Origin of the sequence: Oceaniferula marina, from assembly GCF_013391475.1 — a bacterium.
Classification (GTDB): domain Bacteria; phylum Verrucomicrobiota; class Verrucomicrobiia; order Verrucomicrobiales; family Akkermansiaceae; genus Oceaniferula; species Oceaniferula marina.
In genome coordinates, this window is record NZ_JACBAZ010000002.1 from 1 (window position 1) to 230,686 (window position 230,686).

Genomic DNA, 230,686 nt, shown 5'->3' on the forward strand with positions numbered 1-230,686 from the left:
TTTAGTCTCCGCTTTTTGCTCAGCTGCACGCGCACCGTTCATTCCACCACCAGTGGAGCTTCCTTCTGCGACTTCTATAATCGGTAAAGGGCCTAATAAATATCTCAGCAAGGGAGCAACTCCATCTGGAAGCATCTCCACACAGCATTTATCAATCTCAACCTCAATCATGGCCTCTGCTAAAGCAATCCACATCATACCTGCGTTAGGATTGAAAGGAGGATTAGGTGGTCCGGGAACTTTTTGGGGAGGAGCTGGCCTTACGTTTGCGTTACCACCTCCAGGAGGCTGAGGAAGAGGAATAAATCTAGGACGCCTTTCAAGCCCTTTCACGTCGTAGTAATTGATGCTATCGTTATCAATCATTCCATACACATTAATTCCGCCTTGCTCTTCAATCGGATCTCTCGATTTCCACCTCCCCGTCACCGGATCGAGATACCTGTATGCGTAGTAGTTGAGCCTGAAGTTTGAGGTTTTCATCACTCAATTTTGAATCCACAATCCTCGGACTGACCCTTTCTGTCCTCGGTTCATACCGTTTGATCCTTTGTAAAATCAAAAATCAAGGACTGACACCTCTCCTTCGGCCGGGAAGAATAACATCTCCTTTCAAACTATAATATACATAGGCACTATCCTTAATGGAGCCTGGACTATCAAAAGAACGAAAAGATCCACCCTCAAAGATAAAGACACATATACTCCCCTCTTTGTAATGCAAGATACTGCTACAAACCAAAGAATATTTTTTGGTTTCAGGAAACTTTTTCGCTAAAGCCTTTTTACATTTCTCTTGAATTTTCTTAGTGAGCAACAACGAAGTATCACCTTTATGGATCATATCTCGTGACAACCTCATTTCGTAATATTCACCTCCAATCCTTGAATGACCAATCAGTATTTGATCGCCAAGTGAAATTTGAACAAACAAAAACCAAACAAATAATACTATATTTTTCATTACACTTAATAACTTTTTTAATATTTCTCCAGATTTTATAGTAGTTGTAACCAAAATCTGAACAAGACAAACCATGCGAACCTGTGGCTGGGCAAGCCTTCCCATCACTGGATCGAGATACCTGTATGCGTAATAGTAGAACCCGGACGAAATGTGAGTAGGAGCAGATCTATTTTTCAGAGGTGTCTCCTCTCGCAAACACTTACTGCTCGAATATGTCGCTATGAAGCCCATTAACGATCTGAGTTGCTATCAGCTAAATGACGGCGGCTGAAGTGTAAAATGTGGATATCCTTCTATTTTCCGCTTGCTATACGACTCAAACCCGATCTCGAGAAACGCCTTGCCGCGCTCGCAGAGAAGACTGGTAGAACAAAGACCTTCTACGCCCGTGAGGCCATAGAGCAGCACCTCGAGGACCTCGAGGACTACTATCTTGCTGCGGAATCAGCGAGAAACCCAGGACGCATTTACAGCTCTAAAGAGATAAAACGTGAGTTGGGATTATAGTTTTACGTCCAGGGCCCGTAAGGAACTCAAAAAGCTCGGGCACGAATCGGCCCGCAAAATCATACGTTTCCTTGATGAACGTGTTTGTGAGGCGGACAACCCTAGACAACATGGCAAAGCCCTCAAAGGAAGTCTTGATGAATACTGGCGTTACCGGATTAAAAACTTCCAGATTCTTTGTGAAATCAAGGATGACACTCTGATTGTCCTTGTTGTCAAGGTGGGTCACAGACGCAACGTTTACGATTGATTCAAATCCACAGCTGAATCACCATGCCCGGACGACCACCACTCAGCCCTGGGATGTCTCCGAACTTCCCCGGGCTTCTTTTTTGCGCTGACGGGCTTCCCGAAAAAAGCTCTGCAAAATCCCCAGGCACTCGTCCCCCAAGACCCCGGATGCCAAATCACAGCGGTGGTTCAAGGGAGGATTGGCATCGAGCAAATTAATCCAACCTCCCGCCGCGCCCCCCTTGGCATCAGGGCAACCAAACACCACACGGTCCGGTCGGCAGTGCACAATCGCACCGGCACACATCGGGCAGGGTTCTTTTGTTACATACAAAGTGCAACCTTCGAGCCGCCAGTCCCCGAGTGCACTCTGGGCCGAGGTCAACGCCAACATCTCCGCATGGGCCGTTGCATCCTTCAGGGTTTCAACCTGGTTCCACGCCCGGGCAATCACTTGACCCTCACGCACAATCACAGCCCCTACCGGGACCTCCTCGGCACGGTATGCCTTTTGAGCCTCGCGTAAGGCCAATTGCATAAAATAATCATCGGACTGATAGTCAAACTGCTCGCTCACGACCAAAGAGTGACAAAAATCCGCCACCAAACAAACCCAAATCGAACCCGGAAACCCATGCAACGCGACAGTGGCATCGTCAGAGTCATCAGCGCTGACTCCGGAATCTGAAAATAGTTCAATATCTCCTCGTTTCCTTCTTCCAATTTTTCATAATGGCTCTATCGCCGGCTGTGGCGAACTTACGAAAATTAACCCATGAAACGAATTATTGCTCCTTCTCTGCTCGCCGCTGATTTTTCCCGTATCGGTGAGGAAACCCAACGTGCCATTGAGTCAGGAGCCGACTGGCTCCACCTCGACGTCATGGACGGCCACTTTGTCGACAATATCTCCTTTGGCCCTGCCATCATCGATGCCATCAATCGCTCATCCGATATCTATCTCGACGTCCACCTGATGATTTCCCGTCCGGATCACTACCTGCCCCGCTTCATTGACGCAGGAGCCAACATGATCACCGTACACACCGAATCGGAACACAACGTTGCCAACACGCTCGAGCGCATCCGTGAAGCTGGCTGTGACGCTGGGCTCGCCATCAATCCCGCCACCTCGCTCGATGACGCCCTGCCCTACCTCGACCAGATTGACATGCTGCTCTGCATGACCGTGGTTCCCGGCTTCGGCGGGCAATCTTTCATGCATGAAGTCATGCCTAAAATTGAAGAAGCTGTCCGTATCCGTGAACAGCGCGGGCTTAACTTTCAGATTCAAGTCGATGGCGGGATCGATGCCAGCACGGCCGTCCCCGCCACCCAGGCTGGTGCCAACGTTCTGGTCGCCGGCTCTTCCACCTTTTGCGCACCGGACATGGCTGCAGCCATTGAAGCCATCCGGACCGCGTGAACTCCACTCACCAAAAAGACCAAGCACCGCATCCCACATCCATCACCATGAAGCTACGATTTCCTTTGCCTCTTGCCTGTCTGACCATGTTCGGCACCCTCGCCCACGCCAGTTTTACACCTGAACAAGAAATCAAAGAGAAAGTCCCCCAGGCGAAAAAAATCATCGATTCATGGAAAAATGCATCCACCAAGGCTGAGAAGCGAACTGTGCACGTCGTCTATTGGTCGCCCGCTGACCGCCAACCAGCGCCGAAACATCGCGAACGTCTGACCCGGGTGATGCAGGAAGCCCGAAAATTTTATTCCAATGGGATGGACAAACTCGGCTTCGGCCCGATGAGCATCTCACTCGACCTCGATCAGGACAAGCTGCTGCGCATTCACGAAGTTCAGGGCAAACACCCCTACACCCATTATCGCTACAACTCGGGAAACGAAATTCGCGATGAGTGCCGGCCCACCTTGGAAAAAGCCGGACTGGATCTAAATCAAGAAACCATCGTCCTGTTCTGTAATATGTCGAACTGGGCACCGGAGAAAAAGCGCATCACCCAAAACAGCCCCTACTACGCTGGTGGCACCCCCAGAAACGGCTGCGCCTGGCAGGTGGACTCACCCATTCTCGACCCCATCTACCTGACCAAACAGGAGCCCAAAGTCCACGACGGCCAATACGGACACATCTCGATCGGCAAGTACAACTCGATTTTTTGCGGTGGCGTCATCCACGAACTTGGCCACGCCCTCGGACTCCCCCATTGTTGCGCTCGAGCCGACGAAAAACAACGCTGGGGCACCGCCTTGATGGGACTCGGCAACCACACCTACGCCGAAGACCTACGCGGCGAGGGAAAAGGTACGTTTCTCACCCTGACCAACGGCCTGAGGCTCTCCACCCACCCACTCTTCACCGGTCACCGACAAGAGATCGAAACCCGCTCCACCTCAAGCCTGAGCCATCTGCAAGCCCGCAATGATCCGGCATTCGGTGAAAAATCCTTCAGCATTACAGGCAGCATCCACACCCCGAAGAACATGGCACCGGCCTACGCCATCCTCGCCTACTGTGACCCCGAGGGCGGAAAAAATTACGACGCCACCACCGCCACCGCCATCCCGGACAAACAAGGCCGTTTCACCCTCCACTGCACCGATCTCAAAGCCGGTAAAAAGGCCCAACTGCGACTCGTCATCCTGCACTGCAACGGCGATGCCTCCTCGCACGTCGGCCCGTACAGCCCGTTCAGCTACGATTACTACGTTGACTCCAAAGGCATACCCCACATCGATGCTCTGAACTTCGCCATGATGTTCTCCGAGGTGCAACAAGCAAACCGCGACAAAAAGCCGGAGCAACGCAAAAAAGCCTTGGAATCACTCAGCCGCTCCAAAGTTAGCAAAGCCGCCACCATCGCCAAACGCCTCTTGGCCGAGCAACACCTCGAAGGCAAACCTGCCAGCATCAGCAAACAAAAAAAATCGATCGCACTCGGTGACACCGAACCAGACCAGGTGAGAAACGGCTACGGAGAGCCACTCTACAACCGTATGCCCAGCGACAGCATGATCCTCCAGGCATCCGGACAAACCTTCGAACATGGCGTTTACGCCCACGCTCCCGCCCGCCACCAATACGCACTCGCTGGCCAATGGAAACGACTCAAAGGACAGTGCGGACTCGCCCAAAACTCACCCGGCAGTGTGCGTTTTATCATCCGTGCCGACGGCAAAGAGCTCTGGCGCTCAGCTATCATGCGCGCGAATACCCTCAGCTCCTACGACGTTGATCTCAGTGGCAAACAAAGCCTCGAACTCATCGTTGAAGACGCAGGTGACGGCAACCGCTCGGACTGGGGGCTCTGGCTCGAGCCCACACTGGAGCGCTGATCGCACCCTGCATCAGAGCTGACCAGCGAAAAATCAATCAGCGCAGTTTCACCGACAGCTCAGCTGTAGCTATCGAGGTCGCATCAAGGCGCTGCTCAACCGAACGAATCATGGCATCCACGCTACGCTTCACCTTGCCCTGAAACAAAACCTCCCCCGCTCCGGACTTCACGGTGACTGCTTGATCAAGGTCAAGCAACGCGTCGGACAGGCGTAAAGTGACAGAATCCATCGGTTCAAACGGCTTTCCCTGATCCACCTTTTCAGTCTCCAGCACAGGTGGGTCAAGCAACTCATCGCTCTTCGGTAAACTCAAGGTGATCGTCTGCCCCACGACTTCCGCCGTCAACATCTGCCTGGCTTTCGGCGCCGGATTGGCCAGCCAGTAGAAACGCTCCTGAGTGACATTGTCCTGATACCATTGCACCTTTTTAGGCCACGGATTTCGGGTATGATTAGCCAACCATGGGATGGCTTGCTGGCATTCACGGTTCATCCAATGTCCATACTGGGGATACACAATCCATTTGTGCGGATAAGCGCCCGGCTCAGCCTTTGCCAACTGATCCAGCTTCTTTCCCCAAGCCTCACACCACTGGTTGCGTTTATATGCCGCATCCTTTCCTCCACATTGAATGATATAGGGAAGGTTCAACAAATTATACGTCTGAGCATCGCCCGGGTGACCCGCCATCATACCCGCTCCCGCCCAACGGTCTGCCATCCGTGGAGCCAACTGATAAACCCCGTCACCACCAGCTGAATAACCCACGATATACACCTTGTTAGGGTTGATGTCAGCAAACAAAATAAAGTTGTCTATCAATCGATCAAACATTCTATCAATGTGAGCCAAATGCCAGAGATCCCATGTGTCTGTTGGGGCTCTGGGAGCGAGCATAATACCTTCTTTCGGGGTATACAGCTTCACTTGATTCGACCACTGTTGGTCATTCACACGCGCGGGAGCACCTCCGCCTCCATGCATTGAAATATAAAGGGAATGGCCACCTTCGGGCTTCTCACCGAGGGTCCGGTACTGATATTTTAAAACCTTACCTCCCAGGGTAATGGCCTTGGATTCAAATTCCTTTTTTCGCAGTTCTTTTTCCCTGTTAGTTTTAATTGATAGGATTTGTTGGGATAGTTTGTTAGCCTGATCTCGACTCAACATTTTCTGGTTGTCGTTTCTCAGCTGATCCCATTGCGGATCGAATGACGTCTTCTCCGGTGCCGACACCGCGGACGACTCATCCGCAGATACGGGCACAGCCAACACAAAGACAGAGGAAAACAAACCCAAACCACAGGCAATCATTTCGCGATTCATGTCTTCATCCTGACGCAAGCGGTTCAAAATGCAAGCAAGAGGGCTGAAAGGAGCAGTCGGGGCAGGGGAGGGCACACTCGCAGTACCTCATGGGGCCAGCACAGGTAAAAAAAACCAATAAGGACAGCCTCTTCACCTTGGATCGTCGGTATCGATTTGGTATAATACCATTCTCCCAGTTAAATTGGCAGAATGGTTTGAGTTTAAGATGATGAGTCAGTCAGCAAGCTGAATGGTAAGAGGACACTGAATCTTTTAGATTTTACCGTTGTTGCGCGTCGGTTGCATAGCCCGCTATGCGCCTTCCTTGCGCCTAGTTAAAATCGAAAGCCTTCAGTGCCATTCAGCCAATCTAACTGATCAAATGGTATAATGCTCTCAACAACTGCGACCATTCTCAAAACAGGCGAAGCAATCGATGATTTGATGCGAGATGCAAAAAGGCCGAAAGTGGACTGCGCGATTCATAAAGGTTTCGGATCCATTTCTGTTATGACGTTGCTTCTCCCTGGTCGAGGTGCCCGAAACACAAGAATCACAAATTCGTCATCGCTGAGTCAACATGGGCAGCATCCCCATTTAGCAAAAAATCAGGCGACCAAATTCAGGGCAGACATCGATTTTTCTCTCAGCACCCAAATCTCGAAAAAACATGCTCATTTTCGAGCTATTTTTAAGGCCCTGAGAATCCATTTTTTAAACGCCTCACGGGGGGTAGGACAGGCGGTTTGATTCTTGACCCCTTTAAATTCGCCCAAAAACCAAGATAATCGACTGATTATGAGTAAGTTAAGCGACCATTCAAAAAAGACGGTTTTCAGGCCTCTTTTTACTACATTTTGGGGCTAAAACAAAAATAGGGGCCCTATCTTGTATTTTGAACCCTGATGCTGAAAAGCCACCTTACAAAGGCTAAATAATTAGCATTTAGCTGAAGCTTTCCATGAAACAACTCGTAAAGGGCTTCCAATTTTTTCAAATCGACCAAGTGAGGCAGAAAAATCGGCCTCATTTACGCAAGGCGATGGCAAGAATCGCAACATCAGCAGGGGTGATTCCCGAGATGCGACCCGCCTGACCGATCGTTTTTGGGCGGATGGTATTCAGGTGTTTTCTCGCTTCCGCTTTGAGACCTTGCACCGCATCATAGTCAAAATGGTCCGGGATACGCTTGTCTTCCATACGCTGAAGTCGCTCGATTTGCGCCTGCTGACGCTCCAAATGCCCAGCATATTTAAAGTCGGTCTCCAAAAGCGACCACAAGGGGGCAGGGGCCTGCTCAAGAATTTCCCTCGGCAGTGAACGCCACGAGTTTTCAGAGCGACGGAACCAATGATCCAGCTTGATACCTTCATGCGAAATCGTCGGGATCAAGGCCTTGGCAGCATCCAGTGCGCTTGTTTTCTCACACAATCGCTCAGCTCTCAAACCAGATACCAAGCCGATATCCGCAGCCAGAGGACTGAGTCGTAGATCGGCATTATCCTGCCGCAAAAGCAGTCGGTACTCCGCACGCGAAGTAAACATCCGGTAGGGTTCGGTCGTTCCCTTGGTCACCAAATCGTCGATCATCACTCCGATGTATGCTTGGTCGCGCCTCAGGACAAACTCAGCCTGACCCATCACCTTGAATGCGGCATTCGAACCCGCCATCAAACCCTGGGCCGCCGCCTCTTCATAGCCAGAGGTGCCATTGATCTGACCCGCAAAATAAAGACCCGAAACCTGCTTGGTCTCCAGGGTGGGGGACAACTGAGTCGGAGGACAATAATCATATTCCACTGCATAGCCGGGACGCATAATCTGAGCCTGCTCCAGTCCGGCAATCGAATGGATAAAGTCCAACTGCACATCATAGGGAAGGGACGTGGAGACCCCGTTGATGTAATATTCATGGGTGTGGCGACCTTCCGGCTCCAAAAACACCTGATGTCGCTCTCGTTCGGCAAACTTCACCACTTTATCCTCGATCGACGGACAATATCTCGGCCCCGGGCCTTCAATTTTACCCGCATACATAGGCGATTTATCGAGGTTATTGCGTATAATATCATGGGTTTGAGGACTGGTCCAGGTGATGTGACAGGGCACTTGTTCCACGTGGAACGTCAAATCATCCTCATTCGCTTTCCCATTGAGGGTGTGCAAATCATCAGGGTGCTTGACCAGCGTATCCGCCATATAGGAGAAGAAGGGTGGGGGAGTATCACCTTCTTGTTGATCGGTTTTGGAAAAATCAATCGTCCGACCATTGATCCGGCAAGGCGTGCCCGTTTTGAATCGTTCCACTTGGAAACCAAGTCGATGCAGAGCATCGGACACCGTGGATGTGGCATCACCCATACGACCACCGACTTCATTCTTCATGCCAACATGCATCAGCCCGCGCATGAACGTTCCTGCCGAGAGCACCACTGATCGGGCGCTTATCTGCAACTGTAAAGAAGTACTGACCCCGACCACCTGATCGTTTTCAACCAGGATATCCGCAACATTTCCCTGATGCAGGTCAATGCCATCGGTCGATTCCAGTAGGTGTTTGATCCGGAACTGATACGCCTTTTTATCGCATTGCGCACGAGGAGCCCGAACCGATGGTCCTTTACTGGCATTGAGCATGCGAAATTGGATCCCGGTTGCATCGGTATTCAAGCCCATGGCCCCGCCGAGCGCATCAATTTCCCTGACCATGTGTCCTTTGGCAAGACCACCGATGGCCGGGTTGCACGACATCGCACCAACCGTATCGATGTTCTGGGTCAGAACCGCCACCGAACATCCGAGCCGGGCAGCAGCCAAGGCGGCTTCGACACCGGCGTGACCAGCTCCGATCACAAGAACATCATAACTTTTGGGGTAAGTGAACACGCCGGGTATGTAGCCCTAAAACCATAAGATTCAAACTCGAAATATCCATGTGCAACAAGCTGATGTTCCACGTGGAACGTAGAACATCCCTCAATCGAAATTTTTCGCTCGGTAAGATTCGATATTGATTGTCCCGTGGCATCAATTGTGATAGAGGTGTACTGCTATGAAAACGATTGTTGCAGGGATAGATTTTTCAGATGCTTCCAAGCCTGTGCTTGAGGCAGCCACCAAACTCGCCAGAGCCCTGGGTGAGGGGCTTCATCTGGTTCATGTGGTCGAAGCCGAGCCGACTTATGCGGCCTACGGTTTTTCACCGGACGAGTTTCCTGCGATGCAGGAGGTTCAGCAGGAATCCGTCGAACGCGCTGAGCGAAAACTTACGAGTATTGCGAGTGAAATCGACATCAAGGGCATTGAAACCGCCGTTCTTCAAGGCCAAGCACTACACAGCATTCTGGAATATGCGGAAGAAGTGGATGCCGATCTTCTGGTGCTCGGCTCGCACGGTCATGGTTTCCTGGGAAGCCTACTCCTAGGCAGTGTTGCTGAGGGTTGCGTGAGAAAAGCCAAGTTTCCCTCCTTGATTGTTCCGGTCTCATCAGACTAGTCGAAAAGACAAAAAGAAACGAAACCGCGCCTCGCGCTGTTGATTGGCTCTTGTCATTCACGGGCAAGTAAGGCATGGCATGACCTGCATGTTTGAGGTTAGAGACAAACCGGAAATGGTCGAGCGCGCCTTGCTCGTACGTATCTGTCATGACCGCCGTGAAGCGGATGAAGCGGAATCCCTGTTGGCGGAGCTCGGCGAGCTGGTCAACACCCTGGGGATCGGAGTCATAGACTCCGCGCTCGTGTTTACCCGATCACTTCACAAACGCTATCTCTGCGGAACAGGTAAGGCTCAGGAAATTGCAGATCTCGCCAAAGCCCATGAATGCGACTGCATTGTGTTCGATAACGCCTTTCTACCGTCACAACAACGCAACTGGGAGGAACTCACCGGGGTCTGTGTCATTGACCGCGAAGAAGTCATTCTCGATATCTTTTCCAAGCGCGCTCATACCCGCGAAGCCCGACTACAGGTGGATCTTGCAAGGATGCAGTATTCATTACCGCGCCTTTCCAGGATGTGGGGTCACCTCGACCGCGAGGGTGGGGGAGCCGGAGGTGGCAAGGGTGGGGGTGGCGCTGCCCGGGGAATGGGAGAACAGCAAATCGAAGTGGATCGACGGCTCGCCCGGACACGGATCGACCAGTGCAAACGGGAACTGGCGGAAGTCCGCAAACAGCGCAACACCCGACGCAAAGAGCGCGAAAAACAAGGGACTCCCTGCGCAGCGATTGCCGGATATACCAATGCTGGAAAATCCACACTGCTCAACCGGCTTTCCGATGCCGATGTCATGGCGGAAGACATGCTGTTTGCCACCCTCGATACGACGACCCGCTCCATTGAGTTGCCCGATGGTCAGGCCTTGCTCTTGACCGATACCGTTGGCTTTGTCCGCAATCTTCCACACCGCTTGGTTGAAGCCTTCAAAGCTACATTGGAAGAGGCCGTCCTGGCCGACTTCATTATCCATGTGCTTGATGCCTCGTCGCCTGAAGTCCTCAAATTTTACCAAACCACGATCGAGGTGCTTGAAGAACTGGGGGCGGGGGACAAGCCGATGCTTGTCGTCTTGAATAAAATCGATGCTCTCGACGACCCGGTTCAGCTGGCCGGTCTGGAGGTTTCCTTTCCTGAAGCTGATCACACGATTGCCGTCAGTGCCAAAACAGGGCAGGGGATGGAAGAGCTCCTTAAGCTCTGCTCCAAGATGATGGCAGACCGAGTCCAGACACAACGTTATCGGATTCCACAAAGCCGCGGAGACCTCTCCGGTATGCTTTACCGTGAGGCAAAAGTCATTTCTACGGAATATGAAGGCAATGATATGGTTCTTACAGCTGTCGTTCCTGCAAGCATTGCTGGAAAACTCTCCGAATACATCGATGCGGAGGAGTAAATCCAAACGGGGAACCGCAACAACATTGGCACAACCATTTTCGGGTCCTCTCCATTGACGCGCCTGACAACGATGCCATCTTATCCCAGACTGAAAACATGATCCGAACCACGCTTTTCACCATTTTCCTTAGCAGCAGCCTATTTGCTCAGGCGGTCCCACTTGTCCCTGCCACTCCGACACCGGGCAGCACCGAAACCACAAACCCAGCCAAAACGCCGGCCAAAGCCGTGGTCATCGAAGAAGATCCGGCCGCGAGCAGCTCCTCAAAAACGGACAAGGCCTCCCGCACCCTGAGCGATAGCGGGATCACTCTTCCCCCCAAAGGTGAGGCATCCGTCAAACTCCAGATCTACCTCGACCAACAACATTTTGGCCCGGGCATCATCGACGGCAAACCAGGCACCTTCACTCAGAAAGCCATCGCCAACTACAACCTGAGTAAAGGAAGGGAGCAAACCGATACCCGTGTGCTGAAGGAGGCCGAAGAAAAAGTATCCGTCACCTATGCCACTGCGATCGTTCCATCGACCGTCAACGACTACGTGGATACCAGCCTACCCTATAAACGCTCCCTCCAGGCACAACGCAAAGCCATGCACTATCGAAGCATTGGCGAATTCATGGCCGAACGTTACCATACCTCCGAAGACCTTCTGGTTGAACTGAATAGCAAAAAAGCCGTCTGGGGTGCCCAGCCAGGGTCGGTGCTGAAGGTTCCCAATATCGAGCCCTTCCTGATTGAAAACCTCAAACGTGGTCGAAGCCATAAAACAACAGAAGAACTGAGCGCCCGGCACGTCATCGTCGATACCCAGATCAAGCAGGTCCTCATCTACAAACTTCAGCTTCCGAATGAGCAAAGCAACGGCGATACCGTCACCGTCAAGGCCGCCCAACCCAAACTCATCGCCAGCTTTCCCATCACCCCCGGAAAAACCCAATTCATCCCCAAGGGGTTCTGGAACCTCAAAAATAGCTACGAACTCATCGAATGGCGCTACGACCAACAAATGTTAGATACCGGAGTTCGCAGTAAAACCGGCCTCGCCATCCCACCCGGCCCTAACAACCCGATTGGCGTGGTCTGGAACGGACTGACCAAGTCAGGCATCGGGATCCATGGCACAGATAATCCACGAACCATCGGCCGCGCTCGCAGTGCAGGGTGCATCCGGCTGGCCAATTGGGATGCGGCCCGCTTCCCGAACCTGGTTCGCCCCGGCGCCGTAGTCGTCATTCGCTAAAAGCTCGACAGCAATCCGTTCTTTCCATGGGACTTAAGTAATACCAACTCAACGCAGCCCCATTTAATTAAGTAAAACTAAGCATCTGCCGGCTTTTCCCTGCTGTCAGAGAAAAATGAAGTAAATCGTCGAGAGGTGCTTTACAAGTCGGACAAACTCGGCATAAATCCTTCAAATTTAGCAACACCCGATGCCTAAAGACGTAACAATTCAAAAAATTCTGGTGATCGGCTCCGGCCCGATCGTGATTGGACAAGGCTGTGAATTTGATTATTCCGGCGTACAGGCATGCAAAGCTCTGCGCGAAGAGGGCTATGAAGTCATCCTGGTCAATTCCAATCCGGCGACGATCATGACCGACCCCGAGTTTGCACCGCGCACCTTCATCGAACCGATCACTCCGGAAGTCGTTGAAAAGATCATCGCCCGTGAGAAACCGGATGCCTTGTTGCCGACCCTCGGTGGCCAGACCGCACTCAACACCTCGATGGATCTCTTCAAGTCCGGAGTGCTGGACAAATACAATGTGCGTATGATCGGCGCCAATGCCGATGCCATTGACAAGGGAGAAGACCGACTCCGCTTCAAGGAAGCCATGCTAAAAATTGGGCTGGACCTGCCGCTGAGTGGGGTTGCCCACACCATGGAAGAGGGCCGTGTCATTGCTGAAGAAATCGGGACCTACCCGCTGATCATCCGCCCGGCCTTCACCCTCGGGGGAACCGGAGGTGGTATCGCCTACAACAAAGAAGAATTTGAAACCATCGTCACCCGGGGAATCGATCTCTCTCCCGTCAACGAAGTCCTCATCGAGGAAAGCCTGCTCGGATGGAAAGAGTATGAAATGGAAGTGATGCGCGACAGCGCCGACAACTGTGTGGTGATCTGTTCCATTGAAAACCTCGACCCCATGGGTGTTCATACCGGAGACTCCATTACCGTGGCCCCCGCCCAAACGCTTTCGGACCGGGAGTATCAAATCATGCGGGATGCCTCTTTTGCCTGCATCCGCGAAATTGGAGTCGAGACCGGAGGTTCGAACATCCAGTTTTCCGTCAACCCTGAGGATGGCCGCTGCATCGTCATCGAAATGAACCCGCGGGTCTCACGTTCATCCGCACTTGCATCCAAGGCGACCGGCTTCCCGATTGCCAAGATCGCCGCCAAACTTGCCGTCGGCTACACCTTGGATGAACTTCCAAACGATATCACCCGCGAAACCCCGGCGTCCTTCGAGCCCACCATCGATTATGTGGTGACCAAACTGCCACGTTTCACCTTCGAAAAATTCCCAACCGCCGACTCGGTGCTCACCACCCAGATGAAGGCCGTCGGTGAAGCCATGTCCATCGGCCGCACCTTCAAGGAGTCGATGCAAAAGGCCTTGCGCTCCCTCGAAACCGGCCGCTTCGGATTCGGGTTCGATGGCAAAGGACCGAAAAACCCAACCCGGGAAGAAATTGAGCGAAAACTCCACGTGCCAAACGCGGAACGGATCTTCTGGCTCAAAACCGCATTCGAACAAGGCTGGACCATCGATGAAGTCTTCGAAGCCACCACAATCGATTTTTGGTTCCTCGAGCATCTGAAACAAATCGTGGATGAAGGCAACAAGCTTGCCGAGCTCGACTTACGTAAAGCCAAACGGCTCGGGTTTTCCGATCACCAGATCGCCCACGCTAAAGGCATCAGTCAGGACGAAGTCCGCGCCCAGCGTAAAGCGGAAGGCATCATCCCGACCTACCGCCTGGTCGACACCTGCGCTGCCGAGTTCGAAGCCATGACACCGTATTACTACTCTACCTACGGTGATGAAAACGAAGCACGCGAAACCGATAAAAAGAAAATTGTTATCCTCGGTGGTGGTCCTAACCGAATCGGACAAGGCATTGAGTTTGATTACTGCTGTGTGCACGCCGCCTTCGCACTCAAAGAGCTGGATTATGAAACTGTAATGGTAAACTCCAACCCGGAGACCGTCTCCACGGACTACGACACCAGTGACAAACTCTACTTTGAGCCTTTGACCCTGGAAGATGTGCTCAACATCTGTGATCAGGAAAAACCAGATGGCGTAATCGTCCAGTTTGGTGGCCAGACACCGCTCAACCTGGCAGCAGACCTCAAGCGCCACGGCGTTCCGATCATCGGCACCTCTCCAGAATCCATCGAACTCGCCGAAGACCGTAAGTTTTTCTCCGCACTCCTTGATAGAATCGGCCTGAAACAAGCCGAAGCCGGAACGGCTGTTAGTGCAGAAGAGGCGGTGAAGGTTGCCCAAAGAATCGGCTACCCAGTATTGGTTAGACCATCATTCGTCCTTGGTGGACGCGCCATGATGATTGTCTACAACGATGCTGAGCTCACTCACTACATGAACGAGGCCGTGGACGTATCACCGGATCGTCCGGTTCTTGTCGACCGCTTCCTGGAAGCTGCGACCGAAGTGGATGTCGATTGTATTTCCGATGGTGAAACCTCTGTTGTTGGAGCCATCATGCAGCACATTGAACAAGCCGGTATTCACTCCGGTGACTCAGCGTGTGTGATCCCGGCGTTCTCTCTATCAGAATCTATCAAAGAGCAAATCATCAAAGCGGCTAAAGATCTTGCCCGTGAACTCAAAGTGCGCGGCTTGATGAACATCCAGTTCGCTGTCAAGGACGAGGAGCTTTACGTCATTGAAGTCAACCCGCGTGCCTCACGCACCGTTCCCTTTGTATCAAAATCCATTGGCGTGCCCCTGGCCAAACTGGCTGCAAAAATCATGGTGGGCAAAACGCTCAAGGAGCTCGGCTTCACCGAGGAGCAACTTCCCGGTCACTACTGCGTCAAGGAAGCCGTTTTCCCATGGCCGAAGTTCCCGGGCATCGATATCGTGCTCGGGCCTGAGATGAAATCCACCGGTGAAGTCATGGGCATCGATCAGGACATGGGCATGGCTTACGCCAAAGCCCAAATCAGCGCCTTCAACCCACTGCCAACGGGTGGCAACGTCTTCTTCTCGGTCAACGACCGCGACAAAGACCGCGCCGTTCAGGTCGCCAAGGATCTCGCCGATCTCGGGTTTGCCATCCACGCCACCGGAGGAACCTACCGCCGCTTTAATGACGAAGGTATTGAAGTCAATCGCCTCTACAAGCTCGCGGAAAGAAAACGCCCGAACGTGCTCGATATGATGAAAAATGGAGAAATCCAGTTCAGTATCAACACACCGAGTGGTCACGAAGCACGCGAGGATGAAGTCCGGATCCGCTCTGCGGCAGTCGCCCATAAGATCTCCCACTGCACCAACCTGTCTGCGGCGGAAGCCTCGATCCTAGCCATCCGCTCACTTCAGGAAAATGAGCTCACGGTCACCACACTGCAGGAATACCATCAGCTGTAGGCCACTCGCCTCCGCCCAATACACTGGGCGCGACGTATAGCTACACACCTGCAAGTGGTTTTTAAAATAAACCACAGCATCTCCCGTGAACCTCTCAGGGGAGTAACGTAGTGTTGCTAACGTCGATTGATGAAACGCACATCTCTATCTCTGCTTGCTGCCACATTCTGTGTGATGCTGCCAGGTTTGCTGTCCGCAAATCCGGTCATCAGTGAGTTTGTCGCTTCCAACGATGGCAGCCACCTCGACGAAGATGGCGATGCTTCTGATTGGATCGAAATCAAAAACAACAGCAGCAGCCCAATCAGCCTCAACAATTGGAAGCTGAGTGATGATGCCAGCCTTCCAGGGAAATGGTCGTTCCCCGAAATCTCACTCGGGCCGGGTGAACACCTGATTGTTTTTGCCTCGGGAAAAAACCGGGCCCAAAGCAACGCCGAGTTACACACCAATTTCTCCCTCTCACAATCAGGAGAATACCTTGCTCTCACCGCCCCGGATGGCAGCGTAGCGAGCGAATTCGCCCCATCCTATCCACCCCAGGAAACCGGCTCCTCCTACGGTGTTTCCACTCCGTCCAATGAAGTCGTGCTGATCAGCGAGGATGACGCCTGCAAGGCATACGTCCCGGACAGCAGCTACCATACCCTCGTCGGTGACACCTGGAAAACCAACACACCGGTATTTGATGACTCAGGATGGCTGAGCGGCACTCAAGGAGTCGGCTACGACGAAAAAACCGGCTATGACAGCGACATCGGCCTGGATGTTGAGGCCATCATGAGTGACATCAATCCCTCGGTCTATATCAGGATTCCAATCACCAGCACCATCGACCCCAACAATATTCTCTCCCTCACCTTACGGGCGAAATTTGAAGATGGTTTTGCCTCATATATCAACGGTGTTGCCCCGGCAAATGGCAGCTCATTTGCCCCGAACCCAGTAACCTGGAATTCCAGCACCGAGGGAGGGAACAGCCCGGAAAGCCAAGCCGGAGTCTTTCAGGAGTTCGACCTCTCCGATACCATTCCTCACCTGGTGGCTGGCAACAACAACCTCCTCGCGGTCCAAGGCCTGAATGCCGCAGCGGGTAGCTCAGACTACCTTTTCCGTGCTGAATTGGTTGCCCAGGTTGCGGACGCCGGAGCCACGACCACCGGGTATTTTGACACACCAAGTCCAGGGACCATCAACGGCAGCACCACGTATGCAGGGTTGCTTGGTGACACCTCCTTTCAAGTTGGGCGGGGGTTTTATTACACCCTTTTCAATGAAACCGTCACCTGCGACGACCCGGGTTCGACCATCATCTACACCACCGATGGCACACTGCCGTCCCTGACCAATGGAACCAAGGTTCCTGCCAGCGACGAGTTTTCAACCCCTCTGGCGATCGTTCCCATTCACACAACAACAACCTTGCGTGCCATCGCAATAAAAGAGGGCTACCGTCCCACCAATGTTGATACCCAAACTTACCTCTTCCTTAACGATGTTCTGAAACAGGATGGTGACGGCTTACCCATCTACGAAAGAGCCAGCACCGATCCAAATTACCGAGGCCCCGCGGTATGGGACTACGAAATGGACGGGCAAATCATCCATGACCCTCGCTACGCGAACCTCATCGATGACCTCCAATCACTGCCGACGCTTTCCATCACGATGCCAGTTGAAGACATTTGGGGTAGCAACGGCATTTACCGCAACCAAACCATGGAAGGATCGGCCTGGGAGCGCGAATGCTCGGTGGAAATCATCCACCCGGATGGCTCCCCGGGCTATCAAGTCAATGGAGGGTTACGCATGCAAGGCTCGGGCAGCCGGGCGCGCTCCGTGGGTAAAAAATCCATGCGGATCGCCTTCCGAAAAGATTACGGATCTTCCCGCTTCAAGTATCCACTCTGGGGATCCACCGGACCCACTGAAGTTTCCAATATCGTCCTCAGAGGTAGTTATTTTGACTCATGGACGGTCCACTCAGACAGTGGAACCATGGAGGGGGTCTCCCGGACCAGTGCACTGCAGTTCCGCACCCACTATGCCACCCTTGCCCACGCCCGCACCGGCAACCTCACGGTGGCATCCAACTGGGTTCACCTCTATATCAACGGCCAGTACTGGGGGCCTTATAATACCCACGAACGGCCGGACGGAGAGTTTGCCGAACTTCACAACGGAGGTGATGAAAGCGATTACACCGTCATCAAAACCAAGGGAGAACTCATTCAAGGGACAAAAACCGCATGGAACGCGCTGATGACGCTATGCAACAATTACACCGGCGGTTTCGATGCCACCCAGCATCAACAAATCCTCGACCAGATCGATCAGGACCAATTCATCGATTACATGTTCGCCAATATCTGGGGGGCAAACAACGACTGGCCACACAATAACTGGTACGTTCACCGGAATGACACCCTCAACGGCCCGTTTCTTTTCTATATCTGGGACCCGGAGCACTATATTTGGACCAATTCGGATAGAACCGGAGTCAGTGATTCCGGCAGTCCGGGAATCATCTACGACCGCCTGCGTAGAGGTCCGGAGTTTCAGGTGCATTTTGGCGATCGCGTCCATAAGCTCATGTTCAATGACGGCGTCTACTCACTGGCTAATATGCTCACACTCTTTCAGGACATCGCAGAAGAACTCGAACCCGCGATGAACTGCGAATCCGCTCGTTGGGGCGATGAACACGCTGATACGCCCTACAACACCATCGACCACTGGCTCCCCCAAGTCGCCTACCGTAAAAACACATGGATTCCAGCCCGGCAAACCACCGTGCTCAACCAACTCCGCTCACGAAACCTCTATCCGGATACGGCAGCCCCCGTCTTTTCCCAACACGGTGGAACCATCCTCTCAGGCTACCCACTCACGATGAGCAACCCGGATGACGTCGGTAACATCTTCTTTACCACCGATGGATCCGACCCCCGACTGACCGGAGGCTCAAACTCCACATCTGCCCAAACCTACTCCGGGCCAGTCACCCTGGAACCCGGCCCCCAAGGCATAACGGTCAAAGCCAGGGTAAAAAACAGCAACGGTGAGTGGTCCGCGCTTAATGAGGCCCATTTCACGATCGGCGCTCAACCGAGCACATCCACGCTGGTCATCAGCGAGTTCAATTATAACCCGGGCGAGCCCACAAGCGCCGAATCCAATGCCGGATTTACCGACAACGATGACTTCGAATTCATTGAATTGCTAAACACCGGCAGCACAACGCTGGATCTGCGAAACCTCGCCTTTGATAACAACATTGAGGGCATCGACTTCGATTTTACCAACGTGCCCACCCCCTTGCTCACCCCGGGTAGCCGTATTGTCCTGGCTAAAAACAGCGCAGCCTATGCCTTCCGCTACGGCAACTCGGAACAGGTCGCAGGAAATTACTCTGGAAAACTCAGTAATGGGGGAGAAACCATCACCCTACTGCACCGCGGGTCCCCCATGATTGCTTTTGCCTACAACGATAAATATCCATGGCCGATCAGTGCCGACGGCCAAGGAACATCCCTCGTCCTGATCAACCCGATGTCCAACCCGGACCATGGACTCGCCGACAACTGGCGAGCATCTGGAACCACCCACGGCACACCGGAAAGTAAGGAAGTCTTACCTGAGTCTCCAGCTCTCCCGCTTGCCGACGCCAATGGCAACGGCCGGGCCGACCTTATCGACTACCTGATCATAGGGCGCCCACAAACTGGAATGCATAACCTTGGTGGCGTAGAACATTATCAGACACTCACATTCACCATCAACCCACTGGCTGAAGCTGCCAGAGCCAGCGTTCAGTACTCTGAAAACCTCAGTCAATGGTCGTCAGCCGATAGCGATATTGACTTGATTTCAGAAACCTTCAACGGCGATGGAACCATCACCTACCAGTGGCAATGCCTGACACCACAGAGTACAGGCAAATGCCAGTTCATGCGTTTGAAAGTAGAGCAGCGTTGATCACCTATTTGAGCACAATTCGTTCAAATACGAACATTTTAAGCCTTGGGCTAGGCTTCCAGGATCCATCGTGTAAGATCAACCTCCTGTCTAAGTATTAGGCATATGGCAAAACTACCTGCCATTCACCACTCAGTTGCTATGAAAACACAACAATCATCTCAATCACGACGCCGTTTTCTGAAAAACGCTACCGCTGCTGCAGCCATCACAGGTTTCCCCAGCATTTTAACCAGTAAGACGAAAGCCGCTGCAGCCTCAGCCAAACAACCCCTGCGGGTCGTCCAGGTCGGATGTGGCCGCATTGCCAAGGGCATGGATATCCCGGGCATACTCAGACACCCAAAGCTCGCCCGCATCGTGGGCGTTTGCGACGTCGACAGCCAACGCACCGAATGGGCAAAACAGCAGGTTGAAAAATCATACAAAAAATCACTCGGTTCAGTTCCTGAGATCACGATGAGTGGTGACTACAAAGAGTTGATTAAACGCGACGACGTCGATGCGGTTGTTATCAGCACACCCGATCACTGGCATGCGCAACCGGTGATCGAAGCCGCCCTCGCCGGAAAGCACATCTTTGTCCAAAAACCACTGACCATGACCATCGCCGAGGGGCGCCTGGCATCCGACATCGTCCGGGCGAACAAGCGGATCCTTCAGATTGGCTCCCAGCAACGCTCGACCGAGCAATTTCACCGCGCTTGCCAGCTGGTTCGGAATGGTAAAATCGGCAAAGTCCGCCGGATTCAAATCGGTCTGCCCATCGACCCGGCAGGAGGCAATGGCAAGGTTGTTCCCGTACCCGACAACCTCGATTACGAGCAGTGGCTTGGATGCACTCCAAACGTTCCTTATGCGGTTGACCGTGTTCATATGCAGGGAGGATTCAGAACCCGCCCTGGCTGGCTGCGTCAGAACCAGTTCACCTGCGGCATGATTACGGGTTGGGGGTCCCACCACCTCGATATCGCGCATTGGGCGATGGATACCGAGCTTACAGGGCCAATTGCAGTTGATGCATCGGCGAAATGGCCAGGCGAAGACAGCTTCTGGGATGTTCACGGCGAGTACAACGTTAAACTCAAGTATGCCAATGGCGTCGATATGGAAGTCAGCCACAAATTCACCAACGGTCTGAGGATCGAGGGGGATGACGGCTGGATTTGGGTCAGCCGGGGCAGCTACAGCGCCACCAAGAGCGATCCGACTTCGGGGAAAAAGAGCAAAGCCTTTGACGCCAGCGACAAGAGCTGGGTGAACTCCGATCTCTCGAAAGATGATGTCCAACTGCACCGCAGTCCGAAGTGGGATCACCACCTCGACTGGCTGCAAGCCGTCAATGAAGGCAAAGACGCCGTCACCAACGTTGAAACCGGACACCGCTCCTGCTCAGCCTGTATGGTTTCCTGGATTGGCATGAAACTCGGCCGACCTCTGAAGTGGGACCCCGTCAAGGAACGCTTCGATGACGCCGAAGCCAATACCATGCTCGCTCGCGCCGAACGCGGCCCATACGGAGTGAAGCAATACGCCAATAAACTCAAATAACCCCACTGATGATGACATCACTCAGAAACACGATGGCCAGCCTCACCGTGGGGCTGGTAGCACTCGGTTCCGGGCCTCTACTTGCTGAAAAAGAGGCTCCCTTCCGGATCATGACGCTCGATCCAGGGCATTTTCACGCTGCCCTGGTACAAAAATCCATGTATCCGGAAATCAGCCCGGAGGTTCACGTCTACGCACCGGCCAGCCCGGATCTGGATCTGCACCTCGCGAGGATTGAAGGATTCAATCAACGCAGTGAGAACCCAACCCAGTGGAAAACCACCGTACACAAAAGCCAGGATAGTCTGGCGAGCATGCTCAAGGAAAAGTCCGGCAATCTCGTGGTTCTGGCAGGCGATAACTCGAAAAAAACCGACAACATTCTGGCATCTGTCCGCGCCGGCTTAAACGTCCTTGCGGACAAACCCATGGTCATCACCCCCGACGGTATGCAAAAGTTGCGGGAAGCCTTTCAGCTTGCCGAGAAAAACAATGTCCTGCTGTACGACATCATGACGGAACGGCATGAAATCACCACCATGCTGCAACGTGAACTCTCGCAAATACCGGAACTCTACGGAAAGCAGGAAGCCGGAACACCGGAAAAGCCAGCCGTTACGAAAGAAAGCGTGCATCACTACTTTAAGTATGTGTCAGGCAAAGCTCTCAAGCGCCCACCATGGTTTTTCGATGTCAAAGCGGAAGGTGAAGGCATCGTCGATGTCACCACCCACTTGGTCGACCTGATTCAATGGGAGTGTTTTCCTAACCAAACACTCAAACAAGAACAAGTCAACATGCTCAAAGCCAGAACCTGGCCGACCGCGCTCAGCTTGGCCCAGTTCAGTAAAGCGACCGGCCTGGATAGCTTCCCCGCCTCACTCAACCCTTATCTGACGGATAAAAAAGTGCTGGAGGTCGATTGCAACGGAGAGATGATTTACACGCTGAATGGAGTTCATTGCAAAGTTTCGGTAATCTGGAATTTTGAAGCGCCCAAAGGAGCCAAAGACACCCATTACTCATTGATGCAGGGAAGCCAATGTGCGCTGGTCATTCGTCAAGGTGCCGAACAAGGGTACAAACCCAGCCTGTACATCGAACCCACATCAAAGGAACAAAACTTACAAAGCCAGGTGGATGCCGCCATCGCCAAACTTCAAGGTCAATGGCCAGGCGTGAGCAGTAAAAAAACCAACACCGGATGGCAGGTCATCATCCCCGATCAATATAAAATCGGTCATGAAGGACACTTTGCACAAGTCACTCAAAAATACCTCAAGTACCTGCAAGATGGAAAATTACCTGAATGGGAAGTTCCTAACATGCTAGTAAAATACCAAACCATCATGGATGCTTACACCATGAGTAGAAAAAAATAATACGATGCGATCTTCATCATGGTCACCACTCCTGTTAGCCGTTGGAACACTCACCGGTCATGCTCAATTTGAGGCCAGTCAGGCACAAGGAAAGATAGAAATTAGAGATCGGGGAAAGGTTGTCCTCGCTTGGCAATATGAACCGATTCAGCAGGCCAAAGGCGGAGCTAAGTTTGCAGGAAGTGCTTTTCTGCACCCGATCACAACGCCAGCAGGTTTCGAGCTAACACGTATTCAGCCAGGAGATCATTTGCATCACTTTGGTCTTTGGTGGCCATGGAAGATGGTTCAGGTTCAGGGGAAAAAATACAACACCTGGGAGATCCAACAAAAACAGGGAAGACATCGATGTGTTCAAGCCGGCATTCTGAATCAATCGGCTAACAAGGTCAGTATTTCATTTGAGAACCATAGTGAAATCAACACCGCGGCAAAAGGCAAAGCAGCTTCCTATCAGCCAGTTATTAAAGAAACAGGAAACTTGACCATTCAACGTCAAGCTGGTGATAGCTACATCATTGACATTCGCTTAAACCAGAAACCGATTCAAGGGTCCCAGACAAGCATCGCCCAGTATCGCTACAGCGGGTTTTCATGGCGGGGAACCGCCGCATGGAACAAAACCAACAGCACCCTGCTAAGTAGTGGTGGTCACAAGCGTGATCAGGCCAACGGCACCACAGCAACATGGGCCATGGTCTATGGTGACACGGAAATTCATAAGCAGGCTGGCAAAGCCACCATGTTGATTATGAGTGCTGCGAAAAAGCTAAACCACGCGGAAGAGCGCCTCCGTGTTTGGGATTCCAAAGCACACAACGGTGCTCCCTTTATCAACTTCAACCCCGTGATGAAACAACCCGCAAGCTTTGACGCCAATAACAGCCCGGTTCGCAGCAGGCACTATCGCATCATTGTGGCAGACAAGGTCATCACACCAGATGAAGCAAACCAATACTGGGCTCAGTGGAAATTACTTCACTGAATCGTCAACTTTCAAGTCACCTAACACATATTGGATTCCATCCAGATAGAACTCAAGCATGCGACTGCTTTGATAGCTTTCCGGCTGATGCGAAGGTGAAACATAAAACACGCGACCTTTGCCGTGCTTTTTAATCCATGAAACGTAGCGCCTGTCACCTTTCATGATCTTCTTAGCACCTTCATCCAGCTTGGACACATCCATTTCAAGTAAAGGTCTGAAGTTTTTATCTTCATATGCGCGATTGAATAGATAGGGCTCGTCCACGTGGATAAATTTCTCACCGCGAAATGCCTTCAAGAGTGCGTGATCTGGCTCCACGGGAGATAAGGTGATCCACTGTCGTTTCGGATGACGAACAAAACTTGCTCCTAACATATCACCAAAAGAATCTGATTTATTCATAAACACAACCGCACCATGAATGGCCATCAGACCTTTACCTTCCGCAACAAAGTTCATTAAAGCCGTTTCGAGTTCTTTGGCCCGAGCCAACTGTTGTTCTTTGTTTAATGATGAATCTTTTGCCAAAGCATCGATAAACAAATTACGCTCTGGCCGTTTCGTACAAGTATTGTTCAACACAATGGCATCAAACTGCTTCAACGATTTGGCATCGAACATCTGTACATCATCGGTATGAACCACCTCAAACGCTCCCGTCGTGGACAAGACATTGATGACCTCCTTTACATGAGGAATGACTTTGTGACAAAACCCGGTCGCAAGGGAACACATCAAAACCTTACGCTTTTTCTCCGGTTTTACCCGGGCTTTAGTCGGTGCCAGCTTCTGTATTTTTCCCACCCATTCCGCGTCAGGAGCTTGGATATCCAGGTTGGCAGCTGGCGTTTTTTCAACAGCAGCCAAGGGGATGGGCAAAAGCAATCCTGCTAGCAATAAGCACTGGATGGATCTACGTGTTGTTCGTCTGTGAAGCTTTGACATACCGATCATTACGCATCAAACTCCCAATATTATTCCTTTCGGTCAAAAATCAGGTCATCATATCCAAATGTGAACGAAAATCAGCTGACTACTTTAGCACGCAGTAACACATCATCGCCGATACGTTCAAATCGTTGATCCGATAATTCAAGTGACCCCAAACCAGCCTCAAAACCCAGATCAGGGCCGCCAGTGAGCATCGGCGCATAAAAAACAAACAGTTCGTCCACCAAAAATTCCCGTAAAAAGGAAGACACGAGCCTTCCTCCGGCTTCCAATAAAACCGTCTGGCAGCCAAGATCGGCTAATTGCCTTAAAGCATCCTGTGGGTTGCCGCCTTCGTGAACCAGTGTTCTCGATTGAAACGTATCAGTAAACATCTTGTGCTTGCTTGGAAGATCACTCGCTTTACCGCGCGTCATCACCATGCGCCATGGCTGATCTTTTGGTGGTAAACTCGGGCTTCTCAAGGTCAAAGACGGGTTATCAACCCGAAATGTCCTTCCTCCGGTAATAATAGCATCACACTCAAAACGAATCCGCTGCACCCGCTCTCTGGATTCAGGTGAGGTCAACCACTGCCCTTCACCCGGAGGTCGGGTGACTCTTCCATCAAGGCTAAGCGCAGATTTCAGAATCACCCAAGGCAAACCGGTTCGCTGGACCTTGGCAAACCCACGGATCAAATCCTCACAAGCTGAGGCAAGCACTTCCGAACAGACATCCACACCGGCCGCTTCAAGAATACTCTTAGCAACACCGCGATGTTGAGGATTGGGGTCTTCAGCTCCATAAACCACCCGGGAAATCCCCGTATCCAGTATGCCCTGCGTACAAGGCGGTGTTTTTCCATGACTCGAACAAGGCTCCAAGGTCACATAAATGGTAGATCCCCGCAGGGCTTGCACACCATATGTCGCCGTAACAGCAGCAATCGCCTCTCGCTCCGCGTGGGGTAAGCCCGCTTTGTGATGCCAACCTTTACCCAGTAATAACCCGTCTTTGACAATAACAGCTCCTACCGCCGGATTAGGTGAGGTCAAACCAACACCACATCGAGCCTCTTCAATCGCAAGCTGCATCCATGATTCGTCACCCTCCATACGGAGCAGAGCCTACTCCATAAATCCAAGCCGGATCAAACATCAAGTGACTCGTTCCAACACAAAAAATGAGATGTGAGTAAGGTTGCCCTCATTGTGAATAAACTGTGAACTCTCTGTGTTCAGATAATTAAGATTCCTAAAACACCCAATCTTACAGAGACCTATCCCGCATAAACTCACAACTTATTCTTCACGTGGAACAGTTGTAAAATCAACGTGAAACACAAGTTTGGTCGACTTATTCACATACAGAAGAAGAAGAATTTATTTAAATTTAAATGAAGAAATCATCATACTCGTGAATAACAACAACACTCATGAAACAAGAACCATCAGGAACAGACGGGAGATGTATGATAGGTTCTGACGACAAAGAACCAAGGATAGAAAAGCAATGATTTTTGACTCGCTGCTTGACCTTCGGTAGTTGATATGGAGTTATATCGCCATCCGTTTAACTACAGAGACATACCATGAGGAATAACGATCGACTGCATACCGAGAAAATTATCGCAGACCGTAAGACATTTTATCTGGATTTATTGGAAAATGCACGAGGCAAGGTGATTAAAATCACAGAAGATGTTTCTGGAAACCGTGACACCATCATGGTCCCCGCTGAGATCCTTAACGACTTTATCGAAGCCTTGACCGATATCCAAGAGACGGCCTCCGAGTAAGGAGTTCGTTTTAATTCTTTTTTGTCAGCCCTTGTTCCGCTGACAACGTTCGCTGATGAGCTTTATACCATTTGATCAGTTAAATTGACTGAATGGCACTGAAGGTTTTCGATTTTAACTAGGCGCAAGGAAGGCGCATAGCGGGCTATGCAACAACCAAGCGGAGCGAGATAGCCAATCCCGCAGGGTGCGAGCGGCGGCGAGCAGCAAATGCGTAACAACGGTAAAATCTAAAAGATTCAGTGCCCCCTTGCCGTTCAGCTTGCTGACTGACTTATCATCCTAAACGCAAACCATTCTGCCAATTTAACTGGGAGAACGGTATTAGAGCTCGGAGGACCATTGTTCCGCCCATTCGCGTGGCAGGCGCTGAGGACGCCCTGCTGGCATTTGCACGCACGCCAGAGCTTGGCGGCAGGTAATCAATGGCTGAGTCTCTCCTTCGCGGCACATCGTGAATTCAACCCAGAAGCGGGCCCGTTCAAGGGATGCCAGACTACCGTGGATGACCAGATGGTCGCCGAGTTTGGCAGGACGTCGGTAATCAATTTCTGTGCGAACGACAACAGGGAAGAGTTGGGTTTCAGCCATGCTGGCAAGATCCATGCCCATACTGGCTGCCAGACGTGTCCGGCAGGTCTCAATCATGCGAAGGTAGGCAATATTGTGTACGACACCCCCACAATCGGTGTCAAAAAACATTACTTCTTCATGGGTGGTCATTTCGGGTTTGGACATGAACAGAAGAGTCATGAAATGTATATCCGGAGTCAAGAAGGGATGCGCGCTTTTCCAGTAGGGAAGCAGAAGCTGCGGAGTGCAGCCGATGATTGAAATAGTTTCGCTTGTTTGCTGATTGATTGTAGGGCATTTTAATCGGCATGCGCAAAAAACCGGCATTACGATCAGTGAATATTGCCCGATTGGTATACTTGCTAATTTGTGAGTTAGCCGGTGCGGCCATTGCCAATTATGTCGGGGATGCCGATAAAATTTGGATTGGTATTGTTGGAGGACTGGTTGTGGCCGGCTTTTTCATCTTAATCGAATCCATGACCAAAAAATTCACCTTGCGTGGTTTTTCCAATGCGGCCATCGGATTGATGATTGGTGTTTTTTGTGCCTGGTTGTTATCGCGGGGAATTGTATCTTTGTTGGAGTCGACACTAACGGGAAGGTTTCAATATATTGATGTTCTAACCATGAGTGTGAATGCCAGTTTGTATGCCAGTCTTGGTTTTTTGGGATCAGTATTGGCCTTGAGAAGTGGTGGCGATGATTTTTCACTCTTGATTCCTTACGTTCGTTTCCACAAGGAGTCGACTCCGGGACCTCCCTTGCTCATGGATGCCCATGTGATCGCAGACAGTCGATTGTATGGTATTTTGCATGCTGGTTTCATCGAGGGCAACCTGGTGATTCCTCGCTTTGTGTTGGAGGAGTTACACATCATGGCGAATTCACCGTCAACAGCACGTCGGGCCCGTGGTCAGCGCGGTTTGGAGACATTGGAAAAAATTCAAGCCAGCGATAAATTGCGCATCACGATTCATGATTCCGATGGCTCTGAGGCGGCGGACACTCATGATGCCCGCCTGATGCATACCTGCCGACTCTTGTCTGCTCGCTTGTTGACGACGGATGAAAATCTGACGAAAGCAGCGCGGTTGCAAGGGATTACAGTCTTGAACATCAACGACTTGAATCAGGCCCTCAAGCCGAAGGTTGCAGTTGGTGAACGTATTCGTTTACCTTTGGTTCGGACGGGCCGGGACGAACATCAGGCGGTTGGCTATTTACCGGACGGTTCGATGATTGTGGTAAACAATGCGGTCAATAAAATCAACACAACCCAGGATGTGGTGGTGATCAGCACCTTGGAAACCGGTGGAGGAACCATGGTCTTTGCTGAGCTGTTTGAACAAGATGAATAGGGCTTCCTAGTCCAGGATATGGATCGATCGGGTGGATAGTGGCCACTCGAAACTGGGGGTTTGTTGTCTACACTTGGTGGATGAACTTTGATGGGTTCAACTAAAGTTAGACCAAGTAGTAAAACAGACGGGACGATAGCCGAGATGAATGAGTTCTTTGGCAAGGCGCGACGAAAGAATGGTGCGGGCACCATGACTAAGGAGAAACAAAGCCAAAGGAGTCATTCATCCGGAACTCTCATGGATCACGCAGTGCTTTTCCACATACCTCAACAACGATCAATCGTCTCGTCTGTTTTGCGGAGTGGTATAAGACCTCCCGATTTGCTAGGTAGCTTTTTGATCCATGGGAGAGCCGTACCAGAGAGAGTCAGTATACGGTGGTTGAAATCAGGAACGGGTATCATGCAAAACACCCGTAAGCGGGGGTGTCCGATTACGGGTGCTTGGAGTGATGATTTTAATCAACGGTGGATTTAACCACCGGTTTTAGGGTTGCGTTTCTTGCCGGGTTTTTTGTTGTCCGGTGTGGCATCACGCATGGGTTGTTTGCCGGACTTGGCGGCTTGTTGGATCCGCTGCTGTTCTTCAACGCGTGCAGCCATGCGCTCCATAAAGGTTTTTTTTCCGGGTTTTCCGCTCGGGGCGCGTTTTTGCAATTCTGGTTCGGGCAGGCGGTTGGTGAGCCAGGTTTGTCCGATCGAGAAGATGTTTTGGGTGGTCCAGTACAGGGCGAGGGCGGAAGCAAAATTATAACAGAAGAAGAAGAACATGAAGGGCATGAACATCATCATACGTTGCTGCATCTTATCACCGGTTTTGGGCGTCATGCTCATCTGAATGACCATGGTGACGGCCATCAGGATAGGGAGTAGGTTGATTGGGATGCTATCGCCGAGGAACGGTAGGCCAAAGGGAAGTTCGTAGATGGTGTCGGGCATCGAGAGGTCTTTGACCCAGAGGAATTCACCGCCACGGAGTTCGACGGCAAATTGAAGCATTTTATAGTATCCGAAGAAAATCGGGATCTGAAGGAACATCGGCAGACAGCCACCCATGGGGTTGATCTGATACTCCTTGTAGAGCTTCATCGTCTCCTGGTTGAGCTTGTTCGGATCGTCTTTGTACTTCTCACGCAAGTCCTTCATCAGCGGCTGCAGCTTGCTCATCCGCTTCATGGTGCGGGTGGACTTGTTGTGGAGTGGCCAGATGACGATCCGGATCAGAATGGTCAGGGCGATGATGGCAAGACCCCAGGACCATTTGTCGGCGAGGTGGACAAAGGCGACGTCGTGAAGCCAGTTAAGCACGTTGTTCAAAGGAACGGAAACGAACCAGAACCAGCCGTAGTTCATCACTTCTTTGACGTCACCGTCCATTTGTTTCAGCTCGCTGTAGTGCTTGGGCCCAATATAGACACTGTAGCTGTAGGTGGTGGTGTCCTTGGGGCTGAGTTTTTCTTCTGGCAGGGAGAATCCGGAGCGGATCGCATATTTCGGGCTGTCGGGGTCGCTGCCAGGCAGGTTGACTTTCGACGTTTTTGCCCAAAAAGTGGACGGGTAGGCCTGCTTGGGGCGAACGATGGTGGTGAAGAACTGGTTCGAAACACCGGCGTATTGGAGTTCACTTACGCTTTCCTTGAGCTGCGGTTTGGCTTTGCTAAAGAAGCCTTTTTTGAACCAGTTGCTGTCGGTATTTTCAAAGCTTCCGTCGTCGAGGTAGAAGGCTCCACCCTGGTTTTCCCACTCTCGCTGGTAAAGAGGAGTGGCAGCACCATTGAAGAACGAATAATGGGCGAGGTTGACGGTGCCTTTGCTTTCGTTGCTGAAGGTGATTTTTAGCTCGAGTGACCATGGGGCTCCAGCTTGGGTGGCGTCTTCAACCAGTCGCCAACGTTTGGTGATTTTCAGGCCGGCGGGGGTGCGTGCCTCGCAGTAAATGGTGTTGGGTTCTGCCTTATTGTCCTTAAGGTCGTAGTGAAGGGCGAGAAACTCATCGACACCTTCGCCGATTGCTCCGATGGCGGCCGGGGCATCGGCGTTGAGGATGATGTGCTCGGTTTTCGAGCCAACGGCCATCTGGTTGAGTAGCTCTACCGATTTAATGCCGCCACCACGAGAGGTCAGGGTGAATTTCACCTCGTCTTTACCATTTTTCTGAGAAGTGAGGTACTTGATTTGTTCACCGACCTCTTCGACGAAGGGTTCGCGTTTCAGCCCTGCGGTGTTTGTTGGGGCTTCCCCTGTTTCGCCGGTATCGGGTGATGCAGCCTTGCCTTGATCGGCTTGTTCACTGCTTTCCGGTTTGTCCTGATTTTGGGTCGGGGGTGGGGTTTTGGGCATCCACGCGTAATTGAGAACGAGCAGAATGCTACAGATTGTGATGATGATCCATCCTTTGCGGTCCATGATGTATGAAGTCGTTGGTTATTGGTTGATTAAAAAAATTGAGAGAAGCGGTTACGAGTGGTGTTTGTGTTTCGGTGGAACCGGGTCTTCACCACATTTTCCCCACGGGTGACAGCGGCAAATCCTGCAAATACCGAGCCAAGAGCCACGAAAAGGTCCATGGATTTCCACGGCCTGAAGAAAATAGTTTGAACAGGTCGGGTGAAAACGGCAGCCGCTGTTGGGGCCGCTGATGGCTTTGAGCACCGGATTGAGCCATTTCTGGTAGATGCGGATTCCACAGAAGATGAGAGTGCTGATGATTTTCGCAAGCAGTTTCACTGATCGTCACGGCTGGGAAGAGGGGTTGTGCTCAGGGGGAGCGGCGGGTTGTAGAATTCCGAGTCGCCGGGCTTGTTTCAGCCAGTCGTGTTCGAGCTGTTCGAAGGTGGCTTCTGGTGCGCGCCAGCGGAGGATGGTGACGATGTAGCGTTTTCCCTGGATGCTGTCGAGGTGTTTAGCCTGGATGTGGTGGATCCGGCGCCTTAAACGGTTGCGGGTGACGGCATTGCCCACTTTACGGGTGACGATGACACCGGCTTTGTGATGAGGGAGCTTCTCGTCTCCGAGTGTGCTGAGAACCAGATAGGGGCCACCTTTTGCCTGGCCGTGTTGGCGGACAGTGGAAAACTCCGCATGACGCGTCATGCTGAATTTTCTCGCGAGGCGCATGGTGGTTCTGAGCTTGGGGTCCGTGCTGCTGAAGGTGCTGATCGCTTGATGCAGAAAACGGCCACATGTTCTGTGACCGTAAATCTGATACCGACCTGCGGCCTTTGATGCCGGAGGAGGGGTGGAGTTTTGTTTGGGTAATCGAGATTACCCCCTCCGGGGGGAAGCGTCCGTAGCTTAAGCGGCTGTGGTGTGCTGCTTAATGTGGCGCTTGTATTGGATTTCGGCACCTTTAGGAAGCAGGCGCTTACGGCCTTTGGCACGACGACGACGGAGGCAGTCGCGGCCAGCTTTGGTGCTCATACGTGCGCGGAAACCGTGTTGGCGTTTGCGGACTCGCTTGGAAGGTTGGTAAGTGCGTTTCATGATGAAAGACGTAAGTTAATGGTGAAGACTGATGAGCGGCTGCTTTCGCTCAACATGAGCGCCTGGCCGGTAAATCGCATCGGTGCGGGCGCGCAAACTAGAGAATTTTTGTGTCTTGTCAACCCAGCATTCATCAACTTGGCCAATTTTCTTAAAAAAATTTGCCTGACAGGCCTAATTCGTGCTAATTCATCGTTCAGGATGCCTGAATTGAGAACAAAAAACATGCTGGCTGAGCCTCATCGCGAAGTCAGGGTTGAGCCGGCAACCATTGAGGACTTGTCTGAGTTGGTTCAATTGGTTGCTGAGCTGATGTCCCAGCAGGGGGACTTCGACCCCGACCGCAGCGCTCATCAGCGTGGACTTTCGTTGATTTTAGAGCAACCGAACCGCGGCCGTATCTTTGTCCTGCGCAACGATGATCAAATTTTTGGTATGGTGAACCTGTTGTTCACGATTTCCACTGCCTTGGGCGGTTTGGTGATCTTGATGGAGGACTTGGTGATTCACCCGAACCACCGTGGCCAGGGGTATGGTGCGATGCTGCTCGATTATGTCGTGGATTTTGCCAAAAAGAAAAATTTTAAACGGATCACCCTCTTAACGGATAAAATGGGGGCGGAGTCGCAGCATTTCTTTAAAAAAGAAGGATTTGAATATTCCCACCTCGTCCCGATGCGCAAGGTGATCGAGTGAGGGGCGGCCGCATGGTATGGCGGGGCTGGAAGGAAATGACGTGGCGAGAGCGGAAGGTTTATTGTATGAAGGTCCGATATTTGATCCTATCTCTGCTTACTCTAGCTCAGTCTCCCTTGCTTTTTGGTGATGAGCCCACCTTGTTTTCATTTCTCCCCGTTTCAGGAGGTGCGCGTTTGAAGCATTGTTCGGAGTACACTCCGTCGGGTTCGCAGTGGGGACCAGGCATGAACGAGAAAAATGTTTTTCATCATCAGCTCAGCTGGGGCGACGCTGACCGGGGTTGGAAAATGCGGATCGGTAAAGGCGGGCAGATTTATTCTTTGATCGGGCCATTTGGTGAGGCGATGCCACCACAGATTCACAAGGGATCGGAATGGAATGATGAGGTGTGGCAATTGGTTTCCGTCTGTTCCTCCAAAAATGATGCTACTCTGGTAAAGGTGGGTTCTCAGAAGAAACGGCCATTGGCCTATTTCATCCATGGGTCTGGAATTTATAAACGAGATCCGCAATGTATGGATGCTTTTTATAATCCTATTCTCGCTGAGAGCGTATCGCCATCATCGTATGCGATCTTGAACTGGGGCCAGCATGCCCACGTTCCTAGTATCCACCGCTCCAGCGCGCTTTATTATACCCGGATGAATGTGCTTCAAGACGGGACCATCGAGTTGAACTACGCCATCCACAATTTTGGGAGCGACCTGTTGGATTATTTCAATACCCCCTGGGGGGGTGTCAGGCACTCTGCTTTACCAACTCATCTTTTATCGCGTCCTGAGGGCGGGTATGCGCCAACTGAATTTGTTTCCTTTGGTGGGGATGGCATTATCGATGCCAACCAATCGGGTGGGTGGAGTGGCTTTTTTACCCGGAATGCTCCCGAGGCATGGGGTGTTGCCCTCGTTTTCGGAAACAGTGAACAAAATCAGAAAGCGGTCAAATTGCGTTACCGTTGGGGGTATGCCGGGGGAAAGAAAAACGCCCGGGACTATTTTGTCTCCGTGGTCAATCCCCGTGTGCCCGTTGGTAAAAACCAAACGTTGAACGTTCGAATCTATATAATCGTTGATCAGCTTAAAAATATCAGTAGACGCGCTGAGGACTTGATCCCAAAAACGAGATATCATGTGAGCTCCTTGGAGAAATCACCTCCGCTGACTGTGGAGTGTGAAGCTGAAAATTATGTCGGAAAGCTACAGCTTTCCGCATGGCCAACGGCTGGGAGTCGTCCACTGTTCCTCGTCAGGCAGCGTGCGACAGGGAAGACGTTTGTTACCGACGATTTGTATGCCTTTGCTTCACGAGATGATTTTTCCCCTTACCACCCTGCTTATAAGGGCCGTGCACCCGTGGTCCGACCCTATGACGGTAAAACCGAGTATCTCAAACTTCTCGGATTCGCTGGTGATGACTTCAGCTTGAAGATGCCGGGTCATGACGGGGCCCATCACAGTGATCCTTCGGGCTCATCCCCCCAAGAGAACAGCTTACACGGTATCAGGCGATAGCTTGTTGGCCCGTTGTACACTGAATCCACGGCGTCGGCTCATGCTGCTGGGCGCAGTGAACAGCTACCTTACCCAGGCCGCAGCGCTGCAGGGACTCGGAAACCACGCGGGAGGCGATGTGTGGGCAGTTGCAGTCCGAGCTGAGATGACTGAGCATCACGTTCTCCAGCCGTTCGCAGGCGATTTCCTCTAAAAACTCAGCCGTTTGGGTGTTGGAGAGGTGGCCGTGGCGCGAGGCAATCCGTTGTTTGGTTGCCCATGGTCGTTTGGTATCGCGCTCGAGTAGGGTTTCGTCGTAATTGGCTTCGATATAGATGGCGTGGCTACCGCGGAGTTGCTCACGCATCAGGTGGGTGACATGGCCGACGTCGCTGACCATGCCGAGCTGGACACCATGACCTTGCAGGACAAAGCCGACGGGTTCCGCGGCATCGTGTGGGATTTTAAACGCCTGCACTTCGAAATCGCCGAGGGAAAACGTCTGGCCGCTTTGGAACACCCGCCATGGGATGTCACTTTTCATTTTGTATTCCAGAGCTTCCCGGGTGAAGGCGTTGGCAAAAATGGGGATCGAGCGTTTGCGTAGCAGGACGTCAATACCTCGGGCGTGGTCGCTGTGTTCGTGGGTCACCAGAATGCCGTCGAGGTCATCAGGGGACACCCCCAGCTGCTCCATTCTCAGGACGACTTGTTTGGCACTCAGCCCGGCATCCACCAAAATCCGGGTATTGCCACAGCGTAGCAGGGTGGCATTCCCCCCACTTCCGCTTCCGAGCACAGCCATCTGAATCATGCCCGCGAGTATCGGTTGAGTGAGGTCTTGATTCAAGGTGGAATTGCTTGTTAGCCGGAATAAGCGTTGGTTTCAGGGTCAGGGCTCCTCCATTAGGGGGATTATCTCGGTGGTGCCTGCGGCGCTGACAGGATGGTCAGGATTTTTTAAGATTTTACAGGATTCTTAGAGGTGCCCTTGAATTTTCAAAGATCAAGGTTGGTCCAAAACCTGTCGCTTACTTCTTAAAAAATCTTGTACATCCTCTTCAATCATGTAAATCCTGTCAGCGCCGCAGGCTGTTAGTCCTTAGTGTATTCTCCCTGGTGTCAGTGTCCGAGGTGCGTGCTTGACCTGATGAGTTGATACTTTAGCCTGTTTGATTAGATGATAAACCAATGGGAGAGAGCGAGCTGGCTGCTATGGGGGGTATTTGCCTTTAGTTGCTTGCTAGGGGCCTGCACTCGTTTGCCTACGGACTACCCGAAGACGGTTTCGCATGCCTGGCAGCAGCCGGAAACATCTCGGGTGGGTGGATTATTTGAACGGGAGGCGGCAAAACACCCGGGGAAATCCGGATTTCAGGTGATTCCGGACAACCGGCGAGCATTTACTGACCGGGTGGCATTGGCCGAGTTTGCGGAAAAGACGCTCGATGTGCAGTATTACATGTGGAACAACGATACCATTGGGAAAACTCTGGCAGAGCGTGTGATTGCGTCAGCGGACCGGGGCGTCAGGGTCCGTTTTCTGGTGGATGATATCAATCTGAAGCGTCGGGACAGCCTGGCTGCGGCGATGTCCGCGCATCCGAAGATCGAGGTGCGATTGTTCAATCCGGCACTTCATCGCGAGTGGAAGATGCTGGAGGCGGGGCTGAGCTTTAAGCGCATGAATAAAAGGATGCACAATAAAGTGATGATCATGGATAACGCCTGCGCTATCATTGGTGGGCGCAACATTGGGGATGAATACTTTGGCGTGCACCCCGAATTCAATATGCGGGATCTGGATATCGTGGCGGTGGGGCCCATTGTCAGGGACATTTCCCACAGCTTTGATGAGTTTTGGAACAGCGTGGCTGCGATCCCGATTGAGGTTCTCGTTGATGAGCCATCCGATATGGAGGATTTTAAACGCTCCCTGGCTCTGTTGAAGAAGCAGGTGGCGCAGGCGGATTACCCTTTTTCTCTGGATCGCGATCTGAAAAGCCTTGAGGCAAATTTGAGCGGGATTAGCCGCAACCTGATTTGGGCTCGCGGTGAGGTGTTCCATGACAGCTTCCGCTCGATGAAAGAAGCCGGGCGTGGCGAAACCGTTCTGGAGCAACTGCACCGGGAGGTGTCTTCTGCGCAGCGTGAAATATTCGTCGAGTCTGCTTATTTTGTGATGAGAGACCCCGGGGTTGAAACTGCCGGCTCGTTGGAGAAACGTGGTGTCAGGATACGCGTGTTGACCAATTCCCTGGCATCCAATGATGTGATCGCCGCGCAGGCTGGATACCGGAAGCATTCGCAAGCATTGCTCGCGTGCGGTGTGGAACTTTATGAGTTGAGGCCGGATGCAGCAGTGGTGAAAGCGGATGTCATGGGAGATCGGAAACATGCCCGCACGAGCTTACACACCAAGGCTCTGGTGATCGACGGCAACCGTGCCTTTGTCGGTAGCTACAACCTGGATCCGCGCTCGGCTGAGATTAACTCTGAGATCGGCTTGATGGTTTACAGCCCGGTTTTTGCCGGGAAAGTTCGTGATTATTTAAATCAGGGGGTGAAGCCCGAAAACGCTTACCGGGTGAGCCTGACGAAGCGAGGGAGGCAGCAGTGGCAAACCCAGGTGGATGGCCGAGTCCATACCTGGTCGCGCGAGCCAGAAACCAATGCCTGGACCCGCTGGAAATCGAAGATGTTTGGTTGGTTGCCGATTGAAAGCCAGCTGTAAGCCTAATGCGCCCGGCGGTCTATCCGGACATTGGCTCATTTCACTGGATGACATCTCAGGATTAGCGTATAGGTTTTGGTATGGTGACACCGGATATTGATGGCGTTGAAATTTTGGGCCTGATTGGAAAAGGCGCTTGTGGCTCGGTGTTTGTTGCCCGCCGGCTAGAGGGTTCTGCCGCTGCGGGGGAATACTGCGCAGTCCGCGTGCTGAACCCGGTGGCCGTCAATGTTTCTTTGGTTGAAAAGATGTTAGAACGGGCCGAGGGAGACCAATGCCCGGAAGGTATGGGGGCCGTGGAAATCAAACAACTGGACGGAAGTTCGGGGTCCGTGGTTCTGGTGATGCCATTGTTAGCGGATGTGACGGTGGCCGCCGGTAAGGAAACCACGCTGGACGTTTCACCCCGAAACTTGGATATCCGGATGTCTGGCCCCGAACTTGGAACCTGGGAAGACCGCTGGGACTTGATTGAACGTATCGCCCGGTCCCTTGCCAGTATGCACCAGCATCATGTGCCGCACGGGAATATCAAACCGAGCAATATCTTTTTTGATGATGCTGGAGAGGTCGTGTTGACCGATTGTACCATGGGCTACATGCCTGGTGTCGGGGTTCCTCCGTATACCAATGCCTTGCTTTATGCACCTCCGGAACAGTTGACCGACCCCAGCGGATACACCTCTGGAAAAGGGTATGGATGGGATGTGTATGCCTTTGGCATGCTCGCATTCCGCTTGCTGACCGGGTGTTTGCCCGATTGTGATTCCACCCGTAAAAAAAGGGGGAAGGGGAAAGAATCGATGACGCCGGTTCAGAATGATCTCGACCGTCTTATGCAAGATGTGGAAACCATGCCTCTTGACCGTTGGTTGACACGTAGTTCGGAGGCCTTGGAGGTGGAGCGTCGCAACCTCATCGCCCGTTGCTTGGAAATCGACCCGAACAAGCGGTTTTCTGATCTCAACGACCTTCTTCATGTTTGGCATGATCTTGCGATTGAATCGGATGTGATCGATGCGCGGCAGGAGCTTCACGATGTGAAGGAGAGCCAGCGCAAGGTTTCGCTAGCAGGAGTTGCCTTGGCTGTGTTGGCAAGTGCTGCCCTGATCGCTGCCGCTGTTCTGGCATACCAGTGGAACCAGGCAAAAACCAATTGGGCTCGTTCCGAGCAGCATGCTGCCGACCGTATCAGTGCACAGGAAAAGCAACATCAGGAAAAGCTGAGCGTGCAAAATGAAAAGCTGCGGGAAATAGAAAAACGAATGGCGCGGGCGATCGAAGATCAAGAGCTTGCCGAACGGCGGGAACAAAAACATAAGGATCAGTTGATTTCGTTAGGTGTTGCGAACGATCATTTGTTAGCTTGGATGATGCGGGACCACAGTAAGGAGCTACCTGAGTTGCAAAAGTCGGGGTCCGCGAGGGACATTCTGATTCAAGAGTTACAACAATTTTTAAAACTAACCGAGGATGGTGAACATTTTCAAGAGGTGAGGGCCAGGATCATGATGCAGCTGGCTGAGTTACGGGTGCACAAGAGGAAGCCCGTCGAGGCGGATGTTCTTTTGGATCAGGCGGTGGCCGCGTGGCAGGCCGCTGGGATTGAAGAGCCCGGGCATGCTTACCGGGTGGCCCGGGCACGAGCAGCTTGTTTGATTCAGGCCCTGGACCAAAACCAAAACGATTTGGCGAAACGCTTACTACCAAAAGCCAGGGTCGCGGCGATGACCAACCAGAACGACCAGAGTGTGGAGGCAAAACGGTTGAATGCCGTACTGCATGTCATTGACGGCAGGATGCTTGAATCGACCGACCCGGCGAAAGCTTTGCAACATTTTGAACAGGCAATCAAGGGGATGCAGGGGGTTCACCGGACCTTGACCGAGCATGTCACCGTGCGCTCTGACTTGGCACGGTTTCAACTCGAGGCGGCTAAACTGGCTGGTTCAATGAATCAGGTGGAGGATGCTACACGGCTGCGCGGTGATGCCGCCAAGTCGCTGGAAACGTTATTGCAAAAGAACCCACACCTGAAGATGCCCAAAATCCAGTTGGCAAAAATCCACATCATGGCTGCCACGGCTGAAATTCAGGAAGGACAGGATGTGCAAGGTGCCCGGAAGCTGGATCAGGCTGAGGCTTTGCTTAAGTCCTTGCCGGCCGGGGATCATACTCCGGACGGAGCGAATATGCAGCGAGCCGCGGCGATGGGCTTACGTGCCGTTCTCCTCCGCGATGCGGGAAAGGCATCGGAGGCCAAGCGCACCTTGAACGCTGCCATTGCATTGGTGGATGAGGTGGTTCGACAGGAGAACCAAAGGGAATCACCCAGTAACGAGCCCTTGTACCGCCTGGCTGTTTTGAACTGGCAGTTGGCTGGCATCATGGGTGACGGTGGCAATCGTCAGGCTGAGCTTAAGCAGGGGAAACAAGCTGCGGAGCTGATGGAGAGTTTGCTGAAAGGAGGGGCCGGAACCCACGACACCGGGATGCGCCGGGCTCTGGGATACCTGTATGGGGATCTGGGTCATACGGCTGCATTGATTGGCAACCGCTCCCTTGCCCGCGATTACTATCAACAGGCGGCAAAAACCTGGCAGAGTCTGATTGAAAAAAACGGCAAGCAGGACGAATACCTTGACGGGTTGAAGTGGAGTGAATCCAGATCCCGTGAAATGGAAAAGTGAGTAGGTCTTGCTTTACCGATCGATGTGGCTATTTTCATAGCTATGAAAAACTCCCGCATGCAATCGATTTATCAGCCAATCCGATCGTCCTGGCAATGGATGGAGGGTGGCAAATGGCAGCCGCTGTTGGCGGTTCACCTGATTGTATTGTTAGCATCGGCTGCGGTTCTGACTCCGTTGAGTGGTCTGATTGTGCGTTCCGTGGTGGCCTTCTCCGGGCAGGAGGCTTTAAGTGATACGGAGATTGCTTCGTTTCTACTGAGCCCTGGAGGGGCGGTGGCCGGGATGTTACTCGGAGCCTTGCTCTTGACCTTTGCGATTTGGGGATACGCGGCGTTATTGGTTCCCGTGTATGCGATCCAGACCGGTGGTCGTGCCAGTCTGGCGGCTACACTTGCCCGGGTGCTTGCCTGTGCTCCCTCCTTGTTTCGCTTATCGCTGCGGGTGATGATCCGTTACCTCCTGATTTTCTTGCCATTTGCCGCAGTGATCGGATTGACCTACTGGCTACTGCTTTCGGGTTACGATATAAATTATTACCTCGCGGAAAAGCCACCTGAGTTTTTTGCTGCCCTGGCGATTGCGGGTGTGGTGTTGGTTTTGTTGGGGGTTATTTTGATCCAAGTCACGATCTCATGGTTTTACGCTCTGCCCTTGGTCTTGTTTGCTCATGAATCTGCAAAACAGGCCAAACGACATAGTGTCGAGCTGAGTTGCGGACAACGGAAGTCGATCGCCCTTTGCCTGGCGCTCTGGCTGTTCGGGACTCCGGTATTGAACATGCTGCTCACGGCTCCGTTGAACTGGCTCGTCGGTTGGTGGGTGCCTCAGCTGGCTGACCGTTTACCAATGTTGGCATTGGTGTTGGGTGGCGGCTTACTGCTCAACGGTTTGCTGTCCTTTGTGCTTGGTTTTGTGGCGCTATCCCTGCTGGCGCACCGTAATATTGAAATGTTCCGAGATCTCGATCTGGGGGAGACCTTGCCGGTGGTGGATCAGGCTGAGCAGAACGCTGGGCATCAACGGGTTCGTATTCCTTTGGGGGACAAACTGTTGTTAGTTCTGGGCTTGTTGGTGGTCATGCTCGCCGGGGTGCTGTGTTACCGTTGGGTGAATACGATCGAATTGAAGGATGATGTGTTGGTGATTGCCCACCGCGGGTCATCGCTTGAGGCTCCTGAGAATACCATGGCAGCGATCCGCAGCGCAGTCGAGGCGGGCTCGGATTGGGTGGAAATCGATGTGCAGGAAACGGCCGACGGCAAGGTGGTGGTGTTCCATGACAGTGATTTCAAACGGGTTGGAAGCAATCCGCTCACCATCTGGGATGCCCGCTCCGAGCAGTTGCCAGGGATTGATATCGGCTCTTGGTTCGATCCGACATTTGCTTCCGAAACCACACCCAGCCTTCGGGAAGTTTTGCAGCTTTGCCGGGATAAATCCGGGGTGTTGATCGAGTTAAAATACTACGGGCATGACAAGCAACTCGAGCAACGTGTGATTGACATCGTAGAGCAGGAATCGATGCAAGACCAGGTGATGGTGATGTCATTGAGTTATCCCGCGGTGCAGAAAGTTCGCAAGCTCAGACCTGAGTGGAAAGTCGGTTTACTCTCCACGGTGGCCATCGGAGACATCACCAGTCTGGATGTCGACTTCCTCGGGCTCAACAGCCGGGCCGCCACCAAGCGCCTGATCGATCGGGCGCACCGGAATGGGATCGATATCTTCGTCTGGACCGTGAACGACCCCATCGATATTTCGACCATGACCAGCCGGGGCGTGGACGGTCTGATCACCGATGCCCCGGCACGTGCCTTTTCTGTTCTGGAGCAGCGCAAGGAGCTGAACCCCAGTGAGCGGCTCATGCTGGAGCTGGCGCATATCTTTGGCCGTCGCTCGAAGGCTATTGAGCAGTAGTGGCCGCAGCGGCCATCACCTTGGCGTAGGCTTGGGCACCCTCACTCAGTTGGGCGAGGGGGATTTGGGCGGTTCTACCGGCTTTGTTGATGGTAATGAACAAGGTGGCCTTGCCATTGACGGTTTCGATTTTGGCAAAATGGCCGTAGTAGCTGCTCGTCCCTCCTTTTTGTAACCAAATGGGTGTGGTATCCGAGGCGGGTTTTGGCAACTTGCCGGTTTGGGCCTGGTCGATGATCTTTTGTAGGGTGGTGAATGCTTGCGGTGTCGAGAGGCGAAGGTAGGGCATCTTGGCCAGAACCTGGCTCTGGTCAGGCGTGCTGAGCACAACCTTGGGTACATTGCTGCCCATGTTGCCAGCTCGGAGCGATCCATACACAAGCGGGGAGAGGGATTCGAGTTCTCCTTTTTTGGTGCTGTTGACGTAGACCAGCGTCGCTTGTCCTTTGAGTTTGGTAAAAGCAGTCAAACTGACTGTGTCGCAGAGACTTCACGTGGATCCCGGATCCGTATAAACGAAGGCAAGAAGTGATTTTTTTTCTTCTGCCTTGGATTGTGCCTGATCGAGTTGATCAATCGGATAAACGTGTTCAGGCACCTTGAAGCCGCCCATGGCGGGCATCGCCAAGAGGCAGAGGATGAGAAGCTTTCTAACGATAATCATAGGTGTGGAGATCGGAGCTTATTGTTCAGCCAATTCCTCCGCCCGTTGCCGGCTTTTTTCAGAGAGGTGGCTGGTTGAGAAGGTGACGGTTTGGCCGTTGGCCTTTTTGAGTGTGATGTTATCGCCTGTGAGGGAAACGAAGGTAGCCTGCATGGATTTACCGTTTTGAGCGCTTTCCCAAGTTTCTTCCGCGAACGTTGGTGTGCTTTTCGTCGTCTCAGCTTCTTGGGCGATGGAGGATGCCCCTCCGAGAAGTTTGGCATATGCTTGGGCCCCTGAGCTGAGTGTCTCTAATGAAATAGTGGACTCCTTACCGGTTTCTTTCATTTTGAGGACCACGCTTGGACCTTTGTTAGGGTGATCCATAAGTTTGATAAAGGTCCCATTGTATCCCCGCGTGGTGTTTTTAAGGTTCCAACGCGGGACGATGGTATGATCCGCGACGGGAGGATTACCATCGAGCGCAGCTTTGACAACTTTACTGCTGGCCGAATACTCCTTACTGGATTTCAGCTGTTTGTAGGACATCTTCGCATAGACCGTCATTTGATCCGGAGAGGTGATCACTGCCTTGGGAATGGTCATGCCAAGTTTCGGGTGTTGCAGGCTCCCAAGCACCAGCGGGGAGAGCAACTCGCGACCGCTTTTCGAGTGACTGCTGACGTAGACCAGAACCGAGTGTCTTTTGAACTTCTTGAATGCTTCCAAACTGGCAGCGTTACAAGGGCCTCAGGTCGAGCCAGAATCGGTATACACAAAGGCCAGGGCCTTGTCGTCTTTTTCCGCCTTGGATTTCGCTTCTTCCAGCTGCTCGGTCGTAAATACCGAAGATGGAACTTTGAAACCGGCGAGGGAGAAGTTCGCGCTTAGTCCGAACAAAACGCAAGCGAGTAGCATTCTGGGTAAGATCATACTGGTGTTCTATCTGCCATGACCAGCCAGCTTGTCAACGCCTATCTGATAGCCGGTTTGATTTATAGGATTGACTGAAAGATAGGGGTGGTGATGCCGTATTTCTCAGACTATCAAAGCTTTGTATAAGGCTTTGTGTTTTATTCGGTTTGAGCCAGGTTTTCTTTATTTAGCTTATTTTTAGCCATGGCGTATTACATTTTGTAAGCCGGGTTGGAACTTGCCTTTTATCCTGTGGGGCCGGGATTTTGAATCCATTTTACAGCGGCAGGAAGAATAGCGTCGGGAGAATAATTTCATTCAGATGTTAAGATATTGAGTTCGTTTGCAGTGTATGTGGTATGGGTGAGCCTTTTTTAGGCTTAAGCATTAAAAACACACACAATATCATGAAAAATACTATTTTGAAATTCAGCAAACGTATGAAACTTGCACATCTACAAAGGATGGTAGTAGGCAGTTTCGCCATATTCGGGGCAGTGGCAGCTCAGGTTAATGCGGCAACCCCATTACCCGACGATTTAAAACTTGTGATAGATGTTCAGGACTCCGGAACGTCAACGACGTATCAACAAACCTTGCATCTGCACAAGCGCTCGGTTCGAGCGCCAGGATTCGTACTCTACACATGGGATGCGACCAATGGTTACGTGGCACAACCCACTCCCGAGGTTCGGACATTTAAAGGAACGATCGGAGAAAATTCCAATGCGCTGGTGTTTGCTTCAATCAACGCGGATAACCAATTAAAAGCATCTTGTATTGATATGGAGTGGGGGCACGGTCGCCGATGGTCGGTTAGTGGTTTGGACGTTTCGGCACAGCTCGGCAGTCCTCAAACAGCTGACCCAATGCCCAGTCAGCCTGTGGCCGCCCCATCCAATGGATCGGCGGGCACTCCGACCGTTGGTCCAAAGGTTCCGACGGGTACGTCGGCTGGCGGAGTCCCCTATGGCGGGATTGTCGAGGCTGAACTGGGGATGGATTGCCCGGTTGCTGCTTACACTCGTAATGGACAAAATCTGGATAACGTCCTCGCCCACTATGAGGTGGACCTCATGTTGTGGGAGCTGATGATGGCTCGCGATTTAATGGTTCGTGTTGTGGTTCCAACAATTGTGATCCGCACAGAGAACTTTTACTCATCGGATCCGGGTAACACCTCATTGGGTGAACTCAAAGCTGCTTGGTTGGATACCAACGCACCCCTGGTGTCACGTGGTTGGGATAATGTTTGGTCTTCGGAAGGTTACTATGCATGGTCTGGTGTGGGTCAGGACGAAAGCTCGGTTTCAGCTGGAGCGTTGTATCATGAAATTGCGCATAACTGGACTGCATATCACCTAGGCTATATGGCCGATACGATGGGTGGTAACAAACCCGTGATTGGACCGCGGACTGCGGATACCATGTTGAATAAGCGTCAGGAAGCCATTGATGAAAATAAGCTTCCGGCTGGAACATATACTGATCCTCTTCCTCCGCATACCTATGTTGATGTGGCATTGACCTCAATCAATACCGCCATTGATATCGATGTGTTGGCGAATGACCACGATGCCAACGGAGATTCTATTTCTGTCGTTAGTCATACCACCACGACGGTGCCAGGAGGCAGTGTGACCTTGAATGGAGATGGCACTCTGCATTATGTTCCACCGACAGGTTATGTGGGGAAGGACATGATTGTGTATACGGTGCAGGATGATTCGCCGATGTCTTTAAAGACCCGCGACGTGGTACATATTGAAGTGGTGAATAATGGACTGATGGTGCACTATGATATGGAAGATGCTACGGGGACACTTGCATCAGATGTTTCAGGCGTTGGTATTGCGGGTGATTTGAATGGTGCTGACTTTGCCACGGATTCGGTGGTATCTCCGCTAGGAAAAGGAATACGCGCGGATGGAACACAGAGTGAAAATCATACCGAAAATGGAGACTGGAGCGGGATCCTGATGGGCTCAGGCAACGTGATGCCCATCACTCTGAATCCCAGCCGTGAGGCCTCACCATTCGAACAGGAATATAACCAACATAGCGCGTTTTATGACATCATGGATGGCAACTACACCTTTGCCACTTGGTTCTGCGCCGAGAGTTTTGACAATGCCGATTACCCACAAGGAGGCGGTTATGGTGCTTATATTGCGGCGCGGAGATGGCACCCTGAGACGAAAGTCGGTTGGGATCTCTATGCACAAAATAATACGGTGGGGATGCACTGGCATGTTTTTGACGGAACGAAGACCATCGAGCATCTGAGCGCCAGCTACCCGTTGACGGAAGGGAAATGGTATCATATCGCGGCCGTGTTTGACCGTGCGACTGATGAAATCCGTATTCTGGTCAATGGTCAGATCGTGGCAACCCGGACTAACGCATTTGCAGGCACCAATGGAGTCATTTTCAATGGTCGGGCTCCGCTGGCTTTGGGTGAATTCAGCAATAGGAAGATGTGTTTCGATGATGTGCGTATCTATTCCAAGGCACTCACGACTGCAGAAACACAAGCACTCGTTGATTTGGCGGATTCAGGAAAGGCGCGTTTTATAGAAAGCACTGTGCAGCACAGCTCATATGTGGATACGTTTTTTAATCAATCTCTCGTGCCAAATATTTGGAGTGAAGGATATGGTCCTCTGAGCTACGAAATTCTTTCTGGTCCGGCATGGCTTACTGTCGATAGCACAGGATCTCTTCTGGGTACGCCTGAATCGGGTGATTCCGGATTAAATACGTTCACCATTCAGATGACCGATAAGAATGGCAGCACGGACACGGTGACGCTTGAGATCAACGTCCCCACCGTATCGACAGTGAATCGGATTGCCCACTGGAAATTGGATGACGGCAGTGGCACGACTGCGACCGATGAAACAGGCAACTATGATGGCACTCTCAGTGGACCGACATGGACTGCTGGAAAGGATGGAGGGGCGCTCTCTTTCAACGGTGTTAGTGATCAAGTGACTTGCGGAGTCATTCCTGCGACCTCACAAATGACTTTTGCAGGCTGGATCAACCCTGCTTCTACCTCGGGGATACAAGCGATCTTCGGCAAACCGGGATCTTTTTCAATCAGTTTAAATGGCTCAGCACTTCGCTATACCAAGCCAGGAGTGGCGGACTACGGTTCCAGCGGGCTGAGTCTGGCTGCTGGTGTTTGGCAACACATTGCAGTGACGATCAACGGTTCAGAGTTGCGCTTCTACAAGGATGGGGTGCTGCTGAGTCAGTCAAGCTGTTCTTACCCTAATAATAATGGGAACAACGTCTTGCTCGGAAACAATCAATATAGCCAGTTCTATGGCGGCTTGTTTGATGATATGCAAATGTTTGATGTCGCACTCAGTCCAGATGAAGTGGGTGCGCTTCATGCCAGCTATTCAGCTGGAACTCCAGCAAGTGCTCACTGGAAGCTGGATGAAGGGAGCGGTGCAACGGCGACCGATGAAATGGGAAGCTATGACGGCACCATCAGTGGCGCGACCTGGACCACCGGTAAAGATGGTGGAGCTCTCTCTTTCAACGGAACCAGCGATCAAGTGACTTGCGCCTCGGTTCCTTCATCGTCACAAATGACATTCATGGGCTGGATCAAGCCCGATGATACTTCGGGCAATCAGGCCTTGTTCGGAAAGTCCCAGTCATTTTCCATTAGAATGAGCGGCTCTGAGCTCGAGTATACGAAACCGGGAGTCGGGGATTATAAATCTAGTGGTGTGGGTCTGATTTCCGGAGAATGGCAGCATGTGGCAATCAGTATCAATCAATCTGAGTTGAGTTTCTACAAAAACGGTGTGCTGGTTTATCAGAGAACTTGTTCCTCACCTAACGAGAATACAAACAGTGTTTTGCTTGGAAACAATCAATATAATCAACGCTTTGGTGGCTTGCTGGACGATCTTCGTATTTACGATATTGTCCTGCACCCGTTTCAAATTCAATCGATCTACAACGGCTACGAGGATCCGATGATTAACGAAGCGCCAACGGCTAACGATACGAATGGCAGTGTGGCAGAAAATGCCGGAGTCGGAGCCGCCGTGGCAACGGTCACCGCGACCGATCCGAATGTGGGAGACACTCTCAGTTATGCGATCACCGCGGGAAATGGAGGCGGCGAGTTTGCTATCAACAGTGGTACAGGAGAAATTACCACAACAACAGCATTGAACTATGAAACGATGGCTAGCTATAGCCTGACGGTCACGGTCACGGATGATGGCGCCCCCGTACTTAGCGACACCGCAACGGTTACGGTGAATGTCACCAACGTCAACGAAGCGCCAACGGCCATGGACTCTGTAGGCAGCATCGCGGAAAATTCAAGTGCCGGAGCAGCCATCGCCACCGTTACTGCCAGTGACCCTGATGCGGGTGACTCACTCGCTTATGCAATCACGGCAGGAAATAGTGGTGGATTCTTCGCTATCGACTCCAACGGTAACGTGACCACCACCGGTCCGCTGAACTATGAAGCAGGCAGCCAGTATGTGCTTGGCGTGACCGTTGTCGATGGGGGAGGTTTAAACGACACCGCGACGGTTACGGTGAATGTCACCAACGTCAATGAAGCGCCAACGGCCTCAGACGTGGTAGGCAATGTTGATGAAAATGGCTCAGCGGGAGCAGCTGTAGCTACGGTGTTAGCAAGTGATCCTGATGCTGGGGCTTCACTCAGCTATGTGATTGTCTCAGGAAACGATAGTGGACTCTTCGCTATTGATTCAGCGGGTAATATAACAACAACCGCAGCTCTCGATTTTGAAGACCTGAGTCAGTATCTTCTTACCGTTACGGTTTCGGACGGAGCTTTGGATGATACGGCCCAGGTGACGATTAACGTCAATGATGTCAACGAAGATCCCGAATTTACCGTCGACACAATCGACCTTGTTGATGCCTTGGACAGCACGGCCTACACAGGTCAAACTCTGGCGGGTTCCGCAACGGATGTCGATCAAGGCACCAGCTTTAGTTTCTCCAAGGTGTCAGGCCCGGCTTGGTTGCTTCTTGCTGCTGATGGAGCTCTTTCAGGAACGCCAAGTTCCAGTGACCTTGGTGCTAATGTTTTTGTCGTCGAAGTTAGTGATGGCAACGGGGGCACGGATACCGCAACACTCAACATTGAGGTGTTGGATAAGCGGCTCACGACAAGTTTTGCCAACTACTGGTCGAGTTATGCTTGGAGCCGGGTAGTGGATGGAGATGTGAACACCTTTGCCTGGACGCATGGCTCGGCGCAGGTCGATGATCATTTCACCATCGAATACGGAGTTCCTGTTGGTCCTGGTGTTTTCCAAATCCTGACCGGAGACCCTGGTAATGGGGGAGACTCTCTTGCTGCGGGCGTGATGGAAACTTCGAACGATGGGATAAACTGGACCAATGTAGCGACCTTTAGCTCGGGAAATGCTCAAACAACATTGGTATCCCCAGTGAAGTTTGTCCGCCTACGTTGCACCGCGTCTCAGGGACAGTGGCTTAAAATCCGCGAATTTGTCCCACCGACAAATGCCGCACCCGTTGCCAATGATGTGACATTCGGTATCGCCGAAAATGCGACTGTCGGATCAGCTGTCGGAACGGTGGTTGCGACAGATGCTGACGCTGGCGACACGCTCACCTATGCAATTACCGGAGGGAATGAAGCGGGAGCGTTTGCGATTGATAGCAGTGGCAATATCACAACAGCAGCCTCTCTCGATTACGAGACTACTGCGCAGTATGTTTTAACCATTACGGTCACGGATGACGGCACACCCGTTCTGAATGATACAGCCGTGGTCACCGTTGATGTAAGTAACGTCAATGAAGCACCCACACTAGATGACAACAGTGGTAGTATTGCGGAGGATGCCATGATTGGATCCGCCGTTGTTACAGTATCTGCCAGTGACCCGGATGTTGGAGATACCCTCAGTTACGCCATAAGCTCAGGAAATACAGGTAACGCTTTCACAATCGATAGCAGTGGCAATATCACCACGGCGACGGTGCTCGATTTTGAAACGACACCGAGTTACGTTCTTACTGTGACTGTCACGGATAATGGATTACTCGCTGATACCGCTGCAGTGACCGTCACCGTAACTGACGTCGTAGAGCTGACCTCTCCGGTGATTGTCACGGGAGCGGCGAGTAACATCAACCAAACCACAGTTGATCTTGCCTACTCGATTTCTGACACCGGAGGAGAAGATCCATCAGTCACCATCTATTACGGAGAAGTCAACGGCGGGACGGTTCCTGCGAACTGGACCAGCAGTGCTGCCCAGGGAGTGAAAACGACCGGAAGTTATCTAACTTCACTGAGTGGTCTGACCGAGAATATCACCTATTACTTCACTGTACATGCCAGCAATACGGCTGGTGAATCATGGGGTAGCACGGGAAGTTTTACCACCACCGCGGACACTTCTCCGAAGTTGGTGCGAACCACCGTGAGTGCCGTGAGCAATAGTTCATGGACCACCGTGAACTTGGGGCAGAACTACACTTCCGCCGTGATCATAGCGACTCCGATCTATCCAAACACAACGACCCCGCCAGTGGTGACACGGATTACCAATGTGAGTGGTGGCAGCTTTGATCTGAAGGTTGATCGGGCTGACGGCTTGACCGATGCCATGACCATTGATGTATCTGTTATTGCCGTGGAAGAAGGTGTTTATACCCAGGCAACTGACGGAGTGACCATGGAAGCGGTGAAATACACATCGACAGTGACATCTGAAAATAACAGTTGGGTCGGAGAAGCTCAAACTTACCAAAATAGCTATACATCCCCTGTGGTTGTTGGTCAGGTGATGAGTGCCAACGATGCCAATTGGTCGGTATTCTGGAGTATGGGGAGCTCCCGCACGGCTCCAGCTGATGCGAGTACGCTTAACGTCGGTAAACACGTTGGTGAGGACCCCAATACCACCCGGGCGAACGAAACCATCGCTTACATTGTGATCGAGAGTGGAAGTGGCACGATCAATGGTGTCGCCTATGAGGCTGCCCTGGGTGCTGATTCGGTGCGTGGCTTTGGTAACTCGTCGAGCCCGTATACTTACAACTTGAGTGGAGGTCTCAGCACTGTAAGTGCTGCAGCAGCCAGTATCTCAGGAATGGACGGGGGGAATGGAGCTTGGGCGGTACTGTCCGGTTCACCATCACTAACAACAACTAGCATTGGCTTACATGCTCTGGAGGATCAGCTGAATGATGCTGAGCAAAGTCACACTACCACTCAGGTAGGCTACGTTGTGTTTGAGTAAAAAAGAAAATGGTCTGTTCAATGGTCCGGGTGCCCCTGTAATGGGGGTGCCCTCGGCAGGGAGAACAACCCGTAATCCCATGCTATTGCTGTCGGTTCCTGATTTCAGGGCTGGAAAAAACAGGGGAATACATGTGACCACGTATTCCCCTGTGAAGTGTGAAGCTGGAGATTCTTATTTCTTACGACGCAGGGCATTTTCTCTCTTTTTGATGGAAGTGGAATAGTGGACAAGCAAAAGAACAATGGGAACAGCTCTGCTGATCAGCGCATCGGCTGCCTGTTGGCATAGAGGGAAACAGCTTTTTGAAGGCTTTGAACGAGAGAGGCGTTGGCCTGTTTTTTTGCTAATGGGAGTGCTTGCCGTGCAATCTTGATAGCTTGATCGAATTTGCCCAGTTCAGCGTATGCTGCGGCTAAGGTGTCCAGATACCCAGGTTCTTGATATTGGCTAAGCTCGACGGCACGAGTCGCACAACGGAGGGCTTCTTTACCATTGCGAAAAGAGGGGTCGTGGTGGGTGGCTAGCTGCCAAGCGATGTTATTCAGGACCACGGGATTATGGAATCCCGTTTGTGAGGCTGTTTTATAAAAGGCTGCGGCATGACGGTTCATGTTCTTTTTAAGGTATTCCTCCGCAATCCAAGTGAGTAATAGTGGGTATTCCTTGTGATCGAGTAGTTGGTTGTGGGCGCGGACAACATAGTCAGCGACATCCACGAGGTGATCGCCCTCCATAAGAAGGCGAGGGATGTAGAGCAGGTTGATTTTTTGTGTAGTCGTTAGCCAGCGACCATTTGTTTTTGGATCGGGGGCGATCCCGGTGGTTTGAGCGAGCTGTTTTGCGTCATGAACAAACGTGTCAACCGAGTGTGCACCGTTGTAGAGAGTCACGATATTGCCATTGGTGGAAACAAGAAGGCTGCTTGGTGTCGGGAGATCCTTGATGATGGGAAATGTGTGGTTGAAAATCGCAGCTAGTGCAGAGTTTGTTGCGGCGTTTGGGACACCTGACTGCCAAGGGGATTGAAGGTGCTTAAGAAGCCTGGAGGCCTCATTTTGATCTTCGAGTTCGGAATCAATACATAGGAAGACCAGATTCAAATGATCTCTTATTGTTTTAGCAGAACGGATTAAGGATGTTATTTCCTTTCGACAATTTTGACATCGCTGACTCCACAGAATGACGAGTAGTGGCTTCTTGAGTTGTTTGATTTCAATGAATTGATTTAGATTCTGGTCTTTGAAACGTAGATTCGGAGCTGGAAAAGGAATTCTGAGCGGTGCCCTGACCGCGCTAGAGCTGTTGCACGCTTGATGGGATGTTGTTTGTTCAGGTTGTGGGGGAGAAAATGTCAGTTTTTGAAGTGTCGGGTTTTCCTGAATAGCTTGGTAATAGTGGTTGATTGCCGGAGGCGGGAAGGACTGGGTTGATCCGTCCGGCCAAGTGACGGATAAGGCTCTAATCTCGGTGGCGTCACCAAGACCAAAGTTGAGTCGCTTGCTGGACTGGCTGGCAAATCCTTCACCGGCTTTGAGGCTGCGAATCAAGAGACGGCCATTTTCGAGGGTCACCTTGACCCGGGCTCCAATCGCATCACGATTGTTGTGGCTCGTTCCTCTGAGTTTGATGCCTAACCAGTTTCCTGTATTCTTCATTTGATTATGCATGAAGCGAAGGCGAGGGGCATTTCTATTGGATGCCCAAAAATCGATTCTTCCATCACTGTCCCAATCCATGAGAGCGAGCCCCCGGCTATCGTCTGGCATATCCCAGCCACTTAAAGCGGAAACGGTGGAAAATTGGGCGTCGCCGCGGTTCAAAAACACACAGTTCCGTTCATTGCCACTGAAGGATTTTCCCTCGTGAGCCATGCGGTTGACCGCGCTGATGTTGGCAACATACCCGTCTGCGCTGGATGTTGCCAGTTCGAGTTCTTGTTCGCTGATTGGAGCTTTCGACATGACCTGTCGCCACCATATACTTCACAAATCGTCCATCTCCTTACCAGTAATAAACCCATTGGCGACTAACAAGTCGTCCCAGCTGTCATTGTTAATATCAGCTGCTAACGATGCCCAACTCCAGCGGCCAACACGAATGCCAGTGTCATCACCGGCAGCTTTAAATCGTCCGTCTCCTTGGTTGATGCTTAATGTGTTTCCCTTAGCGAGGAGTTGAAATGTATTTTTCATTTCTTGGTCGGTTCCCGACTTGAAAGCCGCTTGCCGAGTGACCCGGCTTCCTGCGGAGGAGAACATATTACTCACGTGAATATCCATGTTTCCATCACCGTTAAAATCCCCTGAGCAAGCACCCATGCTAAATTCACCGGAAATTAAACCGGCCTCTTTAGTGACTTCAGTAAATACCCCTCGGTTATTTTGATACAGGTTATTTTGCCCAAAGTCGTTGGCAACGTAAAGGTCCTGATCTCCATCATTATCCCAATCATCCCAGTGGGCTGCGTAGGTAAAACGGTTGTTGTGTTGGTTTAGCCCTACTTGATCAGTGACATTTTTAAATCCAAGTTCTCCAGTGTTCTTTAAGAGTGTGTTTCTCCCCCCATTGGTTGCATTATACACAGGATGAGGGACAGGGATGTTTCCTTGTACGGATTGCTGTCCCTTTCTAACGGTTTGATCGCCATAATAGCGACATGCGTAGAGGTCGACTAACCCATCTTGATCGTAATCAGCCGCGCAAAGGCTGTAGCAATAGCGGACGTCTTTCAGCAGTTTGATCCGCTTGAAATGCCCCGTGGAATCATTGGCAAGAATGGCCACTCCTGCCGAGGTTGCTAGCGCCATATCCTGATCGCCATCGTTATCAAAATCGACAAATAGGGCGCAGGTGCTGTTGTCCATGAAGTCGATACCTGATTGATGAGCCGCATTGATGAATGAGCCATCAGCTTGCTGAAGCATCAGCATATTGGGCAGTCCTCCTAGTTGGCAAACATAGACATCCTCTCGACCATCTTCATTGACATCGGCAACACTAAGGCCATTGAGAGCAAAAAACTCGGGTTTAAGGGCCGCCTCAATACGTTGTAACCAATGGTTTGCACCTTGATAGATCATCGTATTTTCGTCCTCATTTAAACGGAGAACCGAAGTGGTAAGGTCCTCAAACATCAAGCTCTCACGGGTCAAACGAGTGTCGTCATCAAGACCTCCAGTCAGCTTGACAAGTTGCACATTTTCTCCAGCTAATTTCCAGTGTGCCAGCCACTCGGTGTTGATTTCGCGGAAGCCGTTGTCCGTTTTGATGAACAAGGCTACCAATTGGCGCGTCCTAAAAACATTCGATTGTTCATCATCGACGACCACTTCAATGATCTTGAATTTAGTGCGTAGAATCTTTCCTCGGATGAGTTCCTTGAAGCGTTTCAAAGAGGTGGCGTGGTGGGCTTTTTTTGCCAGAGACGCATCGGCAGTCCCGCTTACGATCAATCCGCCTTTGTGGGGAGTCAATTCTGTGTTTCCAAAATCGATATTAAGATGAAAGTTGCTGGCGAGATCCTGTGCAAGTTGATCACGCGGGATTTCGCCTTTCATCCATTGCCCAAGATGTTTCAGTGCGCCTCCCGCTTGACTCGAGAGCTCTTCTTGTCGGTCAAGAGGTGCGGCGATGATCGGAATGTAGCTACAGAGAAAATAGAGAATCAGGAAACGGCGCATGACTGGATGAGTTCAAATTTTGTCGACACTTTGACATGGCATGACCTTCTGAAAAGAAAAAACACCACAGTAGAGCGATGCTACCGTGGTGTTTTGAAAAAGGACGAGGTTGTTTATTTTCTTCGGCGCAGAATCAATGCAAGACCACCAAGGCCGAGTAAGGCTGTTGAGCTGGGCTCGGGAACTTGAACAAGGTCAAGTCTGACGTTATCAATGAGGACCTGTGGACCGTTGGTTTCAATATAAAGAACAATATCAGAGGATGCTGTATCCACCGTTCCGACCACGTCATAGTCAGCAAATTCGGTTGTCAGTGTCGAAGACGTGACTGGTCCTCCAATCAAACTCGCACCAAATCCATCTTGAATATCAAAATCAAAAGTGGGTGAGTTGTTTGAGTTGTCTGCAGCTAGTGTTAAGGTGAAGATGTCGCCTGGATTGACAGCTCCGCCTAGAATGGATGCCGTGATGTTTTGCGTTAGACTGGCTGAACCGCCTTCTAAGAATACATACACACTTCCATCAATACCTGTTGGGTCGGGTGAACTAGCTTGCATTCCACCGCCGCCGGATTTGGTCCAGCCATCGGGTGTGTTATTGTTCCAGTCTGGTGCTGGGAGAGGAAGTCCGGCACCGTTTTCAAACGAGTGGTTGTTGATGGTGACCGACGCCGCATGCAGGGCGCTGGCCCCACATAGCAGAGCAACCGCCATGCATAGTTTTATGATATGTTTCATCGTATTCTTTTATGTTTGGTTTGTATTCAGTAATTTCTCTTTTGAGAAAGAGAAGAAATTAATTGAACAACGCTTATAATATAAGGAATGAGGTATGGCTATAAAAAAAGGATGAATTTTGTCAAAATGTGGGTTGTGTGAGTGGATAATTTATAAAAACATGTACGATATGTCCATGGCTTGCACGATTTGTCCATGGTCGTTCGATCACTTGTATAAATGGACGCTGGTTCAAAGAGCGAGATCTTTGAGGATGCTTTTATCGCTCGGTGATTCGTAAGCGAACAAACCCACGCGGTGAATCAGGTAGGGACCAGGTGTAGACCGGGTTACCATTTGGATCAGGTGTCTGTTGGATGACGGTAAGTTCCGTTTCGCTCCAATCCTCAAGGTTGGTTGACCACTGTGGGGCAACCTCAACATCGTCGTGCCCTAGTTTTTGACTGTAAGTTAATCTGCGTATGCCATCGATGCTCTCAGTGGTGGGACCTGATGATAAGGCATAATCGACAAGGTTACCTCCGGTGTAGGGCGTGCTGTCAGATGTTCCAGGGTTGCCACCGGATTGGATGCTGGCGCGCCAATTGATTGCGTTACTGTGGTCGGGTAGGCTTTGAGGGTGGATTAAGACAAGGCTGGCGCCAGTGCTGTCTGGTGACGTTGGCCAGGGTGGCACGTCGTTGTAAACAAAATCCTGAATCGGGTCGTCAGCTCCGAAGGAGAGAGTGATCCGTTCGCCGTCATTGCTCAGACCGCTGGTTGTCTCTCCGGCAATCGGTAGCGAGTTACCATACTCCGCTTCGAAGGCTGCTTTATTTTTCACCACGAGAACATATTCGCCCGGAGCGATACTCGTGATGCTTGAATCGGCAAACGAAAACTGGATGCCTGCGGTGAAACTGACAGGGCTGAGATCGAGGGTGGCACTGCCGACATTCATGATTTCAATGAACTCAAGGTCACCACCACCGGTTGGTTTATACATGATTTCGCTGATGACCAAGCTGTTGCGGTAGGTTGAAAGGTCCGGACTGGAAACGTTGAATTCAATCGGGTCTGACCAGTGGCTCCACCGACCACTGGTATCTTGATGACGCACGCGGGCGCGGTAGGTGCTACCCGTGGCGATGACGGATGGCGGGATGACGACTTCTGAGTCGAAGCTTGTTAGTTCGCCGCTTTCCCAGATGGCGTCGATTTCATGGGGTGGCGCTTTCAGTGGGTTGTAGTTGAGTGCTAGTGGATCAGCAACTTCTCCCAGTCTCCACTCCATGGCGGCAAAAGACCCGTTTCCGTTAGGATCAGTGAACGCGGTGCTTTGAAATCTCAGATCAGTGATGGGGAATCCAGTGGCTCCCGTGTAACTGATGGTTGGTTGGTTGGGGATGTTGATGTCGGCGGCCTCGGCTAACAGGTTGTCGTATCCGTGACCACCTGCGCTCATGAATTTGCGGGTGAAGTCCATTTGGCCTTCATGATCGGCGGATAGAATGGTCCGTGTGTAAGTGGCGCCTCCTGGATTCGCTGTTGCCGTGAGCCGGTTGTAGTATCCTTTATGTTTACTCTTCGTATGATAATTCCAAACGTGTTGATCCGCATCCGCCCAGGTCAAGGGGTCTCCTGGCGGGTTGACGATGTCGATAAACTCATTAAGCACCGTATCGACGGCTTTGGGGTTGAACAGAAGATCGAGCATCTCTCGCTGTTCATTTTTTCCTTCGAGATAGTTGAGCGGGTAGCTGGGGGTGAGGCATAGTCTGAATCGATCCCAGGTGTAATACTTGTGGGTTGGTGTTAAGACGGTATCGAGATCCCAGGGCATAAAGACCCATTTGTCGGTGTCCGGGTTATGGTAATAGTAACCTTGTTGGCCATCGCGCTGATCATAGTGCGCCATGACTTCCGCGACCGCTTTGTATCGGGCATAACTGAGGTGATCGACATTGTCCCGCCACCATTGCTGGGATTGGGAGGTGTTCAGGTTGTTACGCAGGGTGTTGCCATCGCTTGGGCCGAGAGGTTCATCCGCGCCCTGGTTATCTTGGAGTAGGGGAGATTCCAACTTGTAGACATTGCCATCGGGCAAATTGCGATCATCAAGAAATCTGCCGTCTGGAACTTCGACACTGAAATAGAGACCCCAAAAATCTCCGTTGTATTGATCAGATGGGTTTGCTTCGGAGGCATCATCAACCACGCGGAAGTGAAAGTAGCTGGTCCGGCTTGAGGGGATTCCCGCGAGTTCAAATAAACGATAGGAAACACACTCGTCGATTCCTCCCATGCCACGATTGGCGTGCGCCCATGGGGCTGTGCCACCATTGACTTTCATGTCTTTCCAGCGACTTTCATATTTCTTGCCGTAGTTGTCGCGTGCTTGAAAATAATGGCCACGGTTGAATCTCAGGCGCCATTTATTTTTGCCTGTGACGTAGGTCGAAAACTGTCCTCGGATATTAAAGCGGACATGGTCATAGACTCTGCCGTCGTAGATTAAGGTTCCTTCGAACTGGGTGTTGCGGAAGGAGCTGCTATATTGCGAGTTGGTGATGTCGGAACTGTTGGCAATCAGATGATAGACAGGGATGGTCTCGAGAAGGCCCTTGCTGAATGTCTGAACTGAACTTACGCCGGGCTGGTTGGTTCCTTGCCACGACGGCACCCCGTCATAACAAAAATACGCAAAATTCGGTTGTGGGTCATCTTGGTACGGAACTTGGATCTGGTGGTTTGCAGTGTCTGTCGCACGGATGCGATAACGGATCATCCTGCGGTGCACTTGCACGCTGGCTGGAATCATGACCGTAAAAATGGAATCTCCCGCAAGGATGTCACCGTTGGTTCCATCATCGAACATGGTAAGTGTTGCCCAGCTATTTTCATAACTAACATCACTCAGACGGATATAGTTTCCTGGATCGACGATTTGGTAATCGAGATCAACGGAGGCAACGCCATCGGGGTCGGTGATTTTGGCGGTGATAGTGACGGTATCCGTCGATAGCGGCTGTTCAGGGAAATGATCGACCTGCCGGATCTGCGGAGGTGTGATGGTGGAGTAGGCAGTGTTGACTGCGCCTGGGGTAGGAACTCCCGAAGAAATCGATCCAGGTGCTGGAGTTTTTAGTTCAAGGTCGATTGATAAGTCGCTGCTGCCGATGGTTCCGTTGAGAACTTGAACGGCAATCGTGTTGGTTCCTTGTTGAAGATAGGCTGATGCTGCTGTCAGCAGAGATTCTTCCCAAGCGCTTTCGTGATCGTAGGAAAAGTTTCCCGGAGGAAATGGGATGGCTCCGTCAGGCATGGAGAATCGCTTGACCTCCTGACCATTGATGTAAACTACGCAGCCATCATCGTAATAGGCTCTGAGTAGCAGTGTTGAGGGGATGGTTTGTCCTACTCCGATTGTAAACTCGTGCCGAAGAAAAATGCTCTGATAGCTGTTCCGCATATCGTTGAGTGTCGTTGCGTCATCTCCGTCACCGTAGCCGATGGGGGTTTGTCCGGTGAGCCAGAGGCCATCGGTGGTTTCATCGTATCCATGTTCGAACCATTGTCTGCCACTGGTGTCGTTTGACGGGTAGCTGGTTCCTTTCCGATACCGCCATGCCGTATCGCCAGCAGAGAGAAACATAACCTCGGGGACAGAGTCTCCGGTGCTGTAACTGCGCCAGGATCCCGCTAAGTTATTGTCGAGTGAGGGGTGGATGAGTTCCATCGATGCACCATCGCCATTTGCAGCTGTTGGCCACGGAAAATGGACGCCGTAATCGACGGTGTCGATGACGAGTCCCACACTATCCCTGAGGGTGATTTTTTCTCCGCTGTTGCTCAGTTTTCCTGACCATGGTCCGAGAGCGCTGGCCCCATACTCGGCGAGCAGGGTCGTGGGGTTTTGGGCGATTACCACAAAACCACCCGGAGCAATGTCTATGGCGGGAAATGTAAAATCCACCCCATTACTGAACTGCCAGTTGGTGAGATCCACGGTTACGGAACCTCGATTGAAGAGCTCGATGAATTCAGCGGGTTTGGTTTTATCCGCCGGGTCGTAGTGGATCTCATTGATGACGATGTCATTCGAACCCGCTGTAGTCGAGCCAGGGCATCCTAGGTAAATGCCAAGCTGAGCTATTAGAGAGATGGAGGAAAAAAAGCGCAACAGGTCGAGAGTAGTTTTTTAATGAGAAGAGTTGAAGAAAAAAAACACCCCGACCACGTGAGCGCAGCCAGGGTGAAACATACAAATGAGGTTGAACTACTTCCTGCGGCGCAGGGTCAGAGCAAGTCCACCGAGACCGAGTAGTGCTGATGAGCCAGGTTCGGGAACGGCTGTGGCTTGGATGGCGACAGCATCAACGATTGACCAATCTCCCTCGTCGGCACCCGTGTCGGCTACGCTGCTTAATGTAATAACGATGTTGCCGTCAGTATCAACCGTGGCAATACCAATTTTCTGGAAGTTGTAGTCACTTTTTCCGTCTGTACCATCGTTCAGCACCAGATCATCTGTTGGGCTAAGCTCTTGATTGACAAAAATGGAAGCGCCTCCCTGGATCGTGTATGGCACTGCAGACGATCGATTACTTTGCTCTCTCCACGTAGCGAATACATCCCATTGGGTGCCTGTTGTCATGTTGGAAAATGTCCATGTTGCCGTTTTGCCAGCGACAGGATCAAAGTCCCATTCGGTGTTATTCCAATAGACTGAGTCGCCCGTTTGCCATCCTGCAGCCGAGGAAGTAAAGTTTCCTGTGATCGCACCCATGGAATCACCACCAGTACTTTTGTCGACGATTGTAGAGTGTGTAGTATCACCCCCTGCCGGACCGCCTCCGTCGATGACGGCTATCACTGCTGCTTGGGAGGCTATTGTATACCCAAGGAGTGTGGTCGTTATGATTAATTTCTTTTTCATTATATTTCTCATTGGTTTTTGAGCTTGAATTCAATCACAGCTGAGAGGCGAAATTGGTTTCGTTCAAGCTGAGCTATGAAGGATCGTAATCCTTTCGATTGACATGCGAAAAGACTGATTGAGGGGGTGAAATCGACGGGTTTCATAGTTACTTGCACAATGTGTCCACGGTTTGCACGGGTTGGTCGTGTTAGGTTGACCTGTATGTATTCAATGACTTCACTTGCTCTCGGCAACGACTTTGCCGTTTAGATAAAGTATCTGTTTGCCTGTTTCTCCATCGACGGTAGCCGCGACGTGGCACCATGTGTCGATAGGTAAAACATCTTTGGCAATCAGGGCGGGTTCACGTGTAATCAAACGCAGCGACCGACCGCTTGGCCAAGTGTCTAATAGGTATCCGTTGCTTGTGCCTACTGCCGTTTTGTCAATGAGTCGGGCGGCACCGCTTTTGCTATCAACCTTTACCCAAGCAGAGAGTGTAAGACCGGTATGGCAATGTAATTTTTCCGACGGAGGCACTTCCAAGTAACCTCCAGAAAATTGGAGAGCTTTGCCGCTTGGTCCTCCACGCGTGGCAATCTCGGAGACCTTCCCTTGGATATTTGCTGGTACGATATGACCAGCATCAAATGCCACTACGGTTGATTCTGGTTGTTGTTTGTTGCTTGCATCTGGCTTGGCAAGCTGAGCGATTTTTTCTAAACTTAGCACCCCATCGATCACCAATACGCGTGCCATCTCACCAGAAAACCGTGAGCCTCCTTGGCTGTCCGCACCTATGCGCAGTGGTAGTTTGGTGCTGCGAATGGCATGTTGACTCAAAATAATGACTTTCTCAGCAACATCCACAGGGGCAGAGGAAATATTCGATGTTCTTTTGAATTCAGCCTCTAACACTTGTCCTTTCTTCATTGCTAATACGTAGCTGTTACCTTGTTTTTTTACTTCGGGTAAGTTCCACTGCGGAGTCCTGTTACCAAAGTTATCACGGATGCGTACCGTGGCATCGCGCCCCGCTGTCACGGCAAACCAGCTTGTGGCATTGTTCTGGCGCACAGCGCTGACCTTGTGTCCTCCTTCTACTCTTAGATCACGGAATGCAGCATCGTGCCAACGCCAGGGCATGGCAGGGAATATGCGGATGACCTCAGTGTCATGTTTTCCTGGAGTTGAACTCCAGCACTGCAACATCATTTCGTGCACTGCCTGCTGTGCCATGAAATTACCTTCCAACGTAAACGGGCGATAGGTGAAGTTAGAATAGCCACTCTTGGTTTGGTCTCCGTTGACATGAAAACCATTGCGCGTGACAAATGCCGAAGTGTAGATGTCGAGATAACGCAGCGCCGCTTCAGCGTGTCCGACTCGTGCCAGCAGACAGCTCCACCATGAAAAGCTATATCCTGTCCAGGCTCGCGTTCCTTTTTCCTCTACATCGTTTACCGTTGCTTCGATGATTTTGTTGTCCCCTTCGCCGCCGTCAGCGGTGATTAAGTTGAATGGGTGTAGTGCCATTACATGCGACATGTGCCTGTGGCTGCTAGGAAATGGCTCGTTTGCACTGAGCATCAAGCGACCGTCGTCCAGCACGTGGTAACCACCCAGTTGCTGCGCAGCTTTTGCCCATTTCTGAGCTTCAGCTGTTTTGTTGAGCGATTCTGCCATTTCCTGTAGCGATAGGAATAGCATCTTCAGGCACATAAGGTCGTAATTGCTGTTAGGTTTCATCCAAGCGCGCTTGCTGGCGTTGAAAAATTCTGGTGACGATGACAAGGGAAGTACCAGAACTCCATTTTCATCGGGTTTGAGTAAACCCAACATGCACTCGCCGACCCCAGCCGACCACGGGTAGGCACGTTTTTTGAGAAATGCATCATCCATGGTGTAACGCCAGTGCAAATAGAATAGATGTGCACTCCACGCACTCATTGTTGGCGACATACTATACTGCCCCCAGCCACCGAGCGGTTGACCTGCTAGCGACATAACCCCTGGGCAGGCAAGTCCACCTGTACCATAGAAATCCCGCGCAAATTCCTCGAAGAGCTGTTTGCGATCCCATAGGAAATCCAGGTAGCTTAGGCCCTCGTTGAAGTGTCCCGACATCTGATAGGCAATATAGGTCATCTGCGTGTTCAAGTCATTGTGGTAGTCGCCTTTCCATGGCGGTAGTCCTCCGTTATCGGCTGTCCAGACCCCCTGTAATGGCATTGGTGGTGCCCCACGGCGTGATGCTGCGCCATGGAAATAGCGCACTAAATAATACTGACGGCGAATGTGTGCATCTACCTCGGGGATGGACACTGCTGATTGTTGCCAAAAATCATGCCACCAAGCTAAGTGAGGCTGGATCATCGCATCGTAACCTTTTTGCAGGGCATCGATACAACGTTGTTGTGCGAGCTTTAACGGATTTTTAGCATCAGTGGTCGAGGTTACCGCCAGTGCTAACAATGTTTCATTTCCAACCCGTTTGCTTTGCACACATACGCAGTATTGGAATCCATCCATTGCATCTTGTATATACCAGGTGACGTTTCCTTTTGTTTCATGTTTTGCAGCAGGGTAGCCTAACTTTGTCACAGCACCACCACTCGATGGTCCTGCACTGCCAGCATGGCGTTTTGATCCCGAGGGCAGCAACATGATCGACTCTGGAGCCGCCCCTGGAATGCGTATGAAGGCAACGTGTTTATCAGCACTGAAAAACGCGCTGATTTTTTTTCTGTTTGCCATGTGAACCCAACCCTCTGCCGTTGCCAAGTTCAACTCAAATGCTTGCATCTTGGTGCCTGGTGCTAGTTTGATTTCCAAACGACCAGCTGGCAGTTTTGTCGGGGTTACTCCGTTGTAGGGTGTATCCCACCACCTGTTCACCTCACCTGACTTGCCTTGACGGACCATCTCAGCTCCTTTTGCCCATGTGTATTTTTTCCACCATTCCTTTTCGCCATTTGTTCGCTCATCCCATAAGTCACCACGGTCCAGAGAGAGGCGTAATGTTTCTCCTTCACCCCAAAGTAAACCACCCATCAGACCATTGCCCAAGGGGATAGCATCGTCCCATCGGTGTACTGGTGCTTTGAGCAGCAAGTTCGCATTGGGCTCCGGCATCACTGGTAACTCAATGGGGGGGGCTGCTGTGAGAGTTCCTATGCTTAGTGTGCAGGTGAGTAATGCCCACATTTGCTGGTTAAAGATTTTGATGCTCATGATTTTGTGCGTTTAATGATTTTGGAGGAATACGTTTACCTTTAGCTGTTGTGCGGATGATAAAGACTTTACCTGCCAGCGGTTGAGCTGCTAATTGTTCTTCGCTCAGACCCTCTTTGGCTGTTGTTATGTAGAGATCTTGCAGGTCATCACCTCCGAAGGTGCAGTTGGTGATCTGTGAGGTGGGGAGGCGGTAGAGATCGGTGATTTTGCCGGGTGTGGGATCGATGCGGGCGACGGCACTGCCGCCCCAGAGAGCGACCCAGAGTTTACCCTCTGCATCGATGTTCATGCCATCAGGGTAGCCAAGATCAGTGGGAATTTTGCAGATCGGGCGGCGGTTGCTGATTGTTCCTGTGGCGTTGTCGTAGTCAAAGGCCTCGACTATGGAGGTTAGGGTATCGATGTAATACATGGTGTCGTTTGACCATGCTATTCCATTGGAAATAGAGACATTACTTACCATCCGTGTGAGTGAGTGGTCTTTCTCCATGCGGTAAAGATTTCCACAGTGTGGAGTGGCATCCATATCCATCGTGCCAACCCAGAAACGCCCTGACGGGTCACATTTTCCATCATTAGCTCGATTGTTGGGAATGTCTGATTCTAGATTTGTTAAATGGTGCGTTTTTCCATCGGCAAAGGAAAACCGGCAAATAGCATGTTGTAGAGCAATGATCAATTGGTCTTGTTCCTCTGCAATAGGATGAATGGTGCCAATGGGTGAGGAGACATCGCGCTTGCAGGTTTCCTGTGTTTGAGGATCCCATTTCCAGATGGTCTTGCCCAGAATATCCACCCAGTAAAAGGCGCCCTTCCACCACGCCCCGGATTCACCTAGTTGGGATGCAGGGGCTGGTAGGGTAGTAAACGCAGTCTGGTGAATTTGCATTCTTTGCGATGGCTTTATTATTGAATCTGAAGCGTCATTTTACCGCTGACGGTAGCACCTTCTTTGAGGGGGTGACGGAAGCGGCCGAGATGGCCTCCGAGGAAGAGTTCGGCGCCACCGGTGTCGATATCGATGCAGTAGAGGCGAACTTGGTCGCCATCGATGCGGCAGCGTCCAGCCTGCGTGCCATCGGAGAGGATGATGAGGTGGTCGCCCGCAGGGGAGGACATTTTGTAAAAAAGGATACCGGTGCGGGTGCTGCGGAAGTCGGCTGAGCCGAGCTCGTTGGCATCCTGGCTCCATGGGTGTGTAGGCTGCTCACGGATGAACTTTCGCTGCACCTTGCCATCAGCACTGATGGCGTAATTGGGTTTTTCTCCGTAGAATGCAGGGGCGGTGCCTTTGAGTCGACCGATGTGTTCCTCGGGGAAACCGGAGAATGCGGATTGGCGCTCCCAGCTGACCTGGGTGAACTCTGGTGCAAGGTTGAGCGCGAGTCCTACCTGCCGTGGATCTACTTTTGCGAGGGTGGTAAACTGATAACCGATCGCGAACACACCGTTGCCGTTGATGGTGTAGGTAAAGGTGCCATCTGCCTCTGCGTATTTTCCGGCGACGTTGATTGTCACAGCGTTGGCTGTGGCTGTGGCTTTTACGCTGCTGGCTTTCCAGCCTGAGCAGAGCGGGTCGTGGGCGGGGGTGTCTGCGGAGTGGTTCGGGAAACAGCCGCCTCCTTTGAGTGGGTTGATGACGAGATGGGCACCGTCATGGATGAGGGTGGTGTCGCCTTTTTTGACGGAGGTGATCATGCCGGTGGTTTTGTCCACGGTGCAGGTGAATCCCTTGCCTGTGAGGGTGAAATGGGAATCGTTTTCTGCCAGCTTGACCGGGGCCGCGGGAAGATCGCTCTCCGAAGGTGTTGCTTTTGCTTTTCCTACCGGGATGTCAAACTGATCGATGAGGTATCCTTTCGGGCTGTAGAAGGAAAGGGTGAGCTCGTCACCGTCATTGAGCGGGGTGTCAATACTGAGTTTGCCCTTGCTACGCGGGGCGATGTCAGCGGTGGTGGTACCTTTTTTCTCACCGGTACTCCATTGGATCTTGAGCTCGTTGACGTTGGTGAAATTGTGGCGGTTATCGACTTCAACCACGGCAGTGTTTCCAGCTGGAAGATCGGCGGTATTGAGGCGGATGGGGGAATAAACTTTTTTCTGATAGAAATATTCAGGTTTGGGGCGTCTCCATCCGTCGATCGGTCCCCAGGCACCGTAGCCAACAGCGCGTCCATCGGGCAGGAGAAAGAGGTCGTCGATACCGGACCAGATCGAGCCACCGAGGCATGCCTGGGTGTTGTACATTTTGTTCCAAATGTGATCGAGGCAATCACCCCAGGTGTTTCGAATGCCGGGGTCGGCAACCAACTCTTCCCGGTTGTAAACGTTGAGGTGGCAGTATTCACCGAAGACGATGGGGCGGGTGTAGTCTTTGACGGATTGATCGCCATTGGGCCCGGGGTAGTGAATGTTGGCTACTGGGGCGTTGCTGCCGAGGTTGTTAAAGCCACCGTAGTCCTGATCGTGGAAGGCGACTGGCCGGGTGCGGTCTTCGGCTTGCGCGTGTTTCATGACTTCGACAAAATTTTCCGACCAGTAGGACTCGTTGGCGAGCGACCAGAGGATGATACTTGGGTTGTTACGATGGAAACGGATGGTTTCCAAGTTTGCTTGCAGGATGTAGGGATACCATTTGGCATCACGGTAGTCGTTTTTACGCCATGAGTAGTTGGCGTGGTGTCCCACCCAACAGACAGGGGCCTCGAGTTCGACAAAAAGGCCGAGTTCATCGCAAATTTCGACAAACTCCTCAGCTGGCGGATAGTGTGAGGTGCGGATGAAATTGACGTTGCCTGTCATGTAGAGCTCGGCGTCCTTTTTCCACTGCTCCATCGTTAGCGATCGTCCTAACAGCGGGTGGGCCTCATGGCGGCAGACGCCGGCGAGTTTGATGGGCTTGCCATTGATGAACATCTGCTTGCCGCGCACTTCTACCTGACGGAAGCCGAAGCGTTTGTTGACTGTTTCAATCTTCTGCCCCGCGTTGTTTAATGTGCATTCGAGCGTGTAGAGGTTCGGGTGTTCGTTGTCCCACTTTTTGGGCTTTTTGATGGGAATGGCTGCGGTGACGACGGTGCTCTGGTTGTTTTCCAGGTAAGGGACCCAGATGCGGTAATGTTCGAGTGCACCAGGGACCTTGACGTCGAGGTGCACATGGGTGGCAGACTCGAGAGATCGGTTGCTTACCTCGAACTGGAGCTTAAGCACGGCGTCTTCAAAGGCGCTATCGAAGGTGGTGGCGATACGCATGTCCGTGAGATGAAGCTCGGGAACAGCAAAGAGGGTGACCTTGCGCAGGATGCCTCCCATCGGAAAATTGGCATACTGGTTGAGGCTACCGAGTACGTCCGCCTGGGAGTCGTTTCGAACGCGTAGCGCGAGGGTGTTTTTGCCGGGGCGAAGAAGCTCGGTGACATCCAGTTCAAAGGCGGTAAAGGTGCCGAGGTGTTTGCCAGCTTCCTGACCGTTGATATAAACGATGCAGTCGCTGAATACAGAATCGAAGCGGAGGCGGATGTGCTTGCCACCCCAGTCGGAAGGCAGGTCAAACTCCCGGAGGTAGCCGGCGTGCGTGCCATCTTTCACGGTGAACCCCTGCATCGTCCAGTGGCCGGGGACTTGGATAGGTTTCCAGCCTGATCCTTGCTTTGAAGGAAATTCTTTGTGAGGTTCAGGGTGAAATTGCCATTTGCCATTCAGGCTCATCACTGGTTGGTCTGTGCCGGCCGTGGTTTTTGGAAAAGGGGCATAGATGGGCTGGGGGACAAGGAATTTGCTGTAATCGACGACCTGGTTGGCCTTGGCTCCTTTTTCAGCTTTGAGTTTTTTCGGGTTGCTGGAAAACACTTTGATGGTTGAAACCAGAGCGTTGGAACCCTCGACTTTCTCGAAGATGAGACGCATTTTACCATAGGCGTAAGCGAACTTAGGGAGGTCAATTTCCTTATGGATGAGTCTGCCTGGAGTGAGGGTGATGGTGGCAAGTTCGCGTGTGTCTGAGAGAACTTTGAGCACTCGTTTGTGATCACCTGGAGCACTGAAAAAGCTGAGTTTGATGGCGTAGTCAGCCTGAATATCCATGCCGTCGTAGACGTAAACGACCTTGTCGCCAAACGTGCATGTGCGGTCGGATTTATCAATTTTTTGACCAGCGGGATTTCCAAAGGCGTGGGCTTGCCCTTCAACGAGGTGGGGTTCTTTGCCACGAACTCCGCAGTTGTCTTGTGCGACCAGGCTCATGTTTTTTGTTGTTTGTTCGGCGTGGATTTGTCCCATGAGGGGTAACACGTAGGTCAGGATGATGGCGATGTGTGTTTTCATATGGCAAATTAATTGATTAGGGCTTGTTGCGTTCCACGGAGAATTGGATGGTGCCGGTCAGGCGTTTTCCAGCTTTGAGGTGCTGGTCATTTTTTCCGGTAAGGCGGCGTAAGAAGCGTTCACAGCCTGCGTTTGAATACCCGAGAATGGATGCTTTGGTGCTGTTCTCCAGCGCCATTGCTTGGATGTGGGTGCCGTCTTGATCTGCGACAACACGAAGTGAAGCTGCACTCGATGAGAGCCTGGCCAGACGAATGTGATGTTTGGTTGATCTGAAATCGTTGGAGCCAAGAGCATTGTTGTCCTGAGACCATGAGGTAATCGGGCGTTGACGTGGGCCAATTTCGATCGAATCTATGGCTTGAGCATTGTGTCGTTTGGCTGTGCCGTTCAGGCGGCCGATATGGTCTTCCGGATAATACGTCCATTGGCCGTGCCGTTGCCATGCGAGCTCGTTGAATGCCGAAGGGAGGTTGAAGCTGATGCCTGTCTGGCGAGGGTTGATGTTGGTTTTAAGGGTGAAGTCATAGCTTAGTGAAACCTGCTTTCCCGGACGGAAGGTGTAAGTGTAAGCCCCTTCTGCTTCTTTATAGGTCATTGGGACACGGATCGTGACGCCCGTATCGGTGCTTTGCAGGGTGGGCGTTCCGCTTTGGCCGTCACTGCCAATTTCGTGGAAGGGCGCAAACACTTTGGTTTCACCCTTCATCTGGGTGTTGCCCTCGTTATTGAGTGGAGTCATCAGGAGGAAGGGCCCGCTTTGGATGACCGGATGGTTGCCATACTTGGCGCTGAGACTACCAGTTTTGCGGTTGATGGTGTAACTGGCATCTTCCTGTGTGACCGTGATGTTTTCTGACGTGGTGGTTGATTTTATTGGTTTGCCTGCAGCGTGTGTCACGGATGTGGTGGCCTCTTTTTTGGGAGTGGTGGGAAACACATATCGATCGATCATGTAGCCCAGAGGGTGGTTTACATTCAGGGTGATGGGGGTGCCTTTTCTAATCCCCAAGGGAGGAGTAACGGTGATCACTCCTGAGTCGCGAGGTGCAATGTTGGGCTTGAGACTTCCACCCTGCGAACCATGCTGCCAATTGAATTCCAGTTGGTTGAAATTAAGAAAATCTCCTCGGTTTTCAATTTGGATACTTAGTGTGTTTTTAGTTACCTTGGGGTGGTGACGGTTGATGACATGTACAGGTGAGTATACTTTTTTCATGTGCCAGTATTCCGGCTTGGGTCGTCTCCATGGATCGAGTGGTCCCCATGCGCCATACCCAAGTGTTAGATTGTCGCCGATGAAGAAGGTATCATCGATACCTGACCAGATCGCTCCTCCTGTTATGTTGGATGTATTCCACATCGTCTCCCACATTTCAGCGAGCGGATACCCCCATTGATCCCGCAGGCCGGGGTCGGTGATGAGTTCGCGTCGGTTGTAGGCATTCAGGTGGGCATACTCACCGAATAGAAGGGGGCGCTTGGTGTATTTTTCGGCGGTAGGCTTTCCGTTGAACCCCGGGTAGTGGATATTCCCCAATTCACACTGGGCTTCATCGGCGATGTTGAGCCTTTGGGACATCCAGTTGAAGGTTTGTGGTCGTGTGGGATCGAGTTCCCGCATGACCTTGGATGCCATAATGAAGTTTTGTCCCCATGAGGACTCATTGGCAATCGACCAGTAAAGCACGGATGGATGGTTTCGCCACGCTTTGACCATTTCAGCGAGTTGCCTTACTGTGAGATCCCGATGGCTTGGGTTGTTGGGACCATTTTCCCAACAAAACGGTCCTTCTATTTCGAGCCACATGCCAAGTTGGTCACTGGCGGTTCCCAGATGCAGTGCGGGTGGGTAATGGCAGGTGCGGATTAGGTTGACGTTGGCATCGCGGAACAGGAAGACATCTTTTTCCCAGAGACCTTTGGGTAAACTACGTCCACGGAGAGGGTGGGCTTCGTGCCGGTTGATGCCACGTATCGTGACCGGCTTGCCGTTGACGAGGATCTGGGTCTTGGTGGTGGTGATTTCACGGAATCCTACCGGGTGGGAACTGGTCGCACCATCCACCGTGACTTTAAGGGTGTAGAGATTCGGGGTTTCGGGTGTCCAGTGCTCAGGCTGTTGAACCGGGATGTTCAAGGTATTGCTTCCGGCTTGCAGGGAGTATGCCTGCTTGTGGATGGTTTTTGCATCTTGGTCGACGAGATGCAGTGATGCCTTGCCAGAGCCAGACATATCGAGGTCGAGACCAAGAGTGGCGTTTTGAAATTGATCATCAAAGTCCGTCCGGATGAATAGATCCTTGAGGTGGACTTGGGGAACGGAAAAGAGAGTCACATCGCGTGAGATGCCACCCAGGTTGTGGCAGGCGTATTTACTGGCACTCGCCATTTGATCGGCCAGTGACCATGAAGTGACGCGCAGCGCCAAGGTGTTGAGCCCCTGAACGGTAGCTTCGGTGATATCCAGCTCGAAGGGGGTGAATCCTCCGGTGTGTTGACCAGCGGATTTGCCATTGATGTAGACTTCGCAGTCGGAAAATACGGCATCAAAACGAAGTTTAATCAGACGGTTTTTCCATGCTTTTGGGACTTTAAATTGGTGAAGATAGGCTGTTGCCTGCTCTTTGGGGATGTCATGTCCCTGATTGTACCATTGGCCGGGGACTTCGATGTCCGACCAGGCGTGGTTCAAATTTGTGTTAGGAAACTCGGTGGGAAGTTTTGGTAAAAACTTCCACGTTCCGTTGAGGGAATGGCTCCAGATTGTATCCGGACCGCTGTTGATCGGAATCGGGGTGTATTGAATGGTGTCCAGTCCGAAATCAGGTAGGCAGGCAGTGAGCCGCGTTGAGGACGAGGAGAGAATACGAACCGAGCTGACGGCCGCATTGGTACTTTTTGCTCCGGCGATGATGCTGAGTTCAAACTGCCCGTCTGCGGTAGCCGCTTTCGGGATGTTGACGACCACCGTCTTTTCTGAGTTCGGTGGAATGGTGATATCTTTGTTGACCTCTTCTCGATCAACGGAGATGGAGACTTGGCGTTGTTCCTGGTCCGATGAGAGAACGATTTCAGCGGTATAAGTCGCATCAGCTTGGACTTGTCCGTAATTGAGGCTCACGGTTTTGGCAAAGGCAATGTTGCGGTCCTCAACCGAGGTGGGGACACTATCAGGCCAGACGTAGGGGCTTCCGGAAATAAGGTGCTCTGATTGTTTGCTATCCCCCAGATTGTCAAAGGCAACCGTGTGATCGGCCGATGATGCCATTGCGGATAACCCCCAGAAAAAGGCCGAGGATATGGAGAAAGTTTTTAAAAAGAAAGAAGGTGTGTTCATCGTGATGAAGTGAGGTTGGTTTTATGAATGGAATGGATGCCCGTCCTGCATCATTGCGGAACGTCCCCCATCCATCAGAATGGTATTGCCGGTAATAAACCGGGCATACGGGGAAGCGAGGTAGCAGCAGAGTGCACCAACATCTTCTGCCTTTCCGATGGATCGCGTGAGATGTCTCTGCTCCGTTTGCCTTTTTTCCTCTTCTGGGTTTGGAAACTGGTCAAACCAGGATTGGTTGCCCGGAGTATCAATAAACCCAGGGGCAATGCCGACAACCCGGACATCTGGCCCCCATTCGATGGCACAGCTTTGGACGAGACCTAACAATGCAGTCTTGCTGGTTTGATACGGAAAACACCCGGCAATGGTGGAGTAGGCATGGTTCGAGTTCATGACCTGAAACACTCCCTTGTTTTTTCGGAGCTCAGGGAGGGCGGCCTGCCCCAACCTCCAGTGCGAGCTCAGGTTAAGTTGAATGTTGTATTCCCAGTCTTCTTCACTGCAGGATTCGACTCCCTTGAAGATGTTGAGCCCGGCGTTGGAGATCACAATATCCAGGCCACCAAGCCGTTCGACGGCATCGGCGACATGCTGGGCGGGTGTTTGTTTGAGGCTGAGATCACCTTCGAGGTAGTGGCTCCGATGGCCCTGAGCTTCGAGGTGTTGCAGCAATTCCAGTGCGCGTTCATGGTCCGGGGCAACGCGTCCGGTGCCGACAACATCGCATCCAGCTTTTGCTAGTGTGATGGCGATGGCTTTTCCCAGGCCGTCGCTGGCTCCGGTGACGAGTGCTCGTTTCCCGGCGAGATTGATTTCTAGAGACATGATGGATAGTTTGTTTAGACGTAAAAGTTATCCTTGGCATCGAGTTCACGAATGCCCGGGTGTTTAGCGAGTTCTTCTTCGACGAGATCGACGCCGAGTCCTGGACGGTCTGATAGATGGAGATGGCCATCACGCACATCGAGTGGGTGGGTGATCACCTCATCTCGCCACGGGACGTCATTTTTCATGAACTCACAGCGGAAGAAGTTTGGGATGGAAGCGCAGACATGGGCGCTGGCAAGTGTTGAGAGGGGGCCGTTCGGGTTGTGAGGTGCGACCAGGACGTTGTAGGCTTCAGCCATCGTGGCAATGCGTTTCATCTCGGAGGGGCCACCGCAACGGGTAATATCCGGCATGATGATGTCGCAGATATGTTGTTCCAGCACAGGGCGGAACCCATGACGTGTGTAGTGGCGCTCCCCGACACAAATGGAGACGTTGCCGGGTAAGCGGTCGCGTAGTGCGCGCAGGGTGTTGGCATTTTCCGGACCAGCTGGTTCCTCATACCAGGTCATTCCCAGTGGGGCGAGACGTTCGGCCATCTTGACTGCCATCTGTCCGTTCATCATGGCGTGGGTTTCGATCATCATATCGGTGCCGGGCCCGATGGCATCACGAACCGCTTTGGTGACATCGTAGGCTTTGTCCTGCATTTCCTGGGTCAGCGACAGGTTGGTATTGAGGTCGGTGCCGTAGAGGTAGTTGGTGTGGGCGAAGGGATCGAACTTGAGCCCGGTGAATCCGTCATCCATGACCACCTTGGCTTGTCGGGCGTAGTCATCCGGGCTGTGGCCGCCGCCGGTGAACCAGTAGTTTGCATAGAGGGGGATTTCATTACGGAAGGCTCCTCCGAGGAGCTCATAGCAGGGGACGCCGAGCACTTTTCCTTTGAGGTCGAGCAAAGCCATGTCCAGCCCGCTGATCGCGCACATCGAAGCTCCAAAGGGCCCCAGCCAATTCAGGTCACGGTAGAGTTTGGTCCAGATAAAGTCGGTGCGCATCGGATCGAGGCCAATGACGCGTTCTCCAATATGTTTTGCTGCAGCTTCGACGATGGGAGCTCCCGGCCAGTTGGTGGCTTCACCAACCCCAGTGTGCCCGGTGTCGGTATGGATTTTGAGCATCGTCCAGTTGTATTTGACTCCTTCTACAAGCCAGACGTCGACGTGGGTAATTTTCATGGTTTTTTCTTGGTTTTGAAAGTTGTTACTTAGAATTTAGATTCGTTAGAGGATGCCGTAGGTATCGTAAGCTTCACGCGCGGACATGCCTTCTTCGATTTTCTGCTGCACGGTTTTCTCTCCGGTGGCCTTTTCGTAAGCGCCGAGGATGACTTCTTTTTCAACTTCGCGGGGAATGACGAGAACACCATCGAGATCACCAAAAATAATCTGACCAGGTTCGATGCGGATGCCGCCGATTTCAATCGGGCAGTTGTAGTCGATGACTTTACCTCGGGGGGCCTGATCCTGGGCATAACGACCGTGCGAAAAGGTGGGAAAGTTCAGTTGGTAAATTCCTCGGGTATCGCGGGAAAATCCATCGACCACAGCACCCACGGCACCACATTTCATGGCGCGCGTGCTCATCAGTTCACCCCAGAGGGCGTAGCTCGGGGATGCCCCTGCGCAGATATAGACGTCATTTTCTTTCAGTGAGTCGAGGGCATCGAGCATCAGGCCGAATGGCTGGGAAAGAACCGGGTTGTTGCCGGTTTCAGAAAGTTCCTCGAAACAGTCAGCTTCGAGGACAGTCATGGCGCGACCTGCCACGACCATATCTTCCCGCAGCGGCTGGAGTCGCTGAGGTAGGAATTGATGGTAATATCCCATTTTGTCCAATATGTCCCCGACCACCGCAGTGTAGAGGTATTGGCGCATGTGTGAAAAAAATTCGGTGTCGTTGTTCCAGTGCATGGCTGATTTAATACAAATTCTTGGTGTTCACGATTCATCGCTATCAACTCGATGACCATTAAAAACACCGTGCTAGGAAGGTTCAGGCTACGAATTTTTCTTTCCCTTGCACTTTTTGTCCATTTGTTGGATGGTATTGATCATCATGTCTTGGCCGAGTTACCCAGAACGCAACTTCGAGCGACGTCAGAAATTTGGTTTTTATCTGTCGCCAAGGGAAGACGCTCACCCATGGGGCTTGCGAATTCACGGCCTCGGGAGCTTTACCAGTCAAATCGATGATATCCCAGTGGCCGGCAGGGTTCTGGATGTCTATGCACTGGTGATGGTCCGTGCTGGTGGTGGTTTTTTACGCAATGCAGATGGCCAGGAGTTTGAATTGTATGCTGGTGATGTCGTTGCCATTGTTCCCGGGTGGTGGCATCTGTATAACCCAAACCAAACGAGCGGTTGGACTACCGCCTGGGTGTTGTTTGATGGCCCGGTGGCGGACTCCCTTCATACTGCCGAAGAGCTGATGCCTGGGATTCTGGCTTCCGGGGTGGGTGAATTAGGCGTGCAGTCGCTTGGCGCGATTGTCGATGGTATGATTGGGATGGCCATGAACCGTCCCGACTCAATCGAACTCCAAGCTCGTCTGGCTGGAGAGTTGTTAGGTCTTCTGGCGAGGGTCAAAGATTGGAGAGGGCACCAGGCGCGGGGCGCAGGAAGGGCACCGATGGCGGATGCGATCGAATATGTTGAAGAGCATTACACCGAGACCATTGATTTTGACCGACTGCTGGAGCTCTCCGGCATGAGTTCCACCCATTTCCGCCGTCAATTTAAGAAGATTACAGGCGATAGCCCACAGACATACCAACAACGGTTGAGGATTCGCTTGGCGAAAGAGCTCTTGAGGCACTCAGATTTGTCGATTGCCGAAGTAGGGCTGAAGGTTGGCTACGAGAGCCCGGCCTATTTTTCGCGGGTCTTTAGTAAACGGGTCGGAATGTCCGCAAGTGCCTGGAGTTGCTCAGGATTGTAGAATCTCGACTTCGTAGCCATCGGGGTCGGTGACAAAGGCCATTTTGCGCTCTCCAGCGCTGAATTTTTCACGCCACTGCTCAGGCCAGATTTCGATGCCGTCGTTTTCCAACTGGTCGCAGTAGGCAATGATATCCGGCACGCCAACACAGGTGTGCATCAGATCCTCGGGGAACTCGACTTTAAAGTCCGGGGAGTAGGTGAGTTCGAGGAAGTGATCGTTTCCGGGTAAGTGTAAAAAGGCCAGTTGGTTTCCTTGCGGTGATGTTTTTTGTTCACCGAGTTCGAAACCAATTTTTTGATAGAAGGCGATGCTGGCAGCCGGGTTGGATACTCGGATACGGGTGTGGAGAAACTTAATCATGATAATGAGTGGTGAAACCACGAATCTTAGGAATTGGTCGAATGATTTTTTAGTAGAGAGTTCATTTTAGCACCACGGAATACACCGAATACACGGACGGGTGCCGGATTAATCTGCAATGTCGGGAGTGACACACTGGCAAAGATCCAAGGTATCCATTATTGCCTGGCCTTAGGATGACTTGCTGGTTTTGCTTTTCGGTTTGGGTTTCACCGGTTTGAACGTGAGCTCTTCAGCACCTTTGCGGCGCGTGACTTTGACCGTGTCACCCTCTTTGATATCGGCGCGGAGTAGCGCCTCGGCCAGTGGGTCTTCGAGGTATTTTTCGACGGCTCGGCGCATCGGGCGGGCTCCGTAGTTGGGGTCGTACCCTTTGTTCATGAGCAGTTCGCGGGCATTTTTGTCGAGGCTGAGCTTGATGCCTTTGTCCTTCAATCGTTCGATGAGTTTCGCGCTTTCGAGGTCGACGATGACATTGAGCGCCTTTTTCTCCAGCATGTGGAATACGACGGTGTCGTCCAGACGGTTGAGGAACTCCGGCTTAAACTGCTTTCTCGCCTCTTCCAGGATCTTGGCTTTCATGCCATCGAAGTCGGCTTCGTCTTCCTGCATGGCTCCAAAGCCGAGGGATGTCTGACGTTTGACACTGCCGGCACCCACATTGGAGGTGAGGATGATGATGGTATTACGGAAGTCGATCTTGCGGCCAAAGGAGTCGGTCACCATCCCTTCTTCGAGAATTTGAAGCAGCAGGTTCATGACGTCCGGGTGGGCTTTCTCCACTTCGTCGAAAAGAACAACCGAGTATGGTCGGCGTCGGACAGCTTCCGAGAGTTGGCCACCTTCTTCATAACCGACGTAGCCCGGAGGGGATCCGATCAGGCGCGAGGTGGAGAATTTCTCCATGTACTCGGACATGTCGATCTGAATTAAAGAATCCGGATCACCAAACATGAATTCGGCGAGGTTGCGGGCCAAGTAGGTTTTACCCACACCGGTGGGTCCGAGGAAGAGGAACGAGCCAATCGGGCGGCGCGGGTCCTTGAGGTCGGCGCGCGAGCGGCGCAGTGCTTTGGAGATGGTGACCACGGCTGTGTCCTGACCGATGACGTGGCTCTTGAGCTCTTCTTCCATCTTGAGCAATTTTTCGGCTTCTTTTTGCTCCATGCGTTGCAGGGGCACGCCGGTCCACTTGGAGATCACGGACATGATGTCGTCCTCGGTGACTTCCACGATGGTTTCCTCACTTTCGGCCTTCCAAGTATTGACGATGTTTTCGAGTTCGGATTTTGCCTGCTTTTCGGCATCGCGCATCGAGGCTGCTTGTTCGAAGTTCTGTTCGTTGATTGCGGCCACTTTGTCGGCTTGAATGCTTTCGATTTTGGCCTCCAGCTCCTTGACGACCGGTGGGCGGGTCATTTGCCCGATCCGCGCCCGGGACCCGGCTTCGTCAATGATGTCGATGGCTTTGTCCGGAAGGAAGCGATCGGACAGATAGCGTGATGATAGTTTCACGGCTGCCTCGATGGCTTCCTGGGTAAAGGTGGCTTTGTGGTGCTCTTCATATTTGAATTTGAGCCCCTCCAGGATGGTGATGGTGTCTTCCTGGGACGGCTCGTCCACTTTGACTTTTTGGAAGCGTCGCTCCAGGGCGGAGTCTTTTTCGATGAATTTGCGGTACTCATTCAGGGTGGTGGCACCGACGCATTGGAGTTCTCCCCGGCTGAGTGCCGGCTTGATGATGTTGGAGGCATCCATGGCGCCTTCCGCGGATCCGGCACCGACGATGGTGTGCAATTCATCGATGAAGAGGATGACGTTTTCCGCTTTGCGAATTTCGTCCATCACGGCTTTGATCCGTTCTTCAAATTGTCCACGGTATTTGGTGCCGGCAACCATCAGTGCGAGGTCCAGAGTGACCACGCGTTTGCCGCGCAGGATTTCCGGAACGTTGCCGCTGGTGATCTCCTGGGCGAGGCCTTCCACAATAGCTGTTTTTCCCACACCGGCCTCCCCGATCAGAACCGGGTTATTTTTGGTGCGGCGGCACAGGATTTGGATGACGCGTTCAATTTCCGATTCACGTCCGATGACGGGATCGAGTTTGTCTTTTTCCGCAAGCTGGGTGAGATCACGACCAAAGGCTTTCAGAGCGGGGTTTTTACTTTTTCCTCCCTTGCCGCCTCCCTGGGGTGCCTCTTCGTCGTCATCTTCAAACTCTTCAAATTCGTCCTCGATGTCGTCCGGGTTGAAGTTCGGATCGATTTCAGCGAGAATCTCCTGACGGGTGTGGTTGATGTCCACCTCAAGGCTGGCCAGGACACGGGCTGCTACGCCGTCACCCTCGCGGAGCAGTCCCAAGAGAATGTGCTCGGTTCCCACATAGGAGTGCTCAAGCTGTTGGGCTTCCTTATTGGAAAGAGAAAGCACTTTTTTCACCCGCGGAGTGTAGGGGATGTTGCCCGAGATTTTTTGTTCGGGTCCCGAGCCAACGTGTTTTTCCACCTCAATGCGCACGGTTTCCAGATCCAAGCCCATGTTCTTTAGAACGGAGACCGCAACCCCCTGACCAAGTTTGATCAGTCCTAACAATATATGCTCGGTTCCGACATAATTGTGGTTGAATCGGTCCGCTTCCTTGCGGGCAAGGGCGAGAACCTGTTGGGCTCTGGGTGTGAAATTATTCATGTCTGGGTACGGTTGAAAGGGCGGTGGGTGAATGGGGTGTGTTGCTCGCCACGCGTTGAGTTCGCTGCGATCCCTTTAGATGGAAATCGCTGTCGTTGATCGCTGTGTGGCTGGTCTGGGCTTGGTCGCTGATACTAGTCGTTTTCTTGTTTTGATTGATTATCAAGGGTACCTATATCAGGTGTCGGGATGTTTTGCAACCTGTCTCGGATGATTTCTGCCCGAATGATGTCACGTTGCTCGGGGGTGAGCTTTTTATCGGAGATGTGCTGCAGGTGTGCGGGCTCAATATCCATCAGTAAGGTGTCACAGAGGGAAATCACCTCTTTCGGGAAACACCCCATGTCGCCACCAAGACGAATCAGGGAGAGGTGGGTGAGAGCTTCCTTGGAGTCGATCACGTAGGCGTGGCGCAGCAGACCGTAGGCTCGGCCGATTTTATCAGCGAGCATCTGTGGGTCGTCTTCTGCGAGTTTGATCCGGGCGTTGCGTTCGTGGTCGCGCACTTTGCAAATGACACGTTCCAGGCGATTGATGATTTCGTCCTCGGTTTCGCCCAGCGTGGATTGATTGGAAATCTGGAACAAGTGACCGAGGGATTCGGTCCCTTCGCCAAAGATGCCGCGGACGGCCAGGCCAAGTTTGGCGACCGCTTGGATCACCTGGCCGATGTGGTCGCTGATGACCAGACCGGGGAGGTGGAGCATGGCTGAGGCGCGCAGGCCGGTGCCGACATTGGTGGGGCAGGCGGTCAGGTATCCAAGTTCATGATCGAAGGCATAGGGCAGGCTTTTTTCCAGTTGCTGGTCGATTTTGGTGATCAGCTTGTAGGCTTCACGCAGATGCAGACCGGAGCGGATCGATTGCAGACGCAGGTGGTCTTCCTCGTTGATCATGACGCTGAGTGTCTGGTCGCGGTTGACAACGGCAGCGCTGCCTTCGTTTCTGGCTGCTTGTTCACGGCTGATCAAGTGGCGCTCGACCAGGACTTGTTTTTGTACGGACGTCAGCTCGCTGAGTTGCTGGGAGAAAGCATTGCGCATTTCGGTCAGTGATTCGACCGCTGGGCGAAGTCGCGTCATGATTTCGATGCGCTCAGGTTTACGTGCCCATCCGGGGAATGGGACGTCGGAGATGTTGCGGGCGAGGCGGATACGGCTGGTCAGGACGATCGAGCTGTCGTCTGAGGCGCCGGTCATCCATTCGGCCGGATGTTTCATCAATGTGGAGAATCGCATCATGGAGTGATCGCTTATCAGTAATGGGTTATCAGTTATTCGTTAACGGAGAACAGGGGGCGTCGTGGATGGATGATCAGGCTTCCTGAGCCGGGCTTTCTTGTTTGTCTGGAGTAGCCGCTTGTTCGAGTTGGCGGAGTTCATCGCGCAGGGCGGCGGCTTTTTCGTAATTTTCATCCTGGATCGCCAGAGTCATTTGCTCGTGGAGTTTTTCGATTTGTTGTTGTTTTTCGTAGGCTTCGAGCATGCCTTTGGGCACCCGGCCTTTATGACTGATGCCTTTGTGCATTCCTCCGAGGTTGTGTTTGATGTCCTCACGGAAAAACTGGTAGCACTCGCTGCAGCCGAGACGTCCGGTTTTTTTGAGGTCATCGAAAGCAAATCCACATCCTGGGCATACTGGAGGGGCGCTGACCTTGACCGGGTTTTCCGGTTGGTTGACCACCTCGGCCGTTTTTTGGGGAATGGGTTGCAAGTGGCCGATTAAAAAACCTTCGGGGTCAGTAACCCCTTGCTCAGTAGCACATTGCTCACAGAGAGATGATTTTTTTGTCTGGCCATCAATGATCTGGGTGAAGAACACAGTGGCTTTGCTTTCACAGTAATCGCATTGCATCGCTGGGAGAATCCTAGACCTGTCCGACAGAATTGCGAAAGGAAAAGCGTGGCAGCGGTCGATTTTTTTTGCATCGGATCACCCGGTCTGGAGCTGGAGAGTTCTCAGAGTATGGAGCAAATGACCTGATTGGACTCGGCGGAGGCAGAAAAAGCGCTTGTGTTGTTGGCGCTGGATCCGGCAAAGGCATCCTGGAGATCGATTTTTGTTTTTGTCACCTTGGAAGATGCTAGGGGGGCAGATGCGATGCATTTTGAAAACGACTTTTAATGTAAGGCTGGCCTCCAGATTGGAGTATCATTTCTTGCCTCATTTTTAATTGGGGGGAATCAAACCATGCGTGACAGCGTTCAACTGAGCAACTCCGAGTTGTCCTTATCCCTGAGCCCGGATCTGGGAGGGAAGGTGGCGTCTCTCAAGGATCTTAGGAGTGGCCGGGAATGGCTGTGGAATAACCCCTATCTGCAGGCTCGTCTCCCGGTGTATGGGGAGTCCTATATTGAGCAGCTTGATGTCGGCGGTTGGGATGAAATTTTTCCTTCCGTGTCTCCAGACCAATTGGAGGACGGGACAAAGATCCCGGATCATGGTGATTTGGTTTTTCTGCCTGCTGATGTCAGTTGTGAAGACGATCGAACATTGACCTGTCGTTATCATACGCGATGTTTCAAAACAATATTTACCCGGACTCTGAGACTGGAAGGGGAGCGGGTGATGGTCTTTTATTCCCTGAAATCGGAACAAGCTGCACCCGTGCCTTATCTGTGGGCGGCTCACCCCCTGATTGCGCTAGAGTCAGGGATGAGCTTGGAGTTGGGGGCTGGAAGTGAGGTTTATCCTGGAAGTGATGCTGACCAGGGTGGGGAGATGATTTTCTCCAGGCGTCCCTCCGGTTCATGGACTTATGAGGTCAGCGATCCTGATCTGGATGAGGGGGTAAAGCCCCAAGCCCACAAATGTTTTTTCCGTGTCGGTTCCAAACCAGAAGTTGCGATTCGTTGCCGAGACGGGTCGGGGCTCAAGCTGTCCTGGGAAGGTGAAAGCGTCCCTTATCTGGCGCTTTGGATGAACCTTCGCGCTTGGTCGGGGTCCGGCTCTCTCCCTTACTTTAATCTCGGTGTGGAACCAACCACCGCACCATTCGATGCTCTCAGCGATGCGATCCAACATCGACACCAGCGTGTCCTCGGAGCCGGTCAGACGCATTGCTGGGGGATGCAATTTGAGCTTAAACATCCGGTTTAGCACAACCCATTTTATTTCAACTCGATACCATAAATAAAGATGAAATTATCATACAATCGATTACGGGTTCACTTATTCAAAACCGCATCCTTAGCTGTGATGCTACACCTACCTTTATGTGCAAACGCCGCCCCTGCAGACAAAGCGCTGGGCTTGCACTCGGATGGTGGAGCCTGGAAATTTTATCCAGCCAAAGCGGCTGTGGATGGGCGCACCAATGTCCTCTTGATCGGAGACTCCATTATGAACGGGTACCGCGCCAAGGTGATTCAATCTCTGAAACAGACAGCCAATGTGGATTGTTGGTTAACTCCCCTGCATTTGAAAAGCCCCGAGCTGCTTCCTGATTTGAAAAAAGTCAGTGCTTATCGAGGCTACGATGTGATTCATTTTAACATCGGATTACATGGATGGCCCAAAGGGCGTATCCTGAATAAGAATTATCCTGATTTACTGAGGACTTATGTCCGAACCTTGAAACAGCAAGCGCCAAAGGCACAGTTGATTTGGGCGAGCACCACTCCGGTTCATGCCCGGAACACGACCCAGCTACACGAGGAAATTAACCCGACGATTGTGACCCGCAATCAGTTGGCACTCAAGGTGATGAAAGAAGAGGGGGTTGCCGTGAATGATTTATATGGCAGTACCGTGCAGAAGCTTCAATGGGTGCGCGGAGATCGGTTTCATTGGAAGAGGCCAGCCTATGATTTGATGGCCAAGCAGATTGTACAAACCATCGAATCGACACTCAAGCAACAGCCTGGCAATGCCGCAGAGGATCCAACAGCGCACACGCTTCATTCTCCTGGCCAAAAGGCCGTGGTTAATCTTCAGTTAGACTCCGGTGTGCCTCACTGGGTGGTTAAGCTCAACGAGAAGACCATTCTCAAGCCCTCGCCCTTGGGTTTGGTTCTGAAAGATAAAGATTTTGCAGCGTTTCGCTCCGTTGATTTTGTGACAAGTGAAGTCAACAATACGTGGAAGCCAGTTTGGGGGAAAGCTTCCAGCGTGCAGAATCACTACAAGCAAGCGATCTGGACCCTCGAGGAAAACGGCCCGAAGAAAAGGCGCCTGCAGATTGTGCTGAGGGCTTATGACAATGGCGTTGCTGTTCGCTATCGCCTGCCGGGCAGTGGACAAGCTCAGGTTCTCGGCGACCGTTGCCAATTTCAGTTTGGTGGCGATTTTACCTGCTGGAGTGCCAATGGTGAACGCGCCAACCATGGCCCTGTTCCGCTGAGTCAATGGAAGGGCTCCCAGCTTCCCCTGACAGTTAAAGTGGCAGATGATTGTTACGCTTCGATTTTAGAAGCTCAGATTGATCAGTATGCGCCCATCAGCATGAAACGTCTGAGCCCTACCTCGTTCCAATCCCAGATGGGAGCATCATCCGTGACTCTTCCCTCGGATAGTTCCTGGCGGGTTGTTCTTCTGGGTGAGTCACCGGGCGAACTATTGGTTAATCACACGATGGTTAATCTCAACCCGGTATGCAAGATCGAGGACCCCTCCTGGATCAAGCCGGGAATCTCGATGTGGGACTGGCGTGCCTGGGGAGCCAAAACCGAGGACGGATTCACCTATAATCTGGGGATGGAGTCCTGGAAGCGCCACATTGATTTTGCTGCCAAACATCAGCTCGCCTACCTCTTGCTCGATGCCGGGTGGTATGGACTGGAATTTGATCCCAAGGAGGATCCCACAACGAGCCGGGATCATTTGATCATTCAGCCGCACCCCTTCAAACCGCATTTGGTGCGTAAACCCGCGCCCAAAGACTGGAAGCATCCAGTCGATGTGCCGGCATTGATCAAATATGCCAAAAGTAAAAATGTCGGTATCATCCTCTACCTGAACGATGCGGCGCAGAAAAATCATGATTTGGACAAAACCTTGGCAACCTATCAGCAATGGGGAGCCGCAGGAATCAAGTACGGATTCATGCGTGCAAAGCCACAGGCAAAGGTTTTGAAAACCAGAAAAATCGTCGAACTCTGCGCCAAGCATCAGTTGCTTTGTGACTTCCACGATGGACCGATCGCACCCTCCGGCGATCGTCGAACCTATCCGAACTACATCACCCGCGAATTTTGTCATTCGCAATCGGATGCCATGCGGACCTTTTCACCGCAGACGTTTTGCACGACGGTTTTTACCAACATGTTAGCCGGACCGCTCGACATGTGCAACGGGCTCTACAGCATCGACAACGCCAAGCAGGTCCGCCCCAAGATTTTTGCTGAACTGTATTCGACGGTCACGGCTGAAACAGCACGGGTGCTGATTACTTATTCTGCTGTTAGTTTGCTGCCTGATATCCCAGAGGCATACGAAGCCAAAGCCGACCTGTTTGAGTTCATCGCCAAGCTTCCGATGAACTGGGATGAAACCAGAATCCTTCATGGTGAGATCGGCCGTTTGATTACGACGGCCCGACGTTCCGGCGACGATTGGTTCATCGCCACCTGCTGCGATGAAAAAGGAGCCACGCTGCCGATTCAACTGGATTTTCTCAAGGATGGCGTCAGCTACGATGCCACCCTCTACGAAGATGGTGACGACGCTCATTACAAAACCAACCGTGAGGCATACAAAGTCCGCAAAAGAACAGTAAAAAAAGGCGATGTCATCCAAGCCAAACTGGCACCAGGTGGCGGCCACTGCATCCGCCTGACGCCTGCGAATCGCTGATAAAAACATCACGCGACAAGGTGAATGAATAAATATGGCCATGCTTTGCGTAGAGTGTCCTCATTTATGAGGCAACGGGAGCTATTCCAGTCATTCCAGCTTCTTGCTTCGGTGTCCGCTTTAATGAGGCAACACGCACGGTGGTAGTTTTAAAATCCATGCTGGTGAATTGGATGCAGTTGAATTAGGTTGGGAGTGTCCCCCCAAATTTTATCGTGCTCATGACTGGTCTCCATTTTTTACCCGGGCGCTTGTTCGCCTGTTTGGTGCTTGTGTCTGGCCTTTCTTCGTGTGGTCATATTTACACTAAAAGCCATTCCTATTCTGGTGGTGGGGTAGTGACGGTGAATGGAGCGCGTATTACGAGCGCGGTGAAGCCGATGGGGGGTGAAGGTGGCTTTTCGATGTCGGCGATGGTGTATATGGCGGGCTCGGCGACCCTCGACGGACCGTTTATCTGGAGAATTGAAGCTGAGGGCGAGCAAGGGCTGCACGAATCGATGACGGTACACCGAGTAAAAGTTACAACATCGACAACCAAACGTAGCGAGTGGTTTCCGAGTAGGCATTTAGGGGTGGTTGAGCCCTTCAAGCCATTTAAAAAAGAGCCAGGTAAAGCTTATGCTGTATTTCAAATTCCCGGAAAGTTGAAGGTTTTTCCGGAGACGGATGGCGCTATCACTGTGCTCGCGGACCTCTCAGTGAAAAGCACTAAGGGGACTCGGCGCAAGGTGGTCCAATTTCAATTACAGCCGGGAACGACCTCTGATCTTGAGTTCATCAATCTCCCGGCAGAAATCATCGAGGATCTGGAAAACGATCCGAGAGAATGGAAATGGTGATTTGCTCCTACGGTGTTTTTTCTATGGCTATATCATTTGGTGGCATCAAAACACGCCTCAAAAGAAAATACCCCCGACAGGAATCGAACCTGTATCTAAGGTTTAGGAAACTATAGTTTTTCTATATTTTGCAAGGATTACAGCTTTACTGTCTCACTTTAGTCTCACTTTTTCGTTGCGGTTCGCCTGTATTTTGCTCTATTTGCAAGCATGAATAATAAGGTGTCCGTCCTGAAGAGCAGGAAGAAAAACTTCCCGTGGTACGTCTCCTACCCGGACGGTGGTAAACGAAAGAAGAAATACTTCAAGAAGAAGGAGCGCAAGGGTGGTGCCGACGAGTGGGCCAAGAAGAAGCGCAATGAGTTGAAGGACATGGGCAGCCGTCATGCCTCGATCACTGAAACGGAACTCCAGGCGGTCATCAACTTCCGGGAAGCCATCTCAGAGCTTCCTGAGCACGCGCAGGAGGTCACCCTGGTTGATGCCGTGGCCAGTTTCGTAGAGGGATTAAAAAACCGACACAAGTCCATCACCTGCCAAGAAGTCACCGATAGCCTGAAAAACAAGCTCCTCACCGAAGGAAAGAGCAAGGGCCACCGCGACACGCTGGGGTACCGTCTGAAACGCTTCAATGCCTCATACGGAGACTGGCTGGCATGCGACATCACTACGGAGATCATTGATGACTTTCTGACCAATCTCGAAATGGCACAGCAGACCCAGCTTCACTACCGCAGGGCAATAGGACAGATGTTCAATCATGCCATCATCTTGAAAGCGGCAACCTCCAACCCCGTTACCCATGCCCTCAGGCCCAAGGTAAATGCCATAGAGACTGGGATCCTCAAACCACAGGAGGTCGCCAGTTTACTTTCTCACGCAGACGACGATACACTTCCTGGACTGGCAATTTCATTCTTCGCCGGAATTCGCAGAGCTGAGATCGAGCGGCTTGACTGGTCCGAGATCGACCTGGATGAAAGGCTAATCGAAATCAAGGCCGCGAAGGCAAAGACAGCACAACGCAGGCACGTTCCCATCGGGGACAATCTTGCCTCCTGGCTGATACCTTACAAAAAGCACAAAGGCCCCGTCATCAAGAGCCATGCAATCTGGCGCAAGGGTCAGCAGCAGGCTAGAGAAGATGCCAAGTTGGAAAGCTGGCCCCATAATGCGGGTCGGCATTCGTTCGCAAGTTACCACCTTGCGCATCACAATGATCCAGGGAAGCTCGCCATGGCACTGGGACACCCCGACCCCCGACTCCTGTATAAACACTACCACAAGCTGGTCACCCCCAAGACTGCGGCCCTCTACTGGAGCATCACCCCGGAAGAAGCCAAGAACATCATCAAACTCAAAACCGCATGAACCTCATTGCTCCTGTTTTCCAAGCCAGGAGGTGTTTGCGAAGAGAAAAATCCCCTTGGAGGATTCAAGTTTTGTGGATAAATTGAACGCATGGCAATCAAATGCCCTGGTACACCAAGGGAGCCTGCCAAGGAACTCATCATGAAAGATGAATTGGCAAAGCGACTGAAGGTGTGCACGCGTAAGGTTGAACTAATGGTGAACGCCGGAGAAATTCCGGCAATAAAAATTGGTACAGCCGTGCGGTTCAATTGGGAGAAAGTGCTTGAAGCACTGGAAGCCAATCAGGCCGCATAAGGTAACCCGACAGTTACCGCCGCGAGATAATATGATTGTGTAAACGTCATAGAGTACATGGCCTCAATCTTACACGGCCCCCGGGTGTTCCTTCCCGGGGGCTCTTGTAATTTTTAAACACCTCTATTAACAATCATCTGTGTATTCAAACTGGCGATGGTCAGATATCATTTCCAAATTGACGTGCGGCGACAATACTCTCCGTGTCGAGGTTCGCCAACATTATCATTCCCAGCCCTTGATCGACACACGACCAACCAAACACACCAAGCTGCTCCATCAGTGATTTCTTAATGGGCTAATACTAAGACATCGTCATCAGATTATACATCAACTACTTTCGGAGCTTCTTATGCGGCTTACTCGGGAAAGATCTCATATGGTTCAATGCATACGAGCTGAAGTAGTCCATCACAGACTTCATATCCTCGAAATACACTCCAACAGGAATTGGCAACGGGCAATTCACGGATCCAAAACTATGACTTAATACAAGCCCTCCAACTTCGCCAACTAAAATGATTTCCACATTAGGAGGCAAGCCTACGGATCTAAAGTATTTGACGGCATCAAAAGCCTCATAATTCTTTCGAGATTGGTATAGCTTTAAATCCGGCAACTTTACCCGTTGATCCTCTGAGTATCTATTTTCAGCTAGGCATAAAGAGATCACTCTCTCAGATCCTGCTATCTCTTCCACTCCCTTTCTGAGGTCTGCTATAGCCATGAATAAGCTTTTACTCCTCCCCCAGGATGGGGTTTGTGGTCGAATCCACGTCACCTGCAGTGGGGTATCTTTAGTATACTCTCCAGCCCCAATCCCTCTATATATCAACCGGGATATAAGTTCGCGATTCCTAGATAACTCCCCCGAACCAAAAATAACAGACGCCCCAGATTGGAGCTTGGGAGCGACCCCTTCAATAAAGTGCTTCATCAGACACGGCCAATTGAGCATTCCAGAATGAAGAGAGTCAGCCAAAAAGTCATCTCCAAACAAATGACGCAAGAGGGTCACATCATCACTTAGATCATGATCTGATGGTGGATTTATTTCTACCAAACCGATAAGCTGCTTACGCAACATCGCTCGCTCTTCAGTCTTTGGGTCAAGGTGATCAAAAGGAAGTACGGAAACTTCGGCCACACCACTCTGTTTAACTTTCATGATAACGTCTGCTGCGAGCACAAGGTCTTCCTGAATTCGACAATAATCTACCTTATGCAAACTCAACTTGTCGGATCGATAATCCTCCAGATCACCAGTAGTTTGAATAAAAGAAGGAAAGTGACGGCTAAACTGTTCCGCAACCTGTTGCTGGTAGTCAGGCCTTTTTTGCTCATGACCGGGCACACAGTCTGGTATCAGACGAGCATATTTAGATCCAAACTCCATGCGAGATCGATCGTCACGAGATAAAGGCAAACAACAATGATTCTCTACACAAAAAAATCCACTCTTGGCTTCAGCCTGGCTTATAGAGGGGATAGATTCATCATTTGATACGAACAGCTGCAGACCAGCATTGGTCAATCGCAAATTACCATTCTCTCTCATTAGCAGCTCCTGCCCGAGTAATGGAGCTAACACTATTCGCAATTCCTGATCACTGAAGTTTAAGAACCCGCACACGCTCCCCTCCCTTACTTCTCCCCCCATCGTTTTGATAAAACGCAAGACCATTTCCTGAACAACAGGAAAGTCAGTCTGCTTACGGATGGAGTAACCAATCTTAAACTTCATACACGGAACAAAAACCGTATGCACATTGGTTTCCTCTGCTGGAGTTGCACTATCCGTAAATGCCTCATATTTTAGGTATGTATCCATACTAGTGATCTCTCTTTATTAAATTAAACTCTTTACTACCCTTTAAAGCCTCACGCTCAATATACTGATTTACGCGTCCCAAAGGAGTATCTGGTAGCTGTGACCAAAACTGAAAGCTTCCCACGATTATGAGCCTCTCTTGAGCCCGCGATAAGGAAACGTTAATCCTTTCCTCACTGTCCGTGTGACCTGTAATCTTCTTCCTGTTCGTGCGAGTCGGCGAAAAGATAATTATAGGGTTCTCTTTCCCTTGGTAACTATCAACAGTATCCACTTTGCACAAATCTTGGAGCTCGCGAGAGAGCGAGGCTGCCCATATTTTTTCTTGTATCTTCAATGCCTGCGCTTTGTAAGCGGTTATGATACCAATAGAGGCTTCTACTCCCTTCTTGACCTGTTCTTCAGCAAGGCCTTGCACCAGTTTCTTATCCTCATCAATCATCTGAAGGATTTGCATAATGACCTCGATCTCACTCAGGTTGAGATAGCTGGTATAGTCCCTTTTTTCTTCAGCCTCAGTAGGGTTCCCCGTATCAATCCATGTCACTTCGGATCTGATCTGCTCAGGCAATAACTCATAAGCCTCAGGGCTTCCTAAACGCCCATTGGACAATCCTCCTATCTCTGGATAAAAACAATCAGACACAAGCCGATTGATCGGATCAACCATTCGATACTGAGTATCCAAGCTCTTAGCAATATCCCCCCCTATTGACGATCTGAACACCCGATGAAAATCACTCTGTTTAACGGCTCTAGGATCACACCCTAAACTATGCACGACTTTATCGATTAACAATCTATCGAAATGAGGAGGCAGCTGCTTATGATCTCCCACTAATATCACTTGGTGACCAACCTGCATAGCGACTGACAATTCACTAGGGCCGCAGCGAGCAGCCTCATCGATTATCACCCAGTCAAAATCTTTCTTTTCGACACCTAGGTTCCAGCGACCTATACCTACACAAGTGCCTGTAACAATCTGACTTGTATCAACCAAAAAGCTATCAAAGCCACTTACCGGTGATTCTAGAATCTTAACCCAATCCAGTGCCAGCTCAATGACATTACCTAAGGTCCGCACTGCTGACATATTAGATACACTATACCTTTCCATTAATAGAACCTCCAATGTATCATATGATCCAAATGGATCAGCCTCATCTAGGTAAAGGTCACCAGCATGCTGTTCACAAATCTCAATTATCCTCTTCTTCAATCGGTTTCTTACCTTCTCGCTATCATCCCGGTTTGACAGCTCAGACTTAGACAATCGCTGTAGCTCATCAAATAAGGGCAAGAGTCTGGCTCTCACAATTGTAAACTCCTCAACAAAGGGTTCAGGCAATCCTAACTCTACTCCAACTGGGGCTACACGCTCTACCAAGCGCTCTCTGAAAAAGTTTCTATAGGTCGCTTGTAATGTATCTGAGTGATAGGATATTAAATCGTCACTCAGTGAACTTCTTCTACCAACACGAACCAAAGAAGGTTCCTGACCTTCCGAACCGAAGAGTCGCACAATCTGATCTGTTGCATTATTAACAGCCTCATGCGACTGACTAACGACTAATATTTTCGAGGATGGCTTTTGAGTTGCGATATAATGCACAGCAGCTGCGATAACTCTCGTCTTACCTGTTCCTGGAGGTCCCTGTATCAGGCTTAATGGACATTGTGTCAGTGAGTTGACCAACGCTTGCTGCTGAGGCTCATTGAGGCCATAGCTTGCAGGTAGCACTAGATCTTGGTCAAACTCATCAGAATGACTGATCGACCCCTTATCCCCTGAGAATGTATCAATCAGTGCATGAGCCGTGGACCTACGTTGAAGAATTCTCTCTGCCGCTTTTCTTCTACGTTCATATGACATCCTCGCCCTCTTATCCTGCAAACGTATAATGCTTCCGTTCTTTGGTGGAAAGAATGACGGATTATTATTATTAAACACTAACTTACCCACTTCCGCATCGCCAACTTCTGACTTATGTATGTTCATCTTACCTATGAATCTCCATCCATTTGAGGTCTTGGTTTCCAATGTTACATCAAGCCAGTCATTGGTAATAACACCATCAAAATTCTGAGATACGATTAACTGGTATTCCCCAGGGCGCTGATACAATGAATTGATATCTTCCACCTTCACTGTCGGAATTATTTCCTCTTCAGCATTCAGAATAGCTTCCCACAGTCTAGGAACATCAACAACAGGTTCAACATCGCTCCCATTCATAGCCCCCCTGTCTGGGCGATTAACAAACTCAATAGGTTCTATCTTCTCAGTCTTGTCTCGAGGCGAATCAAAGGATTGATTCAGGTCAATACCTTCGTGCAATCCCTTTAAGCCAGACAAATTCATACAGTCCCCCTTCATTAAATGAACCCGCCCCTTATACTTGTGCTTGTTATGCCTCATTGCTGTAGCAAAACGCCCAGCTGAAGAGTCCTTCAACCAACAATTTTCCACGGCACCTGAATCTCGGTCTACTGCGATATCCAGCCTCATCGTTTGAGTATAAATCGAGATTCTGCATTTCGTAGGGTCTTTCCTATCATCTTGTAACTGAATAGGCATTCCTCGCTCATCCCCGGCAAAAACCACGTTATCCGTAATGAACCGCGAGTGCGCTATCAAGATATGAACTTTCCCATCCTCTTCTGTCTGAGGCAGCCGCATCAGCTCTGCAATAGCTGTAAGGGTTCCCTCAAAATCCGGGTTTGCAACACCAGGACTATATAAAGGATCTATGCAATCTCCTAAGCGCTCTATAAAACCTTCATCAATATGCTGATACTCACGCTCCAACACATTGACGATAGTCTGCTTTAAAGCATATCCATCACGAGCTGGGGTTGCAACCTCATCCCCCTCATCAGGAGTGTATGCAGGACTCAGTCTCTCTGAACCCACTGGTGAGTAATCCACAACATCCAAAAGCTTAACCGTGAAGCCATGGTCTTGCTTCTTCGTCAGCAGAATATTTGAGGGCTTGATATCCCCATGATAGATAGACCGCCTATGTAAATCCCAAACGGCTTCAACCAAACTTGTGATAAGATCTACGACTACCTCATCCTGAATCCTTGATAAATCTTCTTCCTCCAAAGTTGAGCCCTCGCACCACTCCATCTCCACATAGCCTCCCATTCCAGTGAGACCAAAATCAGTAATGTTTTGGAGATATGGCAAAGAGTGCTTCTGTAGAGTGAGGCACCGTTCCAAGAAATTCAGCAAATGAAGATTTTGCTCTTCAAGACCTTCTTGATACCGCGCCAACATCCACAGCTTCACCTGACCAGCCTCAGACTCGGCGCCTGTTCTATAATGGATACATTCCTGATTTTGCTTCAGGATGGTGTCCTCAGCTAAATTCGGCATAAGCAAACGTTCCCGTTTAAACTCATCGAAATAACGCTCCGAAACCACTTTCTCTTTCTCCACCTTGATGCACCGATTAAATGCATCTAGCGCTGCCTTGGCATTTGCAAAACGAGCCTCTGGCTCCCAGTCCAACGCTCTGTCAAACCAAGCTTCAAACAACTCAGCTTCTTCGCCTTTCCTTGCAGACCAATGCGGAACACCATCATCCAGAGAAGGGAGTTCACCGAAGATAATTTGATGAACCGATACAGCGGCAAGGAAAACATCTTTACGATAATGGTCTGATATACAATCCAACCGATCTTCCGGTAGCGTAGTCGTATTGGCCTTCACCGTAGTCCGGACCTGACTGATGGTTTTTTCATCCGGGACATGAGCGGTAGCGAAGCCTGACAAGGAAACCCTCTCAGGAACGTCCACCCAAACACAATGGTCGCCTAAATCCCGGTGAGCAACTTTCAACTCATGGAGCTCAGCCACTCTTCGAAGAAGCATCGTAGCCATGCTCACTCGGTCATTAAATTTGAGCTTGTTCTTATACTGGGCTGAAGACTCCCTCAACCGCTTCATAGAAACGGGCAAATCATACAGCTCAAAAAAGTCGTTTGTAACGGAGGATCGGCCCTCGTTAGATATAGGCCTTAGAAATGCTCCACTCTGATCCAGAATTGGGTTCTGCTCTTTCAGGTAACCAATTGCATCCTCTTCCCTAAGGGCAATCTGCTTACGATTGGACTCTTCCCGGTAAGCGCCATCAATGTCCGCCAAACTTTCAAAGTCCCAAACTCGAAGTAGCGCACTTGAACCCTTCACCCCTGGTTTCTTAGCGAAGAACTCTGAATAGATCTTCTGTGGATGTTGAAAACAGTAATCATCCTCAGCTTTAAATTCATTATATGAACGTGAGCTCCCTTTAAAGTTCTGCTTACCCTTGAAGAAGTAATCCAGCTCTGTCTTCATATCCGCTATCTCCGTCGTTTGCTCCAATCGATGTCTTGAGACCAGCCAGCTCCCCTTCTTTGGGAAAGCCTCCATAAAAGTTTTGAAACTTCCCAGCCTCACAAAGTAATCTAAATCAAACGTATGCTGCTTGCTTTCTTCACTTAGTGTCGCTCTGCTTGCTCGCCCTGTTAATAACACACAATGATCAACCCATGGAGCATCAGCCTTTTTAGTCAAATGTCTCTTGAGACGGCCGGCCAGCACCTTAGCTTTCTCTCGAATAGTTATGACTGGAGACTTCTCAGTTCTCCCAGCTGTCTGCCACCTCTGCCCTTGATCATCAATAGGGTGATCCCAGTCTTTGATTTCAACTGCAATCAATCGATCCCATGCACATATAATCAAATCAATTTCACCTCCATCTCGACCAATCATCTCGAGTGAGGCATACGCAAACCACTCATTCGGAAGTTTTGATGCTAATGCTGTAAGAGCTTTTATTTCGCGACGATGGCACCCGCTAGGGTTAAGAGTATGAATTTTCATAAGTGGGCTGGGAAAAGGAGATGACCGCTAAAACATAAGCTGACAAATATCTATACTGATATTGCCGCTGATATTGATCAAATCGGCCCAACAATTCTAGTAATAAAGTAACAAATTGCTGACGGAGCTACAAAGACTTCTACTCGCCCCCCCGAATGATTTTTCTGGCTGCTCATACCTTGCTTAATTAAACAGAGACCTCAAACGTAGACAACCTTTCCGCAACTCAGTATTTACCTTTAGGTCTTCGTCCAAGCATCTGAGCGACTTTACAGGCTATCTGCCATGCCAAGTATGGTGGTACGGCGTTACCAACTTGGTGGAACTGGGCAGTGCGGGGGCCTTGGAAAAAGTAATCGTCGGGGAACGTTTGAAGACGTGCCGCTTCTCGCACAGTCAGACTCCTGCACTGTGTAGGATCATAATGAATGTAGTAATGCCCATCCTTGGAAATATGAGACACAACCGTAGTCGAAGGTTGATTTTTACACTGCACACGAAAGCGGTCATCGAAGACTATCTTCCCTCCTGGCTTCTTAACATTCTTGTGAGCTGGAAGGAGAGAGCTGGGGTAATGGGTCAATTTAGGGCTGACATTATGCTCAAGAGCGTAGCAAGCGGCATAAAAATAACGCTGCAAATCACTGCCCATATGATTCCTGCACACGTGATTGAAGACGTAAGGAAATTTTTGTTCCTGATACCATTTTTCCAGAGCCTTGGGTTTTGTTTGCAACTCTTCAGATGACCTCGTTTCGATATTAACTCCGTTATTCTGAGCCTTCCTCAACTTACCAAGCTGGTGAGTGAGTCTGCTTGCCAGACCTGCATCTGTTTGTTTGAGCTCCTTGACCCAAGAGTGCGTTTTAATTTCTCGAATGCTTTTACACCAATCACCATTAGAACGCCGAGAAAAACCACTTCTGAGCTTGGGAAGATCTTCTATAACATCGGACACCGACACTCTGGTTTCAGGGTCAGGAACAAGGTGTTGCATCTTTATTTTAGATCCACGCTTAATGCCGATGATGAACACTCGATGACGTTTCTGAGGAACTCCAAAGTCCTCTGCACGAACCAGAAAATCCGATGGCACATATTCACCTTCGATATCTTTCTGAACAGGTTCAACCAAGGGATAAAGATCGTATATAGCTTTACTGGGCTTCTTCTTAATTGAAAGGTCTGTCGCTTTGCCCGGCTCATGTAAGTCAGCCAGTATTTGCTTAAAGATATCTATCTTCTTTACATTGGCAGATAAAATCCCTTTGACGTTCTCCATAACAAAGACCGATGGGGAATGATCGGCAACGATACGGAGATACTGCTTGTAGAGAAAGTGTCTGTGATCTTCCTCAAAGTCAGGATCAGTGCCTCTCATGCGAGCCCTACCAGCAAGTGAATATGCCTGGCAAGGTGGGCCTCCGATAAGAACCCATTCTTTAGCTCCTTTGAGAGCATCATTAATTCTTTTTGATATCGCAGTGTCAGGAAAGTCATCTCCGCCAAGCTCGGCCTGCCATGCTTCGTGAGCAGCCTCTTTATATGCTTTGGGGTGATGGCGCTTAAGTGCTTTTAGAGCCTCTTCAGGTGCAGCCTGAGCCTCCACAAAATATTTATCGAGACTCGATCTCCCATTTGGGGTTTTGCGAAGTATGCGTGTAAACGAACGAAACAACAAAGTTTCATGAGCTTGGGCATCACATTCGATCGATAACTTAATGTCAAACCCTGCCCGGGTGAATCCCTCACCCAAGCCACCAGGACCAGCGAAGATATCAATTATTGGTAACACGGCTTGATGTTATGTATGAAATCCGAAAAAATCATCACAAAAAACATCAAGATCCGGGATCTCTATGTAATATCTCACGGCTTTATTAATATTGATGCTCTGTGTGATTCCAACACAAGGGACCTGTCGAGATAGCGGTTAAAGCATTCACAACTTGTTTCAGGTAACAATGCGCAGCTGTGGCATGCTGCCAGATTCAACGACTCCGGCCCCTGACCGGAATCTGCAGATTCTCGGCAAACAGGATCCGCAGAACACCATTGAGCCTCCTCAATAGCATTAGAAACCAGTCGTGATAGGTTCTCCGGATCAGCAAGCCTTACAAGCCCTCCCAACGTGCCTTCGGAATCACCAGCGGCTGTATATATTAAAAGGCCAGCCATCGGATCTGCCGAGTCGTCCGACACATAAAGTCTTTCTCTCAGGGCTGACGAACCATAACCACACTCGAAAACCAAACGATTAATCAAAAGGTGCGACAAAGTATGTATCAGAACCATCCTCGGGCTGATTTCCAAGGGCTCCCAATCATATTGCAGAACACACTCATCATGATTATCCTGCAGTTTACTTACGTGTTGTTTTACTGCTTTAGAGTTCTCCCACTTATTTATAAGCCCCTCATCGAATGTAATAAAGATGCCTTCGCCCCTTACCACCGATGCAGGAAGCCACCTTTCTTCTGGATTAGCCGGTAAATTATCCCATAGCAAGTTTGTTGGAGATGGTGCTCCATGAGGCGGATAGCTTAGAAGGCGAGAAAAACCTGCGAAGACACGGGTTTCCTTGAGGCTTTCTACCGCTATGATTTGATCCACCAACTTACTTGCCACCCCATCAAGTTGAGTGGAGTCAAGTTTCCTGAGGATGAGATCGCCTGATCGATCTGTATCTTTGAGCAACGCTTGGTATTCGTCAGCACGGATCCTAGCTTCCTGCTCCGCTCGGCTTAAAACCCCAATATTAGCGGGTTCCTCTGGTGGCATTGGAGGAGCTTCGGCATGCCCTTGCAAGGCGGATTCTATCTGCTCATCAGTATAACCACCAAGTCGGGGCTGTTGTGATTGGGTATCGAGCTTTCTCACCCCCCTGACTATGTCTGGGATTTCCATGTCCGACATGCGTAACATTTGAATCCGTGTTCTAAATGAGGATTCTTCAAGGATCAATGAAAGTTCATTGGGGTTGGGGGTATATTTTGGGGGGACGTGGATGGCGCTTCTCACATCTGCATAGTGAACATTCGTCGAGTTAATGAGTACCGCGCGCAGGGGGCGTTCACAGCTATCGTTATTTACTGGGCCTAGCCATGATTTCTTTCCCTCGCAAAGGTAAGGATCTGGATAAGCGGCCGTATTGTTCTGGTTTTTTTTGACGCGTAAATAACGACTCAAACCGCTCCACCCTTCAGGCTGGCTGCTATCGCCCCTCATTTCTCCCTGCATAACTAACCCCAGAGACCTAGATACATTGCATCTTGTGCACTCTACTCGAATCGAGTCAAGAGAACCTGACCCTTGGGCTTTGTATACCAGCGAATTTGTGCAAGCCCTATGATCATCTGATGAACGATGTACCCATTCGAGCCACGGAAGGTCCTGAAGATGGCCATGATCACACACTGCAGCAAAACGCACTTGTGAAAGTCTGGCCCGTTTACAATCTTCGCCCGAGCATGTCAGGTGCCCGAAGTTGGTCAGGGATGCTTTCTTCATTCTGCCGCAGCGTGGACAAGCAAACCAAGTAGGGAATCGAAACACAGGAGTCATAAGTACAGGAGCCTCTCCGCTGCTGCGATTTTCCGGGCCAGGCGCCATGCGAAAGTGCGATACATTGAGATCTTTCTCAAGGCGAGGTTCCCTGATCACTAGGGGACCTTTAAGTATCTCCTCGTGACTCGCCTTGTTTCCGTTTCGGTCCTTAAACCAGTGATCAAGACCACCGGTTACGACCCCTATGCCACCTTCCAATACGTGGAGTGCTCCGGGACCAAAAGGAGCTATGAGCTGTGAACGTCTTATCGGATTTAATCTCATAATTCTGAAATAGTTTTGGTTTCTGATTCAGTGTCGCTGGCATCAGCGTAACTAGGTATAATGGGCTGACACTCTGAGTCCACACCTCGTAATGAATTTGGTGTGGGCCAGACTTTGTTGACCCATCCTATAGGGTAGGGGCTGCCCGGGGGCAGTATCAACGGCTGGTCGCCGCTGTTCTCCTTAGGGAAGTATTCCTGCCATCGAACGGATCCGAATTTTTCCCACTCTTTTCTTCGTTTCCTATAACAATCATCAAGATCTGAGAGCACACGTTTTTGCTCCTTCGGGTTGGTGCACAATACTTTAACACGCTGCTTCAACAAGTCGTAGGCTCTATCTGCAGCAAGCTCAAGAGGCGTACCATCAAATGGCCAAGGGGCGGACAGTTCATCCAAGGGCAAAGTCTGCCTGACCCACGCGATCATGATTGCGTGTAATGCACGTTCCATTACCGGAATCGTAAACGGTGTCACACTTGCCGGCTCTACCTGAGCATAAAGTCTCGAATGATATGATTGAAATTGTTCATAATGTGAACGATCCCTTGCCTTAGTTGCATTGTAATGAGTTAGAATAAGACCTTGAAGATTACGGCCGACGCGACCTGTGGCTTGGATATACTGGGCCGTCGTTTTAGGTTGACCCGCTACTGCCATTAAAGCCAGTCGGTCAACATCAACACCAACTTCAATGATGTTCGATGCCAAGCAACAGTCCACAGGATAGTGCCCCCTTGCTGGCTTGCTTGTGTAGGCCCTTGACAGTGATTCGAGGGCCTGTGGAACTTCGCTGTTGCTTAATCGTCCTGTTAGCTCAAGAATTTCATATATATATCTGTGCTTTTGGTTGGGAAACCATCTGCGTTGGATATTCTTTAATCGTTCGGGAATATCAGACCCGAATAACGTTAAACCACCACCGAGTTCCCGCAGACTATTATAAAAAATTAGCAAAGACCACCAAGGATCTCTGTCATCATCATTGGGAAATCCTTGAGCAGCGGCTATTAGTGCAGCATAAGTTCTAACACTTGCAGTTAGTAATGACGAATAATTCAAAGGGAGAAGGCCAACATAAAGTCGGCCGGGTCTCCTTTTACCCTTTTCATCACGCGAGTACCTGGCAAAAAAAGAATCCGATGCATCCACCCCTGGAGGAGGAAAAATGGATGTTTGGGGACGCGCATAAAGATCTTTGATCTGAGACTCTGACGCTCTTGTAGTGGCTGTAGCAGCAATAAGCTTTGGCTTTACGGGCTGACCTAAATTGCGATCATCGGTTGCCAAAGCATCCACTAGTGTTTCATACAAACCTACCATACTCCCCAGAGGACCTGTAATCAGGTGGAGTTCGTCCTGTATTATCAAGCCGGGAGGGGATACCCTGCGCGTTCCTTCGCTGTCTATACCGAACAGGCTTCTACAGTTCGACTTCCATGCAAGTGATGCAAACTTATCCACTGTAGCGATGACAAATGTAGGGGGCTCGTCATACAGATCTTGGTCGATTACACTTATGGGTAGAGCTCTGGCGAAATCACATTTTCTGTCCGGGCAATGCACTATTACCGTACCGTTACCGCGACGTATACCGCTGACATCATAACTGTTGCCTCTTCCCTGGGTTTTACGGGGACCGATTTCAGCACCACACCAAGGACACTTAAGCAACACCATTTTATAGTCTTCCGCACCGTTCCTTCTGGTTTGGGCTATCGATGTCACAGCCCCATCGCGGCTATTGGGGGTGGTCGAGCTTCCGACCCAGATCCCAATGGTGAAGGGGGTAGTACCAAGTCTTTCCGCTAGATTCTTGCGAATAATCTCCATGGCGCAGATCAAAGATGACGCCCTCTGAAATTGTTGTGCGGTCAGCAGCCGGAGTGTGTATCTCATTAATACATCAGTGCCAACATCAGCAGGATTTCTTAACCTACGCATGAAGATTGAAAAAGCAGCACAGCCCAAATAAGCCTCTGTTTTACCCCCGCCTGTTGGAAACCAGATAAGGTCGACTATCTCTCGTCCAGGATCGGATGGATCGGCAAGTGATGTGAGGTTCATCAGCAGAAATGCAATCTGAAAAGGTCTCCATGATCGATCTATTGCCTCCTTGGATGTCAAATCAGGAGCGACATACTCAGGCTCATAGATATTCCTCTGTATCTTTTCATCCCTTATACGGATACGGGTTCTGGCTCGTGAGGCCAAGGCCTGCATAAGCATTGATTTATTAGTAAGACGAAAAGCTATCGAGGCCTCTGAATCAGGATCGGCTTCAAGAAGACGAACACCCCGTTGCATACGGTTCATAGCCTCGAGGCAATCCTCGATATGCCTTGAAGCCGCAGCCTTGTACTTTTCTTCCAAATCAACTATCTCCTCTTTTTTTTCATTGATCCAGTTTTCATATAAGCTGACCAACTGCCGTAAGTGGCCCAATGCCTCTTCAGTTCTATTTTCATCAGCCAGCGTAGTGAGAGGTATTCGGAGCTCCTCAAGCTTGCCCGTTGAAGAGTCCTTGTAAGTTAAAATTGGTGTGATAGAGGGGCTTTCATGGGACGGCAGGGCCTCCGCTATTACCTTTTTCGCGTGGAATGCTTTTTCATCAGCTTTCCAAGTTCCGGCACACCCGTGACCCGTGGAGAAAGTTCTCTCGTGTCTGTAAAGAAGATCAAGGGATTCCTGCTCCTCACCCGCGTTTACTATTTTACTGCTCGGGTAGTGAAGTATGGCCTGATCTGAATCCTGCGATACCACCTCAAAGCGTGCTTGAAAAAATGAATGCTCCTCGGCAAGATCTTTACGACATTCGGTTCTGTTTACCAAACTCAAGGTGATCAAGCGCGCAGTGTCGGGATGCTCAGTTCCGGGAATCCGCTCCCGACCTCTTACGAGAAATTCCATCTGCAGCTTAAGCGGCGGCAGTCCCGGCAAAACAGGCACATCAATAGGAACGGGTTCTACCGGGGCCTCCACATTCTTGAACTGATGGAGTGGAATCGAAATCTCGTGTTTCACCGGATGACGAACCCACCAGTTTTGGTTTGTTGTTTTCCCTTTAATACGGACATTACCTGATCTTTTGTACCGTCCTCCAGTGACATTTATTGATATGTTGCCGCCCACTCCAGAGTCAACTACAAAGGATAAACCAATACTGCGTTGCTTTCGTTGATTAGCCAAACGTAGATCCGAACTGTCAGAGTCCGAATCACTGTCATCCTGGCTTCCTTCGGATAACGCTTCCCCCGAAAGCTTGGCTCTTTTTTCCATATTTTTAGCCAGTTTGACCTCACGCTTCCCGATCTGATTTCCAGCTTCATAGGATTCATCCTCATTCTCTGAAAACTCTTTTTTTCCCACTGAAACGGCCTCCTCGACAGCATGGACTTCGCTATCATTACCAATCTCCTGATCAGTTTGTGGAAACAAAATCCCAAGACCATATCGACTGCTGGGTTTTTCATCTTTGAGAATTTCTTCACCTGTAATTTTGTCCACAGGCCTGGTAGCATGGTAAGCTTTCCAGTCGTCAAATTCTATACGTTCGCCAACATCGTAGGGAGTAGACTCCACAAGCAAAGATTCTTTCCCCAAGTCAAACGGGCTATCTGGCCCAAAAATTTCACCTGCCAATGCAGCTAGCAGCTTGGCTCGATTATTAAGGTGATGGTGTTCTTTTTTGGATACTACTGACATTTTATGATTAGATAAGTGATCTTACGAAGGGTTTCAGATCTGAGTTTAGAAATATACCAAGCCGGTGCAGTGCACGAGAGAGACCCACATAGAGTAGTGATTGTTGCTGGTCAGTCGGCATACGCTCAAAATCAGCTACAATCACAATGGGTGCCTCCAGGCCTTTGAAACTCTGAATAGTACAATACGATATACGATTCGTTCCGGCGTGGTATGGTTCAACACGATTCACCCAGTCGGGATGAAGTTCTAAATCCCTGCCCAACGTATTCTCTTTGTTTGGGCTAAGTATGACTATGTCCTTCATGGAGTAACCGTCACTCAAGCATTCCTTGATGAACCGGGATACTTGTTCCGTCTGATCTTCCCGCGTTTCCCAAAAATGGAGTTCAGGGTCCGACTTGTCATCCCCACGAAGCACTCTGCTGTATGGAGGGGATAGGGCTCCGAAGGAAACCACATAATCTGATATGGGTAATGTATTGCGGCAGTTGGTAGTAATTTGATAACGTGCAGCTGATGGGCTTCGCTGAGCTATAAACTCTTCGACACTCACTTCTCCCCGGGTGAATATATCTTGGCCTAAAAAGTCGCCGAAAAACAACCAATTGCCACCCGCAAGACCTCCTTTAAGAGCTAAGTCTATCACATCTAGATAATGGTTCCGCAAAAGATCTTGGGCTTCGTCTAATATCAGATAGTCAAATGGCTCATACTGATTATCTTCAAGCAAACGATCCGAAGCTATGCTTGCCAACCTACCTTCGAAGTAATCCGTAGATTTTTTATCTTCGGGAGTCAACAGAGGTTTCGCTATGTTAGTCAGCCACGCATCTATGTTGCAGACCGTGCATCGGGGGGAGCTTGCTACTAGACTCTTGGATAGCTCATCCCCAAGCAACTTGTTAAAACAAAACACACCTATTTTAGCATTAGGATTATCAGCTGTAATACGTCTAGCCGACTCCATGGCTAAAACCGTCTTTCCTGTTCCAGCGGCACCACTGAATACAACGCGTGGATTCCAAGCCATTTGATCGAGCGCCATGTACTGTTCTTCTGTTAATTCAAGCAGCTGCTGATCTTCTTCTTTTCTCCGAGACTTAGGAGAGACTGCAATTTCAAAACGTGGACGTAATGCAAAAAGCAGCGATTGACATCTTTCACTGGACGCGTGGACTTCAGGAGTCCGGGCAGCTCTCACTTGGTTTTCCATAAGGGTGTCGCGACCATGCTCCAGAATCTGGCGGATGGTTTTTGAGATAGGACGGCTTGTAAGTTTACGTCGATCGATCACCTGCCAATCGTGCCATTCCGGGCTTTTGATCAGAAAGTCCAAGCGTGGAAAACTCACAGCCGACCACATGACAATTTTGTTATATGATGAATCAATGCCGATAAGATATTTCCTGATAGAATGTAATGCTGATGATGCTTGTTTGAATGGTCCTCGAAGCTCCGGAGTATCATGTCCAAGGTGCCATCCCTGTTCGTCGTACCTTACGGAGTTATGGGATTTAACCTCAAGAACCAGCACTCCCAAATCGGGCACTATGACTATGAAGTCGGCTTCGCCGCTAACTTGAGTTGTATGCTTGGCTAAATCTAAACTATGCAGGACAATCCAGTCGTCTGTATCTGGATCATTTTTCAATAAATGCATTACACGATGCTCCCCGGGTGGAGCTTTGCTAGGACAAGTAGAAGGGACCAATAGAGCCATGATTATACTGAAAAATAGGTCGGGTGATTAAGGAGTTGTCGTGGAACTTCTATGGAGGTTCTGGATATCCCCTCAACAAAGTATGCTGTTTTTACATTTGGTAAGTTAGTGGTTCCCCCGAAGTCCTGTTCTCCCTTGTCGAACAACTCGCGCAACGATCTACCATTGAGATCAGCTCTGAGCTTCTTATTTAGTTGAGAGCCGGCTCTGTGGCGCATTTTTCGGATTTTCGCAACGACATCAAAAAACAAATCCTTGCTGTCTTGAAGCCGGCATAATGTGAGCACAGCTTCGAAACTTCTCCATGTTCCCGGAGCTATGTTCTCTTGGGACATCCAGTTGCGAACGTTTGTTTCTCTAGCAATTTTTGACCCCTGCTGCTTAAGCATTGAGATGACATATTCCATTCCATGTGTATTCACATAATCACGGAATGCCAACTTCCAAGTGTTTTGAGCTGCATAGAACTTTTCTACTTCAATTTTACCGTAGGATTCCTCAAGTAACTTGTTGCCCAACTCCGCAACCATATCACCACCACCTGCGGTAGAAAATAGGAGTACATCGTCAGTATGAATTGTTTCGGAGCCTGCGGTTTCGACGTCTTCACAGGTGTAATTTTCAGTATCGATTTGTATACGTGTCACTGAGCCGGAGGCCGAAACAAGCACAAATTTGTCACCTGATAGCTTAACTCGGTAAGCAGGCACAATTTCACTATGTTCGGAAGTTCCACTTTCACGGTCTATTAGTAGCCTAATCGCAGAATCCACTTCCTCTACATGTTCATGATAACCAGCGCCATCATCCTCATCATTAATCTGACCTTGATCCGCAGAAACATTCCCGATGTAATGTTCACAGGCAAAAGTGTTTACCGGTTTACCTAATTTATTGGCATATTTCTTTTTTGAAGAACCAGCCAAGCCGTATGGTGCTGGCATGATAGCCTTAGGACCAGGCGGAAGAAACAACCAGAGATGCTCAGCTCGTGGGGAGGTGAAAATATGGTGATGGTTACGCTCTATATGTCTCCTTGTTGAACCAAATACGATCAAATGATCATAGAGATAGACTTGCCGCAAATCAGTAGGACATATCACCCAGTAATTGGGAATGCCCTCCGGAAGATACTTTTTATAGAATGCATAGTGACTAGGTACGGACCTGATGCCATTGCTCATAAAGGCGACCTGCCCTTGGGGGTCAGTCCATTGAGCTATTTGCTTCATCGCGGCACTCCACAAAGGATTTTCATCATCAAGCTGAAGTTGCGAAAAGTTATGGTTGAGTTGCTGATAAAGCTCCTGAACATCGCTAGGTGATGACGAAAGTAAATGAGGAATCGAAGCTCCCGCATCTAACCTGACCAACTTGACTATTTCGTGATATGGCAGTGGAGATGTAGTTAGGTGATATCGAACGAGGAATATAAATTTCATCACAGGTTCCCATTCCTCCTTGATATCGAGATCGAACACAAGCTTGCGAAAAGCCGACAATGATTTATTCAGCTTTGTGAGATTTGGCCATTTAACCTGATCAATTTGCCAACCGCGGTGAGCGGCTTTTTCTGCCGTATTGAAAGCGTAATCCGCATCTTCGATATTCATATTGGCTAGTAAGTAAAAATTTGAAAATCGACCAAAGCTGGACACAGTTTATTCAATTCATCATCACCGGGCAGGTCATCAACCCTTTGGTAATAACCCTCGTTAGCTTGTTCTAATGCATCTTTGTAATGTGGTTCCGACGTTCCTAAGACCCCTACTTTTAATGATGAATAACAATCCTCCCAGTGATTGATATAGTTCAAAGAACCGCATATGACCGAGGCATCCCACCCGTCCTCGATATTGTGACTGACCATTGAGCAATAACTGTCCCTGATGCCCTCAGGCCCTGCACATGAGGGGCGAATCAAATCCCGTAAATATAGAACCTCCTCTGTTTCGAGCCCTAACTCCATAAGAGGAATTTCTGCCCTCAACTCATCGCTTACGCGACCAATTATATCAATAATCAGGCAAGTATGGTGTGAATGCTGCAAGAGACGTCGCGTCCCATCTAATCCGATTAACGCGGTTAAGGCTTTAACATTCTGAGCTATTAAGCTCCCCGGCCTGAACCGTATCAGATCGGGAGCGTCATCTACAGGCTGCACCAAATGCAACCAGTCTGGCTGGATAAATCTCGTAAAGTGCCTATTTCCTTCGTCTTCAATAACAGCAACTTCCAACCGATCCACGCCAAGGCTCCTATCAATGCCATCTATGAGCCCGAAGACCTTCTTAAGCTCTGCATGACCTATCTTCTGATAACCAAAACTTACAGCTTGATCATCCTTGTATCTACTCAGGTCAGAGCTATTAATCAGCTCTTTACTGTGAATAAATTTTTCACTAATTATACCCGCCGAAATTAAGGTGGAAGCAAAATTAACAAATGGAACTGTAATAATGGCATTCACAGGATCATCATGCTGACGTTCCAACCTGGCAACATGCCGCCCTAGGTCGAAATAGAATCGGATCCATTCCAGCCGTTGTTCATCTTGACTGGTAAGCTCTAATTCAGGCTGAAAGGTCTCCATATGTAATGTCCTTATCTATCGACGTATAGGAAACTAAACAGACCGCTAATTCTAGCAAGAAAATTTTCACAAATAATCACCCACTCAAATAAAAAATATAAATAAACGCATCTACCTGCAATCAAGCTGTCAACGCCACACCATTAACAATAGCCGCTTCTGACAATCTGGGCAGGTGACAGCGCCCGGCGAGCCCGAGCATACAAGAGCCATTGCTCAGATCTACGCCTGATAGACAAAGTTCCTGATATTCTACGAGCCTTAAGGGTGGGAAAGTAGTATACAAGGAAAGCAACACACAAGGCCATTTATGAACATTACAGCTGCATCACCAAACAATATGGAACTCGTCGCAAACATCTGGCCTATCGTAGACGAACAATCAGGTCTCATTTACAGAATCCTTGCCAGGGCTTACACCCTGGAAGCCCCGGATGATGTCATCAGCTCCACCCTGAAGGCTTTGGCTCCAAAGGACTACCATCTGGCATCATCATTCGCTTTAACAGCTCGGTTCCGGCATGTCACCGAACATGGAACACTTGAGGGATGCTTGCATATTTCGGATTTTGCAACGTATGAATCCATGATCATCGTCCCCATCATCGAGCAGCTTGAAGGGCAATTTGCAAAGTTGCAGGGAGTGAACATGAGCACAGGGGAACCTATTGCGGTTGCTCACATCCCACGTTTCGGCAAGGAACCTTATGTGATCACTACCTTTGTCATGGAAAGTATCAATGGCGAACTCACTCCCAGCCTCTAGCCCCGACCCTGGCGTAGCACATCGCTAAGCCCCTTCACCCTATTAGGGTAAAGATCCCCCACCTCACACTTCAGAGCACGCGCCAATACGAGCAACTCCGCATCATTGACCCGGCGTAGCTGGGCCTCGATCTTGGACAGGCCTCCACGGCTGAGATCCCAACCAGCCACCTGAATCTTGGCGGCCAGCTTCTCTTGAGACAACCCCGCCTCCACACGCATGCGGCGGATCACCGGGCCAACTACATTCTTATGATTCTCCATCTGCTCCAAATTCGGATCTTGACCATAGGATGAAAAATACTGATGTTTGCTCCATTATTAGAGCAATAAACAACCGTCTAAAATCATGAGCAAGAGACACAATAGGTTAGAAAGAAAGTTAACAATACCAATTAGCCTTCCATACATAGTCATCTTAGCCCTCTTCGTCTTCACGTTCCTGAATACAACTGTCTCTGACTCATACAACCTAGATGCCCGACTCTACTGGCACAAATCAACACAAGCCTGGGCGGGGGTGAAAATCGACCAAACCAAACACGGAGTCAAATGCAGGTCGTGCAACGGCACAGGTTGGTTCAATGGTCAGAAGTGTCTACCCTGTGGTGGAGACGGCGTTCGGGGAAACTAATCAACACAAACTACTCCTTCCATGAAAGAGAATGCCGAGAACTGGTATTTCCTAGAGGATGAAAAACCGAAGGGGCCGCACCCTGAAAGGGTCATCCAACTTCTCCTGAAATCCGGTGAGATCAATGCCGAAACCATGGTTTCGTCTGACGGCAAAAAGACATGGCAAGCAGCTCAAATAAGACTTTTTCAACAAGCTACAACTTCCCATACTCTGGATTCTGAGTCATGGGATGTCAATTTCGGACGCTTCATACTACACAAACCTCGAACCCTCTGCATAGGCAGAGGTCAGTTATCCGTCAAACAGGGAGAGCTCCACGCCCGAGGCAGCAAACGGCTAAAATGGTGGGCCAGATGCCTCGTTGGGCTAGCCTTCACACCTGTGGCTCTATTAGTAGGATTCCTGACAACGGCCCCAGCTGCGCATGTGTTGGTCACTGAGATAAGAACAGGCGAAAGCTTCCCTTCGCTCATGTCGATGTTCCTCTCACTTCACGGCAATGACTACCAGTTGGCATCCTACGCATACCAGCACACACTTGCCTCCGTATCATTCAGCTTCGGATTCTTTGGATCGATCTTCCTTGTCACGACACAATTCCCAGTCTCAAAGGGTAAAGAAACTATCAATCCGGTTGAACAACCAACGCGAGATGGGTGTGAGGTTAAGATTAAAATCAAGCCTGTCGACAGCTCTACATCTCGCTACACCCGCATCACCTTTAACTCTGAAATGGAGGCCCGGGCCTTTGTGTCCTGTTTTAGCCATCACTCCTAAGTTACATCTCACCCCATCTATCCACATGCCCACCAATCAACATAACGATACCGTCTCGCAACCTGCCGCCGGCTCCTTTCAATTTTCCTGGAAACACTTTTTCTCGGATGTCTTCAAAAGGCATAAGAACCGATCCATAGAAGAATCTCTTAGTTGGGGGCTACCCCATAAAACTCCGAGCCTTCAGGACATCCCCCTCGAGTTCCCTCGCCCCTGGTTGTTTGTCCGTTTCCTAGTACTTGGCATCTGCGCCTATTGGTTCTTCGGCATAGTATGGCAATATTACGACAACCCCACACTCATTCCCGGAGTCATTCTGCTGGGAAGCTTCGTGGGTCCATGTGCCGTCCTCCTACTGTTCTACGAAATCAATATCCTTAAGAACATATCTATCATTAGAGTCGCTGGAGCATTTATTGCGGGGGCTGTTCTTAGTCTTACGGTCACTCACCCCATACAGGCTTTGGCTAATTCGTGGGGGCTTACCACATGGCTGAACGCGTCAGTTGCCGGACCCGTCGAGGAAACAGCCAAACTCGTCATTGCCATCCTGCTACTGAAAATGGTTCCACGCAAAACCATCTTTACAGGCTTACTTGTCGGTGGAGCTGTAGGCGCCGGATTTGCCGCATTTGAATCGGCGGGATACGCCTTCAACATCTTCCTGTCTAAATATAACATGATCGTTGAAGGTGCATATATGAACGTACTTGAACAAAAGTTTAACTCCGAAGAAGAATTCTTCTCAATGGTTTCTACGGCTTACCCTCTAGCCAGCGAAGCTATGAACGACAATATCCGGTTGAGGGCCATCCTGAGCCCATTCGGACACGTCATCTGGACGGCTTTAACAGCTGCAGCGTTTTGCCGAGTCACAGCATCCTCTAAGGTCACGATGGAAACCTTCCAGGACCAACGCTTCTACAGCATCTTTGGGCTGGCTGTCATTCTGCATATGACGTGGAACTCTCCGGTCGGAGGAGACTCGGGTGTGGCGCACTTCATTTCCAGAGGTATTCTCGGGATCATTGCCTGGGCCGCCGTAGGCAAGATGATCTCCCACGGAGTAAAACAAGTAAAGGCAATGAAGATGGCTATGGAAATGGGCGATTCTTCGGTTCTTGACGAGAAAACGATGAATGCCCGGGCCGAGGGAGATCGGCAGATGTATTACAAACGGGATCACAAAACTCTCGGCCCCATCAGCTTCACCGAGATCAAAGAATTGGCTGAGGCCGGGGTCATCGAAAAAAGCACACTCATTAGTGACGGGGAACAATGGCAGCCTCTTTCCTGGTGGACAGGAGAAACCCAGAGCAAAACCTCCACCGCCACGAAACATTCGGTCGAAAAGGAAGAGATCATTCTCTAGGAAAGAAGTTAAACCGGGGACAGCGAATGTCCGCCTATGACCTTCAAAGAAGCTCCCAAAAACCATGGGGGCTTCTTTTTGTCTGCCTTATCATTAGGCAATCCCGTGCAGGCTTAACAAGCTGATATCACTGCCTCGCTCAAATTATTTTCAGCCCCATCACACATTTTCGCTGTACATCACCAGTCCCTCCGGTATGATCGTAGATAATTAATTACAACGCTCATGAACCCGGACGAGCAAGACCAACTCGATACATTCCTCAATACCTTCAACGCCCATGCTTTGGGTGAAGGCGACCTTAACGCTGGCATCAATACACTAGCTGCCATGCTCTGCACCCTGGCCAACATCGCACGGCCCGGCAGCGCTATCATCAGCCCCGATGCAAAATGCTCCCCTGTCGGAACCAGTCTGCTAGTCACTGGGGCATTAAGTTCTAGTATCATCACGAACGACGTACTTACCGAACTGCGGCTACGGCAAAATAACATCGTCAGTCAGCTTAAACATGCAAAAGCCATACAGACCAAGGAAGATGAAGCTAACCGCCCCAAGCAAGTGACATTCCTGAAGCGAAAGAAAACCAATCAGGCGGAAAGCTCACTGCATGCAGCCCTTAATCATTCACAAGGAGCCATGAATTCGGCAACCGGTAACTGGGCCATGGCGGCAAACAGTCCTCCGAATCCTGACTTCGACACACTGACCCAAGATGCCAAGATCGTGGTGAGTGCTTCCAATGCCCGTGAACTAAAAACGCAAGTGCAGGGATCTCATCTTGGCAAACCGCTTGTCCTACTGGGTCTGAACCACAGCTCGTGCTACGATCGGATGTCCGAACTCTGTAGTGCTCTGCAGCACGGCCTGCTCCCGGACACCGAACACGGCAAAACGGTTAAGGGGAATCTGATCATTACTGATCCTGATGACATGCTAAGTGATCTGATCAAAAACACCACCCATAATACCGCTTACCTCAACCACTGCGTCTGGTTGGTTGACGGTAACGCGGGACCCGAACCCCATAACCATGTTCATGACATATCCTGGATCGGTAATCCAACCAATCGATTCAAGGAAGCATTGTCCCGGGGCTTTGGTCAACGTCTCAACCACGAGTCACAGTATCCAGTGCTCCACGAACTGGATATGATCGGGGCTCAGCACAGGTGGATCGAATTTCTCAAGGGCGTCGAAGACTCTCTTCCGGGTATCAACGGCCATGCACGCAACTTGCTGGCCTCTCTCGTCTTCGGCGTTCTTGAGCTTACCTCTTGTTTAAGGGTAGCCGACGCCGGTAATCCAATGGAAGGCATAGAGGTGTTTGCACGCCTTCTGGTTCAGCGCATGGCCAACGCCCGCAGCCTCATGACATATTCCAAGCAACAGGCCCGAAACGACAGGCTCAAACAAAGCATACTGCATAAACTTGACAGGGGTCCACATTCTGTTCGCGACCTAACCCGAAGATTCAACAGGCTGAGCACGGCTCAATGTCGGGAGCTGTTATTCGAACTGGAAGATGGTGATTATGTACAAAACAACACAAATGGTGAATGGAGCCTGACCGGAAGACTCGCAACCTCAATCCACACCCAAACCATCGAAGTATGACTGAAGCCGACATCGCATGCGAACAACTCACGGAGCCTGTACATGAGGTTCTGGCTGAATTCATCGGCAAGTGCTTCAGTGATCCGTTGATGCGGACCATGACGATCTCGTCCCTTGTCCTCAACTTCTGGCAACTGTCGGCAAACTGCACGGCAGGTTGCTTGAGATGTAACTAAGTCCACACCCAGACATACATAAGGTCGTCACATGTCCGTGGCGGCCTTTTTTGTGGCCGGGAAGTAAGGACAAGTATGTTGGAAGGGCAGATATGGTGCCGAACAACGAGTCAGTAACATTTAGCTTGTTGTGCTGACACTGACACAGCTTCGCCTCACGACCCCAGTGCAGCCTGAATGCAGCGGTGTCAGTGGTGTCAGTGGACAACTCTGAGCCCTCCGAGACAGCCGACTCTCTTTTTTCTGACAGTAAACTCCTCCCCCGTGCAATCCTCCCACCTTTCAGGTTATATAAAGATGAACGGCTCCCAGCATATCTGGTGGCCGTTTTTGCGTCCCGACGAGCCCTTTCGTCTGGACCATCAACACCAACCTAGAAAGGAACAAACTATTATGGCAGTTAAACTAATTGCAAACTACTCCAAGCGTCTGGGCCTCCCTGGCTATTCGTCACATCAGTTCAGTGTCTCCGTTGAGACCGAACTTAACACCACCGATGATATTGCCTTTGAAGCAGAACGCTTATACATCCAACTCCAGTCCAACGTCGACGGTCAGATTCAGCAAACCGGGTTTGTGCCGTCCCCCGATTACGGTATGGAGTCCCCGGCCCCAACACAGGCCGACACCACGCAACCTAGCAACGTCACACCGATTTCATCCGAACCCGGCTGGCAATGCTCACCGAAGCAACAGGAACTTATCCTGAAGCTGATCTCGGAGAACGGATTGGATAAGAACCAGATCGAGCAGCAGAGCCGCCAACGCTTCCGCAAGGGAGTCAAGCAACTCAACAAGCTCGAAGCTTCAGGATTAATCGACATGATCTTCCAAGAGCAACTGAATCAATCGCCCGAGTCAAAACCCAAGGCCTACCGGAAAGGAGGTCAACGATGATCAGTGCCGTCCTCGATCATCCTGTGGCCATGGAGACTGTCGTTGATAACCCAGAGTCCATTCCTGATTACGGACGGGCATTGGATTACATCTCGGCGTCCCGGCTTAGTTGCTGGCAGCAGTGTCGGCGTAAGCATTACTTCCGCTACATTGCCGACATTCCGTCGAAACCATCACCGGCCATGCACTTGGGTAAGGTGGTCCACGCCACTCTCCAGCAATGGAACCTATGGCGATGGGATCAGATCCAATACACCCGCTCCGACCTGATACGCACCTTCCTCGGCGCCTGGCAAAAGGAGAAGCTGGACAACCCCGTGAAATGGAAGTCGGATCTGGAGGAGGTCAAGCTACGTAACAAGGCCTGGAGTCTGGTCTCAACGTATCTGGATGAGCAGGTCATTGATGAAGACGAAGACATTGCCGGGGTCGAGGTTAGACTGGAGGCCAAGCTTCCGGACTTACCCCCTGTGATCGGCATCGTCGATCTTGTCCGTGAAGGCGGGCGGATCGTCGACTTCAAGACCGCCGCCAAGTCACCGTCCGAGGGCAGCATTGCCCATGTGCACGGAACCCAACTCGCCATCTACGCTCTGCTCTACCGGCATTGTACCGGAGCGCGAGAAGGAGGACTTGAGCTGCACCATCTGGTGAAGACCAAGGAGCCCAAGGTCTGTGTGTCTGAGATCGATCCTCTGGGTGACCGGGAGATCGTCAATGTCATCGAGCTACTGCATCGATACGTCAATGCGGTGATGGCTGAAGACTACACGGCATCGCCATCGTTTATGTGTGCCGGGTGTGAACACCTGGAACGCTGCAAGCAGTGGCCGGACAGTATGGTGAAGGGAGATACTCAATGATTCGATTCATCGGGCCTCTCATCATTAGCTGTATGATGATTCTCCTGTCGCTGACACTTGTCAGTTGTGGAGGAAAGCCAAAGCCACCCGAGCCGCCACCGGTAATCGTTCAGGCCCCGGACTACAAACCCATCGGTGAAGGTATGAAGGTGCACAGCTACGCCCTGATCGGTGTGGCTGTGATCATTGCCGTCGCTCTCATCAGCAGAGGTAAAAACAACTAACCCCTACAGCTATGAAGCACGGCAATACCATCATCTATGCCTTCGCGGCACTATCCATCACAGCACTCAGCCTGTGGCTGATTCACGACCTCTGGGTCGTTTTACTTGTGCTCTTCTGTATTACCGGGGTCTATGCCCTGATGACCAGCAAGAGATAAGACATCCCCCAAATAACCCCAACCGTGGCCGATTCCTCATTCCGAGGTTCCGGCCATTTTTATATCAACCAATAACATTAGAAAGAAACCAAAACCATGAACAACATCATTGCGCTAGAACAGCCGCAGAACGTGGCAGCCCGGCCCATCCCGTTTGAGGTCGTTGAAAACCCACCTGAGCTAAACACCGAAGTACGTCCCAAAGGACTTTTGCTACACTGTGGAGCGCAGGTGGTAGATCGCCAGGACCTTTTTGAGGTCATCACCCCGAACGGCACGAAAAGTTGGTACCCGATCCCTCATCGAAACTTGCTTGCCGAGATTGAGCACCAACTGAGTGAAACCGGGTTCATCATTCAAGGGGAAACGCATTCCATCACCCATGACGGGGCTCGCTACTTTGGAGTAATCCAAGTGAGCCTACCAACTCGTAATGAGCAGGATTTCAACTGGGTGGTGGGACTGCGTAACAGCCATGACAAGAGCTTGCCCGCCGGACTCGTTGCCGGAACCCAGGTATTCGTCTGTGACAACTTGTGCTTCAATGGCGAGGTAAAACTCAGCCGCAAGCACACGCGTTTTGCCATGCGTGATCTACGCCAACTGACAGCACGTGCCGTTGGACAGCTTGGTGATAAGTTCCGGGATCTGGATCGTCGTGTTGCCAGTTACAAGCAACATTACCTGCCTGACAGGTCCGCTCATGACCTCGTCATCCGCGCAGTCGATTGTGGTGCTGTCACCGCCAGTCAAGTACCTGCTGTGCTTCAGGAGTGGCGCAAACCCCAGCATGAGGAGTTTATGCTTCGCAACGGTTGGTCGCTGTTCAATGCGTTCACCGAGGTCTACAAGACCGTGAATCCTCAGACCGCCGTGAAGCGCGGACAAGCCTTGCACGGGCTATTCGATAGCCACGTAGCACTCGCAAGCTAGTTAGTCTGGGAGGCGTAGTCGCGTACTGCGTCTCCCATAACTCCAACACCAAGATGAAACACCTAACTAGAATTGAAAGCGGGATTACCTTCGGCCAGCTTGTGGGATTCGAGAATTACCGCCTGTGGGTCGATCCACTTGTACCTGTGCTCAAGTCGGGCGACCCGCTGGCACCACGTGGCGTGCTAATTGCAGGTATGCTCGGTACCGGAAAAGCCGCATGTGTGAAGGCAACCGCAAAACACCTCAACCGCGCAGTCCTGCGATATCATCCCGGGGAGAGTAAGGCTACCGACATTATCGCCGAGCTACCGGACGGTCCGGCGGTCCTTTGGATCGATGAACCTGATGAAAGCTGCATTGAACTACTCAGACTTCTGGCACTGCAACCGGATATCCAGAATCGGGTATTCGTCATGGTCACCACAAGCATACCGCACAAATTGCCTGCACCGCTCATCCACTCAACATGGTTTGACCGAATTTTCCACATCGACTTGCCCAACCTCCAAGAGCGGGCGTTTCTGTGGGACTGTCTGATCGAACGGTTCGAAGGTGATCCGACCCGCTATGATAACGTAAAGCTGGCCGAGGTCAGCGCCCTATTTACCCCCGGGGAGATTGAGGTCGTTGTCCGGTCAGTCCACTGCGCAAAAGACAATTGTCCGGGAGAGAAGGATATATTGGCTGCCATTGTACGTAAAACGCCCGCTGCTGCGTCGGACGACGAGGAGGTGGCCAGTATCCGATACTGGGCTCAGCGTACGGCAGAAGCGATCTGAACATAATTACGGGTACATTAGACAAGACGACACCCTGACTGCCCTTGATGGGTAATCGGGGTGCCGTTTTTTACCTACCCAATCCATCTTCTCCTTCAATGTCTTATATCAATCACCAGCCTATCATCGGATGGCAGGTTCCGGACAATGCCCCAGTTGATGCCTACGGTGCTTCGCACCGCCCTGCGGGGCCCCCGTCGCAAGATTGGCTGCGTTGCTCGCCTACGGCGATCCCCTCCGCCAACTTGACTCCGGATGGCTAGGCTCACGTGGGGCTGGGTCCTTCACGCTGAGTGGCTGCTCGCCACTCAGCGATCACTCATGACACCGTGGAAAGCATCCATGCATTCACCCTACACCATGATAATGTTAGTCAGAATTAACACCTTAACTATATAATTATATAGTAAACCGTGTATCAATCGGAATAATCAGAAGCGCCAAGCCGATGCGAATCCACCTCGATAGGCTTGATTTTTCCCCAGCGATCTTTGCCTAAACCACATCGATATCGAGCATTTCTCACCAACCTCTGGAGCACAGTCTCATTACCGTCAGAGCTAATGAGCAGCCCCTCACTGACCGGATGAGTTGCTATCCCAGGGTGGAATACATCCTTTATCTCATTGGGATAAAACAGTTGAATTTGCACAGGCGGTCGATCCTTTGGCATTACATCGGACCACGGGATTTCATTTTCACCAATGGTAGTGGCCATCCTTGCGACCTCCCTCATTTTCTTTCGCCTTGATGGACTCTTTCCTTTGCCCTCGCGTTCAATGTAAGGCATTAACAAGCTGGGGTCCTGCCTATACAGCCAAGCCAGATAACTATCGGTATCGGTGACTTGAATGGCCTTTGTTGCTGGTGCTACTTCAAGCACGTGCTCCCTTAGCACCTCATAGCTCTTCATGTAGTCAAGCCCAGTAACTGGTAGAGCGCCGCCAGTGAAAGCATCCTTCAAGTCCTCCCCTTTCAGGGAAAGTTCAACTCTTACAAAGGATTGAAGTGACGCTGCCCCAGGTACGTCCTTAGCTTGGGTTCGGATTGCCTTGTCATAAAATTTAAGCTCGGTGGCGGCGCGTCTGAAAGTAATGGATTCCCTGGGGTAAATCATCGGTGTCTTGCGTCCCTGCTTTAAAGCAGAACCCCAGAGCCCATACTCAATATCTCTGTATTTGATATTCAAGTTGAGAGCTATATCCACCCTTGTGAAGCTTCTGGGACCGTCTGGTTTTGAGACCATAGCCAGCAAACCCTCAAGGACGTCAAAGGCTGCCGCTACCTCTTGAGGCCCTTCCAATGGCTGACCATTTTGACCATGCAAAAGCGATGCCAAGCTCGGGACTTTTACTTTTGTGAACCCTTCATCAAGTGATCCGCTTAAGGTGATTTTGGTATCCTTGTGCTTGGCAGATATGAACTGCGGGCTTCCATCACCGTCCTCGGCTTTCAAGGGCTTCCTCAAGGTCACGTACCAATCATCATGCTCGCCAAGACTCTCCAACCTCTGATCGAAATACACTGTATCAAACATCAGAGTCAACATTACAGAGATAAATACTCTACGGCGATATAAAACCGATCCTTGTCGGGCTGGTCCGGCCAGCTACTAACAATACAAGTTTAATCATGCAATCGAGGCCTATCAGTCTCCGATTTGTCTCACTTTATCTCCGCAAATTAGCCCGAATCACCCCGAATACACCCGCATGTTGATTTTTCAGTCAGGCTTACTAAGTAGCCTATAAACTATTGAATATATTGACTTTATGCCGTTTTTTAGGTGGTACCCCCGCCAGGAATCGAACCTGGATCTAAGGTTTAGGAAACCCTTGTTCTATCCGTTGAACTACGGGGGCGTTGGAGATGGTTTGCCTTGAAGTGACTCAAAGGTCAAGTCGTCATGCTGGGTTTCCACCGGAAACCGTTGACTGCACTCCGCTCCGCCTGTGCGTGAAAAGCGCCTTCCTCCTCCGGAAGGCGGAGCCTTGGAAAGGCATGCTCGCTATGCTCACGTGCCCGCGCTGTTCTATCCGTTGAACTACGGGGGCGTTGGAGATGGTTTGCCTTGAAGTGACCCAAAGGTCAAGTCGTCATGCTGGGTTTCCACCGGAAACCGTTGACTGCACTCCGCTCCGTCTGTGCGTGAAAAGCGCCTTCCTCCTCCGGAAGGCGGAGCCTTGGAAAGGCATGCTCGCTATGCTCACGAGCCCGCGCTGTTCTATCCGTTGAACTACGGGGGCGCTGGAGATGGTTTGCCCTAAGCTTTATCCACAAGTGTATGATTGAGCATCGGCAGTAGAATGCATTCGCTTGATTGACTCTGAGCCTTGGTTGACATAAGCACCAAAGGTGCGAACGATCATGGCCTAGGGCAACGCCCTAGGAACCAAGATTAAAAGTTCATAAGCCCTGAAAGGGCGAATGAATAGGACTGATGTTTCGGTGGGCGATTTTTTAATATGGACCTTACAGGTATAGGTGGCCATTGGAACCAACAAGCTCCCCCTATTTGCGGCGGCGCAAGAGGAGAGCGAGTCCACCAAGACCAAGCAATGCGACTGAGCTTGGCTCAGGAACAGAGGAAACATCACCATGAATGACCACATTGGCGAAGTCTGAATCACTTGTGCCAGGGTTGCCAGCCGTGCCTCCGGCATGCCATGTGAAGGTTATTGTCGTGTCGGTGAGCCCTTGATAGGCAGGATCAGAAAAGATAATACTTTCGTTCGGGGACCGGTTACCAGAGCGGTCCTGGGCATCATCGGTCCCATTGGATGTTTCGGTCGCTATCTCACTAAAGATCACTTTATCTTCGATGCTGGTTGAAAAAGCAAGCCATCGCGTATTTGTAGCGGCTGTGGTGGCAGCTCTCCAACTAAAATCGACGCGAGTGAGATCAAAGACGGTATTTGCATCAATGGTAATTGTAAAATAGGTATTCCGACCACCATTATCAATCAGGGATGCCTGCGAGCCGATAACGGGCAGAGCGTAGTTATTGTTGCCATTAATCTTCGCTGCAAACCCGGATGTCCCAAGGCTATTTCCGTTTGTGTCTTGGCTAATGTGATTGGCATTTCCCCATGCTGTCGTTGTGATGCCGTCTGCAATGTTTAAATCGTCCACCAGTTCGTCATAGTTGCCACCAGTGGCATTAAACGTACTGGCATCAGAAAAATCCGAACCAATCACGGCAGCTCCATGAGTTGACGCCAAGCCAAGGGCAGCCACGCCTATTTGAATGTTATAAGATTTCATTTTTGTGTGTGTTTGTAAGGAGTGATCACGCAGCCATCGCTTGCGTGATCACTCAATCAAATTGAGCTATAGGTGAGGTCATAGTTCGCATCAATCATATTGGGGTGAACTGTTCATATTTGAATAAGATATTATCAATGGATCATAGCGTTTTTAGACTCTTGTGTGATGTTTTCAGGTGCTTCCGTAACAATACCGTTCAGTCGTCAATCGTCCTTCGCTGCCGATAAATAACGACCAATGGTGACAAGCCTCTTGGTTCGCTCCGGAAGAACCACTCTCAGGCGGAGAGCCACGCATTGGCTGAATTTATGCGGGTTCAGCAGCAAAATCAGGTTCTCATCAGTTGATGCAACTGGTAGAGCATCCAAGCCATGGATGCATTTTCAGAAGTGGTGTTCATTCAGAGTAGAGTCAATTTTCGCCCTGAAAAATCACCAAAATTTCACGTTCACCTGTGGCAGTCAAATCAGACGGATGCCCCAATGAATGTCGCAAAAACCTCAATCGAGCGAAGTTTTCCTGCCTTGACTGCTTGGATATGAACGTTTTGTTTGGATGCAGGCTGATCTCACTGCGGTTGATCGTTTTTGATCTCGTGAAGCACATCCTACGCATGCACCAATGAATCGGGTGACTCATACTCTGATCTATTTGGGCAGGTTTTCCCTTTCTCCAATGAAACATCCATCACTCATTGCCATCGTTGTTTCACTATGGAGTTTTGTTGCTTTGTCTGGATCATCTCTTGGGGCGGCTCCGATTGCTGGTTCTGACTTCTCAACGTCAACGGTATTCGATGCGGCGGGTGGTCAATTAGACATTTCCCTGGGAAGCTCGGACGACCTTGCCCCAGATGATCACGTCACCGTGAGTGATTGGGTATTCGTGAATGGAGGAAAGTTTCTGACCAGCGACAGCGCCGCCATTGGTATGCCCAGCGGTCCTGCAACCAAGATCGATGGTGGCACTGCCAGCCAACCCACCGTAGGCAGCCTACCAGCGGCCGACCTCAATGCGGTCAGCTTTTCAATCCATATCCCAGCCGATACGATCGTCGATCTGAGCTCGGTCACATGGCTTTCACGACAAGCCACGGACTCGACGTCCAACGCCCGGTGGATTGCATTTAAAACCAGCCTCGATACCGGTCTCATCTACAGCGAGGTAGGAAGCCACCGCTACGATGTCGATACCGTAAGCGTAGATCTCACAGGAGCGGCATATCAAGGGCTGACCGATACGACCGTGACCTTCACCTGGTATGCAGGCGGTTCGGGTTCGGGGGATCAGGATTTTGACACTCCGGTGGTTCACGGTGATGTGCGTATGGCGGCATCCGATCCTCCCACGGTCACCAACGCGAATGCTGTCGATATCAATCCTACTTTTGCGACCTTCGGAGGTGAGGTCACGGAAACCGGCGGCGCAAACCCGACGGTCACCCTCTACTGGGGTGACCATGATGGCGGCACCACCGCGGAGGCGTGGGACCACTTCATTACCTTGGGAAACCAAGATGCCACGTTCTCCACCGGGGTCAGTGGTTTAACGCCATCAACCACCTACTATTTCCGTTGTTTTGCGAGCAATAGTGCAGGTCAGGATTGGGCTGACTCAACAGCCTCGTTTACAACGGGAGCACTGCCGGATCCCCCGGTGGTGGTCAACCACGCCGCTAGTGAAGTCTCATACATTGAAGCTTATCTCAATGGAGCAGTGACCGGCACCGGAGGTGAAACTCCAAATGTCACCATCTACTATGGCGACAACGATGGCGGCACAGTCGCAACATCCTGGGATCATTCCGTCAGTATCGGTGCGCAGTCAGGAGCGTTTACCACCGATCTCTTTGGTCTGACCCACAACACGACTTACTACTACCGTGCTTTTGCGCAAAACTCGGGCGGCTCAGCCTGGGCAAGTGCAAGTGGCCAGTTTACCACTGCCGCTTTCTCCCTTCCCACAGTGGCCCATAGCGAGGCGGGTCATCTCACTGGGACGTCCGCTCAGATTGGAGGGTCGATTGTCTCCACGGGCGGGTCCCCGCCGGAGGTCACCCTTTACTGGGGCGACAACGATGGCGGCGAAAATCCACTGCATTGGGACGCATCGGTCAGCCTTGGCGAACAGAGCTCGGACTTTTCATCCATCGTGACGGGCTTAAACCCTCTCACGACCTACTACTTTCGGGTCTACGTGGAAAATGAAGCGGGCTCGGTCTGGGTAGACTCGACAGCCAGTTTCACCACTCTTGAGCTGAGCGCCTTGTTGATTAGCGAGTTTATGGCGTCGAACGATGGAGGAGACACGCATAATACGAACACGTGGTACCCCATTGCCAACCAGGTGCCGGGGTCCACCGATGATTGGATTGAAATCCACAACACCAGCAGCACAACACTGGACCTCGGCGGATGGAAACTTACCGATAGCGCCGATGAACTCAACCAATGGACATTCCCATCGGCGACCACGATCGTTGCCGGAGGTTATTTGGTTGTTTACGCTTCCGGTGCCAATAGCCCCGATGCTAATGGCAACTTGCATACCAACTTCAAGCTATCCGCCAAAGGAGAATACCTCGCCCTTGTGCGTCCTTCCGGAACGGTTGCAAGCGAGTTTGGTCCCAGCGGAGCAGACTATCCTCCGCAGGACAAGGATGTGTCCTATGGTTTACATCCCAGCCTGGGAGCCTCCGTCTATTTTTCTTCTCCGACACCAGGGGCTGCCAACGACTCTTCCGGTATCACCCGAGTGGAAGCCATGGCTTTTTCCCCTGACCGCGGCTACTACCAGACCGCGATCGAGGTCACCCTCTCCAACCCAACACCCGGGGCAACCATCTATTACACCACCGATGGCAGCAAACCTATCGACGGTAGCGGGAACCCGACTGCCACGGCTGCGATTTATACGACACCCGTTCCTGTGACCCAAACGACGGCGGTTCGCGCGGCTGCCGTCAAAGCCGGCTACGCTCCGACAACGGTTGATACCCGAACCTACTTGCTGCTGGATATCGATCATGCCAATGCCGACGGCACGGACAGCTCAGGTTTGAATACCGCTTTCCTTCAGCAGACTCAGCCAGCCGGTTGGGGCAGCCTGACGTCTGGCGACTACAATATGAACACCGCCGTGTCTCAATCGACAGCAACGGCTACCCATCATAGCACCTCAACAGCCCAGACCATGCTGTTAGGCATGCGTGATATTCCCACCCTTTCCATCGCCATGAACCATGCTGATTTCAGCGGTAGCAACGGCATTTATACCAACTCAACCGATAGCAGTTTGGAACACGAATGTTCTGCGGAGTTTATTCCGGCGCGAGGCGACACCCGCAACGACTGGCAGGTCAACTGCGGCATCAAAGTTCAAGGGGGGGCGAGTCGCAATCCAAGCAGCAGTCCAAAACACTCGATGAACTTTCGGTTCAGGGAAGAATACGGGACGGGGAGGTTAAACCAGGCACTCTTCCCAGGATCGAATGTGGAGGAGTTTAATTCACTCGCCCTGCGCGCTGGGTATAACAACTCCTGGATTCATCGTGACGCCGGACAGCGTGGTCGCGGCTCCATGATTCGCGACCAGTGGATGCGTCAGTCCATGCTTGATATGGGGAGCCCGGCTGCAGGTCACGGCATGATGGTCCATATCTTTGTCAATGGTCTCTACTGGGGGGTCCACAACCTCTGCGAGCGTCCCGAAGCCTCGCACTACGCATCCTATAACGGAGGCGACGACGATCTGCTTGATGCGCGTAACGGAGGGTCGGTTGTCGATGGCAATGCAACCGCGTGGAATGAGGTCTCTCAAGTGGTGGCTGATGGAGATTGGACAAAGATCCAAGGGGTGATTGATATGGATCAATACATCGATTACCAGATCATCAACCGGTATGGAGCCAATCACGATTTAAAATCAAATGGTAACTGGCGAGCCGCTGGCGGCGGTCCATTTCCGGAAGGTCAGCCAGAGTTGATGCAACCGTGGCAACTTTATTCCTGGGACGGGGAGCGGACCTTGGAAAGTGAAACGGCGACCAATGCGCCGGTTGATCCGATGGGCGTGCGCAGCACACTCGAGACCCATGCCGAATACAAGATGCGCTTTGCAGACCGGGTACAGAAACATTTCTTTAACGACGGGTCACTGACCCCCGGAGCCTGTGCCGACCGTTGGATGAAGTACGCAAACAACCTTGACCGAGCAATCATCGCTGAATCGGCGAGATGGGGCAACCACCGACGGACGCCGGCCTATACCCGCGATGGTGAGTGGTTGACAGAGCAGTCCCGTTTGATCGGTAGCTATTTTCCAGTGCGGACAAGCAATGTGCTGGGCCTTTACGTCAGTGAGGGGTTATTCCCACAGATCAATGCTCCGGAGTTTTTAGTGAATGGCTCCCCACAGCATGGTGGTGAAATAGCTGCTGGTGGAATCTTAACGCTCACAGCGGGAAGCGGCACAATTTACTATACCCTTGATGGTAGCGATCCTCGCTTGGAAGGTGGTGCAGTCAACCCTTCGGCAATCGCTATCCTTTCAGGGCAAACGGTGAATTTACCCTCCAGCCAAACGGTCAAAACCCGCTTGAAGGAGGGCGACACGTGGTCGGCACTCAACGAGGCAACTTTCTTCCTGGAAGCGTTGGCGCTGGCTGACGATTTGGTGCTGACCGAGATTCACTATCACCCCTCTGAAGCGACCGCCGTGGAACTGGCCGCAGGACGAGCTCTGGCTATCCCACGGGACTTGTCCGATGCGGATGTATTTGAGTTTGTAGAAATAAAGAACATCTCAAGCTATCCGGTGAATCTTGCTGGTGTTCATTTTGGAGAGGGACTGGATTTTACATTTGGAAATACCGTCTTGAATGCCGGTGCGATGGCGGTTCTTGTGCGTGATGCCGAGGCCTTTGCCATCAGATACCCCGGTGTCCCTATCGTTGGCAGCTACGAGGGCGGACTCTCCAATAGCGGGGAGCAGATCAGTCTCATCTTGCATGACGGTGGTCTTGCCCAGAGTTTGATATACAGTGACCAGGGGCAATGGCCGGGGCGCGCCGATGGGGAGGGATCTTCTTTGGAGTTGATCCATCCGACTGGAGAGGTGGCATATTCAGAAAGTTGGCGGTCGAGCAGTGAGTTTCATGGCTCGCCGGGAGTGGCTGGCAAGGGGTTGGACCAGCGGGTGGTGATCAACGAAGTCTTCACCCATAGCGAACTCCAAGCCTTGGATCAAATTGAACTCCACAATACCACGGAGGCGTCCCTTGATATTTCAGGCTGGGTATTGTCGGACCGGTCCAGCACCTACCGATCTTTTAGGGTTCCCAACGGAACAGTGATTGCCGCCGGAGCGTACGTGACCTTTGACGAGAGTGACTTTAATGTCGATCATTCGAACATCATTTCGACTTACTCGGGGGTAGCCGGGCAGGCTCCCACAGCAGTGACATCACCCTCCCATGGTCTTACGACCGGAGATGTGGTGACCCTTTCTGGCTATGGTGGATTTGGCGGCTACAACGGAACATTTGAAGTGACCGTCCTCAACGAAAATCATTTTTCGATCAACACCGAGTTTCTTGATAACCATGCCAGCAAGGGAACCTGGACACCGGGTAGACCCTTCTCCTTGAGCAGCTCCCATGGCGACAAACTTTGGTTGCTGGAAACAACGAACGATGATCGATTGGTTGGATTTGTCGATCAGGTGGATTTTGAAGCCGCTTTTGCGGGGGAGTCCCTCGGTCGCTGGCCCAATGGTGCCGGCACGGGCACCTTGGTGACGATGACGGAAAATACCTTCGGTCGGAACAATGCAGGACCCGTCATGGGACCGGTGGTGATTTCCGAGTTGATGTATGCTCCCGCTGGATCCGCCGGGGATTTGTTGGAGTTTGTGGAACTCTATAATACCGGTGACACAACCGAGCACTTGGACCACTGGACTGTGAGGGGAGGGGCTGATTTCGACTTCACCTCCGCACACAGCCTCGAGCCAGGTGGCTGTCTTGTGTTGGTATCGTTTGATCCACTGGTGGATGTTGCCGCGGCTGCTATCTTCCGGGCTGCATTTGGTATTGATTCATCCGTGCAATTGGTTGGACCATTTCTCGATGGTCCGCTGGACAAGGTCTCCGGAGCCGTTCGCTTGCGGCGTCCGGACTCCCCTCCGGAGGATGACCCTGAGTATTATCCTCAGGTTACCGAAGATGAAGTGCGTTATTCCAATGCCTCACCATGGCCAGTCACGGCTGCCGGATCGGGTGATTCATTACATCGAGTGCATCTTTACGGCGGCTTTGGAAATTTTGCCTCAAGCTGGTCGGCATCGACGGCGAATCCCGGAACATGGGCGATCGACTACTTGGCTTGGAGCGAATTGTTCTTTGGCGACGGCTCTCCAGAGAAGGGTGGGCCAAGTGATGATTTCGACTCCGATGGAGTGGTTAACCTGATGGAGTATGCCCTGGGTATGCACCCCTTGCAGCCGGATCACCTCTACCTCCCAACGCAAGAGGTCGATGGAACAGATTCGGTCTTTACCTACACCCGCTCGATAACCGCCAAAGGGATCGACTTCAAGGTCTACAGCTCGACAGACCTGATCACTTGGAAACCTGAAACGGATCGTTATCTTTCGAGTGATGGCTTTTTCGAAACCCGTGAGGTCCGGATTCCAACCGGGGGAACGAAGCAGTTCATCCGCTTAAAGGTAAGCCAGAGCCCCTGAGAGTACTCAAGCATTCTGCCAGGTTTGTATTTTCAGGGATTCACGCAAAGGCGCTAGGTCGCCAAGGGAAGAGCATGTTGCCAGCTTTGCGGCTTGGAGGCTTAGCGGCTTAGCGGCTTAGCGGCTTAGCGGCTTAGCGGCTTAGCGGCTTAGCGTGAGATCATTTGATCACCCACATCCTATGTCAAAGTTTGTTTTGGTACGCCTTTGGCGATCTAAAAATCGATGGGGACTCGCTTCAACAGTGGTGCCAAAACAACGGACGACCCGAAGTCGTTAGATGAGTTGGAAAAAGCCAGACAATAGATGCACCATTTCTTTGACTGACCCATTTATAGATGGATCTGCCCGATTATTTGTTCTTTTGAATGGTGATGCTGCCACCTTTGGGGGAGATTTGTTCAGGGAAGCGTTCTGCCAATTGTTTTGCCGAATAGACACCAGAAGTTAAGCTCTTCCCTTGAATCGTCGCCTCAGAAAATACCATGGATTGACTGAGAATAAGCTGGCCATTTAGTGTGAGTTTACCTGCTGCCGTGTTTAGTGGGGCTAATAAGGGCTTCGTAATGTGAAGAGAGCTTCCAGAGGCTACTGTGACATTGGTTGCCACACGGGGAATTAATGGCAAATCGATAAATGCTTGAGATGCTGTTCCTGAGACAGAGATGCTTGGTAGCCCGCCTTGCTCATTAGCCACCAAGGTGACGGGATTCCCCGCAAGGGTGATTTTCCCTTGGTCTCCTTCAAAACGAAGGCTGTTTACAATAAATGCATGCCCCGACATGCTAGTGAGGTTATTTTCCGCAGTATAACTGTTTCCTGAATTGACTGGAAATTTTAAGACTGTGTTGAGACAGCCATCTTGATTGCTCATATGCGGGCTCTTTACAGAGCTATTTAATTCTTTCCACCCCTTTAGGTCGTTCCACTTGGAGATGCTCTTATTTTGGTCATGCCCCTGATAGGTAAATGTATTGGCGAGGTTCCGGTCCTGTTTACCAAACCTGCCCCAGCGAGGTTTCGGAAAACTAGTTTCATAATCAACAAAAAGCCTCAGTAATTCTTTCACTTTTTTGGGATGCTTGCTGGCGAGATCATTTTTTTCGTAAGGGTCGTCCGTCAGATTATAAAGTTCATAGCTCACTTTTTGTGGTTTATCTCCTTTTGCTTTATGAGTCTCATAACCAGACGGGGCGTTCACTGTCTGAATTTTCCAATCACCATGGCGTAAGGATTGATTGCCTATATGACGGAAAAAGAGGGTTTGGTGAGGTCGTTCGGAAATTTTTCCGTTCAGGTAGGGGAGTAAATTGACACCATCTGTTGGAAAATGAACTTTGCCTCCGGCTAAATTTACAAATGTAGACATGAAATCGAGTGAACTCACAGGGTGAGGGTAATGCGCCCCTTCTTTTATATGAGGTCCGGCAAAAATCATGGGCGTACGAATACCTCCTTCATAGGTGCTCCCTTTTCCTCCACGCAGTTCACCATTATAATTTCCATATGCAATTTGCCCTCCATTATCATTGATAAACACAATCAGGGTGTTTTTACGAATCTGATGTTTATCCAGCTGGTTCACAATTTTGCCCACAGAGCGATCCATAGCTAAGTTCATGGCTGCTACAATCTTACGCTTCCCTTCCAGCTTTGGAAAACGAGCTAAATCCTGACTTTTTGCCTGCAATGGCGTATGAGGACTGTTGAAGGCGACGTAGAGGAAAAACGGTTTTGTTTCCTTATGATGCCTGTCGATAAAAGCAGCCGCTTCATCACCTAAGGCATCGGTAAGATATCGTCCTTTTTTAGGGTCATTATCCTTGGCGTTTCCTTCGTTTTGCCAGAGAGCACTGATATCTTTTTGGTTACGCATCACGCGCTGGTTTTCTGCCTTGGCTATTCCAAAATACTGGCGCCCCCCTCCTAAAAAACCATAAAAATCATCAACCCCCTGGTCTTCTGGGCGGTTATAGCCTTTCACCGCCCCAACATGCCACTTTCCAATGACTCCTGTTGTATAGCCAAGCTTCTTCAAACGTTCAAAAATAAGCACGTTATCAGGCTCAAGCCCGTCATTTTTAACCGTGGTCGAGTTTCCATTATTGCGATCAAAACCAAGCCGCTGTTGGATCAACCCTGTCATTAGGCTTGCCCGTGAAGGACTACACGTGGATTGCACATACGCTTGAGAAAAAATAGTGCCTGAGGATGCAAGTTTATCAATGTTCGGTGTGATCATCTCCTTGCTCCCCATAAATCCATAATCCACATAACCAGCGTCATCTGATATAATAAGAATGATATTCGGTGGAGCTGCGTGAGAAACTGTTAAAGTAAAAAAATATAAAGCAATGAGTGAAAATAGAGAGCGCATAACAGGAATGTTCAGAGGTTACAATTTACTGATATTGCCACAAGTAGAAAAGCCCTCCTTGATCTCGTCCAGAGCTACCTCACATTGAATTCTGAGGAAACAAGATCTTCTATCGTCACATCCATCAATTGAAAGACTCAGATCTCAAGCCTTTGCAGACTCTGGCTAAAACCCTGATCGATTGAAAGGAACCAACTGCCTGCATGTGACGTTGCACATTCTTCCAAGGCTGTATGTTTAGCGGCTTGGCGTGAGATGATTTCTCATCAGCGACTGCGATAAAAGTCCTCCAAAAGAAAAACCCTATCAGAAACCTCATCGGCCTCCTTCATTTTGCCGCGAGAAATAAGGACTGTCTGGAGATCATCCCAGAAAGCGATTCTCTCAGGGGTTAAGAGTATGATGCGCCGATAGTAGTACTCGGCTTGTTCCCAATTGCCCTTTTTCGCGTACATGTGAGCGAGAGTCCCAGCAGACCCTCCAGCTGGATAGAGTTTGTCGGCCTTTTTGAGAGCCGCCGTGGCTTCTTCGATCTTGCCCGCAGCAAACAAGGCGTCCCCTAGACAGACCAGATAGAAGGCTTCTGCAGCCGCGTGATCTTTGGCCAAATGTTTGAGACCCTTCGCAAGTTCGACGAACTTAGTCGGATTCGCTGAGCTAGATCTTAGTTTCATGTTCTCAATAGTGAATTGCTTCTGTTGCACTAGGAAACTATTCGGGAATTTTTCGACCAAGTCTCTGACAAGTTGGTCGGCCTTGGCAAAATCTATATTTCTTTTATGGAGAGGGATTTGCAACTCCTGCCATTCGTCGGTGAATTCCACGGGATCGAATCCATGGTCTTCTGCCCGTAGAGGGGTATCCAAGCGTTCGCCTTTTTTCACCGCCCCGGCGATACGGTCAGAGAGTCCCTGAGTGGGAGTAGCCAGTCTGAAGGTCTGGATCGGAAGTGGCAGAGGACTGTGGTACAGCGCTACAACTTCACCGCGTAGGTTGAGAAGAGGTGCCCCTCTGAAAAGTGCCGCATTTTGGCGCGGACCGCGACCCGTCGCAAAACTGAACTGCTTTGCCGGCGCCTCTGGGTTCTTCATTTCATAGTTGATTGCAGTGGTCCGGTGGGACAGGATGGGTCCTAAAACCAGATCCGAGGCGACTTCAGGCGAAAGGACCGCTATCCAGGATCCGACCGGAGTCGCTTCCGTTGAGATGCTGAGCGAGGTCGCGCCCTTTGGCTTGTCGGCGAACTTGATCAGGGCCAGTTCCTCCTTGGGGAATGTTGCTACCACAGTGGGAGCCTTGAGCGGGGTTTTATGCTTGTCTGCCAAGTGAAACTTGAGCTCCTCTTTCCTGCAGAATGGCCGCAGGTGACACACAGCCAGCCCCTTCTCACCAAAGAAAAATCCGACCTCGACGGCGACTCCATTTTGGGTGGGTCTGGCGATGTAGAAGAGTGCTGATCGCTTTGTCTGAGTCTTCTCCCGTAATCCATCCGGCGCTTTCTTTGATATGCTGGTTAAATCAGGAAGTTCCTGCGCATTGATGGCCGATGCGCCCAAAACGGCCAAAAGAATGACGGTGAGGGCGGGAGCTGTTCGCTTCATACGGGACTTTGTTTTTGCGCAGCTGTCGTGTGGTATTTTCGTATTTTTCATGGGGTGGAGGTAATGTGTTGTCGTGATTTTTACTAACTAGTCTTCATTCATGATAGCAGCCATTTTCGCAGAACGATGAATGATTAACTGACTGCTAGAAATGGGCATTTTTTTGGAGGGATGTGTTCGCAAGGTCTGTTCCCATGCATGCTGTCTTGTTTTCCCTGAGCTTAATCGCTTGGTCAAAACCCAAAAAGGACGCACAAAGAGACAGGTCTTTTCATTCTATCGGACTTTTTCTGGGGGCAAAGAACGGACTCGGCTAACAACACCTTCGGACGACAGGTTGGAAATGACAAACAAATCGATGTAATGGGTCGCTAACGACGTTGAGCCTGACATGTTGTTAACATGCGTTACCCCTGCAATCGTAACATCGGCAGCAGCTGTCAAAGGAAGCAACAATGCCGCCTCCGGCGAACCGCCTATAAGGGATTTTGAAACGTCAAACGAGGAATTGAAACCTCCCCCCGATAATGTCTGATCAGGATAGACGTCGTATTTAACAAAGTAGCTATGGCCATCCTTGGCATGGAAGCTCATTGGGACCGTTTTTTTACCAACTTTTGGCCAATCAAAGGCCACGACGGCCTTCACCGGACCACTCGGCACGCGCGCGGCACTACCGCTGACTTTTTTGCCGTTCACAGAAACGATACGTATACCTGATAGTCCACCTCGGTGTTCTTTTTCGGGCTTGGCTTTGAAATAGGCCTCACCGGGATTCAATGGGGGAACACGATTTGTAGCGCACTGGCTGAGAAGCAGCGCACAAAGTAAAGAGGTAACGAGTGATAGAAGATTGTTTATGTTCATGATGTATTTGGGGGTGAATTCCGAACAACCGCCCCTTATATCTCCCTATGCCATTCATTCAAAGGTTAAAAAAAAAGAGGAGCCAGCCGGTATCGAGTAAAACCTTACCCTTAAGGTGCGAGCCCTGGATGCAAAGCTGTATTTTAGGCTCACGCAAAGGCGCTAATACCATTCTCCCAGTTAAATTGGCAGAATGGTTTGAGTTTAAGATGATGAGTCAGTCAGCAAGCTGAATGGCAAGAGGGCACTGAGTCTTTTAGATTTTACCGTTGTTGCGCGTCAGTTGCATAGCCTGCTATGCGCCTTCCTTGCGCCTAGTTAAAATCGAAAACCTTCAGTGCCATTCAGCCAATTTAACTGATCAAATGGTATAAGTCGCCAAGGGAAGAGCATGTTGCTGGCTTTGCGTCTTAGCGGCTTGGCGTGAGATCATTTCTCACCATCGAACACGAAGGACCACTTCTCAAAATGTGATCACCCACACCCTACGTCAAAGATCGACTTGCAGGAACCATGGATTGGAAATCACGCGATCTCTTTGATCAAGCCGCCTTCTATGCCTCCGGCGATCAAAAAAATCGATTGGAAGTAATTCAACAATGGTTCCAAAACGAAGGACGACCTATAATGTATAAAGAGATAGAAAAAACCTTACAATCAATGCACTGTCCCCTTTATAACAATTTACTAACATTCGTTAACCACAATCCTCGGCCTGACCACCACCTGGCGAAGCGGGTAAAAAGTAGGAAATGCACCGAATCTCTTCCCCTTCCACACGCATGTCCCCTTCCATGACCCTTCAATTGCTTTTAATTACAGCTGAACTGAATTGATAGATTGTGATTTTCTTTCAGAGAGGCGCTAAAGGACTTGCAGGGAGAGGAATATTAAAGCTGAAAAATCCACACTTTCAAGACCTATAGAGTCAGCCAAAATACGTCCTAACGCATGCGCTTCCGGAATCCAACCAACCCGCCAAACCCCATCAACAGAAAGGCAATGCTAGCGGGTTCGGGGACAACATTAAAAGTCTGATCAACCACAGTAGGTCCAGCAAATGGATTATGAGTTGTACTACTTCCTGCAGGGACCGCATCGATTTTTTCAAGTTGCCCCGACACACCAGATTCCGCATACATCATGCCATCGAGGTCAAGCAGATTAAACCCCGAAGTGGCGCCGGTATAATCAAAAACACGAGTATATACATAGCCGCCCACATAGATATCAGACGCCTCATCCACAGTTTCCCCTACAACATAGGATCCATTGGGATTATTAAATTCAAACATAACCACTTCGGAGGAATCCACCTCAAAAGGATTGGTTGAATTAAAAGAAGAAATAACTCCGTCTGGAGTCCAAATTAACTGCCAGACGGAATTGGCAGACAGTGGAGTCACATTATCGATTTTAAAAACTTCATCCACTATATTGGGCATATCCCAGTATACCTGCGTGGATGCATTGGCGTTGCCGAAAAGAAGTAAGGCTAAAAGAATAGATTTTTTTCGCATTGGTATCGTTTAAGATTTAAATAAACTGTCTATGGAATGGAACAACTCCCAATTCCTCCCGCAAGTTATAGATAATAAAATAGAAAAATCAATTATTTATATTCCAGATTTCCGGCTGACCAGAGGATACCTCGGGATCAATAGATCAAGGAACACAGGGTCGCTAAACGTATCAGAAGGCCCAAAACCGGTACCAAATACACGTGTTCCATGGAAGTCATTGATCCATATAACGGATTGCACCGCACCCTTTTTTCACTCGCCACTATTTCTTTCACCAGTCTTGTTTTCCTCACTGTCTATTCAGGTTACAGGAGATCAGTTTTTTACAAAACCCTATAATTCTTGCTCAAATACACGGGCGAGATCTTCTCGTAATTGTGTTGGAGATGGCGTGCCGATTTGTTCGAACAGCCAGAGTTCTCCATCGGGCAGCGTTAGTCGAATGCGTTCGGGTTCGTGGCTTTTAGGATTTCGATCGATACGAAGCAGTTTGCCTGATCGAGCCTCGGCTGAGCGGAGTTTTTGTTCGGCGATCTCTCTCTCATCACCATCGGCGAGCCCGGCTGAGCGGAGGAATTTTTCGTAGTCGATTCGAAACGTCGAACTTTGAGCACGCCCCATTCCAGCTGCGGATTTTTGATAGATTTTGGCAAGATGCTGGAGTGGCATGGGAGGTTGAAGATGGAAGATGGAAGATGGAAGATGGAAGATGGGAGATGGGAGATGGGAGATGGGAGATGGGAGATGGGAGATGGGAGATGGGAGATGGGAGATGGGAGATGGGAGATGGGAGATGGGAGATGGGAGATGGGAGATCAGCGGAAGGAGTGAGGTCTATTTCTCCAGGCCGTTGGCTTTCATCCAGTCCTTGCCGTCTTTGCTGTCGCGGAAGAGGACGACGGGAACGTTGCGCACGCCGATGCGTTTGCCGCGGCGTTCTTCTTTTCGGGAGATGACGATGAGTTCGTCGCACTGGCTGAAGGCGTAGGGGATGTTGCCGCTGGACATCGAGAACATACCTTGGAGGTCGAGTTGGGCCATGGCGAGGATGCAGTTCTGGATTCGTTCGCCTGAGAGTTTGGAGAACGCCTCATCGATGGGAACGAGGGCGAGGGATGGCTCCTTGCGCCGGGTTTCGTGACGTTTGTAGGCGTGCAGGTAACTGGCGAGGATGGCGACAAAGTACGGGCTTTGGTTTTCGCCTCCACTCATCTTGCCACTTTGTTTGTCGACACTGACCGGTTTGAGTTTCGGGTCGCGGATGTCGGTGACCAGAAGATCGTAATCGAAGTATTGCCGGTAGTCGAGCAAGCGGGCGGCTTCCGGGCTGTTGCTCCCCTTGCGGGTGAGGATCTGGAGGAAGTCTTCGAGTGCTTGTTTGAGTTCCTCACCCATACTGGCGAAAAACAATTCGTCTTCGTGGTGCAGGGCGTTGCGGTCGATGAGTTCGCGGTAGACTTTGAAATCCGGGTTGGCTTTTTTGGCAATCTTGTAGCGGTCGTGGCCGATCGGCTGTTTGAGTTGGACGTTGAGCAGCGAGATGATGTTTTCGACGTTGTTGAGTGCCTGTTGCATCCGGCTGAGCACCTGGGTGCGGAACAGGGACTCCCATCGGCGACGCTCCTGCTTGGATTTTTTTTCGTAGGATGGAATATCTGCATTTTCGATGCTTTGCAGGATGCGTTCGTAGGCATCGGTTTCATGGGGTGTATCCGGCAGGTCGTCGAACTTCGGGTGGTATTCCCGTTTGAAATCGGCCATGGCAATGGTGATTTCGGCGCTGCTTTGGCTGGAGGATTGTTCGGCAGCCTGGGCGGCTTTGGAGAACTCTCTGCGCTGGACATCGAGGGCGGGGAAGCGCTCCGCCATGTCCTGTTTCCACTCGTCGTAGCGTGCCTGGTGCGGGTAGATATTGATTGCCTGCTGGATTTTCAAAAACTCCTGCTCACGGCGTAGGTATTCTTCCTTGTAGTTGGCGAGTTCTTTTTCGGTGCGGCGGATTTCGCCGATACCTCCTTTGCGCAGGATGCTGGTGTTTTCAGATTGCAGCGCCTGTGCCTGGGCTTCGAGGTCGTGGATTTCCTGCTCGAGTTGTTCGAGCTGATCGGTGGAGACCGCCTGAAGCTGAGCCATACCTTCGGCGTGCTTGCTTTCCAGTCCGGGGAGCTCTTCGATCCGGATCAATTGCCGGGTGAGCTCGGTGTGGTGCGGGATCTTGTTATTGCGCTCGGTGATCAGTCGTTGGACTTCGGTTTCGATGGGTTCGAGTCGGCGCAGTTCGGCCTCGATTTCGCGCAGTCGGCTTTGTTTCGATTCAAGTTGGCGCTGCAGTCCGGACTCACCGATGAAGGGGGTGCCGTCGTATCCGGGAGGGCGGCTGATGGTGGCGCCGCATTTGATGATGCCATCGATGGAGATGGCGGAGTCGTGTTGGTGAAGTTCGTCGGAAGACTGAACGCGGATCAGCTTGCCAAAGTGTTGGTCGATGTAGCTACGAGCGGCGGGGTCATCGCAGGAGAACAATCCGGCGAGGGCGTTCTTTTTGATTTTCCCTGACTTGCCGGGTTTGGATGTGATGGCCCCGCGGTCGATCAACTCCTGCCCTTGGCTCTGTTGGATCTCGGACTCCGGGAGGGATTTCAGGATGTTGCTTGCGGCTTCGAAGTGATCGGAGCTGACAAAGACGGAGAATTTTTGGCTGAAGGCCATTTCGGCGGCGGCACGCCATGATTCGTCGGTGATCTCGTAGAGTTCGCGTGCTGCCTGGGGTGGTGTTTCTCCGGGCAGGACGGGGAGCTGGCTTTGCAGGGCTGTTAGGAGTGGCTGGGGGTGTGGAGGGAGCCCTTGCTGGAGGAGGGAAATGTGGCGTTGGAGCTCTTCCTGTTCCCGGCGAAATTGGCGCAGTTGTTCGTCTTCTTTGCGGAAGCTATCGCGGATTTTTTTACACAGTTTGTCGGCGGCCGCGGCCAAGAGTGAGAGGTGGTTGGCATTTTCTTCCTGTTTGCAGCCATCGAGGAGTTTGATTTCAGTGAGGAACTCGGCGGTGTTGACCGGTGGGTCACAAGGGGCCTGGGCGATTTCCTGAGCCCACTGCTTCGCTTGTTGGAGTCGGTTTCCGATGTCTCTATCGACTTTGGCGGAAATGTTGCGCAGTTGCTCGAGCCGTTTTTCCATTTCCTCGAGCTCATCGCAGAGCCGTTTGTAGAAGCGTCCTTCCTCGGATTCGTTGAGCAGGGCGGTGCAGGTGTCACGTCGTCTCTGGACCTCTGTTAATAATTCGCCGATTTCAGCGAGGCGCTGTTCATCCTCCTCATTTTCTTTACGGAGTTGGTCGAGGTGTTGTTGGCCGTGGTCGAAGAGGTCCTTGGCGAAGGCAAAGGCGGTTTCCGATGTGAGGTAGCGTGCCACCTCCTGGTCTTGCTGCGCTTGCTTCAGGGTGGTGGCATGGGTGCGGATGGCGAGCAGCCGCTCGAGTTGGCCGCGCAGGTCGTGAAGTTCGCGTTCATAGGTTTCGAAATCGCGAAAGCTGGAGATGACATCCTCGACCGGGATGCCCTCGCTGGGCAGGACAAACTGACGGCAGAAGTCGTCGAAGCTTTTGAGGTTGGTGAATGACATCGCGGAGGGCAGTAGCCGTTGGATGACATCCTGGTTGAAGTTGAGGTGGCTGGGGTTGGACATATCGCGCAGGTATTCGCGCGAGGAACTGAATAGCCGTCCCTGGTGGGAATCGATGAGTTGTTTGAACTCGGCCATGGTGGCCGGGTACTGTTTGCCGTCGTGTTCGGAGCGGCGGAGAAAATCGTCCCGTTCGAGGGATGCGGGACAGAAGAACGGGGTGATGTTTCCTTCGTGTTCGGAGACGCCGCGGTATTCGAGTCGGAGTCCCCAGGTTTCGACACGCTGGCCATCGGGCCAAGTGAACTCGGCTGCGATGTAGGTGGTGATTCCTTTGTGGTGGAAGTATTGGGGTTGGCCGTTTTCCTCCCGTTTGGTATCGAGCAGGCAGTAACTTTTGATGGTCCGGTCACTTTTTCCGCCGGTGGCGCTACGGTTGAAGTGATGGCGTGCGCGTTCGGGGCCGACGAGGACAAGCATCAGCAAATCCATGAGGATAGATTTCCCTGAGCCGGTGACGCCGGCGAGGACGAGGTTGCCTTTGACGGGTAGGCTGTCTCGGTAGCCGTACCAGTTGAGTGCGTGGATTTTGGATAGGTTGATGGCCCGGCTCATGGCTGTGGATCGGCGCTTGATGTTTCGTTTGTTGCGGCTTCGTCGCTTGGTTCATCTTCGATGGTTTCCATCGGTTCTTCATCCAGGGGATTTTCCGGGAGTTCGTCCGGATGTTTGGCATCCTGCGGGTTAAAATCCCGGGCGAGCTCGCACCACTCGGTGAGGTCGTGGAAGGGAACGGCGCGGCGGATGGCGGGTAGGACCTCGATGCCGGATTCCTCGAAGGGGTCGGAGGATTCCATCTTGATCAGGTTGAAGCGGACGGCTTTGCGGAGAATTTCACGGAGTCTTCCTTGAGCGATCTGGCCGCTGAGGTCGGGGAGTAATTGGTCCTGAATCAGAGCGTTGAGTTCGGAAACCGAGAGAAATGCCTGGTCGTTTCCTTCGTCGCGCCAGCGGATGTCACCGGCGTACCAGAGGGCGAGCCAGACAATGGTTTCGTCCTTGCGTAGTCGTAGGCGCAGCGAGCTGACGTGAGGAATCGCCTGGATCAGGCGCTCATCATGAAACATGGCGATGTCCAGCCCTGCGACGGTGGCGTATTCCTTGAGGGGCTCGAGATGTTGTCGGCACCAGTGGTAGAGGGTGTCCGAGCGATGGCCTGAGATGGATCCGCTTGCCAGCAATTGTTGGATGGCTTCACCGAGTCGTTCTCGGTCGTGTTCCGGCAGGTTGATCAGAGGTTCTGCTTGCTCGGATTCAAAGGCATCCTGGGTGGGTGCTTGTGGTGGTGCGTCGGCCATGGGAAGGTGGGAAGGTGGGAAGGTGGGAAGTTGGGAAGTTGGGAAGTAGGGAAGTAGGGAAGTAGGTGTTTGGTGAATGGGTGCTGGACAAGCTGTGGGTGTTTGTATTTGGCGTAGTTAGATGAAGGACGGAAGTTCTGAAGACTATTTTTTGATCAGGGTGAAGCGCTCTACGCTGCAGCCGGGGAGAGGGTCGGTTTCGGGGGGGATGGATTCTTGTTCCACACGGTCGACTTCCAATCGGTAGCGGACGCCATTGGATTCGGCATGTAGTAGCAGGGAGATGAGGTCTGAGAATCCGGCTTCTCCTTCGAGTGGGAGATCGGCGCTGGCGATACAGATCCCTTTGCCGCCGGGGAGAGATTTGACGTAGCTATTGGCCCGGTGGGCCGAGAGGGACTCCTTGAGAGCGCGGCCCATATCGCTGAGGGCTCCCTCGCGGTCGCCTTCTTCGATGGCCTCGTCGAAGGAGTCCTGTTTGAGGTCGGGTCGTTTGATTGGCGGTTTATAGAGGGAGTCGAGACCGGCGGGAATGGAGGCTGAGGGGAGTCGGAAGGCGGGAAAGGATTCGTCTATCTGGGTGACTTGGGTGATTTTTTTTCCAGCGTGCCTGTTATTCAGGGTGTCGAAAAAGGCTTTGACCTCTCCGCGACGCTCACCGGTGACGTCCTGGAGGTAGCGGAATCGGGCGAGTGATCGGCGAATGAAGTCGGCGGTGCGGCGGTCGATTTCATCGGCCATCGGCATGACGCGTTCGATCAAAGTGATGAGTTCGTCGAGGGTGTTGCCGACCATGGCCCGGGCGGTCTCGGCGCTCATGTCGGGGTGGCGCCTCAGAACCTCGGTTTGCATATCGGAGAAGGCGGACGCGTCCGACATCAGGCGTTTGGTGATGCGGTTGACTGCGGCGGGAAGCCGGAGTGGGAGCCGGGAGCGGACCATCTCGGCGTAACAGGCGTGTGACATCTGTTCGGTGTAATCATCGAAGACGACGCTGAGATTGCCTTTGAGGGTTTCTTCTTCGAGCTGGCGCCGAGTGAAGCGCTGGATGGATTTTTGCATCGACTGCAGTTCCGAGAGCCCGTCTTTGACGTTGGCGATGCAGTTTTCGACGGTTTGCCATGGAGTGTCCGAGAGGCTGGATTCATCGGCGAGCATTGAGCAGACGCCGATGAGTTTGTCGGTGAAGACGGCGGCGTCTGGCCAGGCGATTTTACGCAGGGCTTGGATCAGGGTGGCTCCGTGGGCGTCGAAGTAGATGATTTTCCGCCAATCGCGCTGGGGTGGTTCATCGAGCCAGTGGCATTTCAGGAGGTAGTGCAGCAGAAGTCGGGCTTTGTCGCGCGGCGAGCTGGCTTCGGAGGGGTCCTGGGATTCGTCCTCCAGTTCGATGAATTCGAATCCGGGGTGGCGCTCCAGGGTGTCGGTGATGACGGCGATGACCTCTTCCCTTGCCAGTCCGTCCGGTTTTTCAGCGGTGAGCTGTTCCAATTCATCGAGCACATCGACGTAGAAGGCTGCGTTTTTTCCGGATAGAACGCGAAAAAATCCAGGGCCCCGGGTTTCGCGGAACAGGGCGGTGGAGAGGTGCTCGGTGGACATGGTGGTGGACGGCGGACGATGATGCGGCGATGCTGTCGGAATGCCAATCCCAAATTGCGACTCTCCACGCTGGCTGTCTGGGGCGGGCTAGGGGCTAACAGCCTGCGGCGCTGACAGGATTCACATGATGGAAGGTGCCCAGAGGGGGGGGGACAGGATTTTTTTAGAAGGAAGCGATAGGTTTTGGGCAGAACTTGATCTTTGAAAATTAAAAATCCTGACCATCCTGTCAGCGCCGCAGGCGTCACCGAGATAATTTCCCTAATCTAGGGGCGCTGGCTGTCTGGGGCGGGATGTGGACTTGCCATTTTGGGGGATCGGGGGCAGAGTCTGGTGAAACAGATGCAGCTTTCCATTACATTCCAAGGTATGCTAAGTGCTGTGAGAGGGCAGTGTTGGCAACTCGTGTGGGTATCGGTGCTGGCACTGTTGTCATCCTGTGCCGCGCAACTTGATGTGAATGCTTCCAACCAAACCAAACCAGCCAAGCCGTATTTGGCAGAGAAGCAATATGCTTCATTTGATGGTGATTTTCTGGGGTACCGTAAGTGGGAGCCCAAGCAGCGGAACCCTAAGATGATCGTGATCGGCGTGCATGGTATTTCCGGCTATGCGGGGGATTACGACAACCTGGGGAAGCATTTTTTGAAACAGCATACGGATACGGCCTTGTATGCGGCGGACACCCGGGGGCAGGGAATGGATCCTGTGGTCGAGAGGCGTGGCGACATCCGCTCACCGAAAGACTGGTATCGTGACTTGTACACCTTTACGGGATTGGTGCGTAAACTTCACCCGAAGGCCAAGGTTGTTTGGTTTGGTGAAAGTATGGGGTCGCTGATCGTCTTGCACGCGTATCACCATCCTCCGCACGGCGAGAGCAAACCGGATGCGCTGGTGATGGCTTCCCCGATTATTGGGGTGGATGAGCAGCTTACCCGGTGGAAATACTGGACCGCCAAGGTGTCAGCCATGCTGATGCCCAGGCTTCGGGTTTCTCTGGAGACTCTTTCGGATGGGCAGCGACCGGTGGTGACCAAGGACGATATCCATGAGCAGCAAGCGGTGCAGAACCCGTGGTATATCAAGCAGTACACGCTGCGCTTGCTTTTGCATCTCAGTAGAATGTCCGAGACCCTTGGTGATCTGGCGGCTGATACGGATTGTCCGGTGTTGGTGCTGCACGGTGGCGAGGATATTTTTACTTCCGAGGAGCGGGTAAAACAATGGTTTGGCCGTTTTCCTGCGGATGCGGATGCGACGCGAAAACTCTACCCGGACTCCTATCACCTGCTGATGTATGACCATGAGAGGGAAACCATTTTCGGGGATGTCTCGGATTGGCTGAGGAAGGTCAAATAAGCATGTCCGTCGGTGTCGCTGATTCTCTGTAAGTGGGAGAGGTGATCGAGCTAGGTGATTTTTTCCTAATATCATTGCAAAATCAATCGTAGAAACGAACGTGAAAGACATGAAAATCAGCGGTAAGCATGAGCGGGGCGTGAATGGCTTGCCTGGGTGCCGGGGGGCAAAATGGGCAGCTGGAGTCATGTCGTTGATGGATCAGCGGCGGTGCCGGTTCTTTGCCGGAGCGATGGCTGGTGCTGCTCTGTGGTTGACGCCGACGATGTTTCAAGAGGTGCTTGCGGATACGCCATCGGGTGAGCCGATTGATCTGGAGTCGACCGGGGTCTTGGATCCGCCGACTGAGGAGGAGGTGCGTGCGATGCTGAACGCCCTGTCGGATGTGTCTTTTGAGAAACGTCAGCGGGCAACGGTGGAGTTGTGGCAATTGGGTGAGGAGGTGTTGCCGGCCTTGAAAAAGGTGGCCGGAGGGAAGGACCCTGAAGTCGCAGCCCGGGCGTCGGAATTGATGTTGTATATTTCAGCGGGAGTTTTGTTTGACAGTTCGGACGAGGTGAAGGCCTTGGTATTGAAGTTTTCGCGGGGTAATACGAAAACCAAGGTGGAGATTCTGGGGAAGTTGACGGAGCTAGGTCAATGGAAGCAGGTGCTTCATTTGGCGGGGATGGAAAAAGACCCCGAGGTGCAGGAGAGGCTGTCCGGGGTGGTGAGGAAGACCGCGAGCCGGGCGGCGCGCGAGGCGGTGATTGATGGGGATCTGGAGCTTGCGTCTGAGATTTTGCAGTTGAGTGGGGATGGGGATCAGGCGCTGGTTGTCCGTGCTTGGTTTTACTCCTTACAAGGGAAGTATGAGGAAGAGCTGGCCAAGGCCCGGGAGCTTTCCGGCAAAAAGGGAAGCCAGTGGCGTTTGGCCCTGCACCGGGCCCATGGTAATCTGGATGGCGCCTTGAAGGAGGTCAAGTCGGGGGGGAGCGATGGGTTGGGAGCCCAGCTTCAGGTCCTGGTAGGCAATCCGGGACCGTTGTTATTAATCGGGATGGATGATGCCCTGCAAGATGCTGTGCTGGCGCGTGCCTGTCAGATTCAGCAAGCCCGGCTTCAAAGTGATCGCAACAAGGCAGACATGCTGGCCCGTGATTTGGAGCGGATGGCGGTAAACGAAGATGTTGCGGGAAGCGTGGTTTCTGGCTTGGCGGCCAATGGTTATCGGGATGCGGCTCTGAAGTTGATGGAGCGTTTTGACAAGGCCTCGGTCTTTGAATACTACGACAGCACGGAGTCACCGGAAAAGGCACTCGCGGCCTTGGGGATCCCGAAGGATTCTGTTCCCCCTTATACCGACTGGGTGAAGGCTCACAGCGAGCAGTTACTTGAGGATGAGGATAAAGAAGGCTACCTGGATATGTTATTGTTGGCTGGTTTTCTGGTCCGGCATGGTGAAGCGGAACATGCATCAGCTGTGTTGGAACCTTTGATGAAAGGGTTGGAAGATGACGGTGCGGATATTTGGTTCGACTTGATCGAAGATATGCCCCTTTTTGAATTGGGAACTCAGGCGGTGGACTTGTTAATCGCACGTGGCAATGAGGATGGTGAGATCGACCTCGGGGTGCGGCATTTGGTTGATACCTCCAAGCAGTCGGACACGATGTGGGCGTGGCTCAAAAAACGCAACGACGGTGATGCTGATAAATCGCTGCGGCAGATTGCTTTGTTGGCCGGGTTACTTAAGGATCAGGATGGTGCAACCGCGGCTTTGCACCAGGAGCTTGTAGATGAGGCTGGCAAGGGCGAGGGAGAGCTCCAGGATGCGCGATACCTTGCGCTTTTTACTTTTGCGATCAAGCGTCATGAATTGGCAACCGCTTCTACCTTGGTGGATCAGATTGCCCAGGGGAATGAGAGGTGGCAGCAGACGAAGTTGTTTTTGGATACGGCCTTATTGAGGTGGCAAAAAGTCGAACCTGCCTATGAGGCGCTCGAGGCACAAGATCCAGGAAATTACAATAACCTGGTCAAATGGGCAATGGTGCTGAGGAAACTGGGCCAAGCTCAGAAAGCTCGCGAGGTTCTGGATCGGGCCCTGGTTCTCACCATGGGGGATCTGGGAGCATTGAATACCATCGCTTTGAATCTATCCAATGCTGGTTATTCGGATGAAGCTTGGTCGCTGTGGAAGCGAGTGGCCATGATGTCGGAAGCTGGAGAAGCGGATTACGACCGGAGTATTTTGTATATGGCGAATTACAGTTCTCCTGAAAAATCAGGAGCCTCCTGGAAGATTCATGCCTCCATTGCCGAGGTATACGCCGGATTTACAATGCGGGGGCGTGGGATGGGGTCGACGGGCGGGATACTGAATGCGCGTTTTAAAGCGGATTTCTACCGGGGAATGGATTACCTGACTGTGGGGAAAAAGAAAGAGGGGGTTAAATTGTTAGGATCGAGTTGTCGTCTGAATCCGGGGAGCGGGGTTTTGGCGGATGAGTTTTTTCCGGCATTGAGGGGAGTGGGAGTGCAGCGTGAATACGATCAGTGGTTTGATGAAACCTATCAGCATGTTGCGGCTGCTTGTGAACGTTTTCCTCGTGCGCATAACTCACACAATACAGCGGCTTGGTTGGCATCGAGGTCCTTGCGGCGTTTGGATGATGCGCTACGTCATGCGGAGGCTGCGGTGTCCCTGCGACCCAACCAAGGTGCTTATCTGGATACCATGGCGGAAGTTTGGTTTGCCCGAGGAAACCGTAAGAAGGCGATTGAGTGGTCCGATAAAGCGGTCGCAGTCAGTATTTCCCACGCCCAGGGGGCGCCCAGGGCTGAGTCGATGGTGCTGAATAATTATTATGAGCTGACCAAACAGCGTGAGCGCTTCAAACATGGCAAGATGCCGAAGGTGAAGAAGCGCTAGGCCTGAGGCGTTTGGCTAGGTGCGCTAAGCTGGGCATTGGGAGCGAGCTACGAATCGACCCAGGTGTGGGGCAGATGTCGCAAAACTAGTCTCGTCATGTTTGCTGGGCTGTGGCATGATTTTTTGACCGGAAGATAGTCATGCATCGTTTATTTTTAATCGTATCCCTATTGGTCATGTTAGTGGCCCTGGTGTTACGGCGCGTGAACGCGGACCGCCTGCTTCGGCGGGCCAAGATGATCCGGCTGCATGGATCATCCCGCGACATGGCGGAAAAGATGTTGGCCTCGATGGGGCATGGTGATGTGAAACTTGAGATGACAGCCCGGGCGAACCGGATTTGGGCGGGGATGGATGTGGTGGGGGAGCACTGGATTCGGATTCCGGTAGAGAAAGAGGGCCAGGAAAATGCCTATGTGCACGGATTGACTGCTCTGCGGGTGGGTTTGTATTTATTATCGCTGAGAGAACCCCGACTGATTGCCCGCCGCCGATGGGCGATTCGTTTTGGTCATGTGTTTCCGATCTTTGCGACGATGGTGGCGGCATTTGTGATGCTGACCGGCAGGGCATCCTGGTCGATTACGATTGTGATGAGTTCGCTGGCCATGGCGGCCTGTGTGCAGGTGGCGACATTTATGGTTGAGCGTCGGGCGGCTGAGCTTGCCACGGTGGTTTTGGAGAAAAAGAGAATTTACCCGAGGCTGAGTGACGAGGAGGCGGTCAGTGATGCCTTGCGTGGTTGGTCGTGGTTCAGGGTGTTGCCGGGGATTTTAGCGAGATTGACCTGAGCGGGAGGGACTTGGGAGAGCTCGATCTTGGTTTTGGAGCAAACGACCGGAAGGAACACGCACAAGTGTGTAATTTCCCCTCTCCATTCTTGACTCTTTTTGTGCAGACCATACTTCTTGGTCGACTATGATTTCTTACCAGCGTGACCCACAGCAGACCATTCCCGAATCTTCCGTAAAAATCGTTGGCCTTGGTGGTGCCGGAGCCAATATGCTCGACCGGGCTGCGCTCGATGGCCTGAGTGGCGCGGAGATGTTGTGTATCAACACTGACATGCGGACGCTGGGTAGTTCCGTGGCCAGTGAAAAGATCCAGATTGGTAGAAATTTGACCATGGGCTTGGGGGCCGGAGGTGACCCTGAGTTGGGGCTGAAAGCGGCTCAGGAGTGCGAACAGGAAATTCGTGACGCATTCCGTGACCGGAAGATGATTTTTCTCTGTGTTGGCCTGGGAGGAGGCACCGGATCGGGTGCGGCACCCTTGATTTGTCGTTTGGCCCGTGAAGAGGGCGCCTTTGTTGTGGTGTTTGCCACCGTTCCATTTGGTTTTGAAGGCTCCCGTCGCCGGAATCAGGCAGACACAACACTCAACGAGCTGGCGGTATTGGCCAATGCCTTGGTGACCTTCGACAATGATCGGATGGGTGAGCTGGTCGTTGCGAAAAAAGGAATCCACGAGGCTTTTGCCGCTGCGGACCGGATGATTTCCGAGTCGGTTCAGGCGGTGACCCGTCTGGTGATGCGTCCGGGTCTGGTGAATGTCGGCCTGGATGATTTGATGGCAGCTCTGCGGACCAACCGCTCACGTTGTTTGTTTGGTTCAGGATTGGCCAAGGGTGAGGATCGGCCCCAGCGGGCCTTGGAAAACACTCTGGCGAGCCCCTTGCTCGATCAGGGAAGTTTGCTTAAGGATGCCACCACGGTGTTGGTGCATATCTGCGGTGGGGAGTCCCTGACTTTGTATGAGGTGGAGTTGCTGATGCAAGGGCTGTCGAAGCACGTTCCGGAGTCGGCTCATATCCTGTTTGGTGCCGCGGTTGACCCGGCGATGAAGGATGGCCTGAGTATGACCTTGATCAGTGCCTTGCCAGAAAACAAGCTGATCGCAAGCACGGAACAGCAGGAGGCTGAAGCCCCGGTGATGGGGGAAGCCATCGAGCAGGCAGTCGAGGAGGACGGGCCGGAGGCCGAGGATATGCTGGTGCCCATGGGAGAAGAATTGGTCGTCGAGGAAGCTGAGCTTGCCGAGTCGGAGTCGGCCGAGGAAGAAAGTTTGTTTATCGTTGATTCCGAGCCTGCGCACGAGCAGGTGGCGGAAGAAGAACCCGAGCAGGTAGAGACAGATGAGGAAGTTCTGGAGGACTTGCTTGAGTCCGGAGATCCAGCCGCAGAGCTGGATTCCACTGATGAGGAAGCCATGGATCAGGGCGCCGATGAAGTTGATTTGATTGCTGATGAAGCGCTGGATGATTCGTTGCTTGAGGAAGTAGTCGAAGAGATCGATGAAGATCATGGATCCGACGAGGCGGAAGAAGAGGCGAGCAGCTTGACGATGCCGGTGCGCACCCATGCCAAAAATCCTCAAGGGGAGCTGGAACTTGACGGTGGGCCGAAGGGTAAATTCGAAGGGGAGATCCCCAATGTGTTGGATGGTGAGGATCTGGATATCCCTCCATTCCTTCGTAAAAAACGCCGTTAAAGCGGGGGCTGCTCGAGGTGAGGCCGCAGTCGCTGTGAGACTGCGGTCATACCAGACTGGGAGAGATGCCTAGAAATCACATTTCTGTTAGATTGTCTTGGTGTCAATCCGGATGATCGTAGATCTTATTTTGAGTAATTTTGGTTATCCTGCCGGGCACTGCAGGAGTGAACACGAGTATCATTTCTTGTTGGGCAAACCTTGTAGGCGGGTTGGCTCTGTTTGAATTTTTGTGGGCAAGAGCTGTGCTCTGGTGCTCCTGATATCCACCGATTGATAGAAAATCCTTCCAGCCGTTTGAGATGGCTGGGACGGTTGTTTTAGGACGTATCGTATTGGTTCTAAACGGTTTGTTTTCAAAGGTGTCATTCTGAAACCTTTGCTTTTGTGTAGTCCTATTATTAGATTTGGGGTCTTAATCTGGATTAATAATCTAATAATGCATGTTAGTCTCATCCATAATGGGAAGAGGTATCGTGCAGTATCAGTTATTTTAACCAAACACACACAATGAAAATAAAATACCTATTCAAAAGCATACTGTCATTGGTTTTACCGTTGATGTTCATGGCGGTATTTCCCGCTCACGCCAGTGATGATAACGACTGGTGGTCGATGGGGCCTGTTGGTGGCTCGTTCCAAGTGCAGTCGGGAACCTCATATATCGCGGTGCGAGAGGTGGAGTCGGGAGGACCGGCGGACTTGGCCGGGGTGCAAGTCGGAGACTTCATTATGGGGGGCTACGGTAAGGCTTTCCTAACTACCGGAAGTTCTACTTCAGGATATAAAGGGGCACCGCAAGGATTTGCTAATGCCATTGAGCGAGCGGAGTCGAGTGATGGTGCGATGCCTTTGACATTACTACGCCCGGGGGTTGGCAGTGTGGAAGTGACCGTCAATTTACCTGTACTTGGCTCATTTGGGCCGGCCTATCCGCTGGGGAGTGCCAAGTTTGATGGAATTTATCAGCAGGCAACTTTGAAAATTCATGAAAACATCGAAGGGACATCAAATGGTGATGTTGGTTACATGAGTGGCTTTTACGGTATTGTGCTTTTGGCCGACCCTCATTGGAATGATACGACGGGTGACAAGCCATATCGCTTATCGATTGATAAGCTACGAGATAGGGCTGTCGCTGTATTGGATGCTGCGGTCGTCAATCCTGTTGAAGCAACGAACTTGGATGGAACTCCTAATGATGGTTCGGAGAATGATAGTAACCCGAATGACCAAAGTTACGTAAGTGTTGGGCTTGAAAACTGGGGCTTATCGACTTGGGCGATGTTTTTGGCCGAGTATCGGGCGAAGACTGGCGATACTTCCGTGGATACAAGCGTCCAGCGCGCGGCCGATCTTTTGGCTGGTCGGATTCAGACGTGGCAGCAGCCTCCCTATGGTGGCTCCAACGGTCCTACCAAGGTTGGCTTGATGGGGCACGGAGGCGTTGGTGGTGACTACCCGCATATTGGTTATTCCGGGATTAATATTATTAATGCGCATGCGATGACAGCCATGGCGATGCTCAAGACAGCAGGGGCCACCATTGATGATGTCAAGATGCAGGCGTCTTGGAACTGGGTGAAATCAACGACGAACACTGACGGCAATGTTGGATATGCTTGGAAGCAAGGGGGGTATGATTCCAGTGGGCGCACGGCAGGTGTTGCGTTTGCCATGTCATCATATGGTGGCTTGGATGCGGCCGATGAGGCGGTGTTAACCACAATGAAGGACTATATTTCGCGTGAGTGGCAGCGCATGCAGCATACGCATGCATACACGGTGGGGGGGACGCAGTTCTATCAGTTTGTTCTTCCATATCTTACGGATCGTGATCAGCGGTTTATTATGGAGAACCAAAAAATGTTTTATCATTTTCATCGGACAACAACGGATGCTCTCCGGTATTTTGGTGGGCGCGAAAACAATGGAGGAGACGGCTATGTGAACACAGGTCGAGTGGCATACGCAGGTGTTGCCATGGCTCAGGCTGTGGCTAGTGGTAATCTCACTACCATTTCCAGTGTGGATCGTTCACGGATTCACGCTGATTTTCAGTCACCATTTTTGACCTGGCCGACGATCGATGCACGTCATGTGGAGATCGATGCTCTTGCTCAAGCGTTTAGCGTGGATATCACGGATTACCAAGGAGTGTCGATTCTACCTGCGGATTATAGCGCAAGCTGGACTCATATTTCCGGCCCGGCAACAGCGACCTTCACGTCTGCCAATACAGCGGACACAACAGTGAACTTTCCCCAAGACGGAACCTACCGCATTCAACTGGAAGTGGTCAGCGGTGGTTATACACTTACTGAGCCCGTCGATATTGTGGTGGATACCAGCGGTGGTCCGGTTCTGACCCCACCTAGCATTGTAACAGAGCCAACGCCTCAATCGACAACGCTAGGAGGTTCGGCCACCATGTCTGTGGTCGTGGACGGTGATGGTCCATTTCTCTATGAGTGGTTTCTTGAAGGGAAATCTCTAGGGGTTAACAGCTCCTCTACACTCAATCTTTCGAATGTGAGCGGAGGCTATGTGGGCAATTACCAATGCGTGGTCACCCACCCAGCGGGTACCTTGACCAGTGCCACCGCGAGCCTTACTGTGACGGATGCCGGCATTTTGGCGCAGGGTGGATTATGGCGTGATCAATTTGATGGCATTTCAGGAACAACGGTTGCCGATCTTACGAATCATTCGAGTTTTCCTAGGTTCTCCACATTCGCTGAGTTTTTAACGGCAGCTGAAAGTGCTCGTGAAATCGGTGATAACTATGGTTCCCGTTGGACTGGTTGGCTGACTCCGGATGTGACAGGAGACTATATTTTCTATTTAGCCGCTGATTATTCTTCAGAGTTATGGCTCTCCACTGATGCGCAACCGGCGAATAAGGTGCTGATTCATAGTCAAGTCAACACCCTGTCGCGTGACTGGGATGCCGCTGGCCAATCAGTGGCGATCACCCTAACGGCGGGTCAGAGTTATTACATTGAAGTTCTTCACAAGGAGAATACTGGATCAGATTATTGTGGCGTTGCATGGCAAAAGCCTGGCGAGGATGTTCCTGTCGATGGATCCGAGCCTATTCCCGGACAGTATCTTTCGTGTTTCACCGGAGGTGTGCACGATACGTCCATTGTGCTTCCCCCGGTATTTGATCGCACAAGCTACGTCTGGACGCTCGATGAGACAGCGAACACCGGCTCCGTAGTCGGCACCGTAAGTGCTACGGATTCGAGCACTCCGCTGACATATGCGATCACTTCAGGAAATACCAATGGAGCGTTTACGATTAATAGTAGCACGGGCGAGATTTCGTTGGTGAATGCTCTGGATTTTGAAGTTACGCCAAGTTATTCACTCACCATTCAGGCAACCAATTCGATCAGCCTGATTGGCCAGGTGACAGCTACAGTTGCAGTGAATGATATTTATGATGCTCAGCTGATCGTGAATACCAACTTCGAAGATGCGGATGGCTTCACTGGATATTCCGGTCATGGAACATTGACGACCAACACCGATAACCTGGGAGCTCAGTGGAGTACAGCTGATGATGCCCGTATCTGGAATATGAGTGGTCTCGCCCCATCAGGTGAGCAATGCCTGGTGCTCGGCGTTGTGAACACATCGAACAGCGTGGAACTTGAGATTCCCGGAACAGATCATGGAGTCAGCAGCGTGACCTTTGACTATGCCGCCTTTTCCAGTAGCACCAACGCAACCACCAAACTTTATTACCGTGTTGACGGTGGTGCCTGGGTAGAGGCGTGGAGTGTCACGATGAATGGGATGGTTCCTGATTGGCAGGTCAAGCCGTGGCCATGGGTGACGGTTGATATCAACCAAGCCGGTGATGTGGATCTTAAATTTGAAACGACTGGGACCAAGGGGATTCTCATTGATACCATACGCGTAAAAGATAATCGGCCGAACTTACCGCCGGTGGCGAATGATAGTAGCTTGTCGATTTTTGAAACCGTTGATATAGGCACCTCTGTAGGCATCGTGGATGGCAGTGACCCGAACGCAGGTGACCCTCTGAGCTATGCAATCACCGGAGGAAATACCGGCAACGCGTTTGCGATTCATGCAACAACAGGTGAAATCACCTTGGTGAGTAGTCTGGATTATGATGTGCAGAGTCAATATCAACTCAGCGTTTCTGTGACGGATACCCTGGGGCTCAGTGATACGGCGACTGTGACGATCAACGTTGATCCCAACCTCATTGGTCTTGTGGATATCTTTTATGGTAACGAAATCTATGATGGCGTCAGTTATGTGAACGGTTGGAGCGAGGTGACCGGTGGCCATGTTTCAGAATCTCTGAACGGTACCGAACTCAATCGCAACCAAGATAGTGGGAATGGTGCCACATGGTTGGAGGGGGTTTCCTCAAGTACAGACGCAGCGACCACAACCTGGAATACCGCCAATCATGGGGACTGGACTTGGGAGGCGCGGATTCGTGTCCATGACAGCCCGAACGGCTTTGCCCTCTGGCTCGGAACCGGCCTGGGCGTTGCCATTGTGGAGATCTACAACGACCGCACCCAGGATAGTGGTAATCAGACATTCAACGTCGCTCATACGAATAACGATGGGGCTTACCACGTCTGGCGTGTTGCCAATGACTCCGCAGCCAGTAAATACCATGTCTGGCGTGATGGAGTGCTTCTGACACCTGTTGGAGGTGTTGGCTATGATAGTACATCTGACGATGACCGTATGATCATTGGTGATACCACCAGCGGAACATTCGGAAATAGTCATCACATTGATATCGATTACATTGCCTATGATCAGAGCGGGGTTTACTCACCCCCTGTAAATAACAGTGCTCCGGCTTGGAACACCCATCCAGTGAATGAGATTGCGGCAATGGAGGATGCGGCCTTTAGTGCAACACTCTCTGACGATGTATCCGATGCCGACTCTGACCCGCTGAGCTTTTCCAAGGTTTCAGGCCCTGCATGGTTAGCCATTAACTCTGATGGCACATTGAGTGGAGTCCCTGCCAACAGCGATGTTGGAAACAACAGTTGGATTATTGAAGTCAGCGATGGCACGGCATCCCCGGTTCAAGCAACTCTGAACATCACAGTAATTAACTCTAACGACCCTCCGCTGGTGAATGATCACTCTGCAAGCATTACAGAAAATGTAGCCAATGGTACAGCTGTCGTGACCGTGGCTGCCAGTGACCCCGACGTAGGGGATAGTCTCACTTATGCGATTACTGCAGGCAATATCGGCGGGGCTTTCGCCATCGATACGAACGGAAGCATAACAACTGCCGCTGCAATCGATTATGAATCCGTGAGCAGCTACTCGCTGACTGTGACTGTCACTGATAGCAGCAGTGCCACTGATGAAGCCACTGTGACGGTAACGGTCACCAATGAAAATGAGGCTCCTAGCGCTGTGGACAACAGTGCAAGCGTGCAGGATGATCTTACGATTGGGGCTTCTGTTGTAACCGTTGTAGCAAGTGACCCCGATACCGGTGATAGCTTGAGTTATGCGATTACGGCTGGAAATACGGGTGGTGCTTTTGCCATTGATTCGAGCGGAATCATTACAACCACCACGACATTGGATGCGGCTACGACTTCGAGTTATACGTTGACTGTGACAGTCACCGACAGCGGCAATCTAACTGACATTGCTACGGTTTCCATTGCGGTGACTGCTGCAAATAACGATCCGGTTTTTGTCAGCGATCCGATCATAGGAGGTGAGGGTATGCTCTTTGTTGCCTACACCGGAACGCTTGCAGGATCTGCAAGCGATGCGGACGCAGGAGACAATCTGACATACAGCAAAATCAGTGGCCCGGCTTGGCTCAGTATTGCTGCCGATGGAACTCTCACCGGGACACCTACTTCAACGGACGGTGGCTTGAATACCTTTACGGTCGAAGTCAGTGATGGCAACGGGGGAAGTGCCCAAGCGGTGTTGACCATTACTGTGGCTGAAGCGGGTGTTGTTTATTTCGACGACTTCGAGAGTTACGATGTGGAAAACCCATCGGACTTCTCGGTGGGAGGGACAGCCTCCGGAAATTGGACAGCCAGTAATACGGCCTCCAATGCGACACGGACGTTTAATACCAGTAATTACGGTGGCTCGCGTTTGTGGATTAGTAATGTGGATGGGACCCGTATCACCAGTGATGGTATCGAGGTTGGAGCTGACGCCCACTACACCATGTCCGTGGTGATGCTAACCGAAACGGCTACCGCTGGACGCACCCTGAATGCCAACTACGATATTTTAGTGGGGCAGGACGCAGCTTCGGCTGTCAGTATTGTCGGCGGGCCACAAGCAGTGGTCACCGAGGGTGATGATTGGCAGACACCGGATTCGAAATCGGATCACGTCTTTACGCACAGTTTTCAGACTGGAACGCTTAATCCAGGCGACAAGGTGTTCCTGCGTTACGAGCGTGTGGGAACCCTTTCCTCAGGGGGGTGGTTCGGCGTGGATGATGTTCAGCTCACGCTTGACGGACGGAATAGCGCTCCGACCGTCAATGATGACACCTTCACTGTGGCTGAAAACGCTGGCCCGGGAATTGCCGTTGGCACCGTGAGTGCAAGTGACCCTAACGTAAATGATACTTTGGTTTACTCTATCACTGCAGGTAATGCCGGTGGCGAATTTACAATCGACGCTCAGAGTGGAGCGATGACAACGACTAGCCCTCTCGATTATGAAATGACTGGGAGCTATGCTCTCACCGTTACGGTAACGGACGGTGGCGGAGTCGCTGACACCGCAGACATCACGGTGAATGTTTCCGATGTGAACGAAGCCCCAGTAGCTGCCGACAGCAGTGGCAGCCTCACCGAAGACTCCATGATCGGAGCTGCTGTGGCAACGGTTGCAGCCAGTGATGTGGATGCCGGGGATTCCCTCAGCTTCGCCATTACGGCTGGTAATACAGGGAACGCTTTTGCCATTGATAGCAGTGGTAACATTACCACCACGACACCACTTGATTACGAAACGCAATCAAGCTACACCTTGACTGTGACCGTAACCGATACCGGATTACTTACCGATACAGCAACGGTTGACGTGACGGTCACTGATGTGGTGGAAACCACCGCTCCTGTTGTCTCCACCGGATCAGCCGGCAACTTTACGCAGACGAGTGCAGACCTTTCCTATACGGTCAGTGACGATGGTGGCGAGGCCCCAACCGTGACGCTCTACTATGGGGAAACCGACGGGGGGACGACTCCGGGGAACTGGGCAAGCAGCGCGGGTCAAGGGGTGAGAGCAATTGGCGGTCACACCGCGTCATTGAGTGGCTTGACCGAGGGCACCACCTACTACTTCACGGTGCACGCCAGCAACAGCGCAGGTGAGGTATGGGGCAGCAGCGGTAGCTTCACTACGGAGGCCGATACCTCGCCAAAATTGGTCAGGACCACAATCAGCGGTGTCACCAATGGTAGCTGGACGACGGTTAACCTTGGCCAGAGCTATAACTCGGCAGTGATTATTGCGACTCCCATTTATCCGGATACTACGACAGCTCCAGTGGTGACCCGGATTACCAACGTCAGCGGCAGCAGCTTTGATCTTAAGGTGGACCGCGCCGACGGACTGAGTGATGCCATGACGATTGATGTATCGATCATCGCAGTTGAAGAGGGGGTTTATACTCAGGCAACCGACGGAGTGACGATGGAAGCCGTGAAATACACCTCGACGGTAACGGCTGACAACAACAGCTGGGTGGGTGAAGCCCAGACCTACCAAAATACTTACACAGCTCCGGTGGTGGTCGGTCAGGTGATGAGTGCGAATGATGCCAATTGGTCGGTATTCTGGAGCATGGGTAATTCGCGAACAGTTCCCGCCAGCGCGTCGGCATTAAACGTTGGTAAACACGTAGGTGAGGACCCGAACACAACCCGGGCGAATGAGACTATTGGTTACATCGTAATCGAAAGTGGAAGTGGCACCATCAATGGGGTGGCCTATGAAGCCGCCCTCGGTGGTGACAGCGTGCGAGGCTTTGGTAACTCATCAAGCCCCTACACTTACACTCTGAGTGGCGGTTTGAGTACTGTGAGTTCGGCTGCAGCCAGCATTTCCGGTATGGACGGAGGAAATGGAGCCTGGGCAGTGCTGTCCGGTTCTCCGGCTCTGACGACGACCAGCATCGGCTTACATGCTCTGGAGGATCAGCTGAATGATTCTGAGCTGAGCCATACGACGACCCAGGTTGGCTATATTGTGTTTGAATAGATGCTTGAGTGTCAGCAACAACGACCCGTTCATCACCCTGTTTTCTTGCACGTGGCAGGGTGATTTCAACCATCCATTATCCACGTTGCTAATCTTGAATTCTATACTCGCCGAGGGTTTGTCCTTTTTCTATATTCTGTTAATGAAACTTTTACAGAGTCGTCTTGCTGCGGGAGCCTTGCTGGCTTGCCTGATGATCGGAATCAGCGAAGCTGAACCACAGCCGAATCAGGGGGAGGGACTTCATAAAGGAAAAGGAGAGGTCGATAGCTCGGGGAAATTCACCCCTCATGCGTCACATCCCAAAGGTTCAGGAAAGAAACTCTCGGTAGAAGAATCCAAGGCTGAACTGCAAAAGGCCCTGAAACTGGAACCCTTGGGTGGTGATCGTTACCGGCTGGGGAAAGTGTTACTTGATAAAAAGAAGCGGACGGTGACCATCCCGGTTAAAGTGAATATGCGCAAGGGCGTGATCGAATACGCCTTGGTGACTGAAAATGGTAAGGTGCACGAGTCTGTTTTTACGACCAGTGCCAGCCCTAGCCACGTGCATCTGGCATGTTTATTGTTAGGGAAGGCCGAGGTTCCCGGCATGGATTGGCCCAAGAGCCACCGTGGCATTACCAAAAAGCAGGCTGTAAGTGTTGAGGTCACATGGCCCACGAACGGCCCGGTAAAACGCTATCCTCTAGCAGATTGTGTGTTGAAGAAAGACATGAGTAATGAGGCAAACAAGGGGAACAAATTGGCAACGGGTCATTGGCTTTACAGCGGGTCGCATTTTAGAGGTGGTGTTTTTGCCGCTCAGGCGGAGGGCTCGTTGATCTCAATTATCGGTGATGGAGCTGCACTGATCAACGGATTAAGAAAAGATCATACCAACGACATGATCCATTCGGTGAATGCCGATATTCTTCCAGCCCAAGGCAGGACGATCAAAATGGTCCTGACCATCCCCTAGTGATGGTGGTGAGCATGGGACACGATGCAAATAGAGCATCCAAGCGCCCATAAGGGGGGATTTTTTCACGTTTCCACGTTGAAGTCGCCCTGGTTGCCCAGGAGATCTCTGGATTCCTCGCTTGCCGCTGCATGGGAATCATGATAGATCGGAGGCGGTATGAATAACATTGGTTCGATTGTCCTGATTTTCGTTTGCGTTGGTGTTGGTTATATTCTCGAACCCATCTTCTTTTCCGGTTCTAACCAGTCACCCTTGAAGCCAGCCCCTGAAGAGGCTTCCGAGCCCGATGCCGATGAGGCAAACAAACCAGGAGATGAGACCGTTACGCCGGACCCCGACCCCGTTGTAGACCCTGCGACCGAACCTGCGGACGGTGGCATTCAAGTCGACTTGAGCAAGCTGCTTCCCGAGGATTTTCCACCCAAGGTGACCTTGAAGACCCCCTACACCTTGTCGGATGAGGCAAGTGGGGTGACGATGCAGCTGAAGACTGGCGTCAAAGTGAAACCCTTGCGTATTGAGGAGGGTTTATTGGTGTTCCAGCCGGTGGGTTTTCCAATTGAAGGCAAGACCGACGTTGCCAATACGGACTTTAAAGAGCTGGCCGTGCCCTTGATGCTGCAGCGCTTGCAAAATGCCTTAGCCCAGCAGGAGGAGGCCGACAAGGTGGTGGTTACCCCAGTGCCTGATCCGGATCCCGACCCGACCCCCGACCCTGTACCCGATCCTGTTCCGGACCCCGAGCCCGTTGTTGAGCCCAAAGCCGAGCCTGTTGCTGACAATGGGTCGTCGCTTGATGCTGCAGCACTTGTTGAATTAATGAAGGCCAGTGTGGCTGCGGACAAGGTGACCGAGTTTGAAGCCGATCAGGTGGTTTCCTGGAAGGCTGGAGAGTCGATGGAATTTGACGGCAAGGTTTATCAGACCGGGCAGGTAACGTTCAAGGCGGAGACCATCCTGGGAATGCAGGAGCACGATGCGATTGCCCTGATTGAGAACGGCGCGGTGGTGAAGTGGATGTGGGCGAAGACCAAGCTTGAGATGCGCTAGCCCCGAGGTGTTTGACTCGGGACGGTTTCATTACCGTTGCTACTTTCCGCTCTCGATGAGCAGGATTTTCCGGAAGTTCATTAACGCGCCCTTGGTTTTGTCCGGGCTCAGGGTGAGTGTTGGATTGGCGTTTGTACCTGATTGTAGGCTATCCGGCAGAAGGATGCTTTGAAAGACCTCCCAGTCTCCGGTGGCTATGGTTTTGCCGTGCAGGGGCTTGCGCATTCCCTTGAGGATCCATTGATTCGGCTGCTTGTTTGTGGCGGCCTGGGTGATCAGAACCCGGTAGGTGGTATCTGACTTGACGGTAGGTTTCCATTGTAAGCTCGCCTTGGGGTTGCTCCAGCGACCGATGTAGTTTTTTGTCTGATCGTAGACGGGACCACCCTGAATGTGGGCATCCGCGGCGGTGAGGCTGACACCGGGAAATGCGGGGAGCGTGTGTTCTTGCTCTTTTTGGGTTCGCCAGAGGCTTACTTTGATGGGTTGGGACGCCTCGGCCCAGGCGTGGAAAAATTCGATGCATGAGGCGACGGGAGTATCATTGACCGAGCGGATGACATCCCGGGCCTCTAGACCCATGTTGTCGGCCATACCTCCTTTTTTAAGATCGATGATCAGGGCTCCATGTTGATCCGGAAGACCCGTGGCGGAAACCTCACCGAGAGTGGTGACATTTTTAAATCGAGCCCCGAGAACCGGATACTCACGCATGTCAGATTTTTCGTTGCTGGCTCTTTCCGCCGGAGGCTCCGGTGTGCGAGCCATGGATTTGAGATTGGGTTTTTGGACCCCGAATTGACTGAGGTCAAAGGGGCGGAACCCAGCTTGGGTGACGGCGGCATTCGGCTTGAAGCGGTAGTCGAGCGATTGGGGGTCGGTGAATTGGAGCGGGGCATACACCCCATGGGCATCGACGCCATAGGCCTTGGCTTTTTTGAGATCGGCCTGGCGAAGATAGATATTGTGATCCCATGTTTTCCCCTTGCCTGTGAGCCTGACGTCGGCGATGGCTGCTGCCCAGATATTGTGCTCGATGACATCCTCGGATTGTTTGAACCAGACATGCGGGTGGAAGCCATTGGCGACGACCAGATTATTGCGGACTTCGCGGTGGTAGCCTTCGCGGAGTTTGATGCCTCCACCGAGGCAGAGGTTGTTCTCGATGAGGTACCAGGAGGATCCGTCATCGAGGTCGATGTCCCAGCCGTGATCACAGCGCCAGCGGGAGTTGCGGATCACATTGCGGTCGAGCATGTCGATTTTCGGGAGATCCGGGAATTCAGCCACCTGCTTGTCGACCAAGCGGTAGTTGGTATGCCAGTAGCGGTCGCGGCCCCAGGAGTTGAAGGACCCGTGGTCGGAGGACTCCTGGACGGTGTCGAAGACATCACAGAATTCAATCAGGTGACCGCCAAAGGCATTTTCACCGACGTTGATTCCGGCTCGTGGCACATCGTAGATACTGAGGTGACGGGCGGTGATTTTGTGGGCAACCGAGATTTGCAGGCCGGCCACCTGTTTTTCCACCAGTCCGATGTCGTGAATCAAGTTGTCTTCGGCAAGGCAGTTTGCCGGGTAATCATTGGTTTTAGGCCCCCGGTCCTTTTTATTGATTTGGTCAAATGTGATGGGTTTTCCGTAGGGGACATACATCGGGTTGTGCACGGCTTTGGTATCACCGACAAAGTTGATGGCGCCGGCTCCGACGTGGTGGAAATGGGATCCCGTGACTTTGTGGTGACGGTTGTATCCACTGGCGAAATAGGCATTGCCTCCGAGTTGGGTGAACTCGGCATTGGCTATGTGGATGTGCTCTGCTCCTGTGAGGAACACCGCACCTTGACGATAGATTTTCCAATCGGATCGCAGCAGCGGCTCCTTGGTTTTCATGAATGTCCGACTGGTGTGGCGGAAAGAAACGCCCTCGAAGCGGATGTGTTTGGCTGCTTTTTGTTCTGAGCCTTCGATTCGGACGCAGGACTCATGCCGGGAGAAAATGACAGCAGACTTCCCCTTGGGGAGTGGCTTGGATGGTTTGAAATAGAGGGTGCGTGTTTTGTGGTTGAGGAACCACTCGTTTGCATCATCGAGCTCTTCGAAGATGTTTTCCACGAAGCGGTCATTCGGGTGAATGGTGTCTCCACGGTTGTTCATCCATCCTCCTTCGAGGGTGCATTCGGTCGCTGACTTTTTACCTGTGATTTTCCAGTGACTTCCACCCCAGTGTGCCCGGTGCATGGCATGTAAAAATCCACCTCTTGGATCGCTCCACGATTGGATGCGCTTGGGTGAGTAGGCTTTCGCGGAGGAGCCTTTCAGCCAGCGGGCCGAGCGGTCATAGTTAGGGAACCGAGCCATCCGTGGGGATTGCTGGTCAATGAACAGTCCGTCGCATCCTACGGTGAGATCCAGATCTTTGGGTATTTTTGTTTGATAGATGCCGTCTCGGTAACTTGTCCATTGCACTTCAACGTTTTGCCCTGCGGAGATGATGGCTTTGCCGGGCGTCATCGCCTTAATGGTGCGAGCCCGGCCCTCTTTGCCTGAATGCTCGGCCGTGAGGCTCAGCGGGGCAGAGGAAAAATAGACTCCATCTGCGAGTAGGATCAACGGATCCTTCTGTTGCACGCTGAGATCCATCGCACGTTGGATGCTGGCTACAGGGGCGTTTTTCGATCCGTCTGCACCGTCGCTTCCATCGGGGGCTACGTGGATAGCGGCGTTGGCGAGGGGGCAGGCGAGGAGCGTGGACAGACTGAGTCGGAGGATTTTCATCTTGTGTGTTGTGGTTTTCCGATGGCTATCGGGGGATTGAGTCACTTTGTGAATGAGCCCAAGGATACGCACCAATGCAAATATTTTTTCATTCATGTCAAAAGAAATGCGGCGAACTCTGCTCTGAGACGCCGCATTGAGGTGATGACGGTGTAGCCTTGTTAAGGCCGCAAGGTTTCGAACACCTTGTGGGAGAAGTAGCGCTCCATGCGGTCTGGAAAGACGGTGACGATGGTGGCATCGGTCGGTAGATCCTGTGCGGCATCCATGGCGGCTGCGAGGTTCAGCCCGGACGAGGGACCAACCGGGAAGCCCATTTTCCAGAGCTGGTGGGTCAGCTTCATGCAGCGATCATCATCGATGGCGATTTCCACCAAATCACTGGCTGATGGTTCCTGTTTCCAATCGGAGTAGAGTTTTGAGCAGCCGTCGATGACACCGGGAACATCTTTGGAAAAGCGAAGTGAGCAGCATTCGACGTTGGAAGTCATGGATCCGTCGGCGCAGCGTGGGATGGCAGCCACGGGTCGGGTCTGGCATCCGGCGTGGGTGAATCCTTGATGCAGTCCGACCAGCGTGCCACCGGTGCCGATTCCGGAAACGACGGCATCGATATTGACGTCGGGCAGTTGGACCATGATTTCATGGGCGGTGAACAGCTGGTGGGCTTCGGCATTGTCGGGATTTTCAAATTGTCTGGCGAGAAAGGCGCCTTCATCTGCACAGAAGGTGGCAGCGGTGCGGATCACTTCGGGCATACCGCCGCTGACCTTGCGGACTTCTCCGCCGTAGGCCTGGATCATGAGTGCCCGTTCGTTGGTGGCGGTGTCCGGGATGAAGGCGAGAAAGCGTAGGCCCATCTGGGCACAGTTCATGGCCAGTGCGATGGAGGTGGAGCCGGACGAGGCCTCAACCACCAGATTTCCGGCTTCGAGTTTCCCCTGTCGCCAGGCTTTTTCGAGGATGTGCCGGGCGATCCTGTCTTTGGTGGAGCCGGACGGGTTGAGGTATTCGAGTTTACACCAGATTGCAGGAGAATCGGCATTGATTTGAATGGGCACCAGCGGGGTGGGGGGCACTCGGTGAAGGTAGCGGTGGCATGGCAGCTTTTGCATAGCTGCGCTTAACATTGCGGTTACAGGATGGAAAATGAAAAAAGCGAGGAAATGGGCAACCTTGCTGAATTTGTGTCTGGGGCTCCGTTCCCATCAATGGCCAATCGAGCGCAATGTGGGAGTCCGACTTGAGGATTCGATGAGTTTGGTGGTTGTTTGAATCAGCTCGATCGTCGACTCTAGCGATTTCGCTTCGCGGTGGTTCCGTAGTTGCCTTTCCAACTGCTTGAGCCGTGGAAGCATCGGTTTGGCTGATCCTTCGTAGAGCTGTAAGGCTTTCAGACATCCGGTAATCCGATTCTTTTTGCCCCATTTTTCGATTTCCATTACCTCGAAGCAGAGAGGTAAACCTTCTCTGATATGGTATTTGGCGAGTATTTCCAAACCGCTCAATAGAATGCCACTGGCAAACATGATGCCGCTTGGGGCTGGCTCAACAACAGCAGCGTGAATGGCGGGGAGCAACGGTTCTATTTCTTCGAATGTTAGCTTTTTGAAGACGCTTGCAAGGGAGCTGCGGGCGCGGCCATCCTCATTTTTTAGTCCGTTGCGCACAGCGGCGTACAATGCCTCACGGTTCACTCCATCCAGCGAGCCCCGAAGTAAGCCATCCCGCTGAGCAAAGAGAGCAAAACAAAGATAGCGTTGTTCCATTGCTCTCGGATCGTTTTGTAGATCATTGTTTGCGAGTATCGTTAGCAGTTCTGGTAGAGCTGGCTTGGCAGCAGGTCCAATTGCCGCTAGCGCTTCCGCCGCTTTGACGCGCAACCAGAGGTCACGGGACTTCAATGTGTTTATGAGTGCCGGCACCGCGGGGGCCGATTGAGCTTTTAACTTCGCCAATGCTTGGCATGCACCCAGTTGGGTAGGCAGGTCGGACACTTTTAGTAATGGGATGAATCGATCTACGGAAGTGGTGTCACGTTTTGCGAGAGCAAGGGCTGCTCGTTCACGCACCACAGGAGACCAGCTTTTGAGCTTCTCGTAGAGCTCTTCGTCGGTGAGGTCCGCATAAAGTGAGTTTTTATTTTTCGAACTCCAGCCCTTTCCGTCCTCAATGAATTGTGCAGCGCTTTGTTTGGAAATTTGTGTGGCAACACCTTGCTTTTTTCCTGTTAGGAAGATTTTTCTGAGTGGCTGAGCGTAGGCTAATAAATAGGCACCTGTGCAATCCCAGTTGCGATAGCTGTCAGGTTTGGTGGCTGGCGGACCTTGATGCCGATAGCTGCCATCCGAGCAGCGCGCGAGATCGTAATACCAGCCGAACTCCTTCATCCATGCTCCGCTGGCATGGGGGCCTGAGATAGCGACTCCGGGCATTGCCCAGAGCATGTTTAGAAAATTTCCGGTATGTCCGTTGTCGCGTTCGCCACCGTAGGATGCTATGCTCATGGAAGAAAAATACCCCGCCGCCTCAGCATCATCCAAGAGGTTAAACATGACAGCCGCGATTCCATTTTTACCGTTGTCATCGTGCGTTTGAATCCACGGATGATGGTCACCATAGGGCACACTTCCTTTACCTACATAAAACCGGATGAGTCGCGCACTTTTCTCAATGGCCCGATCCAGTGCAGGGTCCTTCACTCCGGCTTTGCGGGCGAGTATTAAAGAAACGGTGAGTGGTAATCCGGGGGCATTCATCATGCCGTAGCCGCCAAGTCGACCGTCCTCTCTGATGAAACGATGCCCCCATGAGCCGACCTGGCTCTGCCCATGGACGATTTCCATGGTGATGCGTTTCAGATCGGGCATAAAACGTTGATCCCCTGTGGCGATGGTGTATTCCGCCAACAAGATATTCACTGGTCCATAGAACCACGAATGCAATGACCGGCTTTCAGGGTCACGATAGTTCGCAGCCCACTTGACTTGTTCACGGATGATCGGCAAGTATTCTGGATTGCCGCTCGCTAACAATGCCAGCGCATTGAGTGATCGAGTAATGCCATTGCCGGCTTCGGGCTTGGCCTTCATTTTTATTGCCAGTGCCTTGCATCCTTGTTCGAAGATGCGTTTGGATTTGGCACAGTCGAAGGGGGCTGTCGCGCTGTAAGCTCCCAGAATCGGAAGTTTGACAGTGACATTTGAGGTTTTCCCTTGGCGCCAACGAATGAGTTGAAGCTCACCATTTGTCGCTTCGGCGGCGCTGATGGCTTTGCCGAATTCCGTGCGTGGGTCATGGTTAAATGGTTTTCCTACAAGCCCAAGAATGACATCCCCCAATTGGAAGGTCGGGTCAGCTGGTGATCCTTTTGCAACTTGGGTCACAGCGATCTGCCTGGCTTCAGAGGTTTCCATTTTGTGGCTATACATCCAGCCCCGGATGCCTGTTGGGCCGAGATTCCAATCGTGGCTTGCTCCTGCAGGGATGGACGCCCCCTTGGTAAAGTCCGGGTTGATGGCAATGGATGGATTGCCCGCGGCTTGTAGGGAAGCGGCCAGCTCAAGCCAGCATGAGACCCCGGTGATGAGAATTACGAACCACTGGCTTGTTATGGTTTTTATCATATCGATTTCTTATGGGTTCTCTGTCGTTTGAATGGATGGGATCGAGCAGTATGCATGTTGTCCCATAACATTGCTGGTCCGGGATGGAAAATGAAAAAGCCGCAAGGGTGGTATTCCCCTGCGGCTTAGATAGGTAGGATTGAAAGCTTTTGTTACATTCGGCGACGCAAGACAAGAGCAATGCCGCCGAGTCCGAGCAGGGCTGCGGAGGATGGTTCTGGAACAGCGGTCAGAGTAGAGCCGGAGACCGAGAAGTTATCGGCAAAAGTCCCCGATTGAGCTCCTCCGTAGGTGAGGTTTCCATCTGTCCAAAGGGTTTCATAGTCGGTCTGCGTGTAGCCAGTTACGGTGAGTGATCCGGTGCTACCAGCAGTGAAGTCGATGGTGCCGGTTCCGCTGCCAAATTGGAGATTTCCAAACTCTGCGGTTCCTGCCGAGATATTGAAGAGACCTGTGGCGTCGTTACGACCGAGGATAAACTCAGTGAGGTTAGCTCCGAGGAAGTCTCCACCGTTGAGGTTAATGATACCAGTGCTGCCCGCTGTTTGGTTACCAAGGAACAAGCGTGTGCTGTTTGCTGAAGTAGCGTTTTCCCAAGTCATTGTTCCACCTGTTTCAATGTTGATGGTTGTGGTACCAGTTGCACTGATATCACCAGCTTGAAGAATGGTTTCCCAGTTTGGGGTCGTAAATGTAAGGGTGCCCCCTGTTGTAATAGTGCAGGTTTCACCATCTGTTTTTAGCTGGCCACTATCAATAGTCTGAAGGTAGTCGAGGGTGTCAGGAAGCTGTGTGGTTGCCGCTTGTAGTGTTAGCGTGCTCGCAGCGGTTAATGCGAATAATGTCGTGTTCAATTTCATCTTAGTTGTATTGTGGTTTCTTTTTGGTTTTTTAACATCATAAGGATGGATGCATTCCACTTGGGATGCGTATGATGTTTAAAAATATGGGAAAGTTATTGGCTGGAAGTATTTTCTAACTGATTGTTGCGGTAGAGTTGGAAAATTTGATCCTCCGACACCGCCCCCCGGATGATAAAGAGCTCATCGATAGCCGCGTTGACATTGTTTCCGGATTCATCTTTCCCCCAAAGATCAGCGAAGATGCTGAGAGGCACGGAATCGAGGCTGTCCACTCGGGTGTTGAGTTTAATTCCTCGTTTGTCGTCCACTTTGAGACCAGTATTGCGATGTTTGGTGACCTGCTCGGGTTGGCCGTCGATGTAGAGCTGGAGGTTAGGGTTTCCTTTAGAATCAGCAGTTCCGTCGTAGATGCAAACGATGTGATGCCACTGGGAGTCAGCGATTGATTGTGTGCCGGTGATCCAAAATCGTCCGGCCGATAGTCCAACTCTCGTTCTATTTTCTTCAATACTGAGGAAGGAGTAGAAGCTTGCGGTGCTGGCTCGCCAGGGTGTGGTTTCATGGTCAATCTGGCGGTCACCCCAGCCGAGAATATTGCCTTCTTGACGAGGAGCCTTGGAATCGATTTTGATCCAGAAAGAGATCGTCCGTGCTTGGTTGGCACGTATGCCTGACCAGTCTGAGATGATTTTGCCTCCCTGCCCTAGAGAATGGAGAGCTGAATTCCGCACACCTTGGGTGGGGGAAATGGTGGTATGATGTTGATTCTCCGGTTCGATGATGGAGGTTTGAATCTCTGGGCCTGCGTAGTTGACTCTGGCTGGTTTTAGTTCTTGAGCATTGTCAAAAGACCAATGGAGGTGAGGTAGCGAGCTTGGAAGTGATGATAGGAACTCGTCGGGTTTTGAGGGAATGGAATTGAGTTGCCCAATGGGGGTGGCCCGTCGAGCTTCACCAGAGATGAGCGTTGTAGACTCTTGTCGGATTCGTTTGGTTGAGACTCGGACTTTACCTTGAAAAACGTGAACTTCATCGTGTTGATTCGGGTGAGCGTGAACTCCGAACTCGGTGCCGAGGTCGACAACCTGGAGATCCGCAGTATCCACCGTGAACCCTTCGGCCCCCTTCGCGACGTGGAACCAAGCGATTCCTTTTGCAAGGTAGAGGTGGTTGTCGTCGTGAAGGGTGAGGTCAGCGGGTGCTTGGATAATGGATCTGACACCTGAGCGGAAGGTGAGCTCGACGGTTCCTTGAGAGATTTGGAGTCGGGATCCGGGTTCGAGCAACTGACCTGCGGGTTGTTCTCCATGCTTGTCGTGGCTGAGGGTGAACAGCGTGCCAGGTGCTGACTGGAAGGTGAGTATTGGGGCTTTTTCTTTGCTGAAAAAGAGGCTCATGGCAACCACTACGATGACGAGGATGGCTGCGGCAGATAAGGTTGCGGAGCGTAGGTTGCGAAGCTTTTGGCGATGCATGATACGCTCAATCGGGACCACCCCGCTTGATTGCTTTGCGCGAACTTCATGTTCCAGATCAAGCAGATTGTTGAGGTCGGTGTAGGCGATGTATTGTTGCATGGCCTCCGGGTTTGTAGCTAATTCTTGTTCGAGCTGCGCGAGAGCATCGGGTTCGATATCGCCGTCGAGCAGATCCTGAATGTGGGCATTAAGATCTTCCGGATTCATGCGGTATCTCCCTTCCATTGGAGGCGCAGATCAACACAGCTGCGGAGTTTTTGCCGAATCCGGTGCAGGCTGACCCGGGTGGATGCCGAGCTGCGTCCGATCTTATTTGCGTAGGATTGTAAACTTTCCGTTTGCTCGTAGCGGGCGTGGAGGAGGTTTCGTTCGTCTTGCTTGAGAATTTTCAGGCAGCTTTGCAGTGCCTGAAGCTTATTTTCAAGCAGTTCGGGACGACTTTCCTTTCGAGCTTCTGCGATAGCATCGAGGATGGATTCACTCAGGCTGATCCGCTTGAGTTTCTTTTGTTGGCCCCAGTACTGCATCACCTTGTTGCGGGCGATGGTGAATGCCCAGGCTTGAAAATTGCTACCAGCCTCGAAACTGTGCATTTTTTCCCAGAGAACAACATTGGTGTCTTGGAGGACATCATTGACATCCTGACACCCCGGTAACAGGGAGATGATATACCCACGTAGCGCTGTCTGATGGTTAGTCAGAAGTTTGATGAATTCAGTGCTGGGTTGCTGTGACGGATGCATGGATACGCTAATATATCCGTCATCGGGGGAAAAGGTTAACGAAGAATCGTCAAAAAAGGATGTTTTTTATTTTTTGGTCCAGATGCGGGTGTTGAGATCGAGTAGCTCAACGATGTGGAAGATCGATGTCATTTGCTGAATGAAGAGTTGCATCTGTGATGGGTCGCCTGCGGGGCGGCGGATGTCGGGCTCGAACCAATTGTTTGAATTGGGGATGGTGAGGTGAAGTTGGGAGTTGTGCATGGCGAGTCGGATACCGTCGCCAAAGTGCTGCCGCAGGTTGAGCAGTCGCTCTTGCATTTCCGGGGTGAGCAGGTAGCGGGCTTCGACCTGGTCACCACCACGGACCACGAAGGCTTGTTCGAAATCGGGGTTTTCGAGTCGGACGAGATCGCCTCCGAGCTGCTGGAGTTTGCGTCCGAGCCAGCCGAAGGAACTTTCGGCGGTGTCCGGGTGAAGAGTGACCCACGAACGGAAGTGTTTATTGAAGTCAACAATGACGGCCAGCCCTTTGAAGATGGTCACCCAGTAGGTCTCGGATTTTCCCTTGGAGTTTCTGCGGGTTCGTTTGTCTTCCGCGTGGACTTCGGAGAACGTGATGGCGGTTTTTCCGATCTTGCCGGTGAAGAGATCCTCACCGTGGAAGCGGTCGATGTCGCCGTTGTAGAGGTTCATGGAGCGGAAGTTCGACTCGGAAAGCCCCCGGCTCGGCATGTAGTCGATATCCGGTTGAATCAGCCTGGTCATGCCCCCGATAATCTGGCTTTTATAATAGGATCGGTAAGATGCGGTGGGGCCCCCGATCGATTGCGAATAGATGACCATCGAGTAAATCAGGGCGATGGCGGCGATGGGGATGATGATGACAAGTGCGTTGCTGCTGTCTGATTGTCCCTGGCTGGTGATGAAGACGATCAGGGCAATACCAAGGGCTAGCGCTGTCGCAATCCCGATTTTTTTCCAGGCTGATCGAATTTTGTTAAGCGTTACCATCCTCCCTTCTTCCAGCGCGTTGATGGTGGGGGCGAGTTCTACGGCCAGGGTTGAGGCGTCGGTGGGTAGGGATGGCATGAGCGTATGATCAGATAGCGACGTTGGGTGTATCTCGTTCGCTGGGCTTAGTGGCAAAGTGATGGCGTCGGGCAAAACCAAACAGGCTGGCGATGATGCTTGAGGGGAACATATCAACCCCATTATTGTAGTCCATGACGGCGGCGTTGTAGGCGCGGCGGGCGGCGGCAATTTGTGCTTCCACCTCGGTCAGGTTGCGTTGCAAGTTGAGAAATTGTTTGTCGGCTTTCAGTTCCGGATAGGATTCTGCAAGGGCGAGGAGTTGGGGCACAGCCTGATTGATCTGGCTTTCACCGGAGAAGCGGTCGTGTGAATCATCGTGCAAGTCCTTGGCCTGTCGGCGTGCCCGGGTAAGGGTTTCGAGCAGCTCTTTTTCGTGCCGTGTGTATCCTTTGACGGTTTCGACCAGGTTGGGGATCAAGTCCCAGCGCTTTTTTAGTTGAACGTCGATGGATGCGTAGGCGTAGTTGACGGCGTTGCGGCGATTGACGTGACCGTTATACATGACGGCGACGAGCATAGGCGGAGTGGCAATCACAGCCAGAATAACGAGGGTGGTAGCGTCCACGGAAGGAGTCATACCAGATGCTTGATGGCGTGGCGATTGTAAGATGGCAGGGATTTAGGAATCACTTTTTTCTCAACCGACGTGGGACCAATGTGCCTTGTCGCTGAAGCATAGGGTGAATGCCAGGATGGGCGGGCTAAAAAAAAAGCCGCAGTGGCGGAACCACTGCGGCTTGAAGAGAGGTAAAGCTCATCCGGGCTTGAGTTTACTTCCGGCGCCGAAGAATCAAGGCGAGGCCGCCAAGCCCGAGGAGGGCGGCGGCGGATGGCTCGGGAACCTGTTCGATGTAGATGGCCCCAATCGATCCACGCCGGGCACTGTCACGTTGCTGCCCCTGGATGGTCAGCGTGCTGGCGGTTTGCCCGGTCACCAGGATGTAGTTGCCACGGACGCTTGGTGTGGCCTCGGTGTAAGAGGTGTTGGCTCCATCGGACCCGAGGTAGTTGTATCCGAGAACATCCGGGCCGAATCCGTTGCCGTTGACGTCGAATCCCATGGAAGTGTATCCTCCGGGCTGGCCTTGGTCGGATGATAGTTGGATGTAGACGTTGTACTGGGTGTAGGGGACATTGGTGAGTTCGATGTTGATTCCGCCGCCGCCATCATCGAGGTAGCCGACATTGAGTCGAGCTTCGTTGGACCCTGTGCCTGCTCCGTTGTAATATGGTCCGCTGGATGACCAGGTCAGTGTGCTGCCTACAACGGCGACGCCATTGCTGTCGACCAGATTTGTCAACGTGCCGGTTCCCAAGTTCCCGGTGTGGGTATTAGCTGGTCCTCCCGTCGGGTTGTTGGTGCTGTTGAAATTATCTGTGAGGATGGAGAGGATGCCGATGTTTTCAGATGAGGTCCAGCTTTGGTTTGAGCTGTTCTCGCTGAAGTTGACGGCAATGGCTGCGGCGGATGCCGTCGCGCAAAGCCCGGCCGCCAGGGTGGCCGTCAGCAGTGAATATTTCGTTTTCATGTATATTTGGGTTTCTACGTTGTTGTATGTTTTTGATGGCTCATGATGTTTATGACAACAAATGCGTCATATTAAAAAAATGAGCTGACTCGCATACTAGAGCAAGCAGGAGTATGATGTCAATGGTGTTTTGCGATACAGAGAGGCTCGGCATGGCATCCCTTACCGTGGCCTTCCAAATCAGGCTTTGATGTCAGTCCATGTTGCTCCAAAGGAGCCGGCACCCGGTTCTTGAGCCTCCGACTCCGTCGTTGTTGTTAAAATTGATACCTAACACGGAGGCCCCTTGAACGAGTAAGAGGGATGATGCTTTTGATAAGAATTACTGTTTTTTGTCAGATGAGCCATTCTCGGGAAATGTCAGGGTGGAGTGTCGCCGAAGCATGACGGAGGTGATGGAACACGAATTGTGAAATGGCAGAATGATGAACAAAGGAATTCAAGGATTGAGGTGGAGTTTGTGCCGTGTGGTCGCTGTCTTGACAGCTGTCTCATCTTGTGCGATGGCCGTGGAATTGAATGTGCGGGATTTTGGCGCGTTAGCGGACTCGGGTGAGGATGCATGCCCGGCATTTCAGCGTGCTTTTGCTGCAGCCAAAAAACAGAACGGTGCCGTGACCTTGCGGGTTCCAGCCGGGGTGTATGATTTTTTCCCGGATAAGGCCCACCGGCGTAAATGTTTCACCAGTAATAGTACGGAGTCGAATAGCGATGGCACCAAGACCGTGGCGCTCGATTTGCAAGGTATCGATCATCTGACGATTGAGGGTGCAGGAGCCAAGCTGATGATGCGGGGCAAGATGACGATGCTGGTGGCGGAGCAATGTGAGAATCTGAAGATCCGGGGGGTGGAGTTCGATTTCAAACGCCCGACGATGTCAGAGATGACGGCGGTCGAAAAAGGCGAGGATTACTGGCTTGCTGAAGTGCACGAGGATTCGTGGTATCGGATTGAAGGCAGGCAGCTGATCTGGGTTGGCGAGGGCTGGGAAACCCGGCACAACATGGTGCAGCACTACGACCACAGCAGCGAAACGACCTGGAGGGCGGGCGATCCGACATCCGGTGCCAGTGCGATTGTGGATCTTGGGGGCAGAAAGCTCCGCTTTGAAATGAAGTCGGAGAAAAATGGACTTAAGCATGTGGTGCTTGGCCGCACGTATCAGCTCCGCAATACCCGCCGTGATGCGGTGGGAATGTGGATTCACCGCTGCAAGGATGTGGCATTCGAGGATGTCACGGTGCGGGCGATGCATGGATTTGGCATTTTGGGGCAGTTCAGTGAGAACATCAGCTTTGGTCGTCTGGTGGTCGCTCCGGACCCGAACCGAGGTCGGACGAATGCGTCGTCGGCGGACATCACCCATTTTTCAGGTTGCAAGGGAACCATTCGGATTTCCGATAGTGTGCTGACCCATGCCCATGACGATGCCTTGAATGTGCATGGAACGTATTTGCGGGTTTTATCCAAAGAAGGGAGTAAACGAGTCAAGGTGCGCTTTATGCATGCCCAGAGTTGGGGGTTTCAGCCGTTCTACCCGGGCGATGAGGTACAATACATCCATCGAGACTCGATGTTACCTATCGGAGCATCGAAGGTGAAAAAGGTTCAGAGGTTGAATGATCGGGAGCTGATTTTAACCATGGATCGTGAAGTGCCCGACGAGGTGCAGCTGGGGAAGGATACGCTTGAGAATCTGACCTGGACGCCGGAGGTGGTGTTAGAAGGTTGCGATATTCGGGGGATACCGACACGGGGAATTCTCTTGAGCACGCCGAAACCGATTCGAATCGAAGGGAATCGATTTTTCCGAACGAAAATGTCGGCTGTGTTGGTCGCCTGTGACGCGGGGTCGTGGTTTGAGTCGGGTGGGGTGAAAGATTTAACCATCAAAGGGAACCTTTTTGATGAATGTGGCGAGCCTGTGATCAGGATACATCCTGAGAACCGAAAACATGCAGGTCCGGTGCATCGGGGCATCAAGGTGTTGGAGAACATGTTTGTGATGCGCGGCAAGCGGGCTTTGCAAGCGAAGTCGACGGAGGGGATTGAGCTTCGTGGAAATCGGTTCTGGATGCGAGGTCCGCTTCCCAAGGAAGTGAAGCAGATGATCTCGCTGCATAACAGTGCCGGACTGAAGCTGGAGCAGAATCGGATCGAAGACGGACGCAAGGAGGTTCCTACATGGATGCCCGAGAGGAAGAGGCACGTGCCGTCCAGATCAATTGAATTGAAATAATGACGGGTGCTCGTAGTTTGACTGCGTATGGCTGAGCAGGATGTTGATGACGCTGACATGTCCCGTGATGGGAGGGAGTTGCCTCTGCATGCCCCGGAGTCTGGCTTGCTTCAGCACGCCGTGGAGGACGACGCGCTATCATTTACCAAGCATTATCTTGCGACGATGACATCTCTACGAGCATACCTTGGTTCTTTTTTGCGTGATCATGCTGCGGTTGAGGATTGTTTGCAGGAAACATGTCTGGTGCTATGGAACAAACGGCAGCCGCACTGGAGCGAGGAAGATTTTCGGAAGGTGGCCTTTACCAGTGCTCGCTTCAAGGCATTGAGTTGGCTGAAAAAAAACAAGCCTGCCAAGCATTTGAGTTTATCCCCGGAGTTGTCCGAGCGCCTTGCGGTGCTGGCGGCTCAGGCTGATGATTCTGGAGATGATCATCGAAGCGACCGCACGGAAGCCCTGAGAGTCTGCATGGACGGTCTGCCCGAGCGACAACGCGCACTGATTGAAGCTCGCTACGACGCGAATCAAGAGAATGCTTTGCAGAAACTGTCAAAGCAGCAGAACAGGACGATGGCTGCTATCTACAAGCAGCTTGAACGTATCAGAACGGCCTTGCGGCAGTGTGTGGAACGGCGAGCGGAGAAAGATCGTGTATGAAGGATGAAATCACAGTGGTGTCTGCATTTGAACCGAGTGACGCTCTGATCACTCTGGTGGATGGCATGTTGGACGGTCAGCTTTCCGAGGCTGAAACCGCCCAACTTGAACAATGGCTGCTAGCTGATGTGCAAGCCCAGAGGTATTGCGCAGATCGCTTGCGCTTCCATGCAGAAATCCAAGAGGTGGTGACACCGGTGCGGGTGGAGGTGCTTGAGAAACGTCATATGGTGTTTCAGCGGGTGAGGGGCTTGCCTCGCTTTGTTTCACGTGTTGGTCGAGTCGTGCGGATTGGCAACGCGGCCACAGGAAAGATGTTGGAGATTCCGCCGGACTTATTGGAGGCTTCGATCTTGCGCAAGCGTTTGTTGTGGGCCGCGGGTATCATTGTGTTGTTGCTGGCACTCTTGCTCTATGGCTTGCTGCGCGAGATGAACGCAGGGTCAGATTTGCATGTCATGGATGCCCCGGTTCTCCTAGTGAAAAATCAGGATTTTGAGCAGACCAGTTTGGCTGATGACGACGATGCCTTGAGTTACACCTTGCTAGGTTGGCAGGATCACTTTTTATCGAGGGATACGAAACTTTGTGATTTAGAGCGGTTTTCCGATGGACGGTACCAGGCAAAGTCCGGTGACCATGTGGCTCTGATTCAACCCAAGGGCTATCTGACCCAACTACTGATGATGAGTGATGGCAAGGCGCTTACCGCAGAAAAGGGAATGCGGATGCGTTTGGAAGGCTGGGCGCTTGTGGATGGCGAGCGTCCGGTTCCGTTGCGTGCCGCCTTACGTTTTGTTAAAAATATCAAACCGGAGATGAAGCAGTATGAATTATGGCATCAGAATATAATGATCCAAACGGGTGGCTGGCAACGGCTCACCGTGGAGCTTCAGTTGCCGGAGGATTCTCTGGAGTTTTTTCCGAGTGATGTGGACCCCGGACAGACCCGAGGAGCTAAGCTGGATGTCACGGGAAAGGCAGTGACCTTCACTCTTGAAAACCGGAAAGGGAGTTCGGAGGTGTTTGTGGATGATTTGAGCATCCACTTGGTGAAATAGCCCCTCCGCAATCGATGTTCATTTTTTTCAAAAAGAATGTCAGATTGGGTAGGCGAGAGAAATGTGAGAATAATGGCTTGTTGTGCTGAACGGTAACGAGCCCTTTGAATCACTATACAACTCACTATACAACTCAATATCCAATGATGAAAATGAACAAACAATGGACGGTTCTTGCCACCATGGCCGGAAGCCTGGCCGTTTCACAAGCGGCGATCTCACTAACAAATGGAGGGTTCGGCTCATCCAATCGCAATGGTGGTGTCGTCGATGGCGGTGGCTGGTTTGAAAGCGGGACGGCGAATTGGGTCGAAGGAAGCTGGAGCAGCGCCTCCACATCGAATCCTGATGATGGAGGAGATGCGATTTTGTTGTTGATGGATGGAGGCTCCACGACCATGGGTTATATCTATCAAAGTCTTGGAACGGTGAGTGCTGCCGATATCGCTTTGGGTCAACTTCAGCTTACCGCAGACTTTGCTGAAAAAAGTGATGGTGAGAGCAATAGCTCGCAGTGGGACTTTTACGTTGGTTCCTTTGGCTCGGCAGCCAATGGGTCCGACATTGATGCAAGCCTTCCCAGCCAGCATACGATCGTGCTTGATGCCGTGGCGATGGGTCTCACCTATGAGAGGGGGAATACTTCACGGCAGAATGGTGTGAGCGTAGGAAGTTTTGATATCAGTGGCCTGTCAGAAGGTGATGAAGTTTGGTTGCGAATTGGCGAAACCCGTGACGCCGCATTTCAATCCGGCGATTTGATGATTGATAATGTGTCCATCGAAGTTGTTCCTGAGCCATCGTCCTTTGCCTTGATCGGTCTCGGAGCGATCTCGCTTGTGTTACGCCGTAGACGTTAAGGCGGATACGGGATATGTTGTTTGTAGCGATCTTTTGAATTGTTTACTCAGACGCAATGAGCCCTTGGCAGGAGATCTGGTCAAGGGCTCATGAAGTGATAGGATGGCAATTGATTGAATTTATCTATTCTAACACGATGCAATCCATGCCAAGGAAGGTGTTGCTCGACTTCTTATTTTTACCGGTGACGACAAACTGGATTTTGATTAGGTTGCCGTCGGGCTGGTGTTTACCGAGTTTGAGGGGGGCGGATTTGGGTGCTTGTGCATAGCCGTCCCAGTCCTGCACGACGCGCTTACCGTTGACCTGGATATCGACCGTTCCGCAGTCGTGGGACTTTACCGGGTAGAGGCTGATTAGTTTTGTCCACTATTGAAGAACTGGGAATGCTTGTTTCTGATTTGATAAAGCCGGAGCCTTGTGGGCGTAGGTCTGATATGCAATGGGTATCATTTGACCGGAGGTCCGAGCAGAGGTGTGGCAAGCGCTTGTCTTGGGTGTTGATAGCTGCGGTTTTGACGGGTGTGTGTCCGGCGGAGCAGGCTGCCGTAAAAAACGGGTCGGAAGCGATGGATCAATGGCTGCAACAGGCGCGTGCTCTGAAGGCAAAAGAAGGATCCGGACCGGTGGTCGTGAGCATCCCTCCCGGGCGCTGGGTGCTGGATCGTCCGGTGCTGATCACCCCCGCAGATAGTGGGACGGAGAAGCGCCCCGTCATTTTCAAGGTCGAAGACCCGGAACGGACGTCCTTTAGCTCAGCCAAGTTCCTGCCGGAAATGAAGCCGGACGCTTCGGGGAAGTGGGTGTGTGAATTGCCGAAGGGTTTTCATGTCGATCAGTTGTTTGTCGATGGCAAACGGGCGGAGCCTGCACGGTTTCCGCGCAATGGTTTTTTTGTCATGCAGGGGGTGCAGCAGAAAGTGGACAAGGTGGGGACTAATAAGCGGTATCCGGAGAAGGCGACCCAGACGGTCGCGTTGGATCCTCAGACGTTGAAGCAACTGGCCGGAGTGAATTTGGATCAGGCGCGGATGGTGGTTTTGCACAAGTGGGATTGCACGCTGCGTTCGAAGTTGCATTTTGATCGGGGCCAAAGCTCGATCACTACCAGTGGCGAAGGGATGAAATCCTGGAATCCGTGGAAAAAGGGGACACGCTTCTTTTTTCAGAATGTTGAGGGAGAGCGTTTACAAGCAGGGCAGTGGATGCTGCAGGGAAGAACCTTGAGTTATGCTCCCCGGGAGGGTGAGATGCCGGGAAAGACGGAGGTGGTGGCTCCTCAGTTGGAAAAGTTGCTCGTCATTCAGGGGGAAAAAGATAATCCGGTTAGCCATGTGCAATTTGACGGCTTCCGCTGGATGCACTCCCGCTTGAATTTGCCGAATGGCATGCCGCCGAACCAGGCTGCAGCCAAAGTGGACGCTGCGATTATGGTGGATCATGCGAAACAGCTTGTGTTTAGGAATGGTGGCATTTCCCAGATGGGTAGGCATGCGATTTGGTTTCGTGAAAATTGTCAGTCGTGTCGTATCGAGCATTGTTTGATTGAGGATCTCGGTGGTGGGGGCGTGCGGATTGGGGAAATGCATACCCGCAGTCAGTCGCCAACATCCGAGGTGGTGGTGGATAACTGCATTATTCGCCGGGGTGGGCGTCTGCTGCCCTGTGCCGTGGGGGTGTGGATTGGGCAGAGTTCGCACAATCGGGTCACCCACAATGAGATCAATGACTTTTATTATACCGGAGTATCTGTTGGCTGGACTTGGGGATATGGGAAAAGCCATACCCATCATAACAAGATTCTAAACAATCACATCCATCATCTGGGGCATGGCTTGCTCAGTGACATGGGGGCGGTGTACACGCTGGGTGTTAGCCCTGGCACCGAAGTGTCGGGTAATGTGGTGCATGATATCGAAAGCTACAGTTACGGTGGCTGGGGATTGTATACCGACGAAGGAAGCACCGGCATCCGGATGGAAAACAATCTGGTTTACCGGACCAAGTGTGGTGGCTTTCACCAGCATTATGGAAAGAAGAATGTGATACGAAACAATATCTTTGCCGATGCGAAACTCTATCAGGTGCAGGCGACACGGCCTGAGAAACACCTTTCGTTTGAGTTCAGCCGTAACATCATTGCCTTTGACCGCGGCACGCTTTATCGCGGACCGTTTCTCAAGATACAGAACAAGATGAACCACAATCTGATTTGGTTCCCGAGAAAGGCTACTCTGCTGGCTAAAGCATCCAAGATGTTTGGTGGCACCTCCCTTGAGGCGTGGCGCAAGAGTGGCCGGGGAACAAAAAGTGTGATTGGAGATCCACAATTCAGAAATGCGGAGGAGGGTGATTATTTTCCACAGAATGAAGAGCTGTTAAAGCAAATCGGATTTGTGCGATTTGATTTTACAAAAGCGGGTGTTTACGGTGACCCCTCTTGGATCGCCAAAGCCGCGGAGGGCCTTGCCCGGTGATGCCTTTTATCCCTTCATGTTTTAGTGACTCGTGCACGGTATTCGGTAGGGCGGATTGGCCTCAATCCGCCGTCGATGAACTCGCTTTAACGGGTGCAATCGGGGCTGGAGGTGGGATTGCTTTGGTAACGACGGAGGATTGAGGCCAATCCGCCCTACCCTTGTGATGTTGGAGGGTAGGTCGTTTGAGTCTTCCGCGGTCTGGATACCGACGAACGAAATCAGCCATGTTTCATGAGCAAAAAAATCCCCCGCCATTTGGCAGGGGATTGTCATACCAACTCAACATTGGTATAAGTGAGTGATCGAATAAAGTCGCTTCGGATTAAACCTACTCAATAATGGTGAACTCGGCGAGTGAAGCGAACTCCTTCTGAGGACCGTAGCTGGAACGGGAAATGATCCGAATGTGGGATGCTTTGACGGTTTTGCCAAAGGTCACATTCTGTGGTTTACTGGTGTTCGGCAGACTGGCGGATTTCACCTTTTTCCAGTTTTTTCCATCGCTGCTGGTTTCGATATCAATTTGTTTGAATCGTCCGTTCGGTTCGTCGCTGCGGCCAGTGAGTTTGACTCCTTTGAATGTCAGGGCTTCCCCGAAGTTGATACTCAGTGTGTGCGGATGGTTTGGCACGTTGTTGCGCCACTGGGTGTGCCAGTGGGTGTTGAGTTTGCCGTCGAGCACCTTGCTGGCATCTTCACCACCGGCTTCTTCGCTGGAGGCTTTGGCAGTCCATCCTTCGCGACCGACGAGTTTTTCAAACTCACGCTGGGTGCGCACGCCGGGGATGGCGCGGGTGGTCTCCGCCTTAACGATGAAAGTGCCGCCTTTGCCGAGTTTGATTGGCTGGCCGTGAGTGACCTTACCCATGTTTTTGCCGTTTTGGGCGTAGTTGATCGCCGCCTCCGAGCCATCGGAGATGCTGAAGTTTGCCTCGGATCCTCCGGCGCGTTTCAGGATGACGGACGGTCCGACCGGAAGGCTGCGCAGAGCTTTGTCGGCAGCCTCTTTGGTGCTGCTGACCGGGGTCAGGCTGAAGCGCAAGGTGGCGCTACCCTTGAGCTGGTACTGGCCCATGGTGCCGGGCCCGCAGGAGTTTCCGCCGAGGCCGAAGCTCTTATCGCTCAGGGTGAGCACGACGTCGTCGAGCACCTTGATGTCCTCCGGGTGACGGATGTCGACCATTCCGTTGTCGTCCATGTGCAGGGCGGTGAAGCTCATTTCGGTGGCGGCATTGACGAGCAGGCCTTTGCCGGAGTCATCAGTCAGGCTGAGCCAGCGTGTCTGGTCGCGGTTGCCGTTGAACTGAGGTTTGGCGTAGGACTCGTAGAGGTCCGTGACTGTGGTTTCGTAGCGGCCGATTTTCTGGCTGTTGCGGCGGTCGTAGTAGTTTTCTTCCGGTCCGCGTCCGAAGTACTGCACGTTTTCAAGCTCCTTGCTCAGGTAGAAACGATGACCTCGGTAAGGGAGTTCGGCATTTTCATCCGATGGCGAGAACACACTGTCGACGATCAGGGTGCCGTCACCGAGTAGGGTGTAAGCGGTGGAGGTTTCGATATAAAAACCACCATTACCTGTGGATTTGACATTCACGATCAGCTGCTTGGCTCCGTCGACTTTCACTTCCTGCAGGTTGACGAGTTCGTGCTCGAGTTGGTTTAGGCCGTTGCCATACCAGCGGTTTTTGAAGCCTTTGTCGTTGCTGCCCGGAGCGCGGAAGAACCATGGCTGGACGGAGGTGCCGGAGCTGAGGTATTCTTTGCCGTTGGCGAAATACGAGACCGGTAGGCCGGACTGATTGTCGATGCTGAAGGCGACTTTGGCGCCGGGTGCTTTAAGCACGGTTTTATCGCTGGTCTTGTCCAGAGTGACATTACCCAGCGAGGCAAGATTGCTGACCGGTTTGGCCGCGGGGGATGTCAGTTCGAATTGCTCGTAGGCAACGACGTGCCCTTTTTCCAGGTAGGGAGCATCCTCTTTACGCACGAGGGCCACGTTGAGGAAGACCTCGGCGCCGGCCGGAGCATTGATCTTCGGCAGCTTCAGGTTGAGATCACTCCACTGCCATGGCTGGGTGGATGGCACTTCGATGCTTCCTTTGGCTTGTTCGCTTCCATTGGCTTCAACCCGCCAGAGGATTTCATGACCCTCGGCGATATCGATGTGGAAGAACTCGTTGCGGAGTTTGAGTGTGCCATTTTCGAAGCTGAAGTCGGCAGGCTGGTAGCAGTACTTGACCTGATAGGACTTGGCGACCGGGTTGTGGTCGGAGTCGATCACGCCATTAAGGCAGAAGTCCCCGAAATTCGGGGTGTCACCGAAGTCTCCGCCGTAGGCGTAGAAAAACTCCTTGCCGTCGGGGGCCGGTTTGCCACTGCGGTTTTTGACCCGCAGGCCTTGGTCAACCCAGTCCCAGATGCAGCCACCGATCAGGCGTGGATGCTTTTCAAAGGCTTCGACATATTCATCGAGGTGGCCGATGGCATTGCCCATGGCGTGGGCATACTCACAGACAAAGAACGGGCGGGATGTCTTTTTAGCCCCTTCGTGGTTGAGGTTTCCGACTCCCGGATACATCACGGAGTCGACGTCGTCGTGTTTGGATCCGTGGCCGAAGCGTTCGTAGTGGATCGGGATGCCGGTATTGAGCTCGCGGATCGCTGCACCGGTGACGGCGTAGTTGTCGCCGGCGCCCCCTTCGTTACCGAGTGACCAGAAAACCACGGACGGGTGATTGCGGTCGCGCAGTGCCATACGCTTGCCGCGCTCGATGTGGGCGGCCCGGAAGTTGGGTTTGTGAGAGACGGAATCGGCACCGTAGCCGTAGCCGTGGGATTCGATGTTGGCTTCGTCCATCACGTAAATACCATACTTGTTGCAAAGCTCGTAAAAATACGGGTGGTTCGGGTAATGGGACATGCGGACGAAGTTGACGTTGAACTGCTTGAAGAGTTCGATGTCGCGCTCCATGGATTTGCGGCTGACGGCCCGACCGTCGTCGGGGTCGGTTTCGTGGCGGTTCACCCCACGGGCGATGACCATCTTGCCATTGATCAGGAATTCACCTTTGTCGCTGAAGCTGATATTGCGGAAGCCGACCTGGTGGCGGTGCACGGAGGTGGTTTTTCCAGCAGTATCCATGGTGCTGAGCACCAGGGTGTAGAGGTTGGGAGTCTCTGCTGTCCACTTGGCAGGTTGGTCGAGCTTGGCATGGAAGGTCACTTTGCTGTCTTTGCCGGGGGTGGTGTGGATATTGGCTTCTTTGTCCGACCAGACGGTTTGACCGGCGGGGTCGAGCAGTTCGGCGGTCAGCCCTCCTGTTGTGGAGGTCTTGCCGTAGTTGTGAACATAGCCGGTCAGTGAGATCGTGGCATTTTCATACTGATCATCGAGCTCGGTTTTGAAGGAAAAATCGCGCAGTTCGACGGATGGGGTGGAATAGAGCAAGACATCGCGGAACATGCCGGAGAGTCTCCAGAAGTCCTGACATTCGAGGTAGGAACCGTCCGACCAGCGGTAAACCTCAGTGGAGATGGTGTTTTTGCCGGGTTTGAGGAACTTGGTGATGTTGAACTCAGCCGGCAGGTAACTGCCCTGGCTGTAGCCGACTTTCTGGCCGTTGATCCAGAGGTAAAAGGCGGATTCCACGCCGCCAAAATGGGCGAAGATCTCACGATCTTTAAAGTTTTCCGGTAGAGTGAAGCTGCGTTTGTAAGAGCCGACCGGGTTCCGGTATTCGTAGGCCGTCCAGTTCTTCGGAGGCTCGGTGGTGACGCGTGGTTGGTCCTTGATGAAGGGGTAGCGCACGTTTTCGTAGATCGGTATACCGAAGCCCTGAAGTTGCCAGTTGCTGGGCACCTTGATATCGGCCCACTTGGAAACGTCGAAACTCTCTTTGTAAAAGTCGACCGGCCGGTCTTCTGGTTTTTTGACGTAGTTGAATTTCCAGGTGCCATTGAGGGAAAGTACGTAGTCGGATTTCAGCCAGTCTTTCTTGAGAGCTCCTTCTTTCGAGGCGAAAGGGAGGGAGAAGACCCGCCCGGGTTCTTTGTTGATTTGGAAAATTTCTGCATTTTCCCAGTCCGGGGCATCCGGGGCGGCTGCAAAAGCGAAGGGGCTACTCATGCTCAAGGTGGCCAGGCCCAGAAGGTTTGCCAGTTTATGTCGATTGTTGAAGATCATGGGTTCTGTGTGTGAAAGTGTCGTGAAACGGTGCTGTAAAAATTAGCGTTGGCAAGGGGGGGTGCCAATCTGTGCTCATAGACAGCCATTAAACTGTCCTTGGTCACGGTTTTTTTCAAGTATCCTCGCGAGACAAGCTGATAGATTGTCGAGATTCAGCGACCTTGCGCTGTATCAATTTCTTCAGAATGCCTGAGAATTCAAGGCGGGCAGACGATAGACGCCCGCGGGAAGTACTTCCAGCGGGCGAATGAAAAAAGTGTGGCATTGGAGTTATCGACGGCGACACAAACTCAGCCCCAGGGCTCCGAGCCCCAGAAGAGCTGCCGACGATGGTTCGGGAACCGGGGAGTGGCCGATGCTATCGATAGAACCGTCTCATGGTGATGGTTTGACCTTGAGCACATATGAGCAGGTTCCATCGCTTCCGATAAAGCTGGAGCCGGATGGTAGATAAACGTAGGCGGGTTTTCCGTCGATCACCAGCACTTGTGGGCGTTCGAATTTGGGCTCGGCCGGTCCATAGTATCGTTTCGGGGAATATTGGAAGTCTGCGGGCCAGTAGTGGCGGGGCAGGTGAAAGCCTTTTTCTTTTTGGTTGAATGTTTGGCCGTCATCGGATGTCCAGAGGATACCACCACCTTTGCGTAGGATTCCGTGGTTGTCGGTGGTGAGCAGACGGACTTTGCCGTCCATGAGGAAGGCGTAACCATCTTCGATACCTACCTTGTTATCAGTGACAGGTTTTGGGTTGTGGAGATAGGGGCCTTCCAGTTTGTCGGCGATGGCAAGCCCCATCTTTGATTTGTTCGATTTGTAAAAGAGATAAAATTTGCCATCCGGGTGGGCAATGAAGGCGGGGTTGTTGACGCCGTTGCGCGCTTTGTGGGTCCAGTGGTTCGGATCGGTGGACGGGGCGAGGATCATGCCATCTTTGCCAACTTTTTTCCATGGGCCGTTGAGGGATTTGGAGGTGGCCATACCGATGCGTTGGCTGGCGGGGTGGGGGTTGGATCCGTCGTTGGCGATGAAAAGCAGAACATAGCGCTCGCCAACCTTTTTGATCACCGGGTTGTGGTAGCCGCGTTTATCCCAAGTGGCTTTGCCGGTGCCTTTGATCGCGAGGTCCGAGAAGGTGAAAGGTCCTTCGGGACTGTCTGCGGTGTAGTGGGCAATTTCCGAGGTGTCTCGCCAGCCGGGATCAAACTTTGAGCTGATGGGCCAACGGGCGCAGAAGAGGTGGGTTTTGCCGTCTTCCCCGATGATGGGAGAAGACCCCCAGACGTGGTAGCCGTTTTGCTGCACGGCGACACCTACCCATTCCAAGTGATCGGCAAAGGATGAGTCATCGGCGTGCGCAGTGCCGAGCGTGAGAGTGAGAGCGAGAGTGAGGAGTTTGATGGGTTTCATTCGATTTGGGTGAATCTAGATTGAAAAAGTTGGTGGTGCGTCGGCAAGCCGATCGCAAGACGAGACCTTGGCAAATACGTTGTTGGCGTGGAGCTTGTTACTGATTTTTATTGATTATTTGAGTTGCACAAAAGGAATGCCGGATGAACGGTCTTGGGTATGAAGGTTCAATACGGTATGGCTTGTTTATTGTCCCTGATCTTGTTGTCCGCCTGTGGTGTGAAGCGTGATCTCAAGGGCGCTGGTAGGGGGGCTGAAGTGCAACATGTGGATGTGTTGGAAGCAGCGAAGTTAATCGATCCATCGAAGGAGATTACCGTGATTGATGTGCGTACTCCTGATGAGTTTGTTTCGGGTGCCATTGAGGGCGCACGTAATCTAGATGTGCAATCGGCTTCGTTTAAACAGCAAGTAGAGGCATTGGATCGGGAGAAACCGTATTTAATCTATTGTCGCAGTGGTAACCGCAGCTCCCGGGCCCTGACTGTCTTTCAAGAGGCGGGTTTCACTCATCTCTATCATCTTGAAGGTGGTATCAAAGCGTGGAACAAAGCAGGCTTGCCGTTGAAACCTTGAATACATCATCGGCGTCTCTATTGGTGAGGGCGATGTGCTACGGGATGTCGGTGGATAAAGCGATTTCTCCAGACTGGCATTCGTTCTTCTCGTTCTTCTACCTCGACATCATCTCCAATCTCTTAAAAATTCACTTTGATTTCACTTGTTGTCTTGGATGGGACAATTCCCTGCAGTTTCTTTTCGTTTTTACCTTGGTCTCCGACGATCAGGGTATACTTGCCATCGGCAAAAACTTTCGGGCGGAAGGTGTCGCCTTTGATGCGTAGGGTATAGACTGTTTCACCACTAGCCTCTGCGATCAACTGGACAATTGGATTTTCCATTCCGGTAACTTTGATGGTCGGCAGGTATGCCTTTGCTTTGCGGCCGTAGTTGTCCATTTGGCTGACGGTCATGGGCCACCCGGGATACTGTTCCGAGTCGCCTCGCTTGAAGTCGGCGCCGCGCGGCCAGCACTCCATGGTGATCTTGCGTGTCTTTTTGTTGAAGCGGACGATGCCGTGTCCTGTGGCCTGTTTGGTCTGTTTCTTACGGGTGACAATCGGCGGGACATTTTCGTCGGGGTTGGCGTAACGGTGCATGGTGATCTTGTTATGGAAACCGTCTAGGAAGTCTCCTCCACGGGGCAGGGGGCCGACCTTGCGCAGGGCCTTTTTTTTCGGTTTCCAGACACGTGGATAGTGATTGACGATTGAGGGGACCGAGAAAGAGTACCCTGCGTCACCGAACTCATCGACCCCGTGCTGGATGACGGTGGCCAGATGCTGGTCACCGGCTAGCATGAAAGAAAAACTCTTGCGAATGGCTTTGATGGCCTTGTTACGACCATGTTGCGGCCAGCCGTTTGTATCGAGATCCATTTTTTGTGAAGTGTGCCCGTGACAGAAGATGCTTTGTGAAAGCACGCATTTCATATCGACTCCGCGCCAGTCATTGCCCCAGACTTCAAGGAATTTCAGCTGGCGTTTGCCTAGCATTGCCGCTTTGGAAGAATTGAGTTTTTCCGGTTTAACTCCCTGCGGGTGGTCAGGACGTCTACCCTTGCTGTCCGGGAAAATCTGCAGCGGAGCACTTTTAAACTTCCGGTCTTCTATGATGGCGAAGTCCACTCCACCGATGTTCAGGGAGGTGTAGTAGACGCCGATGCCTTGTTCTATAGGAGTTGGGTCGAAGGGGTCTGGCAGGTTGGCAGTCTGGGCGAATTGAACTTCGTTCACATACTGAGCCGTCTGCAGGTAGCCACCGTCGGCACCTCCATGTCTGCTAGACTTTTTGCCATTAGCTCCCCAGAGGTTACCCTGGCCGACGTCGTGGTCATCGGTGATCGAAACGGCTGGGGTGTTGCGTGTCAGTTCACCGAATTCGGAGCCGAAGATAAGCCATTCGTGGAGGTGATGCTGGTGGTGGTAGACTTGGTCTCCGGAAAAGAAGAGTAGGTCCGGGTTCTGCTTTTTCACCAGATCCACCATCTCCATCCTGGTGGCTTTGTCGTGGCGCGAGTTGCCGGTGAAAGCGGCAACTACAATCTCTTCTTTGTCGACCGGGTCCTTGCGGATAATGCCGTTGTATTTGGCCACTCCGTCAAGAGCCATGACGCGGTAATTGAAGTCCTTGCTGTGATCCCAGTGATCAATACGGAAGAGCAGGTTCCATGCCTGTGCTTCAAACTCACTGCCTTTGGTGTAGTAATTCTCGCGGATTTCACCTGTCGCAATAGGCTGCCATTTACCGTTTTTTTCCACTTCGAGATAGACCTGGCGGCTCTCATTCTTTTTAAGCGGATAGAACTGAACCATCATCTTCATGGTCCGGCCCTGAACCGTATACATCGCAAAGCAGATACGGTCCTTCGGCTCAACCTCGTTAATCTGCACCGGACTGTCCCAGTAACCTTTGGCCATGCCTGTGGCTGGCATGAGCAGTATAGCTAGCAAGACCGGTAATTTGATCATTTTTTTGATGGGATGGTGTTGCATGGGATGGTCTCTTATTTTCGGAGGATTATGCTCAGCTTGGAGCGCAGTACGTTCACTTATGTCAAACAAAGGAATACGTCCAGAGTTGATGAAAAATGATCGTTTTAGCGGGATTTGGTAATCACCACAGTTTGCTTTTCAGCTTTGACCGGGAGGTCTGCCAGGAAAAGGCCATTACCTTTGTTTTTGAACTCGATTCCCTTGGCCGAGGGTTGGCCGGATGCAAGCCAGATGGCAAAGGGGCCGGACTCATGCAGAGTCAGGCTGAGTTGATTTTGACTGATCGTGTTAATGTTCACCGTGGCGGCGGAGAGGTGTTTGTCGGTGCGCCCGATGACGGACCAGCCTTTCTGAATCGGGCTGAGCTGTACCAGATGCTCGCCGAAGCCGGCAATGCGGATATTGGTTCCTGATTCGGGAAGCTTTGTGGCTTGCTTGGACTGATGGTCGTAATAAAGCAGGCCGCCAACAGGCTCTGCCCATGGTCCGGGATAGGGCTGGATCATGGCTGATGCCGCTGCATACAGATCTTTGCTGAGAACACTTTCAAGCACAACTTGCTTGGAGCTTTTGTCATAGCTATGCAGGTTGTAAAAAGCGATCGCGACGGAGCGGTTTGCAAGCGGTGCCATCGTTCGATACATCCTCTGGTCCTGGCTATTCATGAAGAGATCCTCAGGCACGGGCGCTCCCGGTGCGATTGGGCGGATCAGTTGACCGTCTTGGTAGCAAAGCGGCCAGACTTTATTAGGAATCAAGTGTTTGGGGTGATCGGAGAGGTAGATCGGCCCGCCGGAAAGAGCCTTTGAAATGGCCATCATCCGCCCGGCTTTCTTGTCGGAGGAGTGAAACATATCGTGATCTCCCCATGCCGTATGCCCCAGCCAAGCAATTGAACTGAAGCTGGTGAATATGACATCACGGGCACGTGGACTGTTGACTTTGTAATCCGGACCACAGCGGCCGACATTGCTTTCTCCCGAGTTAAAAATAAAGTGAGGAATGTGCCAGTTGCAGTTGAGTAAGCCGTCAAACTGTTTGTCGATTTCCTTTTGAAAGACCCTGGCGTAGAGTGCGGTTCCTGCGGACGGGTTGTCCAGCGCGTGGTGGTTGTCGGCAGGGAAGCTGGCTGGCACGCCGCCTTTGGATCCAGCATAAAGAGGCAGCAGACTGCCGTAGAAATCAACTTTTATAAAGTCGATGTCATCGCGTTTGGAAATAGAAGTCAGGTGCGTTATGAACTTGCTGATGGATGCGGCATTGGGCTTGGGAACGGCTATTTTTGTCGCTGGGGTTGAGACCAGATGATCCACCGGAACGGGCGCTTTGGCCTTTTGCATGCCTCCGGCATTGCCCAATAGCGCATGCCACATACCTACCCACTTGATGCCCTCATCATTGCGCAAGTCGGTGAGGGGTTTGTAGCCATTGGGAAAAGCGGTATTCGGCAGCAAGGTGTCTCTGGCAAAATGTCCGTCGTCAACCAGCATGTAACGTATAGGCAAGGCATTGGCTTCCAGTGTATGGAATGCCTCGACAAGTTTTTTCTCGTTGATGTTTTTTCGAAAATGTTCCCATGAGCACCAGCCGAGATACTGGAACATTTCAGGATAGGTTTTGTTTTCGCGCAATTTCATGTTGCCACGAATTTGAATGGTCTCGGAGGCCTGTTTCCAAGCGCGTTGGGCGGCATCATAAGGTGATGCGGCGCGGGCCCAAGTGACAACCGGGATGTTGCCGGTCACGCTGGCCTGGCCTTTGGTGCCGAGCTTGAGGTATAGTTCGTCCTGTTGAGGAGCCAGCCATGCCCATGCGTGATCTCCACACAAGGGGAGAACTGCGAGGTAATCCTGCTTGTTGAGCTGGATAATGGCGAAGAGTCCTCCTTCCTTGGACTTTTCGGAAAGCAGCTCGCCGTAGACGCGGTTGCCTCCATACGGCCACCATTGCCCACGGTAGTAGACCGCTTGTTTGAAAGCAGGCAGTTTGAGGTGGATCTGTTCCAAGACCCCATGTTCGTCTGGAGTACCGGTATAAGATTGATAAATGCTTACGCCTTCTTGTTTGGTGGTGAGGTCTAGTGTGGTTGCCGCACCTGCGGTGAGGCTCAGGCCAAGGAGGAACAGGGAAACGAGGGCCGAGTTGATGATGGTGAAAGTGCCGTGCATTTGATGGGGTGGTGGTCTCTCGTGTTGGAAAAAAACGGGCAGTGAAGAGTGACCTCGCTGCCCTTGTTGTTTAGAAAAACAGAACGGAAAGTGGTTCTTTATTTGCGACGGCGCAGAATGAGGGACAGTCCGCCGAGGCTGAGTAACGTAGTGGAACTGGGCTCAGGAACAGCCGTGATGCTTACATCATCGAGGTGCATATCGTTGCTGGCCAGGTTGGCGGTCAGAGTCGACATGTCCTGGATCCAAATCGTTGTCTTTGTAGAGGCTGCGGAGAATTTGAGTGAGTACTCTTGGTAAGTGGTGTTCATATCCGCAGTGCTTGTCAAACTGCCTAATGTTGATCCTCCTAATCCCTCGCCGTCTAGTAGGCTGAGCTGGAAGTTTATATTGCCCGGTGCGTAAGCATTTGATGCCGTTCTCCCCCAGATGCTGAGCCTGTAGATTTGGCCGATTTCAGTGTTCACCGTTTGATAAAGCTCGCCATCGGGTCTGGAGCCTCCACCGTTCATGTTCAATGCCATTGAGCCAGAATGAACGTTTTCGTTTTTTGTTCTTACCTGACGATCTGTGTTGGATCCGATCGTTGTTTCAACCACGGTCCAGCCTTCGGGATTGGTTCCGTCATTTCGAGTATGTGCCGGAGATTCGAATCCGCCATTGAATACTAGGTTTGTTAGTGCAGCGTTCGCCAAGCCGGAGCTTACAAGCAGACTGCCAAGGATGATGGTTGTTTTCATATTGCTTTTGATGGTTGATTTTGTCTTGTGATCTTGCAGCTTACATAGCGAGCGATTATGTATGAGTTATATTCGGATGTGGGATCGATTGGCCAGATGCTGCGTTTGCGAAAACGCGTCTAATCATTGTGATAGAACGACAGACGATCTAACTTCTATTGCGGTGTTGTTAGCGGAGAGCTTGCCCGTATCGGATTCAAGGTGGTCTGTGTGAATGAACAGGTATTTCATTTTTTTGTTCGCCAGACTTTTCCGTAATTGGGGATGTCGACAGGGGAATCCAGATTCTGTTGATCGTTGAGTTTTTTCATTCCCGATTTTAGCTGGGACAAGAGTGTGTCTTTGATGGATGTCCATTCAGGATTGTCAGCGAGGTTGTTCATTTCCAGAGGGTCCTTTTGCAGATCAAACAACTGGATGCGTGCTTGATAGGGTTTCTGAACTTTGAATTCCTTTCCTTTCAGGGTGATTTTATTTCCGGCATAAGGGTAATAGATGAGTTTGTAGCGCTCCGTGCGGATGGCTCGTTGATAGTCGCGGTACATCCCGATGATACGATCTTCTCCCTGGTATCCTTCTGTACCTTGGATCATGGGATGTAATGATTTGAATTCAAAGGTTTGCGGGATGGGGATGCCACTCATTTCCAGTGTGGTCGGAGCCAGTGACTGGTAATAGACTTGCTTAGGTATGATTTTTCCTTTGGGGATACCGGGCCCGGAAAAAATCAAGGGGACGCGCATCGAGTGATCGTAGAGGTTTTGCTTTCCGATCAGGCCGTGCTGGCCAACGGCGAGTCCGTGATCGCCGGTGAAAACGATGATGGTGTTGTCTGCTTTGCCGCTTTTCTCCAGTTGCTCAAGAATGCGGCCGATAGCGGCATCGCAGTGAGAAATGATGGCATAGTATTCCTGGAGGTGAAGTTTGACGGCTTGTTCGGTTCTTGGGAATGGGGCGAGCACTTCGTCGCGAATCCGGTGGTCGCCGATGCAAAACGGATGCTCCGGCAGGTGGTTTGCCGGCACCTTGATTTTATCGAGTGGATACATATCGACATATTTCTGGGGGCTCTGCCGTGGGTCATGCGGGGCATGGAATGCGACAAACATAAAAAACGGTCGGTCTGATTTTTCGGCAGTGTTTTTTAGGAATTGAATGGCTTCATCTGCCCAGAGATCGGAGGAGTGAATCGGTGTTGATTTGCCATTTTCATCTTTGACTTTGCGCCATTGCCCTCCCCATTTTGGGTCGCTGGGGCTCCATTTTTCATCGGGTGAGCCGTCACGCCAGTAGGCTTCGCCGTTGAGGCCGGTGGATCCATACATGCCGCCTCCGGCCTTGCCCAGGTGGCTATAGCTGATACTTCGGGTTTTGTTACCATTGTGCCATTTGCCCGTCATAAAGGTATCATAGCCGGCTTTGCGGAATTGTTGGCCCCAGAGCGGGTATTGACCGTTGCCGGCTGTTTTGCCACCGCAGTTCCAAACCGTTCGCCCAGTGACCAGTTGTGCCCTGGCCGCGACGCAAACGGCGCCATTCCAAGCACCCATGTTGAAGGCGTGGCTGAAGGTGGTTCCCTGGCTGTAGAGCCGATCAATGTTGGGTGTCTGAATATCCGGATTGTTCCAGGCCCCGATGGTTTGCCAGGATTGGTCGTCGGTATAGAGAAAAAGAATATTCGGGCGTTCCGCTGATTTTGCCGTGTTTGTTTCTGCATGGCTGGTCGTGGCAATCATCGGACTACCGAGTAACAGTGCGCTTGTGAATATTTTGAACAGGATGGAGTGCGATGAGCTTTTCATGTTATTTTTTCTTTGGGTAAAGTAGATGCCCGCTTTGGTTCAGTGACGGAGGGCGAGCGGATGTCTTGTGGTTGGTTTGATGATTAGTGGACCCTTAAGCGCCAAAACAGGTGATGGCTGACGGTTTCTACAAACTGAAACGAGAGGGTGAGATCGCCGTTGGTTTGAGTGGTCGCGCTGACCTGTTTGATGGGTGAGCTGTTGGCGGTTGCCCGGTGCCAGGTTTGCATGTCTGCGCTGTATTCAAGGTCGAGGCTGTAGCCGTCTTGAAGCCCCGCTTCGGTGACCGTAAGGGCGAGCTTACCATCGGCATCGGGGTGGAGATCGGGGAGTTGGGTGATGCCGAGGGCAAATTCGATGACATTGGCCAGACCATTGTTGTTGTGGTCGGCAGCGGGAATGGCGGTAGTTTCCTCATCGTTCGCCCATTGTTGGAAGCGGCTGGGTTTGAATTGCATGCTGACTTTATCGATGATGGGGGAGACGCCGCTGACCACGGTGTTATCGATCCGGAATTCAAATTGGAACCCAAAGCCTTCGGGAAGGGCCGAGAGATCGATTTGGGCCGGGGTGGTGCTGACCACGCGTGCGTAGCCGGGGGTGTGATCGTAGGATTCCTGAACGTTTTGCCAGGTGGTCCACTGATCCACGGTTCCGTCGCCATCGGTGTCTACTCCGGCGCGGGCCTCGACTCCGTCGACCCAAGGGCCGGGGCTGATGTAATCGGTCGATTGCTGGGTGATGAGGTAAAATTGTCCTTCGGCAAACCCGACGGTCGGGTCGGGGTGTCCTCCTCCGAGTGATCCGGCGAGTGTGAACTCTTTGTAGATTGAACTGCTGGTAAAGCGGGCGCATTTGATGCCGGCCCCATGGACGTCGTAGTCGGCGAACAAGTAATACTGGGAACCCACCTTGATGGAGGTCCAGTCGCCGAAGGCATCTTGTCCCGGGCTATGAATCTCGTATTCGCAGGGGTTACTGATGTGGGAGCCTGCAACATGGGGGTGGGTGTAGGTGCCAATTTCGCCGGTGGGGGTAGTTCGATGGTCGATGGGTGGCAGGTGCTCGGCGGGCTGGAAGCCGGTGAAGCCGTCTTCACTGCTGGTGTGCCCCGCCAGAGGTGAGTCCCAGGAGTGGGTGGATGCCTTGATCGGGGTCCAGTCTTCGTGGATGATGTGGAACAGGCCGTCGGCATTGTCCCGGAAGACACTGCAGTCGGAACCGTGGGTGGGATCATTAAATGCCATGCCCATGAAGGTGCCAATGATGCCGTCTTTCAGGTTGTCATCGATGTAGAGGTGAGGGGTGTGGTCGTTCGGGTGGTCCACGTAGATGTAAAACTTGCCGTCTTTGTATTCGGCGGAGGTAACCCAGCGGTGGACAGGGGCGGTGATCGGACCGTGGTGGGTCCAATTGACCATGTCGGTGCTGTGCCAAGCGTGGTAGCCACCGGTGCTGCCTCGCCCGAGGTGGTAGTAATCCTTGTCACTCAGTGGAAGTAAGATGGTGGCGTCTCCGGCACCTGAGGCTCCGACATTGGGAACGCCGGTCCAATTGTCCCAGACGGGGGATTGCCCGAAGCTGATGGTGAGGGCTTTCTGTTTGCGGGTGAAAGATTTGACGGTGCTGCTGAACGAGGCGTTATCGGCTGTGGGTTCGAGCATGCCGTTCGCCAGAGTCAGGTTGGATGCGCTGTGCTGGCTCGCGGACCATTCCTCTTGGGTGTCAATCGTCCAGGTTTCACCAAAATCGGCGCTGCAGTTGGTGGTGAAGGTGTTGGATGCGGCATTTCCCCTGGCGGCTTGGCTGATGCTGGCTACCACTCCGGCTGGCAGGGAAATTTGAACGGCTCCGGGTGCGTTCGCTTGGACCGTTGCACAGAAAAAGCGCTTGGCGAAGTTGCGTTTGCCGCCGGAATTGAGTTGGGTGATCTTGCCGTTTTGAACAATGAAATCATTGGCATCCAAGCCGGTGACGGCTTCCGGGAAGCTCAGATGCACTTCAAATTCCGGAGTAGGAGAGGTAAGCGGTCCATAGATCGCAACCGGGACAGGGGGCGCGTAGTTGACGACCAGGGTGTTGGAGTGGGTGTTTGTTAGCTTGTCGCCGTCGGTGTCGGTGACGCGTTTTGCAGGCAGAGTCAAGGTGACATCACCGGCTTCTTCAGGGGTGACGAGCAGAGTGTAGTTGCTGCCGTTTCCCGATAGATTGGAGAGAGAAGCGTTCTGAACATCGAAGTCTGAAAGTTCGAGCCCTGTTACGGCTTCATTGAAGGTGAGGTTCACCGTGAAGGCTGAGGTAACTGAATTGCCAGCTGTGGAGAGCGTGGGGGTCGGTTGTTCGCTACCGGGAGCGACATACGTGATGCTCAAGATATCGGATGCCGGGTTCTGGTTGTTTTCACCATCGGTATCGGTCACTGAGTTTGCAGGAAGTTGAATGGTCACGTCACCATTGGACGTGGGTGTCACAAGCATGGACCAGTCTGTGCCAGATCCGCTGAGGCTACCGGGCTGGATCGATCCGTTGCTCACTGAGAAGTCGTTTTCGGCCAGACCGGTGATGGCCTCCGAAAAGGTGAGGGTGACGGTGAAGGGGGCGGATACGCTGGTGGTTGTGGTGCTAAGTGTGGCCAAGGGGACGGATTCATCCTCCACTACCAGCAGAGCGGTGTAGTGAAGGTTGGCAAACCCGTTTGCTTTGTGTGTTAGCTGTTGGCTGTTGCCGTCAGCAGTGAACGTGCCGATCGCGTATTGCCCCCAATTTCCAGCACCCGCAGTCAAGTTGACCGTGTTCGGGCTGGATTCGCCGTCACCATAGCTCATCACACGTGAGCTGGTGGCAGAGCGTTGATCGTTGAAGAAAATTTGGAGGCGGTAGCGTTGTCCGGGGGTCAGGCCGCTGATGGTTTGGGCGCCAGCGGCTGTTCCCGAGGTGGTGTAGGAAAAGCTGTCAATGATCTGGTCAAAGTTGGTATCACCGGTGCTATTGGTGGTGCTGGAAGCGGTGGCATCGTTGCTGGTGACTACCGGGGTAAATGTAAGATCCGCATAGTTTGCCTTGGTGAAGGCGTAAGTGGAGGTGCCGCTGCTGCCTCCGCCAGTGATGCTTGCTCCGCTGCCTCCGCTGGCGGAAAGGATGATGCTCCCTTCAATGAGGTCGCTTTTACCTGTGGCATGTTGAGCGGCCTGCCAGATGATCGGGGCTGCGGTGGCCGCTGTCACTAGTCCGAGCAGGATGGTGGAAGCCGAGAAAAGGGTGTTGAGTTTCATAGGGATGGATTGTGGACTTCAGGCTGGAGGCGAAAACAGGCAGTAAGGGATGCTTACTGCCTGTGAAAAAAAAGGGTGGATTGAAGCGTGATTTTACTTCCTGCGGCGCAGGATCAGGCTGAGTCCCCCGAGGCCGATCAGCGCGGCGCTGGATGGTTCGGGGATCGAGCGAACTTGGATGGCTGTAAGGTGGGAGTTACCGAACCCATCAGGATCCAATGTGAGATCAGGAGTGCCATCTGCATCAACCGTAAAGGTCCCAATGGCATATTGTCCCCACGGTGATGATGTGTCCTGGTTGGGATCACCCGCAACATTGACGGTTGCTCCGGTATGGGTTCCGTCGGTGCTGGCAAACTGCATCACCCGGTTGTTGAAACTCGTTCGTTGGTCGGTAAAAAAGACCTGAATTTCATAGGTTTTCCCTATAGCCAGATCTCCCAGGTCATAGTTGATGAGACCGGCTCCACCTCCACTGGTGATGTTAGTGAGTAGCAAATCAAAATCAGGATTGCCTGTGGTCGCTCCACTCAGCATCCCACCGGTTGCACCCCCCAGTGTATTGGTTCCTGCAAAGGTTACTCCATTGACTGTTGCGGAGGCTCCCCCGCTATTTCCCTCTGCACGGGCAAAGACCAGAGATCCGTTGGTGCTGATGTCTGTGGTCGCGGTGGTATTCTGGGCAGAGCCCCATGTGATCACAGCGGCTTCAGTTTCATTCGATAAGGCGAGTAAGCCGAAAGATGTTGCGATGAGTAGATTTTTCATGATTGTTGGTTTTTAAAGTGCCTAGGAAACGCACGGGATGTATATTTTTAAAACGAATGGTGCAGCGTGGTTCCACGCGTGTTACCTCTTGCGGCGTAGAATCAGGCTGAGTCCCCCGAGGCCGATCAGCGCGGCGCTGGATGCTTCAGGCACCGCACGAAGCTGATAAGCACTGATGTGTGCATTGCCGAAGCCCTGGGCATCGAGACCGAGTGTCTGGCTGGTTCCATCGGCAGTGAAGGTGCCGATCACAAATTGATCATTTACATCTGCAAAGTTCGCAGCACTCGCGTCGCTAAAATGCATCACTCGACCATCCAAACCACTACGATCCTCTACAAACCAGACTTGAAGCTCATACTTCTGACCGTCCGAGAGCTTACCTCCCCCAAGATCAATCGTGAAAAATCCGCCACCTCCACCGTATTCGGCGGTTGAAAGAAGAGCGTCGTAATGAGCATCAGCGCCACCCGCTTCCCATGCATCGTCAATAACCGGACTTCCGGGACCATTCCACTGATTATTAAGAAGGTCGGTATCAGTGTTGGTGAAGACGACACCATTGACTGTAGTGGTCCCTGTTGTTCCGCCGCCTGCGTTAAAGGCTTCCACGAACGTGCCAGCGGTGCTGACTTGAAGACCGCCTGTAGCGGAGGCATCAACAGCGGTTGCTGTTCCCCAAGAAATAACGGCGGCAGGAGCTAGCGTTGTTCCGGCTGCAAGAGCTGTTAAAATAGTTAAGTGTTTGATCATGTGCTGTTTCATAGTTTGATGTCAAAATTGCATAGCGAAGTGGCTGTGCCTCACAGCTTAATACCAGTGTTCTTGGAACGGTTACGAAATGAACCCAATTTTTTTCGCAAGCTTATCAGAGCCGGCAGGATCAAGGTTTGCCGGCCTCGTAGAGGGCCTGAATTTTCTTTTCACTCAAGGCGTGGTCGAAGATCATCACTTCATCGATGAATCCTTTGAATGTACGTTGGCTGTTGGGATAAATGGGATCACTCCAACTGCCAATGGTACACTGTCCGAATTGTGACTGGGAGGAAGGTGAGGATGGAGAGTTATGGGCACAAAGGCGAGATCCGATGCGCTTGCCGTCACAATAGAAGGTGGTGCTTTGATCACGGAGGTCACGGCTGACGGCAACCAAGTGCCATTGACCTTTGCGGATGATTCCGGAGGAAGTTTCGAAGGATTTTCCGCCGCGGATACCGCTCCGAAGTCCTCCCTTACGCGTTACCTGAAAGTGCGTCGCTCCCACCGGCCAGGCATCGGTATTGAGAATGGCCATGAGGGATGAGTTGAGGTTTGAGGCCTTGATCCAGGCCGCCGTGGTATAGGTGAGCGTTTCCGGGGGTCTTTCAAAGTGGAGGCTGACTGAGTTCTTGGGCTTGTCAAAAAACAAGGCTTGGGAAGTTTTGCTTCTCCCGGTGACCGCTATCGCATATGGCGCTTCCCCATGCGTGTTGGGCATGGCACCGCTGGCCAGGTTCGGAACCTTTCCTTGCTCTAGGTTATTGAAATCGTAGTAAAGCAAGAGGTCGCTGCGTTCCAGCATATCACGTTTGTAGGAGTCGACACGTCTCTGGCGCAGAGTTTCGGCGGTGGTGAATGTTTCGGCTCCTACGAATGTGGCAGAGCGGGGGGGGGCGTCCACGCTCCACTGCATCGACGTTCCACGGGTCACTTGCTGGGTTGGTTTGTTCAAGCTCGCGACTTCGACCAGGCCGTCAAAGACGTGCACGTTGGTTTCACCGGCAGGGTTGACCTGCACGCCGAATTCCGTGCCCAGGTCGATGATGTCCTTGCCTCCCGGGGTGGAGACTTTGAAACCGTGTGCTTCTGGAGGGCAGTGCGCCCACATTTTCCCCTGAGTGAGGATGACGTGTTTCTCGTTGAGAATTTCAAACCCGCAGTGGCCGTCGAGTACGATTTGGGCTCCATTGCGGAAGGAGATTTCGGCGATGCCCTTGTTGAGGGAGAGTTTTCCTTTGTCGAAGTTGGTATCATCAATCGCTGCATTCCCGGTGATCTCAGCGTTGTAACTGGCTTCCAGGGAGGCCATGGGCAGAAGTGCGTGTGTGGCCGCAATTTCGGGCTCCGATGGTAGCTGCGGTGCCTTGGCGACCAGCAGCAAGGTGATGGCGGCTGCGATACCTGCGCCGATGGCTGTGCCGCTCAGGACATGCCATTGCTTCCATACGAATCTCTTGGGCTGTTTGTTTTGTTTTGGATGGGTGGTCTCTGACTGGATGGAGGCGGGGCTCAGTGTGAGCAAGTGGTCGAGCTGGTTGTTTTTTAAGTAGATCCGGCGGGCTTCCGGGTTGCTTGCCAGAAGTTCACGGAATGCTTGAACCTGGGAAACGGACCCGTGACCGTCCTTGAGATCAAGCATGGTTTGCTCGATCCATTCGGTCAGGTTGGATTCCGGGGTGGGGGTATTCATAGGGATGAATTTTCCAGACGGGTTTCGATACATTGCTGCAGTTTTCGGCGGACGCGAAGCAATGCTTGTTTGGTGGCATTGGCGTTGGAGGAAAGGCAGATGCCGATGTCCTTGACGCGCATGTTTTTTTCGTAATAGAGCTCGAGCAAATGCCGACTTTTTTCCTGGAGCCGCGATTTACAGAATTGCAGGGCGTCCAATCGGTGGTCCAATTGCAAGGCTTCTTCTTCCGCTTCACCGGCGAAGGCTTCGACTAATTCGGGGGTCATGACATCGAGAGGGTCCCGTTTTTGGTCGCGCAGATAGGCGAGCACTTGGAAACGGGCAATACTGAAGGCCCAGGCATCGAAGTTCGTCCCAGCCTGAAAATCGTGTTGTTTACGCCAGAGCACCAGGTTGGTTTCCTGAAGCACATCCCAAGTTTGCGCGTGGCGCCCAAGCAGGGAGTAGATATAGCCGAAGAGCTTTTGTTGGCTCTCGGTGATCCGCTGTGCGTATTCCTGGGGGGGAGTTTCCATAATTCTTAATACCTCGTAAAACGATATACCACCAATTCCGGGATGGTTACGCTGATATTCGGTATTTTTATCGATCATTGTTGCTTACAGACCTCTGAAGTCTGCTCGGATTGGCTTAGAGAGCTTGTTTAGAAACCTGGGTCGTGAAATGCCGCTGGGTCGGAATAATACCATTCTCCCAGTTAAATTGGCAGAATGGTTTGAGTTTAAGATGATGAGTCAGTCAGCAAGCTGAATGGCAAGGGGGCACTGAATCTTTTAGATTTTATCGTTGTTGCGCGTCGGTTGCATAGCCCGCTATGCGCCTTCCTTGCGCCTAGTTAAAATCGAAAACCTTCAGTGCCATTCAGCCAATTTAACTGATCAAATGGAATAAGGATCGAAACAAGGTGGATGGATGAAATAATGGATGAAGTGGATCCGTTCATTCTGAGAATGAAGCGTCGCCATTTTCTTACCCTGCCTCTGAAGCTGTCTTCAGCCGCTGTCTTATCTGGAGCCGATCAATTGACCAAGAGTCAGTCGGCTCCGGATCTTGTTTTTGGAGTGATTGCAGATCCGCAGTATGCTGATTACCCGAATAAAGGAACGCGCAGCTACCGAGACAGCTTGCGAAAAATGAAGGGTGCGATGAAGGAGTTTAATGAGTTGTCATTGAACTTTGTGGTGACTCTGGGGGATGTGATCGACCGCGATATGAAGAGTTTTGCTCCTATGCTCGCTTTGTATCAGCAGTTCAAAGCGCCATGTCGGTTTGTGTTGGGGAATCATGATTTTTCGGTTCAGGATGATGAAAAGTCAGGCGTGATGAAGACCCTCAGCATGAAGCAGGCTTACTTCTCTGAGGAGATGGGGAATTGGCGGATGATCTATCTGGACGGAACCGAGGTGAGTACCTTCCGTTACCCCAAAGATGACCCGCGGACCTTGCAAGCCGAGCGTTTACTGGAGACTTTAAAAAAGAAGGGTGTGAAGCAAGCGCTTCCTTGGAACGGTGCGATAGGTAAGGAACAATTAGCCTGGTTGAAGCGGGAGCTGGAGGCTTCCAAGACAAAGCGGCAGCGGGTGATTCTTTTTAATCACTTTCCGGTTTGCCCAGGTGGCGGCGCGCATCACCTCTGGAATGCCGATGAAGTCACGGATGTGATTGCGACATACCCGAATGTGGTTGCCTACATGAACGGGCATAACCACCGGGGTCATTACCGTATGCACGATGGCTGCCATTTCCTCAATCTCAAGGGTATGGTTGAAACCAACCATCATAACGCATTTGCGCTGGTTCGTTGTTATGCTGACCGGATTGAGGTGGACGGCTTTGAGAGTGAGCCGGATCGGCACCTTGCTTTGGTTTGAGACCCTCTTTACTTGTTCATTGAACTTGAGGAGTCGTTCTTATTTTTGATCAAGAATAGCTTGCAGCAGTGATGTTTCCGCCTTTGTTGAATCCTGACCGAGCTCCCAGATCATGATGCCGGCGAGTTGCTGCTTTCGGGCGTAGCGAACTTTGAGTCGCATCGTGGCGGGGGAGTTGATGGCAAAGCCATCGACGGTGTCGGATGTGGCTGCTTGATGTTGAATAAGCTGGGAGTAGGCTTTGGCATCGCGCTTTTGATTGCGTCCGTAAAAGGGTACACCGAGGGCGATTTTATTCGGTGGGCACCCCCACTGGATGAGACGCTGCACATCGGCGGTCGATTTTTCGATCGTTGCCTGCGGGTAGGCATGGTCGTAAGACATGAGATGCACGCGGTCGACGGCGGCGTAGCCTTGTTTTTCAATGTTTTGCCAGGATGCCTGGGCGATGGTGACCTTCAAGTTGTTGGTATGAAAGACTTTGGCGGTATCGCGCAGCAGCGCTTGGTAGTCAGCCATTTCTTTTTTTCCTTTGGGGTGTTCCCAATCGTAGTCGATACCGTTGAAGCCATGCGTTTGGCAGAATTGGACCAGCCCTTGGATAAACTTCTTTTTGGCGATTGGGTTGGCGGCGAGCACTGGAAAGTTTTTTGAGCGCTTCCATCCTCCTGCACAGAGAAGCAATTGGCATTGGGCCGATTTCTGTAAGGATTTTAATTTTTTGAGAGTTTCTGGTTTGATGGTGTTCGCGGGTATTTCTCCATCAGCCTGAGGTTCAATGCCAAAATAGATCAAGGTGGTGACGCCTTTGACTTGGCTGGGTTGGATTGTGGCAACCCGGTATTCCGGGAGGTAGCCGATGACTTCCATTTGGGGGGCCGCCCGTAGTCCGGGTAGGATGATGAGAGTCAGGCAGGTACCAATCAGTAGGGTGAGGCGAAGCAATGGCATATCACCCCATACGTAGGAGGGCTTGTCGATTCTTCATCAACTGATATGTAATACCATTCTCCCAGTTAAATTGGCAGAATGGTTTGGGTTTAAGATGATGAGTCAGTCAGCAAGCTGAACGGCAAGGGGGCACTGAATCTTTTAGATTTTACCGTTGTTGCGCGTCAGTTAAAATCGAAAACCTTCAGTGCCATTCAGCCAATTTAACTGATCAAATGGTATAATTGCCTGTTTTAGTTTTAATCGCGCTCTTCGGTGATTCCGCAAATATCGAGTCGATAGTTGGTGAAGCTTTTGAGATCGCCTTGCCCCCAAAGAATGATGCGTTTGCCGCCCGGGTTGGACGGGATCACGGGGCGGAGGTTGTCGACATCGGAGTTTTTGGTGATCGCTGTCCATTGCCAAGTTTTGCCACCGTTGCGGGTGGTTCCTTTGTAGAGTTCCCAGTGGCGTTTTTGATCGGCATTTGAGATGAGTGCTTTGCCAGTGACTGGGTCGGCATTGGTAGAAATGACCACCGTATTAGGGTCGTCAGGATCGAGGGCGACGAGGCCGGTGTAATCACTTTCCGAGCTGTACAGCATGGTGCCGGCGTATGCCATTTCGTGACTGTGCCATTGTTTGCCATCGAAGCGAGCATACCAGTAGCGGTGATCATTACAGGTGTTTTTATAGCGTTGCTTACGGGTTGCCTTGCCATCGATTTGTACAGAAAAGACGGTGTAGGGGAGACCCTTGGTGTCGAGTTCCAAATCGACGGTCCAAGCGACGTTATCGATGCCGCCTTGATAGACTTTGGTAAAGGACTGAGGGGTGAGGCGTTTGGCATCTTTGGATGCAGGTTGGCTGAGAACCGAGCCGGTGGAGTTATGCAATTTTCCGGCGCTGTAGTATCCGTGATAGATTGAGTTGTCGTAAGCGCGGGGGTGGTCTTCGGTGGTGACAAAATGAATGCTGTCTTTGTTGTTGGATGCGTATCGTAGATAGGGGCGTGAGCCGTCAACGCCTGTGTGGTTAGGGTCGCCTTTGTAGTCGGATTTTGCCCAATGGAGAAGCCGCCATCCTTTTTTCCATGATTTGCCATTGTCATCGGAGATGGTGCAATTGGGATTGTAGCCGATGCTGCGCGAGAAGTTGTAAATCTTGCCATTTTCTTCAGAGAGCCGAAAGACATTGGAGTATGTGTAGGCAGCTCCGGTATTGAGTGATTGTTCTTTAGTCCAGCTAGAGATGTCACCGGGTTGGGTGGTATGGCGCCAGCGTTGCAGTCGGTCACTTCCGTGTTTTCCATAGACGGCAAGGATGGTGCCGTCGGGTTTTTCGAGTAGTCCGGCGACGTTGTGGTCGTCACGTTGGAATTGGTTGTGGAGTTCGAAGTGAGTGACTTCACCGGAGTTGGGGTCCCAGGAGGTTGCCCAGAGATCTCCGGCATCGTGTCCGGCGTAGGTATCGCCGGCGATGGAGGTAAAGAGGACTTTACCGTTTTTGGTGACAATGGCGCGTGGTCCTTGGTACCAGCACCATCCGCCGTTAGGTTTGATCCGGGTGGCTCCCGGAACACCTTTGACCGGGACCGGTTGGAGTGGGTCCAGCGGGATTGGGAGTTGGTGAACGGTCAGCGATTGGCTGTGGTCGGCAAAAGGAGTTTTGAGGAATGTCGCTGCAAATTGATCCAAGTAGCTGGTCCAGAGTTTGGCGTTGGTGATTTCCCCTTGTCCTTCCCAGCCATAGCCGCTGAACCAACGGATGTAGCCGGTATCGTCTGTTTTGGCGATGCAGAGTGCTTGTTGTTGCCCCTTGGCGTCCGTATGGTTGATCATTTTACTGACGGAGGCAGGATCGACGATGATACCTTGTCCGAATCCGAGACCATCGAGGTTTTCCCAGAGGAGCATCTTACCTTGTCTGGGTGAAAAGGCAGCTTTACTCTGTTTGTCCTGAGGATTGAGACCAATGGCGACATGGAATGAGGCAGGTTTGCCATCGAGGGTGAAGCGCGATTCACATTGGAACAAACGCTGCCCCATGATGATGGTGATCCGCTTGCTTTCCCGAAGAAGCTTTCCTTGAAACTTGCTGGTGTAGTAGAGGTCAAAGATGGCACGCTCAGGTGATTGTTCGATGACTTTATATCCGACGAAGGTATTGGAATTATGAAGTTTGCCATCGGTCCAGAGCGCGATGCCACCGCAACCGCGGGTGTTGCCTACCTTGTAACCATCGTAGCCTTCACCGTGGTCGTGGTGGTAGCTTTTGTTGACATTACCGTAGGGGAGGACCTTGGCATCTTCCAAGTACCATTTGTCGACGACCGGGGAGGGCACGCGTTTGAGCCAGGCATCAAAGCCGCTGTCTTCGGTGCCGGAGCGAAGCGCGGCGCCATAGGTGCGGAAGGCGATGAGATCATTTTCCCAGGCAAAGTCGTCTGAGCGTTCCGGGACAAATCGGGCAACGACGCGAGGTTTGGCATTGAGGAACGGGGCCTTGATTTTCGCACCTTGGTAGGAGGTCAGGCCCTTTTTTTGTTTACTAGGATCAAGGCCGCGAATGATTTCAGCGCCTGCGAGCAGGAAGGCTCCCGAGCCATAGACTTCGGTTGATCTTGGACCGGCACCACCCGGGGCTTCGCCAATTTTTTGCACGTATCCGAGCATCCCGGTGGCTTGGATATTTTGGCAGAGGGCATTCCAACCTTTGATGACGGCGGGTTGGAAGGTATCGGCGGGAAGCAGCCCGCGGTTAACCCCCCATGCCATTCCGTAGACAAAAAAGCTGGTACCGCTCGATTCGCCAATGTTCCCTTCAGGGTCAAGCAAACTGGTGCGCCAGAGTCCGTCGGGGTTTTGCAGCTTGAGCAGCGCATGCATCATGTCGTGATAGAGCGCGAGGTATTTGCCGCGGGATGGGTGATCGGCAGGTAAGTAATCGAGCATGCGGACAAGTCCGCCGATGACCCAGCCATTGCCACGTGCCCAGAAGATTTTGCGCCCTGTTTCCGTACGTTTTTTGAAGTACTTGTTATCGCGGTAGTAGAGGTGGGCTTCGGGGTCGTAGAGAACGTCGGTGGTGGTCCACCATTCGCGGTCCGCCCATTCGAGGTATTTGGGATCTTTGGTCAGGCTGGAGAGCTGTGCCCAGACAGGGGGAGACATAAAGAGGGCATCACACCAGCACCAGGTGAAGGTTCCGCCGGAAACCGACGCGGGTTGCTTTTTCGACAGCACCTTGAGGAGTTTTGGGAAATGGTCAATACTGGGCTGGAGCCGTTGTTTCTGATCGGGTTGCAGGGTGTAGAGGTCGAGCCAGGCTTGCAGGACGGCATGGTCATCGGCATGATAGACACGTTTGCCCGGACCAAAGTTGATTTGTTTGCCAAATCCCGTGACGACATCGAGATAGCGTTTCTCTCCTGAGACTTGGTGCAGGTTGGTCAGCCCGATGAAAAAGGGTGCTTGGGTCCAATCGGATACGCGGTGTCTGGAAGGGTTGGCAATTTGCCAGTCGGCGACACGTTTCATATCGCTGAGCACCTTGGCAGGAGTGGGTGTCGGTTCTTTGGCGGTAGCTGGGATCGCTGTGGCGAGGGTTGCTCCCGCAAGAAGCGTGAGAAGAGAGTAACAATGCATGAGGACTGGAGTGGTGGGTTGTTGATTGGATGAGATAGTTCTCTCAGAGAGTGAGAGTGTCAGAGGAGCTACGTGTATAGCAAAATGAAGTTATCGCATCAAATGCTTGTTTGTCGCTATATTACCAGTATTTGGCTAAGTAATGATTTTGATGACGCAAATTTACTGAACGTGAAAAAGAGTGGCGGATGATGGTTTGGATACGGGGGTGTTGATATGCAGCGTTGCTTGAATGGCATAAAAAATGCCCAATGGCGCAAGCGCAGCATTGGGCATGAGTCGTTTAAAATCGATCAATGGCGGTTATTTACGCCGTCTCAAGGCAAAGGCGAGTCCTCCGAGCAAAAAATCGGGAGATGATTTTTGCCGTGTGGCTTCGTTGGTTTATGGCTTGAACTTCGGGTTCAGTTGGCTGGGAACTGGTGCCTTGGTTTGTTTGCGCCAGGATTTCAGCATTCCGAGTAGCTCTTGGGTTTTTTCCGGATGGCTGCTGGCGAGGTTCTTTTGTTCTCCTTCGTCTTTGGCGAGGTTGTAGAGTTCGAGGTCTCCATTTTCGAAATACTCGATGAGTTTCCAATCGCCGTGGCGGATGGCGGAGCCCGGTCGGGTTCTGAAGATGCCGTCCTGACAATCGCTGTTGCCTCCTTGGAGGTAGATTGGAAAATGCCAGTAGAGGGCACGGGAGGCCAGCTTGCCACTGCCGGTCAGTTCGGGCAGTAAGCTGAGTCCGTCCAAGACCTTGCCTTTGGGTGGCTTTACCTTGGCGGCATCGAGCAGGGTAGGGAAAAAATCGATGCCTACGACGGGTGTCGGGTTTTTACCAGCCTTCACCTTGGCGGGCCAGCGGATCAGGAAGGGTTCACGGATCCCGCCTTCGTAGTAGGCGCCTTTTCCGGCGCGCAGGGGTTTTTGTTGGGAGAGTTTATAGACCCCTCCGTTGTCGGAGGTGAAAATGACGAGGGTGTTGTCGCTGAGCCCTTGTTCGTCCAGGGTTTTCATCAGCCGGCCGATGTTATCGTCCAGGCTGGAAATCATGGCAGCGTATTCCGGGTTTTTCTGGCCGGATCCTGGTTTGATTTTCTTTTTGAAGTGCTCGATTTTTTCTTTTTTCCCTTGGATGGGGGTGTGGATGGCAAAGTACGGCAGGTAGAGGAAGAAGGGGCGCTTACTTGTGTCTGAGACGTAGCGGATGGCTTCATCGGTGAGGCGGTCGGTGAGGTAGACGCCGGGCTCTTTTTCTTCGAGGTTGGGGTATTTGAAGGGGGAGTGGTAGCCACCGTTGTAGGGACCTCCGGCCTGGGTTCCTCCGATGTTGATATCGAATCCATTTTTCAGCGGGTCTTTGGTGACGTGCCATTTCCCCATGGTGGCGGTGTGGTAACCGCCGGCTTTCAGGGCGTCGCCAATGGTCGGATTATCGTTGCTGATATGCAGGGTGTTTTTGGTGGGGATGAGTTTACGGGTGCTGGCTTTTCCCCGGTCGGAGTTGTTGACGGTGTAGACGCCGTGGCGTGGCGTCCACTGGCCGGTCAGGCAGCAGGCCCGGCTTGGGGCGCAGTTGGCGGCCGGCGCGTAGCCGTTGGTGAAGTTCATGCTTTGGCTGGCAAAGCGATCGATGTTGGGGGTTTCGTAAAACGTGCTGCCGTTGTATCCGAGGTCGGCCCAGCCGAGATCGTCGATGTTGATATAGATGATGTTGGGGGGAGTGACCGCTTGCGCTCCCTTGCGGTCGTCCGCTGTAGATGCTTGCACTCCCTTGCGGTCGTCCGCTGGGGAGGCTTGTATCAGCAGAGAAGACAGGGAGAAGAGTCCAGAGGTTAGAATAAGGGACGAGATGAGACGTTTCATGATAGAACAAGTGTGTGAGCTTTGAATACGCAGGTGGCTTGAGCATGTTTCACCTGTTGATTGGCAACATGGATCTGTAATGCTGGGTAGAGGGCAAAAGAACAGCCTACCGAGAGCATTCGGTAGGCTGGTTTGTGTTAAAAAATTCGTGGATTAGCGGCGGCGGCGTAGCAGGAAAGCGATCACTCCGAAGGCACTCAAGGCCGCAGTGCTTGGTTCGGGGACAGCGGTGATGCTGAGGGTGGTGTCTGCACCTTCGCCGAAGCTGATGTATTCGTTGGCTTGGGCGTTGGCATTACCGGTGACGGCGATGGCGAAGATGTCACCGGTGTCATTGCTTGTCATACCGTCAGGCATGAGGAAAAGGAAGGACCACGTGTTGTTGCCAGCATTGAAGATGCCAGGCACGATTGTGCTGCCATTGCTTACGGCCTGCGTTGCTTTATCAGCGGTGGCCCACCATCCGCTCGTGCCGGATGCGGCGGTATCTACGCCGTAGAGCACGGCGAGCGGGGCGAACCCCGGCTGGTTGTTCGGTCCGAGGGCTGAGACCTTGAGCTGTAGGGAAATGGCGATGCTTTGGGCAAGGTCGGAAGTGGATGAAAAAGCGTCGTTGGCATCATTATTGATGATGGTGCCGATTTTGGTGGTGGCGGCAGTACGCCAAGTTGATCCGATATCGCTGCCGGTTGCTGCTGCTGAATTGCCCGACCCCCAGATGTTATTATCACTGGCGTTTGAGCCGATGTTCGCGGACGTTGATGCGTTGATGTCGGGTTTATAATAATTGCCACCTGAAACGACGATCAAGTGACCGCCCGTGTTGCCGTTATTATTGAGTTGGATGAGTGCGGCGTGGCACGGTTGGAGTGTGGCAGCGGCGAGGCTGAGACTGACAAGTGGGGAAATACGCATGACGGAGTAAGCAGTGGAATACTTGAGTTAAGTACAGGACCGCTGAGAAGGTCAAGGAGGAAGTCGGGCCGATGCTTATGGTTAATCCATTCTCCCGACGCAGCACCACTCAAATGGTATTATACCACTCCGTAAAACAGACGAGACGATTGATCATTGTTGAGGTATTTGGAAGAGCACTGCGTGATCCATGAGAGTTCCGGATGAATGACTCCTTTGGCTTTGTTTCTCCTTAGTCATGGTGCCCGCACCATTTCTTCGTCGCGCCTTGCCAAAGAACTCATTCATCTCGGCAATCGTCCCGTCTGTTTTGCTACTTGGTATTAATCTGATATTGAGTCCGAGGGCTTGGCGAGCAAGCCAAACTCGCAGAGTGCGGCGCAGCTGTTGCCGTCGACGGCGCGTTCTGCCACCCATTTGACATAACGCGCGCGCTGTGGTTTCTGGAAGCTTACTTCTTGCTCGATCGGATTGTTCTTGATGTTAGAAAACTCTCCGCTGCTTGCCAGTTTCCAGTCTTTGCCGTCGTCGCTTACATGGAGGCTGTATCTGTCCACCAGGCCGATGCTGCTGCCATCGTGGCGAGGCATGGCGAGGAATCCACTCAGGGAGTGGGTTTTTCCGAGGTCGATGATGAACCAGTGGGGTGGAGGGACCCGGCCACCTTTGCCATGGGTGTGCCACATGCTTTTCGAGTCGCCGTCGATGACGCGATTGATACCAGCTGCTCCTTCGTTGGCAAAACTGCTGCTGATGACCTTCCAATTGGTTTTTGGCAGGCCGAACGTTTGCTGGACGATGTCTGTCTTGAGCTTGCTTGCGGGGTCGTAGGCGTAGGATCTAACCCTTCCTCCCAGCGGTAAGGTGAAGGGTTTTTGATAGAGCTGAAATGCTCCCTGGTTGAGGGCGTAGTGGATTTCAGCACCCTTTGGTCCGATGATCGTGACCTTGCCATCGCGGTTGGAGGCCAGTTTGGGTTCGGTCATGATGGCGGGTGCGTTGTAGAGACCGATATGTGAGATAGCGAGACAGGGAGCGTCTGTTTCGAATTGAACTCTTACCTTGGAACTTTGCACTGCAGGGAAGCGCAGGATACGTTTGTAGCCGATGGTGGTTCCCTCTGTTGTTTGGACCCAGCCTTGCTTTTGCCATGTTTCGAGGGTGAAACGGTGCACACGCTGACCTAGGGGGATGTGCTCCTGAAGCACCAAGCGGTTGAAGCGGGTTGGTTGTTTGAACTCCAGGGTAACATGGGCCGTGGATACGCCATCGTCACTTGCCCAGTAGGATTTGAGGTCAGGTGATAGAAGGTTTCCTGGCGCGTAGTCGGGGTGTTTTTCCCGGATGTTGGATGTGGTGATGATTGCTTGTTTTGCCAGATTGGTTGTCAATTCGCGGTCGAGCTGCTTTTTCTGGGCGAGCATCGCGCGCGCATCTCTTTCTGGAATCCGTCCGTCCGGACCAATGGAGAGTCCCAGGTTGAAGCTGGCATTACGACCAACCGTTGTGTAATAGAGATCGACAAAGTTAGACAGTGTGCGGGGGCTTGACTTTGGGTTGTAGTACCATTTTTTTGGATGAAGAATGGTGGTGTCTGCTTCTGCCGGGATCCAGTGTTGCCCGTCCTTTTCACCGATGCCGTATTTCTTGGGGTTGTATTGTTTGATGTCGGTGTACCGGCACCAGTTTGTGGTCCCGGCGACACCTTTCTCATTGCCGACCCAGCGGCAGGCGTCTTCGGTGAATTCATGGCCGAAGAAGATTGTTTGGGGCTGATGTTTTTTGATCAGCTGATATACTTTTTCGTATTGATAGTAATCTTTTGGGATCGAGCGTTTCTCTCTGGCGCCGCCGTAATAACCGGTGCCGCCGTTGGCTCCGTCGAACCAAACTTCGAAGATCTCGCCGTAATGGGTCAGCACCTCGCGCCATTGTTCATGGTAGTCTTTGATGTAGGCGGGTTTTCCGTATTCGCTGTGGTTTCGATCCCAGGGGGAAATGTAAACGCCGAGCTTGAGTCCGTATTTTTTGCAGGAGGCGGAGAGGTCGGCGAGAACGTCACCTTTGCCGTCTTTCCAAGGCGATGAGGCCACGGTGTAATCGGTGGTTTTCGATGGCCAGAGGCAGAACCCGTCGTGGTGTTTGGCGACAAGAATCAAGCCCTTCATGCCGGCGTCCCTGGCGACCCGTGCCCACTGGTCGGTGTCGAGATCAGACGGGTTGAAGAGCTTGGGTGAAACATCGCCATAGCCCCATTCCTGACCCGTGTAGGTATTCAGTCCGTAGCAAATCAGGCCGTAGTATTCCATCTGGTGCCATTTGGTTTGGTTGGCTGTTGGCACCGGTCCGTAGGGTGCGGGTGGGGCCGCCGTCGTGTGGGCTGTAGTACTGACGAGAAATGAGGTGAGTAAGCTGGCGATGATTCGCTTACTTTGGATAGCTCGAAAAAAGGAGATGTTTGTATTCATCTTTTGGGTGATTGCGGGATGATTAATGATTTATTTGGAGTTCGTCAGGCAGTTGCGGCTGATGAAGTCGGCAAGGTAGGTCGGGTCTTCGAGCGGGAAGTGGTGGCCATGAGCTTTTGTCGGCTGCTGGAGGTTGGGGTGGACGGTCATGATACCTCCGAGCGAGGTGTAGTGGTTGAACAGGCGCAAGGTGTTTTCCGACGGTGGCACAATCTGGTCTGTCAGACTGATGACATGGAGGAAGGGAACGCGGGCCTTGGCCAGCGGTTCGAGATTGTCCAGAGGGTTGTCATCCCATGCCATCAACCCCGCCTCATCTGTGCCATACGCTTGTATTGCTTGTGTCCAATCTTTGGGACTTCCCTTGCCCTCGCCCTTGCCTCCCGGCCAGCTTTTGATATCGCAGACGGGCACTTCGCCATAGATACAGGCAACTTTTTCTGGGTTCTTTTTTGCCCAGTTGTGGGCGATCAGTCCACCTCTGCTGACGCATTCCAGTGCTACCTTTGCTGCGAGCCGATAGGTGGATGTGACTTGTTGGTAAAACTGATCCCATTGTTTAACAGCGGCAGGTGAGCCGTAGAGGTTGGAGACATCCGTGTAGGCTACATGGAAGCCGCGCTTTAAGAGGATAAGATCGACTTCGGGGTGGTAGTCTGGGAACCGGGCACGCCAGACCCAGGGCCTTCCCGGTGCTGGCTGTTTCGGGATGACGATATGGCCTTTTTTGTCCGCTGTTTTGAGAATGTCTTTTTGATACCCGTGCCATTGATCCGCTTGTGCACATGTAACGGATAGAATGAGGCAAGAGAAAATGAGTTTGAACATGGTGGCTGTTTTGTTTGGATCGGTTTAACCGATCGAAGTTGGGAGCCCTTATCGAACTCCACCTTGATTGAGAGTGAAAAAATTAATCTTCATCCGCCAAGGGGATGTGGATATTGAAGCTTTTTCCGCTGTTGCGAACCGGGGACTGCAAGGCGCAGGCCGCGTAGAGCATGATGGGTTTTCCTGCTTCATCAAAGAGGAGTTGGGGCCGCTCCAGGTGGTGGACTTTACGTGTGCTTCCTTCTTTCCAGGTGATGCGCAGGTCGGAGGCCAGCAGATGTTTGGCGTGTTTCCACTGGATGCCGTCTTCGGATTCAAACAATGCCATTGAGGCACCTTTTTTGGTGATACTACCGTTGAAGTCTTTGACCAGGCAGAAGAATTTTTGTCCTCGTTGATCGAACCAGATGTAGGGGTCTTCTGCATATCCCTTGAATGCCTCACCCGGGTGGAAGGTAAAGGGGCCGGTGGGACTGTCTCCAATCGCTACGGCGTGGGTCATACCACCCTTGGGTTTCCAGCTTTTGTACATCAGGATATACTTGCCATCGGCGCGTTGGTCGATGCTTGGGTTGACGACGATGGTATTGGCGGGGATAGGGTCGTTGATGTCACCGTATTGCTCACCTTTTTTGACGAAGCGGCCGAAGCGTTTGACTGGTTTGAGGATCGGTTGATCAAAGCGTTTGAATTTGCCTGTTGCCAGATCTTGCAGCGAGTTTGCTACCAGCACCCCAATGCATTGGTTGGCAACAACATGATCACGAGATCCGATCATTTTTTTCGAGTAGGGGTCGTGGCCCGCCGTGTAGTAAAGGTAGAACTTGTTGCCGAATTGTTTGAGGTGCGGATTGTAGACCGAGGCTCCGTCCCATGACTGAGGTTTGTCCTCGTGTTTACGGCCACGCAGGATGGTGCGGACGTGTTTGAACGGGCCGTCGGGGGCGTCTGCTACGGCGTAGCAGATTTCGGCATCGACGACCCAGCTGGTGGCCCACGGTATGGACTTGGGCCAGCGGCAGTAGAACATGTGATATTTACCGTCGTCTCCCTTGAGAACGGCGCTGCCCCAGGTGGACCAGTCCTTGTGCTCCAGCTTGCTGTGCAGCGGCACCGGCTGGATCATTTTTTGAAAGTTGTATTCCGGGGCTGCCTCCGCTGATGCAAGTGTGGTGGCGAGCAGCAAGAGGGTTGGGATGGCTTTCATGTTATGGTTTGGTAGAAGGAGGTATGGCGGAAGGAGTCTTTTCCTTACGGATGTACTGGCCGACGGTCTTCAGTGTCTTGATATCGATCTCGCGCAGTTTGCCGCTGCGGTCCGGTCCGATGTTCAGGGAGAAGATATTGCCGTATTTGACGGCGCCCAGGTAATCTTGATAGATTTTGTCAGGGCTGGCTGCCTTGTGGTCGTTTTCCGGCAGCGAGTAGAACCATTGGGCACCACGCATTTTTTTTCGATTTTGCCCTTCCAGAATCGGGTAGGTGAATTCCGCAACCTTGAATGCGGAGTAGCTGGTTTTGTGGTGGTTTTTGCCGTGTGCCGCAGTTTTGTCCCCGATGGCGCCGGGGCGTCCACGTTCGCGCAGGTTGAGTCGGCCTGCGGTTTGGCCGGTGTTGAATCCACAGAACGTATTGGGCTGAAATTGATGAACCCACTTGACGGTGTCCTGGTGGCTCAAACCACCATCGTTGACTGCGTGGTCAAACCAGAAAAACTCAATGGGCCCGTAGTTGGTCAGCAGCTCCTTGAGCTGGGCTTTTTTGGCCTCGGGGTTGGGGACGGACTTATGGATGCCTTTATGTTTCGGGTTCCACGACCAGTCACCTTCGGAGTAATAGAGTGCGAGCTTCAGGCCGTGTTTGTCACAGGCTTTGCGTAGTTCCGCCAGAATGTCCCTGCCTTTGAGTGCCGGGGTGTTGGACACCTTGCGATCTGTGGTCTGGGTGTCCCAGAGGCAGAAACCGTCGTGGTGTTTGGTCAGAAAGAGGATGTAGCCCATGTTGGCATCCTTGGCGGCTTTGCACCATTGTTCGGGGTCGGCCCCGGTTGGATTGAAGAAGGAAATATCTTCCACGCCAGGGGTCCATTCGTAGCCGCTGAAGGTGGAGAAGGACCAGCAGACGAACATGCCCCACTTCATGTCCTTGATTTGTTGAGCCCGCACGGAGTCGTCGAGTTTGCTTGGATTCGTTTCCGAAGCAGATGCTGAGCAGAAAAGAAGGGCGGAAAGTAGACAGGTGATCGTTACCTTATTCATATCGCCGCTGAGACTAGCATTTCTTCCCTCGGCTTTCCATGGAGATTATTGTGTTGATTTTGTATTATATTGATACGCCGTGATCGGTGTGTGATTAAAGATTAAAAAATGCTGGGTGAGGTCGCCCATTTTCCGGTTTGTGTGAAGCTTCCTCCTTAATCGTGGCTTTCTTTTTAGAGATTCAGACCCTCATACCGCTGTCTCAGCTTGGCTTTGTATGTTGGGTTTTCCATGGCTTTGACATGGGTGTCTGGTGGGAGGTTTCCTCCTTTTGCTTTTCGGACGAGTTGGTCGCAGCGTTGGCGGTATTTTTCCAGAGTGCTTTGATATTTTGGATTCGGCGCCAGGTTGTGAGTTTCACCTGAATCTACTTTTAAGTTGAAGAGCTCCTCATAGATGGGTTTTTCTCCGCGTATGGATGCGACCAGTGACAGGATATGGTGTTGGTCTTTCTTTTTGTCAAAGTAACGGATGTATTTCCACTCGCTGCTGCGCACTGCTTCCATTCTCGGGTAGTTTTGACCCATGAACATGTTTTCGCAAAAGAAGTCCTGGCGCCAGGAATGGGAGTCTCCTTGCAGCAATGGTTTTAGGCTTCGTCCTTGCATTATTTCAGGGATGGGAAGACCGGCTAAGTCGAGGATGGTAGGAGCCAGGTCAACGCTGAGTGCGAGTTGTTCGACACGGGGTGCACGGTCTTTTTTGATGCGCGGGTCATAAACGATCAAGGGTATGTGCAGGGACTCTTCGTAGAGGAGCACCTTGCCGCCTAGCCCGTGTTCACCGTGTTGAAGACCGTGGTCTGAGGTGAAAATGATGATGGTATTGTCTGCAATACCCTGCTTTTCAAGAGTCGCCATGAGTTTGCCCACCAGTTGGTCGATGCCTGTGACCGTTTGGCAGGTGCGGACTTGGCGTTCCCGGAGGGTGTTTGGGGTTTGGACGTAGTTGTATTGGCTGATGTATTTGCCGTTGTAGACATGGCGTGGGATCCTTGGAACCCGGATGTCTTTCTTAGCGATGTAGGTGTCCGGTTGTGGCATCGCATGGATTTGATCCCGGTAGGCGCTTCGGTAAAGCGCAGGGTCGCTAGGTTTGAGTTTCATGCTGCCGGTTCCTGCTCCGTGAGGAAGGTTGAAGTTGACCTGCAGGGAAAATGGCCGGTTTTTTGGTCGGCTTTGCAAAAACGATTGGGTCTTGGCGAACTCGGGGTTGTGAGCAAAAAACTGATCGGTTCCCTGCTGGAGGATTTCAATCTGGGTATCCGCTTTGGCATGTCGGAAGATTTTGTGACGTTGCTTGGGGTAGAAGCCAAGGTGCCCGTGTCCACCGTACCAGAAGTCAAATTGACTATCCATGTGGCCGCTTTTGTATCCAGTTCCACGTTTGCTCGAACCAATGGGAACATGGTTTTTTCCGATATAACCACAGTAATATCCAGCTTGTTTCAGTAACATCGGGTAGGTCTGGGAAAAGGCCTTCTCCGTCATGGCAGAGTCGGAGCCAAAGGTCACACCGTGGCGGCGTTCATATTGCCCGCTCATGATGCTTGCCCGGCTGGGCGTGCATGCTGCGGAAGTGACAAAGCCATGGGTGAACAAGGTTCCTTTGGTTGCCAGTTTGTCCAGATTAGGCGTTTGGACGATCTGGTTCATACCCATGCATGCGAGGTAGTCGAGACGCATGTCATCAGCGAGAATCAGCACCACATTGGGTTGATTGCTGGACGTTTGTTCCGCAGCTGCGGAGTTCAGGCAGAGTAGAACTCCAAAAAGAGGCACAATCGATATCTTATACATAGGGCGGAGCATGCTTATTTGGTAAATCGGCGCATCCACTAGAGCGCTTTGTCGGGCAGAGGCACGGGTTTGTTGCTTTGTTTATCGATTGGTAAAACCGCTTGGGTGTCCTTGAGGTGTTGGGTGAGAATTTTTGAAAGTTCGCTGACTTTTTCCGGCATGGAGTTGGCGAGGTTGTTTTTTTCGCTGAGGTCTTGTTTGAGGTTGAACAGTTCGAATTGCTGGCTTGTGTGGCGGTAGATGAGTTTCCAGTTGCCGAGGCGCACCGAGCTGAATGGGGGGACGTCGTAAAAATTCGGGTAGTGCCAGAACAGTGGGCGAGAGGCGTTGATTGGTTTGCCACTGAGTAAGGGAACGAGTGAGATGCCATCGTTGGGTGGAATGGTTTCGGTGCCGGCGGCATCCAGAAGGGTCGGGAAAATATCATCGATGATGACGGGGGTATCATTGCGTTTCCCTTTGGGGGTTTTGCCGGGCCAGTAGGCAATCATGGGGACGCGGGTGCCACCTTCGTAGGCTCGCACTTTGTGACCTCGCAGCGGATGGTTTTGCGGGCATTGGCTCGGAGAGCCGTTATCGGACATAAAGATGATCAGGGTGTTGTCACGAATGCCAAGATCCTCGACGGTCTTACGCAGATCACCGAGTGATTGATCCATTCCGTAGAGCATGGAGGCGAGCACCGCCTTTTGTTTCGGCCAGCCTTTGTTGGAGAACTGATCCAGAAATCGGCGGTCGGCTTCCCATGGGGCGTGTACGGCGTAGTGGGCCATATGAAGGAAAAACGGCTTCTTTTCTTGAACGGATTGTTGGATGGCGGCAATGGATTCGCGGGTGATCGCTTCGGTAAGATTAATCTTTTGCCCGTGGTATTTTTCCAAGCCGGGGACGTCCCAGATTTTTCCACCGCCGCGCCAGGCGGCTGAGAAATTTTTATCGCCGTGGTAGGAGCCGGGGCCACCCATGTAGGATCCGGCAATATTCACCTCGAAGCCGAGATTTTTCGGATCGGCTCCCGGGGTGTCTTGGGCACCAAAGTGGGCTTTGCCTGCGTGGATCGTCCGGTAGCCATCCTGTTGCAGGACTTGGGCAAGGGTAACGGATTCAAATGAATGGGGGATGTTGTAGCCCAGTGGTTGTAGCCCGTTGAGGTTCCAATTGGCACGGCGGAAGTCTTTGTTGTTGCGTTCCGGTGAGCGGTCTTTTCTCAAGGTCCAGCAAGTGACCCGGTGGCGTGCCGGGTTGGCACCGGTGAGCAGGCTGACGCGGGAAGGTGAGCAGACGTTATGGGCGTAGGCATTGGTGAGCACCAGTCCATCGGCGGCCAGCTTTTCCATGTTGGGGGTCTTATAATCGCGATTGAGTGGGGTGGTTTCGGTGTGGAAGGGAACGGAAGTTTCCTGCCAGCCCATGTCATCGACGAGGAAGACGATGATATTCGGCTTGGCGGATGCGTGCAGCTTGGCCAATGCGAGGCAGAGAATGATGCCGAGTTTGATCGTGGTTCCCATGGTCTAGACAATACGTGTTCGATCGGCTTGTTTGTCCAAAAAAAACCGGATGATGCCGAGGCATCATCCGGTGAGAGAAGCAAGGAATCGAGGCTTGTTTACTTGCGGCGGCGCAGGATCAGCGCGAGACCACCGAGACCAAGCAGCGCGGCTGATGAGGGCTCTGGGACGGCGGTGTGGTTGATGACGAGGTTGTCCATACCGATTTGGCCTCCGTTGACTTGGTCAACGAGGGTAACGCGCACGAATAGTTCACTTCCAGAGTTGGCAAAGGTGCCTGATGCGGTGTTGACCCAGGTTTCTTGAGTTTGTGCGGCAACATCTACAGTCTCACTCCAAAGGGAGGTTGCAGCATCAGAGTTGCCGTCGAAAACTTCGACGTTGGCAGTGAAGGTGCCGCTACCGGCGGCAAGCATGCGGTTGAGGTCAAAGGAGACGTTGACGGTTCCCGCACTGAGTCCGTTGATGGTCTGGGAGAAAATAGACGTTGCATCGGCATTGGTGGTAAGGAAGGTATTGCCGTCGGTCGGGGTTTGAAAGGGGACGTTGCTTCCATTACCAGTGTGGAATGGTGCTGTTCCTCCATTGGCGAGGGCTAGACCGTTGTTGCTTTCAAGTGTCCAGCCCGTGAGTCCGGCCGCCGCTGCCCGATCCCCCCATGCTGTGCCAGCCTGAGGCGTAATCGCAACGGTGGTGTTTTCGAATGAGCCATTGACAATGACGTTGGCGGCTGAAGCACTTCCGATGGACAGAAGGCTCCCGAGTAGGATGGATGGGTATTTCATCATAATGTTCTGGTTTATTGTGGGTATTGGTTGTTTTCCATTAGGTTTTTGATTTCTGGGGCCTCGAGCACCCCTTCAATCAGATAGAGTTCGTCGATTGCCCCCAGCATGACCGGCCCATTTTGTGGGGGCTGAAATCCGAGAGTGGTACCAATTCTAGCGGAGTAAGAAAGATGGCTGTCGGTGACGGTGTTGGGCGTGGTCAGTGGCCGGTTGTGGTCGCTTGCCCAGACAACGTTTTGTTTTTTACCATTCAGATAGAGTTCGACACGTGGGGTGTTGTTGTCATCCATGGAGTGCACGCAAGCGACGTGGTGCCACTTGCTGTTGGCGATGTTGATAGAGTCAGCATAGAAGCCGCCATTGTAGCCAACCACCACCGGTCTTCCCATGCGGTCGATGGCGAATTTCCATTTGGTGTAATGGCCTTGTTTTCCTGGTTGGTTGACTCCCCAGGCGATTAGACTGGATCCTCCATGGCGTAGTGCTTTGGCATCTAATTTAACCCAGCAGGCGACAGTGCGCACTTTATTGCCAGAAACCCCTGGCCATGAGGTGACCAGGCTATCGCTTGCGTGTTCGGTGAATCGGGCGGCCGAACCGAAGGGACCATCGCATTGCATGGTGGCGGCATCTTTGGAGACCGGCTTGGCATGTCCAAGATGACTTTGGGGATGATTTCCCAGAGAGGGAAAGCCGCTTGATTGCACCTGATCGAAACTCCAATGCATATAGGGCAGGGATTGGGGGAGTTCGTTCGCAAATTGATTGTTTGCGCTAGGAATGGGGCTGAGGCGGCCAATGGGGTCGATACGGCTCGCCTGGCCGGCCGTGAGCGTGGCGGATTCCTTGCGGACGCGCAGGGCGGTGACCTGAACCTTTCCCTTCAGCACGTGGACTTCATCGTGATCGTTTGTTTTTGCCAGCACGCCGAACTCGGTGCCGAGGTCGACGATGTTGAGGTCTCTGGTTTTCACTTGGAACCCTTCAGCCCCTTTGGGAACATGGAACCAGCCGGTGCCTTCGGCGAGGTAGAGTCGGTCATCGGCATGCAAGGTGAGGTCGGCAGGAGCGGTGATGATGGATTTGACTCCGGAGGCAAAGGTGAGTTCAAGGGCTCCCTGGCTGAGTTGGAGGCGTGAGCCGGGCTGCATTGTCTGGCCGTTGGGCTGATCTTCCGCTCCATCGTGGGTGATGGTGAAGAGGCTGCCCGGGGAGGTTTGGAAGGCGAGCGAGGGTGGCGTTTCCGGATCGACAAAAAACAGGCGCATGGTAATGAGCCCGATCACAAGGATCGCGGCGGCGGAAAGCAGGGCCACTTTCATTGTGCGGCGTTTCTGACGGGTTACCACTTGGTCGATGGAAATCACCGGCGTGAACTGAGCCTGTTCAGCAGCATCCAAAGCCACCATGTTCGCTAGATCGACATAGGCCAAATAGAGCTTCATCGCTTTCGGCTTCGACTTGATCTCAGTGGATATAAGATCGTAGTCGTCTTGGGAAACATTGCCATCGACCAAATCTTGGATTTTGGTTTCCAATTCATCTGGCTTCATTTCGAAGCTCCTTCCCAGGCAAGGCGTTTTTCAATACACAGCCTCAATTTTTTACGTATCCGATGTGTTGTTACACGTAACGACGCCGCGGTCAGGCCGAATTTCTTCAATCTGGAGTCCAGACTTTCTTGGTTATAGGAATAGGCGTGGATGAGATCCCGATCACGCGATTTCAGGAGTGCCATGCATTGCGCCAGGGCCTCCCTTTTTTGTGCAAACTTGTCAACTGAGTTATGTTGATGGGCCTGTGCCACGGCGTCCAAAAAGTCTTCATCGAGATTGATGCAAGAATCGTGTTTATGACTAGCCCAGTACTGGCGAACCTTGTTTCGAGCAATTCCGCTGGCCCATGGTTTAAAATCCATCTCCCAGTTATACTTCTTCCTTTTTTCCCAAAGGATCACATTGGTATCCTGCAAAATATCATCGACGTCCTGATTGCCCGGCAACATGGCGGCAATCAACCCTCTCAACACCGATTGGTGGGTTGTGATGAGCCTGATAAAGTCGCTTGTATTCCCAGAGGATGGTTTCATGACGTTTTGACGTCTAAAAATACGTCAATTCATCAAACTATTCATCACTAAGGCCGAAACGTTAACAACATTTTTCGAGTTTTTATGGAATGAGTCGGGGAAGGCTCGAACCCAGCACTTGCATTTATTCGAGGGCGACTCGGAAGAAGGCCCGTGGATCACTTGGGTTACCTACGAAGTAGCTTGGCCAATGCGAGGCAGAGAATGATGCCGAGTTCGATCGGCTTGTTTGTCCAAAAAAACCGGATGATACCGAGGCATCATCCGGTGAGAGAAGTAAAGGAAATGAGGCTTGTTTACTTGCGGCGGCGAAGAAGCAAGGTAACACCACCCAGCCCAAGAAGAGCTGCGGAGGATGGTTCTGGGACTGCTGTCACTACTGCGCTGTAGGTTGGATTACGTGTTTCGGTAACTGTCCCACTGGTTTTCAGCATAGCGGAGAGAGTAGTGTTATAGTTAGTTGCTACACGCCTTAGTGTGTGAGTTTGATTTTCAATACCAGTGATAGCGCTTGTCCCTTCTTGAAAAACAAAGTAACGGACGTCGCCACCAGAGCCAGCGTTTGCCTCGGGTGTAACCGTTATGCCTGTGAAAGTCCAAGTTAACAGATTGATGCCCGTGGCGGTAGCTTCGTTTTGTGTCTGATCTGACACACCCTGAAAACCGGAGAGAACACCACCTACGAAGCTCGTGTAAACCCCGAGATAAGCATTACTGTCAAGATCTCCGCTTTCCTCTAAGGTGAGGGAGTTAATGCTGTAAGTAGTTGTCGTAAGTAGATCAGGGCTCCAATCGGCAGTTAAGCCAGTGGTAGAATCAAAATCGATCGCTACTCCACCCGTTGAATCGTAGTTACCAGTGCCTGCACCCAGCTCCACCGATACTGTGGATACCGTGGCGGCGCTGGCGCTGCTCGCTGCTGCTATTCCTAATGCCAAAACGACCGATGTTATTTTTTTAAGTTTCATGCTAATGCTTAGTTTGTGGTTTTTCTTTTGCTTTTAATCGGAGTGCTCCCCGTGGTTTTCTTAACGTAAGAAAGTTGTTTGGTGTAGAATTGACGAGCTTGCTCAGCGGTCAAAGCGCCATCAAAAACATAAAGTTCATCAAGGTCGGCTTTTAGATATCGGCGTCTGTCAGCAATGCTTGAATGGCGGATCGTAACCCCCATCGATAAGGGAAGCGCATCAGCCGTGTAGGTAGTTGTATTGATAGGATCACCCGTTCTCGCCCAGAACCGTGACTCAACCTGTTGACCGTCAACAAAGATGCTAATAACAGGATCACCTTGCGCATCAGTTCTACCATAATCATTTAAGATCACATGATGCCAGCGTTCAGGAGTCAGCACTGGGAATGTATTGATTATAGTTGTACCCCATGAAATTGAAACTCGCCCCTTTTGATCGGATGAGTTCTGCCTAACCACCACCTCCCACTTGTAATTCTCCCTAGAGTTGTCGCCCCATCCTATAATTGCAGCGAATTCTTGTGGTTGTCCACCCTTGGGAAGCTTGATCCAAAAGGCAACGCTTCGAGGTTTCACACCACTAAAGCCAGGCCAATTCGTTGTGACATGTTGTCCGTTGCTATTTAATCGAAGAGCCTCTCCGCGCCTACCTTTACAGCTCTGAACGGCACCATGATATTTACTGATCACCTCGGAAGCAAGCGGATGATTCCCATCCACCTGAGGTCCATCCACTTCGATACCTTGTTTTTGATCAAAGCTCCAATGAAGGAATAGCAGTGATTGAGGTAGCGAGGTGAGAAATGCAGATGGTTTTGATTCGATCAGGGTCAGGCGCCCGACGGGGTCGATACGGCGCGCTTGCCCAGCGTCGAGAGTCAGCGTCTCTTTGCGCACCCTGAGGGCGGAAACTTCGACTTTTCCTTTCAGCACGTGGACTTCATCGTGATCGTTTGTTTTTGCCAGCACGCCGAACTCGGTGCCGAGGTCGACGATGTTGAGGTCTCTGGTTTTTACTTGGAACCCTTCAGCCCCTTTGGGCACATGGAACCAGGCAGTGCCTTCGCCGAGGTAGAGTTGATCTTCCGCATGCAGGGTGAGGTCGGCAGGAGCGGTGATGATGGATTTGACTCCGGAGGCAAAGGAAAGCTCGATGGCTCCCTGGCTGAGTTGGAGGCGTGAGCCGGGATGCATCGTCTGGCCGTTGGGCTGATCTTCCGCGCCATCGTGGGTGATGGTGAAGAGCGTGCCCGGGGAGGTTTGGAACGCGAGTGAGGGTGGCGTTTCAGAATCGACAAAAAACAGGCGCAAGAGGACTGCGGAGAGCACCAGAATGGCAGCGGCTGAGATCAGGGCGATTTTGATTTGCCTGCGCTGTTGTTTTTTGAGGATTTGATTGATGGGGATAACGTTTGACGATGTAAGAGTGTTGGTACCGGCAGCATGTTGCTCGAGCGTGTTTTGGACCTGGATGTATTGTTTGTAGGTGTTTCGGGCCTCTGCATTGTCCTTCAGTTCCTGCTGAAGCTTGGCAAAATCCTGCTCGGAAATGACTCCTTCGAGGAGGTCATTGATGGATTCTTCCAGTTGGTTGCGATGCATGATGGTTCAGGGCGGAAATTAGAGGGTGTCGAGCTTGAGCTTGCGCACCATGCAGCGGCGCAAGGAGGTGCGGAGACGATGTAAGGTGACCCGTAAGGCGCCGGCGGATTCGTTGTGTGCCTGGGCGTATTCCTGCAGATTGCCGCCCTGGTAATAGCGGTGCCTGAGCAGTTGGGCGTCTTTTGGCCGGACTTTACTCAGACAGGCCTCAAGGGCTTCCTGCATGGCTTCGGTGTGTTTGGAATCCTGATCGGTTTCTTCGACGAGTTGGTTGCAGAGCTCTTCATCGAAGACCAAGTGCCGATCTTTTTTGAGTTTGCGCAGGTGCTCGAGGATTTTGAACCGGGCGATGGAAAACGCCCAGGCGCGGAAGTTGCTTCCGGGTTCGAAGTCCTTCATTTTTTGCCATAAAACCAGATTGATTTCCTGCAGGACGTCGCTGACTCCCGGCTGGCCGGGCATCATGGACAGGATCATGACGCGTAGGGCCGACTGATGGGAGGTCAGTAGCTGGACAAAGTCTTGGGTTTGTTTTGCGTCGAGGCTCATAGTGGCATGCACTTATAAAATGATGCCTTTTTGCCCGAACGTTAGCAAAAAACATTAAAAACTTCAGAATGCTCGCATTGCGGACAAAAAAAACCGGCTGACGCAGGAGCGCCAACCGGTGGATGAATGGTGGTGTTTATTCGCTCGAAACTGGGATTCCACCATGTTGCGGGCCATGGTAAAGATCCGGGCATGGAAATTGCTGCTTTTTTCGAAGTCGTGCATTTTTTCCCTGATGACGACGTTGGTATTTTGCAGGACGCCTTCGGCACCGTCGGATCCCGGTATCAGCGAGACGATACAAGCACGTAGAGCTGATTGATGCTCCAACAGCCGCTTAATGAACGTGTTAATTTCAGGTGGGTGGAGGTCAGGCCTAGTAAGGAATGAATCCTCAATCGTTTTCTCAACAAAAAGATGAGAAAAAAGTGAACTTACTTCCTGCGGCGCAGGATTAAGGAGAAAACACCCAGACCGAGAAGAGCTGACGGTCATCTGATCTGAAGGTTTCCCCAGGCAAGCGTGGTTGGGGCTGTCTTGGAAGAGAGCAGTAATATTCGAGCGCTACTGAGAAGATTAATGCAATCGGAAAAACCCCCGGTCTTCTCCTTCCATGTTCATTTTGTAATGATAGATATCTCCGAGTGTCGTGGTATGAGCTGGCAAAGTTACCATGGCTTCCCAAGAATCGGGTGTTAAATCAACTGATTTCTGAATGATGTAGGAACGGTTGGGTCTCGGTTTAAAGTCTAGTATATAATGATTATTGGACAAGTGGGTCACTCCTAAGCGTTCATTTTTTGGTACACCAGCGAGAGTGATACCGTCGATTAATGTTTGATTCGAGGTATTGGATGAGCCATTAGAATCTGCATCAAGCGTTGAAAAAACCAACCAGACATCGTTATTTTCCAGGTCGGTAAATTTGACGTCTGATAGATCAAAATTCACGTAGACTCCCTTGAGATACACACTGTCAGCTGCATCCACCGTATCACCTACGTTGGTGACTAGCTCCCCATTTGTATCGGCATCAACAACGATGCTCTTTATGATTTTTGCAGAGTCCCATGAATCACGGCTCCCCGCAATCAAACTTACTTTGACATCATAAATATCATCCCTTGAATTGGCTCGACGCGCCGAAAGGAGAAACGTCATGTCGATGACGTTATTTGCGGAAACCACTTTTTGAAGAGTATTAACCGAGCCTAAATTTCTACCCACTTCGGCTATCGTGTGCGTGCCAATTTTCAGGTTTTGCCATTGCTTGCCGGAGGGTGTGTCAGGCACGTTGCTTCTCGTTTCGTCGATGAGAGAAAGCTCGTCGCGCTTACTACCTAAGCCTCCGGTAAAGAACCCATTGATGTTGACGGAATCGGAATACCCTGTCCAACCAGGGGAGACGCCTCCCACCTCGGTCTCACTGTCATGTCCAGAGTATCGATAGATTTCATCTTCAAAACTATCATTTGCCAAATAAAGTCGGGACGGCGCAGTTCTCCCTCGTTTTTTGTAATTCTCCAGAGATTCTAACATTTTGTTTCTAGTAGCCGCTTCTGAATGGTAGAGGTTGGTCGTCTGTCGGAGATCGGTATTGAGATTATACAAAGAGCCTGAAAAGTCGTTGTCGGTATTAGGCACACCTATGAGATCTCGAAATGCCGATGTCTCTGATGGCGAAGCGTAGTTTGCTTGTTTAATCAGCACCCATGAGTCTTGGCGGATGGCAAGGTTGGTAGTAGCTCCCGCGTGTATCAGCAAATCACGAGGTGTTGTCGCCATTGGATTCGTTGTGAGAAAAGCATCGAGACTGCTGACACTGTCTTCTCCAGCGTTGTCTGGTAAATCTACATCAAGGATATCTGCAAATGTAGCTAGTAAGTCAGTTTGGCTGATGACCTGAGAGGAAACCGAATTTGCCATCACCTTGTTGGGCCACTTAACGATAAAAGGAACACGCGTGCCCGCCTCGTGGAGGGAACGCTTACCACCCCGGAGAGGTCCCATGCTGAAGTGACCTTGATTTACAGCCCGACTATAAGCGTTTGCTTTTGAAGTCGCTACTTCGGCTCCATTATCAGAAGTGAAAATAACAAGTGTATTATCGGACAGATTATTGTCATCTAATGCCTGAAGTAATTGACCGATGGTATCGTCCAGATTTTGAATGAAATCTCCATAAAGATCCACCCCACTGGAACCTTGGAAAGCGGCGGTGGGTGTAATGGGGGTGTGGGGTGCTCCCGTTGCAAAGTAGAGAAAAAACGGTTTGCCTTTTTCTTGTCCATATTTCGGATCAACAGAACCATTCCCTGAAATTTGATTCCCCTTGGAATTCAGATAGTTCACCGCAGCCTCTAGTTCAATACCCAGACGCAAACGATATTCGTCATCATCGCCCGTGCTCATGATACCGTTAATCCCCGGCGGTGAATCGGAAACCCCATTCTCAACCCATTGATGACCCGTGCCTATCCAAACGGCATTACGGGCATATTCAAAGCCATGTCGTTTGGGCCCATAGATAGGTTTGCTGAAATCAATTTGCGACAGTGAAGGGACACTTGAGGGCAGTGTAGGGTTGAAAGCAGATGTTGTGGCGCTTCGAAAATCAAAGCGAACTCCCCATTTGCCCACCATCGCCGTATCATATCCATGTTTGAGTAAAAGAGATCCTAGCGTCATCCTCTGACTGTCAATCGTCGACTGACCAAGGGTGGCACCGTTTCCTGATGTGAGTCCAGATCGCCAGGCGTGTCGTCCCGTCAATAATCCGTAGCGACTGGGGCCGCAGATTGCCGCACAGGTATAGGCTTGAGAAAAAATACGTCCCTGAGTTGCCAATGAATCAATATGCGGGGTGCTGAGCTTTGAGTTGGGGTTGATACATTGGGGGTCGCCATATCCCATGTCGTCTACGTTGATCAGGAGAATGTTGGGCAAAGATGACTCCTGTGCATGCATAGCGGATATCGGTACGCATAGGATCGAGAGGATGAGGGTCGGTAGTTTGAGACTTCTTTGTGTCTGTTTGACTTGCTTATTCATCACTATGATGGCTGTTAGTTTGATGCTAACTTTGCTGATTTCCAAAAAAAACCTCCCTACAGCTAAATTCTACAGCCGCAGGGAGGATAGAGGGTTTATGTTTACTTGCGACGACGCAAGATCAGAGTAACTCCACCAAGGCCGAGAAGAGCTGCGGAAGATGGTTCTGGGACGGAGGCAATCGACACATTATCGATCAGGGTCTGTCCATTAGTAGCGTCTCCGACAGTGGTGAATACCAGCCACACATTGGTATTCGCTCCAGCAGAGTTAAAGGTGTCAAGCGTGACAGACTGGCTGGCAAGATAAACACTTTCACCTCCTCCCGTAGACATTATATCACCTGTGTTTGTCACCAATCCGCTTGCCTCACTTGCATCGAAAGTTACAGAGGCCAATTCAGTAACCCATCCGGCCGTACCTGCGGTTCCTGCAAACACGCTGACACGCACATCATTGATAAGGCTTTGAGAACTAGCAGCGCGAGCCGTCAAATCGAATGTTACTGTCATAGCAGTAAGGTCACCGATCAATCCAATATTCTGGCCCAGTTGCGCTGAATTGCCACTGGTTAACGTGCCTCCCTCAATAACAGCCCAAGTATCGAGCCCAGAGGAATTAGGAGTGTTACCGCGATAGCTGCCAAGTGCTGAAACTTTATTAGCTGAACCGTTGAGAACACCATCCCAACGGTTGATCGTGCCTTCACTGGATACTGTCATTTCGTCATCCAATATCCCATTATTATCGCCGTTAACAGATGTATCGTCAACAGTCACAGTGCCTCCGCTACCGGTGACATCTTCAAATCCACCATTTGCCAGCACTAAAGCGCCCTGTGAAATGCTGATTGATGATGCCATCACGATGGCTGGGAATAGTAACTCTTTTTTCATCGTCTTATTTTTCATGATCATATCCTATTATTCGTTGTTGGTTGCGTTTTTTCTAATCCTATGCACATCCATTTTCTATTTGAGAGAGTTGGTGTGCATAAGCCGAAGAATTGATTTCTCAGACAGTGTGCCTTCGAAGATATAGAGCTCATCAATTTGTATTTTAAAATCCTTCTTAGGATTCACCCCGTCAGCATTATGTCCGATCGCTACGGGTGAAGCATTAGGATCCAAGGTGTTAATGACACTGTTGGGGATAGATTGTGGATAGTCAGCGCTGAGCGGCTCCTTTTTGCCATCGATAAACAAAGTGGTTTCTGGAACGCCATCCTCAGTTGAACGGTAAGAACACGCAATATGGTGCCATTGGCCATCACAAACATTTGAACCTCCAACCAAGTAACCTGTGCCAATAATTTGAACCTTTCCTCGGCCTGTATGACTCTCATCGCCTGAGATATTGATCGTCCATCGTTCCAGATCCTGATAAGACTTTAAACTTGATTTTCTATCCAAATCAAAACGACCCCATGTCACTATACCTGATACTCCGCCTGAGGGAATCCGTTCACTACGGTACCAAAATGCGATGGTCCTAGGGCGGTCACCCGCAATTCCAGGGTATCCTGTAAGTAATGATTTTCCCACAAGAGGTTCGATAGATAATGCTGATTCAAATCTTCCTTCCCCGAGCATCGTCAAAGCCTTGGTATCATTTTTGATCGGACGAGCTGAAGGATCTGACAGGCAATGAATGGTTCCTTCAGCTGGGAAAGCAAGATCTTCGATTTCGTCAAATGACCAGTGTAGGTAGGGTAGGGATTTGGGGAGTTTGTTCGCAAATTGATTGTTTGCGCTAGGAATGGTGCTGAGGCGGCCAATCGGGTCGATGCGGCGCGCTTGGCCGGCCGTGAGGGTGGCGGATTCTTTGCGGATGCGTAGAGTGGTCACCTGGACCTTTCCCTTGAGCACGTGGACTTCATCGTGATCGTTTGTTTTTGCCAGCACGCCGAACTCGGTGCCGAGGTCGACGATGTTGAGGTCTCTGGTTTTCACTTGGAACCCTTCAGCCCCTTTGGGAACATGGAACCAGCCGGTGCCTTCACCGAGGTAGAGTCGGTCATTGGCATGCAGGGTGAGGTCGGCAGGAGCGGTGATGATGGATTTGACTCCGGAGGCAAAGTTGAGCTCGATGGCTCCCTGGCTGAGTTGGAGGCGTGAGCCGGGATGCATCGTCTGGCCGTTGGACTGATCTTCCGCGCCATCGTGGGTGATGGTGAAGAGCGTGCCCGGGGAGGTTTGGAAGGCGAGTGAGGGTGGCGTTTCAGGGTCGACAAAAAACAGGCGCATCAGGACTGCGGAGAGCACCAGAATGGCAGCGGCCGAGATCAGGGCGATTTTGATGGTTTTATTTTTTTGCCGTTTCAGAACGCGTTCCATGGGGACGACGTTGGTTTGCGGTAGGGTGGTGGTTTTTGCCTGACTGAGCAGGCTGTGCATCTCAGCGAGTTCGACGTAGTATTCGACTGATTCCCGGTTGGCCAAAAGCTCCTGCTTGAGCCGGGTGAGTTCGGACTCGGAGATGGTGTGATCGAGCCAGGCTTCGATCAGGGAGGTGAGCTCTTCCTGGTTCATTGGACATCTCCTTCCAGCAGCAGACGTTTGTGGACGCAGTTACGTAACTTTGCTCGCACGCGGGAGAGTGCGGTGCGCAGGGAGTCGGGGGACCGCTTGATACGTTTGGCGTGTTGTTCGAGGGTTTTGCCCTTCGAGTACCTGACTTCGATCAGGTCGCGGTCGCTGGGTTTGAGTTTTTCCAGGCAGCGATCGAGTGCGCGTTGTCTGAGAGTGGTCTCCTTTTCCGGCCGCTGGTTCCAGACCTGGTCGATCGCCTGGATGAGCTCATCATCCATCGAGGGTGAATGGTGGCGTTTATTCGCTCGGAACTGGGATTTCACCATGTTGCGGGCAATGGCAAAGATCCACGCCTGAAAGTTACTTCCATCCTCGAAGCTGTTCATCTTCTCCCAGATGACGACATTCGTATTCTGGAGAACGTCTTCGGCATCGTCAGAGCCCGGCATGAGGGAGACGATATAGGCACGCAGAGCCGACTGGTGCTCCAGCAGCAGCTTAATAAACGTGTTGATTTCCGGTGGGTGAGAAGCCATGCCTACTAAGGTATGGATTCCCAATCACTTTTCTAAACAAAAAAGATGATAAAAAAAGCGTGGCTTCTGATTTAGGGCGCGTGGCGGGTCACGGTTTCAAGGGGATGATCAGGCAGCGGCCATGGTTGTAGCCTTTCCCTTTTCTGCGGGTGGAGAGGCAGAGTGCTTTGGCTTGCCCATCCTCGATGTAGAGAAAGGGACGTTCGATGCTACCGACGGTGATGGCTTTTCCGTCAGGAGATGGGAACGATTTTCCGGTGACCTTGGAGTGCTGGGCTTTGTCCCATTGGATGCCATCGGTAGAAGTGATCAGCCCGATGTAATGATGAGCATGAAAAATGGCGTAGTAGCGCTTGCGCTTGGTATCATACCAAAGGGATGCATCTTCGGTATCCATACCGGAAATCGCGGGTTGGGGCTGGATGCTGAACGGTCCGGTCGGGGTGGGGGAGGTAGCCAGGCCTTGGATGCGCTGCGGCATCGCTTGTTCAGGAGTTTTGGCTTTGATGTCCCCTTTGAGAATCATCAGATAGGAGCCATCCGGGCGTTGGGTGACGCCGGGGTTGACGGTGATGTTGAAGACGGGCTTGGCGGGTTCGACAATCGCCTGCGTGGAGGGAACAAACGGCCCGGTAATTGATGTTGAGGTGGCGACACCAATACGCTGGCTATCCCGGATGTGATTGCGGGATTTGCCGGGTCGGCTGGAGATAAAGTAGAGGTGCCAGGTGTCACCAAACTTTTTTAGTTTGGGGTTGTGTGCCATCAGTTCGTTCCAGTGTCCCTTGCCAGAGCCCTTGAGCAGGACCTTGAGGTGCCGGTAGGGTCCTGCCAGATCATCTGCTTGGGCGATGGCGATTTCAGATGTCGTGAGCCAGTCACCACCCTTGGTTTTCCAGCGGGAGTAGATCAGATAATAGCTGTCCCCTTCTTTGACGATGTGGCCACCCCAGGTGGCGTAACCTTCTTCTTCAAAGAAATTCGCCTGAGTAATCGGCTCGAGCTTGTCAGCGAGTTTGAGATTATCCGTTGTTTGACTCCAAGCAAGTGGTTGGAGCAGTAACACCGAAAGGAGGATGAACAAGGATCGGGTCATTCAACAATCATTGAACTCGCTGATGGTTTTGTCAACGATGGGCTTGGCTCCAGAAAAAGGGTGCATTCAATTACTTGAGCACGACTTGATAGAAATGTTGGGCAGAGCTTGAGTGTGGCAGCGTGTAGGAGGTTTGAGATCCGACTGCTGCAGCCGCGATATCATCGGCGACAATGTGGGACCAGTCGATGAGGTCGGTGCTGGACCGGATGGTGAAACGGGCCGTTGGGCTGGATGGCCAGGTGAGTTGGAGTGCACCATCTCCGAGAAGGGTTTGTTCCTGTTTGAAGTAGCTGTTGAGATCGAGCGGATCCGTTCCGATTTTGGCTTCCCCTCCATCATTGATGTTATCGCCGTCGGTGTTGTCGTTGTCCGGATTGGTTTCGCCAGGGTCGACCAGGCCATTTTGATTTTTATCCTCTGTGAGGTCCGGGATGCCATCCTGATCGACATCAACGGCAGGGAGGTTAGGCAGAGCCGGAGGGACGGCCTGGTTGGTGTTTTTATTGACCGAATACTGGGCGCCCATGGCGTCAAGCTGTTGCCGGAGGTGGCGGACCATGCTCATCAATCGTTCCGGGTGGCTGGCGGCCACGTTGTTTGATTCACCGATGTCATTGGCGAGGTTGTAGAGGGATGTGCTTCCATTGCTGTACTGGTGGATGATTTTCCAGTCGCCCTGACGCATGAGCGCAAAGTGGTCATGATTGTGCCCATGTGGGAAATGTTGGATGAACTCCTGCGGTCGGTGGGTTCCCGGAGTGGCACGGAAGTAGGGACTCAGATCGTGGCCATCGACCGGGTGGCTGTAGCTGGCTCCTGCGATGCTGGCGACCGTGGCAAACATATCTTCACAGGAAACGATATCATCCTCCCGGCTTCCGGCCGGAATGCTGAGCTGGGATTGGAATGGGTTGTTGGCATCGGGTTTTGCCCATGAGGCGATCATGGGTACGCGGATGCCACCTTCCCAATACTGTCCTTTTTTACCACGTAAGATGGGGTTGGCTGCATCACTACCGTTATCGGAATAAAAAATGACGATGGTATTTTCGGCGACGCCGAGTTGTTCGAGATTCGTCAGAATATCCCCCAGGGATTTATCCATGCCTTCGATCAGGGTGGCGTAGGCGAGGGCGTTACCGCTGAGGCTGGGGTAGTTGGCTGTAAACCGGCTGTCTGCCTGCCAAGGAACGTGAACAGCATAATGTGCCATGTAGGCAAAAAAGGGAACGCCATCGCTGACGGACGCTGTGATCGCTTTGTTCATTTCCAGCGTGAGGGCTTCGGAGAGGAAGGTGTCGGTGCCGTGGTATTGTTCGAGTCCCGGGACATGCCAGATGCCGGTGCCGTAATTGTTGGTGCCGAGGTAGGACCCGGGCCCTCCGGCTCCATGACCGGCGATGTTGATATCAAAGCCAATCGCTTGTGGATTACCGGCAAAGGAACTGTTGGTGCCGAAGTGGGCTTTACCGGCGTGGATGGTTCGGTAGCCGGTTTCCTGAAGGAGTTTGGGCAAGGCGATGTCACTGGGCTTCATACCCGCCATATGCCAGTCGGACGGTGATTTGAGGTGGGCGATGTTGTTGCTCCCTGTGTCTTGGGGAGTGCTGGGGTGGGTCCAGGTGGTGACATGGTGGCGGGTGGCATTCATCCCGGTCATGATCGAGACTCTGGTGGGTGAACAGACGGAGCAGGCGTAGGCAGAGGTGAACTTCATCCCCTGGGTCGCCAGCCGTTCCATGTTAGGGGTGATGCGGAGCTTGTTGGTTTGGTTGGCCGACGGCTGCGGGTCGCCTGAAGCATCATAATGAAAAGGAACCGAGGTGTCCTGCCAGCCCATGTCATCAACGAGGAAAAAAAGGATATTTGGTTTGGGAAGACCCACTCCCATCCTCAGGGTGGCGGTCGTGCTGCCACCTGTGTTACTTGCTGTCAGGGTGTAGGTGGTGGTGGATGTGGCAGAACTCGACGTGTTGCCATCACCATCTGTGGAGAGGGAGGTAACGTCACCGATTTGCGGGGTGATGGAGATTGATGTTGCACCAGTGGTTTGCCAGCTGAGGTTGAAGGCTGTGCCGGGAGTGACGTAATAGTCGTTGGCGGAAAAGGATTCAATGCTTGGAGGAAAAACGTGGTCGTTACTGACAATTTGAATGCCGTTCACGGCGGCGCGACCCACGCTGGAATCCATGGCGAGGGTGAAACTGCGGCTCGTGACATTTTCAAAAACGGCGAAGTTGGCATAGTTTCCGGCTCCCGTGGTCTGGACGAAGGTGCCGGAGTAGGTGCCGGAATCGTCACCGGCTTTAACCATGGCCTGGGATTCGAGGGGAGTCAGGGTGAGGGTGTGGCTGCGGTTGGATGAGTCCGTATCAAAATAGACATAGACTCGGTACCCTGGAGAGGTGAATGTGGAGTCCAGCCCGTTGATTTGCAGACCGCCACCGTCTGAGGGTTTGAAGGCGAGGTAGGAGTTCATTAGGCTACGGCTGCTGGCGCTGCCCTCTCCCTGGCTGGCTCCCGAGTAGCCGACGTAGGCGGAATTCAAGCTGGAGATAAAGGTGGCAGCGGAGCTGTTCCCTTGGTCATCTTTGACGCTGAGGTTGCGTTGCGCCGCGGCACCGGATAGATCACCATTGTTGAACCCGATGTTATTCCAGTGTTGGGCTGCGATCGGGATGTTGCCCGCTGCGTCTCCATTGATGATTTGGTTACTCTCTGTCGAACCAGCGTTGTTAAACAGATTGATGTTGATGGTTTTGGCATCCACCGAGGATGCAAGGGTGCAGAGAAAAAGCAGACAAGTGATAGGTTTCACGGGAAATAAATGGTTAGATTACGGTGTGATGAGTAAGCGAAGGAAGGTGCGTTGTGTGCTGGGGGCAGACAAACTCCAAGGTGAGCGGTAATGAAGTGTGGCGGTGCCGTCACCATGATGGATGGAGCGGATAAAGACAGGTGCTTCCTCATCATTCCAGTGGATCAGATCCTGGGACACCTGGGGGGTGGCTTGTGTTCCCAGTGCATTCAGATTGCGTTGGAAGGCAAGGGTGAGGTAATCCTTTCCGTCAATGGTTTCGAGCTGACCGCTGGGCAAGGCGAGGTCCATGGCATTTGTAGGATGAGAGCCAAGGTAGAATTCCGAGATGTTGTCCAAGCCGTCGAGATCGTCGTCATCGGTGGCTGATCCGATGAGACTGTGGCCGGCTGACCATTCGGTGTAGCTGAGCGGTGTGAGTTTAAACATTTTGTATGCCATCCCTTTCCCAAGGGCGAGTTGTGCCGTGGCATTGAGGTGGACTTCATCGGTGTCTTTGAATCCGTCGACTTCTTGTTCGTGACTTGGATGGTCGGTGCTATTGGTGGGCACGGTGGCGGTGTTATTTTTAGCCAGAGCTGCTCCGGAATCTTCATCCAGCTCGAGTTCCGCTTGACGCACGAGCTCGCGGCCGGGGAATCGGGTGTCCACATCGCCGCCGGCAGGTGCGTATGGAAGGACCTGACCTAGCACAAAGCGGATGCCGTCCGGTGAGGCATGATTTGCAAATTGTTCCCGGATGCGATCGATAAAATGAGAGAGGTTGGCTCCGTAGTCGTCGGCACTGGTGTTGGACTCGGGTACGTTTAAACCATCCTTTGCGTCCTGCTCACCTTGTTGCCAGCACATCCCTTTGATGACCGGTTGCCAGCCATCGGTTTCGAGTGCGGCGATTCCGTTGTTGAAGGTGTTGACCATGGCGGTGAATGATCCGCCCCAGTTGCCGGTGTCTGTGGCATTGGCTCCGGGTTTGAAGTTGATTTCCAGGCTGTTGCCACTGGCAGCGTATTTGATCAGAGCGATGTTCCGTCCCGGGCAAAGGTCGCGGAGTCGTTCACCGAAACCCATTTCCGGTCCGAAGGTGCTGCCGTTGGCGGGTTGGAGGCCGACCCATTTGTTGGCGATCGATCCGGACACACCTGAGCCTGCGGCGTAGAGCATGATTTCGGGTATACTGAGTAGTTCGGCTGACAGCTTGTAGCTCCGTGCCGTCCCTTGCATGTTCGACTGTCCACTCAAGAGGTAGACATCGATGGGGCCTTTGCTCAGAGTGGCGGATGTCTGGGCGGTGATGATGGTGTTCCCGCGGGTAGCGGTTAAAGTCCAAGTGGTGCTGGCTGTGGGAGTGAGGATACTGCTGCCAGTACTGGATACCGATCCTACCCCTTGATCAATGGTTACCGAATCCGCATCGGTCACGTTCCAATGGAGAGTCACGGATTCGCCTGCGGTAAAGGAGCTGGGAGTGGCAGTGAAGGATACAATGTTGGCGGAGGGTTCGGTTTGAGCCACAATTTGTAAGCCGCTCAAGGTGGCCCGACCGGAGGTGGCATCTCCGGATATTGTGAGGGTATTGCCGGTGAAGGTTCCAAACTCGGCGTAGTTGGCATCCGTGACTGCCGATGTTGATGATGTGGCGGTGCTTGGAATCCAGCCGATGACGCCATCGTTGTCGGTATCTGCATCGGTTCCTGAAGTGTCCTCCGTCCAGAATGTCTGGTTGCTGGTTCCATCGGTCATACTGATGGCGTAGGTTCGGGTGGCAGAGCCGATATCAAATACCGCATAGACCTTGTAGCCATGGGGTGCCCAGGAGGCTAGGCCGTCGAGTGTGATGCTTTCCGAGCTATTCAGATTGAGAAAGCTTTGCATGAGCCCACCGTCACCTGTGTTCGATTGGTTAGGTGAGCTGCTGTTGGCAAAGTTAGAGTAGAATGATCCGCTTGATGTCATGTCAACACCTGCATCAGCACCGGAGGAATCGTTGAGATTGATGTGGTTGGCGCCTTGGGTCGCGGCAGTGAAGGTGCTTGGTGCTCCTGCCCCTGATGCCCGGAGATTGATGTTGTTCCATTTGGATCCGTCGGTGGTTTGAGATCCTGGCATGCCCACGATGGAGGACTCACCGGCATCGACGGCGTTGGCGTCATTGAGTGCGATACCAAAGTTTACGCTGATACTTGCGGGAATGGGGACAATTTGAAAACCGCAGATCGGAGCGCGGTTGGTATCGGCACCCGAGATGGTCAGGGTGTCACCGGTGAAAGTTCCGAAGGCAGCATAGTTGGCATCAGTGATCGCGGTTGCTGATGTAGTTGCAGTCGACTCGATCCAGTTGATTACACCGTCGTTATCTGTATCAGAATCTGATCCTGCGGTGTCGGCTGTAAAGTAAGATTGAGAAGTTAATCCATCACTGACAGTAAAGCCGTAGGTGCGGGTGAAGGGGCCGATATCGAAGTAGAGATAAACTCGGTAACCGTGAGGCGCCCATGTGGATAGTCCGCTGAGGGAAATGGACTCCGAGTTGTTCGCGAGAGTGTAACTTTGCATCAACGCTCCGTCGCCTGATGCGGAGGCATTGGCTCCACTTGCATTGGCGTAATTGGCGTAGAAGGCCCCGCTGGATACCATATCGACCCCTGAATCAGCACCGGAAGTATCATTGAGGTCAATGTGATTGCCGTTTTGGCTCGCTGCGGTGAAGAGGCCTGGTGCGCCTTGTCCGGATGATCGGAGGGGGATATGATTCCACAATGATCCGTCATGGGTTTGTCCGCCGGGGATCCCTACGCTTGCCTTTTCTCCTGTGTCAATCGTGTTGGCATCGTCTGAGCCAATCGCAAGGTTGACATTGATCGTGTTGGCAAATGATGTAACTGCCAGAAACGGAAGCAGGATTGCTAACAAAGTTCGGATCTTCATGGTGGAAATAATGTTTGGTAAGAAAAACCTGACGGGATAATGGCTCCCGTCAGGTTGTTGTTGAAATCAATGGATGTGTTTAATGCATGCTTGATTATTTTCTCCGGTGGAGGATCAGGGCAAGTCCGCCGAGGCCTAGCAGGGCAGCGGAGGATGGCTCGGGGACCGCGACGATTTGAAAGCCGCTGAGGACGGCTCGTCCGCCATTATTGGTTCCAGAGATGGTGAGGGTGTCACCAGTGAAGGTGCCGAAGGAGGCGTAGTTGGCGTTGGTAACCGCGGATCCCGATGTGGTGGAGGTGGTCCCGAGCCAGTCGATGATCCCATCGTTGTTGGTATCACTGTCCGTCGAATTATCCGCAGTCCAGTAAAGCTCGAGCGCTCCTCCATCGTTCATCGAGATACCGTAGGTCCGGGTTAGCCCGCCGATGTCAAAGACGGCAAAGGCTTTGTAGCCATTGGGGGCCCATGTGGATAATCCGGTGAGGGAGATGGTTTCCGTGTCGTTGAGGTTGAGGTAGCCTTGCAGCAATCCTCCATCACCGGTTGCGCCCTGATTTGGGCTGCTGGCGTTGGCGTAGTTCGTATAGAAGGTGCCGGAAGAGGTCATGTTGACGCCGGAGGAGGCTCCGCTGGAGTCGATCAGCGCTATGCTGGCACCTCCTTGGGTTGAGGTTCTGAAGGTTCCCGGGTCGCCTGGGTCGCCTGCCAAGCGGGTGGAAATATTGTTCCAGTTTGAGCCGTCAACGGCCTCCGTTCCGCTGAGGCCTACGAGGGCCGTTTCGCCGGCATCGACTCGTTGGTTGTCAACAGTGGCGCTGACCGAAAAGTTGACGCTGATCGATGCCGCCTGAGTGGTTGCGCTTAAGCCGACCAGAAGGGCAATGCTTGTACTTTGTTTTATCATGTGTTTCTGTTTTTGTTGTTTTTCAATGTTGGAGGATTCCAATAAAGATAGAAAAGGGTGTGAATATTACGGTTGGTGGGTTTCCATGATTTGTTGGATGGATGCGGGGGTTAGGGTGGCCCGGTAAATAAACAGCTCATCGATGAGTCCATGAAAACGAGCCTGATATTGAGCCGATGACTGGCGGTGGTTGATGCCCAGGATCATGGGGAGCCCTTCTTCGGTTTTCCGTGTGTGAACGATTTGGGATGATTTCTGGTGGATCGCCGGTTCGTCTTGTCCGTCGACATAAAACCTGATGTCAGGGGTGCCCTGTTCGTTCAGATCGCCGGTGTCGACCACGGCGACATGGTGCCACTTGCCATCGGCGAGGTTGGTATTGCCATCATACCAACTTTGTCCCAAACCAAGTCTGAGCACGGCTCGTTTGGGATCGCCTTCAGCTTTGGTGACCCGGAACCTCCAGTAGCGGTTGCTCGTCATTTTCCCCCATTCGACAATGGGAGCCCAACCGTGGGGGTCGTTCGGATGAAGTTTGATCCAGCATGCGACCGAGCGAGGTTGGCGTCCAAGGATTCCCGGCCAATTGGT

149 protein-coding genes, 1 tRNA gene and 1 pseudogene (1 of these 151 cut by a window edge) are annotated in these 230,686 nt (G+C 51.9%); 51 read left to right on the plus strand and 100 right to left on the minus strand.

Annotated features, from left to right (window positions below):
• The coding region (locus HW115_RS04770; RefSeq protein ID WP_227021287.1) for an RHS repeat-associated core domain-containing protein at positions 1 to 483 on the minus strand (483 nt) is incomplete at its 3' end.
• An 82-nt stretch (positions 484 to 565) separates the two neighbouring features.
• Positions 566 to 1,069, minus strand: coding sequence for a hypothetical protein (locus HW115_RS04775; protein WP_178931460.1), 504 nt, complete (start codon positions 1,067 to 1,069; stop codon positions 566 to 568).
• A gap of 177 nt (positions 1,070 to 1,246) precedes the next feature.
• Between HW115_RS04775 and relB the strand changes: the two genes are divergently transcribed.
• Positions 1,247 to 1,474 (plus strand): type II toxin-antitoxin system RelB family antitoxin, encoded by a 228-nt coding sequence (relB, locus tag HW115_RS04780; protein ID WP_178931461.1) that lies wholly within the window; start codon positions 1,247 to 1,249, stop codon positions 1,472 to 1,474.
• A complete protein-coding gene (locus HW115_RS04785) occupies positions 1,458 to 1,724 on the plus strand; it encodes a type II toxin-antitoxin system RelE family toxin (protein ID WP_178931462.1) in 267 nt (88 codons plus the stop codon). Before relB ends, HW115_RS04785 begins: the two co-directional genes overlap by 17 nt.
• Positions 1,725 to 1,766: 42 nt before the next feature.
• On the opposite strand, the gene tadA is transcribed toward HW115_RS04785, so the two are convergent.
• Entirely contained in the window at positions 1,767 to 2,282 is a 516-nt protein-coding gene (gene tadA / locus HW115_RS04790) for a tRNA adenosine(34) deaminase TadA (protein WP_319609275.1), read from the minus strand.
• A 198-nt stretch (positions 2,283 to 2,480) separates the two neighbouring features.
• Here tadA and rpe point away from each other — a divergent pair, with 198 nt between their 5' ends.
• Together rpe and HW115_RS04800 are read left to right on the plus strand one after the other, a co-directional pair.
• The gene (rpe, locus tag HW115_RS04795; RefSeq protein WP_178931463.1) at positions 2,481 to 3,131 is read left to right on the plus strand and encodes a ribulose-phosphate 3-epimerase; all 651 of its coding nucleotides are present in this window, start codon (positions 2,481 to 2,483) and stop codon (positions 3,129 to 3,131) included.
• A gap of 47 nt (positions 3,132 to 3,178) precedes the next feature.
• Positions 3,179 to 5,020: an NPCBM/NEW2 domain-containing protein gene (locus HW115_RS04800; RefSeq protein ID WP_178931464.1), complete on the plus strand. Its 1,842-nt coding sequence runs from the start codon at positions 3,179 to 3,181 to the stop codon at positions 5,018 to 5,020.
• Between the two features lie 37 nt (positions 5,021 to 5,057).
• Here HW115_RS04800 and HW115_RS04805 read toward each other — a convergent pair whose 3' ends face one another.
• Together HW115_RS04805 and mnmG are read right to left on the minus strand one after the other, a co-directional pair.
• Complete coding sequence (locus HW115_RS04805) at positions 5,058 to 6,377, minus strand: alpha/beta hydrolase family protein (RefSeq protein WP_227021288.1); 1,320 nt, start codon at positions 6,375 to 6,377, stop codon at positions 5,058 to 5,060.
• A 981-nt stretch (positions 6,378 to 7,358) separates the two neighbouring features.
• The gene (gene mnmG, locus HW115_RS04810) at positions 7,359 to 9,218 is read right to left on the minus strand and encodes a tRNA uridine-5-carboxymethylaminomethyl(34) synthesis enzyme MnmG (RefSeq protein ID WP_178931466.1); all 1,860 of its coding nucleotides are present in this window, start codon (positions 9,216 to 9,218) and stop codon (positions 7,359 to 7,361) included.
• 166 nt (positions 9,219 to 9,384) lie between these two features.
• On the opposite strand from mnmG, the gene HW115_RS04815 reads away from it, so the two are divergent.
• The 8 genes from HW115_RS04815 to HW115_RS04850 all read left to right on the plus strand — a co-directional run bounded on the left by HW115_RS04815 (position 9,385) and on the right by HW115_RS04850 (position 23,761).
• Positions 9,385 to 9,828 (plus strand): universal stress protein, encoded by a 444-nt coding sequence (locus HW115_RS04815; protein WP_178931467.1) that lies wholly within the window; start codon positions 9,385 to 9,387, stop codon positions 9,826 to 9,828.
• A gap of 88 nt (positions 9,829 to 9,916) precedes the next feature.
• Positions 9,917 to 11,230: a GTPase HflX gene (gene hflX, locus HW115_RS04820; RefSeq protein ID WP_178931468.1), complete on the plus strand. Its 1,314-nt coding sequence runs from the start codon at positions 9,917 to 9,919 to the stop codon at positions 11,228 to 11,230.
• A 98-nt stretch (positions 11,231 to 11,328) separates the two neighbouring features.
• Entirely contained in the window at positions 11,329 to 12,477 is a 1,149-nt protein-coding gene (locus HW115_RS04825; RefSeq protein ID WP_178931469.1) for a L,D-transpeptidase, read from the plus strand.
• A gap of 190 nt (positions 12,478 to 12,667) precedes the next feature.
• On the plus strand, positions 12,668 to 15,865 hold the full coding sequence (carB, locus tag HW115_RS04830) for a carbamoyl-phosphate synthase large subunit (RefSeq protein WP_178931470.1): 3,198 nt from the start codon (positions 12,668 to 12,670) through the stop codon (positions 15,863 to 15,865).
• A gap of 129 nt (positions 15,866 to 15,994) precedes the next feature.
• Entirely contained in the window at positions 15,995 to 19,843 is a 3,849-nt protein-coding gene (locus tag HW115_RS04835; protein WP_178931471.1) for a lamin tail domain-containing protein, read from the plus strand.
• A gap of 141 nt (positions 19,844 to 19,984) precedes the next feature.
• Complete coding sequence (locus HW115_RS04840) at positions 19,985 to 21,394, plus strand: Gfo/Idh/MocA family protein (protein ID WP_178931472.1); 1,410 nt, start codon at positions 19,985 to 19,987, stop codon at positions 21,392 to 21,394.
• 8 nt (positions 21,395 to 21,402) lie between these two features.
• Positions 21,403 to 22,776 carry a putative oxidoreductase C-terminal domain-containing protein gene (locus tag HW115_RS04845; RefSeq protein WP_178931473.1) on the plus strand — a complete coding sequence of 458 codons (1,374 nt, stop codon included), beginning with the start codon at positions 21,403 to 21,405 and terminating at the stop codon, positions 22,774 to 22,776.
• Between the two features lie 4 nt (positions 22,777 to 22,780).
• Entirely contained in the window at positions 22,781 to 23,761 is a 981-nt protein-coding gene (locus HW115_RS04850; RefSeq protein ID WP_178931474.1) for a DUF6807 family protein, read from the plus strand.
• Here HW115_RS04850 and HW115_RS04855 read toward each other — a convergent pair.
• The gene (locus HW115_RS04855; RefSeq protein ID WP_178931475.1) at positions 23,750 to 24,631 is read right to left on the minus strand and encodes a ThuA domain-containing protein; all 882 of its coding nucleotides are present in this window, start codon (positions 24,629 to 24,631) and stop codon (positions 23,750 to 23,752) included. The two genes, HW115_RS04850 and HW115_RS04855, sit on opposite strands and share 12 nt — an antisense overlap.
• Positions 24,632 to 24,789: 158 nt before the next feature.
• Entirely contained in the window at positions 24,790 to 25,812 is a 1,023-nt protein-coding gene (gene ribD, locus HW115_RS04860; RefSeq protein ID WP_178931476.1) for a bifunctional diaminohydroxyphosphoribosylaminopyrimidine deaminase/5-amino-6-(5-phosphoribosylamino)uracil reductase RibD, read from the minus strand.
• A gap of 476 nt (positions 25,813 to 26,288) precedes the next feature.
• Between ribD and HW115_RS04865 the strand changes: the two genes are divergently transcribed.
• Positions 26,289 to 26,495 (plus strand): RNA-binding protein, encoded by a 207-nt coding sequence (locus HW115_RS04865; RefSeq protein ID WP_178931477.1) that lies wholly within the window; start codon positions 26,289 to 26,291, stop codon positions 26,493 to 26,495.
• A 324-nt stretch (positions 26,496 to 26,819) separates the two neighbouring features.
• Here the strand turns inward: HW115_RS04865 and HW115_RS04870 are convergent, their stop codons facing one another.
• Positions 26,820 to 27,233 (minus strand): acyl-CoA thioesterase, encoded by a 414-nt coding sequence (locus tag HW115_RS04870; protein WP_227021289.1) that lies wholly within the window; start codon positions 27,231 to 27,233, stop codon positions 26,820 to 26,822.
• A gap of 143 nt (positions 27,234 to 27,376) precedes the next feature.
• Here HW115_RS04870 and HW115_RS04875 point away from each other — a divergent pair, with 143 nt between their 5' ends.
• A complete protein-coding gene (locus tag HW115_RS04875; protein ID WP_178931478.1) occupies positions 27,377 to 28,429 on the plus strand; it encodes a PIN/TRAM domain-containing protein in 1,053 nt (350 codons plus the stop codon).
• A gap of 476 nt (positions 28,430 to 28,905) precedes the next feature.
• Here the strand turns inward: HW115_RS04875 and yidC are convergent, their stop codons facing one another.
• The 4 genes and pseudogenes from yidC to rpmH all read right to left on the minus strand — a co-directional run.
• Positions 28,906 to 30,837: a membrane protein insertase YidC gene (gene yidC / locus HW115_RS04880; RefSeq protein ID WP_178931479.1), complete on the minus strand. Its 1,932-nt coding sequence runs from the start codon at positions 30,835 to 30,837 to the stop codon at positions 28,906 to 28,908.
• 51 nt (positions 30,838 to 30,888) lie between these two features.
• The gene (gene yidD, locus HW115_RS04885; RefSeq protein ID WP_178931480.1) at positions 30,889 to 31,158 is read right to left on the minus strand and encodes a membrane protein insertion efficiency factor YidD; all 270 of its coding nucleotides are present in this window, start codon (positions 31,156 to 31,158) and stop codon (positions 30,889 to 30,891) included.
• A gap of 6 nt (positions 31,159 to 31,164) precedes the next feature.
• Positions 31,165 to 31,548, minus strand: a complete 384-nt coding sequence (gene rnpA, locus HW115_RS04890) for a ribonuclease P protein component (protein WP_178931481.1) — start codon at positions 31,546 to 31,548, stop codon at positions 31,165 to 31,167.
• 240 nt (positions 31,549 to 31,788) lie between these two features.
• Positions 31,789 to 31,914 (minus strand): annotated as a pseudogene (gene rpmH, locus HW115_RS04895) (50S ribosomal protein L34); the annotation flags it as partial.
• Positions 31,915 to 32,139: 225 nt separating this feature from the next.
• On the opposite strand from rpmH, the gene HW115_RS04900 reads away from it, so the two are divergent.
• Complete coding sequence (locus tag HW115_RS04900) at positions 32,140 to 32,610, plus strand: GNAT family N-acetyltransferase (protein WP_178932114.1); 471 nt, start codon at positions 32,140 to 32,142, stop codon at positions 32,608 to 32,610.
• A gap of 227 nt (positions 32,611 to 32,837) precedes the next feature.
• A complete protein-coding gene (locus HW115_RS04905) occupies positions 32,838 to 34,124 on the plus strand; it encodes a hypothetical protein (RefSeq protein WP_178931483.1) in 1,287 nt (428 codons plus the stop codon).
• On the opposite strand, the gene HW115_RS04910 is transcribed toward HW115_RS04905, so the two are convergent.
• Positions 34,114 to 34,953 carry an MBL fold metallo-hydrolase gene (locus tag HW115_RS04910; protein ID WP_178931484.1) on the minus strand — a complete coding sequence of 280 codons (840 nt, stop codon included), beginning with the start codon at positions 34,951 to 34,953 and terminating at the stop codon, positions 34,114 to 34,116. The genes HW115_RS04905 and HW115_RS04910 overlap by 11 nt on opposite strands.
• A 330-nt stretch (positions 34,954 to 35,283) precedes the next feature.
• On the opposite strand from HW115_RS04910, the gene HW115_RS04915 reads away from it, so the two are divergent.
• The 3 genes from HW115_RS04915 (at position 35,284) to HW115_RS04925 (ending at position 41,447) form a co-directional block, all read left to right on the plus strand.
• Positions 35,284 to 36,837: a phospholipase D family protein gene (locus HW115_RS04915; protein ID WP_227021290.1), complete on the plus strand. Its 1,554-nt coding sequence runs from the start codon at positions 35,284 to 35,286 to the stop codon at positions 36,835 to 36,837.
• An 80-nt stretch (positions 36,838 to 36,917) separates the two neighbouring features.
• The gene (locus HW115_RS04920; protein ID WP_178931486.1) at positions 36,918 to 39,527 is read left to right on the plus strand and encodes a protein kinase domain-containing protein; all 2,610 of its coding nucleotides are present in this window, start codon (positions 36,918 to 36,920) and stop codon (positions 39,525 to 39,527) included.
• Between the two features lie 42 nt (positions 39,528 to 39,569).
• Positions 39,570 to 41,447, plus strand: a complete 1,878-nt coding sequence (locus HW115_RS04925; RefSeq protein ID WP_178931487.1) for a glycerophosphodiester phosphodiesterase — start codon at positions 39,570 to 39,572, stop codon at positions 41,445 to 41,447.
• On the opposite strand, the gene HW115_RS04930 is transcribed toward HW115_RS04925, so the two are convergent.
• Genes HW115_RS04930 through HW115_RS04945 form a run of 4 tightly spaced genes read right to left on the minus strand, consistent with a single transcriptional unit; the run spans position 41,434 to position 43,023 of the window.
• Positions 41,434 to 41,916, minus strand: coding sequence for a hypothetical protein (locus HW115_RS04930; protein ID WP_178931488.1), 483 nt, complete (start codon positions 41,914 to 41,916; stop codon positions 41,434 to 41,436). The genes HW115_RS04925 and HW115_RS04930 overlap by 14 nt on opposite strands.
• A gap of 21 nt (positions 41,917 to 41,937) precedes the next feature.
• A complete protein-coding gene (locus HW115_RS04935) occupies positions 41,938 to 42,111 on the minus strand; it encodes a hypothetical protein (protein ID WP_178931489.1) in 174 nt (57 codons plus the stop codon).
• 18 nt (positions 42,112 to 42,129) lie between these two features.
• A complete protein-coding gene (locus HW115_RS04940) occupies positions 42,130 to 42,819 on the minus strand; it encodes a hypothetical protein (RefSeq protein ID WP_178931490.1) in 690 nt (229 codons plus the stop codon).
• A gap of 21 nt (positions 42,820 to 42,840) precedes the next feature.
• Positions 42,841 to 43,023: a hypothetical protein gene (locus HW115_RS04945; protein ID WP_178931491.1), complete on the minus strand. Its 183-nt coding sequence runs from the start codon at positions 43,021 to 43,023 to the stop codon at positions 42,841 to 42,843.
• A gap of 389 nt (positions 43,024 to 43,412) precedes the next feature.
• On the opposite strand from HW115_RS04945, the gene HW115_RS04950 reads away from it, so the two are divergent.
• A complete protein-coding gene (locus HW115_RS04950) occupies positions 43,413 to 50,297 on the plus strand; it encodes a cadherin domain-containing protein (protein ID WP_178931492.1) in 6,885 nt (2,294 codons plus the stop codon).
• Positions 50,298 to 50,560: 263 nt separating this feature from the next.
• Here HW115_RS04950 and HW115_RS04955 read toward each other — a convergent pair whose 3' ends face one another.
• The 12 genes from HW115_RS04955 to HW115_RS05010 all read right to left on the minus strand — a co-directional run bounded on the left by HW115_RS04955 (position 50,561) and on the right by HW115_RS05010 (position 73,258).
• Complete coding sequence (locus HW115_RS04955; RefSeq protein WP_178931493.1) at positions 50,561 to 52,261, minus strand: ASPIC/UnbV domain-containing protein; 1,701 nt, start codon at positions 52,259 to 52,261, stop codon at positions 50,561 to 50,563.
• Between the two features lie 21 nt (positions 52,262 to 52,282).
• Positions 52,283 to 53,980 carry an FG-GAP repeat domain-containing protein gene (locus HW115_RS04960; protein ID WP_178931494.1) on the minus strand — a complete coding sequence of 566 codons (1,698 nt, stop codon included), beginning with the start codon at positions 53,978 to 53,980 and terminating at the stop codon, positions 52,283 to 52,285.
• 113 nt (positions 53,981 to 54,093) lie between these two features.
• Positions 54,094 to 54,717: a PEP-CTERM sorting domain-containing protein gene (locus HW115_RS04965; protein ID WP_178931495.1), complete on the minus strand. Its 624-nt coding sequence runs from the start codon at positions 54,715 to 54,717 to the stop codon at positions 54,094 to 54,096.
• A gap of 259 nt (positions 54,718 to 54,976) precedes the next feature.
• Complete coding sequence (locus HW115_RS04970; protein WP_178931496.1) at positions 54,977 to 58,879, minus strand: lamin tail domain-containing protein; 3,903 nt, start codon at positions 58,877 to 58,879, stop codon at positions 54,977 to 54,979.
• 96 nt (positions 58,880 to 58,975) lie between these two features.
• Positions 58,976 to 59,635, minus strand: a complete 660-nt coding sequence (locus tag HW115_RS04975) for a PEP-CTERM sorting domain-containing protein (RefSeq protein WP_178931497.1) — start codon at positions 59,633 to 59,635, stop codon at positions 58,976 to 58,978.
• Positions 59,636 to 59,854: 219 nt separating this feature from the next.
• A complete protein-coding gene (locus tag HW115_RS04980) occupies positions 59,855 to 62,752 on the minus strand; it encodes a LamG domain-containing protein (RefSeq protein ID WP_227021355.1) in 2,898 nt (965 codons plus the stop codon).
• A 79-nt stretch (positions 62,753 to 62,831) separates the two neighbouring features.
• A complete protein-coding gene (locus HW115_RS04985; RefSeq protein WP_178931499.1) occupies positions 62,832 to 63,743 on the minus strand; it encodes an SMP-30/gluconolactonase/LRE family protein in 912 nt (303 codons plus the stop codon).
• 17 nt (positions 63,744 to 63,760) lie between these two features.
• A complete protein-coding gene (locus HW115_RS04990; protein WP_178931500.1) occupies positions 63,761 to 67,177 on the minus strand; it encodes a glycoside hydrolase family 2 TIM barrel-domain containing protein in 3,417 nt (1,138 codons plus the stop codon).
• A 16-nt stretch (positions 67,178 to 67,193) separates the two neighbouring features.
• The gene (locus HW115_RS04995) at positions 67,194 to 70,517 is read right to left on the minus strand and encodes a glycoside hydrolase family 2 protein (protein WP_178931501.1); all 3,324 of its coding nucleotides are present in this window, start codon (positions 70,515 to 70,517) and stop codon (positions 67,194 to 67,196) included.
• Between the two features lie 21 nt (positions 70,518 to 70,538).
• The gene (locus tag HW115_RS05000) at positions 70,539 to 71,342 is read right to left on the minus strand and encodes an SDR family NAD(P)-dependent oxidoreductase (protein ID WP_178931502.1); all 804 of its coding nucleotides are present in this window, start codon (positions 71,340 to 71,342) and stop codon (positions 70,539 to 70,541) included.
• Between the two features lie 14 nt (positions 71,343 to 71,356).
• Positions 71,357 to 72,523: a mandelate racemase/muconate lactonizing enzyme family protein gene (locus tag HW115_RS05005; RefSeq protein WP_178931503.1), complete on the minus strand. Its 1,167-nt coding sequence runs from the start codon at positions 72,521 to 72,523 to the stop codon at positions 71,357 to 71,359.
• A 45-nt stretch (positions 72,524 to 72,568) separates the two neighbouring features.
• A complete protein-coding gene (locus tag HW115_RS05010) occupies positions 72,569 to 73,258 on the minus strand; it encodes an RraA family protein (RefSeq protein WP_178931504.1) in 690 nt (229 codons plus the stop codon).
• Between the two features lie 145 nt (positions 73,259 to 73,403).
• Between HW115_RS05010 and HW115_RS05015 the strand changes: the two genes are divergently transcribed.
• Entirely contained in the window at positions 73,404 to 74,285 is an 882-nt protein-coding gene (locus HW115_RS05015) for an AraC family transcriptional regulator (protein ID WP_178931505.1), read from the plus strand.
• Here the strand turns inward: HW115_RS05015 and HW115_RS05020 are convergent.
• The 4 genes from HW115_RS05020 to HW115_RS05035 all read right to left on the minus strand — a co-directional run bounded on the left by HW115_RS05020 (position 74,274) and on the right by HW115_RS05035 (position 79,190).
• On the minus strand, positions 74,274 to 74,648 hold the full coding sequence (locus tag HW115_RS05020) for a VOC family protein (protein WP_178931506.1): 375 nt from the start codon (positions 74,646 to 74,648) through the stop codon (positions 74,274 to 74,276). The two genes, HW115_RS05015 and HW115_RS05020, sit on opposite strands and share 12 nt — an antisense overlap.
• A gap of 171 nt (positions 74,649 to 74,819) precedes the next feature.
• Positions 74,820 to 77,336, minus strand: coding sequence for an ATP-dependent Clp protease ATP-binding subunit (locus HW115_RS05025; protein ID WP_178931507.1), 2,517 nt, complete (start codon positions 77,334 to 77,336; stop codon positions 74,820 to 74,822).
• 134 nt (positions 77,337 to 77,470) lie between these two features.
• Positions 77,471 to 78,577: a protein arginine kinase gene (locus HW115_RS05030; protein ID WP_227021291.1), complete on the minus strand. Its 1,107-nt coding sequence runs from the start codon at positions 78,575 to 78,577 to the stop codon at positions 77,471 to 77,473.
• Between the two features lie 73 nt (positions 78,578 to 78,650).
• A complete protein-coding gene (locus tag HW115_RS05035) occupies positions 78,651 to 79,190 on the minus strand; it encodes a UvrB/UvrC motif-containing protein (protein ID WP_178931508.1) in 540 nt (179 codons plus the stop codon).
• Between the two features lie 336 nt (positions 79,191 to 79,526).
• Here HW115_RS05035 and HW115_RS05040 point away from each other — a divergent pair, with 336 nt between their 5' ends.
• The 5 genes from HW115_RS05040 to HW115_RS05060 all read left to right on the plus strand — a co-directional run bounded on the left by HW115_RS05040 (position 79,527) and on the right by HW115_RS05060 (position 85,639).
• Positions 79,527 to 80,435: an aldose epimerase family protein gene (locus HW115_RS05040; RefSeq protein ID WP_178931509.1), complete on the plus strand. Its 909-nt coding sequence runs from the start codon at positions 79,527 to 79,529 to the stop codon at positions 80,433 to 80,435.
• Positions 80,436 to 80,534: 99 nt separating this feature from the next.
• The gene (locus HW115_RS05045) at positions 80,535 to 83,129 is read left to right on the plus strand and encodes a glycoside hydrolase family 97 N-terminal domain-containing protein (protein WP_227021292.1); all 2,595 of its coding nucleotides are present in this window, start codon (positions 80,535 to 80,537) and stop codon (positions 83,127 to 83,129) included.
• Positions 83,130 to 83,350: 221 nt separating this feature from the next.
• Positions 83,351 to 83,971, plus strand: a complete 621-nt coding sequence (locus HW115_RS05050) for a hypothetical protein (RefSeq protein ID WP_178931511.1) — start codon at positions 83,351 to 83,353, stop codon at positions 83,969 to 83,971.
• Positions 83,972 to 84,181: 210 nt separating this feature from the next.
• The gene (locus tag HW115_RS05055; protein ID WP_178931512.1) at positions 84,182 to 85,342 is read left to right on the plus strand and encodes a tyrosine-type recombinase/integrase; all 1,161 of its coding nucleotides are present in this window, start codon (positions 84,182 to 84,184) and stop codon (positions 85,340 to 85,342) included.
• A 141-nt stretch (positions 85,343 to 85,483) separates the two neighbouring features.
• Complete coding sequence (locus HW115_RS05060; RefSeq protein ID WP_178931513.1) at positions 85,484 to 85,639, plus strand: excisionase family DNA-binding protein; 156 nt, start codon at positions 85,484 to 85,486, stop codon at positions 85,637 to 85,639.
• Between the two features lie 334 nt (positions 85,640 to 85,973).
• On the opposite strand, the gene HW115_RS05065 is transcribed toward HW115_RS05060, so the two are convergent.
• The 8 genes from HW115_RS05065 to HW115_RS05100 form a co-directional block, all read right to left on the minus strand.
• Positions 85,974 to 87,470 (minus strand): hypothetical protein, encoded by a 1,497-nt coding sequence (locus HW115_RS05065; protein WP_178931514.1) that lies wholly within the window; start codon positions 87,468 to 87,470, stop codon positions 85,974 to 85,976.
• Position 87,471: 1 nt separating this feature from the next.
• Entirely contained in the window at positions 87,472 to 92,346 is a 4,875-nt protein-coding gene (locus tag HW115_RS05070; protein ID WP_178931515.1) for an AAA domain-containing protein, read from the minus strand.
• A gap of 226 nt (positions 92,347 to 92,572) precedes the next feature.
• Entirely contained in the window at positions 92,573 to 94,141 is a 1,569-nt protein-coding gene (locus HW115_RS05075; protein WP_178931516.1) for a DNA cytosine methyltransferase, read from the minus strand.
• 74 nt (positions 94,142 to 94,215) lie between these two features.
• On the minus strand, positions 94,216 to 96,177 hold the full coding sequence (gene drmB, locus HW115_RS05080; RefSeq protein WP_494408122.1) for a DrmB family protein: 1,962 nt from the start codon (positions 96,175 to 96,177) through the stop codon (positions 94,216 to 94,218).
• Positions 96,174 to 99,881, minus strand: a complete 3,708-nt coding sequence (locus tag HW115_RS05085; RefSeq protein WP_178931518.1) for a helicase-related protein — start codon at positions 99,879 to 99,881, stop codon at positions 96,174 to 96,176. The genes drmB and HW115_RS05085 overlap by 4 nt, the downstream gene beginning before the upstream one ends.
• A 7-nt stretch (positions 99,882 to 99,888) precedes the next feature.
• Positions 99,889 to 101,604, minus strand: a complete 1,716-nt coding sequence (locus HW115_RS05090; RefSeq protein ID WP_227021293.1) for a nuclease-related domain-containing DEAD/DEAH box helicase — start codon at positions 101,602 to 101,604, stop codon at positions 99,889 to 99,891.
• Between the two features lie 2 nt (positions 101,605 to 101,606).
• Entirely contained in the window at positions 101,607 to 103,217 is a 1,611-nt protein-coding gene (locus tag HW115_RS05095; protein WP_178931520.1) for a DISARM anti-phage system protein DrmE domain-containing protein, read from the minus strand.
• Positions 103,218 to 103,222: 5 nt separating this feature from the next.
• Complete coding sequence (locus HW115_RS05100; protein WP_178931521.1) at positions 103,223 to 104,197, minus strand: hypothetical protein; 975 nt, start codon at positions 104,195 to 104,197, stop codon at positions 103,223 to 103,225.
• A 310-nt stretch (positions 104,198 to 104,507) separates the two neighbouring features.
• On the opposite strand from HW115_RS05100, the gene HW115_RS05105 reads away from it, so the two are divergent.
• Complete coding sequence (locus HW115_RS05105; protein WP_227021294.1) at positions 104,508 to 104,963, plus strand: hypothetical protein; 456 nt, start codon at positions 104,508 to 104,510, stop codon at positions 104,961 to 104,963.
• On the opposite strand, the gene HW115_RS05110 is transcribed toward HW115_RS05105, so the two are convergent.
• On the minus strand, positions 104,960 to 105,226 hold the full coding sequence (locus tag HW115_RS05110; RefSeq protein ID WP_178931523.1) for a helix-turn-helix domain-containing protein: 267 nt from the start codon (positions 105,224 to 105,226) through the stop codon (positions 104,960 to 104,962). The genes HW115_RS05105 and HW115_RS05110 overlap by 4 nt on opposite strands.
• Before the next feature lie 391 nt (positions 105,227 to 105,617).
• Between HW115_RS05110 and HW115_RS05115 the strand changes: the two genes are divergently transcribed.
• The 9 genes from HW115_RS05115 (at position 105,618) to HW115_RS05155 (ending at position 113,398) form a co-directional block, all read left to right on the plus strand.
• The gene (locus HW115_RS05115; protein ID WP_178931524.1) at positions 105,618 to 106,376 is read left to right on the plus strand and encodes a DUF4339 domain-containing protein; all 759 of its coding nucleotides are present in this window, start codon (positions 105,618 to 105,620) and stop codon (positions 106,374 to 106,376) included.
• A 25-nt stretch (positions 106,377 to 106,401) separates the two neighbouring features.
• Positions 106,402 to 107,748, plus strand: coding sequence for a PrsW family glutamic-type intramembrane protease (locus HW115_RS05120; RefSeq protein WP_178931525.1), 1,347 nt, complete (start codon positions 106,402 to 106,404; stop codon positions 107,746 to 107,748).
• A 225-nt stretch (positions 107,749 to 107,973) separates the two neighbouring features.
• Entirely contained in the window at positions 107,974 to 109,365 is a 1,392-nt protein-coding gene (locus tag HW115_RS05125) for a hypothetical protein (RefSeq protein ID WP_178931526.1), read from the plus strand.
• A gap of 569 nt (positions 109,366 to 109,934) precedes the next feature.
• Positions 109,935 to 110,438 carry a hypothetical protein gene (locus HW115_RS05130; protein WP_178931527.1) on the plus strand — a complete coding sequence of 168 codons (504 nt, stop codon included), beginning with the start codon at positions 109,935 to 109,937 and terminating at the stop codon, positions 110,436 to 110,438.
• Positions 110,435 to 111,301: a RecB family exonuclease gene (locus HW115_RS05135; protein WP_178931528.1), complete on the plus strand. Its 867-nt coding sequence runs from the start codon at positions 110,435 to 110,437 to the stop codon at positions 111,299 to 111,301. Before HW115_RS05130 ends, HW115_RS05135 begins: the two co-directional genes overlap by 4 nt.
• A gap of 32 nt (positions 111,302 to 111,333) precedes the next feature.
• On the plus strand, positions 111,334 to 111,525 hold the full coding sequence (locus HW115_RS05140) for a hypothetical protein (RefSeq protein WP_178931529.1): 192 nt from the start codon (positions 111,334 to 111,336) through the stop codon (positions 111,523 to 111,525).
• Between the two features lie 11 nt (positions 111,526 to 111,536).
• Positions 111,537 to 111,683, plus strand: coding sequence for a hypothetical protein (locus HW115_RS05145; protein WP_178931530.1), 147 nt, complete (start codon positions 111,537 to 111,539; stop codon positions 111,681 to 111,683).
• Positions 111,684 to 111,779: 96 nt separating this feature from the next.
• The gene (locus HW115_RS05150; protein ID WP_178931531.1) at positions 111,780 to 112,616 is read left to right on the plus strand and encodes a DUF932 domain-containing protein; all 837 of its coding nucleotides are present in this window, start codon (positions 111,780 to 111,782) and stop codon (positions 112,614 to 112,616) included.
• A gap of 53 nt (positions 112,617 to 112,669) precedes the next feature.
• Complete coding sequence (locus HW115_RS05155; protein ID WP_178931532.1) at positions 112,670 to 113,398, plus strand: AAA family ATPase; 729 nt, start codon at positions 112,670 to 112,672, stop codon at positions 113,396 to 113,398.
• A 418-nt stretch (positions 113,399 to 113,816) separates the two neighbouring features.
• On the opposite strand, the gene HW115_RS05160 is transcribed toward HW115_RS05155, so the two are convergent.
• The 3 genes from HW115_RS05160 to HW115_RS05170 form a co-directional block, all read right to left on the minus strand.
• The gene (locus HW115_RS05160) at positions 113,817 to 114,935 is read right to left on the minus strand and encodes a hypothetical protein (RefSeq protein ID WP_227021295.1); all 1,119 of its coding nucleotides are present in this window, start codon (positions 114,933 to 114,935) and stop codon (positions 113,817 to 113,819) included.
• Between the two features lie 250 nt (positions 114,936 to 115,185).
• Positions 115,186 to 115,260, minus strand: a tRNA-Arg gene (locus HW115_RS05165).
• Positions 115,261 to 115,909: 649 nt separating this feature from the next.
• Positions 115,910 to 116,662, minus strand: a complete 753-nt coding sequence (locus tag HW115_RS05170) for a PEP-CTERM sorting domain-containing protein (protein WP_178931534.1) — start codon at positions 116,660 to 116,662, stop codon at positions 115,910 to 115,912.
• Positions 116,663 to 117,340: 678 nt separating this feature from the next.
• Here HW115_RS05170 and HW115_RS05175 point away from each other — a divergent pair.
• Entirely contained in the window at positions 117,341 to 123,409 is a 6,069-nt protein-coding gene (locus HW115_RS05175; RefSeq protein ID WP_178931535.1) for a lamin tail domain-containing protein, read from the plus strand.
• Between the two features lie 352 nt (positions 123,410 to 123,761).
• Here HW115_RS05175 and HW115_RS05180 read toward each other — a convergent pair whose 3' ends face one another.
• From HW115_RS05180 to HW115_RS05215, 8 genes are all read right to left on the minus strand, one after another.
• Positions 123,762 to 125,786 carry a sulfatase-like hydrolase/transferase gene (locus tag HW115_RS05180; protein ID WP_178931536.1) on the minus strand — a complete coding sequence of 675 codons (2,025 nt, stop codon included), beginning with the start codon at positions 125,784 to 125,786 and terminating at the stop codon, positions 123,762 to 123,764.
• A gap of 266 nt (positions 125,787 to 126,052) precedes the next feature.
• Positions 126,053 to 127,438: a hypothetical protein gene (locus tag HW115_RS05185; protein WP_178931537.1), complete on the minus strand. Its 1,386-nt coding sequence runs from the start codon at positions 127,436 to 127,438 to the stop codon at positions 126,053 to 126,055.
• Between the two features lie 225 nt (positions 127,439 to 127,663).
• Complete coding sequence (locus HW115_RS05190; protein ID WP_178931538.1) at positions 127,664 to 128,254, minus strand: hypothetical protein; 591 nt, start codon at positions 128,252 to 128,254, stop codon at positions 127,664 to 127,666.
• A gap of 944 nt (positions 128,255 to 129,198) precedes the next feature.
• A complete protein-coding gene (locus tag HW115_RS05195) occupies positions 129,199 to 129,774 on the minus strand; it encodes a VPLPA-CTERM sorting domain-containing protein (protein ID WP_178931539.1) in 576 nt (191 codons plus the stop codon).
• Positions 129,775 to 130,110: 336 nt separating this feature from the next.
• Complete coding sequence (locus HW115_RS05200) at positions 130,111 to 130,446, minus strand: hypothetical protein (protein WP_178931540.1); 336 nt, start codon at positions 130,444 to 130,446, stop codon at positions 130,111 to 130,113.
• 165 nt (positions 130,447 to 130,611) lie between these two features.
• Positions 130,612 to 134,010: an SbcC/MukB-like Walker B domain-containing protein gene (locus HW115_RS05205; protein ID WP_178931541.1), complete on the minus strand. Its 3,399-nt coding sequence runs from the start codon at positions 134,008 to 134,010 to the stop codon at positions 130,612 to 130,614.
• Entirely contained in the window at positions 134,007 to 134,753 is a 747-nt protein-coding gene (locus HW115_RS05210; protein ID WP_178931542.1) for a DUF4194 domain-containing protein, read from the minus strand. The genes HW115_RS05205 and HW115_RS05210 overlap by 4 nt, the downstream gene beginning before the upstream one ends.
• A 144-nt stretch (positions 134,754 to 134,897) precedes the next feature.
• A complete protein-coding gene (locus HW115_RS05215; protein ID WP_178931543.1) occupies positions 134,898 to 136,355 on the minus strand; it encodes a Wadjet anti-phage system protein JetA family protein in 1,458 nt (485 codons plus the stop codon).
• Positions 136,356 to 136,697: 342 nt separating this feature from the next.
• Between HW115_RS05215 and HW115_RS05220 the strand changes: the two genes are divergently transcribed.
• The 7 genes from HW115_RS05220 to HW115_RS05250 all read left to right on the plus strand — a co-directional run bounded on the left by HW115_RS05220 (position 136,698) and on the right by HW115_RS05250 (position 153,415).
• Positions 136,698 to 137,717, plus strand: a complete 1,020-nt coding sequence (locus tag HW115_RS05220) for an alpha/beta fold hydrolase (protein WP_178931544.1) — start codon at positions 136,698 to 136,700, stop codon at positions 137,715 to 137,717.
• Positions 137,718 to 137,817: 100 nt separating this feature from the next.
• Complete coding sequence (locus HW115_RS05225) at positions 137,818 to 140,631, plus strand: UDP-N-acetylglucosamine--peptide N-acetylglucosaminyltransferase SPINDLY family protein (RefSeq protein WP_178931545.1); 2,814 nt, start codon at positions 137,818 to 137,820, stop codon at positions 140,629 to 140,631.
• Positions 140,632 to 140,771: 140 nt separating this feature from the next.
• Positions 140,772 to 141,422, plus strand: a complete 651-nt coding sequence (locus HW115_RS05230) for a zinc metallopeptidase (protein ID WP_178931546.1) — start codon at positions 140,772 to 140,774, stop codon at positions 141,420 to 141,422.
• Positions 141,423 to 141,549: 127 nt separating this feature from the next.
• Positions 141,550 to 143,121, plus strand: coding sequence for a cell division protein FtsZ (locus tag HW115_RS05235; protein WP_178931547.1), 1,572 nt, complete (start codon positions 141,550 to 141,552; stop codon positions 143,119 to 143,121).
• A gap of 567 nt (positions 143,122 to 143,688) precedes the next feature.
• Positions 143,689 to 151,401, plus strand: coding sequence for a cadherin domain-containing protein (locus HW115_RS05240; RefSeq protein ID WP_178931548.1), 7,713 nt, complete (start codon positions 143,689 to 143,691; stop codon positions 151,399 to 151,401).
• A 142-nt stretch (positions 151,402 to 151,543) separates the two neighbouring features.
• Positions 151,544 to 152,362 carry a YdjY domain-containing protein gene (locus HW115_RS05245; protein WP_178931549.1) on the plus strand — a complete coding sequence of 273 codons (819 nt, stop codon included), beginning with the start codon at positions 151,544 to 151,546 and terminating at the stop codon, positions 152,360 to 152,362.
• Between the two features lie 159 nt (positions 152,363 to 152,521).
• Positions 152,522 to 153,415, plus strand: a complete 894-nt coding sequence (locus tag HW115_RS05250; RefSeq protein ID WP_178931550.1) for a hypothetical protein — start codon at positions 152,522 to 152,524, stop codon at positions 153,413 to 153,415.
• Between the two features lie 39 nt (positions 153,416 to 153,454).
• On the opposite strand, the gene HW115_RS05255 is transcribed toward HW115_RS05250, so the two are convergent.
• The 9 genes from HW115_RS05255 to HW115_RS05295 all read right to left on the minus strand — a co-directional run bounded on the left by HW115_RS05255 (position 153,455) and on the right by HW115_RS05295 (position 165,506).
• The gene (locus tag HW115_RS05255) at positions 153,455 to 156,289 is read right to left on the minus strand and encodes a PDZ domain-containing protein (RefSeq protein WP_178931551.1); all 2,835 of its coding nucleotides are present in this window, start codon (positions 156,287 to 156,289) and stop codon (positions 153,455 to 153,457) included.
• Positions 156,290 to 156,354: 65 nt separating this feature from the next.
• Positions 156,355 to 157,308, minus strand: a complete 954-nt coding sequence (locus tag HW115_RS05260; RefSeq protein ID WP_178931552.1) for a PLP-dependent cysteine synthase family protein — start codon at positions 157,306 to 157,308, stop codon at positions 156,355 to 156,357.
• 93 nt (positions 157,309 to 157,401) lie between these two features.
• Complete coding sequence (locus tag HW115_RS05265) at positions 157,402 to 159,819, minus strand: DUF6288 domain-containing protein (protein WP_178931553.1); 2,418 nt, start codon at positions 159,817 to 159,819, stop codon at positions 157,402 to 157,404.
• Positions 159,820 to 159,971: 152 nt separating this feature from the next.
• Positions 159,972 to 160,679 carry a PEP-CTERM sorting domain-containing protein gene (locus HW115_RS05270; RefSeq protein ID WP_178931554.1) on the minus strand — a complete coding sequence of 236 codons (708 nt, stop codon included), beginning with the start codon at positions 160,677 to 160,679 and terminating at the stop codon, positions 159,972 to 159,974.
• 95 nt (positions 160,680 to 160,774) lie between these two features.
• Complete coding sequence (locus tag HW115_RS05275; protein ID WP_178931555.1) at positions 160,775 to 162,367, minus strand: LamG-like jellyroll fold domain-containing protein; 1,593 nt, start codon at positions 162,365 to 162,367, stop codon at positions 160,775 to 160,777.
• Positions 162,364 to 162,903, minus strand: coding sequence for a sigma-70 family RNA polymerase sigma factor (locus HW115_RS05280; RefSeq protein WP_178931556.1), 540 nt, complete (start codon positions 162,901 to 162,903; stop codon positions 162,364 to 162,366). The genes HW115_RS05275 and HW115_RS05280 overlap by 4 nt, the downstream gene beginning before the upstream one ends.
• Positions 162,904 to 162,969: 66 nt before the next feature.
• Positions 162,970 to 163,974 carry a DUF3137 domain-containing protein gene (locus HW115_RS05285; RefSeq protein WP_178931557.1) on the minus strand — a complete coding sequence of 335 codons (1,005 nt, stop codon included), beginning with the start codon at positions 163,972 to 163,974 and terminating at the stop codon, positions 162,970 to 162,972.
• A 10-nt stretch (positions 163,975 to 163,984) separates the two neighbouring features.
• The gene (locus tag HW115_RS05290) at positions 163,985 to 164,554 is read right to left on the minus strand and encodes a LemA family protein (protein ID WP_227021296.1); all 570 of its coding nucleotides are present in this window, start codon (positions 164,552 to 164,554) and stop codon (positions 163,985 to 163,987) included.
• A 193-nt stretch (positions 164,555 to 164,747) separates the two neighbouring features.
• On the minus strand, positions 164,748 to 165,506 hold the full coding sequence (locus HW115_RS05295; RefSeq protein ID WP_178931558.1) for a PEP-CTERM sorting domain-containing protein: 759 nt from the start codon (positions 165,504 to 165,506) through the stop codon (positions 164,748 to 164,750).
• 422 nt (positions 165,507 to 165,928) lie between these two features.
• Here HW115_RS05295 and HW115_RS05300 point away from each other — a divergent pair, with 422 nt between their 5' ends.
• From HW115_RS05300 to HW115_RS05315, 4 genes are all read left to right on the plus strand, one after another.
• Complete coding sequence (locus HW115_RS05300) at positions 165,929 to 167,746, plus strand: alpha-1,3-galactosidase-related protein (protein WP_178931559.1); 1,818 nt, start codon at positions 165,929 to 165,931, stop codon at positions 167,744 to 167,746.
• Positions 167,747 to 167,773: 27 nt separating this feature from the next.
• Entirely contained in the window at positions 167,774 to 168,406 is a 633-nt protein-coding gene (locus HW115_RS05305; protein ID WP_178931560.1) for a sigma-70 family RNA polymerase sigma factor, read from the plus strand.
• Positions 168,403 to 169,467 carry a hypothetical protein gene (locus HW115_RS05310; protein ID WP_178931561.1) on the plus strand — a complete coding sequence of 355 codons (1,065 nt, stop codon included), beginning with the start codon at positions 168,403 to 168,405 and terminating at the stop codon, positions 169,465 to 169,467. The genes HW115_RS05305 and HW115_RS05310 overlap by 4 nt, the downstream gene beginning before the upstream one ends.
• A gap of 152 nt (positions 169,468 to 169,619) precedes the next feature.
• Positions 169,620 to 170,327, plus strand: a complete 708-nt coding sequence (locus HW115_RS05315; RefSeq protein ID WP_227021297.1) for a PEP-CTERM sorting domain-containing protein — start codon at positions 169,620 to 169,622, stop codon at positions 170,325 to 170,327.
• 124 nt (positions 170,328 to 170,451) lie between these two features.
• On the opposite strand, the gene HW115_RS05320 is transcribed toward HW115_RS05315, so the two are convergent.
• Positions 170,452 to 170,616 carry a hypothetical protein gene (locus tag HW115_RS05320; RefSeq protein ID WP_178931563.1) on the minus strand — a complete coding sequence of 55 codons (165 nt, stop codon included), beginning with the start codon at positions 170,614 to 170,616 and terminating at the stop codon, positions 170,452 to 170,454.
• A 149-nt stretch (positions 170,617 to 170,765) separates the two neighbouring features.
• On the opposite strand from HW115_RS05320, the gene HW115_RS05325 reads away from it, so the two are divergent.
• A complete protein-coding gene (locus HW115_RS05325; protein ID WP_178931564.1) occupies positions 170,766 to 172,805 on the plus strand; it encodes a right-handed parallel beta-helix repeat-containing protein in 2,040 nt (679 codons plus the stop codon).
• Between the two features lie 331 nt (positions 172,806 to 173,136).
• On the opposite strand, the gene HW115_RS05330 is transcribed toward HW115_RS05325, so the two are convergent.
• The 3 genes from HW115_RS05330 to HW115_RS05340 all read right to left on the minus strand — a co-directional run bounded on the left by HW115_RS05330 (position 173,137) and on the right by HW115_RS05340 (position 178,398).
• A complete protein-coding gene (locus HW115_RS05330; protein WP_178931565.1) occupies positions 173,137 to 176,931 on the minus strand; it encodes a glycoside hydrolase family 2 TIM barrel-domain containing protein in 3,795 nt (1,264 codons plus the stop codon).
• A gap of 330 nt (positions 176,932 to 177,261) precedes the next feature.
• Complete coding sequence (locus HW115_RS20315; protein ID WP_178932117.1) at positions 177,262 to 177,357, minus strand: PEP-CTERM sorting domain-containing protein; 96 nt, start codon at positions 177,355 to 177,357, stop codon at positions 177,262 to 177,264.
• Positions 177,358 to 177,366: 9 nt separating this feature from the next.
• Complete coding sequence (locus HW115_RS05340) at positions 177,367 to 178,398, minus strand: glycoside hydrolase family protein (RefSeq protein WP_178931566.1); 1,032 nt, start codon at positions 178,396 to 178,398, stop codon at positions 177,367 to 177,369.
• Positions 178,399 to 178,557: 159 nt separating this feature from the next.
• Here HW115_RS05340 and HW115_RS05345 point away from each other — a divergent pair, with 159 nt between their 5' ends.
• Positions 178,558 to 178,974 (plus strand): rhodanese-like domain-containing protein, encoded by a 417-nt coding sequence (locus HW115_RS05345; protein WP_178931567.1) that lies wholly within the window; start codon positions 178,558 to 178,560, stop codon positions 178,972 to 178,974.
• Between the two features lie 122 nt (positions 178,975 to 179,096).
• Here the strand turns inward: HW115_RS05345 and HW115_RS05350 are convergent, their stop codons facing one another.
• The 9 genes from HW115_RS05350 to HW115_RS05390 form a co-directional block, all read right to left on the minus strand.
• The gene (locus tag HW115_RS05350) at positions 179,097 to 180,893 is read right to left on the minus strand and encodes a metallophosphoesterase family protein (RefSeq protein ID WP_178931568.1); all 1,797 of its coding nucleotides are present in this window, start codon (positions 180,891 to 180,893) and stop codon (positions 179,097 to 179,099) included.
• A 164-nt stretch (positions 180,894 to 181,057) separates the two neighbouring features.
• Positions 181,058 to 183,121, minus strand: coding sequence for a Sip1-related alpha-galactosidase (locus tag HW115_RS05355; protein WP_178931569.1), 2,064 nt, complete (start codon positions 183,119 to 183,121; stop codon positions 181,058 to 181,060).
• 98 nt (positions 183,122 to 183,219) lie between these two features.
• Positions 183,220 to 183,861 carry a carbohydrate binding domain-containing protein gene (locus HW115_RS05360; RefSeq protein WP_178931570.1) on the minus strand — a complete coding sequence of 214 codons (642 nt, stop codon included), beginning with the start codon at positions 183,859 to 183,861 and terminating at the stop codon, positions 183,220 to 183,222.
• 227 nt (positions 183,862 to 184,088) lie between these two features.
• Positions 184,089 to 185,663 (minus strand): sulfatase family protein, encoded by a 1,575-nt coding sequence (locus HW115_RS05365; protein ID WP_227021298.1) that lies wholly within the window; start codon positions 185,661 to 185,663, stop codon positions 184,089 to 184,091.
• A gap of 83 nt (positions 185,664 to 185,746) precedes the next feature.
• A complete protein-coding gene (locus tag HW115_RS05370; protein ID WP_178931571.1) occupies positions 185,747 to 188,935 on the minus strand; it encodes an Ig-like domain-containing protein in 3,189 nt (1,062 codons plus the stop codon).
• A 93-nt stretch (positions 188,936 to 189,028) separates the two neighbouring features.
• On the minus strand, positions 189,029 to 189,703 hold the full coding sequence (locus tag HW115_RS05375; RefSeq protein ID WP_178931572.1) for a PEP-CTERM sorting domain-containing protein: 675 nt from the start codon (positions 189,701 to 189,703) through the stop codon (positions 189,029 to 189,031).
• 81 nt (positions 189,704 to 189,784) lie between these two features.
• Positions 189,785 to 190,456, minus strand: a complete 672-nt coding sequence (locus tag HW115_RS05380) for a PEP-CTERM sorting domain-containing protein (RefSeq protein WP_178931573.1) — start codon at positions 190,454 to 190,456, stop codon at positions 189,785 to 189,787.
• Positions 190,457 to 190,586: 130 nt separating this feature from the next.
• Positions 190,587 to 192,152 (minus strand): LamG domain-containing protein, encoded by a 1,566-nt coding sequence (locus HW115_RS05385; RefSeq protein ID WP_178931574.1) that lies wholly within the window; start codon positions 192,150 to 192,152, stop codon positions 190,587 to 190,589.
• Positions 192,149 to 192,670, minus strand: coding sequence for a sigma-70 family RNA polymerase sigma factor (locus HW115_RS05390; protein WP_178931575.1), 522 nt, complete (start codon positions 192,668 to 192,670; stop codon positions 192,149 to 192,151). The genes HW115_RS05385 and HW115_RS05390 overlap by 4 nt, the downstream gene beginning before the upstream one ends.
• Positions 192,671 to 193,105: 435 nt before the next feature.
• Here HW115_RS05390 and HW115_RS05395 point away from each other — a divergent pair, with 435 nt between their 5' ends.
• The gene (locus tag HW115_RS05395) at positions 193,106 to 194,026 is read left to right on the plus strand and encodes a metallophosphoesterase (protein WP_227021299.1); all 921 of its coding nucleotides are present in this window, start codon (positions 193,106 to 193,108) and stop codon (positions 194,024 to 194,026) included.
• Between the two features lie 39 nt (positions 194,027 to 194,065).
• Here the strand turns inward: HW115_RS05395 and HW115_RS05400 are convergent, their stop codons facing one another.
• From HW115_RS05400 to HW115_RS05520, 25 genes are all read right to left on the minus strand, one after another.
• Complete coding sequence (locus HW115_RS05400) at positions 194,066 to 194,977, minus strand: glycoside hydrolase family 18 protein (protein WP_178931577.1); 912 nt, start codon at positions 194,975 to 194,977, stop codon at positions 194,066 to 194,068.
• A gap of 239 nt (positions 194,978 to 195,216) precedes the next feature.
• Positions 195,217 to 198,603: a glycoside hydrolase family 88 protein gene (locus HW115_RS05405; RefSeq protein WP_178931578.1), complete on the minus strand. Its 3,387-nt coding sequence runs from the start codon at positions 198,601 to 198,603 to the stop codon at positions 195,217 to 195,219.
• Between the two features lie 384 nt (positions 198,604 to 198,987).
• The gene (locus HW115_RS05410) at positions 198,988 to 200,451 is read right to left on the minus strand and encodes a sulfatase (protein WP_178931579.1); all 1,464 of its coding nucleotides are present in this window, start codon (positions 200,449 to 200,451) and stop codon (positions 198,988 to 198,990) included.
• 153 nt (positions 200,452 to 200,604) lie between these two features.
• Positions 200,605 to 201,366: a PEP-CTERM sorting domain-containing protein gene (locus HW115_RS05415; RefSeq protein ID WP_178931580.1), complete on the minus strand. Its 762-nt coding sequence runs from the start codon at positions 201,364 to 201,366 to the stop codon at positions 200,605 to 200,607.
• 323 nt (positions 201,367 to 201,689) lie between these two features.
• Positions 201,690 to 203,834: an alpha-L-fucosidase gene (locus tag HW115_RS05420; RefSeq protein ID WP_178931581.1), complete on the minus strand. Its 2,145-nt coding sequence runs from the start codon at positions 203,832 to 203,834 to the stop codon at positions 201,690 to 201,692.
• Between the two features lie 30 nt (positions 203,835 to 203,864).
• Positions 203,865 to 204,662 (minus strand): alpha/beta fold hydrolase, encoded by a 798-nt coding sequence (locus HW115_RS05425; protein WP_178931582.1) that lies wholly within the window; start codon positions 204,660 to 204,662, stop codon positions 203,865 to 203,867.
• A gap of 82 nt (positions 204,663 to 204,744) precedes the next feature.
• Entirely contained in the window at positions 204,745 to 205,869 is a 1,125-nt protein-coding gene (locus HW115_RS05430) for a glycoside hydrolase family protein (protein ID WP_178931583.1), read from the minus strand.
• Position 205,870: 1 nt separating this feature from the next.
• On the minus strand, positions 205,871 to 206,920 hold the full coding sequence (locus HW115_RS05435) for an alpha-L-fucosidase (RefSeq protein WP_178931584.1): 1,050 nt from the start codon (positions 206,918 to 206,920) through the stop codon (positions 205,871 to 205,873).
• A gap of 173 nt (positions 206,921 to 207,093) precedes the next feature.
• Positions 207,094 to 208,731, minus strand: a complete 1,638-nt coding sequence (locus HW115_RS05440; protein ID WP_227021300.1) for a sulfatase-like hydrolase/transferase — start codon at positions 208,729 to 208,731, stop codon at positions 207,094 to 207,096.
• 26 nt (positions 208,732 to 208,757) lie between these two features.
• On the minus strand, positions 208,758 to 210,230 hold the full coding sequence (locus tag HW115_RS05445; RefSeq protein ID WP_178931585.1) for a sulfatase: 1,473 nt from the start codon (positions 210,228 to 210,230) through the stop codon (positions 208,758 to 208,760).
• A 98-nt stretch (positions 210,231 to 210,328) separates the two neighbouring features.
• Positions 210,329 to 211,018 carry a PEP-CTERM sorting domain-containing protein gene (locus tag HW115_RS05450; RefSeq protein ID WP_178931586.1) on the minus strand — a complete coding sequence of 230 codons (690 nt, stop codon included), beginning with the start codon at positions 211,016 to 211,018 and terminating at the stop codon, positions 210,329 to 210,331.
• 11 nt (positions 211,019 to 211,029) lie between these two features.
• Complete coding sequence (locus HW115_RS05455; protein WP_178931587.1) at positions 211,030 to 212,571, minus strand: LamG-like jellyroll fold domain-containing protein; 1,542 nt, start codon at positions 212,569 to 212,571, stop codon at positions 211,030 to 211,032.
• Positions 212,568 to 213,107, minus strand: coding sequence for a sigma-70 family RNA polymerase sigma factor (locus tag HW115_RS05460; RefSeq protein ID WP_178931588.1), 540 nt, complete (start codon positions 213,105 to 213,107; stop codon positions 212,568 to 212,570). Before HW115_RS05460 ends, HW115_RS05455 begins: the two co-directional genes overlap by 4 nt.
• 296 nt (positions 213,108 to 213,403) lie before the next feature.
• Positions 213,404 to 214,075, minus strand: coding sequence for a PEP-CTERM sorting domain-containing protein (locus tag HW115_RS05465; RefSeq protein ID WP_178931589.1), 672 nt, complete (start codon positions 214,073 to 214,075; stop codon positions 213,404 to 213,406).
• An 8-nt stretch (positions 214,076 to 214,083) separates the two neighbouring features.
• Positions 214,084 to 215,679 carry a LamG-like jellyroll fold domain-containing protein gene (locus HW115_RS05470; protein ID WP_178931590.1) on the minus strand — a complete coding sequence of 532 codons (1,596 nt, stop codon included), beginning with the start codon at positions 215,677 to 215,679 and terminating at the stop codon, positions 214,084 to 214,086.
• 18 nt (positions 215,680 to 215,697) lie between these two features.
• The gene (locus HW115_RS05475; protein WP_178931591.1) at positions 215,698 to 216,228 is read right to left on the minus strand and encodes a sigma-70 family RNA polymerase sigma factor; all 531 of its coding nucleotides are present in this window, start codon (positions 216,226 to 216,228) and stop codon (positions 215,698 to 215,700) included.
• Between the two features lie 576 nt (positions 216,229 to 216,804).
• A complete protein-coding gene (locus HW115_RS05480) occupies positions 216,805 to 219,195 on the minus strand; it encodes a sulfatase family protein (protein ID WP_178931592.1) in 2,391 nt (796 codons plus the stop codon).
• A 185-nt stretch (positions 219,196 to 219,380) separates the two neighbouring features.
• Entirely contained in the window at positions 219,381 to 220,190 is an 810-nt protein-coding gene (locus HW115_RS05485; RefSeq protein WP_178931593.1) for a PEP-CTERM sorting domain-containing protein, read from the minus strand.
• A gap of 60 nt (positions 220,191 to 220,250) precedes the next feature.
• Entirely contained in the window at positions 220,251 to 221,810 is a 1,560-nt protein-coding gene (locus HW115_RS05490; protein WP_178931594.1) for a LamG-like jellyroll fold domain-containing protein, read from the minus strand.
• Positions 221,807 to 222,346, minus strand: a complete 540-nt coding sequence (locus HW115_RS05495) for a sigma-70 family RNA polymerase sigma factor (protein WP_178931595.1) — start codon at positions 222,344 to 222,346, stop codon at positions 221,807 to 221,809. The genes HW115_RS05490 and HW115_RS05495 overlap by 4 nt, the downstream gene beginning before the upstream one ends.
• 88 nt (positions 222,347 to 222,434) lie before the next feature.
• Positions 222,435 to 223,442, minus strand: coding sequence for a glycoside hydrolase family protein (locus tag HW115_RS05500; RefSeq protein ID WP_178931596.1), 1,008 nt, complete (start codon positions 223,440 to 223,442; stop codon positions 222,435 to 222,437).
• A gap of 70 nt (positions 223,443 to 223,512) precedes the next feature.
• Positions 223,513 to 226,263 (minus strand): sulfatase, encoded by a 2,751-nt coding sequence (locus tag HW115_RS05505; RefSeq protein WP_178931597.1) that lies wholly within the window; start codon positions 226,261 to 226,263, stop codon positions 223,513 to 223,515.
• Between the two features lie 18 nt (positions 226,264 to 226,281).
• On the minus strand, positions 226,282 to 229,188 hold the full coding sequence (locus HW115_RS05510; protein WP_178931598.1) for a sialate O-acetylesterase: 2,907 nt from the start codon (positions 229,186 to 229,188) through the stop codon (positions 226,282 to 226,284).
• Between the two features lie 94 nt (positions 229,189 to 229,282).
• Positions 229,283 to 230,095: a PEP-CTERM sorting domain-containing protein gene (locus HW115_RS05515; protein ID WP_178931599.1), complete on the minus strand. Its 813-nt coding sequence runs from the start codon at positions 230,093 to 230,095 to the stop codon at positions 229,283 to 229,285.
• Between the two features lie 66 nt (positions 230,096 to 230,161).
• On the minus strand, positions 230,162 to 230,686 hold the 3' end of the coding sequence (locus tag HW115_RS05520; RefSeq protein WP_178931600.1) for a LamG-like jellyroll fold domain-containing protein. It continues 1,053 nt past the right edge of the window; 525 of the gene's 1,578 nt are visible here — the last part of the coding sequence; its start codon lies beyond the right edge, outside the window; the stop codon is at positions 230,162 to 230,164.

Coding starts and splice junctions, on each gene's coding strand:
- HW115_RS04775 (WP_178931460.1), bottom strand. CDS start 1,069: ATGGGAAGGCTTGCCCAGCCACAGGTTCGCATGGTTTGTCTTGTTCAG.
- relB (WP_178931461.1), top strand. CDS start 1,247: ATGTGGATATCCTTCTATTTTCCGCTTGCTATACGACTCAAACCCGAT.
- rpe (WP_178931463.1), top strand. CDS start 2,481: ATGAAACGAATTATTGCTCCTTCTCTGCTCGCCGCTGATTTTTCCCGT.
- HW115_RS04800 (WP_178931464.1), top strand. CDS start 3,179: ATGAAGCTACGATTTCCTTTGCCTCTTGCCTGTCTGACCATGTTCGGC.
- HW115_RS04815 (WP_178931467.1), top strand. CDS start 9,385: ATGAAAACGATTGTTGCAGGGATAGATTTTTCAGATGCTTCCAAGCCT.
- hflX (WP_178931468.1), top strand. CDS start 9,917: ATGTTTGAGGTTAGAGACAAACCGGAAATGGTCGAGCGCGCCTTGCTC.
- HW115_RS04825 (WP_178931469.1), top strand. CDS start 11,329: ATGATCCGAACCACGCTTTTCACCATTTTCCTTAGCAGCAGCCTATTT.
- carB (WP_178931470.1), top strand. CDS start 12,668: ATGCCTAAAGACGTAACAATTCAAAAAATTCTGGTGATCGGCTCCGGC.
- HW115_RS04835 (WP_178931471.1), top strand. CDS start 15,995: ATGAAACGCACATCTCTATCTCTGCTTGCTGCCACATTCTGTGTGATG.
- HW115_RS04840 (WP_178931472.1), top strand. CDS start 19,985: ATGAAAACACAACAATCATCTCAATCACGACGCCGTTTTCTGAAAAAC.
- HW115_RS04845 (WP_178931473.1), top strand. CDS start 21,403: ATGATGACATCACTCAGAAACACGATGGCCAGCCTCACCGTGGGGCTG.
- HW115_RS04850 (WP_178931474.1), top strand. CDS start 22,781: ATGCGATCTTCATCATGGTCACCACTCCTGTTAGCCGTTGGAACACTC.
- ribD (WP_178931476.1), bottom strand. CDS start 25,812: ATGGAGGGTGACGAATCATGGATGCAGCTTGCGATTGAAGAGGCTCGA.
- HW115_RS04865 (WP_178931477.1), top strand. CDS start 26,289: ATGAGGAATAACGATCGACTGCATACCGAGAAAATTATCGCAGACCGT.
- HW115_RS04870 (WP_227021289.1), bottom strand. CDS start 27,233: ATGTCCAAACCCGAAATGACCACCCATGAAGAAGTAATGTTTTTTGAC.
- HW115_RS04875 (WP_178931478.1), top strand. CDS start 27,377: ATGCGCAAAAAACCGGCATTACGATCAGTGAATATTGCCCGATTGGTA.
- yidC (WP_178931479.1), bottom strand. CDS start 30,837: ATGGACCGCAAAGGATGGATCATCATCACAATCTGTAGCATTCTGCTC.
- rnpA (WP_178931481.1), bottom strand. CDS start 31,548: ATGCGCCTCGCGAGAAAATTCAGCATGACGCGTCATGCGGAGTTTTCC.
- HW115_RS04900 (WP_178932114.1), top strand. CDS start 32,140: ATGCTGGCTGAGCCTCATCGCGAAGTCAGGGTTGAGCCGGCAACCATT.
- HW115_RS04905 (WP_178931483.1), top strand. CDS start 32,838: ATGAACGAGAAAAATGTTTTTCATCATCAGCTCAGCTGGGGCGACGCT.
- HW115_RS04915 (WP_227021290.1), top strand. CDS start 35,284: ATGATAAACCAATGGGAGAGAGCGAGCTGGCTGCTATGGGGGGTATTT.
- HW115_RS04920 (WP_178931486.1), top strand. CDS start 36,918: ATGGTGACACCGGATATTGATGGCGTTGAAATTTTGGGCCTGATTGGA.
- HW115_RS04925 (WP_178931487.1), top strand. CDS start 39,570: ATGAAAAACTCCCGCATGCAATCGATTTATCAGCCAATCCGATCGTCC.
- HW115_RS04935 (WP_178931489.1), bottom strand. CDS start 42,111: ATGATTATCGTTAGAAAGCTTCTCATCCTCTGCCTCTTGGCGATGCCC.
- HW115_RS04945 (WP_178931491.1), bottom strand. CDS start 43,023: ATGATCTTACCCAGAATGCTACTCGCTTGCGTTTTGTTCGGACTAAGC.
- HW115_RS04950 (WP_178931492.1), top strand. CDS start 43,413: ATGAAAAATACTATTTTGAAATTCAGCAAACGTATGAAACTTGCACAT.
- HW115_RS04955 (WP_178931493.1), bottom strand. CDS start 52,261: ATGTCGAAAGCTCCAATCAGCGAACAAGAACTCGAACTGGCAACATCC.
- HW115_RS04960 (WP_178931494.1), bottom strand. CDS start 53,980: ATGCGCCGTTTCCTGATTCTCTATTTTCTCTGTAGCTACATTCCGATC.
- HW115_RS04965 (WP_178931495.1), bottom strand. CDS start 54,717: ATGAAACATATCATAAAACTATGCATGGCGGTTGCTCTGCTATGTGGG.
- HW115_RS04975 (WP_178931497.1), bottom strand. CDS start 59,635: ATGAAAAAGAAATTAATCATAACGACCACACTCCTTGGGTATACAATA.
- HW115_RS04980 (WP_227021355.1), bottom strand. CDS start 62,752: ATGCCGGAGCCCAATGCGAACTTGCTGCTCAAAGCACCAGTACACCGA.
- HW115_RS04985 (WP_178931499.1), bottom strand. CDS start 63,743: ATGCAAATTCACCAGACTGCGTTTACTACCCTACCAGCCCCTGCATCC.
- HW115_RS04990 (WP_178931500.1), bottom strand. CDS start 67,177: ATGAAAACACACATCGCCATCATCCTGACCTACGTGTTACCCCTCATG.
- HW115_RS04995 (WP_178931501.1), bottom strand. CDS start 70,517: ATGAACACACCTTCTTTCTTTTTAAAAACTTTCTCCATATCCTCGGCC.
- HW115_RS05000 (WP_178931502.1), bottom strand. CDS start 71,342: ATGTCTCTAGAAATCAATCTCGCCGGGAAACGAGCACTCGTCACCGGA.
- HW115_RS05005 (WP_178931503.1), bottom strand. CDS start 72,523: ATGAAAATTACCCACGTCGACGTCTGGCTTGTAGAAGGAGTCAAATAC.
- HW115_RS05010 (WP_178931504.1), bottom strand. CDS start 73,258: ATGCACTGGAACAACGACACCGAATTTTTTTCACACATGCGCCAATAC.
- HW115_RS05015 (WP_178931505.1), top strand. CDS start 73,404: ATGTCTTGGCCGAGTTACCCAGAACGCAACTTCGAGCGACGTCAGAAA.
- HW115_RS05020 (WP_178931506.1), bottom strand. CDS start 74,648: ATGATTAAGTTTCTCCACACCCGTATCCGAGTATCCAACCCGGCTGCC.
- HW115_RS05025 (WP_178931507.1), bottom strand. CDS start 77,336: ATGAATAATTTCACACCCAGAGCCCAACAGGTTCTCGCCCTTGCCCGC.
- HW115_RS05030 (WP_227021291.1), bottom strand. CDS start 78,577: ATGATGCGATTCTCCACATTGATGAAACATCCGGCCGAATGGATGACC.
- HW115_RS05035 (WP_178931508.1), bottom strand. CDS start 79,190: ATGCAATGCGATTACTGTGAAAGCAAAGCCACTGTGTTCTTCACCCAG.
- HW115_RS05040 (WP_178931509.1), top strand. CDS start 79,527: ATGCGTGACAGCGTTCAACTGAGCAACTCCGAGTTGTCCTTATCCCTG.
- HW115_RS05045 (WP_227021292.1), top strand. CDS start 80,535: ATGCTACACCTACCTTTATGTGCAAACGCCGCCCCTGCAGACAAAGCG.
- HW115_RS05050 (WP_178931511.1), top strand. CDS start 83,351: ATGACTGGTCTCCATTTTTTACCCGGGCGCTTGTTCGCCTGTTTGGTG.
- HW115_RS05055 (WP_178931512.1), top strand. CDS start 84,182: ATGAATAATAAGGTGTCCGTCCTGAAGAGCAGGAAGAAAAACTTCCCG.
- HW115_RS05060 (WP_178931513.1), top strand. CDS start 85,484: ATGAAAGATGAATTGGCAAAGCGACTGAAGGTGTGCACGCGTAAGGTT.
- HW115_RS05065 (WP_178931514.1), bottom strand. CDS start 87,470: ATGGATACATACCTAAAATATGAGGCATTTACGGATAGTGCAACTCCA.
- HW115_RS05070 (WP_178931515.1), bottom strand. CDS start 92,346: ATGAAAATTCATACTCTTAACCCTAGCGGGTGCCATCGTCGCGAAATA.
- drmB (WP_494408122.1), bottom strand. CDS start 96,177: ATGAGATTAAATCCGATAAGACGTTCACAGCTCATAGCTCCTTTTGGT.
- HW115_RS05085 (WP_178931518.1), bottom strand. CDS start 99,881: ATGTCAGTAGTATCCAAAAAAGAACACCATCACCTTAATAATCGAGCC.
- HW115_RS05090 (WP_227021293.1), bottom strand. CDS start 101,604: ATGGCTCTATTGGTCCCTTCTACTTGTCCTAGCAAAGCTCCACCCGGG.
- HW115_RS05095 (WP_178931520.1), bottom strand. CDS start 103,217: ATGAATATCGAAGATGCGGATTACGCTTTCAATACGGCAGAAAAAGCC.
- HW115_RS05100 (WP_178931521.1), bottom strand. CDS start 104,197: ATGGAGACCTTTCAGCCTGAATTAGAGCTTACCAGTCAAGATGAACAA.
- HW115_RS05105 (WP_227021294.1), top strand. CDS start 104,508: ATGAACATTACAGCTGCATCACCAAACAATATGGAACTCGTCGCAAAC.
- HW115_RS05110 (WP_178931523.1), bottom strand. CDS start 105,226: ATGGAGAATCATAAGAATGTAGTTGGCCCGGTGATCCGCCGCATGCGT.
- HW115_RS05115 (WP_178931524.1), top strand. CDS start 105,618: ATGAAAGAGAATGCCGAGAACTGGTATTTCCTAGAGGATGAAAAACCG.
- HW115_RS05120 (WP_178931525.1), top strand. CDS start 106,402: ATGCCCACCAATCAACATAACGATACCGTCTCGCAACCTGCCGCCGGC.
- HW115_RS05125 (WP_178931526.1), top strand. CDS start 107,974: ATGAACCCGGACGAGCAAGACCAACTCGATACATTCCTCAATACCTTC.
- HW115_RS05130 (WP_178931527.1), top strand. CDS start 109,935: ATGGCAGTTAAACTAATTGCAAACTACTCCAAGCGTCTGGGCCTCCCT.
- HW115_RS05135 (WP_178931528.1), top strand. CDS start 110,435: ATGATCAGTGCCGTCCTCGATCATCCTGTGGCCATGGAGACTGTCGTT.
- HW115_RS05140 (WP_178931529.1), top strand. CDS start 111,334: ATGATGATTCTCCTGTCGCTGACACTTGTCAGTTGTGGAGGAAAGCCA.
- HW115_RS05145 (WP_178931530.1), top strand. CDS start 111,537: ATGAAGCACGGCAATACCATCATCTATGCCTTCGCGGCACTATCCATC.
- HW115_RS05150 (WP_178931531.1), top strand. CDS start 111,780: ATGAACAACATCATTGCGCTAGAACAGCCGCAGAACGTGGCAGCCCGG.
- HW115_RS05155 (WP_178931532.1), top strand. CDS start 112,670: ATGAAACACCTAACTAGAATTGAAAGCGGGATTACCTTCGGCCAGCTT.
- HW115_RS05160 (WP_227021295.1), bottom strand. CDS start 114,935: ATGTTTGATACAGTGTATTTCGATCAGAGGTTGGAGAGTCTTGGCGAG.
- HW115_RS05170 (WP_178931534.1), bottom strand. CDS start 116,662: ATGAAATCTTATAACATTCAAATAGGCGTGGCTGCCCTTGGCTTGGCG.
- HW115_RS05175 (WP_178931535.1), top strand. CDS start 117,341: ATGAAACATCCATCACTCATTGCCATCGTTGTTTCACTATGGAGTTTT.
- HW115_RS05180 (WP_178931536.1), bottom strand. CDS start 125,786: ATGCGCTCTCTATTTTCACTCATTGCTTTATATTTTTTTACTTTAACA.
- HW115_RS05185 (WP_178931537.1), bottom strand. CDS start 127,438: ATGAAAAATACGAAAATACCACACGACAGCTGCGCAAAAACAAAGTCC.
- HW115_RS05190 (WP_178931538.1), bottom strand. CDS start 128,254: ATGAACATAAACAATCTTCTATCACTCGTTACCTCTTTACTTTGTGCG.
- HW115_RS05195 (WP_178931539.1), bottom strand. CDS start 129,774: ATGCGAAAAAAATCTATTCTTTTAGCCTTACTTCTTTTCGGCAACGCC.
- HW115_RS05200 (WP_178931540.1), bottom strand. CDS start 130,446: ATGCCACTCCAGCATCTTGCCAAAATCTATCAAAAATCCGCAGCTGGA.
- HW115_RS05205 (WP_178931541.1), bottom strand. CDS start 134,010: ATGAGCCGGGCCATCAACCTATCCAAAATCCACGCACTCAACTGGTAC.
- HW115_RS05210 (WP_178931542.1), bottom strand. CDS start 134,753: ATGGCCGACGCACCACCACAAGCACCCACCCAGGATGCCTTTGAATCC.
- HW115_RS05215 (WP_178931543.1), bottom strand. CDS start 136,355: ATGTCCACCGAGCACCTCTCCACCGCCCTGTTCCGCGAAACCCGGGGC.
- HW115_RS05220 (WP_178931544.1), top strand. CDS start 136,698: ATGCAGCTTTCCATTACATTCCAAGGTATGCTAAGTGCTGTGAGAGGG.
- HW115_RS05230 (WP_178931546.1), top strand. CDS start 140,772: ATGCATCGTTTATTTTTAATCGTATCCCTATTGGTCATGTTAGTGGCC.
- HW115_RS05235 (WP_178931547.1), top strand. CDS start 141,550: ATGATTTCTTACCAGCGTGACCCACAGCAGACCATTCCCGAATCTTCC.
- HW115_RS05240 (WP_178931548.1), top strand. CDS start 143,689: ATGGCGGTATTTCCCGCTCACGCCAGTGATGATAACGACTGGTGGTCG.
- HW115_RS05245 (WP_178931549.1), top strand. CDS start 151,544: ATGAAACTTTTACAGAGTCGTCTTGCTGCGGGAGCCTTGCTGGCTTGC.
- HW115_RS05250 (WP_178931550.1), top strand. CDS start 152,522: ATGAATAACATTGGTTCGATTGTCCTGATTTTCGTTTGCGTTGGTGTT.
- HW115_RS05255 (WP_178931551.1), bottom strand. CDS start 156,289: ATGAATGAAAAAATATTTGCATTGGTGCGTATCCTTGGGCTCATTCAC.
- HW115_RS05260 (WP_178931552.1), bottom strand. CDS start 157,308: ATGCAAAAGCTGCCATGCCACCGCTACCTTCACCGAGTGCCCCCCACC.
- HW115_RS05265 (WP_178931553.1), bottom strand. CDS start 159,819: ATGATAAAAACCATAACAAGCCAGTGGTTCGTAATTCTCATCACCGGG.
- HW115_RS05270 (WP_178931554.1), bottom strand. CDS start 160,679: ATGAAATTGAACACGACATTATTCGCATTAACCGCTGCGAGCACGCTA.
- HW115_RS05275 (WP_178931555.1), bottom strand. CDS start 162,367: ATGAATCCGGAAGATCTTAATGCCCACATTCAGGATCTGCTCGACGGC.
- HW115_RS05280 (WP_178931556.1), bottom strand. CDS start 162,903: ATGCATCCGTCACAGCAACCCAGCACTGAATTCATCAAACTTCTGACT.
- HW115_RS05285 (WP_178931557.1), bottom strand. CDS start 163,974: ATGCCATCCCTACCCACCGACGCCTCAACCCTGGCCGTAGAACTCGCC.
- HW115_RS05290 (WP_227021296.1), bottom strand. CDS start 164,554: ATGACTCCTTCCGTGGACGCTACCACCCTCGTTATTCTGGCTGTGATT.
- HW115_RS05295 (WP_178931558.1), bottom strand. CDS start 165,506: ATGAAAACGAAATATTCACTGCTGACGGCCACCCTGGCGGCCGGGCTT.
- HW115_RS05300 (WP_178931559.1), top strand. CDS start 165,929: ATGATGAACAAAGGAATTCAAGGATTGAGGTGGAGTTTGTGCCGTGTG.
- HW115_RS05305 (WP_178931560.1), top strand. CDS start 167,774: ATGGCTGAGCAGGATGTTGATGACGCTGACATGTCCCGTGATGGGAGG.
- HW115_RS05310 (WP_178931561.1), top strand. CDS start 168,403: ATGAAGGATGAAATCACAGTGGTGTCTGCATTTGAACCGAGTGACGCT.
- HW115_RS05315 (WP_227021297.1), top strand. CDS start 169,620: ATGAACAAACAATGGACGGTTCTTGCCACCATGGCCGGAAGCCTGGCC.
- HW115_RS05325 (WP_178931564.1), top strand. CDS start 170,766: ATGCAATGGGTATCATTTGACCGGAGGTCCGAGCAGAGGTGTGGCAAG.
- HW115_RS05330 (WP_178931565.1), bottom strand. CDS start 176,931: ATGAGTAGCCCCTTCGCTTTTGCAGCCGCCCCGGATGCCCCGGACTGG.
- HW115_RS05340 (WP_178931566.1), bottom strand. CDS start 178,398: ATGAAACCCATCAAACTCCTCACTCTCGCTCTCACTCTCACGCTCGGC.
- HW115_RS05345 (WP_178931567.1), top strand. CDS start 178,558: ATGAAGGTTCAATACGGTATGGCTTGTTTATTGTCCCTGATCTTGTTG.
- HW115_RS05350 (WP_178931568.1), bottom strand. CDS start 180,893: ATGCCAGCCACAGGCATGGCCAAAGGTTACTGGGACAGTCCGGTGCAG.
- HW115_RS05355 (WP_178931569.1), bottom strand. CDS start 183,121: ATGCACGGCACTTTCACCATCATCAACTCGGCCCTCGTTTCCCTGTTC.
- HW115_RS05360 (WP_178931570.1), bottom strand. CDS start 183,861: ATGAAAACAACCATCATCCTTGGCAGTCTGCTTGTAAGCTCCGGCTTG.
- HW115_RS05365 (WP_227021298.1), bottom strand. CDS start 185,663: ATGAAAAGCTCATCGCACTCCATCCTGTTCAAAATATTCACAAGCGCA.
- HW115_RS05370 (WP_178931571.1), bottom strand. CDS start 188,935: ATGAAACTCAACACCCTTTTCTCGGCTTCCACCATCCTGCTCGGACTA.
- HW115_RS05375 (WP_178931572.1), bottom strand. CDS start 189,703: ATGAAAAATCTACTCATCGCAACATCTTTCGGCTTACTCGCCTTATCG.
- HW115_RS05380 (WP_178931573.1), bottom strand. CDS start 190,456: ATGATCAAACACTTAACTATTTTAACAGCTCTTGCAGCCGGAACAACG.
- HW115_RS05385 (WP_178931574.1), bottom strand. CDS start 192,152: ATGAATACCCCCACCCCGGAATCCAACCTGACCGAATGGATCGAGCAA.
- HW115_RS05390 (WP_178931575.1), bottom strand. CDS start 192,670: ATGGAAACTCCCCCCCAGGAATACGCACAGCGGATCACCGAGAGCCAA.
- HW115_RS05395 (WP_227021299.1), top strand. CDS start 193,106: ATGAAGCGTCGCCATTTTCTTACCCTGCCTCTGAAGCTGTCTTCAGCC.
- HW115_RS05400 (WP_178931577.1), bottom strand. CDS start 194,977: ATGCCATTGCTTCGCCTCACCCTACTGATTGGTACCTGCCTGACTCTC.
- HW115_RS05405 (WP_178931578.1), bottom strand. CDS start 198,603: ATGCATTGTTACTCTCTTCTCACGCTTCTTGCGGGAGCAACCCTCGCC.
- HW115_RS05410 (WP_178931579.1), bottom strand. CDS start 200,451: ATGAAACGTCTCATCTCGTCCCTTATTCTAACCTCTGGACTCTTCTCC.
- HW115_RS05415 (WP_178931580.1), bottom strand. CDS start 201,366: ATGCGTATTTCCCCACTTGTCAGTCTCAGCCTCGCCGCTGCCACACTC.
- HW115_RS05420 (WP_178931581.1), bottom strand. CDS start 203,834: ATGAATACAAACATCTCCTTTTTTCGAGCTATCCAAAGTAAGCGAATC.
- HW115_RS05425 (WP_178931582.1), bottom strand. CDS start 204,662: ATGTTCAAACTCATTTTCTCTTGCCTCATTCTATCCGTTACATGTGCA.
- HW115_RS05430 (WP_178931583.1), bottom strand. CDS start 205,869: ATGAAAGCCATCCCAACCCTCTTGCTGCTCGCCACCACACTTGCATCA.
- HW115_RS05435 (WP_178931584.1), bottom strand. CDS start 206,920: ATGAATAAGGTAACGATCACCTGTCTACTTTCCGCCCTTCTTTTCTGC.
- HW115_RS05440 (WP_227021300.1), bottom strand. CDS start 208,731: ATGCTCCGCCCTATGTATAAGATATCGATTGTGCCTCTTTTTGGAGTT.
- HW115_RS05445 (WP_178931585.1), bottom strand. CDS start 210,230: ATGGGAACCACGATCAAACTCGGCATCATTCTCTGCCTCGCATTGGCC.
- HW115_RS05450 (WP_178931586.1), bottom strand. CDS start 211,018: ATGATGAAATACCCATCCATCCTACTCGGGAGCCTTCTGTCCATCGGA.
- HW115_RS05455 (WP_178931587.1), bottom strand. CDS start 212,571: ATGAAGCCAGATGAATTGGAAACCAAAATCCAAGATTTGGTCGATGGC.
- HW115_RS05460 (WP_178931588.1), bottom strand. CDS start 213,107: ATGAAACCATCCTCTGGGAATACAAGCGACTTTATCAGGCTCATCACA.
- HW115_RS05465 (WP_178931589.1), bottom strand. CDS start 214,075: ATGAAACTTAAAAAAATAACATCGGTCGTTTTGGCATTAGGAATAGCA.
- HW115_RS05470 (WP_178931590.1), bottom strand. CDS start 215,679: ATGCATCGCAACCAACTGGAAGAATCCATCAATGACCTCCTCGAAGGA.
- HW115_RS05475 (WP_178931591.1), bottom strand. CDS start 216,228: ATGAGCCTCGACGCAAAACAAACCCAAGACTTTGTCCAGCTACTGACC.
- HW115_RS05480 (WP_178931592.1), bottom strand. CDS start 219,195: ATGCATGCACAGGAGTCATCTTTGCCCAACATTCTCCTGATCAACGTA.
- HW115_RS05485 (WP_178931593.1), bottom strand. CDS start 220,190: ATGAAAAATAAGACGATGAAAAAAGAGTTACTATTCCCAGCCATCGTG.
- HW115_RS05490 (WP_178931594.1), bottom strand. CDS start 221,810: ATGAACCAGGAAGAGCTCACCTCCCTGATCGAAGCCTGGCTCGATCAC.
- HW115_RS05495 (WP_178931595.1), bottom strand. CDS start 222,346: ATGGCTTCTCACCCACCGGAAATCAACACGTTTATTAAGCTGCTGCTG.
- HW115_RS05500 (WP_178931596.1), bottom strand. CDS start 223,442: ATGACCCGATCCTTGTTCATCCTCCTTTCGGTGTTACTGCTCCAACCA.
- HW115_RS05510 (WP_178931598.1), bottom strand. CDS start 229,188: ATGAAGATCCGAACTTTGTTAGCAATCCTGCTTCCGTTTCTGGCAGTT.
- HW115_RS05515 (WP_178931599.1), bottom strand. CDS start 230,095: ATGATAAAACAAAGTACAAGCATTGCCCTTCTGGTCGGCTTAAGCGCA.